Source organism: Ensifer meliloti, assembly GCF_030064585.1.
GTDB classification, from domain to species: Bacteria; Pseudomonadota; Alphaproteobacteria; order Rhizobiales; family Rhizobiaceae; genus Sinorhizobium; species Sinorhizobium meliloti.
Genome location: NZ_CP120365.1, coordinates 3124061 through 3350753, shown reverse-complemented (window position 1 = coordinate 3350753; position 226693 = coordinate 3124061). Strand labels below are relative to the sequence as shown.

Below are 226693 nucleotides of genomic sequence, written 5' to 3'. Positions count from 1 at the left end.
GATCCTGCCAGGTGCCGTATTCACCCGGGTCGCGGCAAGCCACATTCGTGTCGGCACGTTCCAGTTCTTCGCGGCACGCGGCGACATGGAGTCGATAAGGACGCTCGCGGATTATGTGATCGGCCGACATTATCCGGAGCTGAAGACGGATGAGAAACCCTATCTCGCGCTCCTGAAGGCAGTCGCGGCGCGCCAGGCTGCACTGATCGCGCGCTGGCTGCATGTCGGCTTCATCCATGGGGTGATGAATACCGACAATATGACGATTTCAGGCGAAACCATCGATTTCGGCCCCTGTGCCTTCATGGACGATTACGATCCGAAAACCGTGTTCAGCTCGATCGATCAGTTCGGCCGCTACGCTTATGCCAACCAGCCGGCTATCGGTCAGTGGAATCTCGCCCGCCTGGCCGAGACGCTGGTGACGCTGTTCGATCCCGTGGCCGACACGGCCGTGAACCTCGCCAACGACGCTCTTGGCGAATACGGAACGATCTTCCAGAAGCACTGGCTCGACGGCATGCGGCGCAAGATCGGCCTGCTCACGGATGAAGACGAGGATCTCGATCTCGTGCAGTCGCTGCTGACGCTCATGCAGAACGGAAAAGCGGATTTCACCCTCACCTTCCGCCGGCTGGCGGCTTCAGCGGAAAACGCAACCGCGGATACGGAGCTTGCAAGCCTCTTCGAAGAACCGCAGGCGCTCTCACCCTGGCTCGAGCATTGGCGCCGACGGCTCGAACGCGAGCCGCAGCCGGCAACCGAACGCGCTGCCGCGATGCGCTCCGTCAATCCCGCCTTCATTCCGCGCAACCACCGGGTGGAACAGGCGATCGCTGCGGCAACCGAAGACGCGGATTTCTCGCTCTTCGAGGCGCTCCTCGACGTTACCTCCAGACCCTACGAGGACCAGCCCGGCCACGCAGCCTATGCCGCGCCCCCCGAACCGGCCGAGGAAGTGCTGCAGACCTTTTGCGGCACGTGAATATTTGTTTTCCAAAGCGTTGCGAATGACCTGCCCCTCATCCGCCTGCCGGCACCTTCTCCCCGCAAGCGGGGGGAAGGGACCCGAGGCAAGCACCTCGGCCACCATTATCATCGGCGTTTCGTAGGGGCACGTCCCCTCTCCCCGCCCCACGGGGAGAGGGTCAGGGTGAGGGGCTCTTCACCGGATTGCGGCTATTGAAAGGCACGCGTTTTGCGTTAGTTTTCACAAAACCGTCCGCGACCAGTCGTGCCGACGGCACGTTCTCAACCTCGGGAGCTCGAATTGATGGTCATCGTCCTGACCGCCGTCGTCTTCGCCGTGATCGGCCTCGCCCTCGGTGGGGGCGGCACGCGGCTCCTGCTGCTCGGCGGTAGCCCGTATTATCTCATCGCCGGCTTGGGCTTTCTGCTCACCGCGTTTTTGCTCTTTCGCCGCCGCGCCGCCGCGCTTTGGGTCTATGCGCTGGTCGTTCTCGGGTCGCTCGCATGGGCGATCTGGGAGGTGGGCTTCGATTGGTGGCAACTCGGGCCTCGAGGCGGCGTGATCATCCTGCTCGGGCTGTGGCTGCTAACCCCATGGATCCGGCGACCCCTCGGCTTCGTCAGCCCCACCGGCGAGCAATATGGGGCAAGCGCCTGGCCGCTTGCACTGGTGAGCCTCCTCTCGGTCGGTGTCGCCCTCTATTCGATGACGCAGGACCCCCATGACATTCGCGGCGATCTGCCCGGCGAAGTCGCGGCGAACGCGAACCTCGGGGGCAACGTACCGCCGGGCGAATGGCACCAATATGGTCGCACGCCCTTCGGTCAACGTTACTCCCCGCTCGACCAGATCCGTCCGGAAAACGTCGCCAACCTGCAGGTGGCGTGGCAATACCAGACCGGAGACGTGAAGCTGCCCGAAGACGTCAGCGAAACCACTTATCAGGTGACGCCGCTGAAGGTGAAGGACACGCTCTATGTCTGCACGCCGCACAACTGGGCGATCGCGCTCGACGCAGCCACCGGTCAGGAGAAGTGGAAATACGATTCCAATTCCGGCATGAACCCGGATCGCCAGCATCAGACCTGCCGCGGCGTCACCTATTGGGCCGATCCGGCCGCAGCGCCCGGCAGCCCCTGCGCCGAGCGCGTCTATCTGCCGACATCGGACGCCCGCCTGATCGCGCTCGACGCGACGAATGGCGAGGTCTGCACCAGCTTCGCCGACAACGGCGTCCTGCATCTCGAACAGGGCATGAAGCACAACCCCGCCGGCTACTACTATTCGACCTCGCCGCCCGTCGCCGTCGGCGACAGGCTCATCATCGGCGGGGCGGTCAACGACAACTATTCCACCACAGAACAGTCCGGCGTGATCCGCGCTTTCAACATCAACACCGGCGCACTCATCTGGAATTGGGACAGCGGGAATCCGGACGTAACGGCGCCCCTCCCTCCGGGTCAAACCTACACCACCAATTCGCCAAACAGCTGGTCCGTCTTCAGCTATGACGAAGGGCTCGGCCTCGTCTACATCCCCATGGGCAACCAGGTGCCCGACCAGCTTGGCATGGGCCGCAGCGAGCATGTGGAGAAATACTCCTCCTCCATCGTCGCCCTGGACATCAATACGGGCGCGGTACGCTGGGTACGGCAGACGGTGCATCACGATCTCTGGGATATGGACGTACCCGCCCAACCTGCCCTTCTCGACATCACGAGAGAGGACGGAACCGTCGTGCCGGCACTCGTCGGGCCTACCAAGCAGGGCGACATCTATGTCCTCGACCGGCGAAGCGGGGAACCGATCATCCCGATCGAGGAAGTACCCGCTCCCGGCGGTGCGATCCCCGAGGATTTCACGGCCCCCACCCAGCCCGTCTCAGGTCTCACCTTCATGCCCCCGCCGCTCATGGAGCGCGACATGTGGGGGATCAGCATGTTCGATCAGCTTGCATGCCGCATCGAATTCAGAACGCTGAAATACGAGGGACGCTACACGCCGCCTTCCCTCGAGGGGACGATCGTCTATCCCGGCAATTTCGGGACTTTCAACTGGGGCTCCGTCGCCGTGGATCCGGAGCGCCAGGTGATGTTCGGGATGCCGACCTATCTCGCCTTCACCTCGCGGCTCGTTCCGCGCGACCAGATCGCCCCGAAGGGCGAAGGCGAAAAGGGTAGCGAACAGGGCCTCAACCGCAATGAAGGCGCACCTTATGGGGTCTTTATGGGTCCGTTCCTCGGCCCGCTCGGGATTCCCTGCCAGGCCCCGCCATGGGGCTATGTCGCAGGCGCCGATCTCAGGACCGGCAAGATCGCCTACAAGCACAAGAACGGCACGGTCTACGACATGACGCCGCTGCCGCTGCCCTTCAAGCTGGGCGTGCCGGGCATCGGCGGACCCATGATAACCAAGGGCGGGCTCGCTTTCCTGGGTGCCGCGGTCGACGATTACTTCCGGGCTTACGACCTGACCACGGGCGAACAGCTCTGGGAAGCGCGGCTTCCGGCCGGCGGCCAGTCGACGCCGATGACCTATACGGTCCGCGAGAAGCAGTATGTCCTGATCGTCGCGGGCGGACACGGTTCGGTCGGCACCAAGCCGGGCGACTATGTCATCGCCTATACGCTGCCCTGACGCACGAACCGGAATGACGGGCGCGCTCGCATGAGCGCGCCCGCAGCCTTCAGGCCATGTCGGCGACGATTCTGCCGATATCCGCGAAGACCGGGTTCAGGTCGTCGAGCGGCGCCTTGGCCTCGCCGGTATAGACGCAGATCAGGATCGGGCCACGGCCCTCGGGCCAGGCGACGGCGATGTCTGAAACCGCACCGGTCATACTCGTTCCCGTCTTGTCTCCGATCCGCCAGTCCTGGGGCAGGCCCGCCCGCAGCCGCGCATCACCGGTCTTGTTCGCGACCAGCCAATCGATGAGCTGCTTGCGTCCTTCTTCCGAAAGGACTGGTCCCAGGACCAGTTTTCCGAGCGTGTCGAGCATGGCGCCCGGTGTCGTGGTGTCGCGCGGATCGCCCTTCCTGGCTTCGTTCAGGTCGGGCTCCGTCCGGTCGAGGCGCGTGGTCTCGTCGCCGATCGAGCGCAGCCACGACGTCAGGCCCTGGGGGCCCCCGAAGCTTTCGAGCAGCAGGTTGCCGGCGGCATTGTCGCTGATGGTGATCGCCGCCTCGCAGAGTTCCGCGACCGTCATGCCGTTGCCGCCCACATGCTTTTCCGTCACCGGCGAGTGAGGCAGCAGGACCTCCTTGCCGAAGGTGATCCGCCGGTCGAGCTTTTCCTCCCCGCGATCGACGCGGGCAAGCGCGCAAGCCGCCGCAAGCGCCTTGAAGGTCGAACACATGGCGAAACGCTCGGTCTCCCGGTGCCCGAACGAGATGTTGGTCTCGGTGTCGAGCACGGCGACGCCGAGGCGGCCGCCGGTACGCTCTTCAAGCTGGCGAAGCCGCTCGGTCACGTCATCCTCCGCCGCGCCGGACGCAAGCGCGGGCGTTCCCAGGACGAATGCCGGATAGAGCATGGCCGACGCGGCCAGCATTGCTCGGCGGGTTATTTGCAAAGGCATGTCTTCCTCCGTCTGTGCGGCTCAAGCGCCGAGACATAGCTAAATTATTGATTTGGAATATTATTCCTATCGATTCCGACGGTCGAATCGCTAAAGGGCGATTGCGGCGGGCTTGTGCCCGAAGGTGCGCTCTTCGATACGGGAACGAACCCCGGATGCCGCTTTCCAAGCTTGATCGACGGCGGATCCTGCCCATATAAAGCTCTAGAGACTAGAGTATTCGAAAAGTGCTGTGACGGTTTTCCGTCCGGAAGTGCGTAGTTTCAATGTTGGAGAAATGGGGCGCATGTATACGATCGGCGATCTTTCCCGGCGGACGGGCGTAAAAATCCCGACCATCCGCTATTACGAGCAGATGGGTCTGCTCGCGGCACCGGAGCGCTCGGAGGGCAATCAGCGCCGCTATGAAAAGCGCGAGCTCGAAACGCTCGCTTTCATCCGCCACGCACGCGACCTCGGACTTTCGATAGAGGCGATCCGGGACCTTCTGGCACTGAGCGAGCATCCGGAACGCCCCTGCGGCGAGGCGGACCGCATCGCCACCGAGCATCTTGCCTCCGTGCGGGAAAAGATCGCCCAGCTCAGAAGGCTGGAGCATGAGCTCGAGCGCATCGTCGCCTGCCATGGCGACCACACGATCGGCGATTGCTATGTGATCCGCGCGCTCGCCGACCACTCGCTGTGCGGAAACGAGCATTGAAATTCCTCGTTGACAAATTCCGGGATTTGGACAATCTACGCGCATGATCAAGAACGCGCCCATTTCCAGCGTATATTTTTGGCTGTTCCGATAGGAGCGGCCTGCTGATCATATTCAACAAGGCCGCCATCAGGCGGCTTTTGTTTTTCACGGCACCTGATGGCGGCAGAGAACCATCAGGAGCCGAGAATGCTGCAGACCGTCACCCCTACCCTTCAGCCCGTTCCGTCGGCGCGTGCGCCGATGGTGACGATCCGTTGCGCCAAGCCACGTGATCTCGCCGAATTGCGCGAGATGGTCGCCGAGCTTGCCGCCCATCACGGCGATGCCGCGACGATCACCCCCGAACAGCTCGAGCGGGATCTCTTCGGACGCACGCCCTGGATCACGGCACTGGTCGCAGAAGCAGGCGGCGCGTTGATCGGTTATGCCATTCTCGTCCCGCAATACCGGGCGGCCGAAGGTGCCCGCGGCATGGAAATGCACCACCTCTTCGTCCGCCCCGGTCACCGCGGCACCGGCATCGGGCGCCACCTCGTGGCCAAGGCTCGCGAGCAGGCGAAAATGGCGGGCTGCGACTACCTCTCGGTCAGTGCCGCCACCGGAAACTTCCAGGCGCACCGTTTCTACGAGTCCGAGCGCTTCGTGCCGCGCCCGGTAACCGGCATGCGCTACCTGCAGAAACTCGGGTAAGGGGGCCGCGGTCGCTCCGGTTACAGCGCCGGCAACGCCTTGAGGTAGGCCGCGATCGCATCGCGGTCGGAGGCCGGCAGCTCCGCCATGTTCTTCTGAACCTCGACCATCGAGCCGCCGACCGTGTCGAAATCCGGCGTGAAGCCGGTTTCGAGATAGGAGGCGATGTCGGATGCACTCCAGTCCCCGATACTTTTCGAAGACGGCGTGATGTCGGGGATTCGGCCTTCGCCTTCAGGATTGGGTGCGCCGGCGAGCCACCGGTCCTCCTCGAAACCGCCAAGCGCATCGCGCGGCGTGTGACATTCGCCGCAATGACCAGGACCCTCCACGAGGTATTGCCCGCGGGCGAGCTTGGTGTCGGCGGTATTGACCTGAGTACGCGGCTCATCGCTCAGATACAGCAGCTTCCATGCTCCGAGCGCCAGGCGGACATTATAGGGGAACGCCAGATCGTGCGGAGGTGTCACGTTGCTGCTCTTCGGCAGCGTCTGCATGAAGCCCCAAAGGTCGTTCACGTCCTTGGCGGTCATCCGGATATAGGAGCCGTAGGGGAAGGAGGGATAGAGATGCTCGCCGTCCTTTCCGACGCCGCGCGTCATGGCGTCGCCGAACTCCGCAAGCGTCCAGTTGCCGATGCCGACGGTTTCATCGGGGGAGATGTTGGGCGGATAAAACGTGCCGAAGGGGCTCTTCAGGGTACGGCCGCCGGTAAGGACGAGCCTCTGGTCGTCCTTGGCGCCCGGAGCGGAGTGGCAGCTGACACAGCCGCCTGCCCAGAAGATCTGTTCGCCATTGGCGAGATCGGGCTCGCCGAGCCCCTCCCAATGGGCGGCGTCCCAACGATCCGGCTTGGTCAACCACCAGGCGAGACTCGCTCCCGCCACCACCAGCAGGACCAGACCAGAAAGCAGATACCTCGCACGCCGGCCCATGGGCTCCTCTTGAGATCACGAATGCGGATGACAACGGCCGGTGGGCTTTTCGACCTGCTTGCGGAAAGATCGCGCCGGCGAACCGGCGCGCTTCAAAACGGGTTAGAAGAACCGTCTGATCGTCAATTCTTCTTCAGGCGGTAGGTCTCGTGACAGCTGCTGCAGTCCTTTCCGAGAATGCCGAGTGCGGCGCCGACACCGGCCTGATCTGCGGGCAGCTGGGCAAGGATCTTTTCAGCGTCACCGCCGAGCTTGGCGGCCTTTTCCTTGAAGTCCTCCATGTTCTCCCAGATTTTCGGGCTCGCTTCGGTTTCCATTCCCGTTTCAGAGCCGGCCGGGAAGTGATTCGGGAAGACCTTCACCGTCTCGCTGATCGTCGCCAGAGATGCTTTGACGATCTCGGCGTCATAAGGCTTTTCACCCTTGGCGATGCCGCTGAGTTCGCCCGTCGCCTTTCCCACCTTTTTCATCAACTGCTGACGCACCGCCTGCGGCTCGTCGGCCGCCGTCACGGCGGTCACGCCCAGGCCCGCCAGGGCTGCGGCAAGCATAAGAGCTCGTATCTTCATCATGTTCTCCGGTCTGACCCGCTTCCGGGGCGTAGTGTTGAAGCGCCGGCATGATGGCATTTTGGGTTTTCTACGGAAGTAACTTTTTTTTGATGTGCTTGCCGATTCAGCACAATTCGCCGCGCAGATACCTGGTCGCGCGGCGACGTCTTCAAAAGTTCAAATATATGAACATAGAACTCATCTTTCTACTTGATCGACCGCGTCTCAAGCAGCCCCGCTCCAGCCATGCCATACCGTGAAGATGGCGATGACGACGAGGAGGAGACCGGCGAGCCGGCCGATGGTGACCGTGGCACCGGGGCTGCCCACGAGGAAATCACGCCCGCGCCCGGCGGCAAGTGCAAGCCCGCCATAGACCGCAAGCTGCGTCAGCGCGATCATCACGGCCATGACGGCCGCCTGGGACCACACCGGACCGAACTGCGGCTTGAGGAACTGCGGGTAGACGGCAAGCATGAAGAGATAGGCCTTGGGATTCATAAGGCTCGTCAGTGCACCCTGGCGAAAACTCGCCCAACGCGACAGCCGTGCTCCTCCTTCGACACCGCTGATGGTGATGGAACTGCGCAGGAGCGAAAAACCGATCCAGGCGATATAGGCCGCGCCGGCAGCGAGCAGCAGGTTGAAGAGCTGGGGCACCAGATGCAGGACGACGCTGACGCCAAGGGCCGCATAGAGCGTGTGCAGCACGCCGCCTGCCACGATACCGGCCGTTGCCGAAAGCCCGGAAGCGCGCCCGCCGGTCATCGCATTCGCGAGGACGAAAACCATGTCCATGCCGGGAACGATGATGATGCCGAAGAGAAGGGTGAAAAAGAGCCAGAGGTTTTCCGCATAGGTCATGTCAGTTGCTCATCCGATTTCCGTGATATCTCAAGGGCGGATTGTTTAGTTTCAACCCGTTGACGCGTGTTATATCTTTCTCCAACTGACAAGGTCGTGTCAGGAGTGAGCAGATAGAGGCCGCTTCATGCGCAAGGCGTCGCGTCTTTTCGAAATCATCCAGATGCTGCGGCTCGCCCGTAAACCGGTGACGGCGGCGGAAATCGCCGACGCGCTGGAGGTGACGCCCCGTTCGATCTACCGGGACATCGCCGCCCTGCAGGCGATGCGCGTGCCGATCGAGGGCGAGCGTGGCATCGGCTATATCCTGAGGCCCGGCTTTGACCTGCCGCCGCTGATGTTCTCGATCGAGGAGACGGAGGCGATCGTGCTTGCGCTTGCGCTTCTTGCACGCACCGGCGACGAGGAACTGAAGGCGGCGGCACGGCGCGTCAATCAGAAGATCACCGGCGCCGTGCCGGAACCGCTGCGCAAGGTCTTCCAGTCACAGGCGCTGCACGCCTGGGGCACGATCGCCTCGCCGCCGCCGGCGGCCGACTTAGCCATGATCCGGCGGGCGATCCGTGACGAGCAGAAGCTGGTGCTGGACTATCGCGACGAGCTTGGGCGCGCGACCGAGCGCACGGTACTCCCGCTTGCGCTGATCTATTATTCCGAACACGCGATGATGGTCGCGTGGTGCGAATTGCGGCAGGATATCCGCAATTTCCGCGCTGACCGCGTTGAACACTGCGAACCCGCCGACGCCTATTTCCGCGGCGAAGGCAACCGGCTGAGGCAGATGTGGATTGCGGGATGGCAGACAAATGCGGTTCGGCCGCTCGAGGCGGCGGACGGGTAAGCCGGAGCCCCAACGAAAGGCCCGGCGCAAGCGCCGGGCCGATTTCCCGCTGGTAGAAGCAGCGCTTACTTTGCAGCCGCTTCGTACAGCTCGAGGACGTAATCCCAGTTGATGAGATTGTCGACGAAGGCTTCCAGGTATTTCGGACGCGCGTTGCGATAGTCGATGTAATAGGAATGCTCCCACACATCGACGCCGAGGATCGGGGTTGCGCCGTGGACGAGCGGGTTCTCGCCGTTCGGGGTCTTGGAGATTTCCAGCTTGCCGTTCTTCACGGAAAGCCAGGCCCAGCCCGAGCCGAACTGACCTGCGCCTGCAGCAATGAAATCGGCGCGGAACTTGTCGTAGCCGCCGAGGTCCGATTTGATCGCCGCGTCGAGCTTGCCGGGCAGGCTGGTGCCGCCGCCGCCCTTCTTCATCCACTTCCAGAAGTGAACGTGGTTGTAGTGCTGGCCGGCATTGTTGAACAACGGCTGATTGGTGCCGTAGGACTTCTTGACGATATCTTCCAGCGAAAGATCGGAAAGACCGGCTTCCTCGGCGAGCTTGTTGCCGTTCGTCACGTAAGCGAGGTGGTGCTTGTCGTGATGGTATTCGAGCGTTTCGCGCGACATGTAGGGCGCAAGCGCATCGTAGTCATAGGGAAGGTTCGGCAATTCGAAAGCCATTGTGGCATCTCCTCTTGGCATGGATTTCGTCGGGGAAATCTGTCAGCGGAACATAGGCACCGCCTCGCAGGGAGGCAACCGATGCAGCGCCAAAATTTCGCTAACCCACGCAAAATACTTTCATTGCTTTCGTGACTTGCGCCTGCGCGCGCAAGCGTCTCGACGCGCCGCCTTGCGGTCCTATCTTACGTTATCGAGGGCATGATGCCCAACCGTGCCACAGGAGAAAACGATGGAATTCCACCAGGGACGGCTCATCGATCACGTGCATCTTCGCGTCGCGGACCTTAGGGCGAGCAAGCGGTTCTATCAGGCGGTGCTCGGCGCGCTTGGCCACCAGCCGACCTACGAGACCGACGAGTTCTTTGCGTTCGACGAGTTCTTCGTCGACGCGGCGGAGGATTACCGCACCCGCGTCCACCTCGCCTTCCAGGCCTCAGGCCCCGATGCGGTGCAGCGGTTCTACGACGCCGGACTGGCCAATGGCGGCACCGACAATGGACCGCCCGGAGAGCGAAGCTACCATCCGGGCTATTATGCCGCGTTTCTCCTCGACCCGGACGGCAACAATGTCGAAGCCGTCCATCACGGACCGAACACGCGCTCGTCCGCCGATGTGGTCGTCCGTCCGCTTGAACCGTAACCTTCGAAGAGCGGCTGGCTAGCCTGGGAGCAGATCACTCCCTTTCGGTCGCGTGCGCCCAGTCCATATAGAGATCGCGCGCCTTCGCCGTGACCGGACCGGCCTGCAATTCGCGCTGCTCGAGGCGGGTGACGGGCAGCACCTTGGAATAATTACCCGAGGTGAAGATTTCGTCGGCCCCCTCGAAATCGGCCATGGTCAAGCTGGTTTCGATCACTTCGAAGCCTGCCTCGCTGAGAAGCCCCATCACGCGCGAGCGGGTGATGCCGGCGAGGAAGGTCCTGTTGGCGGCCGGCGTGAAGACGACGCCGTCCTTCACCATGAAGATATTCGAGGAGCCGGTCTCCGCGATGTTGCCGAGCATGTCGCGCACCAGTGCATTGTCGAAACCGCGCGAACGTGCCTCGTTGAGGATGCGGGCGTTGTTGGGATAGAGGCAGCCGGCCTTGGCATCGGTCGGCATGCATTCGAGCGTCGGCCGGCGGAAGGGAGAGAGCGTCAGCGACGAGCCGGCATGGCCGTTGCCCATCGGCGCCTCGAAAAGGCAAAGCGCGAAGCGTGTCGATTCAGGGTCCACCGCAACGACGCTCCAGGACCCGTGCTCGCCCCAATACATGGGCTTCACATAGATCGCCGTCTTGCCGTCGAACTTCTTCACGCCTTCCCAGGCCAATCCCTCGATCTCCTCGGCCGACATCGTCGGCTTGAGACCCAGAGCCTCGGCGGAGCGGTTGACGCGCTGGCAATGGAGGTCGAGATCCGGCGCGATGCCGTCGAACCAGCGGGCGCCGTCGAATACGGTCGAACCGAGCCACATCGCATGGGATGTCGGGCCGATCAGCGGCGGGTTGCCGGCAAGCCACTCGCCGTCGACAAAGGTCCAGGTGGTGGATCGTGGGGATGTATCGACGGCCATCGGTGCCTCCTTCTTTTCTTCACGCACTTCCGCTCTATCCGGAAAAAGCAGCATGAGGGTGAATGGGTACATCAAAAAATGTCATGGCGTCCATTCTGTCGCCCTCCCGAGCGACGTGTCAGAATGATGAAAACGCCCAAAGGGAGAGATCGCCGATGAAAGCGATGTACTACGATGCCTTCGAGAAGATGCCTGAGATCCGGACGCTTCCCGATCCGGCGCCGACCGAGAACGGGGTCGTCATCAAGATCGAGGCGACCGGCCTTTGCCGCAGCGACTGGCACGGCTGGATGGGGCACGACCCGGACATTCGCCTTCCGCATGTGCCGGGCCACGAACTGGCGGGCACGATCGCGGCCACCGGGCGCGGGGTCCTCCGCTACAGGATCGGCGACCGGGTGACGGTACCCTTCGTTTCCGGTTGCGGCCGCTGCTTCGAATGCAGCTCCGGCAATAGCCAGGTCTGCGAAGCGCAGTTTCAACCGGGTTTCACCCACTGGGGCTCGTTCGCGGAATATGTGGCGATCGACTTTGCCGAGCAGAACCTCGTGCATCTGCCCGAGACCATGGATTTCGCAACGGCGGCGAGCCTCGGCTGCCGCTTCGCAACCTCTTTCCGTGCGGTCGTCGACCAGGCCCGCGTCAAGGGCGGCGAGTGGGTGGCAGTGCACGGCTGCGGCGGTGTTGGCCTCTCGGCAATCATGATCGCCGCCGCACTCGGAGCCAATCCAATCGCCATCGATATCTCGGAGGAGAAGCTCGCCTTCGCCCGGACGCTCGGGGCGGTCGCCACCATCAACGGCCGCGAGACGGAGGACGTCGCGGGAGCTGTCAGGGAACTCACCCGAGCTGGCGCCCACGTCTCGCTCGATGCGCTCGGCTCGCCCGTTACCTGCTTCAACTCGATCAAAAATCTGCGCCGCCGCGGCCGGCACGTCCAGGTCGGACTTATGCTGGCGGAGCAAGCGACGCCGCAGATCCCGATGGCGCAGGTGATCGGCCATGAGCTCGAGATCTATGGAAGCCACGGAATGCAGGCCTGGCGTTACGATGCCATGCTGGCGATGATCACCGCCGGGAAGCTGAACCCGAAGGCGTTGATCGGCCGTGAGATATCGCTCGAAGAGGCGGCGCCGGCACTGGCTGCGATGGACCGGGCGACGGACCTCGGCATCAGTGTCATCACGCGGTTCTGACCCGGATTCCGGTCGCGGGCCGGCGCTGCTATTCTGCCGGCAACCCGAGACGAATCAGGAGGCACGTCATGGCTCTTGCGGTTCAGGCTATCGAGAACGCCTACTATCGGCCCGTTCTCGGCACGAATCCGGCGCATCCGAACGATTGGCCGGTGCGCCTCATCGTGAGCTCGCAAACCGAGGCGCGGCACAATCGCGCGCTATGGGCGCCGACGCATCTCGTCTCGATCCGAGCGCCCGCGACGCGTCTGCTTTCGATGATCGACCTGCCGCCGGAGCGGCACCTGGAACTCCGCTTCGGCGACACCATCGACCCGGATGCCCCGGATGCTGCGCGTCCGGCGGCGATCGAGGCGACATTAGCCTTCATCGACAGCCTGCCCGAAGAGGCACATTTGCTGATCCACTGCCTCAGGGGCATCGGGCGCTCGACGGCGCTGACACTCGGCGTTCTGGCGCGCTATATGGGACCGGAGGAGGCTGCGGCAGCGCTTCACGCGCTGCGCCCGGAGGCGAAGCCGTACCGGCACGTGCTCGGCCTTTTCGACGCGGCTCTCGGGCTCAAGGGCAAACTTGCGAAACAGGCGCTGCGTTTCCCGGCAAAGGTTTGGAAAGATTGAACGAAGGCGGGCGACGAAGACATTGTGCGCGCACAAAGTTTTGACATGATGCACGCAAAAGAATGCTGAGGCACAGCGTCTCCGACGCAATGCCACAAGCCCCTGCCCGGCGGCCACGCGCGCGATATGGTGAAAACCTCCGGCGCACCGCCCGGACGGTGGATAGACGGGAGAACTCGATGTCTTACGCGGCCTATGTCTTCGACGCCTATGGCACGCTTTTCGACGTGCATGCGGCCGTACGCCGGCACGCCGAGGCGATCGGGCCGGACGGCCAGGCCTTTTCGGAACTCTGGCGCGCCAAGCAGCTCGAATATTCCTGGGTGCGCTCGCTGATGGGCGCCTATGTCGACTTCTGGGAATTGACCGAGCAATCGCTCGACTACGCCTTTCAGCGCTTCCCCTCCGCCGATCCCAAGCTCAAAAAGCCTCTTCTCGATGCCTATTGGGCGCTCGACTGTTATCCGGAAGTTCCCGCGGTCCTCAAGGGATTGAAGGAACTCGGCGCCCGTATCGCCATTCTTTCCAACGGTTCGCCGGCCATGTTGGCCTCGGCCGTCAAGAACGCCGCCCTTGATATCATCATCGACGACGTTTTCTCGGTGGATGCCGTCAAGGCGTTCAAGACGGCACCGGCTGTCTACGATCTGGTGACGACGAGCTACCGGCTCTACCCCCAGGCGGTCTCGTTCCAGTCCTCGAACCGGTGGGATATCGCCGGCGCCACGAAATTCGGTTTTCGCACGGTCTGGATCAACAGAGCCGACGGGCCGGATGAATACAAGGACCATGGTCCTTCGCTGATCCTCCCCTCGCTCGAAAGCTTGCAATTCGGCATATGAAGGAGCCACGCCCATGTCCTGGTCGGCAGCGCAATATGCCAAGTTCGAGGACGAGCGGACGCGTCCGGCGCGCGACTTGCTGGCGCAGGTACCCGATCTGCCCGCTGGCCCCGCCTTCGACCTCGGCTGCGGCCCGGGAAATTCGACCGAGTTGATCCTCGCACGATTTCCGGGCAGCCCGCTTACCGGCATCGACAGCGACGATGACATGCTTTCGGCCGCGCGCACCCGCTTGCCGGACCTGCGCTTCGAAAGAGGCGACCTCGCTGCCTGGACGCCGCCGGCGGAAAGCGCGCTCTTCTTCGCCAATGCGGTCTTCCAGTGGCTGCCGGAGCACGTCACGCTTTTCGAGCGGCTCATCCTGGCGCTTGCGCCCGGCGGAACGCTCGCGGTGCAGATGCCCGACAATCTCGATGAACCGACGCATCTTCTGATGGAGGAAACGGCAGAGGAGTCCGCCTTCGCCCCGGCCTTCGCCGGCCGCACCATTCGGCGCAGGTCCCTGCCTTCACCGGCGACCTATGTCGAAAGGCTCGCCTCGAAGGAGGTCCGGGTCGATGTCTGGCACACCGTTTACTATCACCAGCTCGCGAATGCGAACGCGATTGTCGAATGGGTGAAGGGCACGGGATTACGCCCCTATCTCGACGCGCTGCCCACCACCCAACGCGCCGGCTACCTTGCCGCCTATGCCGAAAAGATCAGGAAGGCCTATCCGGCGATGAAAAATGGGCGCGTGCTCCTGCGTTTCCCTCGGCTTTTCATCGTGGCGACAAGAAATCTCTAGAGCGAGGAAAAGTGTGTGCGGTTTTCCCTATTGGAATCGATCACGTTCATGTTTTTAGGTCGACCCGACCTAAAAACATCGTGATCTAAGGCCTGTTGAGATTTGGATTTCCTGCCGCGGCTTGTTTGATCTCCTCATCCCTGTGCTCGTCACAGGGATCCAGCCAGACCAAGTCCTTGGGCTGAAAGAACTCTTCCCGCGCCGCCGACGCGGCGCCGTTGGATCTCTGTGACAAGCACAGGGCGAGAGAAGCGCCATCATCCATCTCGCAGCAACCGTCTTAGACTCCAGATGAATCTCAACAGACCTTAGAGCGGGATGAGGAAAACTGCGCGCGGTTTCCGCCGGCTCGGACAGGCGCGGCCCTGTTTTCCGGACAAGCTTGAAGGCGCGCCTTGCGAGGGCAAGTATAGGAGATCGCGCCTCGGCCCCGCCGGGCGCTCGCAGCGAAGGAGTTCTCAATGCATGCAGTCAGTTCCAACGGCGCCAATATTCCCGCGCTCGGCTTCGGCACATTCCGTATGTCCGGAGCGGAGGTGCTTCGCATCCTGCCGCAGGCCCTGAAGCTCGGTTTCCGCCACGTCGACACCGCACAGATCTACGGCAACGAGGCGGAAGTCGGCGAGGCCATCCAAAAGTCCGGCATTCCACGGGCGGACGTCTTCCTGACCACGAAGGTCTGGGTCGACAACTATCGCCACGACGCCTTCATCGCCTCGGTCGATGAGAGCCTGAGAAAGCTGAGGACCGACCATGTCGATCTGCTGCTTCTGCACTGGCCGGGGAGCGACGTGCCGATGGCCGAACGGATCGGCGCGCTGAACGAGGTGCGGAATGCCGGCAAGGTACGCCATATCGGCATCAGCAATTTCAACACCACGCAAATGGAAGAGGCGGCGCGTCTCAGCGATGCGCCGATCGCCACGAACCAAGTCGAGTATCACCCCTATCTCGACCAGACCAAGGTCCTCCAGACGGCGCGGCGGCTCGGAATGTCGCTCACGTCCTACTATGCCATGGCCAACGGCAAAGTGCCTGCCGACCCGCTACTCACGGAAATCGGCGGCCGCCACGGCAAGACGGCGGCGCAAGTGGCGCTGCGCTGGCTCGTGCAACAGCAGGACGTGATCGTGCTTTCGAAGACGGCGACGGAGGCGCGGCTCAAGGAGAATTTCGCGATATTCGACTTCGCGCTGACGCGGGAGGAGATGGCGGCAGTCCGCGAGCTTGCCCGCCCGGACGGGCGGATCGTCAATCCGCAGGGTCTTGCTCCCGAATGGGATGCGTGAGGGGAAGGCATTCCGCCCGGCTGGCCTCCAGTTACGCGGTCTGCCGACGGCATCGTTTGGGAGACGTGAAGGTCAAGCCGCTTGTCGTCTCCCCCCTTGTGGGGGAGATGGCCGGCAGGCCAGAGGGGGTTGAACGCCAAACCCTGCATGCTGCCGAAGACGATTTGCCGCGAGGATACCCTGCGGCATTCCTAAGATGCGGTCATACGACTGCGTCACGTAGTCCTGATGGGCGAGCAGGAGAGCAGACCCCCTCTGGCCTGCCGGCCATCTCCCCCACAAGGGGGGAGAATATTTGCGGCGGGCCCTCGCTTCCACTTCTGCGTTCTGCCCGAGGCATCGTTTTGGGCATGCGAAGGTCAAACCGTCTGTCGTCTGCCCCCAAGGCAATGGTCCCGGGAGAGGATCAGATGTTTATGTGCCCTAGCCCCACAAGGGGGGGGGGGGGAGAATATGTGTGGCTGGCCGCTCGCTTCGATTAGAACCATTACAAGCGGCCGGCGGGCCAGAGGGGCATAAATCGCGGTGCCAATCAGACGAACTGGCTGAGGCCCGGAACGGAGGCGACCACCTCGTCGACGACTTCGTCGCCCGCCTTCTCCTTGGCAAATGCGATCGTCTCTTTGGCGAGCGCCGTGATCTCTCCCATGCCGAGACCCTGGCTCATCAATTGCTGCCCGAGCGCCATGACGCCGCCGCCGCCGCCGATCGCGGACATCAGGCCGCCAAGAAGGCCGCCACCATTGCTGCCCTCGCCATTGTACTGGGCGACCAGTTCGGGCGCACCGGGGATCGCCTCGATCATCTGGGCGACCGGGCCTTCGGCGGCCTCACGCTGCAGGAAGCCGAGGATCATCCCGACTGCCTTTTCCGCCGTTGCGGTCTCGATTCCGACATTTTCCGCCACGCGCGTGACCAGTTCACTCATGGAAATCTCCTCAATCGAATTTTGACGTTAACGTCAAGGTAAATGAACGATGCCGGGATGACAAGGGCATCGAAACGAACCCCGAATACCATATCCGCCACCTCCGCAGCATCGTTTCACGGAGCTCGCCAGATGGCAAACCGGCCTTGTTCCCATCCGCAATCATGTTGCCGGGAACAAACGCACCGCCTATAACAGATCCACGCTATGTTTCGATGACCGACTTTGTGCGACATGCGGGAAATACCCGCTTTCATTGATGAAATTGACAGGACGGAGATGAAGCCCCCATGCTGCAGGAAGGCAAGATCTATATCGGAACCAGCCGCAAGCCGGACGATTCGATCAATAAAGGCGAATATCTGGAGCTGAAGTTCGGCAATCGCCACGGGCTGATCACCGGCGCCACGGGGACCGGCAAGACCGTCACGCTGCAGATCCTCGCCGAGGGTTTCTCCAACGCCGGGGTTCCGGTCTTCTGTGCGGACGTCAAGGGCGACCTCTCCGGTATCGGCGCGATGGGCGAGCCCAAGGACTTCCTGCTGAAGCGCGCCGAACAGATCGGCCTCGACCCATACGATTTCCAGGAATTCCCGGTGATCTTCTGGGATCTCTATGGCGAGAAGGGCCACAGGGTCCGCACCACCATCTCCGAAATGGGCCCGCTGCTTCTGTCGCGGCTGATGAATGCGACGGACGCGCAGGAAGGCGTGTTGAACATCGCTTTCAAGATCGCCGACGAGGGCGGCCTGCCGCTGCTCGACCTCAAGGACCTGCAGGCGCTGCTCAATTACATGGGCGAGAATGCGAGCGAGCTTTCCAATCAGTTCGGCTTCATTTCCAAGGCCTCCGTCGGCTCGATCCAGCGCGAACTCCTGATCCTGGAACAGCAGGGTGCGGAGCATTTCTTCGGCGAGCCGGCGCTGAAGATCACCGACATCATGCGGACCACCAATGACGGGCGCGGCGCGATTTCGGTGCTTGCCGCCGACAAGCTGATGATGAACCCGCGTCTCTACGCGACCTTCCTGCTGTGGCTCTTGTCCGAGCTGTTCGAAGAGCTGCCTGAAGTCGGCGATCCCGACAAGCCGAAGCTGGTGTTCTTCTTCGACGAGGCACATCTGCTCTTCAACGATGCGCCGAAGGTTCTCGTCGAGCGTGTCGAACAGGTCGTCCGCCTGATCCGCTCTAAGGGCGTCGGCGTCTATTTCGTCACGCAGAACCCGCTGGACGTACCGGAGGCGGTCCTCGCACAGCTCGGCAACCGCATCCAGCACGCGCTGCGCGCCTATTCCCCGCGCGAACAAAAGGCCGTCAAGACGGCTGCCGACACATTCCGCCCGAACCCCGACTTCAATTGTGCCGACGTGATCACCAATCTTGGCACCGGCGAGGCTCTGGTCTCGACGCTCGAGGGCAAGGGATCGCCGTCGATCGTCGAGAGAACCCTGGTCCGGCCGCCTGCGTCGCGCCTGGGCCCGCTCACAGATGCGGAGCGGCAGAAGGTGGTGGACGTAAGCCCGGTGCGCGGTCTCTACGACGAGGACTTCGACCGCGACTCAGCCTACGAGATGCTCGCCAAACGTGCGGCCAAGGCAGCGGAACAGGCGGAGGCTGCCCGGCAGGCTGAAGAAAAGCCGGCCGAGGATACTTCCGGCGGCAGCCGCTGGACCCTGCCCGGCTTCGGCGACGACGCGGCCGAAGCGGCCTCCGGCAAACAGGCCCGGCCGCGATCCTCCGGCCACAAACGGGAGACCATCATGGAAGCCGCGATGAAGTCGGTGGCACGAACGGTTGCGACCCAGGTGGGACGAGCCCTTGTGCGCGGCATTCTCGGCAGCCTGAAGCGGTAGGGTCGGCCATGGACGTCAAGGATTCGAACGGCGCCGTTCTCAAGGACGGCGACCATGTCATCCTGATCAAGGATCTGAAGGTAAAGGGAACGTCCGCCACGCTGAAGCGCGGCACGTTGGTCAAGGGCATCCGCCTGACGGACGATCCGGACGAGGTCGAATGCCGGGTCGAAAAAATCAAGGGCCTGGTGCTGCGTACCGAGTTTCTGAAGAAGGCGTGATGCGTCCCGATCGATCCCCGACACTTGCTTGCGGCGGAACTGCCGGGGCAAGCCGAAGCCCGGAGTTACGGGCTTCGGTCATCTGCAACGGTCCGATCAGGCCACCGTCAGCTTAACGTCGACATTGCCCCTGGTCGCATGGCTATAGGGGCAAACGACATGCGCCTTCTGGACGAGGTCTTCCAGCACGGCCTTTTCGACGCCGGGTGACGAGATTTCCAGCGCCGCGTCGATAAAGAAGCCTGTGCCGTCGTCGCGGGGTCCGATGCCGACCGTGCCCGTCACCGTCGTGTCTTCCGCAAGCTTTACCTTCTCCTTGCCGGCGACGAATTTCAGTGCACCGAGGAAGCAGGCGGAATAACCGGCGGCAAAGAGTTGCTCGGGATTGGTGCCGCGCGCGCCGTCGCCTCCGAGTTCCTTCGGAACGGTCAGCGTCACGTCGAGAACGCCGTCCTTGCTCTTGGCCTGGCCGGCGCGGCCGCCGGTCGCGGACGCGGTAGTGCGATAGAGGATGGGCATGACAGTCTCCTTCCTTGTGGTTGCCGGATTTATATATCGCAAGATTAAATAGCGCGCAAATTAATTTTGCAAATTGCTTTGCCGGCGTGAATTTGCGACAATGACATCATGACGAGGAAAGCGGCAAAATTCGACGCGGATTCCGATGAGGCGCTGGCGCTCGGACGCCAGCTCTGTTTCGCCGTCTATTCGGCGGCGCATGCCTTCAATCGCGCCTACAAGCCGTTGCTCGACCGCTTCGGGCTGACCTATCCGCAATATCTCGTGCTGCTCACTCTCTGGCAGCAGGACCGCATGACGGTGAAACGAATCGGCGAAGAGCTGGGCCTCGATTCAGGCACCCTTTCGCCTCTGCTCAAGCGGCTGGAAGCAGCCGGCTATGTCCGCCGTGTACGCGATGCGGCGGACGAGCGGCAGGTGATCGTCAGCCTGACGGATGGCGGCCGGGAGTTGAAGGCCGAAGCCTTCGGTATTCTGCGCGACATCGGCAGTGCATCAGGCTGCAGCCTGGAGGAGGTCGGCGAATTGCGCGACGCGCTGCACCGGCTGACGCAGCGGCTTGCCAGTAGTCGACACGAAAGCTGACAAGAGCACCTGCAGGAAAAGTGCGTAACGGTTTTCCGTCCGGCGTCAGATGACGAGGATCGGCGCCTTGTTGCGCACGCGATCGTAAAGATCGATCACGTCCTGATTGACCATGCGGACGCAACCGGAAGAAACCGCCTTGCCGATCGATTGCCATTCGGGCGTCCCGTGGACGCGATACAGCGTGTCCTGGCCGTTCTGGAAGATGTAGAGCGCGCGCGAGCCGAGCGGATTGTCGAGCCCCGGCGGCATGCCGCCATTATCAGCGGAATATTTCGCCAGCACCGGCTGCCGGGCGATCATTTCGTTCGGCGGCGTCCACTTCGGCCATTTCTGCTTCCACTGGATCAGGCCGCGGCCCGACCAGGCGAAGCCTTCGCGGCCTAACCCGACGCCATAGCGCATCGCGCGCCCGCCCGGCTGCACGAGGTAGAGATAGCGGTCGGCCGTATCGACGACGATCGTGCCAGGGGCCTCACCGAAGGGATCGCCGACTTCCTGGCGATAGAAGCGCGGATCGATCTGTCTGAAGGGCACCTCCGGGATCAGAAAGCCGCCATCCTCCCGCGCCGCGTAGATCTCCGCGTAATAGGCATCCTGCGGCGGCAAGCCGATCGGCCCCTCGCCCACCGGTCCCTCGAAGATCCCGCCCGGGGGGCCGGTCCAGCGGCTTTCGAGCGCGGGATTGCGGTAGACCGGCATCGTTTGCTCGCGGAAGCGGTCCGTATTCATCGAAGAGGTGCAACCCGCAAGTCCGGCGGAGGCGATTGCCAAACCGGATGTGCGGAGGAACTGACGTCGGGACAAAGCTGGCAGTGATGACATCTAACTCTAGCGCGTTGTGCTGCACGGAAAGAGTCCACGTGCTCCATTCCGAGGGCCGGATCAAGGTGCTTCGAAAGTGAATCGTTGCGAAGCCGTCTCGAATGGTTATCGGCAAGTCGGAACGGGACGCAAGCGGAAACCGCTCCCCTGTGGCACCAGATTGCATTTACGGCCGCTCGCGAACATCACCGCCGCTCAGAGGAAAGCAGCACTTCGAAATCCTCGCCCGGCAAGGGCTGGCTGAAGAAGTAGCCCTGGATCTCGTCGCAGCCGCTCTTTTGCAGAAACTCGACCTGGGCCTCCGTCTCGACACCCTCGGCAATGACGCGCAGACCGAGCTTCTGCGCAAGCGAGATGATCGCGGAAGTAATCGCCATGTCGTCGGCATCGCGCGGAATGTCCGTCACGAAGGACCGATCGATCTTCAACCGGCGCACCGGGAAGCGCTTGAGCGCGCTGAGGCTCGAATAGCCTGTCCCGAAATCGTCGATGGCAAGGTGCACGCCGATCGCCTCCAGCGCATGCATTGTGGCGATCGCTCCCGGCACGTCCTGCATGATCAGACTTTCGGTGAGCTCGAGTTCGAGGTAACGGGCCTCGAGGCAGGTTTCCTCCAAAACCGCCGCCACACGCGCTGCCCAGTTGCGCTCGCGGAATTGCCGCGCGGAAACATTGACGCTGACGATCAGCGGCGGCAGGCCGGCGTCCTGCCAGGCCTTCAACTGGCGGCAGGCGGTGCGCAGGACCCAGTCTCCGATCGGCACGATCAGACCGGTTTCCTCGGCGAGCGGGATGAATGCCGCAGGCGAGATGATGCCGCGCACCGGGTGCTGCCAGCGCAACAGCGCCTCCGCAGCGAAGATGCGGCCGGTCTCGAGGCTCATCTGCGGCTGGAAATGCAGCAGGAACTCCTCCCGCGCAAGCGCCTCGCGAAGCTCCTCTTGCGACTGGAGTTTTTCATGGGCTCTGGCGGCCATCTCCTCGGTGAAGACCTGGATGTTGTTGCGGCCGAGCTCCTTGGCGCGGTACATGGCCATGTCGGCATTGGCGAGCAGTTCGCCCGCCGTCTTGCCCTGGTTGGGGAAGCAGGCCACGCCCATGCTGCAGCTCACCTGCAGAGAGCGGCCCTGCAACTGCACCGGCATGGCGATTGCAGTGCGGATATCCTCCAGCCGCGATAGCACGACGTCCCGCTCCTTCGGCAGGCCGTTCAGGAGGATGATGAACTCGTCGCCGCCGACGCGCACGACGGAATCGGATCTCCGGACGGCGGCCCGCATGCGCCCGGCTACGATCTTCAGGAGCTCGTCACCGGTGGCGTGCCCAAGGCTGTCATTGATCAGTTTGAAATCGTCGAGGTCGAGAAAGGCGAGCACGGCCCATTGATCCCGCTCGCGGATCTCCTCGAGCATGCCGGCGACCTGCTCCTCGAAAAGCACGCGGTTCGGCAGCCCCGTCAAGGCATCGTGATGGGCCATGAAACCGATGCGGTCCTCCGCCCGCTTGCGCTCGATTGCTATTCCGGCGAGATGAGCGGCCATGGCAATCAGTTCCTGCTGCTGCTCGCTCGGCGTTCCGACCTCCTGCGCATAGAGCGCGAATGTCCCGAGCACCTTTCGCTCGCGCGACAGGATGGGCGTGGACCAGCAGGAACGGAGGCCGGAAGGCCTCAGGAGAGGCGCGTATTCCTCCCAGAGCGGGTCGGCGAAGACGTCGGAAACGATCACCTGTTCGCCGCACCAGGCGGCCGTTCCGCAGGAGCCGGCCGCAGGGCCGATCTCGAGGCCATGGATGGCAGCGCAAAAGCCCGCGTCGAGGCTGGGGGCAGCGCCGTGCAGGAGATGCCGGCCATCCTCCGAAAGGAGCAGGATGGAGCCCTTGATCCCGGGCAGCAGCGCTTCGATCAGCAGCACCAGCTCGTGGAAGAACTCGCCAAGGGGTTTGCCGTTGGCGATCATTTCCAGCAGCCGGGCCTGACCTTCGAGCAGGCGCTCCGCGGCCTTGCGATCGCTGATATCGCGCGAGATGCCGACGATACCGATGATCCTCCCGCTCTTGCTGCGCAAGGGCACTTTCGAGGTCATCAGCCAGCGATCGCGGTCCTTGGTCACGATGGCGCGTTCCTCGATGCCGAAGATCGGTTCGCCGGTTTCCAACACGCGTCGCTCGGTATCGGCGACGGCCTGGGCGAACTCGTGCGGGTGCAGATCGAAATCGGTCTTGCCGACGAGGTCGCGCAGGCTTTCGAGGCCGTTGTCGGCAACCGTCACCTCGTTGGCGATCAGGAAGCGTCCCGCCGTATCCTTCGCATAGATATAATCGGGAACGTGGTTGATCATCGCTTCGAGCCAGTAGTGGCGGTCGGCCATGTCGGGCTCGGGCGGAAAGAGACGCGCGACCTCCTCGGCAAGGCGGCTGCCGGCATCGATCAGCCGACGCGTCTCCGCATTGTCGTCCGCGTTCAGGTCGGCATATCGGATGCTGCGGGACGTTTTTCTTGCCAAGCGAAACCTCCGAAGGAGCGGCGCTCGCGCAGGTTTAGCGAAAAGAGGTTATGCTTCCCTAAACTCTACAGCGAAAAATCGTCTAAAGGTTGCGCAGAACCACTTCGCATCAAAAGAATTCATGCGACCTATCATTGCCGACGGCTTCTGCCGAGGACGGCGATGGCCTACTGCATAACCATGCAGGAGTTACAGCGACCTTTGCGCGGCCTATCGGGCGCGCAGCGCTGTAAGGAGCTGAACGTACAATCGGAGGACGGCAGGAATGCTGACGATCTATGGAGTTTACCGTTCGCGCGCGTCGCGCAACTACTGGATGGCGGGGGAACTCGGCCTGCCCTTCCGATCGGTGCCGGTTGTCCAGGCGCGCCGGGTCGCCGATCCGCTGGCCGCGGATGCCCCCCTCAATACGAAGTCGCCGGGCTTCCTCGCCATAAACCCGATGGGCCTCATACCCGCGATCGAGGATGACGGGTTGGTGCTGACCGAGTCGCTCGCCAACAATATTTATCTCGCCCGCAAACATGGCGGACCGCTGGCACCGGCCGATATCCGGGAGGAAGGGCAGATCGGCAACTGGACGATGTGGGCGGCGACCGAGGTCGAGCCGCATGCGGTCAAGATCGTACTCGCCCATGACAACGGGATCGAGGACACGCCGGAAGGACGGGCGGAGATCGCGGCCTGCGCCCGCTCCCTTGAAAAAGCCTTTGCCGTACTCGAAACGCACCTCGCCGAACACGACTACGTGGTGGGTGACCGCTTTACCGTCGCGGACCTCAATCTCGCGGAGGTTTTCCGCTACACGATGAGCCAGACGGACCTCTTCGAAAGGCACCCTCAGGTCAAGGCCTGGCTGGCGCGCTGCCAATCCCGCCCCGCCTTCAAGGCAATGATGGAGGAACGGCTGAAGGAGCCGGAATAAGGCACATGGCCGGAGAGCAAAGGTCTCCTCATCCCGCCATAGCCGCGAGCTGCCGCATTCCTTCCTCGACCTCCTCGCGTACCCAGCGCTTGAAGGCGGCTGCGCCCTTGCTTTCGCGGCGTGAGACGGAGGTGACGAAGTAGTGCCCGAAGCCGGTTTTGGCGCGAATGCCGAAAGGTGCCACCAGAGACCCCCTCAGCAGCGCGTAGCCGGCAAGCGTCTGCCAGGCAAGCATTACCCCCTGGCCGGCAATCGCCGCATCGAGCGCCAGGGAAGCGTCGTTGAAGGTGTGGCGCACCGTCATAGCCGCACCGGAGAGGCCGGCGGTCTTCAGCCATAGCTCCCAGGAAAACATCGCATGAGCATCGATCACCGCCGGCAGTTTCAAAATGTCCGCGGGCTCACGAAGTCCGGCGGCCAGTGCCGGCGAGCAGACCGGGAAGACCTCCTGCTCGAGCAGCAGTTCCGATCGCACGCCGGGCCAGCGTCCAGCCCCGACGCGGATGCCGAGATCGACATCGGAGGTCTCCAGATCGGCGAGCGTCGTGGTCGCGTCGATCCTCAGCCGGATATCCGGATGATGCTCGGCGAAGCGGTCCAGCCGGTAGACGAGCCAGCGCGCCGCAAAGACCGGCGCGACCGACACCGTCAATACCGATTCGTCACGGCGGCGTGCCTGCGCGACTGCCTCGGCGAGTTCCCTGAAGGCGCTCGACAATCGCGTCAGTAGCGCGCGCCCGCTATCCGAAACCACAAGCCCCCGCGGCGAGCGCTCGAAGAGCGTACGACCGAGTTGCGCCTCGGTCTTGGCGATCTGCTGGCTGACTGCGCCGGTGGTGACGCCGAGCTCCTCCGCCGCAGCGGCGAGCGAGCCGAGGCGACCGACCGCTTCGGCCGCGCGCAATCCGTTCAGGTGAACCGAATTCAGATCTTTCATATAGTTTTTCTAAACCGCTGCCGTCGCAATCTCAATTGCAAACTTCGGCAAAGAGGCGGATGCTCCTACAACAGGTTGAAAGGTTGAGCGGCCGGCGAGACCGCCTGCGCTACCCCAATCCGAGCTGAAGGTGACGTCATGCTGAAGGTTTTCTCAATACTGAAGCGCCCCGAGGCCTCGTCCGAGACTGTTCGAGGACTCGCTTCCGACTGGATGCGCGACCCTCTCCAGCATCCGGATCTCTCCCGTATGGATGAACGCGAACTCGCGGATCTGCCGTTCCCCGGATGGCCATGGCCCCGCTCTGCGACGGAGAACCTCTGCGTCCAAAGGTAACCAACGCCCGCTTGAACGCTTCGGCTCCGCCGATCTCGTGCCGATTGCCGCTACGACTGCACTTCAGCCAGAACCTTGGCGACGGCCGGACGCTCGGCCATCCTGTTGCGATGGTCGAGGATTCGCGGAAACCGGGCCGGATCGACACCGTCCGACTCGAGCCAGCCGGCAATGGTGAAGAGGTAGGGATCGGCGACCGAGTAGGCGTCGCCCCTGACAAAGGGGCCGACGAACATCGTGCGCTCGATCAGCGCGAAGCAGTCGGCCATATTCTGCGGCACCTTGGCCTTCATCGCCTCCTGCGCTGCCGGGTCGTCTGCCCACCGCGCGGCTCGGCGGGCATGGGCATGGGCGACGTGGACTGTCGAGCAGAGATAGCTCAGGAACGACTGCAGCCGAGCGAACTCGAAAGGATCGTCAAGCGGCGCAAGCCGCGCCTTCGGAAAGCTCTGGGCGATATAGGCGAGAATGGCCGGCGTCTCGGTCAGGATACCGCGGTCGGTCACGAGGGCGGGCACCCGCCCCTTGGGGTTGATGGTGAGGTAGTCCGGCTTGGTCTGCTCGGCTTTGGAAAAATCGACCCGATGCACTTCATAGCCGGCACCGGCTTCCTCTAACGCGATGTGCGAGGCAAGCGAGCAGGTTCCGGGCGTATAAAACAGTTTCAGCATCGTTCTTCCTCCCAAATTGCGCGGTTGACGGCGGCGCCGAAGCACAGAAGATCGAATCGCCGCGATTGACAAGACCCTGAGCGGTATCGCGTCAGGCTGCGAAGGCTTCCGTCACCACCCGCACGTCCCCGACGTGAATTCCGTTCCAGTTGCGCATCGCGTGATTGGCCTGAGCCATCAATGCCTCATGGATTTCGCCATCGTCCGAGAAGAAGCGCGCAAGCGTCGCGGCGACCATCGCCTCGGCGGCCCGGGTCGTGCCGTCCTCGCATTTCAGCGCTATGCCGATGCCCTTTTCCGGTATCGCAGCACAGAATACGCCCTCGGCGCCGGTCTTCGCAAAAATGCGGCCGGGAGCGGTCTTCATCAGCCGTGTGCAGGCGCGCTTGGTGCCGGCGACGTAGAAGGGTTCGGCCATGCAGGCGTCGATCAGACGCTTCGAGGCACGCGCCCGCTCCGCACCGACACCGACTCCGCTCGCCATCCTGGCGAAGCCGTGAGCAAGTCCCCTCATCGAGAGCGCGTAGGTCGGGATCGAGCAGCCGTCGACGCCGCAATTGTCGCGATCAAGAACTGCTCCCGTCAGTTCCGCCATGACGCCGCGGATTTCCTGCTGGATCGGGTGGTCATAGCCGATATAGCCTTTGACCTCGGTACCGGAATGGCAGCAGGCGCAGACGAAGCCCGCATGCTTGCCGGAGCAGTTGTTGTGGAGCGCGCTCGGCGCTTCGAGTGAGCGGGCCTGCGCGATCAGGGTCTTCTGGTCGGAGGACCAATGGGCGCCGCACTCAAGCGCCTGAACGTCCCGCCCCGCAGCAGACAGCATCTTGGCGGCGAGCGCCACATGTTCCGGCTCTCCCGAATGCGACGAGCAGGCCAGCGCCAATTCCCGGTCGCCGAAGCCGTAGGCGTCGGCGGCACCGCTTTCCATCAGCGGCAGGGCCTGCATTGCCTTGCAGGCGGAGCGAGGAAAGATGTGGGCATCCGTTTCGCCAAGGGAAAACAGCGTCTTTCCGTCGCCATCGACGGCGACGATCATGCCCCGATGGCGGCTTTCGACCAGATTTCCGCGCGTTACTTCGACCAGAACCGGATTCGACATCGGCTGCCCTCAATTTTCCAAGATTCGGATATGCATCTATCAGGAATCCCACGGCAGAAAAGTCACCGTAGATGAAATTCCTCCGCAAGCTCTTTCTCGTTTTCGCCGTCGTCTACCTGCTTCCGGCGCTCGCCTCGGCGGGGCTGTGGTACCTCAAGGAGCGGCCGCAGAGCTGGCACAACGCGGATTGGTCGTCGTCAGGTATTCTGGCGGATGCGGCTGCGAGCCCGCAGGCGGCGATATACGTCTTCTCGGCGACCACCGGAGGCATGAAAGGCGCGGTGGCAAGCCACGCCTGGATCGTCACCAAAGACGAAGGGGCGTCGACCTATAACCGTTATGAAAAGGTCGGCTGGGGCAAGCCGATCCGCAGGAACGCTTATCCGGCCGACGGACGCTGGTATTCGAACGAGCCGCGCATCGTCGTGGCAGTCAGGGGCGAGGAAGCCAAGCGCCTGATCCCGAAGATCGAGAAGGCGATCGAGGCTTATCCCTATTCTTCGCCGGGCGCCTATCGTCTCTGGCCCGGGCCAAACTCCAACACCTTCGTCGCCCATGTCTTGCGATCGGTGCCGGAGCTCGACTCCGTGCTGCCGCCGGATGCAGTCGGGCGCGACTATCTGCCGGAGGGGAAACTGTTCCATGTCGATGCCGACGGCCGCGACCTGCACGCAACGCTTTACGGCCTCGCCGGCGTCTCGGCCGGGTGGCGCAGCGGGCTGGAATTGCATTTCATGGGATTGGTGGCGGGCTTCGACGTCGCGCGGCCCGGCGTCAAGATACCGGCACTCGGCCGCTTCGGGATCTGAGATGAGCGGCGCTCGGTCTAATGGAAAAGGGCCGCCCTTCGGCGGCCCTTCCATGAGCTTTGGCCTCACAATGGCCGGGTGCTGAGACCCAAAGGAAGGCGGCTATCAGGCCGAGGGCTGCCTCGACTCCTTCACCTCTCCCATGTCCATTACGAGGTCCGAAATCTCATTAGACATTGGATCACCTTCCTTTCTGTTCGTTGACGTTGATCTCAACGTAAGCGATCTTTGCGCCAATACAAGGCCGACCATCGTCTTATTGTTTTTTGCTACCCGATCCGCATCACGATCTTGCCGATATGATCGCCCTCCTCCATCAGCCGATGGGCGCCGGCAATCTCGGCGAAGGGCAGGACCGCCTGGATGACCGGTGCAACGTCGCCCCCTTCCAGCAGCGGCCAGACCTTTTCCGCAAGCCCGTCGCGGATCGCCTGCTTCTCGGCGGCGGTGCGCGGCCGGAGCAGCGAGCCCATTACCTGCAGGCGCTTCATGAGAATTGGCGCAATGTTGGCGCCCTCCACCCGGGCGCCTCCGAGGAAGGCGATGATCGACAGGCGCCCGTCCTTGGCGAGGCTGCCGATGTTGCGATCGAAGTAGCGCCCGCCCACCATGTCGAGAATGACGTCGACCCCGCGGCCGCCGGTCTCTTGCAGCACGACAGTCTTGAAATCCTCCTCGCGATAATTGATCGCACGTTTCGCCCCGAGTGCTTCGCAGGCCTCGCACTTCGCGCCGTTGCCGGCGGTCGCGAAGACCTCCGCACCGAAGGCCTTGGCAAGCTGGATCGCGGTCGTGCCGATACCGCTCGATCCTCCATGGACGAGGAATGTTTCGCCGGACTTCAGGCGGGCCATGTCGAAGACGTTGGCCCAGACCGTGAAGAAGGTCTCCGGCAGGGCTGCCGCCTTTGCGGCATCGTAGCCCTCGGGCCAGCGAAGGGCCTGCGTGGCGGGAACGGCGCAATATTCCGCGTAAGCGCCGCCATTGGCGAGAGCGCAGACCTTGTCGCCGGTCGAGAAGCCGGCCGCTTCCTCGCCGAGGGCAACCACTTCGCCTGCAACTTCGAGCCCGAGGATGGGGCTCGCCCCAGCGGGCAGCGGGTAGTCTCCCTTGCGCTGCAGGACGTCCGGCCGATTGATGCCGAAAGCTTCGACGCGGATCAGAATGTCGCCGGGCCGGACCTCAGGCAGCGGCCCTCGCGCCAGCACCATATTCTCCGGCCCTCCGGGGCCAGGCAGATCGACGTAGGTCATTTCTGTCGGAAGGGTCATGACGGCATCCTCGCAAAACGGTTCCGCCTATACCTATAGCCGTCCTGCCGCTCGGGAAAGGTCGCCTTGCATCGCTGCTCAGGCGCGGTCGAGGGGCTCCATGACGAGACCTTCTTCGCTCGCCTTGGCGCGCGCCTTTATCTCCGCGATCCGCTTGCTCACGGTCTGGCCGTCCGAGAGGACAAGGCCTTCGGGAAGCACAAGTACCGCAATCGAACAGCGCATTAGTGGGAAAGCCTTCGTGATGCCGTCGCGGCCATATCCGCTGATCCGTCCCGCCGACAGATGCTCGGGCGAATAGAGCTGGCGGACGTCCGAGCGGAAGTCGTCGATCAGACGTGAAAGGACGCCCCGGATATCCTCCTCGGTACAGCCGTCGATGCCGATGAAGAAATCGTCGCCTCCGACGTGACCAAGGAATTTTTCTTCGCCGATGAAGTGGCGCCGCAGGAGCGCCGCGAACAGGGTGATCGCGAGATCCCCCTTCTGGAAACCATATGTGTCGTTGAAGGGCTTGAAATCGTCGAAGTCGCAATAGCAGAAGTAGCGGGCCTGATCGCCGTCCAGGATCGCGTTCTGGACATAATCGCGGATCGCCCGATTGCCGGGGAGGCCCGTCAACGGATTCTGCTCCTGGGCCATCTTCAACTGCTTCTCGTTGATGATCTTCAGGAGCGACGAAGCGGAGAGAATGCCGGCATAGCGCATGTTCTCCGTCAGCATGACGCAGTCGCTCCCGTCCATACCGGCGAAGATCTTGAGCATCTCGTCGGCGGGCGTGTCGAGATCGGCGATCGGCGCGGGCGTGACGAAATGCGAGATGCGCCGCTGATAGAGGCGGTTCTTCAGGAGGTCGCGACCGAAGGGATGATAGATCATCTCCTTGACGTGGTACTCGTGCAGGATGCCACGCGGTTCGCCATTGGCATTCAGTACCGGAAAGAAAGCCTGTCGCGGATTGAGCCGGAAAAGGTGGAACACGGAATCGAGGTCGTCGCTCTCCCGCACCGCCGGAAGCTGCTCGATCTCCTTCCGGATCAGGATGCTGTCCAGCGTCGAAGAGGGCCGCCGGGTGCCGCTCGTCGGTTCGAGATGTGGATAGACGGCCTGCAGCTCCATGAGATGCGTCGTCGGCCGAGCGATGAAATAGCCCTGCATCAGATCGCAACCGAGGTCGCGGCAGACGAGAAACTCCGCCTCCGTCTCCACACCCTCGGCGATCACCCGCGTCCCGAGAGCATGGGCCATATTGACCGTGTGGCGGACGAGGTGGCGCTTGCGCGCATCCTTGTCGATATCTGAAACGAAATGCCGGTCGATCTTCACATAGTCTACCGGCTGATCGCAGAGCAGTTTCAAGCCGCTGAACCCGGCGCCGAAATCGTCGATCGCAAGCTTGAAGCCCGCGAGCCGCAGTTGCCGCACGAGCACTGGGAAGTCCGGCATCTTGCTGCTGTCGAAGCGTTCCGACAGTTCGAAGCAAAGCGAGGAAGGAGCGATATTCGCGCGCTTCAAGTGGCTGACGAGGCGTTCGACAATGTCCCCCTCGCCGCCGATGAGCCTCGCATCGAAATTGAGAAAGAGCGTGCGCGCCGAAAAGTCCGGGAGCGTGGCAAAGGCGGCGACGGCGCGGCTGTTGATCAGGTGCTCGAGCGCGAGCAACTGCCCGGCGGCCTCGGCCTTGTCGAGCAACTCGACCGGCGAGGCGAAGCCCAGGCGCTCGAACCCGCGCATGAGGGATTCATAGCCGAACACCGCCCCGGTCGTCGCTTCCACGATCGGCTGGAGGGCATTTTCGATGACGAGTTTGGCAAGCGTCACGATTTGGTCGTCGCCGAAACGGCGAAGCGACAGGATTTCTGCGGGGGCGGCCGACATGCCGGGCTCCAGGGATAGGACACACAAACGCGCGCCAGCATCGGAGCAAGGCGTCAACGAAATCTTTCGCGAATGTGAAAGTTTGATGAAGCTTCGGAAAAGGCCTGCTCAGCCCCTCGCAAGAACCCCGAAGGCGATCGAGGCCAGCCCCTGCATGACGAGATCGACCGCCAGGAAAAGACCCAGTATCCAGAGACTGTCGACCGGCCAGCCGGCGGCGATGATGAGGCCGGCTAGCAGCGTCACGAGGCCGCCGATGACCATCCACCCCCAGCCGCCGAGCGGTCGAAGCCTGAACCCTACCCAGATGCGGGAGCAACCGGCGGCGATCAGCGCCATGGCCAGCAGAAACGTCAGCACGGAGGAGGCGAGGACAGGATTGATGAAGGCGAACAGGCCTGCCGCGGCATAGAAGGCGCCGCTCAATATCCAGTAAAGGACACTCCCCCAGCTTTTGACCTGAAAGGCGTGGGCGAGATTGAGCAGGCCGCCGATCAGCATGATGAGACCGACGTAATAGACGGACGCGACTGTCGCCATCAGCAGGTTTCCGAAGGCGATGCCGCCGCACATGATCAGAAGCACGCCGAGTGCGACGAACCACCCCCATTTTCCGGCAATGGCCTCTCTGCCGGCTGGATCGAACGCGTGAACCATTTCAACCTCCAGTCATGCCGATGCGCATGGACGTCTCCCGCTGATTGAGCCGGATTTCCAAGCAAAAAGAAAGAGAAAAGCGCAGATTTTTTTATTGATTGATGGATCAATCAAAAATAAGCTGACATCTGAGGAGTTCGAAGATGCCGAAGGTCGGAATGGAGCCGGTGCGCCGCAAGGCGCTGGTCGATGCGGCGCTGCGCGTGATCGGCGATCAGGGTACGCTCGCCGTGACCATGTCGGAGATCGCGCGGACGGCCGGCGTCTCACCCGCGCTCGCGCATCACTATTTCGGCAGCAAGGAGCAGTTGCTGATCGCCACGATCCGCAGCCTCCTGGGCAAATTGCGCGACGACGCCGTCGCGGCAATGAAAGCGGCGGCGACGCCGCGCGAAAGGGTGAGCGCGTTGATCCGCGTGAGCTTCCGCGCCGATCAGTTCGCGCCGGAGACGGTCGCCGCCTGGCTCGCCTTCTATTCGGAGGCGCAACGGTCGGAGGAGGTGCGGCGGCTGCTCGTGATCTATGCACGACGGCTGCGCTCCAATCTGCTTGTGGGCCTGAGAGCGCTCTGCCCGGCGGACGACGCGGAGCGCATCGCCGAAGGCGCGGCTGCGATGATCGACGGGCTCTACATCCGGCAAAGTTTGAAGTCGGCGCCGATCAGCATCGAAGCATCGGTCGCGCTCACGGAAGATTATGTGAATGCGCATTTACGGGCGAATGGCATGAAATGCCCCTCTCCTCGGGTTAAACCCGAGGACTAGCCCTCTCCCCGCACGCGGGGAGAAGGTGGCGGCAGCCGGATGAGGGGCAATTTCCACCTGAACCAAGCAAGACGAGCAAGAATTCGAACCATCGAGGAACCGACCAGTGACCACCGGTAAGCCCAACATTCTGATCATCATGGTGGACCAGTTGAACGGAAAGCTCTTTCCGGACGGGCCTGCAGACTTCCTGCATGCGCCCAACCTGAAGGCGCTGGCCAAGCGGTCGGCGCGTTTCCGCAACAACTACACCTCGTCGCCCCTGTGTGCCCCTGCCCGCGCATCCTTCATGGCCGGGCAATTGCCGAGCCGCACCCGGGTCTACGACAATGCTGCCGAATACCAGTCGTCGATCCCAACCTATGCACATCACCTGCGCCGGGCCGGCTACTACACCGCGCTTTCCGGCAAGATGCATTTCGTCGGGCCGGACCAGTTGCACGGCTTCGAGGAGCGGCTGACGACCGACATCTATCCCGCCGATTTCGGCTGGACGCCGGATTACCGCAAGCCGGGCGAGCGGATCGACTGGTGGTATCACAATCTCGGCTCCGTCACCGGCGCCGGGGTCGCCGAAATCACCAACCAGATGGAATATGACGACGAGGTGGCCTTCCTCGCAAACCAGAAGCTCTACCAGCTTTCGCGGGAAAACGACGACGAGAGCCGGCGTCCCTGGTGCCTCACCGTCTCCTTCACCCACCCGCACGACCCCTATGTCGCGCGGCGGAAATTCTGGGATCTCTACGAGGGTTGCGAGCACCTCACGCCCGAGGTCGGCGCCATCCCCCTCGACGAGCAGGACCCGCATTCGCAACGCATCATGCTCTCCTGCGACTACCAGAATTTCGACGTGACCGAGGAGAATGTCCGCCGCTCCTGCCGCGCCTATTTCGCCAATATCTCCTATCTCGACGAGAAGGTGGGCGAGCTGATCGACACGCTCACGCGGACGCGGATGCTCGACGATACGCTCATCCTCTTCTGTTCCGACCACGGCGACATGCTCGGCGAGCGCGGCCTCTGGTTCAAGATGAACTTCTTCGAAGGCTCGGCGCGCGTGCCGCTGATGATTGCCGGCCCGGGTATCGCACCCGGCCTGCATCTGACGCCGACCTCCAATCTCGACGTGACGCCGACGCTTGCGGACCTCGCCGGCATTTCGCTCGAGGAAGTGAGGCCCTGGACCGATGGCGTCAGCCTCGTGCCGATGGTCAACGGCGTCGAACGCACGGAGCCGGTGCTGATGGAATACGCGGCTGAGGCCTCCTATGCACCGCTGGTCGCCATCCGCGAGGGCAAGTGGAAATATGTCTACTGCGCGCTCGATCCGGAGCAGCTCTTCGATCTCGAGGCAGATCCGCTGGAGCTTACGAACCTCGCGGAAAATCCGCGCGGGCCCGTCGATCAGGCGACGCTCACGGCATTCCGCGACATGCGCGCGGCGCATTGGGACATGGAAGCCTTCGACGCTGCCGTGCGCGAGAGCCAGGCACGGCGCTGGGTGGTCTACGAAGCGCTTCGCAACGGCGCCTACTACCCCTGGGACCACCAGCCGCTGCAAAAGGCATCGGAGCGCTACATGCGCAACCACATGAACCTCGACACTCTCGAGGAATCCAAACGCTATCCGCGAGGAGAATGAGATGAGAGCCCAACCGAAAGCGTCGCACTTCATCGACGGCGAATATGTCGAGGACGCCGCCGGCACGGTGATCGAGAGCATCTATCCGGCGACCGGCGAAGTCATCGCCCGGCTCCATGCCGCAACGCCTGGGATCGTCGAGAAGGCGATCGCCGCGGCCAAGCGCGCGCAGCCGGAATGGGCGGCGATGAGCCCGACGGCGCGCGGCCGCATCCTGAAGCGGGCCGCCGAGCTCATGCGCCAGCGCAACCGCGAGCTTTCCGAACTCGAAACGCTCGACACCGGCAAGCCGATCCAGGAAACCATCGTCGCCGACCCGACGTCCGGCGCCGACAGTTTCGAATTCTTCGGCGGCGTCGCGCCCGCCGCACTCAACGGCGATTATATCCCGCTCGGCGGCGACTTCGCCTATACGAAGCGGGTGCCGCTCGGCGTCTGCGTCGGCATCGGCGCCTGGAACTATCCGCAGCAGATCGCCTGCTGGAAGGGTGCGCCTGCGCTCGTCGCCGGCAATGCGATGGTGTTCAAGCCTTCGGAAAACACCCCGCTCGGCGCGCTTAAGATCGCCGAAATCCTTATCGAAGCGGGTCTGCCGAAGGGCCTGTTCAACGTCATCCAGGGCGACCGCGCGACGGGCCCGCTCCTCGTCAACCATCCGGACGTCGCCAAGGTGTCGCTCACCGGCTCCGTGCCGACGGGCAAAAAAGTCGCGGGCGCCGCGGCGGCCGAACTCAAGCACGTCACCATGGAGCTCGGCGGCAAGTCGCCGCTGATCGTCTTCGACGATGCCGATCTCGAAAGCGCGATCGGCGGCGCCATGCTCGGCAATTTCTATTCGACCGGCCAGGTCTGCTCCAACGGCACGCGCGTCTTCGTGCAAAGGAAGATCAAGGAGCCTTTCCTCGCCCGCCTCAAGGAACGCACCGAAGCGATCGTCATCGGCGACCCCCTGGACGAGGCGACGCAGCTCGGTCCGATGGTCTCGGCGGCGCAACGCGACAAGGTCTTCTCCTATATCGGGAAGGGCAAGGCGGAAGGCGCCCGCCTCGTCACCGGCGGCGGCATTCCCAATAATGTGAGCGGCGAAGGCACCTATATCCAGCCGACCGTCTTCGCCGACGTCACCGACGGGATGACGATCGCGCGCGAAGAAATCTTCGGACCGGTCATGTGCGTGCTCGACTTCGACGACGAGGTGGAAGTCATCGCACGCGCCAACGCCACCGAATTCGGCCTTTCGGCCGGCGTCTTCACCGCGGACCTCACCCGCGCCCACCGGGTCGCCGACCGGCTCGAAGCCGGCACGCTCTGGATCAACACCTACAATCTCTGCCCGGTAGAGATCCCCTTTGGCGGGTCCAAGCAATCGGGTTTCGGGCGGGAGAATTCGGTCGCGGCGCTCAACCACTATACCGAGCTCAAGACCGTCTATGTCGGCATGGGGCCGGTCGAGGCGCCGTATTGAAAGTTGGCGCTTGCCCCTCTCCTCGGGTTTAACCCGAGGATTAACCCTCTCGCCGCTCGCGGGGAGAGGGGACCGGAGGCGGCGAGCTTCCGCGCCGGCGGCAGAGGGACTGCGCGGGCGCCGCGTGTCCTTCTCCCCGCGAGCGGGGAGAAGGTTGCGGCAGCCGGATGAGGGGCATGCCGAGTGCATCCAAAAAAGAAAGCAGCGAGAATGCAGGCAGATTTCGTCATCATCGGTTCCGGCTCGGCGGGCTCGGCGCTCGCCTATCGCCTGTCGGAAGACGGCAGGAATTCGGTCATCGTGCTCGAGTTCGGCGGTTCGGATGTCGGTCCGTTCATCCAGATGCCGGCAGCGCTTGCCTGGCCGATGAGCATGAACCGCTATAATTGGGGCTATCTCTCCGAACCCGAGCCGAACCTCAACAACCGGCGCATCACCGCGCCGCGCGGCAAGGTGATCGGCGGCTCCTCCTCGATCAACGGCATGGTCTATGTCCGCGGCCACTCGGAAGACTTCAACCGCTGGGAGGAACTCGGTGCGCAGGGCTGGGCCTATGCGGACGTGCTGCCCTATTACAAGCGGATGGAGCATTCGCATGGCGGCGAAGAGGGCTGGCGCGGTACCGACGGGCCGCTGCACGTCAAGCGCGGCCCGGTCAAGAATCCCCTGTTTCACGCCTTCATCGAAGCGGGAAAAGAGGCCGGCTTCGAAGTCACCGAGGATTATAACGGCTCGAAGCAGGAGGGCTTCGGGCTGATGGAGCAGACGACATGGCGGGGCCGCCGCTGGTCGGCCGCTTCCGCCTATCTGAGGCCGGCGCTAAAACGTCCGAATGTCGAGCTCATCCGTTGCTTCGCCCGCAAGATCGTCATCGAGAACGGCCGCGCGACGGGCGTGGAGATCGAGCGGGGCGGACGGATCGAGGTGGTGAAGGCCAATCGCGAAGTGATCGTTTCCGCCTCTTCGTTCAATTCGCCGAAGCTGCTGATGCTGTCCGGCATCGGCCCGGCTGCGCACCTCAAGGAGATGGGAATTGACGTAAAGGTCGACCGGCCCGGCGTCGGCCAGAACCTGCAGGACCACATGGAATTCTATTTCCAGCAGGTGAGCACGAAGCCGGTTTCACTCTATTCCTGGCTGCCATGGTTCTGGCAGGGCGTCGCCGGTGCGCAATGGCTCTTCTTCAAAAGAGGCCTCGGCATTTCCAACCAGTTCGAGTCCTGCGCCTTCCTGCGCTCGGCACCCGGCGTGAAGCAGCCGGACATCCAATACCACTTCCTGCCGGTGGCGATCAGCTATGACGGCAAGGCGGCGGCGAAGTCGCACGGCTTCCAGGTGCATGTCGGCTACAACCTCTCCAAGTCGCGCGGCAACGTCTCGCTCCGCTCTTCCGACCCGAAGGCCGACCCGGTGATCCGCTTCAACTATATGAGCCATCCGGAGGACTGGGAGAAGTTCCGCCACTGCGTGCGGCTCACGCGCGAGATTTTCGGGCAGAAGGCTTTCGACCTCTATCGCGGCCCCGAAATCCAACCCGGCGAAAAGGTGCAGACGGACGAGGAGATCGACGGGTTCCTGCGCGAGCATCTCGAAAGCGCCTATCATCCCTGCGGCACCTGCAAGATGGGTGCGAAGGACGACCCGATGGCCGTGGTCGACCCGGAAACCCGGGTTATCGGCGTCGACGGGCTTCGTGTCGCCGACTCCTCGATCTTCCCGCACATCACCTATGGCAACCTGAACGCCCCCTCGATCATGACCGGCGAGAAGTCCGCCGATCATATCCTCGGCAGACAGCCGCTCGCCCGCTCGAACCAGGAGCCGTGGATCAATCCGCGCTGGGCGGTGAGCGACAGGTAACTTATTCCGAGAGGAAACCGATCCAGCGCCCGGCAAGGACCGCGCCGGTCCAGATCGACATGGAAAGCAGCGCGGAAAGGCGGACCCTCGGGGAGAGCGGCCCGCCTTTGACGGCGTCGCGCCATTGCGGGGTCAGATGCAATATGGCCGCGTTGAGTACGCCGAGCGCGAGCAACGTCATCTTCGTCAGGAAGGCGGGGTTGGCGGCATATTCAACCGGGCGCACGCTGAAGAGACAGAAACCGGTGGCGATGGCCAACGCTACGCCGATTGCCGCCGCGCGTGAAAGATAGGGTCCGACCACTGCGACCGGCACGCTGCGGAAGAAGCCGAGCAGCCGCAGGTCGAGCGGCAGGATCGAGCCGACGATTATCCCGATCGAGAGTATGTGGGCGGAGTTCACGAAGATGTAGAGCACCGCGGAGCGCCGTATCGCCACGGCGAAGGGCAACGCCTCGATCCACGTCAGCGCCTCCTCCATCAATTCGTCCGAATTCGCTCCGGATAGATGTCATAGACCTTTCCGGCGACTGTGATCCGCACGGCCTTCATCCTCTTCTCGTTCCGGTCGAGCGAGCGGTTGCCGAGCACGACGATCGGATCGCCGGCCTTGGCTGCCCCTTCCACAAAGCCCGAACGCTCGGTGAGCCGCGGGTTGCCGAGTTCGACACGCCAGGTGCCGTCATTCCGCGTCTCGACCTGAAGGGTCGGATGCGGCGGTGCCATGGAGATCTCGCGTATCGTCCCTGAAAGCTCGACCTGATCGGCCTCCGCCCAGGACCAGCCGTGATGCGCATAGGCGCCCGTCACCAGAAGCAGGCCGAAAGCCACTCCAGCGAATATGCGGGACGGCAAGGATTTTGCCATGTCTTGTCTCCTTTCGTGGGCTCGCGGGGTCAGTCTGAAAGTGGAGCACGCGAAGCAGATGGACAGAGCATTCAACGATTGTTGAACGGCAACACCGCACGCGAAGACAGCCTGGCGGGTTTAATCGTAAGACAATAATCTACTGGATTACTAGGTTTTCTTAGAACTTTATGGATCAGAGAGATATTTGCTCTGATCCTTGAGCAATAGAAATCCGTTTTTCTGTCCATTGACACCAGCGGCTGCCATATTCCGTGCAAATTGCAACAGGATGCAGCCATGACGACGCAATCCCTCAAAGCAGAAGCGGTGGCCCTCGAAGCAGACGTGATGGCCCTCGATGCGGAGGCGAAGGCCCTCAACGACAAGCTCGAAAGCCTGGATCTCGCCGGCCGGCTGGCGCTCATTGCCGGGCTTGAAGGCCGCGCGGTCTTTACCACGTCGCTCGGCATCGAGGACCAGGTCATTACCGCCGCGATCGGCAGCAACCGTCTCGACATCGAAGTCGCGACGCTGAAGACGGGCCGCCTCTTCAACGAGACGGTGGCGCTGATCGACCAGACCGAGGAAACCTATGACATCCTCATCAAGCGCTATTATCCTGAGAAAGCCGACATCGACGCCTATGTGGCGCAATACGGCATGAACGGGTTCTACGAAAGCGTGGAAGCCCGGCATGCCTGTTGCGGCGTGCGCAAGCTGAAGCCGCTTGCGCGCGCGCTCGACGGGGCAAGCTATTGGATCACGGGCCTGCGCCGCGGGCAGTCGGGCAACCGTGCCACGACCCCTTTCGCTGAAGCCGACGTCGAGCGCGGACTCATCAAGATCAATCCGCTTGCCGACTGGGACATCGAGACGATCCAGGCCCATGTCGCGGCAGAGGGCATTCCCGTCAACCCGCTGCACAGTCGCGGCTATCCGTCGATCGGTTGCGAGCCCTGCACCCGTGCCATCAAGCCCGGCGAGCCGGAGCGCGCCGGCCGCTGGTGGTGGGAGAACGACGAGAAGCGCGAATGCGGCCTGCATGTGCCGGAAGCGGCTTCCTCGATCATCCCCAACGCCAGCAACGCGGCCTGAGCGCCACGCGCCGCACCCGAAGACCACGATCTTCCCCGGAGTCAGCAATGCCCCATACTCTTCCGGAAACGGAACTGCACAATCCGCAGAGCACGAAACCGCCGCTCGATCCGCATCTGAAGGCGCTCGAGAACGAAGCGATTCACATCTTCCGCGAGGTCGCGGCCGAATTCGAGCGCCCGGTGATGCTCTACTCGATCGGCAAGGATTCGTCGGTCCTGCTGCATCTTGCCCGCAAGGCCTTCTATCCCGGCCGCATCCCCTTCCCGCTCCTGCATGTCGACACCGGCTGGAAGTTCCGCGAGATGATCGCATTCCGTGACGAGATGGTCGCGAAATACGATCTCGACCTCGTTGCCCACACCAATCCGCGCGGCGCAGCCGAGAACGTCACGCCGTTCACGCACGGTTCGGCGCTCTATACCGACATCATGAAGACCGAAGCGTTGCGCCAGGCGCTCGACGCTGGCCAGTACGACGCCGCATTCGGCGGCGCGCGCCGTGACGAGGAGGCAAGCCGTGCCAAGGAGCGCATCTATTCCTTCCGCACGCCGGATCATCGCTGGGATCCACGCAACCAGCGCCCGGAACTGTGGAACGTCTATAACGGCATGATCCGCAAGGGCGAGAGCGTCCGCGCCTTCCCTCTGTCCAACTGGACCGAGGTCGACATCTGGCGCTACATCCAGGCGGAAGATATCCCGATCGTGCCGCTCTATTTCGCCAAGAAGCGCCCCGTCGTAGAACGCGACGGCATGCTGATCCTCGCCGAGGATCCTCGTCTCGAGCTGCTTCCCGGCGAGGTCAAGCGTGAGGAAGTCATCCGCTTCCGCACGCTCGGCTGCTTCCCGCTCACGGGTGCGATCCGCTCCGAAGCCGACACGCTCGACGACATCATTGCCGAACTTGAAACCGCGACCGTCTCCGAACGTCAGGGCCGCGCGATCGACCGCGACCAGGCCGGTTCGATGGAAAAGAAGAAACGCGAAGGATATTTCTGATGACCGCACCGGCAGCAGCGAACGCAGCCCTGGACCAAACCGTCGTATCCCTCCCGGTGCAGGAGACTGCGCGGGTCGTGCGCGACACGCGCCCCCTTCGCCTCATCACCTGCGGCAGCGTCGATGACGGCAAATCGACGCTGATCGGCCGGCTGCTTTGGGACACCAAGGCGGTCAAGGAAGACCAGGCGGCAAGCCTTCAGCGCGATTCCAGCGGCAAGCAGAACGATCTCGGCCTTCCGGATTTCGCTCTCCTGCTCGACGGCCTTCAGGCCGAGCGGGAACAGGGCATCACCATCGATGTCGCCTATCGCTATTTCGCGACCGACAAGCGCTCCTTCATCGTCGCCGACACGCCCGGCCACGAGCAATATACGCGCAACATGGCGACCGGCGCTTCGACCGCCGACCTCGCCGTTCTGCTCGTCGACGCACGTGTCGGCCTTTTGGAGCAGACCCGCCGCCACGCGACGATCGCGACGCTGATGGGCATCCGCCAGTTCGTGCTCGCCGTCAACAAGATCGACCTGACGAACTACGACCGCGCCCGCTTCGATCAGATCTCGCACGAGTTCCGGGAACTGGCCCTTTCGCTCGGAGTCCGCCAGGTCACCGCAATTCCGGTCTCGGCGCTCAAGGGCGAGAACGTCGTCTATGACGGCCGCGCGTCCATGCCCTGGTATGACGGCCCGACGCTGATCGAGGTTCTGGAGCTTGCCACGACCCGCTCCGCCCAGACCGTCGGCTTCCGCCTGCCGGTGCAGCGCGTATCGCGCCCGGGAGAAAGCTTCCGCGGCTATCAGGGCACGGTCGCCGGCGGCTCGGTGAAGCCGGGGGACTCCGTCGTCATCCTGCCGTCCGGCATGGTCGCCAATGTGAGCAAGATCGTCACCTTCGATCTCGTGCGCAATGCGGCGGTTTCCGGCGACGCGATCACGCTGGTGCTCGACCGCCAGGTGGACGTTTCCCGCGGCGACGTGATCGCCTCGATCGACAGCCAGCCGATGACCGGGCTCGCCTTCGATGCGCAACTCGTGGCGCTGCAGCCGGAAGGCATCCAGCCGGGCAAGCGCTACTGGCTGAAGTCCGGCAGCCGCCGCCAGCGCGTGCAGGTGCAGCCGGTCAGTCAGCTCGAACTCAAGAGCGGCAAGTGGAACCACGCAGACGAATTGCCGATGAATGCGATCGGCAAGGTGCACCTCGCCTTCGACGAACAGGCGATCTTCGACACCTATGAGCAGAACCGCACGACCGGCGCCTTCATCCTGATCGACCCCGACACCAACAACACGGTGGCCGGCGGCATGATCACCGCCAAGCGCGCCGCGCTCGGGGGCATCCATGCCGAGGAGAGCCGTGTGATCCTGTCTCTGCCGGCCGATCTCGCCGATCAGCTCATGGCAACGGAGCTCTTTGCGAGCCGCCGCGAAGACGTGGAGGTGCGTCGTGTCACGGCCGGCAAGGCGGTCAACATCATAGACGCGATTGACGGGTGACCTGACAGAGTCATCGATGAGCAGAGGGGCCGTCAGGCCCCTTTTTGTTGCGCAGCTTTCGACAGGCCGGTCCAAAAAACGCGTGCGTTGCACCGTGCCGCCCCTGATCGTTTCGGAGTTGGTACCCAGACTTATTTTCCGTAAGCTAATTTTCCATTGCCATTTGTTCTCCATATGCTAACTTCCAGCATGAAGAAGGTCGTTTACAGCAAATCGTCGGTGAAGCTGCTCCGCCGCCTCGCGGCAAATGACGCGAAGCGCATTGTATCGAAGGTCGAACAGTATGCGAGCGATCCAAAGTCTCTTGGGAACAACGTCAAGCCGCTGACCGGCTCGCCTTACATTCGCCTCCGTGTTGGCGATTGGCGGGTTATCATGGACGATCAAGGTGTTGTCCTCGACATCATCAAGATCGGCTCTCGCGGCAGCGTCTACGAATAGGAGTCCGTTATGCAGACCATTACCACCCCGGGTGGCGAAACCCTGGTCGTCCTTCCCATTGCTGAATATGAAGATTTGCTCGATAGGGCCGATATCGCGCAGGCCGACAAGGTGAAGGCCGATATCGCCGCCGGCCGCGACGAGCTCGTGCCGGCCGAGGTCGTCAACCGTCTTCTGGCTGGCGAGAACGCGGTCAAGGTCTGGCGCTCCCGTCGCGGCATGGCCGCTCGAGAATTGGCGAAGAAGGCCAGGATCAGCGCTCCCTATCTCTCCGAAATCGAGAGCGGGAAGAAGGACGGAAGTCTTTCAACCATGAAGAAGATTGCCGAAGCTCTCTCCGTGGATCTCGACGATTTGGCGCAATAAGGCGTTCAGGCGCGCGGCTCGATCGTCGCGAGATCGATCGTCAGCGGCGGCGGATCGGCATGATTCCAAAGCTGATAGCCGACCACACTGCCGAGAATGGCTGCCCAGACGACAAATTCACGTAGAGTGAAGATAGGTTCCTTCGACATCGCTGCCTCACGGGTTTGCACTTTGAAGCATACTCGCGCCGATTGTTCACTCCGATAAGACGGAGATTCGAGAACAACCCGTTTCCCTGTGAACAATAAAAGCGTGGCAAAGCTACGCCGGACCCGCACCGTCCGGTTGGCGGGGCCTATCGCTATCGCGATCAAGACCTGAGGCCGCGCGTCACCCGGCTAAGAAGCCGGATCAACAACAACAATAATCGGGGGATTGTTTCAGCTGGTCGGAGTGGAGTGATTCGAACACTCGACCCCCACGTCCCGAACGTGGTGCGCTACCAGACTGCGCTACACTCCGTGACCAGCGGCGCCTCTATAGAACAGCATTTTTGATTTCACAAGCGGCTATCGCAAAAAAGACCGCGCTAAGGATCAAAATAATTCGGCCGCCGGCATGCCCCGTCTCATGCGGGAATAGGGCGTTTCTGCAACGCTCTCCAATTTCCTCGGCGGCAATGCTCCGAGCCGATTTTCTTTCACGGCTTTTAGCGCTAGAGCCTCGCCGGACCGCAAGGAAAACCGGGGGATTCCGGCCCTTCCGCGCCGCAGGTTTCAGGACATATCTAAGGGACAGACACATGAATTTCCGCATGATGACGGCGGGCGCCCTCGGGCTGCTTCTTGCCGGCTGCACGACGACGACCGGGATCACGAGAAATGCGGTCGAGGCACGCTGGCTCGGCCAGCCGGCGGGGCCATTCTTCGCCCAGTTCGGCCCCCCCATTTCCGACGTCGAAGCGGGCGGTGACACCGTCTATAGCTGGAAGGGCGGTTACAAGACGCGCAAGATCGCGGCAGAATACGAAAAGACCGCCGACGGCAAACGCGGCAAGCGCATCTCGGCCCCGCGCACGGAATATCTGAGCTGCTCCGTTCAGCTCACCGTCTCCTCCGACTACGTCATCCGCGCGATCCGGATCGTCGGCGACCGCAAGCGTCCGAACGGCCCGACCTGGTGCGAGGAGTTTCTGGGCGGCGCAAAGGCGGAATAGGCAGCCCGATCCGCCCCGGATACCCCCGGCCCGCTGCCGCAAGCCAGCGGGCCAACTTCGTCATCCGGAACTGCCTTTCATACTCATTCGCCGGCGGCCTCGGCGGCACTCTTCCGGCGCTTCGCGCGCGTTTGCCCCGGCTGAGAAGATGCTGGGGCCGACGTCGCGGCTCGGCCATCGAACAGCTCGCGGACCAGCCCTTCGATGCTGGCGAGATCGCGAAGATGGATTTCGCGCTGGCCAAACGGCATTTCGATCTTTTCCTCGCGGAAGCGCCTGGCGATTTCGAAACGCATATCGCTCGCCGCGCCCGCATCGGCGTTGATGTTGCCAACGTGGCAGAACAAGGTGAACTGCAGGGCATCGGCTCCGAAATCGGTGAACGAAACGAAAGGCTCCGGAATTTTCAAGACGCGCGGATTGTCCATGGCGATTTCCAGCAGCACCCGCCTCACCTGCTCCGGGTCCGAATCATAGGAGACCCCCACCGGAATCTTCAGGCGCGCCGAGAAGTCGCCATGCATCCAGTTGACCACCTGGCCGCTGATCAGGTCGGCATTGGGTACGATCACGGTCACATTGTCGAATGTCTGGATCTGGGTAGCCCTGACGCTGACGCGCTGGACGATCCCCATGTTCTGGCCGACTTCGATGCGGTCCCCGACCTTGAAGGGCCGTTCGGCGAGCAGGATGATCCCGCTGACGAAGTTGTTGACGATGGACTGGAGGCCGAAACCGATACCGACGGACAGCGCGCTGGCAACGATGGCGACGTTCTGAAGATTGAGACCCGCATAGGAAAAGGCCACGAGACCCGCGATCGCCGCGCCGACATAGCCGACGCCCGTATGGATCGAGGTCCTGAGGCCGGCGTCGAGGCTGGTTTGCGGCAAGAGGCGGCCGTCCAGCCACCTCTGAAAGCCGCGCGTCGCGACGATTACGATGATGAAGACGACGATCGCGCCGAGAATAGCCGAAGGCGAAAACGCGAAGCCGCCGATCTCGAAACCGAAAAAGGCGGAGGCGAAGGTGCCGACCACGTCCTCCGATTGGATGCCCCAGGGCGCAAGAAGGGCCATGATGGCAATCATGATCACGACCAGACGCGCGAAGCCCGCGAGGATCACGCCGATCTGGCTGATCGTGTTGGGCTTGAACCCGATCGCCTGCCGCATGAAGCCGCCGATCCGGGTCTGTACCGAAAAGCCGTAGGAAATCGCCTCGTCGGCAAGGCGTAGCAAGAGCACGAGGCTCATCAGCACTGCCGTCGTGAAGACGATCTGGAGCGCAGCGAAGCGGCCGAAGGCCACAAAGCCTGCGAGCGGGGCAACGACCGTCAGAGCGGCGACCGCCCAGGTCACCGGAATCAGGAGCCGCCAGGCTGAGCTCGCTCCCTGCTGGCTCTCGTCGTCGTCTTCGCGAGCGACGAATCTGAGCGCGATCATGGCGAGGATGCCGAGCGCGACGGCGCCGAGGCCTTGTGCCGCGACCGCGAAGGACAAGGGCGCATGCGTCGCCTTCAGGAAGGCATCGAGGGCAAGGCCGCCGGCGATGATCACCGCCATCGCAACGATGACCGGAATCAACTTCTCCGCCGCTGCGTCGGTGACGTCGACGAGCCGCCAGCTCGGCCGTTCGGGCGCGAGCACAGCGATGGAGAGGCCGTAGAAGAAGGACGCGAAGGTCAGCCCGAAGAACACGGGCCTCAGGACCGCCGCCAGATCTGCAGGCAGGACACCGAGAATGGACATCGCCTGATAGAGCACGAAGAAGGCGATGGCCGGGATCAAGAGATTGGCAAGCGTGATGGCTGCTGCTGCGGTCGCCCTGGCGAGCCCGGATGGGTGAAGCACCGAAGGGTCGCGGCTCGTGCGCCGGGTCAGCCAGCGCCGGCCCGGCGACAGAAGGAAGGCGGCGAAGCCCATGACGACGACGAGGACGCCTGCGGCCGAACGGCCGGTGCGCTCGATCAGGGCACCGAACCAGTGTCCGACAACGCCGGACTGGTTGGCGAGCGTCTCCGGCGTCGCGGCGGCCAGATCGAACCAGAAGGAAGGATCGGCAAGGCTTTGCGAGCGCTGCAGGATAGAGCTCGTGAAGAGGGCGCGCCGCCGTTCTCCGATAATGTCGATGTTCTGCTGTGCGCGCAGCGCGATGAAATCCGCCTGCTGCACTATGGCCTGAAGACCGGCCGCCTCCGCCTGGAGCTGCGCATGTTCGAGCTTGATCGCTTCGGCCTGACTGCGGGCAGCCTGCTCATCGGCAGGCTTCAACTGCTCGACACGTTGATTGACCGCCTGCAGTCGCGGTTGCAGCTTCGCCTTGAGCCCGGCGGCATGCATGGGAATGGTACCGAGCTGCCTGCGCAGATCGGAGAGGGTGACGTCGTCGATGCGCTCGGCCTGGAGCCCACGCTCCACGCGTTCCAGCGTCGCCCGCCAGGCATCGATGCGTGCCTGTTCCTCCGGAAAGGCTTGCGGCGGCAATGCCGGCGCAGCATCCGCCTGGCTCGCCGCCTCGGCGCCGGTTGCAGCGCCCGCTTCCGGCTTCGCTCCACTCTCCTGAGCGACGGCGACTGATGAAAATGCCACCAGAAACGCGACGAGAAGCAAGCGAAACAATGCCCCGGCCGAAAGGTTCGGCGCCCCGAAAAGATTGCCCGCCGCGCAAGCGCGACGAAGAGGTATTCGCATGCTCGTCATTTTCAGTCCCTGTTCCGCAACCGCTTCATGTGTTTGCCGAGCGCGATCAGGTCGAGCCCGGGAGATCGGGGGGACAATAAGATTGCTCGCCGGAATATCCAACCCGCCGGCTGAATTGAGTCGATTGCCGGCAATGAACTGCGGGGCGCCTCAGAGCGCGCTTGCAGTACTCTGCGCTTTCTCCGACAAGCATTGGGTGTAGTTTTCGAAGGCGTATTCCAAGGCGATAAAGGATACATCTTCGCCGAGACCATGCACCGCCAGATTTATTCGGCTTATTCCGTTCTTAAGCCTTGATCCATATGCAACGGACCACTCGCGCCGGTACGTCCGCTCGTTCTCCGTTACGGACATTACCCAGTCGCGGTTTTCGCTCCAGCGCGAACCTTCCTTGAGAGACTTGAAGTCCTTCCCCTGGCCATAGATATCTTCGAGTTCGCGTACTATCTCGTCAAACTTTGCCCGAACCTTCGTACCGAGCCGATCCGCCGTAAACATCACCGATCCGGCGTTTACGCGGCAAACACCGACAGTTTCGCTTATCTCTGCGGAATATACTTCGAAAGCAGGGTGACGCCTGGGCACGGTACAAAGCTTGTAGACGCCATAATGCGAAGGCTCATGGACTATCCGCAGAGAGTCCTTACTCTGCCCTTGTTCAATGCCGAATGGTCCTGCCCACGCTGCGAAAGCAGACAACAATACAGTGACAGAAAGCAATGCGGTTTGAAAAATAATGGCATTCACTCCTCAGCCACTCCACTCCATTCCCTGGCTGGGGTTGGTATATTTATATTGGCTTATGTCAATAACGAATATTGATATATGAACATATCATAAAATACACCTTAAAGTAACCCATCAGAAGTGAATAGGTTATGACAACATAACTTATATATTTCAAACCTGGTCATCCAGTATAGTCGTCCATTCTTAGATCGGCAGGGAATTCCCGGAAGACAAGGTCGCTGATTGCTGCTTATTCTGAAGCCGCGACCTGCCACGCTCATCACAGGCAGCTTCTTCTTCCTCCTTATTCGGGATGGAAGTTCCTTCACTGTCGACGCTTGCGGGGGTGTGGGGGTATGGCTGGGGCGCCTGGATTCGAACCAGGGAATGGCGGTACCAAAAACCGCTGCCTTACCGCTTGGCTACGCCCCAACTAAACTGGCGGGAAATCTCTTCGCCAAATCGAGCGCCTGATTAGCAAAGGTCGTGCGCGCTCACAATGCTTAACTTCGTTTCGCCCGCAGATTTATGCCTTTGAGGCTCGGGCCGCAACGTCGGTCGAGCAACGGATGGTTCCCTCCCTGTGGCCTTTGGCCTATGGTCGCGCCGACGGGCCGGGAAACCGGTCTTGCCCCGGGAGCTGTCGTGCAAACGGGACACGGCAGGTGGATGGGAAGCCAGGAACATGCAAGCTCCGGAATTCGACCTCGATTTCAAGCCCGCCCATGGCGAAGCGGTGAGCGTAGCCGAGGGTGTCGAGCGCATCACCGTCAACAATCCCGGCCCCTTCACCTTCCATGGCACGAATAGCTACATCGTCGGCCGTCGCTCGGTCGCGGTGATCGATCCGGGCCCGGAGGACGACGCGCATTTCCATGCGCTGATGGACGCACTCAGGGGGCGCGAAGTGACGCATATCGCCGTCAGCCACACACATCGCGACCATTCTCCGCTCGTCGGCAGGCTTGCCCGGGCGACCGGCGCAATGGTTGTGGGCGAAGGCCCGCACCGGGCAGCCCGGCCGCTGCACGCCGGCGAGGTCAATCCGTTCGCCGAAAGTTCGGACATGGACTTCGTGCCCGATGTCGCGCTTTGCGACGGCGCACGCGTCGAAGGCGACGGCTGGAGCCTGACGGCAGTAGCGACGCCGGGGCACACGGCCAACCACATGGCCTTCGCGCTCGATGGAACCGGGATCCTCTTTTCCGCCGATCATGTGATGGCCTGGGCGACAAGCATCGTCGCGCCGCCGGATGGCGCCATGGCCGATTACATGGCCTCGCTCGACAAGCTGCTCCAGCGCGACGATCGGCTCTACCTGCCCGGGCATGGCGGTCCGGTCAACGAGCCTGCCTCCTTCGTGCGGGCGTTGAAGGCGCATCGCAGGATGCGCGAGCGCGCGGTGGTCGAACGCCTGCGCGCCGGCGACCGGCAGATCGCCGACATGGTAAAGGTGATCTACGCCTCGACCGACCCGCGGCTGCATGGCGCTGCGGCGCTCTCGCTGCTGGCGCACATCGAAGACCTCATCGAGCAGGGGCGCGTCGAAACAGAGGGGCCGCCGTCGCTCGCCAGCGCGTACCGGCTGGCGTGACGCTGGGTCGATCGCTGAAAGGCGCAATTCGGGGCGCAAAACCGCGCGCACTTGCTAATCGCCCGCGATTCCCAGAAGCTCGGCGTCGAGGTCGCGCAGGAACTCCTCGGCAAACATCGCTCCCATGCCCAAGTCATGGCGGCCGTAGCGCGAGGCCACGCGCAGATCGACGAAGGTCGTTTCCGCCTCTTCGCGCAATCTGATCAGCACGTCGAATCGGAAACCGACGACAAGGCTCCGCCATTCGCCTTGCAGGACGACGTCGCTGGATCGCCGTCCCGGTATGCCATCGTCGACCAGTTGCGTGGGGCGCGCGGTCGGGACGGGGATGACGTTCGGGCCGGCATTCGCTTCCCCGCCTGCCTCGGGTCGCACGGCGAGGTCTTCGAGATCCGCCCGCGCGTTGTCGGCGCCGAACTCCGCAGTGGTGGCGATTCGCGTCTGCTCGACGACCTTGCGCACGCCTTGGAATACGCGGTCCAGCGCCCCTTCGTAGCGCCGGCCGGTAAGCCCCGGATAGGCTTCAACCTGCGCCTCGCGGTCTTCCCGCGTCACCGCACGCTTGCGCCCGAGCCAGCTTTCCGCGGTTGCCGGCGTCCTGATCCAGGGTGGCGGCGTCAAGGTATCGGTACTGACCTCGTAGAGTGCCGGTCGCGTCAGGTATTGCACCGCCCCATAACCGAGGAACCCGAGCGGAACCGCCGCGTAGAAGAGTGCCGAGACGGAAGCCGTGCCGCCGATCGCCGCCACCTGCCAAAGGCGCGTGAGCCCGATCGTTGCCAGCACGACGCCAAGGAGAGCCAAGCCCCCGGCGATCAGCGCCAGCGCCAGAAAGTGCGGCGTCGTCAGAGGACCGAAACGATGCGACAGCAGCGACAGCAGAAAAACGATGAAGGCGATGCGGGCGATGCGGCGCGCCCAATGGGCCGCGTAGGAAAAGGGACGCTCGTACCGGACAATCATCTAACGGAATCAATCCCCGAGGCGGAAAAGGACCTCGCCTTTCTTAGACCATGGCTCGGGTAGTGCAAACCCGTATCTTTCCCCCATCGGCGATGGAGATCGCCGTATTGAGGGCAAAGAGAGAATGCGGGCGGCGAATATGGCGGCGCCACTCACACGAGTGCCGCAAATTTGCCATTCTCGTTAACCACCTATTCAGGTTCACTATTTGGCCGGACACACGGCGCTGTAGCATTTGGAGGCATCGGCCGTCGGCCGGCAAGAGGCGCGGCAAATCAACGGAGAGACATCATGGCCGCACAGCAGTCTACCATGGACATCGCCATCCCCGCCCCTCCGCCCCCGGTCGGCGAAGCTGCGATACCCATGGCACTTCTCGAGTTGGAGCTTTCGCTCGACCGCTTCTCCGGCGACAAGGACGATTTCGTCGGCTTCACCCATAAGGTGGCTCACGACATCGGCGCCGAACTGCTCTTCATTCTGCCGGCTTCCGGTCTTGTCGACGATTGCGTGACGATCGCCGCGGTACGCCACGGCCAGGCGGAGGACAAGACACCTATCATCCTGTTCATCTGTCTCGCGCAGGACGGCACCACCATCCGCGTCGAGCAGCCGAGCGAGCGCACCGCCGGGCTCAAGAGCTTCGCCAACTCCTTCGTCGGCGTCCTCGAGCGGATCTGAACTCCGCAGGGCGATTGACCGGCGATGCGCAACGGGCGCATGATGTCGCCGAGTTGAATCGTGCCCACGGACTTCGTCTTATGCGTTGCATTATCATGCCTGTCGTCCAGCGGAATGCCATCGATCTCTGTCCCCGCGAAGGGGTGCCGATCAGGAGGCAAGGATGACGACGATGACCATGAGACTGCTTGGCCTTGCAGCCGCGGGGCTGGTGCTTGCCGCGTGCCAATCGATGTCGCCGCAGGAACGGCGAGCGAGAGACGAAAATACATGCGCCTCCTACGGCTTCAGAAGGGGCACGGATGCGTTCGCAACCTGCCTGCAGCGTATAGATCTCGACCGGCGCGCGGAAGCACGCGCCTTCCGCTATGACAACGACGCTTTCTTGCGCGGCCCTTACCATTGGCATTAGAGCGGGATGAGGAAGTGTGTGCGGTCAGAATCGATCACGCTGATGATTCCAGGTCGACCCAACCTAAAGTCATCGTGATCATAGCGGCTCCGCCGGCCTCGATTGCCCCTCATCCGCCTGCCGGCACCTTGCATAAGAAATGTTGTAAAGGATTCGGTATGCCTTTGGCCGGGCGGCCGCCCGGCCAAAGGCGCCGACCGTCGGATCGCCGGCACCAGAACCTTTGGGGGTTACGGAGAAGCAGGATCGCGGTCGGTTCCTCATCGTGGCCCGAATGGTTGCTGGAACAACCTGGTTCGTATGCAAGGCAGGGACGACAAGGATGACCGAGATTAGCATGAAAGCGGCCGGTATTGATACCGGGAAGATATGGCTTGATGTCGCCACCTACCCGGTGAGCGACAAACAGAAAGTGCCCAACAACGCCGACGGCTGGCAGACTCTGGCTGACTGGCTCGAGCGGCAGGGGATCGGACGGGTCGGGATCGAAGCGTCCGGCGGATATGAGCGCGACGTGATTGCGTATCTGCATCAGAGAGGCTTTGAGGTCGTCCTGCTGCAGCCGCGGCAAGTGCGCGCTTTCGGCCTCTATAAGCTGCGCCGAGCCAAGAACGACCAGCTCGACGCCGCGCTGATCGCCGAGTGCGCTGCCCGTTCGGATGCGCGATGCCATGCGCCGGATAGCCGGCTGATCGCGTTTGGCGAATGGCTGCTGTTCATCGAGCAGATCGAAGCCGATATAGCCTGCCTCAAGACCCGCCGCGAGCGTTTCACCGACAGGCGGATCCTCGAGGAGATCGATCGTTCCATCGGTGAGCTCAAGAGCCGTTGCAAAGCCCAGCTCGCGCTGTTGCAGGCCGCTGTCCGCGAGCATGACGATCTCGCCCGGAAGCTTGATCTGATCGAAAGCATCGACGGCATCGGCATCCGTACGGCACTCACCCTGGTCATTCTGATGCCCGAACTCGGCAGGGTCGACCGTGAGGAGATCGCCGCGCTGACCGGCGTGGCGCCTTATGACGACCAGAGCGGCAAGCGTGAAGGCGAGCGCCATATCGCCGGCGGACGGGCGCGCGTCCGCAGGGCCCTGTTCAATGCCGCCTTACCGGCGTCGCAGCGCTGGAACGAGACGCTGGTTGAGCTCTACGATCGTCTCACCGCAAAAGGCAAATCCCACAAAGCGGCGCTCATCGCCTGCGTCCGCAAACTCATCATCTTCGCCAACACCGTCGTCAAGCGCCAAACCCCATGGACGAAAAGCGCGCCACAACAAAATTCTTGCGCTTATCCCCGCAAGCGGGGCGAAGGGACGTGCCGAGCACGCCCGGTCCTCATCCCCCGTCGTTCCACGAAGCAAGCAACATCACCAAAGGGGGCAAGTAGCGCTGAACGTTGCGACGATTCTCCTTCGCCCCGCGTGCGGGGAGAAGGCGGCCGGCAGGCCGGATGAGGGGGATATCCGGTAGCCGGAACGCCCTTGGCCGTCAGCTCGCCGCCAGAGCTTGAACCTCGGCGACCTCGCGGCCGTTGATCGTCGCCTGTGCGGCCGCAAGTCTCGCGATCGGCACCCGGAAGGGCGAGCAGGAGACGTAATCGAGACCCGCTTCCTCGCAGAAGCGAATCGAGGCGGGATCGCCGCCATGCTCGCCGCAGATACCGAGCTTCAAGCCGTTCTTGGTCCGCCGGCCCCGTTCCGCCGCGATCTGGATCAGTTCGCCCACGCCCTCGAAATCGAGCGAGACGAAGGGATCCTGCTCGATGATGCCCTTCTGCTGATAGGTGGCCAGGAACAGCGCTGCGTCATCGCGCGAAATGCCGAAGGTGGTCTGCGTCAGGTCATTGGTGCCGAAGGAGAAGAAATCGGCCGATTCGGCGATCGTGTCCGCCCTGAGGGCCGCCCGCGGCAACTCGATCATCGTGCCGATCAGATAATCGATGTTCACGCCAGCCTCGCCGATGACCTCCTTGGCGACCGCCTCGATCCGCGCCTTGACGTAATCGAGCTCGGCGCGCAGGCCGACGAGCGGCACCATGATCTCGGGAACGACGGCAGCGCCGGTATCGTGGGCGGCTTGGACCGCCGCCTCGAAAATCGCTCGCGCCTGCATCTCGGCGATCTCCGGATAGGAGATTGCCAGGCGGCAACCGCGATGCCCGAGCATCGGATTGAACTCGTGAAGCGCATCGACCCGCTGACGCAGTTCCGCGGGATCGATCGTCAGCACGCGCGCAACCTCTGCGATCTCCTCGTCGGTTTTCGGCAGGAACTCGTGCAGCGGCGGGTCAAGAAGACGGATCGTGACCGGCAGGCCGTGCATGATCGAAAAGAGCTCGACGAAGTCGGAGCGCTGCATCGGCAAAAGCTTGGCGAGCGCCGTCCGGCGTCCTGCTTCGTCTTCCGCCAGGATCATCTCGCGCATCACGTTGATGCGGTCGTCCTCGAAGAACATGTGCTCCGTGCGGCAGAGTCCAATGCCTTCGGCGCCGAAGGAGCGGGCGGCGCGCGCATCCGCCGGCGTCTCGGCATTGGTGCGCACGGTCATGCGGCGGCTTGCGTCGGCCCATTGCATGATCTTGCCGAAGTCGCCCGAAAGTTCCGGCTGGAGCATGGGGATCTCGCCCTTCAGCACCTGGCCGGAGGAGCCGTCGATGGTGATCACGTCGCCCTTCCGGAGCGTGACGCTCGCGGCGATCAGGAGCTCGTTTCGCTGGTCGACGCGGATGCTGCCGGCACCCGATACGCAAGGCGTACCCATACCGCGGGCGACGACCGCCGCGTGGCTGGTCATGCCGCCGCGGGTCGTCAGGATGCCTTCCGCCGCATGCATGCCGTGGATGTCTTCAGGACTCGTCTCGACGCGAACGAGAATGACCTTGCGGCCTTCCTTGACCGCCTGCACCGCCTCGTCGGAGCTGAAGACGATCTCGCCCGTGGCCGCACCCGGCGAGGCCGGCAGGCCGGAACCGATAATGTCGCGGCGGGCATGGGGGTCGATCGTCGGATGCAGAAGCTGGTCGAGTGAGGCGGGATCGATGCGCGCGACGGCCTCCTCCTTCGAGATCAGCCCTTCCTCGGCCATGTCGACGGCGATCTTCAGGGCCGACTTGGCCGTGCGCTTGCCGGAACGCGTCTGCAGCATCCAGAGCTTGCCGCGCTCGATCGTGAACTCGATGTCCTGCATGTCGCGATAGTGGCGCTCGAGCGCGTTGCAGATCTTTTCGAACTCGGTAAAAGCCTCCGGCATCAGCTTTTCCAGGGACGGCTTGTCCGAACCGGACGCGATGCGGGCCGCCTCGGTGATGTTCTGCGGCGTGCGGATGCCGGCGACGACGTCCTCGCCCTGAGCATTGACGAGAAACTCGCCATAAAGCTCTTTCTCGCCCGTCGACGGGTTGCGCGTGAAGGCGACGCCCGTCGCGGACGAATTGCCGAGATTGCCGAAGACCATGGCCTGGACGTTGACGGCCGTGCCCCAGCCGGCCGGTATGCCGTGAAGGTGGCGGTAGGTGATGGCCCGCGGGTTCATCCAGCTTGAAAAGACGGCACCGATCGCGCCCCAGAGCTGGACTTCCGGATCCTGCGGGAAAGGCAGGCCGAGCACCTCCTCGATCGCCTCCTTGTAGCGCGAGATCACGTGCTGCCATTCGACGGCGGAAAGCTCCGTGTCCTGCTCATGACCGAGGCGCGCCTTTTCGTCCTCCAGAACTTCCTCGAAAACCTCGTGGTCCACCCCCATCACCACATCGCCATACATCTGGATAAAGCGGCGGTAACTGTCCCAGGCAAAGCGCGCATCGCCGGCGTCGTGACCGAGCGCATGCACGGATTGATCGTTGAGGCCGAGGTTCAGGACCGTGTCCATCATTCCCGGCATCGAGGCGCGCGCGCCGGAACGGACCGACAGAAGCAGCGGGCGATTGGTATCGCCGAAGACGCGTCCGGTGATTTTCTCCATCCGGGCAATGCCCTCGCGGACCTGCTCGCGCAGACCCTCGGGCATGCTGCGGCCCTTCTCGAGATAGCTGTTGCAGGCAGCGGTGACGATTGTGAGCCCCGGCGGCACCGGCAGGCCGAGATTGCACATCTCCGCGAGGTTAGCCCCCTTGCCGCCCAGCCGGTCACGGTCTTCCGCGCTCCCTTCGGCCTGTCCCGCGCCGAAGGTATATACCCATTTCGCCATGCCTGTTCTCCACCCGAAACAGCCGTCGACCTAAAATCAGGAACGTGATCGAATCTAAGACGTTAGAGCGGGATGCGGGCGGAAAACCGCGCACACTTTTCCTCATCCCGCTCTAGGACCTGTGGACACTTATGGATAGGGATTTGACGGCCCATATTGCGAGGGACTTTCGTGGAAAATCCGGCGCCGCAGGCCGTCCGCCTGCAAGCCGGATTTTTCGCGACAAGGCACCGCAATATGGGCCGCCCGAAGGGTTTTGCACAAATCGCCCACTGCCGGCGGCTTTTCCCTTGCAAAGGGGGCAACCCTTTGCTGCGGAAAAATCCTTGGCATTGACCGATTTGTGCAAAATCAAATCCCTATCCATAAGTGTCCACAGGTCCTAGACCATCTACAGTATATGCTCCGGGCTGAAAATGCACTCGGCGAAGATTTTTGTTGCAGTGCACCAAATTGCAGAGCCGCCATCAGACGGCTTCGCGCAGCCGCTCTGCTGTCTGCAGGTCTACCGAGACGAGCTGCGAGACGCCCTGCTCGGCCATTGTGACCCCGAACAGGCGGTTCATCCGGGCCATGGTAATCGGATTGTGGGTGATGATGACGAAGCGGGTCTCGGTGGAGGCCGCCATTTCGTCCATCAGGTTGCAATAGCGCTCGACATTGTGGTCGTCGAGCGGCGCATCCACCTCATCGAGAACGCAGATCGGGGCCGGATTGGTGAGGAAGACGGCAAAGATCAGCGCCATGGCAGTCAACGCCTGCTCCCCGCCGGAAAGCAGCGTCATCGTCTGCGGTTTTTTGCCGGGCGGCCGGGCAAGGATTTCGAGCCCCGCTTCCAACGGGTCGTCGCTCTCGATGAGCTGCAGTTCCGCCGTGCCGCCCCCGAAGAGGTGGGTGAAAAGCCGCTGGAACTGCACATTGACCACATCGAACGCGGCAATCAGCCGCTCGCGGCCCTCGCGGTTGAGGTTCTGGATCGCACTCCTCAACCGGCGGATCGCCTCGATGACGTCGTCACGTTCCTTGAGCAGCGCCGCGAGCCGCTCCGAAAGCTCCTTCTGCTCCTCGTCGGCGCGCAGGTTGACGGCGCCGAGCCGTTCCCGCTCGATCTTCAGCCGCTCGAGTTCCCGTTCGACGCCGCGCATATCCGGTAGTCCTTCGTCGGAGCCGAGACCGGTAAGGCGCATCACTTCATGGGGGGCGCAGGACAGTGCTTCGAGAATGCGTGCCTCTATCTCGACACGCCGCTCCCGCGCGGAAACAAGCCGCTCTTCGGCGCGGCCGCGTTTTTCGCGTACCTCTGCCAGCTCCGAGAGCGCGGTAGCGGCCTGGCGATCCGCTTCGCGTTGATGGTTTTCCGCCTCGGCGAGTCTGTCGGCCGCCTCTCGGCGCGACGCCTCCGCCTTCTGCAGCTCGTTCATCAGCGCGCGGCGCTTGTCGTCGAACTCGTCAGGCGCATCGAGCAGTTCCTCGACCTCCTCCCGCGCCTCCGCCTCGCGCTCGCGAAGCGTCGCGATGTGATCTTCGGCGCTGGCCGCCCTCGCTGCCCAGGTCTCTCGCTCCCCGGCGATGGCCGCAAGCCGCCTGAGGCGCCCATCGTTTTCGCGTGCGAGACCGTCATGTGCAGCGCGAGCCTCGGCCGCCGCCGCACGGTCGGTCGCGACTTCGGCCGTCCGCCTGCTCAGCCGCAGGTCGAGTTCTGCAAGATCCGGCTGACCGGCAGAGGCTTCCTTGGCCGCCTCGATCTCTTCGGCGATCTCCTCGGCCTGGCCTTCGATCTGGAGCCTCGTCTCGGCAAGCACCGCGCGGCGGCGCGCCAGATCGCCGGACGCCCGCTCGGCCACCGCCAGGGCATCGCGCGCCTCGGAGAGCTGCCGTGCAAGCATGCGTTGCGCCTCGCGCGAAAGCCTCAGCCTCTCGTCCTCGGCGCGGATGCGCGCGCCGGCAGCGGCAAGATGCGCCTCCGCCTTCAGCGATGCATCGCTCGCCTCCTCCGCCTCACCTTCCAGTTCGGAAAGGCGGTTCTTCTGGGCTAACCTCAGCGCCGCAGCACTCGGCGCTTCCGAGCCGGTGACGTGGCCGTCCCATCGCCAGACGGCGCCCTGTCTCGTCACCAGCCGCTGGCCGGTCCTGAGGAGCGGCAGCAGTCGCTCCGCCTCCCCGTCGCTCTCTACGATCCCGATCTGCCGGAGCGCTCGCCTCAGCGCCTCCGGTGCCTGGACGAAATCGATCAAAGGCAGGGCGCCGGCCGGCAATGCGGGATCTTCCGCATCGTCGCCGGGCATGCGCCAGTGCGTCGGCGCCGCCTGTTCCAGGGGCGAATCGAGGTCGTCGCCAAGAGCCGCGCCAAGCGCCGCCTCGAAGCCGCGCTCGACATTCATCTCCTCTACGACGGCCGGATAGGTGCTGCCGCCGGCCGCCTCCAGCATGCGCCGGATCGTTCGCGCTTCCGTCTCGATGCCGTTCAGCCGCGCCCGGGCCTGATCGACGGGCAGGCGCGCGGCGGCTTCGTCGGCGCGCGCCTCGGCGAGGCTCTCTTCGACGGCGGCGACGGCGGCCTCGGCCTCCTCCAGCGCCGCCTCCGCAAGCTCCACCTGCTCTCTCTTCTCGTCCGGATCGGGGAGGCGCGCCATCTGACCGTCAAGGTCGTCGAGTTCACGCCCCTGATCCGCAAGCTGGCGTGCAAGGCGAGCCTGCCGCTCGGAGAGATCGCGTAGCGCTCTCTCGATCTGGTTGCGCGCGGCCTGCGCCTCGGCGCGCTCGGCCGTAATGCGGGCGAGACCGGCTTCGCTCGCCGCAAGCTTTTCATTGGCCTCATCGAGCCTTTCGCGTGCCTGAGCGCCGCGATCATCCGCCTCGGCCAGCGCGTCCCGCAGCTCTTCCTCCTCCTGATCGAGGCGGGCGAGAATGCCGGCATTGTCGGCGACCAGCCGCTCTTCGCGGGCGATGTCCTCGGCAAGTTGCGCCAGTCGCCGCTGCAATTCCTCACGGCGGCGCAGGATCCGGCCGGCATCCTCCTCGAGCTGGGCGCGAGCGATCTGCAGGCGCTGCAGCCCGGCAGCGAACTTCGCCTCGTTTTCACGCAGTTCCGGCAGCTTGAGGCTCGCGACGGCCTGAGCCTTGGCGGCTTCCATCTGCGCCTGCGCCTTCTCGGCGACGAGTGCAGTGATCTGGTTCAGGTGGCTGGTCGCCTCGGCCTCCGCTTCCTTGCCCTGCACCCAGCGGGTATGGAACAGGATCGCCTCGTGCCGGCGGATTTCCGCCGACAGCATCTTGAACCGGTTGGCCTGGCGGGCCTGACGCTTGAGGCTCTCGATCTGGCTTTCGAGCTGCGAGGTAACGTCGTCCAGGCGCTCGAGATTGGTTTCGGCAGCCTTCAGCCGCAGTTCCGCCTCATGGCGGCGCGAATGCAGGCCGGAAATGCCGGCCGCCTCCTCGAGCAGCTGCCGGCGCGCCTGCGGCTTGGCGGCGATCAGCTCGCCGATGCGGCCCTGGCCCACCATCGAGGGCGAGCGTGCACCGGTGGACGCATCGGCAAACAGCAACTGCACGTCCTTGGCGCGCGCCTCCTTGCCATTGATGCGGTAGACCGAGCCCTGCTCGCGCTCGATGCGGCGCGTCACCTGTATCTCGTCGCTGTCGTTGAAGGCTGCGGGCGCGGTGCGGTCGCTGTTGTCCAAATACAGGCCGACCTCGGCCGTGTTGCGCGCCGGGCGGTTGCCGGATCCGGAAAAGATCACGTCGTCCATGCCGGAGGCACGCATGTTCTTGTAGGAGTTCTCGCCCATCACCCAGCGGAGCGCCTCGACAAGATTGGACTTGCCGCAGCCGTTCGGCCCGACGACCCCGGTCAGGCCACGCTCGATGACGAATTCCGTCGGTTCGACGAAGGATTTGAAGCCGAGCAGGCGCAGCCTGGTGAATTTCATGAGGAGCACGCCGGGGCAGCGACAAGCCGGCACCCCCCTCTGCCCTGCCGGGCATCTCCCCCGCAGGGGGGGGCAATCGGAACCTGCCGGCGAAAACCAAGCCCCATCAGCCGATGCGCACGAAGTTCATTCCAGAGCTTGACCTCCGCCTCCGTCATGCTGTTGCGCATGCGGCGCGCGCTGCCGCGAACTTCCGGCGATACGTCAGCGTGAGGCATGGCGAAACCTCACTGGCTGCCCAACACAAAAAACGGGCGCACGGCTGCTGCCGTCGCCCGTCGGAATCAAAAGCGAAGGATCAGAGCTTGCTGTCGATGAGGGCCGACATAACGTCAACCGACATGTCCCCCGAATAGTGCTCACCGTTGACGAAGAAAGTCGGCGTCGACTTGACCCCGAATTCCTTGGCGCCCCTCTGCATGACTGCATTCACATCATCCAGAAGTTTCTGGTTCGTCAAGCAGGCCTCGAAGCTCTCCTGTGTAAAACCGGCGAGTTTCGACAATTGCAGGAGTGCATCGCGGCCGTTCTGCGCAGCCGCCCACTGCTCCTGCTGCTTGAACAGCATGGAAACCATCGGGAAATACTGCCCCTCCGGTGCACAGCGCGCCAGCATGAAGGCGGCTGCCGCGCGCGGATCGAAAGGGAATTCGCGGACAATGAAGCGTACCTTGCCGCTGTCGATGTACTTCGCCTTGATCGCGTCGAAGGTATCGTTGTGGAAATTGGCACAATGCGGGCAGGTCATCGACATGTATTCGACGATGGTGACCGGCGCATTGGCTTCTCCGAGCGCCATTTCCGGCAGCGCTCCGGGCTCCAGGAGCTTCGCCATGTCGACGCTGCCCTCCGACTTCGGCAACTCGACCTTGGCGGCTGGGGTAGAGGCCTGCGCCACTTCGGTCGCGGGCTTCGCCTCGCTCGCGGCGGCAGGCGCCTGAGACGTCGAGGCGGTGGTTGTCGCATCGGTGCTCGCCGTGGTCTCGGCGGGCGTCGTTGAAGCCGCCTCCTTCTTTTCATCGCTGCAGGCTGCGAGCGCCATAGCGAGCGCTGCAACGGCGACGCCGCTCAGCAGGCGTTTCGGAAGGCTTGTTTGGGAAGCGGACATGGACAGGACCCGTGTTCTACTCGAGGGAAATTGAAGCGTGATTTCGATAACTTGCCACGTGCGGGGCGACAAGAGGGGGTGTTTCGACAGCGTTCAAACAATTGTGACCGTCATCGCCGCTGCGTCGACAGAACGGCAGTGCCGAGCCGCTTGAGCGCCGCCTTCAACGCCTCGCTTTCGACGCCTTCCACCATGGTTTCGAGCCGCCGGGCAGCCTCGCCGACAAGGGGCGGCGGGCGGCTGTAGCGCTTGGGCGGCGGTGCGACCGGCTTCTGGACGATGCGCAACTGGCCGATTGCGTGGAAACCGAAGAAGCCGTTGATGCGCTGGATCAGCTCGCCCTGGGCATGAGTCAGGAAAAGCGCCCGGGCGCCTTCGCACGCGACCGTCAGCACACCCGGCTGGTAGCGGCCTTCGCCGGCGATTTCGGAAGCGCGGCGCGGCCAGGCAATTTTTTCCGGCCGGGTGCAATCGGCAAACTCCGCGCCCGCGATTTCGTCCCACGAGCCGAGCAGCATCGTGTTGATGCCGGCACGCTTCGCCAGCACCGGATCGATCAGGCCGTTGGCAACTTCGCTGATCTGAACGACGCCCTTTCGGGTCTTTCTCTCACTCACGGAACGACTTTCTGTTTGCAATTTCGATCGAACCTTGCGGCTCAAGCCGGCATCGGCCAAGTATAGGCCGCAAAAGGGCCTCCCGGCAAATGATGCGCGATCTTCCACAGGCGGCGAGCGCCGCACTTCTTCTCGAATGGTACGATCGTCACCACCGCGACCTTCCATGGCGGGTGCCGCCGGCAGCGGCGCGGAAAGGTGCGGTTGCCGACCCCTATCGCGTCTGGCTGTCGGAGGTGATGCTTCAGCAGACGACGGTCCAGGCGGTCAAGGCTTACTTCGAGAAATTCCTCGCCTTGTGGCCGACGGTCGGCGACCTTGCCGCGGCAGACACCGAGGATGTGATGAAGGCCTGGGCCGGCCTCGGCTACTACGCCCGCGCGCGGAACCTGAAGAAATGTGCCGAAGCGGTCGCCCGCGATCATGGCGGCCGTTTTCCCGATAGCGAAGAGGGGCTGAAAGCGCTGCCTGGCATCGGCGACTACACCGCCGCAGCCATCGCCGCGATCGCCTTCAACCGGGCAAGTGCCGTTCTCGACGGCAATGTGGAGCGCGTGATCTCGCGCCTCCATGCCGTCGAAACGCCGCTGCCCGCGGCCAAGCCCGAAATGCGAGCCCTCGTCCAGGCGCTGACCCCGGCCGACCGGCCGGGCGATTTCGCCCAGGCGATGATGGATCTCGGTGCGACGATCTGCACGCCGAAACGGCCTGCCTGTTCGCTCTGTCCCATTCCTACGGATTGCCGGGCCCTGAAAACAGCCGACCCGGAGACATTTCCGCGCAAGGCAGCAAAGAAGGAGAAGCCGTTGCGCCTGGGTGCGGCCTTCGTCGCCGTCGACGGCCTCGAGGCGGTCTATCTTCGCAAGCGCCCCGAAACGGGCCTCCTCGGCGGCATGACAGAGGTGCCCGGCACGGACTGGACGTCGCGCCGCGACGGCGACACGTCGATAGACGCTCATCCCTTCCCCGCAGAGTGGGAGCCATGCGGGACCGTCAACCACGTCTTCACGCATTTCGAGCTGCACCTATCCGTCTTTCGGGCCAGGGTCGGGCGCGCCGATGTCGGAGAGGCGCGAACGGGCACGAGCGGGTGGTGGGAGCCGCTCGCCTCGCTCAGGGCGCAGGCGCTTCCGACTGTCATGAAAAAGGCAATCGCCAAGGCTATACCGCATGCGTTCGAAGCGGGATAAATGCAAAGCGGAGCGCTTTCCGGCCGCTCCGGCCCAATTTCCATCGCAAGCAAAGGATCGGCAGGAATACCAATGAGCAGCATCGATATCCGCCACATCGTTTTCGACATCGGCAAGGTGCTGATCCATTACGATCCGAACCTTCCCTATTCCCGCCTCATCCCGGACGAGGCGGAACGCAGCTGGTTCTTCGCCAATGTCTGCACGTCCGACTGGAACATAGAGCAGGATCGCGGCCGCTCCTGGGAAGAGGCGGAGGCAATCCTCATCCGCAATCATCCGGAAAGGGAAGATCACATCCGCGCCTTTCGCCGGCACTGGCATGAAATGGTACCGCACGCCTATGTGGAGACGGTCGCCATCATGGAAGGCCTGATCGCCGACGGCTGGGACGTCACGATGCTGACCAATTTCGCCTCCGACACCTTCCGGGAGGCGCAGAAGCTTTATCCCTTCCTGACCCTGCCGCGCGGGGTCACGGTCTCCGGCGACGTTCGGCTGATCAAGCCCGATCTCGCCATCTACCGGACTCACGCCGAGGCCTTCGACCTCGATCCGGGCGCGACGCTCTTCATCGACGACAGCGCCGCCAATGTCGAAGGCGCGCGAGCGGCCGGCTGGCACGCGGTTCAGTTCACCGGCGCCGAAAGGCTGAAAGCCGATCTCGCGGCCTACGGTATCCAGCCTTCGGACGCGGCACCCTCGCTGGCAGCGGCTGCCATGCTGTAATCGGCTGACGCCCCGCATTGATACAAACGCCCGGAATCCTCTTCGGATTCCGGGCGTTTAAAGCGCTCATCCGGGACTGAAGGTACAAAAACCGGAAGGGGGCGCCTATCGAAGACCCAGGCGGAACTGGTTGATCAGTTCAGTTTTGCCAGGTCGTTTCGAATGACGGATCTGAGCTCGTCGATCGGTTTCAATACGCTTCCCTCCTCGAAGTGCCAGAAGGTCCAGCCGTTGCAGGCGTCGAGGCCCTGCACTTTTGCGCCGAGGCGGTGAATGGATCCAGCCTCGCCGCCGGACGCCAGCGTGCCGTCGGCGCGGACGATCGCGCTGTAGCGGCGCTTCGCATCCGTCAGAACCGTGCCGGGCTTGATGAGCCCGCTTTCCACCAGAGTGTTGAAGGCGACGCGCGGCTCCGCCTTCTTGCCGGTCATGACCGAGAGCGTGGCCTTGCCGAGCGGCTCCACGGCCGCGATACGTTCGGCGGCGGCATCGATATAGTCCTGCTCGCGCTCGATCCCGACGAAGTGCCGGCCGAGGCGCTTGGCGACCGCCCCGGTGGTGCCGGAGCCGAAGAACGGATCGAGCACGACGTCCCCGGGCTTGGTCGAGGCCATCAGGATGCGGGCAAGCAGCGCTTCCGGCTTTTGCGTCGGGTGTACTTTCTTGCCGTCGTCGCCCTTCAGCCGCTCGGAACCGGAGCAGATGGGGAACAGCCAGTCGGAGCGCATCTGAACGTCGTCGTTCGCCGCCTTCATCGCTTCGTAGTTGAAGGTATAGCCCTTGGCCTTGGCGTTCGGCGTCGCCCAGATCAGCGTTTCATGCGCGTTCTGGAAGCGGCGGCCCTTGAAGTTCGGCATGGGGTTGGTCTTGCGCCAGATGATATCGTTCAAGACCCAGAAGTGCAGGTCCTGAAGGATCGCGCCGACCCGAAAGATATTGTGGTAGGAACCGATGACCCAGAGCGTGCCGGTGGGCTTCAGGACACGCCGGCAGGCAAGCAGCCAGGCGCGGGTGAAAGCGTCATAGGCTTCGAAGGAAGCAAACTGGTCCCAATCGTCGTCCACTGCATCTACCAGCGACTGATCGGGCCGGTGCAACGTGCCGCCGAGTTGAAGATTATAGGGCGGGTCGGCGAAGACGACATCGACCGAATGATCGGGAAGCGCGTTCAGCGCGGCCACGCAATCTCCCTTGATGATGCTGTCCAGCCAGTTCAGCGGACGGGCGGGGCGGGAGATTTCGGCAAGCGAAACAACTGATGACATTGGCAACTCGCAAATACGCTTACTCGGACTGACGATAGGCTTATGGTTACCGAAGATGGTTACCAAAGCCTGAAGGCGCCGGAAAAATTTGCGTGGGTGCAGGGCGGGTCGTCCAGGCGACGCCGTCCGGGTCTTGCCCGCCCGCGATACTTCGATTACCATCGAAGTATGAAGGAAGGCCCGGACATAGCTCTGATCGGCTCGTTGATCGGCGATCCCGCACGCGCAAACATGCTGACCGCTCTGATGGGCGGCCAGGCGCTGACGCCGACGGAGCTTGCAGCCCAGGCCGGCATCACGCTGCAGACCGCCAGTTCGCACCTCGCCAAGCTGGAGGCGGGCGGCTTGCTGACACAGCGCAAGCAGGGCCGGCACCGCTATTACGCGCTGAGCGAGGACGAGGTCGGGCTCATGCTCGAAAGCCTCATGGGTTTTGCCGCCGGGCGCGGCCTGACGCGCTCGCGGCCCGGACCGAAGGACCCGGCACTGCGCAAGGCGCGCGTCTGCTACAACCATCTTGCCGGCGATTACGGCGTGCGCATGCTGGACAGCCTGATCGGGGCCCGGCAGATCGAAATGACGGGCGAAGACGATCTGGCTCTGACCGATGCCGGGCGTGTCCGCATCGAGTCGCTCGGGATCGACTACGCCGCGCTCAGGAAATCCCGGCGGCCGATCTGCCGCACCTGCCTCGACTGGAGCGAGCGGCGGTCGCATCTCGCCGGCTCGCTGGGAGAGGCATTGCTGACGCTCTTCATAGACAAGGGCTGGGCGAAACGGGAGCAGAACAGCCGGGCGGTTCGCTTTACGGCGCCGGGCGAGAAGGCCTTTCTGGAGCTCTTCCCGCGGTGATCACGACGATTTGTCCTCGGCTGCGACGATTGCGAGTTGAATCGGCTACAATCCCCGGTTCTCCGTCTCCTGCTCCAGGTTGAGCTTTGATCCGCCATCGTATAAAGCTGCGGCCACCATTTCCCGCGCCGCTTTTCAGCTCCTCCCCTGCCGGCGGCGCCTTTCTCCCAAGGAACCGATTTATGACCGGTATCGACCTCATCATCTTCGACTGCGACGGCGTGCTCGTCGACTCGGAAATCATCGCCTCGGAAGTCGAGGCCGGGTTGCTGACGGAAGCGGGCTATCCGATCAGCATCGAGGAAATGTCCGAACGCTTTTCCGGCATGACCTGGCGCGACACGTTGCTGGCGGTCGAGAAGGAAGCGAGCATTCCGCTTTCCGCCTCCCTGATCGACAAGGTCGATGCCATTCTCGACGTGCGGCTTGCCCGCGACGTCAAGATCATCGAAGGCGTGCGGCCGGCCCTCATGCAACTGACGCTTCCGCATTGCATCTGCTCGAACTCCACTTCGCAACGGCTTGCGATGATGCTCGGCAAAGTCGGCATCAGGGATCATTTCGGCAAGCACATCTATTCCGCGCGCGATCTTGGGCCGGATCGCGTCAAGCCGAAGCCTGACATCTTCCTGCATGGGGCGGCCCAGTTCGGCGTCGATCCGGCACGCGTTCTTGTCATCGAAGATTCGGTTCACGGCATTCATGGCGCCCGCGCGGCGGGCATGCGCGTCGTCGGTTTCACCGGCGGTTCGCATACGTTCGCAGCCCATGCGGACAAGCTGACGGAAGCCGGCGCCGAAACGGTCATCTCGCGAATGGCGGCGCTTCCCGGAGTAATCGCCGCGCTCGCGGAATGGTCGGAGTCCATGACGGCTTAGGGCGGGCGAGGACTCCATGCCGCATTGAAGGCGCATGGACTTCCTCCGAGAATCGACCGATTTTCAGACTGCGCGCGGGCATATCAAGCAAACCCCCAGAAGGGGGAATTTTCCAAGGAGGAAACACCATGCGTCTTTCACGATTGACCGGAATGGCACTGGCAGCCAGCGTCGCGTTTGCGCCGCTCGCCCATGCCGACATCACCATCGGCGTCATCACGCCGCTCACCGGTCCCGTTGCGGCCTTCGGCGAGCAGGTCAAGAACGGTGCCGAAGCGGCGGTCGAAGCGATCAACAGCGCCGGCGGCGTCAATGGCGAGAAGCTCGTCGTCAAGATCGTCGACGACGCGGGCGAACCCAAGCAGGCCGTCTCGGTCGCCAACCAGCTGGCGGGCGAAGGCATACAATACGTGGTCGGACCGGTGCTCTCCGGCACCTCGATGCCGGCATCCGACGTGCTGGCGGAAAACGGTATCCTGATGGTCACGCCGACGGCGACCACCCCGGATCTGACGACCCGCGGCCTGTGGAACGTTCTGCGCACCTGCGGACGCGACGATCAGCAGGCCGTCGTCGCCGCCGACTACGTCGTCAAGAACTTCAAGGACAAGCGCGTTGCCGTGCTTCACGACAAGGGAGCCTATGGCAAGGGTCTTGCCGACGGCTTCAAGGCTGCGATCAACGCAGGCGGCATCACCGAGGTGGTCTATGAAGGCCTGACGCCCGGCGAGAAGGATTTCGGGGCGATCGTCACCCGCCTCAAGGCCGAGAACGTCGACGTCGTCTATTTCGGGGGCTATCACGCGGAGGGCGGGCTGCTCGCTCGCCAGATGCATGACCAGGGCGTGAAGGCGCAGCTCCTCGGCGGCGATGGTCTTTCCAATACCGAGTTCTGGGCAATCGGCGGCGAAGCCGCATCGGGCACCGTCTACACCAATGCCAGCGACGCCACCCGCAACCCGGCCGCCGCACCGGTGATCGAGGCCCTCAAGGCCAAGAACATCCCCGCGGAAGCCTTCACGCTCAACGCCTATGCCGCCGTGCAGGTTCTCAAGGCGGGTATCGAGAAGGCGGGCTCGACCGAGGACGCGACTGCCGTTGCCACCGCCATCAAGTCCGGCGAGGCGATCGACACGGTCATCGGCAAGCTGACCTACGGCGAAAGCGGCGATCTCACCTCGCCAAGCTTCTCGCTTTACAAGTGGGAAGGCGGCCAGAGCGTCGCGGTCGAGTAAGCGGCCGCTGAGCGAGTTGAGCTCGCCCCTCATCCGCCTGCCGGCACCTTCTCCCCGTCTTACGGGGAGAAGGGACAAGCGGCATCGCCTCCGCACTTTCAACGCCAAGAGAGAGCTGGGAGCGTGCCGCTCGTGTCCTTCGCCCCGCCTGCGGGGAGAAGGTGGCCGGCAGGCCGGATGAGGGGCGGGTATTACTTCGCCCTGTACGGACCTTCGTCAAATCCCACGAAGACCTTCGCTTCGGCGCCGGCGCCGGCAGGAAGCGTCACATCGGCCTTGGTGAAAACGAACTGGGTGGTCGCGCTGCCCGCCGGCACTTCGACCGGGTATTGGGTGAGCTCCGAATAAAGCGTCTTTTCGCCATCCGTGGCGGCAACGCGGATCGGCAGCGTTACCTTGCCCGGCCCGCCGGCTGGACCGGCGACCACGCGACCCTGCACCACGACCGTCATCGTCAGCTTGTCCGGGCTCTGCACGCATTGGCGCGTCGTGTCGGCAAGCGAGGCCTGATAGACGATCTTGCTCGGATCGTCCTTGGCACCCTTTGCATAGGTTCGGTAGGAGGAGGTACCGTCCCGGAGGCTGATCGGCGGGCAGGCCGCCTGGATCACCGCAGGTGTCGGCGCCGTCGCACTTCCGCCGGCGTCGATGGCGCCACCCGATTGCGTCTTGTTACAGCCGGCAGCGGCCAAAAGGAGGGATACTGCGAGAAGACGGCGAGATACTTTGCCAGACACGTTGCACAACCTCTACTGAACGGACGAACTCCCGAACCGCGATGATATCGGCTTGTAGCAAGCCAAACTCGCCGCAGCCGGCTTCAACGGGCGAGAGCTCGAGACCGCGTCGGGTCAACTCGAGCTCAGGGCCGAAAACGGCTGGAGGCCTTTCTTGACCTTCGGGCATCGTCTATAGCAGCGGCGAAATCAAAAATCGACCGGTCCAGGCTCCCCAACCGAAATTTCCGAAACCGACGTGAAATTGCCACGGTGACAAGAATGGCCGCGCGATTTGCCAGGGACTGACGCAAAAGCGCCTGCAGCGCCGCGCGTCTCATTCAGACGCGCAAACGACGAAGGATCACGATGGTGAAGTATATTTCGACACGGGGAGAAGCGGCCTCCCTCGGCTTTTGCGATGCTCTTCTGGCGGGACTTGCCCGCGACGGCGGGCTTTACCTGCCGAAGGAATGGCCGGCACTCTCGAAGAAGGAGATCCGGGCGCTGCGCGGCAAATCCTATCAGGAGATCGCCTTCACCGTTCTCGAACCCTTCACCAATGGCGAGATCCCGGCGGCCAAGTTCCGCGAGATGATCGACGAGGCCTATGCCACTTTCCGTCATCCGGCCGTAGCACCCCTGGTCCAGACCGGACCGAACGCTTTCGTGATGGAGCTCTTTCACGGTTCGACGCTCGCCTTCAAGGACGTAGCCATGCAGTTGCTCGCCCGGCTGATGGACTATGTTCTTGCCGAACGGGGCGAGCGGGCGACGATCGTGGGAGCGACATCAGGCGATACCGGCGGTGCCGCGATAGACGCCTTCGCCGGCCGCGATCGCACCGACATCTTCATCCTCTTTCCGCAGGGCAAAGTGTCGCCGGTGCAGCAAAGACAGATGACCACGTCCACGGCATCGAACGTGCACGCGGTTGCCGTCAAAGGCAATTTCGACGACTGCCAGAACCTGGTCAAAGCCATGTTCAACGACCAGACCTTCCGCGACCGCGTGAAGCTTTCCGGCGTCAATTCGATCAACTGGGCGCGCATCATGGCCCAGATCGTCTACTATTTCACGACGGCGGTCGCTCTCGGCGCGCCCGACCGGAAGATCTCCTTCACCGTGCCTACCGGCAATTTCGGCGATATTTTCGCAGGCTACGTCGCCAAGCGCATGGGTCTGCCGATCGACAAGCTGATCATCGCCACCAACGAAAACGACATTCTGGCGCGCACGCTGAAGAACGGCCGCTACGAGATGCGCGACGTCAAGGCGACGACCTCGCCTTCGATGGACATCCAGATATCGTCGAACTTCGAAAGGCTCATCTTCGAGGCGAACGAGCGCGATCCCGCGGAAGTCCGCGCGGCCATGGCGAGCCTCAGGCAATCCGGCTCGTTCACGATCGGCGACGCAGCGCTGAAAAAAATCCGCAAGGAATTTCGCGCCGGCCGCGCCTCGGAGAAAGATGTGGCGAAAACGATCCGCAAGACCTTCGACGAGACCGGCTATCTCCTTGATCCGCATACGGCAATCGGCGTTTTCGTGGCAGCCAAGCACGAGAAGAACTCCGCCCCGATGGTCACCCTTGCGACTGCCCATCCGGCAAAATTTCCCGCCGCAGTAAAATCGGCAAGTGGTATTGACCCCGCGCTTCCGACGTGGCTTGCTGATCTCATGACTAGGGCGGAGCGTTTCGACATCCTGGATCCGGAGCTCAAGAGCGTCGAAACCTTCATCGGCGAGCGTACCCGCGTTCGGGAATAGAGCGAAAGATCACGGATGATGAAAGTTGAGTGCACCCGGCTCCCTTCCGGGCTGACGGTGGTTACCGAGCGAATGCCGCATCTGGAAAGCGTGGCGCTCGGAGTCTGGATCAAGTCCGGTTCGCGCAACGAAACCGTGAATGAACACGGAATTGCGCATCTCCTGGAGCACATGGCTTTCAAGGGCACGAGGCGGCGCAGCGCCCGCCAGATCGCCGAAGAAATCGAGAATGTGGGCGGCGAGGTCAACGCCGCCACCTCGACCGAAACGACTTCCTACTATGCCCGCGTACTCAAGGACCATCTGCCGCTGGCGGTCGATATCCTCGCCGACATTCTGACGGAATCGACCTTCGAGGCGGACGAGCTCCGTCGCGAGAAGCAGGTCATCCTGCAGGAGATCGGCGCGGCGGACGACACGCCGGACGACGTCGTCTTCGATCGTTTTGCCGAGACCGCCTATCGCGGCCAGACGGTCGGCAGGCCGATCCTCGGCACGCCGGAAACGGTGATGTCCTTCAGCGCGGATCAGATCCGCCAGTATCTCGGCCGCAATTATACGACCGACCGCACCTTCATCGTAGCCGCCGGCGCCGTCGATCACGACACCATCGTGCGCCAGGTGGAGGAGCGTTTCGCCTCCCTGCCCGCCGAACCCGTTTGCGCTCCCGTCATCGAGACCGCGCGCTACACCGGCGGCGACAGCCGCGAGAGCCGCGACCTGATGGACGCGCAGGTTCTGCTCGGCTTCGAAGGCAAGGCCTATCACGCCCGTGATTTCTATTGTTCGCAGATCCTTGCCAACATCCTCGGCGGCGGCATGTCGTCCCGCCTGTTCCAGGAAGTGCGCGAACACAGGGGCCTCTGTTACTCGGTCTACGCCTTCCACTGGGGCTTTTCCGATACCGGCATCTTCGGCGTGCATGCGGCAACGGGCGGAGAAAACCTGCCGGAACTGATGCCGGTGATCGTCGATGAATTGCGCAAGTCGTCCTTGAGCATCGATCAGCAGGAGATCGAGCGTGCCCGCGCACAGATCCGGGCGCAATTGCTGATGGGCCAGGAGAGCCCGGCCGCGCGTGCGGGACAAATCGCACGGCAGATGATGCTGTACGGCCGGCCGATCCCCAATGAGGAACTGATGGAACGCCTGTCGGGCATCACCATCGAGCGCCTCACCGACCTGGCCGGCCGCCTGTTCTTCGACACGGTTCCGACGTTGTCGGCCATCGGTCCGCTCGGGCAGCTCGCTCCCCTGAACGACATATTGTCCTCGTTGACCACGAAGGCGGACGCGATACATGCTGCGGCGAGCTGACCGGCCCCTGCCGGTCGCATGCCTTCCTTCAAGGCCCTCATTTTCCTTGTACAATTCTTAAAATCGGATTCGATTTGGGCGTAAACTTGTGCCACGTTTCGCAATGAGACAGTGCCCTGAAGCGCATCGCGTTCGATCGGATCCATCCGACGTGCCCTAGGGCATTGTTCTCGTGCAGGTCGTCGTCCAAAACCGCCGCATATTGTTTGGGCGACATGCATTCGGTTCGACCGAACTGCGGCATCGACGCGGTCCTGGCCTGGAGGCATAGATGACAAGATCGGTTTTTCGGTTCCTTTCGCGGCAGCCGGAGACGGTCGAGATCGCCAGCCAGCATTATCTGCTCCGCCTCCCCCGCTACGCCGACTACCGGCAATGGTATCGCTTGCGCAGCGAAAGCCGCGCCTTCCTGGAGCCGTGGGAGCCTACCTGGCGCGCCGATGAAATGACCGAAGGCGCCTTTCGCAGCCGCGTCAATCGCAACGAGCAGGAATTTGCCTCCGGTCAGGCCGTGCCGCTCTTCCTCTTCCACAAGCCGGACGAAACGCTGCTTGGCGGTCTCACCATCGGTCATATCCGCCGCGGCGCTGCGCAGAACTGCATGATCGGCTACTGGATGGGCCAGAAACATGCCGGACAGGGCCATATGTACGAGGCCTTGAAGCTGACGATCCCCTACATCTTCAAGGGGCTCGAGTTGCACCGTATCGAAGCAGCCTGTATTCCAGAAAACGCACGGAGCATCCGGCTCCTTGAAAAGGCCGGCTTTGAGCGTGAAGGCTATTTGAGACAATATTTGAAGATAAACGGGCAGTGGCGGGACCACTTGATGTTTTCGCTCCTCTCCGTCGATGCCGTACCCAACAGGAATTTGCCCCTTTGATGCCCCTGACCCGTAAGCCGCTCGCATGGCCAGCCGCAAGGCTGGCGGCGTTTCTGGTCGCACTCGTCGTTTTCGCCCTTGGTCTTGGCGGCGGCGTTGCGCATGCGCTCGAGCCGGTGAAGATCTCGCGCGAGGACACGGCGCTCGATCTTACCGCCACGACGGAGATCTACAGCGGCAGAGGCGACGCCTTTCAGGTTTCGACCGCCCCCGGCACGGACGGCATCGTCAGACGCATCGAAGTGCGTTCCAGCACGGAAAATCACCAGGGTGACTGGGCCGTGTTCGCGCTCGCCAATGTTTCGGAAGAGCAGCTCGAACGCGTTATCGTCGCACCGCATTTCCGGCTCGTGAATTCGAAGCTCTTCTGGCCCGACCTCGGCTCGCAGCGCATACTCTCGATCACGCCGAGCGAGGGTTTTGCGCTGGACCGGCAACCGAGCGAAGAAGCGGACGTCTTCCGAATCACGCTCAATCCGGGTGCGGTCATCACTTTCGTTGCCGAACTCACCACGCCGGAGCTGCCGCAGATCTATCTTTGGCAGCCGGACGCCTACAAGGATACCGTCAACGCCTTCACCCTGTACCGCGGTATCGTGCTCGGCATCGCCGGGCTGCTCGCGGTTTTCCTGACGATCCTTTTCGTCGTCAAGGGCACGTCGATGTTGCCGGCCACCGCCGCGCTCGCCTGGGCCGTGCTTGCCTATATCTGCGTCGATTTCGGCTTCCTTTCGAAGCTCATCACCGTGACTGCCGACGACGAGCGCATATGGCGAGCGGGCACCGAGGTGTTCCTCGCAGCCGGTCTCGTGGTCTTCCTGTTCACCTATCTCAATCTCAATCGCTGGCATCAGCATCTCGGCTACGCGACGCTCGCATGGATTCTCGGCCTCGGGCTGCTTTTCGGCGTCGCCGTCTACGATCCGGCGATCGCCTCCGGCATCGCCCGCCTGTCCTTCGCGCTGACGGCAACCGTCGGCATCGTGCTGATCGCCTATCTGGGCTTCAACCGTTATGACCGCGCGATCCTTCTCGTTCCAGCCTGGTTGTTGATCCTCGTGTGGCTGTTCGGCGCCTGGCTCGCGGTGACCGGTCAACTCGCCAACGACATCGTGCAGCCGGCACTCGGCGGCGGCCTCGTGCTCATCGTGCTCCTGATCGGCTTCACCGTCATGCAGCACGCCTTTTCCGGCGGGGCCTATCAACTCGGTCTTTTCTCCGATCTCGAGCGCCAGGCGCTGGCGCTCACGGGATCAGGCGATACCGTCTGGGACTGGGACGTGGCGCGCGACCGGGTCGTTACCATTCCCGATATCTCGCACCAGCTCGGGCTTTCGCTCGGAACGATGAACGGGCCGGTTCGCAACTGGGTGCCGCGGCTGCACCCCGATGACCGCGACCGCTTCCGCGCAACGCTCGACGTGCTGCTCGAACATCGCCGCGGGCGGCTCAACCATGAATTCCGCGTGCGCGCCGAGGATGGCCATTATCATTGGCTCTCGATCCGGGCGCGCCCGGTGCTCGGCGCCAATGGCGAAATCATCCGATGCGTCGGGACCATCAACGACATCACCGAACAGCGCAATTCGGTCGAGCGGCTCTTGCACAACGCACTTCTGGACAATCTGACCGGCCTGCCGAACAGACAGGTCTTTCTCGATCGCCTGCAGGCGATCCTCCTGATGGGCGACGGCAGCAACTCGATACGCCCGACCGTGCTTGCCATCGACATCGACCGCTACAAGCAGGTCAACGACATGCTGGGGATCGCCGCCGGCGACAATGTCCTCATCGCGCTGACGCGCCGCCTGCGCAGGCTTCTGCGCCCGCAGGACACGCTCGCGCGTCTTGGCGGTGACCAGTTCGGCTTGATCCTCATGTCCGAGCGCGATCCGGCCAAGATCGCCGACTTCGCCGATGCGGTCAGCAAGGCGATCATGGTCCCGCTCAACTACGGAAATCGGGAGATCAACCTGACCGCTTCGATCGGCCTCGTCTCATGGCTCGATCAGGAGCAGAGCGCAGCCGGACTGCTCGACGATGCCGAGCTTGCGATGTTCCGCGCCAAGAAGGCGGGCGGCAACCGGGTCGAGCCGTTCCGTCCGGCTTTCCGGACCTCCGGCTCGGACCGCCTACAGCTCGAAGCCGACCTGAAGCGCGCCATGGAGCGCAAGGAGCTTTCCCTCGTATACCAGCCCATCGTCCGCCTCAGCGATGCCGAGATCGCCGGCTTCGAGGCCCTCATGCGCTGGGACCATCCGAAGCGCGGAAATATTTCGCCGACCGAATTCATCCCCATCGCGGAGAATTCCGACCTGATAAACCAGCTGGGCCTGTTCGCCTTCGACAAGGCCACGAGCGATCTTGCCGAGTGGCAGACGCAGACCGGCGACCTGCCGATCTTCATCTCGATCAATCTGTCGAGCGCACAGCTGCTGAACAACGAACTCTATGACGACATGCGCGCGATTCTCAGCAAGAGCCGCTGCGATCCGGCGCAGATCAAAATGGAACTGACGGAATCGCTTGTCATGGAGAACCCCGAGCAGGCCAGGCTCGTGCTCGAAAAGCTTCGCGAGGCCGGGCTGCGGCTGGCGCTCGACGATTTCGGCACCGGCCACTCGTCGCTCTCCTATCTCACCCGCTTCCCTTTCGACACGATCAAGATCGACAAGGCGCTGGTGCGCGATCCAAGCGACAAGCGCGCCGTCATCCTGCGCGCGGTGATCACGATGGCGCGCGAGCTCGACATGCGGGTGGTCGCGGAGGGAATCGAATCCGAGGAGGATGCGATCCAGCTCGCGCAGATGGGCTGCGACTACGGTCAGAGCTTCCTGTTCGGTCCGCCGGTGGGATCGGAATCGATCCTGAGGCTCCTGAAGGAGCGATTTCCGCTGATGAAGCGGGCTTGAGGGCATCTGCCCCCTCAGCCGCTCATTGGGCGATGGGGCGGCACGTTCCTCCTGCAGCCCCCGGCGTGAGAGATGATCGAGTGACCGCCGCTTGTCCCTTCACCCCGCCTGCGGGGAGAAGGTGCCGGCAGGCGGATGAGGGGCAATCAATCAGTTTTCAGGCGTGGCCTGAGTCCGTCGAGAGCATCGCCGGGCTGACACCCATCAGGGCCAGCGCTCTGTCGTACTTCTCGTCGAGGTCCCGGCTGAAGATCAGCTCCTCCTGCGCAGGACAGGTCAGCCAGCCGTTCTGGGTGATTTCGGCCTCCAGCTGGCCTGGGCCCCAGCCCGCATAGCCGAGCAGCATGGTCGCCTTGAGAGGTCCCTCGCCGCGCGAGATCGCCCTGACGATATCGAGCGTCGCCGTGAGGCAGATGTCGTCACTGACGGGAATGCTGGAGTCGCTCAGGTAATCGTCCGAATGCAGTACGAAGCCGCGCCCGGTCTCAACGGGGCCCCCGGCCTGGATCTGGAACTCGCGCGTAGCCGACGGCAGGCGGATCGCCTCATCCGGGTCGAGAAGCTGCAGGTGCAGCAGAACATCCGGGAAGGTCAGGCGCTGCGGACGATTCAGGATGAAGCCCATCGCCCCGTCTTCGGAATGGGCGCAGACGAAGATGACCGTCCGGGCGAAATTGGTGTCGAACATGCCGGGCATGGCGATCAGGAATTGACCGTCAAGGAAGCCGCGTTCGCGTATCGTATGCAGCACGTTTTTCGCCATGATGATGATAGCCTATCAATTCGCGACGAAATGAAAAGCGCTTCTACGTGGCGTTCGCCGAAATTTGCGCCCACGCAAGCGACACCCTGTCCATGCTCTCGTCTTGCCGATCAAGCAATTATGATCGCAGCGGCATACCGGGACCGCTGGAGACCAAGGGCGAAACGCGATACAGCTTTGGCATGACCCGACGCTCGACCCCAATGAAGATGGCCCAGCGCATCGCGACGGCAAGCCTTTTCCTCGCTTTTTTTCTGCCTGCCCGGTCCTATGGAGCCGCCAGCGAATGGGTGACCTCACCCGGCGGCGATTTCCGCATTGTCGCTTCGCAACCGAAGCCGGATGGTGCCATTCCCGCCATTCTCGAGGTTCGGCTCAACCCCGGCTGGAAGACCTATTGGCGGGATCCGGGCGCAAGCGGCATACCGCCGCAGGTCACCCTCGATCCCTCCGGCGGCGTCTCGCTGCAGTCGATCCGCTTCCCGGTGCCGAAGACGTTCGGCGAAGGACCGGGACGCTACACCGGATATGATGTGCCGGTGGCGTTCCCGCTGACGCTGAAGAGGACCGGCAACGGCGGAGACGTCACCATCCGGGCCTCCGTCTTCCTCGGCATCTGCGAAGATATCTGCATTCCCGTGCAGGGGGATGTGACCGTCGCGCTCAAAAGCGGCGAGTTCGACAATCCGCTCGACGGTGCGCGCATCGAAAAGGCTTTCTCCGCACTGCCGGAGCAGCCGTCCGAGAACTTCAGGGTGGTGAACGCGAAATTCGATGCGGCCGCCGGCATGGTACGACTCGAGTTCCTGTTGCCGCCGGATGCGGCTGCCGGGTCAGCCGATCTCTTTCTCGCCGGGCCGCCCGGCGTCTTTTTCGGCAAGCCGGTTTTTCACGGTGCGCAGGGCGCCGAGCGTCGGGCCGACGTTCCGGTGAAGCTCTCCGGCAAGGACAAGAACATCGCGGGAAAGCCGATCACGCTCACCCTGCGCGCGGGCAGCCGCAGCATGGAAACGATGCTTGCCTTTGATTGAGCCGACCCTATAGTCCTGCGAAACCCCGCTACTGCATAGAGACGAGGAGAGACCAGTGACCATTGCCGTCGGAGACAAGCTGCCCAACGCCACCTTCAAGGAGAAGACCGCAGACGGCCCAGTCGAGGTAACGACCGAGCAGCTCTTCAAGGGCAAACGCGTGGTTCTTTTCGCCGTGCCGGGTGCTTTTACCCCGACCTGCTCGCTCAACCACCTGCCCGGCTATCTGGAAAATCGCGATGCCATTCTTGCGCGCGGGGTCGACGACATCGCCGTTGTCGCGGTCAACGACCTGCATGTGATGGGCGCCTGGGCGACCCATTCCGGCGGCATGGGCAAGATCCATTTCCTCTCGGACTGGAATGCCGCCTTTACCAAGGCGATCGGGATGGAGATCGATCTTTCGGCCGGCACGCTCGGCATCCGCTCGAAACGCTATTCGATGCTGGTCGAGGACGGCGTCGTCAAGGCGCTGAACATCGAGGAAAGCCCGGGACAGGCGACCGCTTCCGGTGCGGCCGCGATGCTTGAGCTGCTTTGATTCTTAAAACGGACTGCGTGCATCTGCCCCTCATCCGGCCTGCCGGCCACCTTCTCCCCGCACGCGGGGCGAAGGGACAAGCGGCATGCTCCAGTTCTAGAGCGAGCGCTCGGGAAAGACCCCGGGGCGTTCGCCGCTTGCCCCTTCTCCCCGCGTGCGGGGAGAAGGTCGCGGCAGCGGGATGAGGGGCAATAACAGACGGAGAGCTTTCTATTTCACCGCGTCCGCACGACGCGCCTTCTTGAACGGTTCCATGCCCTTGCGCGCAAGTTCGTCGGCGCGTTCGTTCTCCGGATGGCCGGCGTGGCCCTTCACCCAGTGCCAGGTCACGTTGTGGCGGTTCCTTGCCTCATCGAGCGCCTGCCATAACTCGCCGTTCTTCACCGGCTTCCGGTCGCCGGTTTTCCAGCCGTTGCGCTTCCAGCCGTGTATCCATTTGGAGATACCGTCCATCACATATTTGCTGTCGGTATGGAGATCGACCTCGCAGGGCTGCCTGAGCGCGTTGAGGGCAGAGATCGCCGCGAGAAGCTCCATGCGGTTGTTCGTCGTCTCCGCCTCTCCGCCGGACATTTCCTTCTCCACGTCGCCGTATCGCAGGACCGCGCCCCAACCGCCCGGTCCGGGATTTCCCGAGCACGCACCGTCGGTAAAGATGTCGACGTGCTTCATGCCGGGGCCTCTTCGCGTCTGAGGCCATATTCGGCGCTCGAGACGATGGCGCGGTGGAAGCGGATCTTCGTCAGATATTCGAGCGGATCTTTCTTGACCACAAGCGCGCCCGGCGGCGTCATCAGCCAGTCATAGAGGCGCGTCAGGAAGAAGCGGAGCGCGGACCCGCGCGCAAGCAGCGGCAGCGCCTCGTCCTCTTCCGCCGTCAATCTCCGCACGCTCTCATAGCCGGAAAGCAGCGCCATGCCCTTGGTGATGTTGTAGGAGCCATCCTTCTCGAAGCACCAGGAGTTCAGGCAGATGGCGACGTCGTAGGCGAGGAAATCGTTGCAGGCGAAATAGAAATCGATAAGGCCGGAAAGACGATCGCCTAGGAAAAACACGTTGTCCGGGAAGAGATCAGCGTGGATCACGCCTTCCGGCAGGTCTTTCGGCCAATGCTCCTCGATAGAGGCGAGCTCCGTCGCGATCTCGTCCTTGAGGCCGGCTTGAACCTCGTCGGCACGCGCTTCGGAGTTCCGCCATAGCGATCGCCAGCCTTCGACGGAGAGCGCGTTGGGGCGCTTCAGGGGAAAGCCCTCGCCCGCCTGGTGCATCGATGCGAGCGCCCGGCCGACCTCGCGGCAGTGCTGCGCCTCGGGCTTCCTCAGCCACATGCCTTCCAGAAACGAGATCACGGCCGCAGGTCTTCCTGAGAGCGTTCCGAGAAGCTTGCCGTCGGCGCGTGGAAGGGGCAGCGGGCAGGAAAGCCCACGCTCGGCGAGGTGATGCATGAGGCCCAGGAAAAACGGCAGATCGTCGGCGTTTACCCGCTTCTCGTAGAGCGTGAGGATATAGGCCCCTTTGGTCGTGTGGAGAAGGAAGTTTGAATTCTCCACGCCTTCGGCGATCCCCTTGTAGGAGGTCAGCGATCCCACCTCATAGGCGGCGAGGAAACGGATCAGCTCGTCTTCCGTGATATCGGTATAAACTGCCAAGGCGCGTTACTTTCCAGAGATGCGAATTGCGAGAATCTAAGCGGCTAGAGCACTTCCAGGAAAAGTGTGTAACGGTTTTCCGTCCGGAAGTGCGTTGGTTCAAATGGGTAGAGCCTTCCAGTGTTTCCATGAAACATTGAAATGCTCTAGCTGCGCTACTCGCCGTTGACGAAGGCCATGTCGGCCCCCGTCAGTTCGACGTGCCGGAGCTCGCGGTTGACGAGAAAGTGCTCGTTTTCCTCCACCGTGTCGGCAAGCTCGACCGTGGCATCGTAGCGCTCGCGGAACGCTTCGATGATCTCGTTGACGATCACCTCCGGCGCGGAAGCACCCGCCGACAACCCGACCATCGAGATATCCCCCACCGTCGCCCAGTCGATTTCCGAGGCGCGCTGGACGAGGACGGCTTTTTTCGCCCCTGCCCTCAGCGCAACCTCGACGAGGCGCTTCGAGTTCGATGAATTGGGTGCGCCGACGACCAGGAAAAGGTCGCAGCCGGGCGCCGCCTGCTTCACCGCTTCCTGCCGGTTCGTGGTGGCATAGCAGATCGAATCGGCCGCAGGTGCCGTCAGGTTCGGAAAGCGCTCATGCAGCCGCTTGATGACGCCGGCGGTATCGTCGACCGAGAGCGTCGTCTGCGTAACGAAACCGAGATTGTCCGCGTCCGGCGGCATATAGACGTCGGCATCCTCGACGGTCTCGACGAGGGAGACCGCCCCCTCCGGCAATTGCCCCATGGTGCCGATGACCTCGGGATGTCCGGCATGGCCGATCAGCACGACGTGGCGTCCCATGCGATGATGGCGCATCGCCTGCTTGTGCACCTTCGAGACGAGCGGGCAGGTGGCGTCGAGATAGAAGAGATTGCGCTCGTCCGCATCGGCCGGAACGGATTTGGGCACGCCATGGGCGGAGAAGACCACGGGCTGCTTGCGGTGCTCGGGCGGGATCTCGTCGAGCTCCTCGACGAAAATCGCCCCCTTGGCTTCGAGCCCCTCCACCACGTAACGGTTATGCACGATCTCATGACGGACATAGACCGGCGCGCCGAACTCCTTGAGCGCGAGCACCACGATCTGGATCGCCCGGTCGACGCCCGCGCAGAAGCCACGCGGCCCGCAGAGGCGGATGGTGATCGGGGTTTTTGCTGCTGCGGATGGGGCCATCATGAAAACGCCAGTGGAACGAACAAAGCCGGATGTCGGCATGGGCCATATATAGCGGCAACGATCGGGCACACAAGGAAGAACCGGCGCGCCCTACCGCCTGCGCCGGTAGATGTAGATGCCGCTGACGGCGACGAGGGCGGCTGCAAGGCCGTACCAGGTCAGCGCATATTGCAGGTGATTGTTCGGCAGATCGAACTGGGTCACGCCGCCGATCGGCAGACCGCCGGGATTGTCCGATGCATCCGCATCGATAAAGAAGGAAACGACGCGATCGGATGCGAGGCCGGCAGAGTCCGCCATCGTATCGAGGTCCTTCCAGTAGAAGATGTTCTTGGCGGCGTCGTTGTCCGGTACCAGGGACGACGGCTTTCCGGAAAGCTTCGGCCGCGCCAGACCGTTGATGGTCACACTTCCGGCGATCTGCCCTTCGGCCCGCGTGGAGGCATCCTTCTTCTCGAAGGGGACGAAGCCGCGGTTCACGAAAATGGCCCGGCCGTCGGCCAGCATAAGAGGCGTGAAGACGTAGAAGCCCGTGCGGCCTTCATGGGTGGCGAAGAAATGGCGCTCCTTGCCGTGGTCGTACACGCCGGACAGGTACACTGTCCGGTAGTCGATATCCCCGCCGGCCGCGGCCATGGCCTCGATCTTGTCGAACGAGACGGCCGGCGCCGAGCGCCGCTCGGCAATTGCGCCGATCAGCGCCTCCTTCCAATGCAGCCGTTGCATCTGCCAGGTGCCCAGCGACACGAGCACAGCGAAAGCGGCGAGCACCAGGACAACGCCCGCCGCACGGCCGGCGCGGCTGCGCGGAGCCGGCATGCGCTCGTCAACCACGGTCGATTTCACCCGGACGTGCATTGTTGCGGTATTGCAGATTGATGAGCACGCCCTTCAGCATACGCGTCAGCGCCAGGCTCAAGACGGTTGCAAGCGGAATCCACAGGAGGAAATGCAGCCAGAGCGGCGGGTTGACATTGATCTCCATCCAGAGCGCCGCGCCGACGACCACGAAACCGACGATCAGGATGACGAAGACGACCGGACCATCGCCGGAATCCGCGAAACCATAATCGAGCTCGCAACTGCTGCAGGCCGGCCGAACCTTCAGCAGCCCGTCGAAGAGCTTTCCCTGGCCGCAGCGGGGGCAAAGACCCTTGATTCCCGTCATCACGGGATCGACGGGCGGATAGAGCGCCTTGTCTTCGTTCATGGGTTGGTCACGATCGCGGTATTGTTGGGAACCATGTCCCGGATTTCGTCCATCTCGGCATTGGTAACGGCAATGCAGCCATTCGTCCAATCGAACATCTGCGTCAAAAACGCCAGCCAGCCGAAATAAGCCATATGTTCAAAGAAAACGGGGCGGCCTCTCAGCCGCCCCGTCATCATCGAAGCATAACGGCGTCAGCCGTGGGCGATCGGCGCGCCCCAGCCACCCCAGATATAGATGGAGAAGAAGAGGAACAGCCAGACGACGTCGACGAAATGCCAGTACCAGGCCGCCGCCTCGAAGCCGAAGTGGTGCTTCGGCGTGAAGTCGCCCCGCAGGGCGCGCAGCAGGCAGACGAGCAGGAAGATCGTGCCGACCAGCACGTGGAAACCGTGGAAGCCGGTCGCCATGAAGAAGGTCGCGCCGTAGATCGAATCCTTGAAAGCGAACGGCGCGTGCGCATATTCGTAGCCCTGCACGTAGGAGAAGAGAACGCCGAGCAGGACCGTGAGCGTCAGGCCGTAGACGAGGCCCTTGCGATCGTTGTGCAGCAGCGCATGGTGTGCCCAGGTCGCCGTCGTGCCGGAGAGCAGCAGGATGACGGTGTTGTAGAGCGGCAGGTGCCAGGGATCGAGGACCTCGATGCCCTTCGGCGGCCAGACGCCGCCGGTGAACTCGGCGCGCGCGGCCTGGATCGCTTCACCGGGAAAGAGGCTGGCGTCGAAGAAAGCCCAGAACCAGGCAGCGAAGAACATCACCTCGGAAGCGATGAACATGATCATGCCGTAGCGCAGGTGCAGCGACACGACGCGGGTATGGTGGCCCTCATGCGCTTCCTTGATGGTGTCCGACCACCAGCCGAACATGGTGTAAAGGATCAGCGCCAGACCGATGAAGAAGACCCACGGATTGGCGAACTCAAGCCCGAACATCTTGAACGAGCCGCCGGAGAGATAGCGCATGTAGCCGACGCCGCCGAAGGCCATGACGAAGGCTCCGATGGAGGCAAGCAGCGGCCACGGGCTCGGGTCGATGATGTGATAGTCGTGTTGCTTCTGGTGCGCTCCGGCCATGTCGATAACCCCCGATAGTCCTCTCTTGTCGCCGTCCGGCATAGCCGAAAAGGCGCTCATGTCAAAGTTTGTTTTCGGCCTTCGCCTTCACTTGCGCGACCGGCTTGGAGGGTTCGCGCGGGTAGAAGGTGTAGGACAGCGTCAAAGTCTTGATGCCCTGCGTCTCGACCGGCTTGACGATCTCCGGATCGACGAAGAAGACGACCGGCATCTCCATTTCCTCGCCCGGCTCAAGCGTGGTCTCCGTGAAGCAGAAGCATTGCACCTTGTTGAAATAGGCACCGGCCGCCATCGGCGTCACGTTGAAGGTCGCCTGGCCCGTCGTCGGCGTGGAAGCCAGGTTCTTCGCACGGTACATGATCTGCACCGTCTCGCCGATTCTGACGTCGATATCCCGTTGAACCGGGACGAACTCCCAGGGCAGTCCGGCAGCGACGTTGGCGTCGAACGTGACCTTGATCTTCTCGTCGAGGATGAGGTCGGATGCCTGCTCGACCCGCTGCGTGGTGCCGTTATAGCCCGTGACCCGGCAGAACATGTCGTAGAGCGGAACGGCCGCATAGGCCATGCCGATCATGCCTGCCACAAAGGCAAGGCACGTGACGACGATCACGCCGTTCGAGCGTTCCTTCCGATCTGCCTGCCCATTGTCCGCCATGCGCAATGCCTTCAATTCACCATGCCGCCGCCGACCTTGACCAGCGTGACGACGTAGAAAATTGCGACCAGGGCCGCCAGCACGAGGCCGAGCGCGATGTTGCGGCCGCGGCGGGACTTCTTCTGAGCCTCGTTGAGTTCAACGGTTTCCATCAGACAATGCCTCCAAGCCAGATCCGGGCGATCGCGTAATCAACCAGGAGCGCCGAGAATATCGCGAAAAGATACGCGATCGAGAATGCGAAGAGCTTTTTCGCCGGCACCATGCGCTTGTCGCCTTCAGGCATGCGCAGTACGCCCAGCGAATACCAGACGAAGCCGAGCCCCATGGCCGTGGCAAAGGCTCCATAGCCGAGGCTCGCGAAGCCGAGCAAGGTGGGACAGACGCCGCTGACTGCGGTGAGCACTGCGTAAATGACGATCTGCCGCTTGGTCGTCGCCTCCCCGCAGACATTCGGCATCATCGGCACGCCGACCGCGCCGTAATCACCCATCTTGAAGAGAGCCAGGGCCCAGAAATGCGCCGGCGTCCAGAGAAAGATTATGAGGAAGAGCACGATGCTCTCGACCGACACGCCGCCGGTCACGCAGGCCCAGCCTATCATCGGGGGGAAGGCCCCGGCGGCTCCACCGATGACGATGTTCTGCGGCGTCGAGCGCTTCAGCCACATCGTATAGATGGCCACGTAGAAGAAAATCGTGAAGGCGAGCAACCCGGCTGCGAGCCAGTGGACGGCGAGCCCGAGGATGATAACCGAGAACGCCGACAGGGTCAGTCCGAAGGCAAGCGCCTCCTGGGGCAGAATCTTGCCAGCCGGAATCGGACGCTTGGCCGTGCGGCTCATCACCGCGTCGATATCCGCGTCGTACCACATGTTCAGCGCACCGGAAGCGCCGGCTCCGATGGCGATGCATAGAATGGCGGTGAAGCCGATGAACGGATTGATATGGCCGGGGGCAAGGACGAGCCCGGCGAATGCGGTGAAGACGACGAGAGACATGACACGCGGCTTCAGGAGCTCGAAATAATCGCGTGCAGAGGCCTCGGAAAGTCGCGGTGCGCCTTCCATGCCAACTACCTCGTGATTGCCGATGACCGTCATGTCCGTACCTTGAACTTGCTGCGGCAGAAACAGCCGCGTCACGCCGGCCTGCCGGCGGGGAGAAGCCGCCGAAACCGGCGGCTTCTGTTCGTTACCCGTCACTTGATCCGCGGGAGCTGCTCCCACTGGTGGAACGGCGGCGGCGAAGACAGCTGCCATTCCAGCGTGTTGGCGCCTTCGCCCCAGGGGTTATCCCCCGCAACGCGCTTCTTCGCGAAAGCTTCGGCGACACAGAAGAGGAAGATCAGCACGCCGACTGCCGCGATGTAGGAGCCGTAGGACGAAACCATGTTCCAGCCGGCAAAGGCGTCCGGATAATCGATGTAACGGCGCGGCATGCCTGCGAGCCCGAGGAAGTGCTGCGGGAAGAAGATCAGGTTAACGCCGACGAACATCACCCAGAAATGCAGCTTGCCGAGAAACTCCGAGTACATGTAGCCGGTCATCTTCGGGAACCAGTAGTACCAAGCCGCGAAGATTGCGAAGACGGCGCCGAGCGACAGCACGTAGTGGAAGTGCGCCACCACGTAATAGGTGTCGTGCAGCGCACGGTCGAGGCCGGCATTGGCGAGCTGGACACCCGTGACGCCGCCGACGGTGAACAGGAAGATGAAGCCGATCGCCCAGACCATCGGCGTCGCGAAGCGGATCGAGCCGCCCCACATCGTCGCAATCCAGGAGAAGATCTTCACACCCGTCGGCACGGCGATGACCATCGTCGCGAAGACGAAGTAGCGCTGCGTCTGGAGCGACATGCCGACCGTGTACATGTGGTGCGCCCACACGATGAAGCCGACGGCGCCGATCGCGACCATGGCGTAGGCCATGCCGAGATAACCGAAGATCGGCTTGCGCGAGAAGGTCGAGATGATGTGGCTGACGATGCCGAAGCCCGGCAGAATCAGAATGTACACTTCCGGGTGACCGAAGAACCAGAACAGGTGCTGAAACAGGATCGGGTCGCCGCCGCCTTCCGGCGCGAAGAAGGTCGTGCCGAAGTTGCGGTCCGTCAGCAGCATGGTGATCGCGCCTGCGAGAACCGGCAGCGAGAGCAGGAGCAGGAAGGCGGTGATCAGAACCGACCAGGCAAAGAGCGGCATCTTGTGCAGCGTCATGCCCGGAGCGCGCATGTTGAGGATGGTGGTGATGAAGTTGATCGCGCCGAGGATCGACGAGGCGCCGGCGATGTGCAGGCCGAGGATCGCGAGATCCATCGCGGGCCCGGGCATGCCGGATGTCGAGAATGGCGGATAGATCGTCCAGCCGCCGCCCGCGCCATAGGCGCCTGCAGGACCTTCGACGAACATCGAAAGCAGCACCAGCAGGAAGGCCGGCACGATCAGCCAGAAGGAAATGTTGTTCATGCGCGGGAACGCCATGTCCGGCGCACCGATCATGATCGGCACCATCCAGTTGGCGAAGCCGCCGATCAGCGCCGGCATGACCATGAAGAAGATCATGATCAGCGCGTGAGCGGTCGTGAAGACGTTGAACATGTGCTTGCCGCCGTCGATGGCAGCATCACCCTCGAAACCATAGACCATCTGGGCCAGACCGTGGAAGATCTGGATGCCCGGCTCCTGCAGTTCGGCGCGCATGAAGACCGACAGCGTGCCGCCGATGATGCCGGCGATGATCGCGAAGATCAGGTAGAGCGTACCGATGTCCTTGTGGTTGGTCGACAGGAACCAGCGCTGAAAGAAGGTCAGCGGCTTGTGCGCGTGGTCCGCGTGGCCATGATCGGAATGATCATGGCGTTGATCGTGATGAACGGCTGTTCCAGCCATGGTCAAGCTCCACTTCCGATTACTGTGCGGCGTTTTCAGCGACGTCAACGGCCTTGGCCGCGCCGTCGACGGACGCCATGAGCGCCTTGTTCGCTTCGCCGACATTGGTTGCGGCGGCGGCGAGCCAGGCGTCGTATTTATCCTGCGCGACAACGCGGACGGCGATCGGCATATAGGCGTGATCCTTGCCGCAGAGCTCGGAACACTGGCCGTAATAGAGACCTTCGCGGTCGGCCTTGAACCAGGTCTCGTTGAGACGGCCGGGAACCGCGTCGATCTTGACGCCGAAAGCCGGCATGGCGAAGGCATGAATTACGTCGGCAGCCGTGACGAGCAGGCGAACGGTTTTGCCGACCGGCACGACGACTTCGTTGTCGACGGCGAGAAGACGCGGATACTGCGCCTTGTCCTCTTTGCCGAGGCCCGCACGATCCTCGTCCTTCAGGAGCAGGCTGTCAAAGGAGAGCGGGTTTTCGCCGACCTCATATTCATAGGACCAGTACCACTGGTTGCCGGTCGCCTTGACCGTCAGGTCCGGATTCTCCGGAGGCGTGAGTTGCGCGGTCAAAAGCTGGAATGAGGGAATCGCAAGGAAAAGCAGCACGATAACCGGGCCGACCGTCCAGACGACTTCGATCAGCGTATTGTGGCTGGTCCTCGACGGAACAGGATTGGCACTCTCGCGGAACTTGACGACCACGATGACCAGCAGCAGGAGAACGAAAAGTGTGATCGGAATGATGAACCACAGGGTGTAGTGTTCAAACCACGTGATTTCTTCCATGATGCCCGTAGCAGCCGCCTGAAAGTTCGTCTGCCAGTCGACAGGCTTGTCAGCAAAGGCGCTCGAAGCAAAAAGCAGACAGGCAAGCGCTGCCAGAACTGCATAGGCCTTGTTTTTCACAATTACGTCTCCCCAATGCGCTTGATCAGGATCAAACCCGGAACGCAGAATCCCTGCGATACTGAAGCGCTTCAAACCACAGTTTGACCAGCGCCGCAACATCTGTCCGAGCAACCTCGTGCGGCATTTTTGCACAAAGCGGAAGTTTTCGCACAGGAGACCTCGCAACCGGTCGAAAGCCCTCCCACGCACCGGCGCCCGCGCGCGGACCGGTCATTCGCCGCCCCATTTGCGGGCAGCCACGCTCACCGGCGGAGAGAAAGCGGCCCTCGGCACGCCGATTTCGTACCGGGAGGGCCCAATTTCGGCCATATGACACTGGAATGTAACGACCAGGGCTTTTCATTTATCCTCGCGCGCTTCAAGAATAGCCCTAATGATTCGAGGTTTTTGAGGTTTACATGGGCCTGTCCCTCTTCTCCCGGCTGCCCGCCCTGGCCGCGCTCGCAATTGCCGCCTTCGCACTCCCCGCAGCAAGCTTGGCCCAGCAATCCAACGCAACGCCGGGCACGGTGAAGTCAAATCACGGCGCGTGGTCGATCGTCTGCGACCAGCCGGCGGGCGCCTCGGCCGAACAGTGCGCGCTGATGCAGAACGTCATCGCCGAAGACAGGCCTGAAGTCGGTCTCTCGGTCGTCGTCCTCAAGACCGCCGACCGCAAGGCGAAGATCCTTCGGGTGCTTGCGCCGCTCGGCGTGCTCCTGCCGAACGGCCTCGGCCTCAATGTCGACGGCAAGGACATCGGCCGCGCCTATTTCGTGCGCTGCTTCTCCGACGGCTGCTACGCCGAGGTCGTGCTCGAAGACGAGCTTCTCAAGACCTTCCGCGCCGGCGCGACGGCGACCTTCATCGTTTTCCAGTCGCCCGAGGAAGGCATTGGCATCCCCGTCGACCTCAAGGGCTTCGACGAAGGCTACGACGCCCTGCCGTAACGGCAGCTTGCTTCAAGGCGAGGGAGCCGCGTCGGGTGACGCGGCTTTTATTTTGGGCTCTTCCGGATTTACAGAATCTCGGTCGCGGCGATCTTGATGCCGAAGCCCTCCAGGCCGACATAATGCCGCTCGCGCGACGAAAGAAGGCGAATGGAGGTGATGCCGAGGTCTTTCAGGATCTGGGCGCCGAGGCCGATCTCCAGCCACTCGCTTTCGCGCTCCTGTGCCTCCGAGTGGACCTCCCTCTCGTGCTTGCCCTTTCGCGCTGTCTGCGAAATTCCGACCCCCACGGAGCCCTCCCGCAGATAGACGATGACGCCCCTCCCCTCGGCGGCGATGCGCTTCATGATCTCGTCGATCTGGCGGCCGCGGCCGAAGACGTCGGCTCCGACATTCTCGAGGTGGAGACGCACCGGAATGTCGACGCCGTCGCGAATGTCTCCGAAAACCACGGCCAGGTGCTGCATCGTGTCCCAGGGCAGCGAATAGGTGTGGCCCTTGGCCTTGCCGTAGGGCGTGTCCATTTCGAAGGAATGGCCCTGCTCGATCAAGGTCTCCTTGCGCTGGCGATAGGCAATGAGATCGGCCACGGAGACCTGCTTCAGGCCGTGCGTTTCCGCGAAGGCTTCGACCTGCGGCCCACGCATGACGGTGCCGTCATCGTTGACGAGTTCGCAGATGACGCCGATCGGCGGCAGGCTCGCGAGCCTGCAGAGATCGACGGCGGCCTCGGTATGGCCGGAGCGCATCAGCACGCCGCCCTCGCGCGCCACGAGAGGGAATATGTGGCCCGGCCGGACGAAATCCGTCGGCCCGACATTCGGATTGGCAAGGTTTCTGACCGTAAGCGTTCGGTCGTCTGCGGAAATGCCGGTCGTGGTCCCGTGCTTGAAATCGACCGACACCGTGAAGGCGGTGGTGTGGGCGGAGTCGTTCTCGGCAACCATCGCATTCAGGTTGAGGCGTTTTGCCTCCTCGCGCGGCATCGGCGTGCAGACGATGCCGGAGGTATGGCGCACGATGAACGCCATCTTCTCAGGCGTGCAGTGCACCGCTGCGACGATCAGGTCGCCCTCGTTCTCACGGCCGCCGTCGTCGGTGACGACGACGATCTCGCCTGCTTCGAAGGCGCGAATGGCTTCGACGACGCGCTTCTGGTCGTAGGACATATATATTGCCTCCGCGAATATCTTGTTTGCGCAATTCCAGACGGAAAACCGCTGCGCACCTTTTCCTGCAGCGCCGCGCGTCTTTCAGACGCGCAAAGGCCGCTGCAGCAGTGGAGTTACTTCAGCCGCCCGGTCTGACCGCGGTCACGCAGATAATGATCGGCGATGGCGCAGGCAAGCATGGCCTCCCCGATCGGCACCGCCCGAATGCCGACGCAGGGGTCGTGGCGGCCCTTGGTGCGCACGTCGACCTCCTTGCCGTCGCTGTCGATCGAACGGCGCTCCGTGAGAATGGACGAAGTCGGCTTGATGGCGAAGCGCGCAACGACCGGCTGCCCGGTCGCGATCCCGCCCAGAATGCCGCCGGCATTGTTGGACAGGAAAACCGGCTCGCCCTGCGCCCCGATGCGCATCTCGTCGGCGTTCTCCTCGCCGCTGATCTCGGCTGCGGCAAAGCCGTTGCCGATCTCGACGCCTTTGACCGCGTTGATGGACATCAGATTGGCGGCGATATCCTGATCGAGCTTCGCATAGATCGGCGCGCCGATGCCCGCCGGAACGCCTTCGGCAACCACCTCGACCACGGCGCCGATCGACGATCCCGCTTTGCGGATGCCGTCGAGATATTCTTCCCAGACGGGCACGATCGCCGGGTCGGGTGCGAAGAACGGATTGTTGTTCACTTCCGTCCAGTCCCAATTGGACCGGTCGATCCGGTGCTTGCCGATCTGGACGAGTGCACCGCGGACCACCAGGCCCGGCACGACCTTGCGCGCGATAGCGCCCGCCGCCACGCGCGCAGCCGTCTCGCGCGCCGAGGAGCGGCCGCCGCCGCGGTAGTCGCGGATGCCGTATTTCGCATCGTAGGTATAGTCGGCATGGCCGGGACGGTATCGCTTGGCGATCTCGGAATAATCCTTGGAACGCTGGTCGGTATTCTCGATCATCATCGAGATCGGCGTACCGGTCGAAATCATCGTCTCGCCGTCGTCATCGAGCATCACGCCGGAAAGGACCTTCACAAGGTCGTCCTCACGACGCTGGGTGACGAAGCGCGACTGGCCGGGCTTGCGCTTGTCGAGCCAGGCCTGGACTTCGGCGAGCGTGAAGCGAATTCCGGGCGGACACCCGTCGACGACACAGCCAAGTGCGGGACCGTGGCTTTCGCCCCAGGTCGTGACGCGGAAAAGATGACCGAATGTATTGTGCGACATGGCGGCTACCGAACTCCGGATCGCGAAGATGGCCGATGGACCCCTCGCGTCTATTCCAATCACCCCGGAGCCGCAGCTGGCCCGCTCCGAGGGCCACGCGTCAGACGCGCGTGCCCTCTCTTAGTGGAAAGCGGGCACGCGGGAAAGTCCTTCTGCGGCGGCGGCTGGCGCGGGTGCCATCTCCCCTGTTCCCCAGGCTTGGCGCCTTAAGGAAGATGCCGTGAAATTCCCGTGGAAAACCCGGCGAGAGCGGCTGCCGCAGAGCCGCTCCGCCGCTTTCACGGAATCATCGGGTTGTAATTCTCTGAACCGGCCTTCACCCTCCCATGCGGTGGGCAACTGCATCGAAAAAGCAACAACATAGGGCTACTTTTGCCACAATCGGGGATCAAAGCGTGAGGACAACAAAATTCGCAGAATCATTGAAGAGGGCAAGAAGGATGCGATTTGTCATTGCCACGCTCATGGCCACCGCAAGCCTGCTTTCGCCGCTCTCCGCGCTTGCCGAGAGTGCCGACGTCGAAGCCGTGATCACCAGCGTCGATACCGACCGGCTGAGCCTCTCCCTCGATGACGGCAAGAGCTACCAGGCGCCAGAGGAGTTCAACTTCGAGGGGCTGGAGGCCGGCGTCAAGGTGCTTGTCTTCTACACCGAGGTCGACGGCAAGCGCGTCATCAACGACCTGGAGATCCTTCAGTAGGTTTGCGGCGTCAGAGCCAGCCTATCGAGCCATCCACGATTTTCAGCAGGCGGTCCTGCGGTATCGCAGCGGCCGCCGCCTCATCGGCATCCATCTCCCCAAGCAGCTTGAACAATGCCCTGATAACGCCGCCATGGCTGACGCAGACCGTAGGCCGCGTTACGCTCCTGAGCCAGGCACCAACACGCCAGGACAGGATTTCGTAGCTCTCGGCGTCAGGACCGGGCGGAATGAAATCCCATTTCGCGACGCGCCTCTCCGCGATCCGCTCGGGCACGAGCCGCTTCAGTTCGGGAAGCGTGTAGCCTTCCCAGTCGCCGAAGGACACTTCCTTCAGACGCTCGTCGGTGCGGTAGGCCAAGGGATCGAGATCCATCGCCCGCCGAAGACGCTCCATGGTTTCGCGCGTACGGCCGAGCGGGCTGCTGACGAAATCGAAGTCGGCCGCGCCGCTCCCGATGATCCTGCTCAACGCGACGCCGTTCCCGGTCGCCTGCTGCCGCCCGGTCTCGTTGAGGGGGATGTCCTTCTGACCCTGAAGGCGGCTCTCCGCATTCCAGTCCGTTTGTCCATGGCGAACCATGTAGATGAGCACAATGTCCACTCCGGGCGAGCCGCCGCGATCCCTACCGCACAATCCGCAAACCGCAGCCGGTTTGAAGATAGAACATGCAGCAGTTCAAAGTGTTACAGCCGCCATGCGGCCGAAGGACGCATGGCGGCTGTCGAGCAAAGGCTGTCAATCCTTCAGAACGCTGATGTCCGGCGCGTCAACGGCCTTCATGCCGACCGTGTGGTAGCCGGAATCGACGTGATGGACTTCGCCCGTAACGCCGCTCGACAGATCGGAAAGCAGGTAGAGGGCAGAATTGCCGACCTCCTCGATCGAGACGGTGCGCTTCAGCGGGGCGTTGTATTCGTTCCACTTCAGGATGTAGCGGAAATCACCGATGCCGGACGCAGCAAGCGTCTTGATGGGACCGGCGGAGATCGCGTTGACGCGGATGCCGCGGTTGCCGAGGTCGACCGCCAGATAGCGAACGCTTGCCTCGAGGGCCGCCTTGGCGACACCCATGACGTTATAGTGCGGCATAACCTTCTCGGCGCCGTAATAGGTGAGCGTCAGTATCGAGCCGCCGTCGTTCATGACGCGATCCGCACGTGCGGCGACCGCCGTGAAGGAATAGACCGAAATGTCCATCGTACGCGCGAAGTTGTCGCGGCTCGTATCCAGGTAGCGCCCCGTCAATTCGTCCTTGTCGGAAAAGGCGATCGCGTGCACAACGAAATCGATCTTGCCCCACTTCTCTTCGAGGGCCGAGAATACGGCATCGATCGTGGCGAGGTCGGTCACATCGCAATGGCCGGCCATGAAGGCACCAAGCTCCTGCGCCAGCGGCTCGACGCGCTTTTTCAAAGCATCGCCCTGCCATGTCAGCGCGATTTCAGCCCCTGCCTCGGCCAAGGCCTTCGCGATGCCCCACGCAATCGAGCGATTGTTTGCGACGCCCATGATGACGCCGCGCTTGCCATTCATCAGACCCGATGCCTGAGCCATGGAATGTCCCCAATACTGTCTGCCTCCACCAGCTGCTGCCGGTGGCAAAATTTCACAAATGCCAGGATGCCGCGCCTCCTGCAGCGGGTGCGGCAAATTGTCGAGCATTGCCTATGGCATAGGCGCCACAGCGGTTCAAGCAGGAGGCGGATCAGGAACTGTTAGTCCCCGTAATATTGGTTCAGCTTGTCAGAAAAGCTTCATAAAAAGAGGCCGTCACGTTGGGATCGCATGAGGTCCGTCACCTTGTCGTCCGGTTTTTCATGCAGCACCACCCGCAATTCGACGATCAGGTCGCCGCTTTCCCCGTCGGCGCCGCGCAAGCCCTTGCCGGCGATGCGGATCTCCTTGTCGGAGCCCGACCAAGCCGGTACGGCCACCGTGAGCGGTCCGTTCGGTGCCTCGATCGTCGTTTCGCAGCCGAGAACCGCGTTCTGAAGATCGATCGGCAATGTGGTGACGAGGTCGAGACCGCGGGTCCGGAACGGGCCGTCCTGACTGAGGCGCAGGGTTGCCACCACGTCGCCGCGCGCCATCCCGGCAACACGGTAGCCCTGCTCCTTCAGGCGGATCGCCTGGCCGTCCGTCGCGCCGGCCGGGATGGGGACCTTCAGCAGCTCTCCATCCGGAAGCTCCACCGGCACGCGCGCGAGATTGATCACGTCTTCGACGCTGGCGTGAACGTCGACGGCAAGATCGGGCACCTTCTCGGCCGTTTTCGCGATGCGTCCGCGAATACGCTGGACGATCGCCGCGACCAGATCCGCCGCCGGCATGATCGAGCGACGGGCAAGCGCGTCGGCTTTCGGCTGCTCTTGTTTTGCTTCGGCGGCAGGCTCGGTTTTGGCTTCCACCGGCGCACGTTCCCTTTCGGCGGGACGCGCGGAAGACTTCGGCCTCGCGGCAGTGGCCTGCGGCTCGACGCCGAATATGCGCGAAATCGCTTCCTCGGCCGTTTCGGCGCCGACAGGCTCGTCCGGCACCTCCGCGCCTCGCATCTTCTCCTTCATCGCCTCCATGCGACGAAGCTCCGCCTCGCGCCGCGCCCAGTCGTAGCGGCTTCTGCGCACCGGGTCGCGAAGCAGCTCATAGGCCCTGCCCGCTTCCGCGAAGCGCTCGTTGGCGGTGGGATCGTCCTGGTTGTGATCGGGGTGGACCGCTCTGGCTACGGAGCGCCAGGCCGCCTTGATTTCCTCTTGCCCGGCGGTGCGACGCACACCAAGAATTGCATAGGGATCGCGCATGGCTGCTATCATTTTCTTTACTCGGCGGTCCTTCCCCGGATGCCCGCCTGACACCTCACGACGATCGAAGAGGGTCTGGGAAAACCTTCTCCGTCCACGAGAGATGATCGGGCGAAGTTGCTAACTATCGGTTAGTCGGAGGCGGGGACGCGCTGCCGAAAGCATCGTCCGGGACGCTTCGCCGGCCGCTTTGCGGCAATATGGTTAACCTGCGATTTCAGCTCCGCGGGCCGAAGCTCGTCAGGTACCATTCCCCGTTGCCGAGCTGGCAGGTGTTGCCATCGAACTTGGCAATGCCCTCGAAGGAGTGCCGGGTCGTCGTGAAGCGGCGGCAACGCATGCCCGAGGCATGGTCTTCCTGGATGCTGCTGATGACGCCGGCGCTGCCGGAATTCGCATTGGCCCAGGGGATGGTGCTGTCGTGGCCCTGACTGATGTCGGCAGAGGTAACGAGGTCGCGCACGGCTATGGCATCGGAAAGGCCGTCGGATGTCTTCGCCACCGGCACGGTTCCGGTCGAGACCGAACGATCGACGCCCGATCCCCCGAAGACGTCGAGGCCCGCGCCCATGCACCCCGGCAGAGCGAGAATCGTCACGCAAATTGCCGCGCTGCGCAGCAATGCGAAGGAAAGACCCTTCTTGCTATCGTTCCGCTTTGCTATGTCTTGCACGGCAATCCTGTCAGACTCGCCAGAGCGCACCACGTCCCGAGGAAGTCCGCAGGCAGGCTCTGACATTATTACGATGCGGAAACACCACTCGGGCTCATCCCGAAGCGTTCCCGCGCCAGACACACGGCATTGGAAAACAATATGACCGCGAACGAGTTAATAACCGGTGACTTCACGGAAGCAAGCGAGCCCTTTTCCCTTTTTGGCACATGGCTGAAGGAAGCCGAAAAGAGCGAGGTGAACGATCCGAACGCCGTCGCCCTTGCGACCGTCGACCCGGATGGCATGCCCAATGTGCGCATGGTCCTGCTCAAGGGGTTCGACGAACGCGGCTTCGTCTTGTACACGAATTTCGAGAGTCAGAAAGGCCGGGAAATGCTCGCGACCCGCAAGGCGGCCCTGTGTTTCCACTGGAAATCGCTGCGCCGCCAGGTGCGTCTGCGCGGTCCGGTCGAAATCGTCTCCGACGAGGAAGCCGACGAATATTTCATGAGCCGGCCCCGCGGCAGCCGCATCGGCGCCTGGGCATCGAAGCAGTCACGGCCGCTCGAAAGCCGCTTTGCGCTGGAGAAGGCCGTCGCCGAGTACACGGCGCGGCATGCGATCGGCGAGATTCCACGTCCGGACTACTGGTCCGGATTCCGCATCCGGCCGCTGTCGATCGAATTCTGGCACGACCGCCCCTTCCGGCTGCACGACCGTGTCGAGTTCCGCCGCGAAACGCCGGATGGTGGTTGGACGAAAGTGCGGATGTATCCCTGACGAAAAGACGCTGCCACCGCGCCTCAACCTGCCCGGCGGGCAAGGAGCCGGAACGGGATGCCGGAACCGAGCGCGGTCACATAGCGCGCGGCCTGGAAATGGCCGTTGAGCGAAATCCGCGGCAGCGCATGAGGATTTGCAGCCTCGGACAGCATGCCGGGCTGCGTCGTCACCGCCACGGCAAATCCGAGTTCCGCCGCCAGCAAATGATCGCGGGGCGAAACCGCGAGCCTGTCTCCATAGGGATAGGCGAAGCTAGAGGGCCGGCGACCGGTGATCGTCCTGACGCGTTCGGCGGAGGCTGAAATTTCGCGGCGCGCCTCGTCGTCGCCAAGCCGCGCGAGTGCGCGATGGCTGACCGTGTGCCCGCCGAGGCTCGCAAGCGGACTTCGGATCAGGCTCCGGAGACCCTCCTCGTCGAGCGTCAGACGCTCGGTGATGGCCAGCGGGTCGATGCCGTGCTCGTGCGCGGCCTTATTCAGTGTCGCGAGCGCATGGGCCTCATCGCTGCCATGGACATAGGCGGCGACCCGATCGAAGGCGGCCTGCTTCTGCGCAAGGTTGTCGCTCGCTACTGCTTCCTCACCTGCGCCGAAATCGAAACGAAACCTGCCGCAGACGGACAGGAGATCGGCGATCGTTTCCCACCAGAGCGTATGGCTGCGGTCGAGATAACCGGCCGTGACGAAAACGGTGAAGGGCACGCCGTGGCGCTCGAAGACCGGCAGGGCGTGATCGAGATTATTGCGGTAGCCGTCATCGAGAGTGAAGCAGGCGAAGGGCCGGTTATCGACGGAAGCGAGGCAGGCGGGCAGGTCATCCAGCGGGACGAGGCGATAGCCGTCCCGCTTCAATGTCACGATCGCCTCTTCGAGGAATGCCGGTGTGATTTCCAGGTGGGCGTTGGGATCGAAAGCTCGCGGAACCTTCGGGCGAACATGATGCAGGGTGAAGATCGCCCCGCGCCCGCGAGCCGCGCCCATCAGCCGCGCCCGCGCAAGCAGATGCGCAGCCTCGAGCCCGCCGGTGATAGCGGTGCGCTTGGCATGGTAGCGGACCAGACCCGCGAAGCCGTGTTTCATCTTCTTCCGTCTTCTCAAATCGTCATGTCGAGCTTGGACAGGCGCTGCGGCCCGGACGGTAACGTCTGCGGGGTTAAGCCTTGCTGAATCGGCCGGGCGATGCGAAAGAGCGGGCCGCGTCTGGGCGGCGAGGTTGCAACTACGCCTTGAGCCTGTCAAAACAGCGTACCGCGTCGATATCGGCCGCACATCTCTATGAGGGGGAGTTCGATGACGAGCTTTCGATTGGCTATGGCGACGATCGCCGTGCTTTTCTTCGGCGCCGTTCAGGCAATGGCAGGCAACGCCTCGCTTGTCGTCGACGCTCGGACGGGCCGGGTTCTCTCTGCCGAAAACCCCGACACGCTCCACCATCCCGCGTCTCTCACCAAGATGATGACGCTCTACATGACCTTCGAAGCGCTTCACCGCGGCCAGATCGCCTGGAAAACGCCTGTGCCCATGTCCGCGACCGCTGCACGCAAGCCGCCGACGAAGCTCGGCGTCAAGGCCGGAGGAACGATCACCGTCGAAGAGGCTGTCTACGGCATGATCGTCCGTTCGGCCAACGACGCGGCGGCAGCGATGGCCGAGCGGCTTGGCGGTTCCGAGGAAGGCTTCGCGAGAATGATGAACGCAAAGGCGCGCCAGCTCGGCATGAACCGCACATTCTTCGTCAACGCTTCGGGTCTGCCGGCAAGCGAACAGGTGACCACGGCCCGCGACATGGCGCGGCTCGCCGTGGCACTCATGCGACACTATCCACGCGAGTACCGCCTGTTCTCGGTCCAGAGTTTCGCCTTCCGCGGCCGTGTGATCCGAGGCCACAACAATCTGATGTATCGATACCAGGGGATGGACGGTATCAAGACCGGCTACACGCGGGCCTCCGGCTACAATCTCGTAAGCGCGGTGAACGACCGCAACCGACGCCTCATCGGCGTGGTGCTCGGCGGGCGGAGCGCGCGAAGCCGTGATGAGAAGATGGCGGCGCTCCTCGACCAGCACCTGGGCAGGGTCTCCTCGCCCGGCCGCCCGATGATCGCAGCGGCAAGCGCACCCCGCCTGGCCGACGTGGCAAGCTTGCCCGGCGTTTCCTTGTCTTATGTGGGTACCCAGCCCGCGGTCGAACCTGTCGCCGCAGCGCCGATGGCCGGTATCGTCCCGGCGGACCGGCCAACCGCGGTGGCGGCCGCGAGTACGGCACCACCGGCCGGCGGTTGGCGCATTCAGATTTCCACCGCACCGACGGCGGAAGGTGCGCGCAAGATGCTCGTCGAAGCGCAATCGGCCGGCGGCGCAGCCCTTCTCGGCGCCGCCCCCCACACCGAGACCGAAGGCTCGGGCGGGGCCTATCGCATAGGTTTCGCAGGCTTCGCCAGTCGCGAGGCGGCCGCGACCGCCTGCAGCATCCTGAAAAAGCGGTCCTATGACTGCGTCTTGCTTCCTGATGGGGGGTGAGTCCGCAACTCCTCCGCTCCTCATTCCTGTGCTCGTCACAGGAATCCAGCCAGACCAAGTCCTTGGGCTGAAAAAACTCTTCCGCGCCGCAGACGCGGCGCTGCTGGATCTCTGTGACAAGCACAGAGATGAGGGAACGTTGTCAGGCTTGCGTGCCGCCGACGGTGATCTGATCCATGCGCAGGTGCGGCTGGCCGACGCCGACCGGGACCCATTGGCCGGCCTTGCCGCAATTGCCGATGCCGGTGTCGAGCTTCGTATCGTTTCCGACCATCGTCACCCGCTTCATCGCATCCGGACCGTTGCCGATCAGCATCGCGCCCTTGACGGGCGCTCCGACCTTGCCGTTCTCGATCGAATAGGCCTCGGTGCAGCCGAAGACGAATTTGCCTGAGGTGATATCGACCTGGCCGCCACCGAAGGAGACGGCATAGATGCCCCTCTTCACCGACGAGATGATTTCATCGGGCGTGCGGTCCCCGGCAAGCATGTAGGTGTTGGTCATGCGCGGCATCGGCACGTGGGCGTAGCCCTGGCGGCGGCCGTTGCCGGTCGGTTCCATGCCCATCAGACGGGCGTTCTGCCGGTCCTGCATATATCCGACGAGCTTGCCGTCCTCGATCAGGACATTGTAGCCGGACGGCGTTCCCTCGTCGTCGATCGAGATGGAGCCCCGCCGGGCTTCGATCGTGCCGTCGTCGACGACCGTGACGCCCTTCGCAGCGACCTGCTCGCCGAGCAGCCCGGCGAAAGCGGAGGTCTTCTTGCGGTTGAAGTCACCCTCCAGGCCGTGGCCGACGGCTTCGTGCAGCATGACGCCCGGCCAGCCGGAGGCAAGCACGACGTCCATGGTGCCGGCCGGCGCATCGATCGCCTCGAGATTGATGAGCGCTTGCCGCAGAGCCTCGTCCGCTCCGCTTTTCCAGTTTTCCTCGGTTATGAAATCGCCGAAGCCGCGCCGTCCGCCGATACCGAAGGAGCCGCTTTCCTGACGGTCGCCCTCGCCGACCACGACGGAGATATTGATCCGCGTCATCGGCCGGACATCGTGGACGCGGTGCCCGTCGGCTCTCAGAATATCCACGACCTGCCAGCTCGCCGCGACAGTCGCGGTCACCTGGCGGACCTTCGGCTCCTTGGCGCGCAGATAGGCGTCGATCTCCTGAAGCAGCTTGACCTTGGTCTCGAAACTCGGCTCGCCGATCGGGTTCTCGTCGCCGTAAAGCTTCTTGTTGGTGCGCTGCGGGGCTGCCGCGTAGGAGCCGGAATAGCCTCGGGTCACCTGCTCCACGGCATCCGCCGCCCTCTTCAGGGCCGCAAGCGACAGTTCGCCGGCATGGGCGTAGCCGACGGCTTCGCCGGCGACGGCGCGCAGGCCGAAGCCCTGGTCTGTGTTGAAACTGCCACCCTTCAGGCGGCCGTTGTCGAAGGAAAGCACCTCCGCCTGCGCATGTTCGAGGAAGAGCTCGCCGTCATCGGCGCCGGCAAGCGTTTCGGAGAGAACCTTGCGGACCGTCGCCTCGTCCGCATCGAAGAGGCTCATCAGGTTGGTGTCCATGGTTCTGCTCCCTGCCGTGAAGGATTGGGTCGTGAAACTTACTGGCTCCATTTAGGGAGCGCCGGCCCGCAAGCCAAGAAAAAACAAAGCACGAAAAATCGGTCAGGAAAGGGCAGCGTTCCAGCCCTCGAGCAATTTGACCTCCTCGACGCCGGCAAAGCGGGCGATGCGGTCGAGTTCGGCCATGAGTTTTTCCATCCGGCCCGAAGAGGGTTTGACGCCACGTTCCAGCCAGAGGCGCCGAACGTCGAGGCTTCCGCGCTTGCGGTCGGCTTTCATGTCGATGCGGCCGATCATTCGGTCGCCTTCGAGCAGAGGGAAGACATAATAGCCATATTCCCGCTTCGGCTCCGGTACGAAAACCTCGATACGGTAGAAGAAGTCGAAAAGCCGTTCGGCCCGGTTCCGGTCGCGCAGCAGCGGGTCGAACGGGCTCAGCACCCGGACGCGGGCGGGCGGGTCGGGAATGTCGCCGAGCCCGTCGGGAAAGCCGGCGAAGGCAAAGGACGGGCGCGGCTTGCCGCCATTGGCAGGCTCGATGACGATCTCGCACAGTTCGTCGCGATGGCCGGCGACCCAGTCCTTCGCCTCGTCCGGCGACACGAGATCCCAAAAGGCTGCGATCTCGCCGTGGGTGGCGAAGCCCAGCCGCTCGAGCGCGCTGCGGCAGGCCCAGTCGATGAACTCCTCATGCGCGACCTCGCCGTCGTAATGGCGGGCGGGAATGACGCGTTCCGTCAAATCATAGACCTTCTGGAAATTCTCGCGCCGGGCGATCGCAAGCTTGCCCTGGCGCCAGAGCACCTCGAGAGCCGTCTTCGACGGGTGCCAGTTCCACCAGCCGCCGGATTCGTGGCCGTCCTCCTTGAGGTGGCGCGCCATGACGGCGCCATTGTTCGCGATCCTCGCATAGGTCTCCTCGCAGCCCGCATCGAAGTCTTCTCCGCGCCATTTGCGCCAGCGCTCGCGGAGCGTTTCGCTCTCCCATTTAAAGCGATGCTTCCAGTAGACGAAGAAGGTGCTCGGTATGATCGAAGCGTCATGGGTCCAATGTTCGAAGAGTTCGCCGTCCTTTTCCAGGAGCTCGGCCAGATGCTCGCGGCGATAGGTCTGATTGCGGGAAAAGAGAATCTGATGATGGGCCCGCTCGACGGTCGCTATGCTGTCGACCTGCACGAAGCCGATGTCGTGAATCAATTGCAGCAAGCCGTCCTTGCCGAGCGCGCGATGCGGCGCGGCCGAGAGCCCCTGCTTGGCGAGGAAGATGCGCCGGGCATCGCGATTGGAAAGGCGAATCGTCATGAACAGAGAGTAGGCTTTTATTCCCAAGTTTCAAACGTCAGACGGCAATAGATGTATTGTCCGCACTACATTGCCCTTTACGATCGACTTGTCCTATAGAGCGATCACGCAAAACATCGCGAGGATCGACGGCTTGGAAATCCGCTTTACCGATTGCTCGGTCAGCTTCGGCGAACGGGTCGCGCTTCAACCTTTGAGCCTCGCCCTCGATGAGCGGCGGGTCGGCGTCATCGGTCTCAATGGCTCCGGAAAGACCACATTCGCACGGCTGATCAACGGGCTCGTCAAGCCGACGACCGGACGGGTCAAGGTCAACGGCCTCGACACGGTCGAGGACGACAGGGCGGTGCTCACTGAGGCCGGCTTCATCTTTCAAAATCCGCAGCACCAGCTGATCATGCCGATCGTCATCGACGATATCGCCTTCGGGCTCAAGAATCGCGGGCTGCCGGCGCATGAGATCTCGTCGCGGACCGAGGCGGTCCTTGCACGCTTCGGCGTCAGCCATCTCGCACGAAGGCGGGTGCATGAGCTTTCCGGAGGCGAAACGCAGCTCGTCGCCATGGCGAGCGTCATCGTCACCGGGCCGAAAATCCTGATCCTCGACGAGCCGACCAATCAGCTCGACCTCAGAAACCGCCGGATGGTCGCCGAGACGATCGACACGCTCCACGAAGACACGATCGTCATCACCCATGATCTGGCGCTTGCCGAGAGCGCCGAACGGGTCCTGCTTTTCCACGAGGGCCGCCTCCTTGCCGAGGGAGCGCCGGACGAAACCATCCGGCGCTATCACGAGGTCGCCGGATGCTGACGAGCCTCTATGTCGAGGGAGCAAGCTGGTTTCACCGCGTGCCGGTGCGCGCCAAGCTCGTCGCGCTCGCCGTCTTGAGCATCGCGCTCTTTGCGACGGACTCACCCTTCCTGCTGCTACCTGCCTTTCTCCTCAGCGGCTGGCTTTATCTCTCGCTCGGGCTGAGTCCGCGCGAAGCGCTGTCGCGCGTCGGTTTCGTTTTCTTCACCATACTGATCCTTGCCGCGGTCAATCTGTTCCTCGTTCCCGTGCCGCAGGTCGCGGCGCTCGTCTTGCGGCTGATGGCTCTCGTGCTCTTCGCCGCTGCGGTCACGGCGACCACGACGATCGGCGCTTTCATGGACGAGATAACGATCCTTCTGAAGCCGCTGGAGCGCCTCGGTCTCCTGAGGGCGGCAGATGTCGGCCTGGCGCTTGGCCTCGTGTTGCGGTTCGTGCCCGATATCTTCACCCGGTATCAGGCACTCGCCGAAGCGCATCGGGCACGCGGGCTGCCGGTCCGGCCGTTGACCGTCATCGGCCCGCTGATCATCCTGACGCTGAAAGATGCGGACACGATCGCGGCCGCCATTGACGCGAGGGGATTTCGCCGTCAATAAATTCGCGCTTTCTAATAAGAGGTAGGACTATATGAATACCAGAGATCTCGTCCTCGTCGCGCTTTTCACTGCCATCATCGTCGTGCTCGGCCTCGTACCGCCGATCACGCTCGGCTTCATTCCCGTTCCGATCACGGCGCAGTCGATGGGCGTGATGCTCGCCGGCTGCATCATCGGCGCGAAGCGCGGCGCGCTCGCCTTCCTCCTCCTCGTCCTGCTCGTCGCCATCGGACTGCCGGTGCTCTCGGGCGGCCGCGGCGGGCTGGCCGTCCTCGCCGGTCCTTCGGGCGGGTTCATCTTCGGCTGGGCAGTTGCCGCCCTCGTCACCGGCCTGATCGCCGAGCGCTTCGTCCAGTCCACGAGTTCGGAAGCGCGCCAGTTTGCCGGCTTCTTCCTCGCCTCGGTCCTTGGCGGCATCGTCGTGCTCTATGGGATCGGCGTTCCGTGGCTTTCGGCCGTCACCGGCACGCCTCTCGCGGCCGCCGCAACCGGCTCGCTTGTCTTCATTCCGGGCGACCTGTTGAAAGCCGCGATCGCGACGCTCGCCGCCCGGGCCGTCTACGCCGGCTACCCGCTGCTGCCGGCGCGCGTCTGACGCAGTGCCGCTCGCAGAGGCAGTCGCGCTCCATGCGAGCGAACGCCCGCATTCCCCGGCCTTCCGCATGGAAGGCCGGGTTTTCACCTATGGCGAGCTTGCCGTGGGAGCCAAGCGCATTCTCTCGGCCGTTCAACGATCGGCAGCAGAGGCGACGGAGAGAAGCATCCTTTCCGGGCCCGTGCGGCTGGTTGCGCTCGAAACCGGCAACCATCCACTTTTTCCTGCGGCTTTCATCGCTGCGACCGCGGCCGGCCATTGTGCCGCTCTGATCGACCCGCATTTGCCGGAGATCGTGCGCCGGCGAATGAAAGAACGGCTGCGGCCGGAGATCGTCATCCGCGCCGAAGGCGATCTCTTGCGCATCGATGTGTCATCGGCAGGACAAAGCCGTCTGCTGCAAGGCGCCTCCGATGCTCCGCCTCCAATCCCCGCCGGCGACGGCGGTGAACCCTTTCTCGTGGTCTTCACCTCGGGCACGACCGGTGAACCGAAGGCGATCATCCGCAACCGCCGCTCCTGGCGGGTGAGCCTTAAGACCGGCCAGGGCTTTTTCGGGCTCGGGCCGGAGACAACGACTTACGCGCCGGGACCGCTGGCGCACGGCCTGACGCTCTACGCGCTTGCGGAAACCTTGACGGCCGGAGCCGAATTCGTCGGCGCCCGGCACTTCGAGGCGGATCAGGCTTTGGCCACGATTGCGGCCACCGGGGCGAAACGGCTGGTGCTGGTGCCGACGATGCTGCGGCGGCTATGTGAGCGCGCGGCCGGTTCGCCGTTGACATCAGTCGGACAGATTACCGTTGCCGGAGCCAAGCTCACGCCGGCGGATCGGGAGGCGGCGAGACGCGCTTTTCCGGAGGCTCAGGTCACGGAATATTACGGCGCCTCGGAACTCGGCTTCATCAGCGTTTCCCAGGCGACGGACAGGCACACGCCCACAGCAGTCGGAAAGGCCTTTCCGGGCGTTCGCCTGGAGATCCGGGACGAGAGAGGCGAGCGCCTTCCCGCCGGAGAAACAGGCACGATCTTCGTCGAAAGCGAACTGATATCCGACGGTTACATCGCGGGCGGCGACGGAGCGGGATTCCGCCGGGAAGGAAAGCTCGCGACGGTCGGCGACCTCGGTTTCCTTGACGAAGACGGTACGCTGCACCTCATCGGCCGGGCGGGCGGAATGGTGGTCTCGGGCGGGAACAACATCTTTCCATCGGAGGTGGAGACCGCGATCCAGGGGGCCGGCGGCGTGAACGCGGCCTTTGTCTTTGGTCTCGATCATCCGGATCTCGGCAGCGAGCTTGCGGCGGTGATCGAGCCTGGCGACGGATTCGATCATGCGGCACTCGAACGTCATCTTGCCGCCGACCTGCCGCGCTACAAGCGCCCGCGCAGGATATGGCTCTGCCGGAAGATGCCCATGACCGCCTCCGGCAAGGTCGCGGCCGGGGAGCTTCGCCAATGGATTGCGACGGAGAACAGCGCCCTTGAACGCCTCGTCTGACCCCGCTCGCACCCCGGTCGTTATCGCCGCGCTGCGGACGCCGATCGGCCGCGTCAACGGCAGCCTTGCTGCGGTCGAACCGGCAAGCCTTGCCGCCTTGCTGATCGAAAGGATCATTGCGGATACGGGCATCGACCGGGCAGAGATCGACGACGTGCTCGTCGGTAATGCCGCCAACAGTGCCGGCAATCTCGCGCGCCTGGCCGCCCTCGAGGCAGGATTGCCCGTCGCAATTCCGGGCGTCACCGTCGACCGTCAATGCGGTTCGGGGCTGGAGGCGATTGTCCTTGCGGCCCGGCAGATCCAGGCCGGCGCGGGGCGCTTCTACCTTGCCGGGGGCACCGAGAGCGCCAGTCGCGCCCATATCCGCCTTCGGCCCCCGCTCACGCGCGGCGAAGAGCCTCAGCCGGTCAAGCGCGCGCGGATGGCTCCCGACTCGATCGGCGATCCGGATATGGGCGTTGCGGCGGAGAACGTCGCCACTGCCTGCGGCATCTCGCGTGAGCGGCAGGATCGTTTTGCGCTCGAAAGCCACCGACGCGCCGTTGCGGCCGAAGCGGAGGGCCGGTTCTCGCGCGAGATCGTGCCCGTGCCGACACCAGAGGGGCCGATCGCCAGGGACGAATGTCCTCGCGCAAACGCCTCTGCCGAGACGCTCACGCGACTGAGGCCGGTTTTCGTTGCCGGCGGCACCGTCACCGCCGGAAATGCCTGCCCGGTCAATGACGGCGCGGCGATGGTACTGATGACGAACCTCGCGGAGGCGCGGAAGCTCGGTGCGCGCTTCGGCCTCGCTTTCACCGATGCTGCGACGGCCGGCGTCGAACCGAAGCTGCTCGGCCTCGGCCCCGTCCCCGCCATGGCGAAGCTTCGCGCGCGCAATCCCGCGCTCGATGTGGCCCGCATCGATTTCATCGAATTCAACGAGGCCTTTGCCTCGCAGGTTCTCGGGAGCCTCGACCAGCTCGATATCGCACCCGAACGCGTCAATCGCGACGGCGGCGCGATCGCGCTCGGCCACCCCTATGGCGCTTCCGGCGCCATTCTCGTCGTCCGGCTGTTTTCGCAGATGTTGGCGGCTTCATCCCCGGCCGAGGGGCTGGCCATGATGGGCATCGGCGGCGGGATGGGGATCGCCGCCCACTTCAGCAGCTGCAGACCGGATCAGGCGGCATAGCCGGCGAGCCATTCCCGGGTGGGAGCCGGCAGCTGTACCGGTTGATGGCGGGCACGGTCGACGGCCACCCAGACGATCTCCACCTCGGCAGCAAGTTTGTCGCCGGTCTCGACGCGCACGGCAAAACCTATCGAGCTGCCGCCGATCTTCGCGACGGTGACCGTAAAGCGCGCGGGCTCGTCGAAGCGCAGACCGCGATGGAAGATGCAGGCGGAGCGGCGGACGAGATAGGCCGGTTCTTCCGCGATTGCCGGCCGGTGCCGCCAGAGATTGGCAAGTGCGGCCTCCGCATGCGCATAATAGGCCGCATTGTGCATATGGCCGTGCATGTCTATATCGCGGAACGGAATGCGAATTTCCGTGACATTTTCCCGCTCTGTGCCGTCCATGCGAGGCTCCCCGATGCGCTCCACACTCGTTAGACAGTTTGGCGACCCCGGACAAGTCATCGAGCTCGTCGACGCACCCCGCCCTGCCCCAGGCGCGAGCGAAGTCGAGGTCGAGATATCGCTCGCGGCAATCAATCCTTCGGACCTGATCCCCGTTTCGGGCGCCTACAGCGCGCGCACCGCCCTGCCTTTCGTCCCCGGCTTCGAGGGCGTCGGCATCGTCAGGCGCGTCGGGCCGGACGTGCAAGGTTTCAAGGCCGGAGACCGGGTCGTCCCGATCGGCGCGAGCGGGCTTTGGCAGCAATTCCTCCTCCGTCCGGCCGAGTGGTGCTTTCACGTGCCGGACGGGATCGAGGACGCACAGGCGGCGATGAGCTATGTCAATCCGCTAACGGCGTTGAGGCTTGCCGAAGCGCTGCGGGAGCATTTCGGATCGCTCGAGGGCATGGATGTCGGCATGACCGCGGCGGGATCGGCCATCGGCGGCATGCTGATGAAGCTGCTTGCGCTCGAAGGCGCGGTGCCGACGGCCATGCTTCGCAGCGACAGAAGCCGCGGCCGTCTCGGCGAGACACACCGGATCCTGGTGGCCGACAGCGGCGACGGCCTTATGGGCAGCCAATTCGATGCGGTGTTGGATGCCCTCGGCGGCACGCTGGCGGGCGAACTGATCGGGCGGTCCATCCGCCCCGGCGGGACCTTCATCCAGTATGGAGCGCTCAGCGGCGCACCCGTGCCGCAGACGGCGATCAGCGGCCGGCCGGACATACGCTTCACGTTTCTTTGGCTGAGAACCTGGGTGCATTCCGCCGGCCGGGAGGCACTCGAAGCCGCTTTCCTGCGCAGCTTCGCCGGACTGCAGAGCGGCCTCTTTACCAGCCCTATTGCCGCCGCCTACCCCTTGAGCCGGCTTGCCGACGCCCTTGCGCATCAGGCCGACCCGCGTCGCGACGGCAAGATCCTGCTCGATCCGCGCTGTTGAAAATCGGCAGTTTCGCGTCGCCCACCATGGATTTTGACAGGCATGCGCACTAGTTTCGCCGGATGACCACGCATCTCTACGAAAACCCGGTCTTCCTGAAGCACGAGGTCCCGGAAGGGCACCCCGAGCGGCCGGATCGGCTGAAGGCCTTGAATCTTGCGTTGGAGCATCCGAATTTTGCGGATCTCGAGCGGGTCGAGGCATCGAAGGGTGACGAAAATCTGGTGTTGCTCGCCCACACCGAAGAGCACCTGCTGGGGATCAAGCGGGACATTCCGGACGAGGACATCAACCAGATCGAGTCCGATACCTATGCAAGCCCGCAAAGCCTCGAGGCCGCATTGACCGGTATCGGCGGTGCTGTGGCGGCCGTCGACGCGGTCTTCGCCGGCGAAGCGGACAATGCCTTCGTGGCAGCCCGCCCGCCCGGCCACCACGCCGAGAAAAACAGGGCCATGGGCTTCTGCTTTTTCAACAATGTAGCGATCGCCGCGCGCTACGCGCAGACGGCGCATGGTGCGGAACGTGTTGCCATTGTCGACTGGGACGTCCACCACGGCAACGGCACACAGGACATTTTCTGGGACGACCCGTCGGTGCTCTTCTGCTCCACGCATCAGATACCGCTCTATCCCGGCACCGGTGCCAAGGACGAGACGGGCGTCAGGAACAATGTCGTCAATGCGCCGATTTCGCCCAACAGCGGCAGCGAGCATTTCCGCGATGCCTTCCGATCGCGCGTGCTGCCCGCGCTTGAAAATTTCCGGCCCGATTTCCTTCTGATTTCCGCCGGCTTCGACGCCCACCACCGCGATCCATTGGCCCAGATCAATCTCGTCGGCGAAGATTTCGACTGGGCGACGGGTCGCCTCCTAGACGTTGCCGGCAGGAGCGCCGGAAACCGCATCGTCAGCCTGCTCGAAGGCGGTTATGACCTGCAAGGGCTCGCCGAGTCGGCCGGCCTGCATATTCTGAGATTGATGAGAGGGTAATTCATGAACAACAATGCGCAACCGGACGTTTCCGCCCTCTCCTTCGAGCAGGCCGTCGAGGAATTGGAACGTATCGTTTCGGCGCTTGAACGCGGCGACGTCGCACTCGACAAATCGATCGAGATCTACGAGCGCGGCGAGGCCCTGAAGAAGCACTGCGAGGCCCTGTTGAAGGCGGCAGAGGATCGTATCGAAAAGATCCGCCTCGACCGCGCCGGCCGGCCGCAGGGAGTCGAGCCGCTCGACGCGGAGTAGCCTTCATTCCAGGCGAGATTCGCCCCCTCATCCGGCCTGCCGGCCACCTTCTCCCCGCGGGCGGGGCGAAGGGACAAGCGGCACGCATCGGTGCAAAAGTCCCTCTCTCCGCTTGCGGGACTCGGAACAGGAAACGCTCCGTCTCCCGATTGCCGCTACCGAACCGGAAGCACTGAGGGTAATCTTCAGCCAATGCCATCAACCGGAGCGCCTGCCATGTCCTTCTTTCCCGGTCCCGATCCGCTCGCCGGAGACAAGCCCGCCTGCGACGCAATCGAGCATCTGATCATCCCGCGCACCAGCGATATCGGCGGCCTGCAGGTCAGGCGGGCGCTGCCGACCGCGAAACGCCGGCTCGTCGGTCCTTTCATCTTCTTCGACCGGATGGGCCCGGCGCTGCTGCGTGCCGGCCAGGCGATCGACGTCCGCCCGCATCCGCATATCGGCCTTTCGACCGTCACCTACCTGTTCGACGGCGAGATCAAGCACCGCGACAGCCTCGGCACCGAAATGGTCATTCGCCCGGGCGACGTGAACCTGATGACCGCCGGGCGCGGCATCGTGCATTCGGAGCGCTCGCCGGAAAACCAGCGCGGGCACGAACGCTCGCTTTCAGGACTGCAGACCTGGCTGGCGCTGCCCGACGCCATGGAGGAGATCGATCCGGTCTTCGCGCACACCGAGGAGCGTATGCTGCCGCATCTTGCCGACGGCGGGGTTCGCGCGCGCGTCGTCATCGGCCAGTTCGAAGGGGCGGCTTCGCCCGTTTCCACCTTTACCGATACGATCTATGTCGACCTCATGATCGAGCCCGGCAAGAGCGCGCCTTTCGCGGCCAACTGGGAAGAGCGGGCGCTCTACATCCTTTCCGGCGAAGCGATCATCGCCGGCGATCATTTCGACAACAATCAGCTCCTCGTATTTCGTCCCGGCGACGAAATCACCATCACCGCAGGGCCTGCAGGCTGTCATGTGATGCTCTTCGGCGGGGCAGCGCTCGGCTCGCCGCGGCATATCTGGTGGAATTTCGTTTCCTCCTCCAAGGAGCGGATCGACAAGGCAAAGGAAGAATGGCGCACGGGACGCTTCGATATCGTTCCGGGAGACGAGGAAGAGTTCATACCCTTGCCCGCAAGCTGATCTCCGTCAAGCTCGCTTTCAGGCGTTGGATCGCGGTGCGGCGGAAAACCGCGCAGGTTTTCCTCATCCCGCTCTTGGTTGAAGCCGCAGGAAAGCCTAATTTTGCATTCAACGGCGATTACCTCTAATAAAGAGCCGTTCCGACGACCCATCAACAATGCGCGCGCCTGTCTCCGGCGCGCATGAGGCATGCAGCGTGACACAACTGCCAACCAACCCGATGCCGGCAACTCCCCTGCTCGATAAGGTCGAATATCCCGACGATCTGAAGAAGATCGACGACAGGGATCTGCCGCAGCTGGCGGCCGAATTGCGTGCCGAGATGGTCGATGCCGTGTCGCGCACCGGGGGGCACCTGGGCGCGGGCCTCGGCGTCGTCGAACTGACGATCGCAATCCACAAGATCTTCGACACGCCGCATGACCGTCTGATCTTCGATGTCGGACACCAGTGCTATCCGCACAAGATCCTGACCGGCCGGCGTGATCGCATCCGCACCTTGCGCCAGGAAGACGGGCTCTCGGGTTTCACCCGGCGGGCGGAAAGCGAATACGACCCCTTCGGCGCAGCACATTCCTCCACCTCGATCTCGGCCGGTCTCGGCATGGCTGTCGCCGCCGAACTCGACGGCAAGAGCCGCAATGTGATCGCGGTGATCGGCGATGGCGCGATGTCGGCCGGGATGGCCTTCGAAGCGCTCAACAATGCCGGCGCGCTCGATGCGCGCCTCATCGTCATTCTCAACGACAACGACATGTCGATCGCACCGCCGACCGGCGCGATGAGCGCCTATCTGGCGCGACTCGCCTCCGGGCGGACCTATATGGGCATTCGCGAGGTCGGCAAGAAACTCACCGCTTATCTCGGCAAGACCGTCGACCGGGCGATCACCCGCGCGGTGGAGCATGCCCGGGGCTATGTCACCGGCGGCACGCTCTTCGAGGAGATGGGTTTCTACCATATCGGCCCGATCGACGGACACTCCTTCGACCACCTGCTTCCGGTCCTGCGCAACGTTCGCGACAATGCGAAAGGCCCCGTCCTGATCCATGTGGTCACGCAGAAGGGCAAGGGCTATCCGCCGGCCGAAGCCGCGGCCGACAAGTATCACGGCGTCAACAAATTCGACGTGATTACCGGGGCTCAGGCGAAAGCCAAACCCAACGCCCCCGCCTATACCTCCGTCTTCGCGGACGCGCTCACGCAGGAGGCGAGCCTCGACGACAAGATCGTCGCGATCACCGCCGCCATGCCGTCCGGGACGGGCCTCGACAAGTTCGCGTCGGTGCATCCCTCGCGCTGCTTCGATGTCGGCATAGCCGAGCAGCATGCCGTGACCTTCGCGGCCGGCCTTGCGGCGGAGGGATACAAGCCTTTTGCGGCGCTTTATTCCACCTTCCTGCAGCGCGCCTATGACCAGGTTGTCCACGACGTGGCCATCCAGGGTCTGCCGGTCCGCTTTCCGATCGACCGCGCCGGTTTCGTCGGCGCCGACGGGCCGACCCATGCCGGCTCCTTCGACACGACCTATCTGGCGACACTGCCGGGCTTCGTCGTCATGGCGGCGGCCGACGAGGCGGAACTGAAGCATATGGTGCGCACCGCCGCGGCCTACGACGAGGGTCCGATTTCGTTCCGCTATCCGCGCGGCGAGGGCGTCGGCGTCGAGCTGCCGGAGCGCGGCGAGATCCTTGCGATCGGCAAGGGCCGGATCGTCAAGCAAGGGAACAAGGTGGCGCTGCTTTCCTTCGGCACACGGCTCGCCGACTGTCTGCTGGCGGCGGAAGACCTGGATGCGGCCGGCCTCTCGACGACCGTCGCCGACGCCCGCTTCGCCAAGCCGCTCGATCATGATCTGATACGCCAGCTTGCCCGCCATCACGAGGTTCTGATCACCATCGAGGAAGGGGCGGTCGGCGGTTTCGCAAGCCACGTCCTGCAGTTCCTGGCGGAAGAAGGCCTCATCGACGGCGGCCTCAAAGTGCGCCCCATGGTGATGCCCGACATCTGGATGGAGCAGGCAAAGCCGGAGGCGATGTATGCCCGTGCCGGGCTCGACCGTGCCGGCATCGTGTCCACCGTCTTCAAGGCGCTCGGCCAGAAGCACGGCGTCGGCCTCGGCGCCGCCGGCTGAGCCGCCAAGAGTTCGCTTGCATTGCGCGGCGGGACGCGCGATGACGGCCCATGTCCCAAGATACACAGATGACGATCCGCCTCGATCAATTGCTCCTGAACAGGGGCCTGGTGGCCAGCCGCGCCCGCGCCCGTGACGCGATCCAGCGGGGAACCGTGAAGGTCGACGGCCGCACCGTGACCAAGCCGGCTTCGACCTTCGCGCAAGGCGTGACGCTCACCATTGACGATCCGGCGCAGGATTATGTTTCGCGTGCGGCACTGAAACTCGTCGCGGCGCTCGATCATTTCGGCCTCGATCCATCGGAGCAGACCTGTCTCGACGTCGGGGCTTCGACCGGCGGCTTTACCGAGGTGCTGCTGAAGCGCGGCGCCGCGCATGTGGTCGCCGTCGATGTCGGCCACGGTCAGATCCATCCGCGCGTCGCCGAAGACCCGCGCGTGACGAATATCGAGGGCTTGAACGCCCGGTCCATGACGCGCGGCGACATCAATGAGCGCGCCATCACTTTCATCGTCTCGGACGTCTCCTTCATCTCGCTGAAGCTGGCGCTGCCGCCGGCCCTCGGCCTGGCGGAACCGGGCGCCTGTTGCATCCTGCTCGTCAAGCCGCAGTTCGAGGCCGGCCGCGATGCGATCAGCAAGGCCGGGCTGCTGAAGGATCCGGAGAGCGCTCCGGCGGTGGCAGCCGAACTCGAGCGGTGGCTTGTCGAGGACATGGGCTGGCGAAGCCTCGGCCTGATCCCCTCGCCCATTGCCGGCGGTGACGGCAACAGCGAATTTCTTCTGGCGGGGCGCAAGCCATGAGCACCGGGACCGTGACCATCTATCGACTCGGCGCCCAAGGCGACGGCGTCGCTCGGACGGAAGCCGGGCCCGTCTTTGCACCGTTCACGCTCCCCGGCGAAACCGTCTCGCTCGCGGTCAACAAGGCGAACGGGACGCTGATCTCGCTGAAGGAGGCTTCCCCGGAGCGGGTGGAGCCGCCATGCCGGCATTTCGGGCCGGACGGCGTCAACGGGACGTGCGGCGGCTGCACGCTGCAGCACGCATCCGACGCGCTCTACCACGCCTTCAAGCGCAATCTCGTCATCGACGCCTTGAGCTCGAAAGGGCTGACGCCGGAAGTCGGAGCACTCATCATCGCACGGCCCGGCGATCGCCGCCGCGCCGCTTTCACCGCCCGGCGGACGGAAAAGGAACTGCTGCTCGGCTATAACCAGATGCAGAGCCATCACATCGTTTCGATCGGCGAATGTCCCATCACCAGCCCGGGCATCGTCTCGCGGCTGGTGACCATCCGCAAGATCGCCGCGGCCATGGCGTCGAGCGCCGAACCATTCCGTATCACCGTGCTCGAAACCGATACCGGCCTCGATCTCGCCTTCGAGGGACTGAAGCTCAGCGACCCGCAGCGGCGCTCGGCCGTCGATGCCGTTCTTGGCGAGCGGGGTATCGCGCGCGTCAGCTTGAATGGCGAAATCGTCGTCGAGCCGCTCAAGCCTGCGATCGATTTCGACGGCGTGACGGTTTCGCCGCCGCCCGGCGCCTTTACCCAGGCGACGCGGCCCGCCGAGGACGCCATGGCGAAGCTGGTGTTGGCTCACGTCGGCAAGGCGAAGCGCGTTGCCGACCTCTTCGCCGGCATCGGCACTTTTGCGCTGAGGATTGCACGAACGGCACGCGTTCACGCGGTGGAAGGCGAGGACAGGGCGGTGAGGGCGCTGGATTTCGCCGCACGCAACACCCAGGGACTGAAGCCGGTGACCGCCGAGAAGCGCGATCTTTTCCGCCGGCCAATGATGGCGCAGGAATTGAAAGCCTTCGACGCCGTGGTCTTCGACCCGCCCCGCGCCGGCGCCGAAACGCAAAGTCACGAGCTTGCCCGATCCGGCGTGAAGAAGATCGCCGCCGTCTCCTGCAATCCGGTGACGCTCGCGAGGGACCTTTCGATACTGACCGCAGCCGGTTATCGCATTACGGGGGTGACGCCGATCGACCAGTTCCTCTGGTCGGCCCATGTGGAAACGGTAGCGACGCTCGAAAAGTGAAAAAGGCCCGGTGACGAACCGGGCCTTGTTAGTTTTACGATTCCAGCCGGAAACCGCTGCACATTTTTCTTGGAATTGCCGTCAGGCTGCGCGGCGGCGGCTCGTGGCCTGGTAAGAGGCCGCTTGCGTCTCGCCCAGTATAAACTGGGCGAGCAGCGCGTTGAGCGCCGCTGCCTCGGATGCGAGACCGTGACTGGCAGCCGTCTGCTGCTCGACCATGGCGGCATTCTGCTGGGTGCCCTGGTCCATCGTGTTGACGGCCGTGTTGATCTCCTGGAGACCGGTCGACTGCTCGCGCGTCGCCGTTACGATCGCGCTTACATGCTTGTTGATCTCCTGCACCTCCGCGACGATCGCCTGCAGCGCCCGTCCGGTATCACCGACCAGCGTCACGCCGGAATGCACCTGCTCGCCCGAGGTGGTGATCAGCGCCTTGATTTCCTTGGCGGCATTGGCCGAGCGTTGGGCGAGTTCGCGCACTTCCTGGGCGACGACAGCGAAACCCTTGCCCGCCTCGCCGGCCCGTGCCGCTTCGACGCCGGCATTGAGCGCCAGGAGATTGGTCTGGAAGGCGATGTCGTCGATGACGCCGATGATGTTCGAGATTTCTCCGGACGATTTCTCGATGGCGTGCATGGCCTCGACCGCATTCTGCACCACCTCGCCGGACTTCTCCGCACCGGCACGGGTGCGGGCGACCAGCGCACCGACTTCCTCGGCCCGGTGGGCGGAATCGCGGACGGTGGTGGTGATCTCCTCGAGCGCAGCGGCCGTTTCTTCGACGGATGCCGCCTGCTGTTCGGTGCGGCGTGCGAGGTCGTCGGCGGCCGAGCGAATCTCCGTCGCGCCCGCGTCGATCGCGCGGGCATTGGCGCCCACTGCGCAAAGCGTGTCGTGCAGCTTGGCGACCGAGTTGTTGAAGTCTTCCCGGAGGCGATCCAGGCGGTCAGCAAAGGGACTGCCGATCCGATAGGCGAGATCGCCGTCGGCCAGCCGTCCGAGACCCGTCGCCAGCGCATCGACCGCATGCTGAACCTCGGCGGCATCGCGGGTCTTCTGCGCCTCGCGCTCGAGACGCTCGCGCTCCGAAAGCGAACGGTTGGAATCGGCCTCGTCTTCGAGGCGCTTCCGTTCGACCGCATTGGCACGGAAAACGGCGACGGCCGCCGCCATCGACCCGATCTGGTCGCGCCGCTCCTCTCCCGGGATCGTAACGTCGAGACTGCCGGCTGCGAGCTTCTCCATGGCACCGGTCATGTCGGTTACCGGACGGATGACGAGGCGGCTCAGAAGCGTCGCGAGGAAGGCGATCATCGCGCCGACCGCCAGGATCGTGGCGATCGTCGCGGCGACGCGGAACTGGCTGATCGCCGAATAGGCGACATCCGCATCGAGCGCGAAGCCGACATACCACTCGACCGACGGAAGCCCCTTCACCGGCACGAAGCTCACGAGCATCGGCTTGCCGTCGAGCTCGGTGTGCATGATCCGGGCGCCGATCGCCGGCGTATCCACCGGGAAGGCGTCGGCGAGCGTCTTCGTCACGAGCTTGGCATTGGGATGAACCAGGATCTGACCATCCTTGTTGGCGAGGAACGCAAAGCCTTCGCCGCCGACATCGATGCCGTTGACCATGGAAACGAGGGCCTTGAGCGAGAAATCGCTGCCCGTCACACCGTAAAGCTTGCCCTCGTGCTTCACCGGTACGGCGGCGCTGATGATCAGGTCGCCGCTCGACGCGTCGACATAGGGTTCGGTGAGGACGCGCGCATCGGCCTTTACCGCCTGCTGATACCAGGGGCGCTGGCGCGGATCGTAACCGTCGGGCATCTTCGAATCCGGCCAGATCATGAACTGGCCGCTCTCGTTGCCGACATAGGTGGAGATGAATTCGCCGGTCAGCACGTCGTTCTTCAGGACGCTCCCGATGGCGGCTTCGTCAGCCACCTGGCCGGCAGCGTCCGCCGCCATCGCGGTCAGCGTCACACGGCCGTTCAGCCAGTTGGCGACGCTCTGCGCCGCCTGATTGCCGGAGGAAGCGATATCCTCCTCCACTGCTTTCGTGGTGGTGGCGCGCTGGAGACTGTCGATATAGACGGAAAAGCCTGCAAAGGCGCCGACGACGACGCAGGACGCGGCAACGAGAATGCGCGTCATGAGATTCGATCGTTTGGACAAGGTGGGGCTCCCTGAAAGAGGCGGCATCGCCGCCGGGGATGAGCTCGTGATGATCTTCCCGGGCGCGACGGATCGGCCGCTGAGCGACTTGAAGGACGGCGGGAAAACGATGGGACATGCCGCAAAGGCGGAGCCGGCAATGCTTCATGCGGCCGGGGGCCTCGCGTGCCGCAAAATTCCTGCGGCGCCGAAGGAGACCTACTGCGGCTGGACGCTAGCGGGAGCTATTTAAGAAGCGATTAAAATTGCTCCATGAACGTCGCAATGGCCGGAAGCGACCGCCCTACCGGCGCATGAAGGCTTCGAACGCGGCGCGCGCCTCGGCGCTTTTCAATTGCGCGGCAAAATGCTTCGCCTCCTCCTCGATCCGGGCAAGCACATCGCTGCGGTCGCCGCGAATGAGGTCGCGGGCGATGCGCAGCGCTTCCGGCGGTTTTTTTGCGAGGCGCGCTGCAGCTGAAAGCGTCTCCTCCTCGACGGCGGTCTCTTCCACGATCTTCCAGATCAGCCCGGCCTCGCGCGCACCGGCGGCGTCAAGCGGCTCGCCGGCTGCAAGCAGGGCAAAGGCGCGCTGATGGCCCATGATGCGCGGAGCGATCAGGCTCGAGGCCGCTTCCGGAACGAGCGCCAGATCGACGAAGGGGGTCTTGAACACCGAGCGGGCGGAGGAGACCGTCAGGTCGCAATGGAGGTGGATGGTCGTTCCGATGCCGATCGCCAGTCCGTCGACGCCGGAAACGATCGGTTTCGTCGCGCCGGCAAGCGCCCGCAGGAAATCCAGAACCTCGCCCCCCATGCTGCCCCCCATGGCGAAGGCGAGGAAGTCGGCCATGTCGTTGCCGGCCGAGAAGCACCCTTCCGTTCCGAGGAATGCCATCGCGCGAATGGCGGGATCCGTTCCGGCAGCGGTTAGCGCCTCCGTCATCCTGGCGTACATCTGGCGGGTGATGGCGTTCTTCTTCTCCGGCCGATTGAACCGGATGAGCTGAACGCCGGGATAGGCTTCCGGCCGTTCGACGAGCACGTGGTCGGTCATGAGGATTCCTCAGTCGAGTATGGAACGGGCAGCGGCAAGGCTCTCTGCGCCGTTGACGACGCGGTCCTTGAGCGCGCTCGTCTCCGAAAGCAGATTTTCCGCTGCGAAGCGGCAAAGTGCAACGCGCCGGTCCTGCCCCCCGTCACCGGCTTCGGCGAGCCCGCCCTTGGCGAGATAGACTCCGGTCAGCACGAGGCCGAACAGGCGTTGATAGGCGGTCGCGCCGGAGAGCGCCTCGGCGAGCTTTCCGTCGCGCAGCCTCGAAAGCAGCCAGTCAGTCGCCCCTTCGAGATCCGCAACCGCCGCATCGAGCCGTGCGGCCGTTTCGCCGAAGCCTTCCCTGTTCGACGCGGCGACGGCAGCGGCGACCTCCCGGAGTTCGGCGATGAAGCCGCGCACCTGTGCGCCATCGGAAAGCGGCAGCTTGCGGGTGACGAGGTCGATCGCCTGGATGCCGTTGGTGCCTTCGTAGATCGGCGCGATGCGGGCATCGCGAAGATAGCGCGCGGCCCCGGTCTCCTCGATGAAGCCCATGCCGCCATGGACCTGAATGCCCATCGACGCGACATCGACGCCGGCATCGGTGGCGAAGGCCTTGGCGATCGGCGTCAGCAGGCTCGAACGCTCCTGCCACTGGCGGGCGTCCTCCCCTTGCGCGGCATGCGCCATGTCGACGGCGTGGGCGCAGGCATAGGCGATGGCGCGCGACCCTTGGGTCAGCGCCTTCATCGTCAGCAGCGTGCGGGCAATATCCGGATGCTCGATGATCGGACTCATGCCGTCGCCGCTCCACCCGGGCGCGCGGCCCTGCGTGCGCTCCTTGGCATAGGCGATCGCCTTCTGGGTGGCGGCCTCCGCGATCGCGACGCCCTGCATCCCGACGGCAAGCCGCGCATTGTTCATCATCGTGAACATGCAGGCGAGACCCCGGTTTTCCTCGCCGACCAGATAGCCGATCGCCCCCTTCTCGCGGCCGAATTTCCCGTCGCCGTAGATCATGGTGCAGGTCGGCGATCCGTGGATGCCGAGCTTGTGCTCCAGCGAATGGCAGAAAACGTCGTTGCGCTCGCCAAGCGAACCATCCTCGTTGACGAGGAACTTCGGCACGAGAAACAGCGAAATGCCCTTCGTCCCGGCTGGCGCATCAGGTAGCCGCGCGAGTACCAGATGGACGATATTGTCGGTGAAATCGTGCTCGCCCCAGGTGATGAAGATCTTCTGCCCCCGGATGCGATAGGTGCCGTCGTCGCGGCGCTCTGCGCGGGTCTTGAGCACGCCGAGGTCCGAGCCGGCATGCGGCTCGGTCAGGTTCATGGTCCCCATCCATTCGCCCGACACCATCTTCGGCAGGAAGGTCGCCTTCAGAGCGTCGGTGCCGTGCTTCTCGAGCGCTTCGATGGCGCCCATGGTGAGCGTCGGCGCAAGTGCGAAGGCCATTGAGCCGCTGTTCCACATTTCCATGGCGGCGACGTGCAACATGTGCGGCAGGTTCTGCCCGCCGAAAGCTTCCGGAGCCGTCAGGCCGTTCCAGCCGCCGGCAATCCAGTTGCGGTAGAGTTCCCGCCAACCCTCCGGCGTCTTCACGGCGCCATCGACGAGCCGCGACCCCTGCCGGTCGCCCTCGTCGCCGAGCGGCGCCACCTCTTCCGAGGCGAAGCGCCCGGCCTCGCCGAGGATCGCGTCGACAAGGTCCTCGCCGAGTTCGCCGAACGTCCCGGCGTCGAGAGCCTCGGCCATGCCGGCAACATGCTTCAGGGTGAATGCGATCTCCTCGACCGGTGCCTTGTACATGGTGCTCCTCCCCTGCTTCCGCCGGCGCCTATTGGATGGGCGGCAGACTAGCTAATTTTACGTGAACGTCAACGTCACTCACCACATCCGGACGGCCACTGCGGCCGGGCAACTTTAACAAAACTGTCACGGGCCGCGAATAGAAGCCGTCTCGACCGATCCGGCCGAGGCACTGCGATGAATCTGATCTCACCCGATATACCGGGCCTCGTCTGGGCCTACCGGTTCGTACCGGGAGAAAGCCGGTGCCGGCGCATAGCCGCCGATTCGCCCGTCGAGAGCCTTGAGGCAGGCGAAGACTGGGTCTGGCTGCACCTCGCGCTCAGCGACGCACGCACACCGGCGCTGATCGAGCGCATCGGAAATCTCCCGCAGGAGGCAATCGCCACCCTGACGAGTCACGACACGCAGGCCGCGATCACGGTGGCGGACGACGTCGTGCACGGCACTCTGGTCGATTTCGAGCGGACATTCGATGCGGTGACGCAGACGATCGGCTGGCTTCATTTCGCCGTCAGCGACCGGATGATCATCACCACGCGCCTGCATCCGCTGAGAAGTGTCGATCGCGTGAAAGCGGCCGTGGAGAAGAGCGCCAGATGCCGCCGCCCTATCGACCTCTTCGAGATGCTCGTCATGGAGTTCCAGCGCACTCTGATCACGCTGGTGCTCGAGCTGACGGAGGAATTGAACGTCATAGAGGACCATGTCTATGGGGAGGCCGGGCACAGCAAGCAGCCGGGCCTGGCGCCATTGCGCCGGACCGTCGTGCGGCTGCACCGGCACCTGCGGACGGTGCTCGCCCTGTTGCGCCGGGCCGGAGCCCTGGAAGAGGACGAGGTACCGCCGGGCTTTATCGACGTAGCCGAGAGACTTTCGGATCGGCTGGAGGCCGTCGACCGCGATGTCTTCGCCCTCCAGGAACGCGCGAGGCTGCTGCACGAGGAAATCGACAGCAAGATTTCCTCGGAAACGAATCGTCACCTCTATATCCTCTCGCTGATGACCGCCTTCCTGCTGCCGCCAACGCTCGTCACCGGCTTCTTCGGCATGAACACCGGCGCACTCCCCTTTTCCGAGGGCAGCGGCACCGCTTTTGCGGGCATGCTCATTGCCTCGTCCATGGGCCTTGCCTGGATCGTCCTCAAGCGCATCGGCATTATCTGAGAGGCGACCTGCTCAGCTATAGGGCGAATAGCACTGCCGGCGGGGCCGTTGCCTTGGGGAGAAACCGGCTGGCTTCCAGTTTTGCGGTCCGCCGACGGCATCGTTTGGGAGGCGTGAAGGTCAAGCCGCTTGGCGTCTCCCCCCTTGTGGGGGAGATGGCCGGCAGGCCAGAGGGGGTTGAACGCCAAACTCTGCATGCCGCCGAAGACGAATTTGCCGCGAGGATACTGCGCTGCATTCCGAAGATGCGGTCATTACGACTGGGGCATGTAGTCCTGATGGGCGAGCGGGAGAGCAGACCCCCTCTGGCCTGCCGGCCATCTCCCCCACAAGGGGGAGAAATTTTGCGGCGGGCCCTCGCTCCCGCTTCTGCGTTCTGCCCGTGACATCCTTTTGGCATGCGAAGGTCGAACCGCTTATCGTCTCCCCCAAGGCAATGGTCCCGCGGGAGAGTCAGATGTGTATATGCCCTAGTCACCCGAATCTAAAGTTCGGCACATTGTTTTTGCTGGCTTTTCTGGCAGAAGCGTTTGACGGATGCGAGTATTTCGTTGGCGGATTTGACCCACTTGTAGGGCTTGGGGTTTTCGTTGTGCACCTCGATGAAGGCGGCGATGTCCGCCTCCAGATCAGCGGTGGAGCGATGGACGCCGCGTTGCAGTTGCTTGCGTGTCAGTTCGGCGAACCAGCGTTCCACCTGATTGATCCAGCTTGCTGAGGTCGGTGTGAAGTGGACATGCCAATGCGGGCGGCGCGCCAGCCAGGCCTTGATCTTGGGTGTCTTGTGGGTGGCATAGTTGTCCATGACGATATGCACGTCCGGCCCCTCCGGCATGTGCCGGTCGATCTGTTTGAGAAAGTCCAGGAACTCGGTCGCCCGGTGGCGCTTGTAGCATTTGCCGATCACGGCACCGGTCGCAATGTCGAGCGCAGCAAACAGTGATGTCGTGCCATGGCGGGTGTAGGTATGGGTTCGCCGCTCGGCGACACCCGGTGCCATCGGCAGCACCGGCTGCTCCCGATCCAGCGCCTGAATCTGGGATTTTTCGTCCACGCACAATACGATAGCCCGGTTCGGCGGCGAGAGGTAGAGCCCGACGATGTCGTGAACCTTGTCGACAAACAGCGGGTCGGTCGAAAGCTTGAACGTCTCACTCCGATGCGGTTGCAAGCCGAACGCGGCCCAGATCCGGCGGATGGTTGTGTGCGAAAGACCCATCTCGGCGGACATGCTGCGGATCGACCAGTGCGTGGCATCCTTCGGCGTGCTGTTCAGCGTGCGCTCAATCACCTCGGCTACCTGCGCGTCCGACACCGTGCGGGGCCGGCCAGGACGATATTCGTCGGTCAGGCCCTCGATCCGGTCCTTCACAAAACGCCGCCGCCACCGACAGTGTGCTCATGCACCCCGAGCTGCGCGCCGACCTCCTTGCTCTGAAGGCCCTCGGCGCAGAGCAGGATCATCCGGCACCGGTCCGACAGCGACCGCACCGCTTTGTGTCGTCGAACCTGCGCCTCCAGGAAGACTCGTTCTTCCGCGCTCAGAACAACCTCGTCCGCCACCCGGCCCACCATCGCATCATCCTTCAGAACTACTTTAATTAATGATACGAATTACAGTTCCGGGTGACTAGCTTCAGCTATAGGGCGAATAGCACTGCCGGCGGGGGCCGTTATAGGGTTGATAGCTGTTGTCGTAGGCCCTGTAAGAGCGATAGCGATCATAGCACCATTGGACATGCCGGCTGCCGTAGCGCACCGGCGGGCGAACGGCGGGACGGCGCTCGATCACGATGCCGGGTCGGAAGGCAGCGCCCGGGTACCACCAACCGCGGTAATAGCGATAGCCGGGGCGCTGGTAGCGGTAACCACGGTGACCGTTGTAGTAATAGAAGTCGCCATACCGGTAATAGCCACGCCTCGGCGCATACTGAACGTCCGTGACGGCGCTCTCGGCGGCAACCCGCGGGGGCAGAGGCGTGAAAGCCTGCGACGGCACCGCCGATGCCGCCAGCACGATCGCTGCAAGCGCGCCCGAAAGCCATTTGCGTGACATCATTTCCTCCTCGCATTCGATTTCGCGTACAACCGGCCCTTGCAGGGGCGATATACCAAGACTAGAGCAGAAATCGCCGGAAGCAACTGCTGCGCGCGGATGCAGCAATGGAAAAATCCCTCCGCCGGTACAATCCTGGGCGGAATCGGGCCGTCGACTTTGCCTCTTGAGGTCGGTGTACAGAAGTGTTCGCCTCGCGCAGATTGGGGCCGGGGCTGAGATTTACGACCTCTTAACGCTAAGTCGGCAATCTCAGAGAATGGAAAAGCGGGGAATCTCGATCATAGGGATGATCTTGCGCCTGGCGGTCCTCATGGGCCTGACCTTCGCGGCGGCGAACGCACGCGCTAGCGAAGTGGAGCCGTGGAAAGAGCGGCGGAACGCCATCATCGTCGACGCTTACGAGCTGAACAGCATCGACTGGGAAGCCATGCTGAAGGACAAGCGGATCGCGGGCTTCATCGCGAAGGCTTCCGACGGCCTGCCGGAAAGCTACACCTGTACCGGTGACCACGGCGGCGATACGGTTGCCCATTGCAGGACGATGTGGCGCAAATATGCGGTCAGCCGCGAACTCTATCAGACGCGCCGGATGCTCGCGCGCTCGCATGGTCTGCTCTGGGGCGCCTATCATCTGGCAAGGCCTGGCAACCCCGTCGATCAGGCGAACCACTTCATCGACTTTGCCGATCCGCGCGACGACGAGCTGATGGTGCTCGATATCGAAGGGATCGATCCGGAAAAATACATGTCGCTCGAAGACGCCGCGATCTTCGCCGGCCATGTGAAGGCCCGGACGGGGCGCTATCCCATCCTCTACACCAACCACGCAACCGCGAAACACATTGCCGCCAACCGCTTCAAGCATCGGCTTCTTTCGCGCCTTCCGCTCTGGTATGCGCGCTACAAGCCCGATATCCGTAAAGTCTTTCCGATGGGAAACTGGGACCGCTACGCGCTCTGGCAATTCTCCTCGGCGCATAATTGCGGAAAGAAGCGTTGCCCCTATCGGGTGCCCGGCACCCTCGACGATATAGACGTGAATGTCGCCGCGATGAGTGCATCGGCACTGAAGAGCGTCTGGCCTCATGGCGCGCTTCTTCCGGAGAAGCCGCCGGTGCTCACTGTTATCGCCTCGGCCACCGTCGGCACGATCCCGGCGCTGAACGCAAATGCGACGGCCACTCTTTCGCGGCCGCTCGTCATAAGCCGCGCCGAGGCGGAGAGCGGATCAGGAGCCGGCGCCGACGCGACGGTTACCGGCTCCATCGCCGTCAGGGCCGCCGAGGCACGCCTGCCCTACCAATCCGAGCGGCGTTAACTCAGGCCTCGATCTGGACGTCGCTTGTCGGCCGCGAACAGCAGGCGAGGATGTAGCCCTCCTCGATCTCGTCGTCGAGAATACCGCCATTGTGGTTCATCTCGACGTCGCCGGCGATCTTCAACACCCGGCACGTTCCGCAGATGCCGCCCTCGCAGGCGGCCCCGATCCTGACACCGTTGGCGCGGGCCGTCTGCAGGATCGTCTGGCCGGGAACGGCGGTCGCTTCCTTGCCGCTCATGGTAAAGGTCACCCGCGCCGCCCCGGCCCCGGCATCGGCGGTAGGCCCGGCCCGAATTGCAAGTTCCTCGGCCGCCGGCGCCGCGGCGGGCTGGAAACTCTCCTGGTGATAGCGGGCCATGTCGAAGCCCGCCGCTTCCAGCATTGCCCGAACATTGCCCATGAACGGCTCGGGCCCGCAGCAGAAGACGGTTCTTTCCAGGAAATCCGGTGCGAGCATCGGCAACTTCGCCGCGTCTATGCGCCCGCGCAGACCATGCCAGCCATGCCGCGCCTCATGCCCCTCCACGAGGAAGCCGAGATTGAGCCCCGGCATCTGACGGGCGAGAACTTCGAGCTCCGATCTGAAGAGGAGATCGTCCGGGCGCCGGGCGCAGGAAATGAAGGTGACATCCGTTTCCGGCGCGCAGTCGGCCATCCAGCGCGTCATCGACATCATCGGCGTGACGCCCGACCCCGCCGATATGAAGAGATATTTTTCACCGGGATGACGGACGAAGCTGAAGTCGCCGAGCGGCCCGAACGCCTTGAGCATCATACCCGGCTTCAGATTGTCGAACATCCAGCGGGTGCCGATGCTTCCCGGCTGCGCCTTGACCGTGACCGCGACCGAAAGCGGGCGCGATGGCGAGGATGACAGCGTATAGGTGCGCATCACCGGCTCGGCTGCGACGGGCAGTTCGAGTGTCACGAACTGCCCGGGCAGGTAGCGGAACCAGGCCGGCTTGTCGGAGCGGAAGGTGAAGGTCATCACGTCAGCGGTTTCGGCTACGGCCGACATGCACTCCAGCATGTGCTGACGGTCTCTCCAGGGATCGAGCTCGTCGAAATGGTGAAAGGAGCGAGGCATTTCCATGGTCATGCCACCCGCGAGAGATGCGCGGCCCCGCCCTGAAGGCGGTCCAGCATGAAGCTCGAATACCACTCGACGAACTGCATGACACCGCCCTCGTGTTCGGCGGAATAAGGACCCGGCTCATAGGCGGGCGAGCGAATTCCGAAGGCGTTTTCCTCAACGATCTGCCGGTCCTGATCGTTGGTCTCCGTCCAGACGTGCGTCAGTTCGTCTATCGTGTAGTCGACGCCCTCCACCGCATCCTTGTTGACCAGCCATTTGGTCGTAACCTCAGTCAGTTCCGGCCCGAGCGGCAGCACGCGGAAGGTGATCGCATGGTCGCCGAGAATGTGGTTCCAGGTCGTCGGATAATGGAAGAGGAGCAGCGTCCCGATGCCATCGGCGTCTACGCCGGTGGAGAGTTGCTTGCGGACAGCCTTCTGTCCGGACATCGTATAGCTCTCGGCGCCGTTGATCAGCGGCATTCTCGTCATGCGGAACTGGCCCGTGGGCGCGATCTTGAAGGCGCTCGGAAGGCCCGCCGCCTCGCATTTCTGCCAGTGGGCGCCGATTTCCGGATCGTTCATCGCCCCCTGGACACCGGTTACGGTCGGCGCTTCCGGATAGGTACGGCAGAGTTCCGGATGATTGGCGGCGCAGTGGTAACACTCGCGATTGTTCTCCCAGACCAGCTTCCAATTGCCCTTCTCGACGATGGTGCTCTCGAAGGCGACCTTCGTTTCCCCCAGGCGATGCGGCGCGAGATAGGCCGCGACCGTCTCGCGGAACGGCCGGAAGTCCATCGGGTGTTCGGCAAGACTGATGAAGATGTAACCGCCGACGGTCTCGCAGTGGATCGGCTTCAGACTGTGCTCGGCCGGGTCGAAGCCCTCGGGCATCTGCCGCGCGAAGAGCAGGCGGCCGTCGAGTTCGTAGGTCCACTGGTGGTAGGGACAGACGAGTTTGGCGGATGAGCCTTTGTGCTGCGTGCAGACGCGCGAGCCGCGATGGCGGCACGAATTGTGCAGTGCCCGGACCGCGCCCTGCCTGTCTCGAACGATAACGACCGGGTAATCGCCGACCTGCGCCGTGAAATAGTTCCCCGGCCGCGGGACTTCGCAATCATGGCCGATGAACAGCCAATCCTTGTACCAGATCTGCTCCAGGTCCTGACGGTAATAATCAGGATCGACGTAGAAGGCGCGGTCGAGGCTGTAGCCTTCGCGACGGGTCTTCAGCTTGCGCAGCATTTCGGTCTGAATTTCCATGCCCTTGTCCTCGTTTTTCCGCCGTTTCGGAGAGGCAGGACTGGAACCCGCGCCGGCCGCATGGACCCGCAACGCAATTGGCTCCGATCCGGCTGCCCGCCGCAACCAGCTACGGTCTATTTCTGCTTCAAGGCTGGTTTCCGGGCTCTGGAGCCGTCCGCAAGGGACCTGCCCGGCGCCTTCCCGGACGCGGTGTCCAGTGGCCTTCTGCCGTGGCTGTTCGCTCCACCACCGTTGCGGGGGCAGCGCCGGGATTTGACCGGCTTCCCAATTCTCCGCCCTCCCTTCGAGGCGGCACCTTGAGTGTCCTCATCTAAGCCTGAGGACCGGCCCGGCAACTGCCAATAGACGACATCCGATTCCAGAAAGACGACAGCCAGACGCGACACAAGCGGCACGAAGGCATGCAATATTATCCATAACAAACAAGGAAGTAGATGAATGCCTGCGCAGCTGGCGGATTTTTCGGCAGCGCCGTTCATGGCGCGAAGGCGAGTGGCCATTCTGCGACACGGCCCGCCAACACAAGGGTCTGATCGATGCCCGCCCGGTCATACCGGGACCAATTCGTTAACTGTGATGATTTAACGTTCGCCGCGATCAACCCGCTTGCGGACAGGATGGCGCGACGACGCCCATGGCAAAACTCCGATATTACGACGCTGCCGACAAGGCGGCCGCGCCGCCGAAAGCCAAGGCTCACACCGAGTTCCTGCGGACCGGCCGGATCGATAGACGCCGGTGGATGCCGAACGAGCGTCAGTATCTGAGTTATGCCGAGGTGGCGCAGCAGACGGCGCGGAAGCTGACGACAGCGGGCGAGACGACCCACAGGCGAATCAACGGGTTTCATGCCTCGATCCAGTTCCCGAAGATGGTTTTCCATCGCGCGCTCCCCAGCAGTCCGCATCTCGGCTATTGCCACGTGACCGCCGCGAAAACCTGCCTCGCCAATGGGCACGAGATCACCTGGTCCTTTTATTTCGCGAACTTCTTCTGCGAGCTCGGGAACGAGACCCATTTCTTCGACCGTATCCAGCCGGGCTACTCGCGCATGTATTTCGCCGTCGCGATCGAGCCCGACGCCAGCGAGGAACGGATCGTCGTCAACCGCAACGTGCGCGGCAACGGGCTGATTTTCCGGACGCAGGATCCGAAGGTGGCGCTGAAGAACGTGCTGATGCTCGGCGCACGCGACGAAGCCTTGCGCCGGATCGTTCGCAGCCTTTGACAAAGAAAATCGTTCTGTTTTTGCGGTCGCTCCGTTAAGGAAGCGACGGAAAGGATCAGAACGCCATGGCCGAAATCATCGACACGCGCACCGAACCTGAGCGGGCAATCGAGAAAGCCTGCGCGGTTCTATCGGACGGCGAACCGGTCGCGATCCCGACGGAGACCGTATACGGCCTTGCCGCCGATGCCACGACCCCCGATGCGATCAGCCGCATCTATGAGATGAAGGGGCGGCCGCGGTTCAATCCGCTGATTTGCCACGTCTGCGATCTGGCGATGGCAGAGGCGCATGTGACCTTCGATCCGGTTTCGAGACGTCTGGCCGAGGCCTTCTGGCCCGGCCCCCTCACGCTGATCCTGCCGCAGCGGCGGGAGAGCACCGTGCACACGCTCGCGTCCGCCGGTCTCGATACGCTCGGAATTCGCATGCCCGACGGCTTCTCGCGCCGGGTGATCGCCCGGTTCGGGCGGCCTTTGGCAGCGCCGAGCGCCAACACCTCGGGCAAGATCAGCCCCACCAGTGCGGCCCATGTGCAGGCGGATCTCGGTTCCAGGCTGAAGCTCATCCTCGACGCGGGCCCGGCCGCGATCGGCCTGGAATCGACCATCGTCAAGGTCGAGAACGGAAGGCTGCGGCTGCTGAGGCCCGGGGGGCTCGACGCGGCAGAGATCGAAGCGCTGACCGGGCTCGCCATCGAGCGCCCGGAGGCCGCCGGCGCTGTCATCGAGGCGCCCGGCATGCTCGCCTCGCATTACGCTCCCGGTGCCGCTGTGCGGCTCGATGCCGATGAGGTCCGAAAGGGAGAAGCCCTGATCCGTTTCGGCGGAGAGGCGCTTCCCGGTGAAGCCGATGCCGCGATCGTCCTGGATCTCAGTCCGGGCGGCAGCCTGCGGGAAGCCGCCGCAAATCTTTTCGACTATATGAAAAAAGCGGATGCCAGCGGCGCCGCGACCATCGCTTTCGGCCCGATCCCGAGCGAGGGGCTCGGCGAGGCGATAATCGACCGGCTGCAGCGCGCGGCCGCGCCGCGGGGCTGATGGCCATCGGCACGCTTGAAGCAACCACGTTGATCCGAGGCAGGGCCATGACCACCGTACTTCCTTCTCCCGAACTCATCGCCTCCTTCGTCGATATCGTCGGGCCTGGCAATGCCCTCACCGCACCCGCCGACACGGCACCCTACCTCGTCGAGTCCCGCGGGCTCTACCGCGGCACGACGCCGCTCGTGCTCAGGCCCGGCTCCGTCGAGGAAGTTTCGCTGGTGATGCGGCTTGCGAGTCAGACCCGAACGGCAGTCGTGCCGCAGGGCGGCAATACCGGACATGTGGCCGGACAGATTCCACGCGAGGGCAAAGCCGACGTGGTCCTTTCCCTCGAGCGGCTGAACCGCATCCGCGACATCGACCCGGTCGGCAACGTGATCGTGGCCGACGCCGGCTGTATCCTGGCGGACATCCAGAAGGCCGCCGATGACGTCGACCGGCTTTTTCCCCTGTCACTCGGCTCGGAAGGCTCTGCCCGGATCGGCGGCAATCTTTCGACCAATGCCGGTGGCACTGCCGTGCTTGCCTATGGGAACATGCGCCAGCTCTGCCTGGGGCTGGAAGTCGTGCTTCCGACCGGGGAGATCTGGGATGGGCTCAGACGCCTCAGGAAGGACAATACCGGCTACGATGTGCGCGATCTTTTCATCGGCGCCGAGGGAACGCTCGGCGTCATAACCGGCGCCGTTTTGAAGCTCTTTCCGAAACCACGCGGCCACCAGGTGGCCTTTGCCGGCCTCAGGAGCGTCGAGGACGCACTTACGCTTTTCGATCGGGCAACAAGCGTCTGCGGGCCGGCCCTGACGGGCTTCGAACTGATGCCGCGGCTCGGCATCGAGTTCACCACCCGGCACATAGCCGGCGTCAGAGATCCGATGGAAACGACGCATCCGTGGTACGCGCTGATCGATATCTCCACCTCGGATACCGCCGAAAGCGCGGAACGGATGGTGCAAGACCTTCTCGAAGCCGTCATTGCCGACGGTCTCGTCGAAAACGCGGTCATTGCCCAGAACGAAGCGCAACGCAGAGCGCTCTGGCACATGCGAGAAAGCATGTCGCCGGCACAAAAGCCTGAGGGTGGCTCCATCAAGCATGACGTTTCGGTCCCGGTGTCGAGCATTCCGGCCTTCATGACGGAGGCGGATGCGCTGGTCTCCAAGGCCATCCCCGGCGCGCGCATCTGCGCCTTCGGCCATATGGGCGACGGCAATATCCACTACAACATCTCCCAGCCCGTCGGCGCGGACAAGCAGAGCTTTCTCGATCGGTGGCGCGAGATCAATGCGATCGTTCACGCCGTCGTGCTCAAACATGACGGCTCGATCTCTGCCGAGCATGGCATCGGCCAGTTGAAGCGAGACGAACTCGCGGCGATCCGCTCGCCGATCGAGATCGAGCTCATGCGACGGATCAAGCACGCCTTCGACCCGGCGGGGATCATGAACCCCGATAAGGTGCTGCGCGAGGATCGAGGCGAGTAACGACGGCATCCGGAAGTGCGTGATTCCGGGCCGCCCGCCGTTAAGCCCTACCCGCCCTTCCTGAGCTGCGACAGTTGGAAGAGCGTATCGGCGCTGATGCCGATATTGCTGCCGCTGCCTGAAAGCACCACCACGGCCGGATCGACTTCCATGTTGTTCTCCAGATCGTAGAGCACGGTGAAGCGCGCGAGGAGTTTCTTCAGTTCGGCCGGATCGCTCAGCTTCTCGAGATCGAGGTTCTTCTCGACGATCTTTGCCTGCTGGTCGATGTCCATGGAACTGAATTCGTCGGGCAGGCTGAAGATGGTGCGGAACACTTCGGCGAGCGCATCATCCGCCAGGAGATCGTAGGCGTCGACGAGCGAGCCTGCCTGGCGCTCGAAATAGAGTGCCAGGCGGACACCTGCATTGTCCTCGCCTGCCTGTTCTTCCAGCGACTGGTGCAGATACCGGTCGAGGGTCTCGTAAAGCCCCTGCCGCGTGATGATGACGCTCTTGTCCTCGCGCAGAACATTGCCGCCGCTGTCGAAATTGAACGAGGTGACCAGGGCGATATAGGCCCCGGAGTTCTGCTGCTGATTGATGAAGCTCTTGGGATCGTCCAGATCGGAGGTGAAGATGTCGCGGAGGAAATCGACGGTGACATTCTCGGGATCGATGCCGTTTGCCTCGAGAGCGAAATCGACCAGGCGGGAATCGGCGAGAAACTCGTCGAGAGAGGCGAGTTTGGCGACTTCGGCCGTATAATATTCGGCTTCCGCTTCGGCCTTGGTCTTGTCCTCCTCCGAACCAAAACGGGACTTGTTGACGATGTAGGTCTTGGCGGTCTCCTGGATCAGCGTCTCCGACTGGGCCAATGCCGGAACGCCGATATCGCCCGATGTCGTAAAGTTGAACAGCTGTGCGAGCTTCAAATAACGCTCGTCCTTCAGCGTATAGACGAAGCTTTCCGGATCGGTGAGATCGCTGGTCAGCACCCGCTTGATCGTCCGCGCGCTTTCGGAATCCGGATCGAGGCCGACGGCTTGCAGCGCGAAATCGTAGATCGAAGCCGTTTCGATGAAGTCGCTGACGGACGTCATCTTCTCTACGGCAAGCTTATAGGCGCCGATCGCCTTCTCGTCCGCTGCGTCGTCCTTGTCATTGTAGCGCGTCATGTAACGGCTGGAGGTGAGTGTCGTCTGCTCCGCGGTCTGCGCTGCATCGCCCGCCGCGAGCGTGCCATCCGCCTGGAAGTTGAAGGCCCTGGCGAGCGCCTTGTAGTTCTCGTTGCCCTTGCCGATCGTGTTGATGTAGCTGCTCGGGTCGTCCGGATCGCTGGTCAGGATATTCTTGATCGTCGCCGGCACGATCGTGACCTCGTTGAGATCGAAGGCCGTGCGGATGTAGTTATAGAGGCGCGTATCGGCGACCAGTTCGCTGACGGTCGTGATGCTCGCGATCTTCTCCTCGAAATAGGCCTTGTTCAGGAGCGCCGCCTGGGGCGTGATCCGGGAATTGCTGGAGACGTAGAGTTCATTCATGGTCTTCTTGTGCGCGGCGGTCTGCGCCGATCCCGCGGCCACCGTCCCGTCGGCTTCGAACTGGAAAGCCGCCGCCATCGCCAGGTAATTGCTGGCCGTGGAAATCGACTTGTTGTAGGTGGCTATCTTCGCCTGGAGTTCCAGTTTTTCCGCCTGCGTCGTGCCGCTCTGCTGGAGCTTCGCCTGAGCGTCGGCTCTGGCAGCCTCGAGCTCCGATAGTCTGGGTTCGAGCACGGTGTTCTCATAGCTTTCCGGGTCGTCGGCATTGCTGGAGAGAACCTTGCGGAGCGTTTCACGGGAGTAAGTGCTCTCGTCGATACCGAAGACAGTGAAGACATAGGTCCGCAGACGGTCATTGTTCAGAAGCTGATCGACGCTGGTGACCTTGTCGATCATGACGTTGTAGTAGCGCGTCTCTTCCTTCTGGGTCTCCCCGATGCTGGCGATACTCGTATTATAGAGGCCGATCATCTCGTCGAGCTGCGCTTCGGTCTGGGAAACCGCCGTTCCACCGCTGAAGCTGAACGCCATCGTGAAATCGCGGTATCGTTCGTCCGTCAGCTTGTTGGCAAAGCTGTTGTCGTCGGACAGATCGCTTTCGAGCACCTTCCGCATGAAGGCGACCGACTCGATCATGTCCGCCAGGCCATAGGCCTTCATCGCGTAGGAATAGAGGCGGTAATCGGCTAGGAACTCGTCGACAGAGGCCACACTGCCGATGTTCTCCCTGTAATACTGCGTATCGCGGGCGACGATCGTCTGCTCCGACACGCGCCTCAGGCTGAGCTTCATGTCCCGTGCGATCAGATTGTAGTCGAGATAAGTCGAAACCATGCGTCGCCCGCCAGCAAGGAACGGGGACCGCCGGCGCTCCGACATCCCCTGAAACCACTCCGATGATGACCAAGATCGCGCAGCATGCTTGTGTGTGGCTTTTCCCGCTGGAGCGGGACGAGGAAAGTGAGTGCCCATTTTCCGCTCGCATCCCGCGCCCTGGCAAAGCACGTCGAAAATGCCCGCGGTTTCATTGACGAATGAGAAACCTTGCGGCCTCGGCTTTTGCTAACCATCGGAGACAGCAAAGTTTTTTTAACCGCGAATTTTAAGCCGCCCGGAACGGAGCCCACCTATCCTCAGCCCGTAGAGGACGAAAAGTCCCGACAGGAAGGCCGGGAACGGCTCTCAAGGAAAAACAAGGGCGATATGAAATGCGCAATACACTCTCTCAGCCGGCTTGGGTCGAAACCACGCTCAGACTTGACCCGAAGCGCTTTCCGCAGCAAGCAAGCTACGTGCTGCGCGGGCACACGGGGAATGTCAGCATCAGCCTTGACGAGCGTGGCGCTGTTCTGCGCAAGGTGCTACCATTCAGCGGCCTGCCGCTTTCGATCGCTCTGCCGGCGCGAGCTTTCAAGGGTGTGGCGGCACGGGCAATCGACCATGGCGACGGGGAGGTTACAGTGACGCTCGAACTTCATCACGATGATCCGGATCTCTGTATCCCGCTGCTCGTGGCTCATGATCTTTCGGACATCGCCGCCGATTGGCGCGCCTGGGCCGAAGCCTATCGCATTCCGATGCTCATGGTGGAATCCGACGGGGTCGCGCGGCCGCTCGAGGAACATATCGGCGATGTCCGCACCGCTCCCGCAAAGCCGCGCCGCCGTCATTCCTTCTTCGCCGAGCGCCGCCCGCGTTTTCTCGTGCGCCGCTCCACCGGCAGTCTCGGTATCCAGATGAAGATCGACGGCCGCGAAATCATCGCCCGGGCGTGACCGCAGCGTTCCACGCTGTAAGACATAGATCAGCAAGCCGGCCCTACGACGCTCCGCGTCCTATGGCCGGCTTTTGTATTCAAATGAGCCTCACGAGAAGCGAGAGCACAAGTCCGGCAAAGATGATCAGGCCGACGACGCCGTTGAACTTGAACAGCGCGAGACATTGCAGCGGATCGTGAATGTTCAATACGACGATCTGGTAGGCGAGCATCACCGCGGCAACCAGAAGCCCGACATAGGCGAAGAATCCGGCACCGGCCGCCAGAAAGGCGAAAAGCATCAGGAAAACCGCAATCCCGTATAGCCCGATAAGCCAGGGCTGCGGGTTGTCGCCGAAGCGGCGGGCGGTCGAGCGGACGCCGATCAGCTCGTCGTCCTCCCTGTCCTGATAGGCGTAGATGGTATCATAACCGATGGTCCAGGCGATGGCGGCAGCGTAGAGGCTGATCGCAGCCAGGGAGAGGCTGCCGAACTCCGCGGTCCAGCCCATGATCGCGCCCCAGGAGAAGGCGAGCCCGAGGAAAAACTGCGGCCAGTCCGTGAAACGCTTGGCGAAGGGATAGATCGCGACCAGCGCCAGCGAAAGGAAGCCGAGAAAAATCGTGAAACCGTTGAACTGCAGGAGCACGACGAGACCCACCAGGGCCTGCAACAGCATGAATGCCTTCGCCTGAAAGCGGGTGACGCGGCCGGAAGGCAGCGGGCGCGAACGCGTACGTGCCACTTCCATGTCGATGTCGTGATCGACGATGTCGTTGTAGGTGCAGCCGGCACCGCGCATGGCAATCGCGCCGACAGTGAAGAGAAATATATGGAAAAGGAAGCGCCCGGCCGAGAAGCTGCCGAGCGAAGCCGCCGCCCCGGCCGCCATGGCGGCCGACCAGAGGCAGGGCAACAGCAGCAATTGCCAGCCGATCGGCCGGTCCCAGCGGGCGAGCTGCGCATAGGGCCACAGCGCTCGCGGCAGAACCCGATAGACCCAATTATTGGACGGCGCGTCGTGCACGCGGCCGGAATCGATAAAACTGTTCATGGCCTTTGTTTGGCCCCGCAAAACCCGCCGGTCAAGCGCTCCATTTCATCCCGCCGCCTTCCAGGCGGCCCGTCAGGGAAGCGTGAAATCGAAGCGATAGGTTGCGGTCACCCCGACGAGGAACTGGTCGCGGCTGCCGCGCTCGCGTACGAGGCTTGAATCGGCGGCAGCGCCCATCAATCGCCGATATTCGGCATAGACACCCGTCTCCAGCTTCTCGGTCGCCATCCAGTTGATCTCCGCGCCGAGACCCGCGGAGTGAATACCGCCACCCGGATCATAGGTGCCGAGTCCCGAAGCAGCGGATTCCGCTGCGTTGACACCATAATAGGCGTCGAAATAATCGCTCGATGCCGCCGTCAACCGCGGTCCGGCGGAAATGCGGACGGTGTCGCCCAGATCGGCGAAGGCATCCGCCGCGACATCGGCGACGACCCCGTGATGGCTGCGGATACCCTGACGTATCTCGGCGCGAAGACGCATCCAGTCCGTGGGGTAGACCTCGGCGAAACCGCCGACTTCGCCGCCGAACTTGGGACGGTCTAGTCCGTCAAGATCGCTCGAGTCGTCCTCGTCACGCTCGAAAATCAATTTGCCGACGGCGCCAGCGCGGAAATGTCCCTGGTCGAGCAGGGCGTAGGACATGTTGTCGTTGCGCGACGAAAAGCGCACGGCGCTGCCAGCCTTGCCGAGCGAAACGAGCGGCGCCGCCTGAAGCATGCGCTTCGAAGAGCCTTCATACTCCGGACCGAGAAAACCAGTGGCGCCTATCTTCAGATACCAGTCTCCAGACCATGGGTACCGGCCCTCTTCGGCAGCAACGGCTCCAGCTGCAAGAAGAAAAGCCTGAGACGCAAGAAAAACAACATGAATGCGCATCTATACTCCGAAGAATAGTTCATCAGTGGAGGAAACCTGGTACGTGACTTAAGCACGTATAAGGAGTGACTCCCTAAGTCATACAACGCATTCTTATCTTCGACAAGTCCATGCGATTCCGTTAGACCGATCTTTTCAGCTTCCGCACTCACGCAGCACCGCGGCTATCTCGCAAATTGGACTAAAGGTATTTGAGAATCATCTTGAGTTTATGAAGGCTGCTGTGAGTTGGATAATGGCGTTGTAGCTCTGGTGGGTTTTGTCGGCTGCAATCGCTCCTCATCTCTGTGCTTGTCACATAGAACAAGCCGCGGCGGGTATTCCGAATCTCAACAGGACTTAGAGCAATCCCAGAAAGTGCCGACGCCGTTCAGGTCCGCTGGTCACGCAGATAGACGCTCGGCGGCGCACCCAGCATGCGGCGGAACATGGTCGTGAAAGCCGCGACGTTCTCATAGCCGGCGTCGAGCGCCACCGTGGTGATCGGCTCGCCGTCCGCGATGCGCGGCAGCGAGGCGAAAATGCAGGCATGCTGTCGCCACGTGACGAAGCTCACGCCCGTCTCCTGCCGGAAGAGCCGCGTGAAGGAACGCCGGCTGATGCCCATGCGGGCCGCCCATGCGTCGATATTCGCCGATGCCGACGGCGCCTCCAGAAACTGCCGGCAGAGGGCTGCGAGCTTGCGGTCGCGTGGGAAAGGCAGGCCTAAAGGCCGCTGGTTGAGCCGCGGTATTTCCGTGAGCAGCAATTCCATCATCAGGCTTTCGCGCCGTTCGGACGATGCTTCGTTCCCGGCGCCGACAAGTTCGTCGATGAGGCTGCCGACGAGCGCGCTCATCTCCAGGACGAGAGGCCGGCGCGCCTCGCTTGCCTCCGGCGAGATGTAGATGGAATGCATACGCACATCGCTGACCATCTCGGCCGAATGCTCGATACCCGCGGGGATCAGCAGGGCATGTCCCGGAGGAATCATCCAGCGCCCCCCCGACGTATAGACGAGCACCACCCCCGAACGCGCCCACCAAAGTTGAGTCCGGCTGTGGCTGTGGGAGGGCACGGTGAGCCCGCAGGCGTAATCCCTCCCGATCGCGAGAACGGGCGCGTTCGCCTTCTCGATCCATTCCAGGCTTCTGAAATGGTCCGCGTCCGGCAACTTTGGCAGGTGATGTCGGTCCGATTTCGCCATATGGCCCACTCACGAAAGAACTCGACCAAATCACAAAAGCAGGCCAGCGGCAAGCCGTCTAGAGATGGCCGAAAAGGCTCCCTTGGCGAGCCGCCCCCTAAGGAAACATTCCATGGCAACGGTCACGTCGGCGGGCAGCATCAGCCCGGAAAAGACAGCATTCTCGGTCATCCTGGCGGTCAGCTTCTGTCATATGCTGAACGACATCATGCAATCGCTGCTGACGGCGCTCTATCCTTTGCTCAAGGAAAATTACGCGCTCGATTTCGTCCAGATCGGCCTTCTGACGTTCACATTTCAGGTGACGGCGTCGATGCTGCAGCCGGCCATCGGCATCGTGACGGATCGTTGGGCGCTACCCTATTCGCTGCCGTTCGCCATGCTCTCGACCTGCATGGGCCTCCTGCTTCTCGCCAATGCCGACCACTTCTGGATGCTTCTCCTGGCAGCGAGCCTGATCGGCATCGGGTCGGCGATCTTCCATCCCGAATCCTCCCGCGTGGCCCGGCTTGCTTCGGGCGGCCGCCACGGCCTGGCACAGTCGCTGTTCCAGGTCGGCGGCAATGCCGGAAGCGCGCTTGGCCCGCTGCTGGCCGCATTCATCGTGCTCCCTTTCGGCCAGGGCAGCCTCGGTTGGTTCTCCATCGTCGCCATCACTGGGTTCTTCGTGCTTTCCTGGGTGAGTATGTGGTACGTGCGCCACCGCCGCGCGACCATGAGCCGTCCCGTCCCCAGCCGCGCGCTGCCGTTGCCGAAGACGCGGGTCCTGTGGACGATCGCGATCCTCGTCCTGCTGACGGCTACGAAGAACGTCTATCTCACCAGCATCTCGAGCTATTTCACCTTCTTCGTCATCGAAAGGTTCGACACCAGCGTACAGCAGGCGCAGCTGATGCTGTTCCTCTTCCTCGGTTCGGCGGCCGCAGGAACCTTCCTCGGCGGCCCGATCGGCGACCGGTACGGCGCCCGCTTCGTCATCTGGTTCTCGATCCTCGGCGTCGTCCCGTTCACCCTTCTTCTGCCCTATGCGAACCTGTTCTGGACGGGCGTGCTGAGCGTCATCATCGGCCTCATCTTTTCGTCCGCTTTCTCGGCAATCGTCGTCTTCGCGCAGGAACTCGTTCCCGGCCGGGTGGGGCTGATCGCCGGCGTCTTCTTCGGTTTCGCCTTCGGCGCCGGCGGCATGGGCGCCGCGGTCCTCGGCATCTTCGCCGACCGGCAGGGCATCGAGTTCGTCTATAAGATCTGCTCCTATCTGCCGCTCCTCGGGCTGCTCACCGTATTTCTGCCGAAGCTGCCCGCGCGATAAACAGGCGTGCGGGCGCTTCGCGCCCGCACGATCTTTGCTCCAGCCGTAAGCATTCCTCAATCATTGCCGGATAGCGTCCGGCGATGGGGGTGTGCAGGGGCAGAGAATGAAGGCACGCGGGGTTATTTCCGTCTTTCTGGCGACACTGCTTTGCGCTTCCGCGAGCCGCGCCGAAACGCTCAACCTGCTTATCTGGGAAGACTATATCGACGAGGGTCTCATCGACCGCTGGACCGAGAAGACGGGCGTTTCCATCCGCCAGATCAATTTCGACAGCGACGATGCCCGCGACGAGATTCTTGCCGATCCGGGCCGTAACATCGATCTTGTCATCGTCGATGAGAACGGCGCGACGCTTTTCGGACGGAAGGGCATCATCGAGCCGCTCTCCGAGACCAATCTGCCGGCGCTCGAGGACTATGCGCCGGAATGGCGCAAATCCTGCGCCGGTTACGGCCTTCCCTACTTCTGGGGCACGGTCGGCATCCTCTATCGCTCCGATGTGGTCACGCCGCCACCGACGTCCTGGCGGGACATGATGCGTCCTGCGCCGGCGCTGCGCAAACACATCGCCATGTTCGCCGACCACAGCGAGATTTTCGTGCCTCCGCTGATGCTGCTCGGCGCCTCCGTCAATGCCGACGACACGCCGACGCTGAAGGCCGCATTTGCGCTCCTGAAGACGCAGGCCCCATTCGTGCTGACCTACGACTACGTCGTCACCTCGATCCAGGATCCGGCGTTAGCCGGAAATATACATCTGGCGCTGGGCTACAGCGGCGATCAGCATGTGCTCAACAGCAAAGCCGGCAAGGCGGGGCTATGGCGCTATTCGGTCCCGAAAGAGGGTACATTGTCGTGGCTCGACTGTTTTTCCGTCACGGCCGCATCCCCTCGCAAGCAACGGGCTCTCGAATTCCTGAACTTCATCGGGTCGCCCGAGGCCGCCGCTGCCAATGCAATCGCGCTCAACATGCCGACTGCAAGCAACGCGGCGCTCAAGCTCCTTCCGGATACCATGCGCTCCGATCCGGAAATCTACCCGCCGACCGAAATCATGGCGAAGAACCAGCATCACCAGGAATTGTCCGTCCGATCTATTGAAGCGCGCCGGCGAATCATCAACACGTTGGCGAACTTCCAGTGACCCTCGGCAAGCGTGCGCTCATCCTCATCTTTCCGGTCGTGCTGGCGGGTTATCTTCTCGCAGCTCTCTCCGTTCACGTCGCGCAGAGCCGTTCCATCCGCGCACTCGAGCACGCCAAACTTTCACAACGGCTCGAGCATGCCGCCTCCGTCTTCCAGAACGAGGTTCGGCGCAGCCGCGGTGCCCTCAACGCGCTCTTGAGCGGCAACGCGCTGCGGCAATACGTGGCCGAAACCGACAAGAAATATCGCGCCAATGCGCTCGGTGTGCGGCTGCAGGAGAGCCTGACGTCGCTGTCCGACGATCCTGCGGGCTTTATCTCCCTGGCTGTTTTCAACAGCAAGCTGGAAACGGAGTACTATTTCGAGAACAGTTGGGATCCCTTTGCGGAAATCGATCCGGCACAGCTCGATCTCGCACGCCAGTTGCTCAACGGATCGAAACTCGGCGACTGGAGCTATGTCGATTCCGCCGGCGACCGGCCGCGGGTCGTTTATTCGCTGTTCGTCGATCCGGTGACCTTTGGCCGGCCGGCTCCCAGCAACAAGGCAAATGCGCTGCTGATGCAGGTTGCGGTACAGCCCGACCGCTTTCTCAGGCTGCAGGCCCCCCTGAAAAGGGAATATGGCGCCGAGATCGTGCTCCAGCCGTGGCCGCTTGCCGTGACCGACGATCTGTCGGCAAGCGTTCCTCTCGGGCCCGCCTTGCATGCGACGCTGACCGTTTCCGATGCGCATTTCGAAGCCCAGATGCTGCGTCAGAAAGTACTCCTCGCCCTGGGCGCATTGGCCATGAGCCTCTTTTCGATCTGGCTGATCATCGTGCTCATCCGCCGCTTCATCACGGGACCGATCGCAACGCTCGATACCAACGTCATGGCGGTGATGGCCGGGGCGCGCGAGGAGATCGCCGAGGTGGACGAGGCCGGCGAAATCGGCCGTCTGACGCGAAACATCCGGGAGATGCATCGACAATCCCTGCAGTCGCTCCAACTCGTGCAGCGGAGTTCCTGGACCGACACGTTGACGGGCATCAGCAACCGGGGGCGCTTCAACATGCTTGCCGCGCAGGCCGTCCAGGAGGCTGTCGCATCCGGCGAGAAATGCAGCCTGCTTTTCATCGACATAGACAATTTCAAGTTCGTCAACGACAAACATGGCCATGATGTCGGCGACGAGCTCTTGAAAACGCTGGCCACCCGGATCGCACGCGACGTCGAAGAGATCACGCGCAGACGCGGGCAGGAGCCGGCCATCCTCGCGCGGCTCTCCGGCGACGAATTCGCGGTTCTGTTGCGTTCGCAGCCCGGCGACGGCGCGGTGCAGGAGATCTGCGGCGCGATCCTCGTTCTGTTTTCGGATGGGTTCGAACTTTCCGGCAAGCGTTATCCGGTCACGGCAAGCATCGGCGTGGCGGCATGTCCTGATGATGCGAGTTCGGTCGCGGAGCTGATCTCGAATGCCGACGCCGCCATGTACCAGGCGAAGACCGCCGGCAAGAACCGGTCCGCCCGCTTCTCCCGCGCACTCAACGACAAGCGCACCCGCCAGCGGCAGATCCAGGATGAACTGCGCTCGCTCGATCCCGACGAACAGTTTCACCTGGTCTACATGCCGATCGTCGACGCCGGCGGAAAAGTCACCGGCTGTGAGGCTCTGTTGCGCTGGCACTCGCCGGTCCTGGGGCATGTGACGCCCGACGAATTCGTTCCGATAGCCGAGAGCTCCGGTCTGTTCACGAAGATCGACTGGTGGGTCATCGACAAGGCGATGTCGGATTGCCACCAACTGAGGGCGCTGTTCGGCCCCGATACGGTTCTGGCGATCAACATTTCCTCGGCCGAGCTGCACTCGAAGTCGATCAACGAGCATTTTTCGGACTGCCTCACGCGCCACGGCCTGGAGGCGCGATCGATCGACATCGAGCTCACCGAAACATTCGCCGTCCAAATCAGCGATCAATTGCGCCTGAATATGGAAGAGCTCAGGAGCAAGGGCTTCCGGCTCTCGATAGACGACTTCGGCGCCGGCTACACATCGGTTCAGCAGATCATCGATTATGCCGCCGACACCATCAAGCTCGACCGGGCGCTCGTCTCCAACCTGGCCGCTTCGCGATCGCTGGCGGTGCTCAAAGCGGTCGTCGCGCTATGCCACGCGAAGGAGATGACTGTGGTCGGCGAAGGCGTCGATACGCCGGAAAAGCTCGCCATGCTGACGGCGGCGGGCTGCGACCGCTTCCAGGGCTATCTGATCAGCAAGCCGCTCCCGCTCGCCGAGCTGGCGATCTGGGCGCTTTCCCGGGTCGCGCTCGCCGCAGACAAGCCGGCTGACGGCGACGCCTGGCCGGTGGCTGCAAGCCGGCGCTGACGTCACTTGCGAGAGAAGGACGCTGGCTGGCACCAGGAAATTTGCAGCACGGGCCGCTTTTTCCTTGACCTCGTCCTGCCTGCCGTCTTAACCGCAGCGCAACAATTCCTGACGGCGAGGATGGCGATGAAGGTTCTTCTGATCGGATCGGGCGGCCGCGAACATGCGCTTGCATGGAAGATCGCGCAGTCGCCGAGGCTGACCAAGCTTTATGCCGCCCCCGGTAATCCGGGCATCGCCGAGGAGGCCGCGATCGTAGACCTCCACACGGAAAATCATGAGGCCGTCGTCGATTTCTGCAGGACCCATGCGATCGACTTCGTGGTGGTCGGTCCCGAAGCGCCCCTGGTCGCCGGCCTCGGCGACGTGCTTCGCGCGGCCGATATTCCCACCTTCGGCCCTTCGGCCGCAGCGGCCCAGCTCGAAGGCTCCAAGGGTTTCACCAAGGACCTCTGCGCGAGATACGGGATCCCGACCGGCGCCTATAGACGCTTTACCGATGCCGAGCCCGCCAAGGCCTATATCCGCGAAGAGGGCGCACCGATCGTCATCAAGGCCGACGGGCTTGCCGCCGGCAAGGGCGTGACGGTCGCGATGAGCCTCGACGAGGCCTTTGCCGCAGTCGACGAATGCTTCGCCGGCGCCTTCGGCGCGGCCGGCGCCGAGGTGGTCGTCGAGGCCTATCTCGACGGCGAGGAAGCGAGCTTCTTCTGCCTTTGCGACGGCAAGAGCGTACTGCCGCTCGCCTCCGCGCAGGATCACAAGCGTGTCGGCGACGGCGACACCGGGCCGAACACCGGCGGCATGGGCGCCTATTCGCCCGCGCCCGTCATGACCGCCGAGATGGTGGAACGGACGATGAAAGAGATAATCGAGCCCACCGTCCGCGGCATGGCAGAAAGCGGTTATCCCTTCACCGGCGTGTTCTTTGCCGGCCTTATGATCACGGAAAAGGGCCCGGAGCTCATCGAATACAATGTCCGCTTCGGCGATCCCGAATGCCAGGTGCTGATGATGCGGCTCGAGAGCGACCTCCTGCCGCTGCTCTACGCGGCGGCCACCGGAACGCTCGAAGGGATGAAAGCGGCGTGGCGCGACGAAGCTGCCCTGACCGTGGTGATGGCCTCGCGCGGCTACCCGGGCGCCTACGAGAAAGATACGCCGATCGCGGCCCTGCCCGACGCGTCCGCCGCGACGAAGGTATTTCATGCCGGAACCGCAATGAAGGGCGGCGGGCTGGTCGCAGCCGGCGGCCGGGTGCTGAACGTCACCGCCACGGGAAAGACCGTCGGCGAGGCGAAGGACGCAGCCTATGCGGCCGTTCGCGACGTCAGCTGGGAGAACGGCTTCTATCGCAACGACATCGGCTGGCGGGCGGTCGCGCGCGAGACTGCCTGACGGCTCCAGCGAGCGGCGCTGCAGGAAAAGCCGTATCGTTCAATTTTTATCATTTCTCCTGACCGGGCGGTAAGGGGATACCGCTATTCTCACCTCGACCAATCGAGGAGAGATCAATGCGTTCCCTGCTGATCACAGCCGCTCTCGTCTATGCCGCCGGTCCCGCGGCAGCCTCTTCGATCGACAACATCACCTCCGGCGAGGCTGTCAATTCGAGCGTCGCGACGGTTTCCTGCGAGGCTTGCCTGCCCTTGCAGCCAAAGAAGAAGCCTTCCTACGTCGTCCCGGATCTTGCGCCGGGCACGGATCGCGTGGAGCTCAAGGAAATCCATGGAGAGGTGAAGTCGGTCCGCACGGAGGCGTGGCTGGGCGGCTCGCCGGTGATTTTCGTCAACAATGCATCGGATGACGCGATCCGGGCCGCGGGAATGGAGACCGGCGAGCCGGCAGTGGCCGACATCTCGTCAAGCACCCTCCCCGCTGGGATTGCGGAAATCTCCATCGACCATACCGCAAAAACTGCCGCGGTTGCCGCGTCTATGGCCAGCGACGGTTCACGGAAAATTGATCCAGCTGCTTTCGATCTTCGCCTAGATTGACACCATATCATTAGGGTTCCCTGCCCCAGTCAGTCGACGTTCAAGGCTGACGGGCAAATTCGCTGCAATAGCGAGAGGTTGCGCCCCTGAGAGAAGCAGGGGCGTAATCTTTAGGGCGATACCCCAACTTCATTTTCCAGCCCCAACTCCATTGCCTGTATCGCCGCCGATCCTCTCGACCAGAGTCTCTATCTCACGATCGGAATAGACCTCGACGCCGTTGGCCCGCAGCAGCGCGGCCGTCACGCCCTCACCCGCAATTCGCTCGCCGCTGAACCGACCGTCATAGATGAAGCCGGAGCCGCAGGACGGGCTGCCGTCGATCAGCAGGGCAAACCGGCAATTCGTCTCGCGTGCCAGCGCAAGCGCATTCTCCGCAGCGCGGCGAAACTCCGACGTCACATCGCCGCCCGTCTTTTCGAGGACACGGGTCCTGCCGGCGAGCACGTCGGCGCCCGTCCTGCCGCCTTCGATCTCCGCCGGCGGACGCGGCACCGGCATGCCGGCCGACATTTCCGGACAGATGGTGACGAGCCGCCCTTCCCGCCTCCAGCGATCGATCGCCGGGTGAATGAGCGGCTTCGACGCGCCGTCGTAACGCACGGCATGTCCCATGAGGCAGGCACTGATGAGAATCCTGGCGGTCATGGGCCTTCATATCGGCCGGCCGTTAACGCGGCAACCTCTGCAGTGCAGAGCGCTCCGAGTTACCCGGATATCTTCGAGAAGTCCGCCACCTCACCCGTCGCCGAGCGGATGAGGCCCAGGAGCGCGAGGCGGTTGGCACGGATCGCCTTGTCCTCGTCATTGACGAGAACGTCATTGAAGAAATCGTCGACCGGTGCGCGCAGTTTCGAGAGCGCCTGCATGGCCGAACGGAAATCCTCCTTGACGATCGCGTCGCGCGCATCGTCCGACGCCACCTTGATCGAAGCGTGCAGCGTCCGCTCGGCATCGAGCCGGAACAGTGCTTCGTCGACGCTCTCGGCGACTTCCGTACCCTTCTTCTCTTCGGCAGCGAGGATTTGCGTCGCACGTTTCGTGCCGGTGAGCAGGTTCCTGCCCTCCTCGGCCGTGATGAAGGCGGTCAGCGCCTCGACGCGGCGGCCGATCATCAACAGGTCGTCCGCATCCGGCGCGAGCACCGCATCGATCAGATCGTATCGCGCGCCGAGATCGCGCAGGTAAACCTTCAGACGATCATGGAAGAAGGCGAGCAGATCGGCGGAAATCTCGGCTGTGATATCCGGACGCTGTGCCTTCAGCGCGGCGAGCGCCACATCGAAACAGGGCAGAAGCGGCAGCCGTGCACTTCCCTCCAGAATGAGCCGGATCACGCCGAGTGCCGCACGGCGCAGCGCATAGGGATCCTTGGAGCCGGTCGGCTTTTCATCGATCGCCCAGAAGCCGACGAGGGTATCGAGCTTGTCGGCAAGCGCCACCGTTACCGAGACGGGATCGGTCGGCACACGGTCGGATGGTCCTTGCGGCTTGTAGTGATCCTCGATCGCATCGGCGACGGCCGCGGCTTCGCCCTGCAGCACTGCATATTTGTGGCCCATGATGCCCTGCAGCTCCGGGAATTCGCCGACTGCCTCGGTGCGCAGGTCCGCCTTGGCGAGCACGACCGCGCGATCGACGGAGGCCGCATCGGCACCGGTGAGCCTGGCGAGTGCTGCGGCGAGCGAGCGGATGCGGGCGACACGCTCGCCCTGCGTGCCGAGCTTGGCATGGAAAGTCACGTTCAGGGCGTCGAGCTTTGCCATCCGCTGGTCGAGAGGCTTTTTCAGATCGAGGCCGAACTTCTCGGCTGACGCCGTCAGCGTTTCGAGATCCGGCAGATCGCCCTGGTCGCGCTTCCAGAAATGCGCCGCGTCGGAGAGCCGCGCACGCACGACCTTGCCGTTGCCGTGGGCGATCTCCTTGCCGCCGTCCTTCGCCTCGATATTCGAAACGAGGATGAACCGGTTGGACAGCGTTTCGGCGCCCGGCTTCCGGGTGACGAAGCATTTCTGGTTGGTCTTGATCGTCAGCCGGATGATTTCGGACGGGATTTCGAGATAGCTTTCCTCGAAGCTGCCCATCAGCACCCTCGGCCATTCGACGAGACCGGCGACTTCCTCCAGGAGGCCCTCGTCCTCGACCAGCTCCAGGCCGTTGGCGAAGGCGATATTGTGGGCGTCGGCGGAGATGATCTCCTTGCGGCGCTCCGCATCGATCACGACCTTCGCCTTTTCGAGCTTCTCGGCATAGTCGGCGAAGCGGCGGACCGTGATCGCTTCCGGCGCATGGAAACGGTGGCCGTAGGTGATGTTCGAGGCGACGATGCCATCGACCTCGAAGGGGATCACCTTCGTCTCGTCGTGTTCCGCGCCGAAGGTGCAGACGATCGACTGCAGCGGCCGGACCCAGCGAAGGCTGCCCGGTTTCGCCGAAGCGGCACCGGAGCGCATGGATTTCGGCCAGGGAAAGTCGCGGATGATCGCCGGCATCACGTCGGCGATGATCTCTTCCGCCTCGCGGCCGGGCTTTACGATGTGCGCGACGTAGAAATCGCCCTTCTTCGGGTCATTATGGACATGAGCCTCGCTGAGGGAAGAGAGGCCCGCCGCGCGGAGAAAGCCTTCGATCGCCTTCTCGTTCGCGTCGATGCGCGGACCCTTGCGCTCCTCGCGCAGATCGGCGGAGCGCGCGGTCAGGCCGCGGATGTCGAGCGCCAGCCGCCTCGGCGTCCAGTATTCGCGCGCGCCTTCATAGGTGAGCCCCGCCTCAACCAGAGCGTCCGTCACGAGCTTCTTCAGATCGCCGGCCGCCTTGCGCTGCATGCGGGCGGGGATTTCTTCGGATCGCAATTCAATAAGGAGATCGGGCATGGATTGGAGACTTCGTTCTGTTCCGGAAGGTTGCGGCGGACTTAGCAAGCTCTGGCGAAAATGTCATCACGGCCGGCGAGGAAATCCGCCATCACCAGCCGCCACCGCCGCCGCCGCCCCCGCCACCGCCGGAAAATCCGCCGCCGGAAGAAAAGCCCGAGGACGAACTCTTCGGAGGTGGCGGCAAGGAAGACGTCATCGTATCTGCCATCGAACCGGCAAAACCGCCGATCGTGTCGGTGAAGGATCCAGGCCCGAAGCTGTCGCCATGATACCAGCTCGGCTGATAGGCGGCTGCCGCCGCGCCTGCGGAGGCCGCAAGCAGCCAACGCTCGAAGGTCTCGCTCCAGGGCTTCTCCACACCGAGTGCGACGGCATAGGGGAGCAGGGTCTCGAAATGCCGCGGCGACATTTCCGGCGCGCCCTGCATGTTCAGACGGTCTTTCTCGGCAAGCGTAAGATATTGCCTGAGCCCGTCGATGCCATCCATCATGCGCGTGCCGAGCGGCGTCGGCGCGCCCATGAGGTAATAGAAAAGCCCGTTGACGAGGACGATGCCCCCGATCGCGAAGAACAGCGGCAGGTCGCCCGGAGCGCTGGCCGAAAAGACGAGCGCGGCGAGAATGCTCGAGAAAACGGTGAACAGCACGAAACCGATGAAGGCAAGCACGACGATCGACAGAATGCGGCGTGCGAGGCTCGAGCCACGCCGCAGCGATTTGCCGACCGAAACGGCGAAGGCGGAAATGAAGACGGCGAGGAAGACAGGGACGATGACGAAAGGAACGCTGTCCTCGCTCAAGTCGCCGAAGACGAACAGCGCCGCGAGGGTGGCGACCGAAAGCACGATGCCGCCGACCACGTATCCGGTATTGGCGCGGTAATACTTGCCGCGATGCTCGCGCTCCATCGCACTGCGGAAGCCGGAGCCCGCCGCCTGAATCTTCTTGCCGTTCGCCCTGTCGATGGTGAGCTTGCCGCCGGCCGCATCCACCGCTTTCATCAGGGCCGCTTCGCCGGTCGGCAGCTTCTCGCCGTTCTTGCCCGTGGCGGTGATGACGACCGCGTTCTTCAGGTCCTCGAGGATGACATGCCCCTTGACCGCAAGGTTGAGCGCCGCCGCGGAAAGAGCTGTCCATCCTTCGCCGGAAAAGCCCTTGTTATCGATGTAGTTGACGAGCGCGGGCGAGACGCCGTCCGGAGGGTCCCAGCGCGGGACCATGACCCCGCGGGCCGGGTCGCGGCCGACACGCACCCAGGCACGCCCGTAATAGAGCAGGACGAGGAGGAGGCCGGACCCGGCGATGACCACGGTCATGTGATCGCGCAGCCACCAGATATTTTCCTGGGAGGAGGTTGGCCGTTCGATACTGCCCTTGGGCAGTTTGATCGCGACGGTCAATCCTTCCTGCGGGCGCAGCCGGCGCGTGGTCGCGAAGAAGATTTCGTCGCCCTCCTCCACCGCGCGCGCATCCTTTTCGGTCGCGCCGTAGCCGCCGGTAAAGACGTCTAGCGCCTCCACCTTCACGCCCTCCGGCAAGGTGACGGTGGCCGTCGCCTCCTCGATCGGGAATGCCCATTCGGTTCCGGTCACGTTCCAATAGAGCTCGTCGTGATCGTCGAAGAAGCGTATCTGCCGGCTCGTCTCGTAGGTGATCTGAAAGGTGTGTTCGCCATGCGGCAGGAGCACGTCGGCACTTCCCGTGTAGATGCGGATGCCGCCGCTGATCGATTCCGTGCGGTATTCCTCTTCGTCGCCATCCCGCTCGACGGAGAGAAGGTTGAAGTCGACCTTGCTGCGGCCATTGCGCTCATCGGCGAAGGTCAGCGGAAAATCGCGATAGATGCCGCGCCGGATGCGGTTGCCTTCGACGTTCGCCGTGATCGTCTCGGTGACCGTGAGCGTGCCGTCTTTCGCGAGCTCGATGACCGAATGGTAGGCGGAGATGAACTCTTCCGCCGCCGCGACGCGCGGCGCTGCAAGAACGAAGGTGACGAGCGCAAGCGCCGCGAAAAGCCGCCTCATCGGGATTTCCCTCTTTCAGGCCCGCCGGAGCACTTCCAGCGTGTAACGGTTTTCCGTCTGGAAGTGCGTGGTTTCAAACCGATAGATCTTTTTATCGGTTCAGTGAAACTGATCTAGAACTTGACCGATGGAACCGCACGGTCCGCCTCGTTGGTGATCTCGAAATAGCTGGCCTTGACGAAGCGGAAGGCGTTGGCGATCAGGTTCGACGGGAAGCTCTCGACCTTGACGTTGAGATCGCGCGCGGCGCCGTTGTAATAGCGCCGGGACATCTGGATCTCGCCCTCGATCGTTTCCAACGAACGCTGGAGTTCTGCGAAACTCTCGTTGGCCTTCAGGTCCGGATAGGCTTCGGCGAGCGCGAAGACGCGGCCAAGCGCCTGCGAAAGCGCGCCTTCGGCCGCGGCCCGCGCCGCGACATCGCCTTCCGGCACCGCCTGAGCCCGGTTGCGCAGCGTAACGACCTCCTCGAGCGTCGACTTCTCGTGAGCGGCGTAGCCCTTCACCGTCTCGATCAGATTCGGGATGAGATCGGCGCGGCGCTTCAACTGCACGTCGATGCCGGACCAGGCCTCCTCGGCCATCTGCCGCGCCTTGACGAGGCCGTTATAGACGAAGACGAGATAAAGAATAACGGCGACGCCAATTGCCAGCCCGATCATCAAACCCTCCTTGGATCACGGCGATCCTACTGCATGCTTTCTTAAATTCCATTCGACTCAAGAACAAACCATGCAGCAATTCAACGTTCTACAGCGGCCGATCACAAGGCCGCCCCCAAGCCCCTGCCCAGCAGGTCGTGCCGACGCCTGCAGCCTCAGGCTGTTCCACCGGTAACGGCAACGCGTCGGCGGATGCTCGATAGTCTATTCATCGAACAACCACAACGCTTAGTGCCCGCCATGAACACGCCCGTGAGCTTCATCAACGTGATCGCCTTTACCGCTCTTTTCGCGACCCATGCAAGCGCGGGTCCGATCGAAAGGCCGAGCGGTGTGCGCCGCGCGCTGCAAATCTATGCCGGCGAGTTGTCGAGCGTCAGAGCGCCGGCGCCGAAGTGGCGGCTCGACGGGAGCGAGCACTTCTGCTCGCAGCGATCGGATCAGCTTGCCCCGCCATGCGGCCGGAGGACCTCCGCGACCTCTTGATCAGGCCGCTTCCCTGTTCCAGTTGGCGCCACCGGCCTCGGTCAGCAGGAAGGCTTCGCCGCAGGCTTTCGCGAGCGTACGCACGCGCAGGATGTAGCTCTGGCGCTCCGTCACCGAAATCACGCCGCGGGCATCCAGAAGATTGAAGACGTGGCTCGCCTTGATGCACTGGTCATAGGCGGGGAAGACGCATTTGTGCAGGCGGTTGTTGCTGGAGTCACCAGGCGCACCGGCGGCCAGCAACGCCAGGCATTCCTTCTCCGCATCGATGAAATGCTGATGCAGCATCGCCGTATTGGCGTATTCGAAATTGTGCCGCGAATATTCCTGCTCCGCCTGCAGGAAGACATCGCCATAGCTGATCTTCTCGGCGCCCTCGCGGCCGTTGAAGTTGAGATCGTAGACATTGTCGACGCCCTGGACATACATCGCCAGGCGCTCGAGGCCGTAGGTCAGTTCGCCGGAAACCGGGGAGCATTCGATCCCGCAAACCTGCTGGAAATAGGTGAACTGCGACACTTCCATGCCATCGCACCAGCATTCCCAGCCGAGCCCCCAGGCGCCGAGCGTCGGGCTCTCCCAGTCATCCTCGACGAAACGAATATCGTGCAGCAGCGGATCGAGGCCGATCGCCTCGAGCGAGCCGAGATAGAGCTCCTGCAGATTGGAAGGGTTGGGCTTCAAGATCACCTGGTACTGGTAATAGTGCTGCAGCCGGTTGGGATTCTCGCCGTAGCGGCCGTCGGTCGGGCGCCTCGACGGCTGCACATAGGCCGCGCGCCATGGCTTCGGCCCGAGCGCCCTGAGCGTCGTCGCCGGATGGAACGTGCCTGCGCCGACCTCCATGTCGTAGGGCTGAAGCACGGCGCAACCCTTGTCGGCCCAATAATTGTGCAGCGTCAGGATCAGTGCCTGAAAGGAGCGCTTCGGGTTCATGTGGTCCGGGAGGGGTGCAATGGTCATGGGATCCGGGTCCGAATTCGTCAAGATTTGCGGGGACAGGTGCCATGCCGCAGGGCGAGGGTCAAGCGCCTTCACCCGCCGGTATTCAGTCAGGCAGGCTCACTCGTCGTCGCGCTTCAGGCGGTACTCGCCGGTCTCGGCGTCCTTGACGAGCGTGCCGTTTGCGCCGGTCTCGCGCTGACGGCGCAGGCGCTCACGCTGACGCGTCAGCTTCTCGGCGTCCGCGATGAACTTGCGATAGCCGATCCAGGCGATGACGGCGATAATCAGAAGCAGGATGATCTGCGGCATGGTTCCTCCTCTGCATATCCCTCAGATGGAACGAAGGCGCGAGGGGATGCAGCAAATCGCAGTGTTAGCGCGCTCTTGCGGTACTGGCCAGATGCCGCGAGACCATTCTTCAAAAACACACGCCCGCGCAAGCAACGGGGCCGGTTCAAAGACCGAAACGCGCCCAGAGCGCCCGTTCCTCGACGGCCTCGACGAGACCTGCAGCCGCCGAAGCGACGAGCGGTCCCGTGATTGCTCCGGCCACGGCTGCTCCGGGCTGACGCCGCCCGAAGAGGCTTCGCGCGGGCTGGATCAGCTCGAGCCGCGCTTTTTCTCCATAGCGCTTCTTCACTTCGCCCCTGATGTCGCCGAGAGCATCGACTAGGCCGAGTTCCTGACCCCGTTGCCCCGTCCAGAACAGCCCCGAGAAAAGGTCCGGATGGTCGGCCAGGAGCGAACCGCGTCTGCTCTTGACCATCTGGATGAAGATGTCGTGGATCTCGAGCTGCAGGCCCTTGAGAAATTCGATGTCACGCTCCTTCTCCGGCTGGAAAGGATCGAGAACCACCTTATTTTCGCCCGCCGTGTAGACCCGTCTCTCGACGCCGATCTTCTTCAGGAGATCGGGGAAACCGAAGCCGCCCGAAACGACGCCGATCGAGCCGACGATCGAGGTCGGATCTGCGATGATCTCATCGCCGGCCAGTGCGATCATGTAACCACCGGACGCGGCCACGTCCTCGACGAAGATCAGCACACGCTTCCTCTTCTCCTGCGCGAGATCGCGGATACGCTGATAGATAAGACGGGACTGCACCGGCGAACCGCCTGGAGAGTTGATGGAGATGGCAACGGCCGGGGCCTCTTTGACGGAGAAGGCCTTTTCGAGCAGCGGCGCAACCGTCGCAAGATTGAGAACCGGGCGGAGCGGGCTGCCGCCGGCCATGATTGCGCCATGCAGCCTGATCGCCGGAATCGTCACACCATCCCTGCGGAAGCGCTTCGGCATCAGCTTTCTGAAAAATCCGGCCATTTCAACTCCTGCCCGCTGCAATCTCTGCATATCTGATTAAATCCTAGCCGATTTAAGAACGAAGACATGCAGCAATCCAAATTGTCGTCGTGCATGTATGCATTGGCGTCGCAAACGCAATGCCCTGCTTACGGTTAATCATCGGCGATGATAGGCCGCGCGGCCATTGTTGAGATCGTCGACCTCCGGCGAAAAGCGGTGGCCCTCCCCGTGCATCACGAGCGGCGCGCGCAGCGCCAGCCGCTTGCGGCTCTGCTTGATCGCGGAAACGAGGATGCGCACGGCATTTTCGCCCGCCCGCGGCAGGAGCGGGGTGATCTCTAAACCGCCGAAGCGGCGGCCGCAGGCCCCGATTATCCCGGCGATCGATTCCGGCCGGGCGATCAGAGAAAGCTGTCCGCCCGGCTTCATGATTGCCCCGGCCGTTTTGATCCACGCTTCGAACAGGTCGCCGCTCATGGCATGGGCTTCCGCCTTTAGCCGGTCGGGCGTCCTGCGGTCCGCGGCGTCGTTGAAGGGTGGGTTCATGATCACGTGGTCGAATGTGTCGTCCGGAAGACCCGCGGCTGCGCGCGCCTTGCCGCTCAGCGAGACATCGGCTTCGAGCACCGAGACGCGGCCGGCAAGATGGGCGTTCTCAGGCAATGCGAGGCTGCGGCGCGCAAAATCCGCCATGACCGGCGAACGCTCGACCAGCAGCACCTCGGCCTCCTCGATCCGCGACGCGACGGCCATGCCGGCCGCCCCGGCTCCGGCGCCGAGATCGGCGACGCGGCACGCGCCGCGGCAGGAAACGAGGGATGCGACCAGCATCGCATCCATTCCCGAACGGTGCCCCTGACCAAGAGGCTGGATCAGGTGGAACCTGCCGCGGTGGAAAGCATCCACCGTCTCCGGAATTCCCGTCATGCCGCTTTCCGCCTCGCGGAAGGGCCGCAGCCGATCATTGCCGCAATTCCAATTCGAGGCCCGCATCGATCAGAATGCGCCGCGCCCGATCGGCATCGTCCTCGGCGACCAGGAAGCGCCGCGGCAGGAGGCCGAGAGATCCTTCGAGTATGCTCATGTCCTGATCGGCGATAAAGCATCCGATGCCGGCGTCCTTCATCAGGCTTTCGGCAAAGGAAAGAAGGACGGCATCATTGGTGCGGATCAGTTCTTTCATCCGGCTCTATTTTCCTGTCTTAAAGCTGCGGGCGGGGCAATTCGCCTCTTGCCGCCCGAAGCCCCTCTTTCTATTGTCGAACCCGCAACGAAACAGGAGTCCGGGCGTTGGGCGTAGTGATACCGCTGGAAGACAATAAAAACAAACAGGCATCTGTGAAGCCGCTTGTCGACCTGACGCTGTCCGACATGGAGCGGGTCAACCAGCTCATTCTTTCCAAGGCGGGCTCCGACGTCCAGATGATCCCGGAAGTCGCCAACCACCTGATTTCCTCGGGCGGCAAACGGCTCCGGCCGATGCTGACGCTCGCAGCCGCTTCGATGTTCGGCTACGAGGGAGATGGTCACATCAAGCTCGCGACCAGCGTCGAGTTCATGCACACGGCGACCCTTTTGCACGACGACGTGGTCGACGAGAGCGACCTAAGGCGCGGCAAATCGACGGCGCGGACGATCTGGGGCAACCAGGCAAGCGTGCTCGTCGGCGATTTCCTGCTCGGGCAGGCTTTCCGCATGATGGTCGACGTCGGCTCGATCGATGCGCTCGACGTCCTTTCGACCGCCGCATCGGTGATCGCGGAGGGCGAGGTCCTGCAGCTTTCGGTCGCCAAGAACATGGAGACGACCGAGGACGACTATCTGCAGATCATCCGCGCCAAGACAGCGGCCCTCTTCGCCGCCGCCTCCGAGGTCGGGCCGATCGTCGCAGGCGGGAGCAAAGCCGACCGCAACGCTCTGAAGTCCTACGGCACCAATCTCGGCCTTGCCTTCCAGCTGGTCGACGACGTTCTCGATTATGGCGGCACGTCGAGCGATCTCGGCAAGAATGTCGGAGACGATTTTCGCGAAGGCAAGATCACACTGCCGGTCATTCTCTCCTATCGCCGCGGCACGCCGCAAGACCGGGCGTTCTGGCGCGAGGCGATCGAGGGCGGCGCAAGCGATGCGGCAAATCTCGAAAAGGCGCTGGGTCTCATCCGTCGCTACGGGGGGCTTACGGATACGATCGCCCGTGCCAAGCACTACGGCACGATCGCCCGCGACGCGCTCGCGCCGCTGCCGGCTTCGCCATGGAAATCGGCGCTCGTCGAGGTGATCGATTTCTGCATCGATCGGGTAAGCTGAGCCACTTCATGTTTCCTTGCATCGCGGCCGATCCAAGGGCGGAAACATGGAGCAAATCAAAGTGCTGCCGCGAGCCCTGCGCTTCCGGCAAGACACGCGGCGCCGCAGGAGCCGCGGACGAAGACCTCCCCGGAGGATTTTCTTGCCGCGCTGCGCCAAAAAAGCCATTCTATTCTTGAAGACTTGCGCCCGATTTCCAATCGGCTCCGGGCCAACCAGCGGTGGCGCCTCGAAGCGTACCACCGGCAATGAAAGGTTTGACATGCGGCAGAATACATTCCTTCGCCTTTTCAGCGGCGCGGCAATGCTGGTTCTTGCAACGGTGACCGGCAACCAGCAGGCCTTTGCCGAGGAGAAGGCGCCGGTCGAAGACGCCGAGCCTTTCGACATCAGGAGCGTCAACACCTTTGCCGGCGCATTCCTTGCGGCGCGCACGGCGGACGTCGATCGCGACTTTGCTGCGGCAACCGAGCTCTATCGTACCGCACTCAGGTTCGAGCCCGGCAATAACGATGTCAAGCAGCGGCTGATGATCACGCTGCTGATGAGCGGCAAGTTCGATGAAGGCGCCAAGATCGCCGAAGAGCTGAAATCGGATCCCGCCGTCGAAAGGATCACCACGGTGGTCCGCGCGATCGAAGCGATCCGCAAGCGCGAATACCGCAACGCGCAAAAGCTCTTGAACTACGATGGTCCGAACGATCTCGACCGGCTGATGAGTTCGCTGCTTTCCGCCTGGGCCAAGTTCGGCCAGGGCCGGCCGAAGGAGGCGCTGGCGCAGATCAAGAATCTGGAGGGCCCGGAATGGTTCCGGATCTTCAGGAACTATCATGCCGGGGCGATTGCGCTTGCGGCCGGCGACAAGGCGACTGCGCGCGCCCGGCTCAACGACGCCATTCTTGACCGCGAAGGCGGCGGCGCCGCGCCGGACACCTTCATGCGGGCCGTCGAGGCGCTGGCGCGGTTCGAAGCGCGCGAAGGCAACAAGCAGAAGGCGCTGGATACGATTTCCGTCGGCGAAAGCCTCGTCAACAACTACACTCCGCTCGAGGCGCTGAGGAAGAGTGTCGAGGAAGGAAAGCCGCAGGAGCAGCAGGTACGCAACGCCGTGCAGGGTGCGGCCGCCGTGCTCTTTTCGATCGGCGGCGCACTCAACCGCGAGGGCGCGGAAGACATAGTTTCGCTCTACCTTCAGACGGCGCGACGGCTCGACCCGGAAAGCGCCGATATTCTCGTGATGCTCGGCGGCATCGCCGAAAATCTGAAAAAGCCGGAAGAGGCGATCGAGCTTTACAAGAGCGTGCCGGAGAGCTCGCCGATGCGTCGCCTTTCCGAACTCCAGCTTGGCCTCAGCCTCGCCGGCGTCGGCAAGGTCGACGAGGCGAAGAAGCATCTGAAAGGGCTGATCGACGTCGATCCCAAGAACATCCGCAACTATCTCGCCTATGGCAGCGTGCTTTCCGACGCCAAGAACTACAAGGAGATGGGCGAGCTTTACGACCGCGCGGTCGCCGCGATCGGCCCCGTGCCGAAGCGGAGCGACTGGACCGTCTTCTTCCAGCGCGGCATTGCCTACGAACGCCAGAAGCTCTGGGAAAAGGCCGAGCCGAACTTTCGCAAGGCGCTGGAGCTCAACCCGGATCAGCCGCAGGTTCTGAACTATCTCGGCTATTCCTGGGTCGACATGAACATCAATCTCGAGGACGGGCTTGAGATGATCCGCAAGGCGGTCGAGCTCAAGCCCGACGATGGCTACATCGTCGACTCGCTCGGCTGGGCCTATTTCCGCATGAACCGGTTCGACGAGGCTGTGACCGAGCTCGAGCGCGCTGCGGAACTGATGGCCGGCGACGCGACGATCAACGACCACCTCGGCGACGCCTACTGGCGCGTCGGCCGGAAGCTCGAAGCTGTGTTCCAGTGGAATCAGGCGCTGGAACTGAAGCCCGAGGAAGCGGAAATTCCGAAGATCAAGGCGAAGATCGAAAACGGTCTGCCGCCGCTTAAGGAACCGGTCCCGGCGGCGGCGGATGCCAAGGAAAAGCTGCCGAAAAAGACCGGCCCGGAGACAGCGCCGGGCAAGAAGTCCTGACTGTAACATGCAGGCAGGCGGCATTCCGGGCTTCGCACTGACCTTTGCGGCGCCCGCCAAGATCAATCTCGCGCTGCACGTCGTCGGGCAGCGCGCCGACGGCCACCATCTGCTGGAAAGCCTGGTGACCTTCGCCGAATGTGGCGACCGGGTGGGGCTGATCGCGGCGGACAGGGACCGTTTCACGGTGTCGGGCCGCTTCGCGACCGACCTTTCAGCCGAGGGCAATGGTGGTAATCTCGTGCTCCGCGCCCGGGACCTGTTGCGGCGCGAGCTTGCGGCGCAGGGTAGAATGGCAGGCCCGGTTCATCTGCATCTCGAGAAGAACCTGCCGATAGCATCGGGGATCGGCGGCGGCTCGGCCGATGCAGCCGCGACTCTGCGCGGGCTGCTGTCGCTCTGGGGCGCGACTGTCGAAGCGGCAAGCCTCAACAGCCTTGCGCTGCAGCTCGGCGCGGACGTTCCGATGTGTCTCGACCGGGGCCCCCTCGTCGCGAGAGGCATCGGCGAAGAGATCACGCCTCTTCCCGATCTGCCGCCCTTCGACGTCGTCCTCGTCAATCCCCTCGTCGCGGTCTCCACGCCGGTTATCTTCCGATCGCTCGTCAGGAAGACCAATCCTCCGCTGGTCTTGCCTGAAGATGCCCGCTCGACTGCCGAATGGCTGACGGCCATGGCGGCCATGCGGAACGACCTGGAGCCGCCGGCACGTGCGCACGAGCCGATGATCGAAACCGTCTCGAACGCATTGCGCGATGCAGGCGCCGCGCTCGTGCGGATGTCCGGCTCGGGCGCCACCTCCTTCGGCCTGTTCACGGGGACGAAAAGCGCCGAACGTGCCGCTGAGACCATTTCCGCCGGCCACCCGCGATGGTACGTTCAGGCGACGCGAACCGCGGGAAAATCAGGATAACGCCAGAATGCCCGGCCTCGATGTAAGACGCCCCTTCATCCCCATCGGCATCGCCGTGCTCACGGTCTCGGACACGCGCACACGCGCGGACGACAAGTCCGGCGATGTGCTCGAAGCGAGAATACGAGAGGCCGGCCACCGGCTCGAGGCGCGGACAATCGTTCCCGACGAGCGCGAGAAGATCTACGGACAGGTGAAGGCCTGGACGCTCGATGCCGCGATCGACGTCGTCATCACCACCGGGGGCACCGGATTCACGGGCCGCGACGTTACGCCGGAAGCGCTGGAGCCGCTCTTCGAGAAACGCATGGATGGCTTTTCGGAGGTGTTCCACCGGATCTCTTACGAGAAGATCGGCACGTCGACGATCCAGTCGCGGGCCACGGGCGGGGTCGCCAATGCGACGTTCATCTTCGTCCTGCCCGGATCCCCCGGTGCCTGCAAGGACGCCTGGGACGGAATCCTGAAGCAGCAACTCGATTACCGGCACATGCCGTGCAATTTCGTCGAGATCATGCCGCGGCTCGACGAGCACCTGAAGCGCGGCTGACGAGATTCGTGTTCCGTTTGGAACAGACCCGCGCCCCGAATCCCGCTAGTTTGCCTTCGTCGGCTTGGCTCGAAGCGGGCAAGGCAAGCACCGTTTAATTGCTTCGAGCGAATGCCCGGCCTCTTTCCGGGGCAATATTGGGAAAGAGAGAAGGCTACGACGTGCTGCCCGTCCGAAACGATGGGCATGCATGGCAAGACATTTTCACAGACGGATATTTTTCATAAACAAGGTCATTTGAGAGCCACTTTGGGGGTACCGCAAGGTACGCCCCATTCTTGCTTCGGAGAAGCGGCTCAGCTCGGGGCTACGGCCACCATGTCACGGCTTCTCATCGACGGAGAAAGCCCACTCGCATTTGCCGCCTCGGAGCCCCTTTTCCTCGTTTTCACTCAGACGCAGGCGCGCCGGTCGACAAGGCCCGCACTGCAACCCGCCAGGGTAGGAGGAAGTCATGGGAACGGCAGAGCACGCTTACTCGAAAACGGATCGGCCCGAGACCGAGGTTCCGCTGGGGCTGCAGGCCTTCTACGAACGTCGGCAGAAGGATGAATGGCAGGCAACGGTAACCAGGCTGGACGCATTGCGCCAGTCTTTCGCAGAGCAGCGCCGGCAGGTCTTTTCACCTGACCTGCGCGACAGGATCGCGCAGGTCGCAAGGTCGGGCCGACGTGATGATCCGCGCGGGCCCGGTCTTCGATACAGGTCGCTCGTCGAGGCCAGGAATACCGGCCTTGATCTGAACGCGCTCAAACGGCTTCATAAGCGTGCCTATGGCGAAGTCGGCGAGTTGGTGAAGGGCCACGAAGCCTTCCACCGCCACGAAACGGTGGTCGGCAGCGTCGCCGACATCTTCAAACAACCGCCGCTCGTGTATGTCGCGCCCGATCCCGACAAGGAAAAGCTGTTCCTCCCGCCCTTTGAAGGCTGCTGGGACAGACTCGAGCAGAACCAGGCAACCGGCGACGGAGCAATCGTGGAGAACAGTTCCTATTTGGACTGTGCGGGACGGATGGGATCGAGACTGATCGCCCGCAACAATAGTGCCTCCGATGCTGAAATCCTCTGCGCCTATCGGGAGAACGGCTACCTCGTGCCGTTCAAGACGCTCCGCACCGGTATACTGCAAGTCAAGGCAGACTTGTCGGCCCTCATCTGCCGCCATCACATCTCGACCTACGACGAGTTCGGGTGGTCCGACTTTCACGCCACGACGCGCGGCCGCCTCGTGCTGGCCGTGTTCTGGAACTGGGAGGATGTCGAACCGGCGAACGAGGTGAGCGACCAGTGGTTCGCCTCGGGTCTCGACTGCAGCGGCGATGGCGAGAGCTTTCCAGGTACCTCCATCCAGGCCGTTCCTGGCGAACGAAGAATCATCAACCTGTTCACCGAGATGGCCTTCCCCGCTGGCCGCAAGCTCTGGGTCTATGTCGGAGTGGCCGATCGCGTCTGGACGTTCCTCAATGACGTCAGCATCGACATTTCGATCGACTCGGCCTGGCAGTTGAACTCGCTTGCAGTCCGCTCGATCTGAAAGTCATGCCACTCCGGCATCGGGCGCATCGGCCCGAAGATCGATTCCGATTTTCGAGCCGATGCGGTAGACCGTCAACTCGATAAGTTAGAGCGGGATGCGGGCTGAAAGCCGCACACGATTTTCCTTATCCCGCTCTACGAACAGGGCGTCCGGTGCCGTTCTCCGACCGACCGGTTGTCCAATGCGACCCAGGCCGGGACGAGCTCGGTCGCAAGTTTGCGGGCGGCTCGTCCGCTCGCAAGGGCGCTGAGCGGCATCTTGCCGCGCGCAGCCGCGACCGCGTCCCCCTTCGGCAGCAGAAATCCGGACTCCAGCGGCGGCGCCCTGTGCGCCAAGCGCTTGAGAAGCGGGCGCTTATGCATTCGCGAGGGAGAAAACCGCGCCGGGCTCCTGTTCAGAGAGACGTATTCGGCCAGTTCATCCACCCAGCGACCGATAGGGCGGGCACCAGGCTCCAGGAGCATCAGCCACTCGCCGCGGGCGGAACGAAGGACATCGCCGAGATCCCACTCGAGGCAGAAACGGCAACCGGCAGCATCCGCCACCCTGGGGGAGCCGTCGGTCGATCCGTGGTCCAGGATTATTACATCGCTGACGAGCCCTTCCACCGCGCCGGCAACGAGCGCCGAGAGCGTCTGTGCGAGCTCCGCTTCGTTGTCCTTCGTTTCCATGATGACCGTCAGCATAGCCGTTCCTACCGCATCGCAGCGCAGATTGCTACAAGCGCAGGTCCGCACAGGGTGGCGGATGAACGCGCGCCTTCCCCGGAGATGTGCTGAATATTTGTTCTTGCTTTGTACTGTTTTCTGCGCTAGGAAAATAATCAGCACCAAGCGAGCCGAGCATGGTTCCGGGGAGATTTCGATGAACGATCTGTCTCAACTCAAGCAGGGCGTCTATGCGCCCGGCAACAGCGTGGATGTGGCGGAGGCCCTCGTCGCCGGATCCGGCATCAGAATCGACGTCGATCGTCGGCGCGGCCGCGGTGCCGCCCTCAACATCTCGGGACGCTTCGAGCAGAAAACGCGCGAAGTCTTCGATGACGGGTGGCAAACGCTCGAGGAGTTGCCGCCGTTCAAGACCGAGGTCCAGATAGAAAAGCCGAAGACGGCGATCACGCGCAACGATTCTCCCGACATATCTTTCGACCGATCGATCAACCCCTATCGCGGCTGCGAGCATGGCTGCATCTACTGCTTCGCGCGGCCTACGCACGCCTATATGGGGCTCTCGGCAGGGCTTGATTTCGAAGTTAAGCTCTTCGCCAAGCCCGACGCGCCACGTCTTCTCGAGCGCGAGCTGGCGAAGCCGGACTATAAGCTTCGCCCGATCGCGATCGGCACAAATACCGATCCCTATCAGCCGATCGAAAAGGAATGGCGGATCATGCGCCAGATCCTGGATGTGCTGAAGGAAGCCAATCATCCGGTGATGATCGTTACAAAATCGGCCATGGTGACGCGCGATATCGACCTGCTGGCGCCGATGGCGGAAAAGGGTCTTGCCCGGGTCGGCATTTCGGTGACCACGCTCGACCGGAAACTGGCGCGCAGCATGGAACCGCGGGCGTCGACGCCCACCAAGCGGCTGGAGGCGCTACGCGCAATTTCCGAGGCCGGCATTCCCGCTGGAGTACTGGTCGCGCCGATCATTCCGGCGCTGAACGATCACGAGATCGAGCGCGTGCTCGATTCGGCGAAGTCGGCGGGCGCGTCGGATGCGAGCTACGTACTCCTCCGGCTTCCGCTGGAGGTGAGCCCCCTGTTCCGTGACTGGCTTCTCAGAAACTACCCGGACCGCTACCGGCACGTCATGTCGCTCATCCGCTCCATGCGCGGCGGCAAGGATTACGATGCCGAGTTCGGTAAACGAATGAAGGGCAGCGGACCTTACGCCTGGCAGATCGGCCGTCGATTCGAGCTTGCGGCCAAGCGGCTCGGCCTCAATCTGACGCGCCGGCAATTGCGCAGCGATCTCTTCGTGCCGCCGCTAGGAATGGGCGTTCAGCTGTCGCTTCTTTAGATCGAAAGCATAAGCCGCCACTCTTTCCCGCTGTGGAACGGCTTTGAAAATTCCAGCATCCGCCCTTTGCCCCACGGGGCGGCGCTGGTTCCCCCCCCGGCAACCGCCGCAAACCGAGCCGGGGGCTTGAAGGGAATCGGGCGAGTATGCGAGTGTCTTTTCATGTCACGTCGCAAACAGCCCGATTCCCCTCTTTTTCCTCTTCAGGCGCCCGTTCCGGATTTCACCTTCGAGCGCGCCGCCCATCGCGACGGTTTCTGGCCGGTCGCGGGGGCCGACGAGGCTGGGCGGGGACCGCTTGCGGGCCCGGTCGTCGCCGCCGCGGTCATTCTCGATCCGGACGCCATCCCGGCGGGTCTCAACGACAGCAAGCTCCTGACGGCTGAGCAGCGCGAGGCGCTGTTCGAAGAAATTCTGGCGACATCGACGGTTTCGATCGCCTCTTCTTCTTCGGCGCGCATCGACACGACAGATATCCTGAAGGCCAGCCTCGATGCGATGCGCCGCGCCGTTCACGGCCTCGAACTGGCGGCCCGCATCGTTCTGGTTGACGGCCGCGACGTGCCGCCCGGCCTCTCCTGCCACGCAAAAGCGATCGTCAAGGGGGACAGCCGCTCCGTGTCGATCGCCGCCGCATCGATCGTCGCCAAGGTCACCCGTGACCGCATGATGGCCCGCGCCGATGCAACTTTCCCGCTCTACGGCTTTGCCCATCATGCGGGCTATGCGACCGTGAAGCATCGCACGGCGATCGAAAGCCACGGCCCCTGCTCCCTGCACCGCATGAGCTTCCGCCCGTTCCGCCAGGTTTGACGGAGGTGAAGGCCCCTCATCCGCCTGCCGGCACCTTCTCCCCGCAGGCGGGGCGAAGGGACTCGCGGAACGCTCTTAAGTCCCCTCTCCCCGCCTGCGATAGGGCATATACACATCTGATCCTCTCGCGGGACCATTGCCTGGGGCGGGCGACAAACGGTTTGACCTTCGCACGCCCAAAACGATGCCACGGGCAGAACGCAGAAGTGGAAGCGAAGGCCCGCCGCAGGTATTCTCCCCCCTTGTGGGGGAGATGGCCGACAGGCCAGAGGGGGTCTGCTCTCCTGCTCGCCCATCAGGACTACATGACGTACGGTTGCCCGGATAACGGATCCCGCAAAGCAAAGCCCCGCCGAAGCGGGGCTTTTCAATCTCCAGGGTATTATCGGCTACGCTTAGTTCAGGCGCGCTTTGACTTCGCCAATCGCCTTCTTGAAAAGCGTCTCCTGCGCGCCTGCATCGGCCTTGCTCGCGAGCACCTTCTCGGCCGCGCTGATTGCCAGGTCCACCGCAGCTGCGCGGACGGCATTGATCGCATCGCTTTCGGCCTGCTTGATCTTCTGTTCGGAAAGTGCCGTGCGGCGCGCGACATATTCCTCGGTCTTCTGCTTGGCTTCTGCCGTCAGCATCTCCGCCTCGCGCTGGGCCGCGGCGACGATGCTTGCGGCTTCCGCTTCGGCGTCCTTGCGCTTGCGCTGGTACTCGGCAACGAGGCTCTGGGCTTCCTCGCGCAGACGCTTGGCTTCTGCCAACTCATTGCTGATCTTGTCGGCGCGGGCGTCGAGCGCCTTGCCGACCATGCCCGGAACCTTGAGATAGGCGATGAGGACAAAGAAGAGAATGAGGCCTACGAGGGCATAGAAAGTCGCATCAAGAGCCATGGTTCTCTTTTCCTCAGTTGCCGGCCGAGGCCTTGAACGCCGCAGCGATCTCGGCCTTGGTGACGGTCCCGCCGATCAATTGTTTGACAACGGCTGTCGCCGTTTCCTCGGCGATCGCGCCGACATCGGCAAGCGCCTTCGACTTGATGTCGGCGATGCGCGTTTCTGCAGCGGCAATCTTCTTCGCAAGACCGGCTTCGACACCGTCGCGGTCGGCCTTGGCCTTCGCCTTGGCCGCTTCGCGGGCGGTGTCGGCAATCGAATGGCCCTTGGCTCTGGCGCCTGCCAACTCCTGCTCGTAAGCAGCAATGGCGGCATCGGCCTCGCCCTTCAGGCGGGATGCCTCGTCCAGATCCTGGGCGATCCGGTCATGACGCGTCTCGAGAATCCCCCCGATGCGCGGAATGATGACCTTCGACATCAGGAGATAGAACAGGCCGAAGGTGATCGCGAGCCACAGAAGCTGCGAAGCGAAATGGGTCGTATCGAAGGGCGGGAACACGCCGGCGCCATGATCGGCTTCGTGGGCCACACCCGTTTCGGTGTGCACCTCACCGGCCGCAGCGGCATCGTGTGCTTCGGCGCCTTCGGTGGTGGATGACTGGGCATATGCCGCGGTCACAAACATGCTCACCTCCAGGTGCACTCAAGAATATGCGCGGCCGCGGCCCTTCGGGCCGCGGCCAAAACTTCTGCCGATATCAGACGGCGAAGAGGAGGAGGAGTGCAATGAGCAGCGAGAAGATGCCCAGAGCTTCCGTAACGGCGAAGCCGAATACGAGGCGGCCGAACTGGCCGTCAGCTGCCGACGGATTGCGCAGCGCGCCGGACAGGTAGCTGCCGAAGATGTTGCCGAGGCCGAGAGCCGTGCCGGCCATACCAAGGCATGCAAGACCTGCACCGATGTACTTTGCTGCTTCCGCTTCCATGATTGACTCCTTCGAAATGGTGTTGCGGCTTAAGATTTGTGCTTCCGGCGGCAAGCCGACCGGAAACCAGCGACTGTTTATTCCTTAGTGGCCTCCGGGGTGGACCGCATCGTTGAGGTACATGCAGGTCAGCACCGCAAAGACATAGGCCTGGAGGAAGGCGACCAGGAATTCAAGACCGGTAAGCGCGACGGTCATGATGAGCGGCAGGATCGCACCGCCGATGCCGAGCGCACCAAAGGCGCTGAGCGAGGCGACGAAGCCTGCGAAGACCTTCAGCGTGATATGGCCGGCCAGCATGTTGGCGAAGAGACGGACCGAGAGGCTGATGGGTCGGGAAAGGAACGAGATGATTTCGATCGCCACGACCAGCGGCAGGAGCGCGCCCGGCACTCCCTGCGGCACGAAAAGCTTGAGGAAGCCGAAGCCGTGCTTGTAGAAGCCGTAGAGAAGGACGGTGCCGATCACGAAGACCGCAAGCGCGAAGGTGACGATGATCTGGCTGGTGACGGTGAAGAAATAGGGGACCATGCCGAGCAGGTTCGCCGTCAGGATGAACATGAACAGCGAGAAGACCATCGGGAAGAATTTCATCCCGTGACTGCCGGCGCCTTCGCGAAGCATCGAGGCGATGAACTCGTAGGACATTTCCGAAACCGACTGCATGCGCGTCGGGATAAGCCCGCGCTGCGATGTCGTCAGATAGAGGAAGCCGGCAGCCGCACCGACGGTCGCCACCATGAACAGCGACGCATTGGTGAAGGAAAAGTCAATTCCGCCGATCTCGAGCGGGACAATCTTGTTGACCAGGAACTGGTGGGTCGGATCGTTTGACACCGCGCTTCTCTTTCGTTCTGCCCGCCCGCGAGCGGAAATACTGTTCTTCCCGGCGACACCTCAGGCGTCGCCGCCGTCCTCTTTATCCGTGCCCGACCCGCCTTTCCGCTGGTCGGTTGTCGCCACCAAACCGGCGGAACGCAGCACGTTCAAGACACCGGCACAGAAGCCGAGAAGCAGGAGGACGATCATGCCCCACGGCCCTGTACCCGCAAAGTGGTCCAAAAGATAGCCCAGAAACGCCCCGACCAGGATGCCGGCGATGAATTCGCTCGAAAGCTTCATCGCCGCCGCGTATCCCTTGCGGCTTTCATCAGCGCGCCCATCCGCCCCTTCCGAAACATCCGCCCGCTTCTTGGACTTGATGTCGTCGCCGAGGCGCTTGAGCCGCGCTTCCAGACTTTCTTCCGGCTTCTCCGTCACATGGCTCCCCTTTGCAGCCCCACGCGGTCGAACGCGATCTCGGTCATACAAACGGCCGCTGTTCAAGCCACGCTTCGGCCCCATTTGAAGTCGCGCGCAACATAGTTTTAGGCACCCGCATAGTCAAGGCATGCGGGCACCTTCTACGTGGACAATATTCTTGTTTCAATTCAGGGGTTTAGCGATAAATCCGGTAAGCTGCGACAAAGGTGCAGAGGGAATCGCCGCCGGAGCCGCGGGGTCACGCCCGCGGCTCCGGCGGCTGACAGGGGCGCGCAGGCAGCTTCGCCGTCAGCTCCAGCCGCCGCCATAGGTCCTGTAGAAGATGTGCAGGCCGATCTTGCCGACACGCTTCATCGTCTTTGCCCAGGCGGGATTCACATAGGTGGCGTGATAATGGGTCGCCGAGCCGACTTCGGGGAGCCAGATTCTGCCGGCGGTCACCGCGAGCGCGACTTCCTTGGCCGTCTTCCAGTGCGATCGCGAATAGATCAGGTCGCGGATCATGTCGCAGGCGAAGGAGAACTGGCAGCGGTTGCGCCAGGCCTTGTTCTGGTAGACGACGCCGCAGATCGTTTTCGGGTAGGTCGGGTTGCGGACGCGATTGAGAATGACCTGCGCCACCGCGGCCTGACCCTTGACGGATTCGCTGCGGGCCTCGAAATAGATCCCCTCGGCCAGACAGGTCTGCTCTTCCTTGCTGAAGACGGTTGGCGGCAGCGGCGTTGCCGCCCAGGCATGATCGTCGGGCGCGATATCCGGGATGAAGCGCCCTGCATTTTCGTCGTTCCGCAGGATCGAATCGAAGGGTGATTCACGCGCATAGTCCGGCTCGGGCCGGACATAGGCAGTCGCAAGAATGTCGGGCTTGTCGTTGGTGACGAGCTTGGCAAGCATCGGCGAGAGGCCCGGTTCCGGCTTCGGCGGCGTCTTGCGGTAGAAGGCCGTCGCGATCTCGATCTCCTTGCCTTTGATCTTCGGCTTGGCAAAGACCATCTTTTCGGGGCCCTCGAGGGCCGGGCCGATAAGCGAGCTCGTGCGCTGAAGGATGGAGCCGGCGCTGAAGTCCTTGGGCGGGGTCACCGGCGTTACCGCGACGATTCGCCCCTTCTTCAGCTTCCGCGTCACGCGATCCTCGTCCGGCGTCCCCTGGTGCTTCGATTCGGCGGTCAGCGCCACGCGGCCGCCATCGGGCAGGGTCATGCCGGCGCCGCCATCGAGCGCACCGGTGGTGATCGGGTCCGTGAAGACCATCTCGACTTCGTGGAGGGAGCCGGCCGGCGACGGAGTGAGATAGGTGCGCCACCGCTCGCCGCCGCGGTTGATGCCGGACAGAAACGTCGCGATGTCCGAATAGGCGACCGCCGAGGGAAAGCCGAGGAAGACGGCAAGGCCTAGGATCGCCGGACCGCGCCAGGCCGAGAACGAAAACCGAAACTTGTCACGCAACTTCCAACTCTTACGCACCGGTCGGCTCCAGAAACTCTTTCTCAGGCACGCGTTCTCGCAAGCCGGCAATAAGCCAGCGGCAAGATTCCATGCAGGACGCTAAGGTTGGTCGGCCGGCTCGCCGGGACCGTTTCTCTTGAGCCTTGAAAATGCGGCATTAACCTTGATGTTTGGTTAATGCGGACGCGCCGAGACCGGCAATTCGCCCGGCATTGCCAAAGCACTTCCAGGAAAAGTGTGTAGCGGTTTTCCGTGCGGAAGTGCGCAGTTTGAGGGACAGCGTCTTCGGATCAGATGATCACATGAGAGCCGAGTTCGACCACCCGGTTCGTCGGCAGGCGGAAATAGTCGGAGGGATCGATCGCAGCATTGGCGAGTGCGATGAACAGGCGGTCCTGCCAATGCGGCATGCCGGACTGGGCGTCGGGCACGAGTTTGCGCCGGCCGAGATAGAATGAGGTCGACATGATGTCGAACTTCAGGCCCGACTTCCTGAAGAGGCCCAGCGCCTGAGAGACATTCTGCGTCTCCATGAAGCCGAACTTCATTTCCAGCAGAGTGAAACGCTCCGACAGCCGCCGCACGCTGACCCGCTCTTCCTTCGGCACCTTCGGCGTGTTTGCCGTCCGGATCGTCAGGATGAAGTTCTGCTGATGCAGAACGTGGTTGTGTTTGATGTTGTGCAGCAGGGCGGCGGGAGTCGATTCCGGATCGCTGGTCAGGAATATCGCCGTGCCGGTCACCGACACCGGCGCGTGCTCGCTCTGGCGCTCGACCGATTTGATGAAGCTTGCCAGCGGAATGTCGATATGGCGGGTCTTGGCGTGCAGGATTGCTGTGCCGCGCTTCCAGGTCCACATGATGACGATGAAGGTCGCCGCGATCAGGATCGGCACGTAGCCGCCATCGTGGATCTTCAGCATGTTGGCGCCCAGGAAGACGAATTCCAGCACGAACAGCGGCAGCAGCGCACCGGCCGCCCACCAGGTCGGCCAGTTCCACCGCATACGCAGGAATTCGAAGGAAAGCACCGTGGTGACCACCATCGCACCGGTGACGGAAATGCCGTAGGCGGTCGCGAGCGCCTCCGAGGAGCCGAAGAGGAAGACGAGCGCCATGACGCCGAACATCAAAAGCGTGTTGACGTTCGGCAGGTAAATCTGGCCCGTATGGGTTTCGGACGTATGGAAAATCGCCATGCGCGGCAGGAAGCCAAGGTGAATGGCCTGGCGCGTCAGCGAAAACGCGCCGGTTATGACCGCCTGACTGGCGATGATGGTGGCTGCGGTCGCAAGAATGACGGCAGGCAGCAGCGCCCATTTCGGAAACATCAGGAAGAAGGGATCGGACATCGCCTCCGGGTTCTTCAGCACGAAGGCGCCCTGCCCCAGATAGTTCAGCGTGAGCGCCGGGAAGACGACGGTGAACCAGGCCCATTGGATCGGCCGCCGGCCGAAATGGCCGAGATCGGCGTAAAGCGCCTCGGCACCCGTGACCGTCAGGAAGACGGCGCCGAGTACGACGATACCGACATAGCCTTCGTTGAACAGAAAGCTGGCGGCATAATACGGGTTGAAGGCTCTGAAAATCGACAGATCGTCGGCAATATGAACGAAGCCGATCGTGCCCATGACGACGAACCAGATGAGCGTAATCGGCCCGAAGAAGTTGGAAACCGCCGCGGTACCCTTCGACTGGACGGTGAAGAGGAGCAGGAGGATCACGACGGCGATCGGAACGACGTAGTCCGAAAGGGCCGGGGTAACCAACTTCAAACCCTCGACGGCCGAGAGCACCGACAGTGCCGGTGTGATCATCGCGTCGCCGATGAAGAGCGCGGCGCCGGCGATCCCCATGAAGAACAGGCTCGCCGTGTGACCATTGGCGGTCTTCATGAGCAGTGCCAGCAGGGAGAGCGTGCCGCCCTCGCCCTGATTGTCCGCCCGCAGCAGGAATAGCACGTATTTTATCGTGACGATGATCGTCAGCGCCCAGATCATCAGCGAGATCAAACCGATGATCTCGACGTCCGTCACGCCGTCGTGCGAGACGGGGCGCAAGGCTTCGCGGAAGGCATAGAGCGGGCTGGTGCCGATATCCCCATACACGACGCCGACGGAGCCGAGCGCCAGAACCAGCAGGCGGCGGGCATTTTCCACGCCAGGTGTAGCGGGAGCAGACAATTGAGACATGTTGCCCAACAGGCCCTTAGAGCCAGCCTTTCCAGCGGAAGAAGAAAAAGGGGATCACGGCCGAAAGCACCATGGCTGCAAGCGCCCACGGATAGCCGAACTGCCATTCAAGCTCAGGCATGATGCGAAAGTTCATGCCGTAGACGGAAGCGACCAGCGTCGGCGGCAACAGAACGACCGAAGCGATCGAGAAGATCTTGATGATGGCATTCTGCTCGACATTGATGAGGCCGAGCGAGGCATCGAGCAGGAAGGTGATATTTCCCGAGATGAAAGCCGTATGTTCCGAAAGCGACTGGATGTCCCGCGATACCGTACGGCAAAGTTCACGGGTTTCCTTGTCCGCCTGCACGTCGGGAACCGTGTAGACGAAGGTCAGCAGCCTCGAGAGCGAAGCGAGGCTGTCGCGCGTTTTCGCAACAAGCCGGTGATGGCCCGCGACGTCGCGCAGGCGTGCTTCGAGAAAGTGCGGTGGCCGGTGCCGCCGGCCGGACGTCTTGTCGCCGAAGACCTGGAGCGCCAGATCGTCGATCCTGTCGACAGCCTGCTCGAGAATTTCCGCCGTCCTGTCCACAATCGTCTCGAGCAGCCGCGTCAGAATCACTGCGCCGTTGCGGCAGCCGCCGGGAATGCGATGCATGCCCGCCTTGAACAGGCCGAAGGCCCTCGGCTCGGCGTAGCGGACGGTGACGAGACACTTGCCCGCCAGAATGAAGCCGACATCGGTCAGCCCCGGCATTTCCGTGTCGCTTCGATAGACGAGCGAGGCGGTCATGAAGACGGCACCGTCGTCGGTATAAAGCCTGCTGGAAGGTTCGATGTCCCTCAGATCGTCCCGCGTCGGAATGGGAATTCCGAGCAGACCCTCGATCATCAGGTCTTCCGCCTTGGTCGGCTCGACAAGGTCTATCCAGACGAGATCGGGACGCAGGGCCGACGGCGGCTCGGCCGTGGAGAGAGCGACCGTTTCACCGTTGACACAATAGCCTGTGATCATGTGGCCGCCTTTTTCATGCAGCCGACGACGATGAACCGTGATGATTTCGTAGGATCAGCCGCCACACGATTTTCCACGATGCAGATTCATCCGATGAAGGCTTTCAGCCGTTCGACGCCGCTTGACGGCAGACGGGTGACCAAAGTCTCCGGCGATGGCAGTGGCTAGCTTTGCCTTGCCTATGCGAGCCAAGGGATATGACGCAACCCCGGCGCAAAATCAATGGCCTTCGGGGATCCGGCGCTTCCCTGTCGGATGTCTCAGTCGCGCCGCGCAGGTGACTGCGCCGAAGCGCTATTCGAAGACGATGCTCGGCATCGCACGGCTTTTGTCCTGCCGGGCAGCGGTGACCTCTCCCCAGACCCGCGCCGCGATGTCGCGATAGACGCGCGCGACCTCGCCATCGGGTTCGGACGCGACGAGAGGGGTTCCCGCGTCGGAGGTCTCCCGGATACCCATGGTCAGGGGCACCTCGCCGAGGAACGGTACGCCGATGCGCTCGGCTTCCTTGCGCGCGCCGCCATGACCGAAGATGTCGTAGCGCCTGCCCGTATCGGGCGCCACGAAATAACTCATGTTTTCGACGATCCCGAGCACCGGAACCTCGACCTTGCGGAACATGGCGAGACCCTTGCGGGCATCGACGAGCGCGAGGTCCTGTGGCGTCGACACGATGACGGCGCCTGCGAGCGGCACCTGCTGTGCCATCGTCAGCTGTGCGTCACCGGTACCCGGCGGCATGTCCACCACGAGGACGTCGAGCTCGCCCCAGGCCACCTCGCGCAACATCTGCAGGAGCGCCGACTGGATCATCGGGCCGCGCCAGATCATCGCGACCTCCTCATCCACCAGGAAGCCCATCGACATGACTTTCAGGCCGTAGTTTTCCATCGGACGGATAAGCCGCCCCTCGATCTGTTGCGGACGGCCGGAGATCTTCAAAAGCCGCGGCATCGAAGGGCCGTAGATATCGGCATCGAGGAGCCCGACCTTAAGCCCGTTTGCCTGAAGCGCCAGCGCCAGATTGACGGAGGTGGTCGACTTGCCGACGCCGCCCTTACCGGAGGCGACGGCGATAATGGCGCCGACGCCGGGGATGCCCGCCTTTGGTGCTCCACCGCCGCCCGCTCGCTGCGCCGGCGCATGGCCCGTCGGGGCCGGCCGCGGCCGCTCCACCGGGGCCTTCTGGGGAGCGGCCTTGCGGTCGGCAGTCAATGCCACCATGGCGGCGTTCACGCCGGGAATCTCGCGCACGACCCGTTCGGCGGCCGCCCGCATCGGCTCGAGCTCCTTCGCCCGGTCCGCCGGCACGGTGATCGAGAAGTAGGCCTTGCCGTCGGAAATGAACACATCGGATACGAGTCCGAGATCGACGATGTTTCCTTCCATGTCCGGCCCGCGGACGGTCCGCAGCTTCTCTAGAACCATTTCCCGGGTGACGTCCGGCATGTCGGCCTCTTGCTCTTTCGTTGGCGCGCAACGTTTTGACTGCTGCAATCGCTAGCCCAAATCGCACCCGATCTAGGGCGTTATGTATTAGATAGTCGAGCCGGGGCGCTTCGCCAATGCGACAGGTGGGAAAATGAGGGCCGCCAACCGATCTCCGTGTCCGTACATCCGGGATCACAGGCGATCGGCGGCGGCCCTTGTCGCGACCTTCTTGGGCGCTGTCTTATTGTGGTCCCCTCTGGACACGGAACTGAATATGCACAACGCGTGCCAGTTGGAACCTTCCGGAAAAAACCAGATTTTCCAAGGAGTTGCCCTTCGACTGCGGAGGATGCGCAAGAGACTGCGCTGCTCAATTCCTGAGCATGCGCGCTATTTGGGCCCAATATGCTCGCAATAGGTTAGAGCGGATGCGGGCGGAAAACCGCACGCACTTTTCCTCAGATGAATATCAACAGGTCTTAGCTGATATAGCCCTTTTTCATCGCCTTCACGACCGCCTGTGTGCGGTTCACCGCGTCGAGCTTCTTGGTGACATGGTTGAGGTAATGATTGACCGTGTGCTCCGACAGGCCGAGGATACCGGCGATTTCCGAGCTGGTCTTGCCGGCGGCCGTCCAGCTCAGACACTGGATTTCCCGTTCGGAAAGAACCGTGTTGGTGTTCTTCCAGACCGAGCCGATCTCGGCGAGCCGGTTATAGACGTGGATCGCGATCATCTGCAGTTCCATCGCCGCCGTCATCGGCAATTCCGCTTCCGGGCCCATGAGGATGACCGCGCCGCGGCCACCTTCGGCATCGTGGACCGGGAAGTAATTGGCTTGGAATATGCCGTTCTCGCGCAACATGGCGATGTAATCCGCGGCAGAGTCGGGCTTGCCTCCCTCCCTCTCCCAGTCTTCAAGCATGACCTGAAACGGGGTCGTCGTCTCTCTCAACCGGCGCACCCCGGTGCTGAAACGCAGCATCGAAAGGCTGTCATATTTGTTGAGGAGCTCGGCCGGCATATTCGAGATGACCGTGGTCGCGGAGAGCCGCTCTACCTCGACTGCAGGGATCGAACAGATGAGAAAAGTCTTGAAGCCGAAAATCTGCGTGATCCGCCGCATGTAGCGGATGATGTCGAACTGGGTCTCGAGCCTTGCTATCTCAGACGCGAAATCGCCGCCCCGGGGCAGATCGATATCAGTCGTCCCCATCGTGATCATCTCTTGCATTAGCGCGGTTCCATCGCATTCATCGACTATCAAATAGCCCGAGCGGCCGCGCAATGCCAACAGGTGATTGACGATCATCACTTCTGATGCGCAAAACCCTGTGCATTTCGCCCGTGTCGATGAAAGCCGACCCCGCCCTCAACCGACGGCCGTGTTCGGGTTCGGTGCCTCCATTTCCCGTGCTTGTCACGAGATGAGGGAGAAAAGAGCTCTAGGTCCGGCCGGCGTCGATCAATTGATCAACCCCGCACGTATCGCCTTGGCGACGGTTTGGACGCGATTGACCGAATCCAGCTTGCGCGTCGCACGGTTGAGATAGTGGTTCACCGTATATTCCGACAGAGCCATGATGCGGGCCATCTCCACCGTCGTCTTGCCAGCCGCGGCCCAGCGCAAACACTCGATCTCGCGCCGGGAAAGGCTGCCCGGGCCGCGTCGGTCGCGCGTTCTGACTTCGCTCAGCCGGCTGTATAGAAGGCCGGCCCAGAGGTTCAGAGCCTGCATCTCGTCGTCGGATACGGCAGACCTGTCACCGCCGAAGGCGATGGCGGCGCGGTGACCCGCGGCATCATGGACCGGCAGATACACCCCGCGCGGCATGTTCGCCTGTTCGAAGACGCATATGGCAGCTTCGCCCTTGCCGTCCACCCGCCCGCGCGCCAGCAGATGAGCATCATAGGTGAAGGGAATGGTGCTGCGCCGCAGCCGCTGGATCACCGGACTGCCGTCGATCAGGCGTGCACTGTCGTAGCGCCTGAGGAAATCCATCGGCCAGGTCGTCATGAGCGCCTGCGCAGTGAGGCTGTGGGACCCCGACTCGGGTATGGCGAGGACCATGAAGCCGCGAAAACCGAAACCTTCCGACACTCGGCCGAGCGCGCGCCGGACATCATCCTCGCTGTCGATCGCCCCGCTGATTGCGTGACCGTCAGGGAGGACCAATGAGGATATATCCACGCTGAAATCGATCATCTTCCGCCCGCCTCTCACATCCGCGCTCCAGCTGGAGCATGACGCTCGCGCTGTCATACCCACGCCATGGCTTCCACCAGAATCCCGCCCGATGCAACCAGCCGTGGCAGCAGACCGGCATTGAAGCTACTTATCTTGAGCCTTTTCGTCCAGTCGAAACTTCTAATTTACCGTAAAGCGGTCCCGTTGCACGTTTCCGTGGAAAACATGCTGTAATCCTTAAACCGTTACTGCGACCTTTGCGCGTCCGACAGAACACGCGGCGCCGCAGCCCCCGTTTCCCGCCCGGGGCCAAGCCGGATCCGGACCTCTTCCTCGATCTCTGCCGCCACCTTGCGCACGTCCTGCGCCCAGGCGGTCAGTTGCTTGAAGCTGACCCGATAGGAGGGGCCGGTGACCGAGATCCCTCCGACCAGGTCGTGTTCCGGAACGCTGATCGGGGCGGCCACGCAGCAGATCTCCGCCTCGTGCTCCTCCCGGTCGAACGCATGGCCGTCGTGCCGGATCTCCTCTATCTCGGCAAGGAGCGATTCTATCGAACGATGCGTTTGCGCCGTGAACGGATGAAACTCCATTCCTGTCGATATCCGCTGCAATTCGCCTCCAGGAAGAACCGAGAGAGCCGCCTTGCCGATACCCGTGCAATAGGCCGGCGACGCCTTGCCTATCTGCGAGCTCATACGCACGGTCTGCCGGCTTTCCACCTTGTCGACATAGATGATTTCGGCCTCCCGCAGCAGGCCGAGATGCACCGTCTCGCCCGTCAATTGGTGCAGGTGCAGGAGATAGGGGGCTGCGATCTCGCGAAACCGGTTCCCCGACCAGGAGCGATAAGCGAATTTCAACAGGCGAAGCCCGGGCTCGTAGGACAAGTCCCGGCGCTGCACCAGCAAGCCCTCTTCGACGAGATGGCCCAGCAGCCGGTGCAGGGTTCCGCGGGGCTGACGGACGGTCTGCAATATATCCGTGAAGCGCTGAGGGCGGTCGGCCATGGCTACCGCCTCCAGCACGGCCATTGCCTTGCCAAGCGTGCCGGTGCCGGCGGGGTCCCCTTCCATGTCGTCTTCTTTCTTCTGCTTCATTCTCATCGCTTTCCGCGGCGCTATCTTGACAGGGTAAAAGCATTGGCGCGATAATTCCATATAATAAAACACAGTTCCGGATATTGGAACAATCAATCCCGCAGCCGCGGTATCGGGGAGAAGCCATGACTTTGCCGAGCAGCCAGTTTCCCGACCTGCGCGATCGCGGAGTTCTGGTCACCGGCGGCGGCTCCGGCATAGGGGCCGCACTGGTAGAGGCGTTCGCCCGCCAGGGCGCCCGCGTCGCCTTCGTGGACATCGCAGCGGAATCGAGCCTGGCGCTCTGCGAGAAGGTCGCGGCGCAGACCGGACAGGCGCCGCATTTCATCCAAGCAGACCTTCGCAATGTCGAGGCCGTGCGGGCCGCAGCCGATGAGGCGGTGGCCAAACTCGGCTCCGTACGTGTCCTCGTCAACAACGCCGCGCGCGACGACCGGCAAGCGCTCGAAGCGGTGACTGAGGAGAGCTGGGACGAAAGTCTTTCCGTCAACCTCAGACATCTCTTTTTCATGTGCCAGGCGGTCGCGCCCCACATGCAGCGGCAAGGCGGCGGATCGATCGTCAATTTCTCCTCGATCGCCTTCCTGCTCAATATGCCGGAGATCCCCGCCTACTCGACCGCCAAAGCGGGGATCATCGGCCTCACCAAATCGCTCGCCGGCAAGCTCGGACCGGACAATATCCGCGTCAACGCGATCCTGCCCGGCATGATCGTTACGGAGCGGCAGCGGCGCTTGTGGCTCACGGAAGAATCGATCGCACGGATGCAGGAAAGGCAGTGCCTCAAGCGCATGCTCGTCGCCGATGATCTCGTCGGGCCCTGCCTCTTTCTGGCGTCGGACAGTTCGGCGGCGATGACCGCACAGACCATGATCATCGATGGAGGCGTGTTTTGACGACGGCAGGCTATTATGCCGCAGTGGATTGGGGGACATCGAGCTTCCGCCTGTGGATCATCGGAGAGGACGGTGCGGTGCTGGCCGAACGCCGCAGTGCCGAGGGCATGACGACGGCCGCAAAGACCGGTTTTCACACAATTCTTGACGGCCATCTCGCCGCGGTCTCCGCGCCTGCGCATCTGCCGATCATCATCTGCGGCATGGCAGGCGCCCGACAGGGCTGGAAGGAGGCCGGGTATATCGAAACGCCGGCAGCACTCGCCGAGATTGCCGGCCGTGCCACAGCCATTCCCGATGTCGACCGCGACATCCGCATCCTCCCGGGCCTTGCCCAGCGCGACCGACGGCATCCGGACGTCATGCGCGGCGAGGAAACGCAGCTGCTCGGCGCTGCCGCGCATCTCGGCGCCGGCAGCCATCTCGTCTGCATGCCCGGCACGCACAGCAAATGGGTTCGTCTTGCCGACGATAGGGTCGAGGGCTTCTCCACCTTCATGACCGGCGAGCTCTTCGACACCATCGCACGCCACACCATCCTCAGCCATGCGGTGGCAGAAGCGGATACCTTCGCGGCCGGGAGTGCAGCCTTTACGGATGCAGTAAGCCGCACGAGGGAGAACCCGGCGCTCGCAACCAATCTGCTTTTCTCCGTTCGTGCCGGGCAGCTTCTGCACGGCACCGCCGCCGCCGACGCGAGAGCGCAATTGTCCGGGACCCTGATCGGCCTGGAGATCGCCGGAGCGCTCGCGGGGTCGGGCTCGGTGGATGGCGTATGCCTCGTCGGCTCCGGTGGGCTCGGCATGCTTTATCGTACTGCCCTCGAAAGCCAGGGCCTCGATGTCCGGGCGGTCGACGCCGACGAGGCGGTGCGGGCCGGTCTTTCCGCTGCCGCCCGTGCGATTTGGCCTTTGTGATGGAAAGAAAGAACATGGACAGAATCCCCCTGCCCCCGATGGAACGCCCGCTGATCGCGATCCTGCGCGGTCTAAAGCCGGAGGAGGCGGAAGGCGTCGTCGGCGCCCTTATCGAAACAGGCTTCACGGCGATCGAGATCCCGCTGAATTCGCCCGACCCGTTTCGCTCCATCCAGACGGCCGTCAAGATGGCTCCGGCCGGGTGCCTTATCGGCGCCGGTACGGTGCTGACGACGGCCCAGGTGGAACGCCTCGCCGATGTCGGCGGGCGGCTGATGGTGAGCCCCAATGTCGAGCCGGCAGTCATCCGACTTGCCGCAACGAAAGGCATGGTCACGATGCCCGGCGTTTTCACGCCGACGGAGGCATTGGCGGCTGCCGCCGCCGGAGCCAGCGGCCTCAAGTTCTTTCCGGCAAGCGTGCTCGGCCCCTCCGGCATCGCGGCGATCCGCGCGGTGCTGCCGGGCGATCTCGAGATCGCGGCGGTCGGCGGCGTGTCGGAGGTCAATTTCGCCGACTATGCAGCGATCGGGATCCGCAGCTTCGGGCTGGGTTCGAGCCTTTACAAGCCCGGAATGAGCGCCGGCGATGTGCGACAGCGGGCGATTGCGACGCTCGCAGCCTATGATGCCGTCTATGGAGGCCAGCAGTGACCGATCTCGTTCCCTTTTCCGGCCGCACCCTTTCGGAAGCCGCGTCCGAACTCGGCGAAGGCCCCACCTTCGACCCCGGCACCGGAACGGCCTGGTGGTTCAATATAACGGGCCGCGAGCTGCATGAGCTTCATCTCGAAAGCGGACGGAAGGCGATCCATCCCCTGCCCTTCCTCGGCAGCGTGCTTGCGGTGATCGATCCCTTGCGGCAGTTGATCGCCTCGGATCAGGGCCTTTTCGTGCGCGACACCGAGAGCTCGAAGCTCGGCCACTTCGCGACGCTTGAAGAAAAGCCGGGCAACCGCTCCAACGACGGACGCGTCCATCCCTGCGGCGCGCTCTGGATCGGCACCATGGGGCGCAGCGCCGAGAAGCATGCGGGTGCGATCTACCACGTTGCCGGCAGCCGCGTCACGAAGCTCTATAGCAACATCACCATTCCCAATGCGATCTGCTTTTCTCCGGATGGGGCCACCGCCTATTTCACCGACACCGACGTCAACCAGCTGATGCGCGTCGACATAGATCCGGCGACGGCGCTCCCGACCGGCGATCCGGTGCTGCTTTCGGACGAAAGCACGAGCCCGGGCGGCGTCGACGGCGCCGTCTGCGATGCCGATGGGCTGATCTGGAACGCCCGCTGGGGCGCAAGCGCCGTGGAGGTCTATAAACCCGACGGCCAGAAGGTCGCCCGCTACGCCGTGCCGGCGACGCAGCCGAGCTGCCCGGCTTTCGTCGGCGCCAAGGCCGAACGGCTTCTGGTGACCTCTGCCTGGCAAGGCATGGACGACGCCGCACGGGCAGCCGACCCGCATGCCGGGAAAACCTTCGAGCTCGGGTTCGAGGTCAAAGGGCGCTTCGAGCCGACATTCCGACTTTAAATCCCGCCGACCAACAAAGACTGGCGTCGCGCCGGCGAAAAATCATACAATTGCTCCATTGCGCTGAATCGCGGTGGAAGGGGTACTCGGATGAGCGACAAGAAAAAAGAACTGAGAAGCCGTCACTGGTACGGCGGCACGCACAAGGATGGCTTCATTCATCGGTCCTGGATGAAGAATCAGGGGTTTCCCGACCATGTTTTCGACGGCCGGCCGATCATCGGCATATGCAACACCTGGTCGGAGCTCACGCCCTGCAACAGCCATCTGCGTATCCTCGCCGAAGGGGTGAAGCGCGGCGTCTGGGAAGCGGGGGGCTTTCCGGTCGAATTTCCGGTGTCGTCGCTCGGGGAGACGCAGATGCGTCCGACCGCCATGCTCTTCCGCAACCTGCTCGCAATGGATGTCGAAGAGGCTATCCGCGCCTACGGCATCGACGGCGTCGTGCTGCTCGGCGGCTGCGACAAGACGACCCCCGGCCAGCTGATGGGGGCGGCCTCGGTCGACCTGCCGGCGATCGTCGTTTCCTCCGGCCCCATGCTGAACGGCAAGTGGAAGGGCAAGGATATCGGTTCGGGCACGGATGTCTGGAAGTTTTCCGAAGCGGTGCGCGCCGGCGAAATGAGCCTGCAGGAATTCATGGCCGCCGAAAGCGGCATGTCGCGCTCGCCGGGTGTCTGCATGACCATGGGCACGGCGACGACGATGGCGTCGATCGTGGAAGCCATGGGCCTGTCGCTTCCGACGAACGCCGCCCTGCCCGCGGTCGACGCCCGCCGCATGGCCCTCTCTCACATGACCGGCAAGCGCATCGTCGAGATGGTGCATGAGGACCTCAGGCTGTCGAAAATCCTGACAAGGGAGAACTTCGAGAACGGCATCATCGCCAATGCCGCCGTCGGCGGATCGACCAATGCCGTGGTCCACATGCTGGCGATCGCCGGGCGCGCGGGTATCGACCTCTGTCTCGAGGATTTCGATCGGGTAGGCGGTCAGGTGCCCTGCATCGTCAACTGCATGCCGTCGGGCAAGTATCTCATCGAGGATCTCGCCTATGCGGGCGGCCTGCCGGCCGTGATGAACCGTATCCAGCACCTGCTTCATCCCGACGCACCGACGGTTTTCGGCGTTCCGATCAGCAAATATTGGGAGGCCGCGGAGGTCTATAACGACGACGTCATCCGCCCGCTCGACAACCCGTTGCGTGCGGCGGCGGGCATTCGCGTGCTGAAGGGTAATCTTGCGCCCAACGGTGCGGTGATCAAGCCGTCTGCAGCAAGCGAACACCTGCTCGCCCACGAGGGACCGGCCTATGTCTTCGACACGATCGAAGACCTCAGGGCCAAGATCGATGATCCCGACCTGCCGGTCACCGAAGACACGATCCTCGTGCTCAAGGGTTGCGGACCGAAGGGCTATCCCGGCATGGCAGAGGTCGGCAACATGCCGATTCCACGCAGGCTCGTCGAAAAGGGCGTGCGCGACATGGTGCGCATCTCCGATGCGCGCATGTCCGGCACCGCCTTCGGCACCGTCGTTCTCCATGTGAGCCCCGAAGCCAATGCCGGCGGGCCCCTGGCGATCGTCAGGACCGGCGACCGGATCCGCCTCGACGCCCTGAAAGGCGAGCTGAACCTTCTCGTCAGCGAGGAAGAACTGGCGGCCCGCATGGCGGCCTGGCAGCCGCCCGAACAGAAATGGCATCGCGGCTATTACAAACTCTATCACGACACGGTGCTGCAGGCCGACAAGGGCGCGGACCTCGATTTCCTCGTCGGCAAGAGCGGCAGCGAGGTTCTCCGCGAAAGCCACTAGATCACGATGATCTTAGGTCGGTTCGTTCTGAGATCATGAAAGGCGATCGACCCGAAGACAACTCTTATGCGATGTTCCTGCGCCGCATGTTCACCCGAACCTGCGGCGCAGCTGTTTTTGGGCGGCAAGCATGAAAAGCCTTGCGCCAGCCGACTTTGGGCGTTCATTTTTTCCGGAACAGTTTGCGTTGCCGGGCGTTGCTTGAGTGTCATCGGCGCAGCATCCCTGGCCCAACTTGAGGCTGCGCCTGATCACGGTGATTTCGCCGTGATCGATACCAAAGAGCCAGAGCGGGATGCGGGCGGAAACCCGCACAAGACTTTCGTTCCGTCCTGGTCGACAACGTCAACGAAAGGCAGTCTGACATGAAAGAGAGACTTATATCTTCCGTTGCCGCTGGCGCGCTTCTCGTGGGCGTTGCCGTTGCCCCGATGAGCTTCGCACAGCAAACCACGACGCCGCCGGCTACGGCACCTGAAACCCAGACCATGGAACCGGCTCCGGCTCCGGCCCCGGCTACACCGCCGGCCGCCGACGAGCAGGCGCAGACACCGGATACGGCAGACAAGCCGACCGATATGGCGGCTGGTGACGCCACCTACCTGACCGAGCAGGCGGAGAATCAAGTTTCCGCCAACACCTATATCGGCCAGTCCGTCTACAATGCCAGCGATGAAAGCATCGGCGAGATCAACGACCTGATCATCGAGAAGGAAGGCGGTATCGCTGCAGCTGTCGTCGGAGTTGGCGGCTTCCTCGGTATCGGGGAAAAGAACGTCGCAGTTCCGTTCGACAAGATCGCAGTCGCCGACCAGCCCGACTCGGATGACATCAAGCTGACGACCACCGAAACGGCCGACTCTCTGAAGGCCGCACCGGAGTTCAAGACGAAATCGCAGCTGATGGCCGAGCGTAACGCCGACCAGCCGGTCGATACGTCGACGACTTCCGCAACGGGTACGACCCCGGCACCGGCGCCTGCGGAACCTGCCCCTCAGCAGTAAGCCGTAGGCTCTAAAAACGAACGACTGGAGCGGCGCCCATGGCGCCGCTTTCCGTCGTCGGGTGGCGACGCGGCGGGAGGCTCTAATACCAGGCGTCGGCCATGCCGTTTTTGCGCGTTGCGACATAGTCGTTCAGCGCCTCGTCGATTGCCGCATCCAAGGGCGGCGCCTCGTATTCGGCGAGAGCCTTTTTCCAGCTCCTGTTCGCGCGCAGCGCCATGTCGGTTTCGCCCTGTTCCACCCATTTCTCGAATGGTTCGTTGTCGGAAAGGGCGCTGTCCCAGAAGGCGGTCTGATAATTGCGCATCGTGTGGCCGCAGCCAAGGAAGTGGCTGCCCGGACCAACCTCCAGGAAGGCGTCCATGGCCAGCGTATTGTCATCGACAACGACGCCGGCAAGGTAGGAATGCAGTGCCCCGCAGAAATCCATGTCCATCATGAATTTCTCGTAGGACATCGCCAGCAGCCCGTCGGCAAAGCCTGCCGAATGCAGGACGAAATTGGCGCCGCAATGGACTGCTGAAAGCATCGACATGACGCCTTCCTGCATCGCCTGAGCATCCGGGCGCTTTGAGTTGGAGAAGTTTCCGGCGCAGCGCAACGGCAGGCCGAGCCGGCGCGCGAGCTGGCCGATGACCATGCTGCCGATTGCCGGCTCCGGCGTGCCGAAGGTCGGGGAGCCCGAGCGGAGCGACATCGACGACAGAAAGTTGCCGAAGATGACCGGCGCGCCCTTGCGCTCGAGCTGCGTCAGTGCACAGCCGGCAAGCGTTTCGGCATAGGATTGCGCGATCGCCCCGGCATTGGTGACCGGCCCCATCGCGCCGCCGAGAATGAACGGCACGATCACCGCGGCCTGGTTGGCGCGGGCATAGGCCCGCAGCGACTTCGTCATCGTGCCGTCCCAGACGAGCGGCGAGTTGACGTTGACATTGCCGAGAATGACACAGTTCCCGTCGACGAAATCGGCGCCGAAAAGAATGCGGGCCATTTCGATCGAATCCTCAGCACGTTCCTCCGAGGTAATCGACCCCATGAAGGCGCGATCGGAGTATTTTATGTGGCTGTAGACCATGTCGAGATGGCGTTTGTTCACCGGCACGTCGCACGGTTCGCAGATGGTGCCGCCGGAGTGGTGCAGCCAAGGGCTCGACTGGGCGAGCTTCACCAGATTGCGGAAGTCCTCGATGGTGCCGTAGCGCCTGCCCTTGTCCAGATCCATGACGAAGGGAGAACCGTATGCCGGAGAGAAAACCACGTTTCGGCCGCCGATCTCGACGCTGCGGGCCGGGTTGCGGGCGTGCTGCGTGAATTGCGCCGGCGCCGAGCGGACGATCTCTTTCAGCATGCCCGGCTCGAAGCTGACGCGAAGGCCTTCGATTTTTGCCCCGGCGCGCCGCCAGTGGTCGAGCGCCACCGGATCGTCGCGAAACTCGATGCCGACTTCGGCGAGAATGCGGTCGGCCACCCGCTCGATCCGCTCCAGGTTCTCCTCGCCGAGGATGTCATAGGTCGGTATATTGCGGACGATGTAGGGGACACCGAGATTCTTGCTGCCCTCGCGCCGCTGCGGTCGCCCGCTCCGGGTCCGTTTCGGCGCCTCGCCGGTTGCTTCCGCCATTTCCATGATCAATCTCCCATCATTTGCAATGATGGTATTGACGAGAGAGGCTGTTGTAACGCAGGAAAAATTCGACGCTTGATATAAGTGGTACTTATGGAAAACCTGCGCCGTCTACTTCCGTCGGCCGCAAGCCTCATCGTCTTCGAGGCAGCCGGCCGGCATCAGAACTTCACACGCGCCGCCAGTGAGCTCGGAATGACTCAGGCGGCGGTGTCCTACGCCATTCGAGGACTCGAGAACCAGCTGGGCGTGCCGCTGTTCCACCGGGTGCACCGGGCGGTCGAACTGACGGAAGCCGGAGAGAAGTTTCACGCGGATGTCTCCGTCGGCCTCGCGCGGATCCAGAAGTCGGCCGAAGACATCCGCGCCAAGGGGCGCGAGACCAACGTGACGCTGGCGGCCTCGACGGCCTTCGCCTCCATGTGGATGCTGCCGCGGCTCGCCCGCCTGCGCGAAGACCTGCCGGAGATCGACCTTCGTATCCAGACCAGCGTGCGCGACCTCGATCTGGATGATGAGCCGATCCCGCTCGGAATCCGCGGCGGGGACCCGAGCCATTGGCCGCGCTACCATGCGGCGGTGCTGGCCGATGAAGTCATTCAGGCCGTGGCGACACCGGCCTATATCGAGACGCATGGGCTGCCGGCAACGCCCGCGGACCTCATCAGGCACAATCTCATCCACCTCGAAGAACCGGTAAGGCGGGCCTGCGACTGGACCGAATGGTTCGCGAGTGCGGGCCTTGCCTACCCGACCCAAGGCAAGCGCCTCGCGATCAACGATTACGTGCTCGTGATCCAGGCCGTTCTGGCGGGAGAGGGCATCGCGCTCGGCTGGGAGCATCTGACCGCCCGACAGGTGCGCTCCGGCGCGCTGGTGCCGGTCGGCGGGCATGTGCTGCGGACGGGCCAGGCCTTCTACGTCGTCTGGCCGCGGTCACGCGAACTCAACAGTCAGGCGCGGCGCATTCGCGACTGGCTTTTGGAGGAGGGCCTGCGCGACCGTCCGGGGACCGACACCGCGAGCGGGCATGAGGCGCTTCAGCGCACCGCCGTATCCCGATAATGCTCCGAAAGGTAACGCAGGGTCGCATCGGCATCGGCGGGCTTGCCGTAGAAATAGCCCTGTCCCAGGCCGCAGCCGAGCGCTTTGAGCTTCAGCGCCTCGGATGAATGCTCGATGCCTTCGGCGACCACGGCGAGTTCCAGTCCCTCGCACATCGAAACGATCGCCTTGACGATATGTTCTGAAGTCCGGTCGGTGGAAATCCCCGAAACGAAGGTCCGGTCTATCTTCACCTTGTCGAGGGAAAAATCCCTGAGCCGCCCGAGGCTCGACTGACCCGTTCCGAAATCGTCCAGCGACACGCGCACGCCGGCCGCTCTCAATTCGGTGACGATCCTCTGGGCGGTGCCGGCGTCGGCCATCGCAGCGGTCTCGGTGATCTCGAGTTCGAGGCGCCGGGGGTCGAGGCCCACCTGAGCTATGATTGCCAGAAGCCGAGCGCTCGTCGCCGGATCCATCAGCTGGACCGAGGACAGGTTGAAGGACAGGAAGAGGTCCTCCGGCCAGGACAGGGCAGCCCGCGCCGCCTTGCGCAGAAGCATCTCGGAAAGCGCGTCGATGAAGCCGCGCTCTTCCGCGAAAGGCACGAACACCGCTGGCGAGACATAGCCGAGGTCGGCGTCGCACCAGCGTGCCAGCGCCTCGAAGCCCACCGGACGGTCGCTGCGCAGATCGACGATCGGTTGAAAGTGGACATCGATCCCACCGGCGATGATCGCGTTGCGCAGTGCCTGCTCAAGCTGCGTCGCGTGCTTCATCTCCTGTGCGATCTCTTGCGAATAGACGGTGATCTGTCCGCGGCCGCGCCGTTTCGAGCGGTAGAGCGCGGTATCGGCGCTCTTCAACAGGTCGTCGAACGTGTCTCCGGCAAAGGGATAGACAGCAAAGCCGAACGAGGCCGACAGCCGAACGTTCCGGTCGCCGAGCGCGAAGGGCGAGGAGAGCACTTCCTTGAGCATCTGGCCGCGCTTCTCCGCACTCCTTCGTTCAAAGACCAGCGGCAGGACGATGGCGAATTCGTCATCCGCGGTACGCGTCACCGTCGCGCCCTCGGGAACGCAGGCCTTCAGCCGGTGTGCCACCTGGCGCAGGATCTGGTCGCCGGCCTCAGGGCCGAAGAGGTCGTTGATCGGCTTGAATCCATCCAGGTTTGCAAGGCCGATGGTAAAGGGTGCAGGATCGCTTGCCCGTTCGGCCGCGAGGGTGCAAACGGTTTCCTTGAGGTGGCGTGCATTGCCGAGCTCGGTCAATGGATCGACGAACGGGGCGCCATGCGCACTGTCCCGCTTCGGCCGATCGATACCGAGTTCCTGCAATGTCATTGCGATCCGCTCCGAACAGAACCCGAAGCGCGCGTTTCACCCGCCGGCAGGTATTTCCGCAGCAGCATCTCGATCATATCCGGGCTGACCGGCTTCATGATGTGGTCGTCCATTCCCGATGTCCTGCAGCGCTCGAGGTCGATATCGAGCGCCTGGGCGGTCACGGCCACGATCGGCGTGCGACGGCCCGTGCGCTTCTCGGCCTGTCGAATGGCAATAGCGGCTTCAAAGCCGTTCATCACCGGCATGGAGACGTCCATCAGGACCAGGGCGGGCTGGAGTTCGTGCCAGAGGTCCACCGCTTCTCTTCCATCCGCGGCGATCCGGTGGGAGATTCCGAGCCCCTCCAGAATCTGCGCGAAGACGAACTGGTTGACCTGGTTGTCCTCCGCGACGAGGACTTCCACCGCCGGCGCATTCGTCGCGGGCACCTGATCGCGGTCGAGCGCAATCCCCCATTCGGACTGCAGCAACGGAGAGCGCGCGCCGCGGGCACAGACGCCGAAGATCTCCGCAAGCAGGATCGTCGCATCCGTATCGCTCGATACCTCGACCCATGTGCAGGCGCGCCAGGAGGCGAGGACGCCATGCTTCTCCGGAAAAGCGGCGTCGAGCAGAAGAAGGTCGATCTCCAATCCGCGGGCCTCGGCGGCCAGCGCGAAGGCGTCGAGCTCCTCGCCATTGCGGACCGCACAGGCGTCGAGCCCGGAGCCGAGCAGCCGCGCCAGGAATCGCTCTTCCATTTCCCGGTCGGCGGTCGCCAGAAGCACGCGCAACCCGCGTGCCGGCAGCATGCCGATCTTCGATCCGGCACTGGCGAGTTGCTGCATGTCGAGCGACCGGAAGGGATCGTAGAAATTCTGCGCGGGCGTGAAGATGCTGTAGTCGCGGATCTGCAGGCCGGTGTCGCCGCCCTTTTCCGAGCCGCCATACCAGACGGCGATATCGGTGACGTCGTTCATGCAGGTGACGACGAAATGGCGGTCGGGCAGGCCGACACGATATTTGCGCGTCACGACCCAAAGGTCGCTGCCGTCGGCGCGAACGATATGCTCCGCCTCCGAATACGGCGTGCCTGTCTCCAGGACGTGGCGATCCGACCGTTCGAAGTGCTCCGCAAGCTCCGTTTCTACGAGATCCGAGGCGGAACGTCCGAGCATGGCGTCCGGCGCGAGATCGTGAATGGCGCTGAAGGCCTTGTTTACGGCGATGTAGTGGAGGTTACGGTCCTTGACGCAGATGGGATTGGGTTGAGCGTTGAGGATCTCTTCCGTCAGGGCGATCCGCTGGAGATCGGTCCGCGCCTGCTCGTCGCGCTTCTTCTGTTCGGAGACATCGCTGACGGCGAGAATACCGATACCGCTCGACAGCCGCCGCTGACGCAGAGAGAGCCAGCGCGTCCGGCCGGCCCGTTCGACATTTTCGTAGCGCTCCCGCCAGTGAAGCGCCATCTGCTCGGCGATCCAGTCTTCGCGGTTCGGCCTGTGCCGGCTGGACTCCGGCAAGGTTCCGGGGCGCACGCCGGTATCGTAGACCGCCCCCAAAAAATCGCGCAGCCGCGTCCCGGGAACCAGCATGCCGGCGGGCACGGGGAAAAATTGCAGTATCGAGGCGCTCGCGAAGGTGATGGTGTCGTCCCGGCCGAAAACGAGCAAGGCGGCGCCAAGCGTTTCGCCGCTTGCCTCCAGAATGATCCTGCTGATGTCTGCGCCGCCCGACGCCACATCATTCATCGCGCTGCCCTCGTTCCCGCTACAGCGCCAGCCGTCCTCGGACGCATAACGGGTGCTGTAGCACTCTGACTGCTGAACGGCCTTCCCGGCCCGGTTACGGTCCGGCGAACCGATCAGCAGCGGTTTCATTTCGGGACATGCTGGCCGCCTTTGGGGCATCCTTGAAGGGATGCGGGCGGCGTCCAGCAACGCCGCGGTGCTCCAGAGGCAAAAACCCGACGATCATTCAGGTTGCTGTGGAAAATTGCAGCAGAACGTTAAAGCCCGATTAAGTCGCAATCCTGCTTTTTGCAGGTACCGGCCGACAGCTATGGAGAAGTGTGAGCGCGGGGCTTTCCCTCCCTCTCCGAATCCTGGAAAATAGGACATGGCCATCAAGCAACTTTCCGAAACGCTCATCAACCAGATCGCCGCCGGCGAGGTCATCGAACGACCGGCGAGCGCCGCGAAGGAATTGATCGAGAACGCGCTCGATGCGGGCGCGACCAGGATCGAGATCGCGACCGCCGGTGGCGGCAAGACGCTCCTCAGGGTCACCGACAACGGCATCGGCATGTCGCCGGCCGATCTCGAACTGGCGATCCGCCGCCATTGCACCTCCAAGCTCGATGACAGCCTCGCCGATATCCGGACGCTCGGCTTCCGCGGCGAAGCCCTGCCTTCGATCGGATCGGTGGCGCGCCTGTCGATCACCACGAGGACGGCGGAGGCCCGGGAAGGCGCGGCGATCACGGTCACCGGCGGCAGGAGCGAACCCGCACGCCCGTCGGCCGCTATCGTAGGCACCGTGGTCGAGGTGCGCGACCTCTTCTTCGCGACCCCGGCGCGGCTGAAATTCATGAAGTCGGAAAAGGCCGAGGCGGCTGCGATCTCGGAAGTCGTCCGGCGTATGGCGATCGCCTTTCCGAGAGTGCGTTTCGTGCTTTCCGGCTCCGATCGCACGACGCTCGAATTCCCCGCAACGGGCGACGACCGGCTGGCACGGATGGCGCAAGTGCTCGGCCGCGACTTCCGCGACAATGCCATCGAGATCGACGCCGAGCGCGAGGGTGCGCGGCTGACGGGCTTTGCCGGTGTCCCGACCTTCAACCGCGGCAATTCGCTTCAGCAATATGCCTTCGTCAACGGCCGCCCGGTCCAGGACAAGCTGATCATGTCCGCTCTCCGCGCCGCCTATGCCGAGACCATCCCGCAGGGGCGCTACCCGATCGCGGTGCTGTCGATCACGCTCGATCCGGCTCTTGTTGACGTCAATGTCCATCCGGCAAAATCGGACGTGCGCTTCCGCGATCCCGGACTGATCCGCGGCTTGATCATCGGCGCCATCCGCGAGGCGTTGACGCGTGAGGGCGACCGGGCGGCGACGACCGGGGCGCATGGATTGATGCGCGCCTTCCGCCCCGAGTTCCACCGGGCAGGCCAGCAAAGGCCGCAGGAACCCTGGAGTGCAGCCGCCTCGCCCTATCGGCCGCTGCGCTTCGACGAGGCCGCGCGCGGTTTTGCAGAAGCACCCCAGGCGGCCTTCTCTGATTTCGCCCAGCCGTCGGCCCGCAGCGCTGCCGCCGCCGTGGAGGCGACGCGGGCGACCGATGGACAGGCGGCCTCCTTCCCGCTTGGTGCCGCCCGCGCCCAGCTTCACGAAAACTATATCGTCGCCCAGACCCACGACGGGCTCGTCATCGTCGACCAGCACGCCGCCCATGAGCGGCTCGTCTTCGAGACGATGCGAACGGCGCTCCATGCCCGCCCGGTGCCCGCGCAGGCACTGCTCATCCCGGAGATCGTCGGCCTGCCGGAAGACGATTGCGACCGGCTGATGGCGCATGCCGAGGAGTTCACGCGGCTCGGGCTGGCCATCGAGCGCTTCGGCCCGGCGGCGGTCGCCGTCCGCGAAACGCCGGCAATGCTCGGCGAGATGGACGCCGCCGGACTGGTGCGGCAGCTTGCCGACGAGCTTGCGGAATGGGACACGGCCGGTGGACTTGCAGGGCGGCTCGAATATCTGGCCGCCACCATGGCCTGCCACGGCTCCGTGCGCTCCGGCCGCCGCCTGCGCACCGAGGAGATGAACGCCCTGCTTCGCCAGATGGAGGCGACGCCCGGCTCCGGGCAATGCAATCACGGCCGGCCGACCTATATCGAACTCAAGCTCGCCGACATCGAGCGGCTTTTCGGGCGGAGTTGAGAACCTGCCGGAACCATATTCCGAAACCGCTGGTTTTTTGCAGAGCGCCACGATAGATCAGGACGTTCACGAGAAGACGAGGCCCGTTCAGGCATGATGAACCGTTTTGAAGGAAGCTCCTCCCGGGAGGCGAAGATCCGCTATCTCGACGGAGACTTCCAAGTCGTACTTGCCGGCTCGCACGTGATCTGTGCCGTTACGGGCAAGCCCGTCCCGGTCGATGAACTGCGTTACTGGAGTGTCGCCCGCCAGGAAGCTTACGTGGATGCTGCCGCCTCGCTCGAGGCTGACCGACGCGCCGGCGTTTTGCCGGGTCAGCAGCCATAGAGCACTTCACTCTTCTGACAGCCCTTCGCCCGCTTGCCGTAATGAACACCGGAAGCTTCATCCCCGTCGGCGACCATATCTGCAACTTTGCCTTCCCAGCACGATGCCCTCCGTGACCAGCATTAGCCCGCCCTACGCTCGCGCAATCGGCGGGCACGGGCGGAGGCAAGTGCCGCGTCGATGATCTTTCCCGGCGCTGCCGGATCGTCGAAGCGCACTTCGATCTCGATCACGCGGCTCTTTGCCGCGAGTTCCCCTGCCCGCCCGTGGCCGGGCTCCAGACGGACCATGTCCTTGGCCGTGGTCACCAGCGTGTAGCCCCGGCTTGCGGCGCGGTCGATTAGGTCGGCAATCTCGTCCTCGGAGAAATGATGGTGATCCGGGAAGCTCCGGGTCTCTTCGATGACCGCGCCGGTCTCGCGAACGGTGTTGAAGAACTTCTCCGGATCGGCAATTCCGGCCCAGGCAAGGACCTTGACGCCGTCGAGCGACCTTGCATCCGTGCGCACCGTTTCGGCCACATAGACGGGCTTGCCGGCCCGGGCCGCCCGGCGGACGAGAGGATCGGCGGCGGAACCGTGGCCGAGTTTCAGGAGAGCGTTGGCATGGCGCAGCTGATTGCCGATCGGCGCCCGAACGGGGCCGGAAGGCACGAGATGGCCGTTGCCGATACCGCGGCCGGAATCGACCACGAGAAGGGCGAAATCGAAGACGAGCCGGGCACTCTGGAATCCGTCATCCATGATGATGATGTCAGCGCCTTCCGCGGCAAGCTTGCGTGCGCCATCCACTCTGCGGCGGCAGATCACCGTGAGCGCCTCGCGGGCAAGCAGCAGCGGCTCGTCGCCGACATCGCGCGCGCGATGGTGCTCGGGGTCGACCACGGTCGTGACGTCCAGCGACCCGCCATAACCGCGGCTCAGGAAAGCGGGCTTCAGGCCCCGTGCCCTGGCGGCCCGCGCAATCGCGATCGCCGTCGGCGTCTTTCCGGCTCCGCCGACGGTGAAGTTGCCGATGCAGATCAGCGGTACGGCGGAGGTCGCCCGCCGCGCCCGGTCCATGCGCATCCCGGCAATCCGGCCGTAGACCCAGGAAAAGGGCCAAAGAGCGTAGGCGCGCCAGTCGGCCTTGGTCCACCAGAACGGGGGCGCTTCTGATACCATCTTTACCCGTAAATATCCGTGCGGCCGCTCCTGCACCTCGGGGGCAGGAAGGGCAAATCCAGAACTTTCCGCCGCCGGCATCGGCCGTGAGCGGTGTGACCGGCGACAAAGAACGTCAGAACGGAGAAAAAGGCAAGCCGATCAGTTGGTGAGCACCGCTTCCAGCTCGGTGATATCGGCGAGGCAGTGGTCGCAAGCCGCGGCAAGCGACTGGCGCGATCCCGTGCCGGTCAAGACGGCAACCGTCATGCCGACGCCGGCACTGCGGCCCATATGCATGTCGTGATTGTTGTCGCCGACCACGGCCACCTGGTCGGGTGCAAGCCCCGTTGCGGCACAAAACCCGAGCACCATGCCGGGCTCCGGCTTTATCCCAAAGCCGCTGTCGTAGCCGGCGACGTAATGCAGGTAGTCCTCGAAGCCGAAGCGCTTGGCGGTCTCCCGGATCGACCGCTCGTTGTCGCTCGAGGCGACGCCGAGCCGGTAACCTTTCGCGTGCAACCCGGCAAAAAAGGAAGCGAGATCGGTCACGGGCACGGCATAATGCGCGGATTGTGCAAAGAGCCCGTCGAACAGCGCCGTCAATTCTCCCACGGTAAACGGCGCGCCGGCGCCGACCATGCCGGTGGCAATCTCCACCGTATTGCCGGCCGCAAGCAGGCTGTCGGGAACGACATGTCCTGTGTCCGGATCCATCCCGCCCGCCTGAAGGAGGACACGCGCGAGGCTCTCGTTTCCCTTGGCGGCGATCCGCGCCAGCTCGTAATTCACCGGCACCCAGCTCTTCACATAATCGAGAAGGGTGCCGTCCTTGTCGAACAATATGCCGGCGATCGGTTTCGTTGCGGGCATGATCCCTTCCAGAATCGAGGCTTCAGGCTTCGGTTTTCAGGCTTCCGGGCGCGGCTCCAGCCGCGCCTTCACCACCAGCGGGTTGATGTAGGGATCGAGCCCCTTCATCGTCGCCGTCAGCGCGCCCCGCATCTGTTGCACGGTTTCGAGTCCGGCATCGATCATCGAGCGACGCATGTCGTCGTTGGCGAGCAGGTAGTTGACACCCTTGGCGAGCATCTCCGTATCGCGCACGATCTTGGCGCTGCCGTTCTTGGCGAGCATCTGGTAGGTCTCGCGGAAATTCTGCACGTTTCCGCCGGAAAGCACCGCGCAGCCGAGCATTGCCGGCTCGAGCGGGTTCTGGCCGCCCTCGGCGAATAGCGAACGTCCGACGAAAGCGACTTCCGTCAGCCTCAGATAGAGCCCCATCTCGCCGATCGTATCGCCGAGTAGAATGTCGACTTCAGGTGTGACCGGATCGCCGCGCGTGCGGCGCGCGACCTTCAACCCCTTCGCGACCAGGGCAGCCTCGATCGCGTCGCAACGCTCCGGATGGCGAGGAACGATGATCGTAAGCAGGCCGGTTCTCTCCTTCAGCGCCTGGTGGACGGTCCCGGCCGCATTCTCCTCACCCTCGAAGGTCGAGATTGCAGCCCAGGTCTTTCGGGCACCGATCTGCTGGCGGTATTCGCGCAGGTCCCGGGGATCGTGCGGCGGCGCCTCGTTGTCCACCTTGAGGTTGCCGGAGACGGTGACCGGGAGCGCACCGAGCGTGCGGAAACGCTCCGCGTCGACATCGGACTGAGCGATGACGAGCGCGAGATTTTCGAAGAGAGCATCGGCAAGCGACGGCCGGCGCCTCCATCGGGCGAAGGTGCGGTCGGAAAGGCGTCCATTGACCAGAACCTGCGGAATATGGCGCCGGCCGAGCTCGATGATCGTCATCGGCCAGATTTCCGATTCTGCGATGATCGCCAGATCCGGCTGCCAATATTCCAGGAAACGGCTCACCGCCGGCTTGAAATCGAGCGGCACATACTGGTGCACGACGGCCGAGCCCAATCGCTCTGCAGCGACCCGCGCCGAGGTCGTGGTACCGGTGGTCAGCACCACGGCGATGCCGCGGCGGCGGATCTCCTTAATCAGCGGAGTGACTGCATTCGTCTCTCCGACACTGGCGGCGTGAAACCAGACGAGAGGGCCCTGGGGACGCGGCGCACTGGCATAGCCATAGCGTTCGCGCCGGCGTGCCGGGTCCTCCTTGCCCTTCGCCGCGCGGAGCGCAAGATAGGACCAGAAGAAGGGATAGACGGCCGTTCCGAGCCAGCGATAGCCGGAAAGTGCCAGCCTTGCGCGCAGGCTGCTCATGAACGCTTGCCCTCCGCCGCGTCCGACGCCGACGGCATTACTTCGCTTCCGGATCGAGCAGGCGATGCATGTGGACGATGAAGTAGCGCATATGCGCATTGTCGACGGTCATCTGGGCCTTGGCTTTCCAGGCGACATGCGCGCTCTCGTAGTCCGGGAAGATGCCGACGATATCCAAATTTTCGAGGTCGCGAAACTGCACGCCGGTTAGCGTCGCCAGTTCGCCGCCGAAGACGAGGTGCAGCCGTTGTTTTTTCTCGGAGTCGTGAGCCATCGAAGTTCCATCTGTGTTCTTATTGGTGTTGGGGTGGTTTGCGGCATTCGCCCCTAAAGGTCAATGGGGCTCAAGCGGCCTGGAGGCGGCGAGCAATGCCGGCAGCGCGGTTCCCGAGGCGGCCCCCAGAACGCCGTGGGTGACAGTCGGGCGGTTGTAGGACAGGGGCTCGCCATCGAGACCGCAAAGCGCCCCGCCGGCGCGCGAAAGGATGAGGTCGGCGGCGGCTAAATCCCAGTCGTGCGAATTCCGCTTGACGATCGTACCGTCGATGCGGCCATCCGCGATCATCGCAAGACGATAGGCGAGCGACGGTACGTGCGAGACGCGCATCATCGTGTTGCGATAGGGTAATGCCAGCCTGCCCATGACATCCTCGGCCGCCGCCACCTTCAGCACCGCGCCGGATTCCGCCTCCCGCACGGCAATCGCCTTGCCGTTCTTCCGCGCTTCGCCATCGCGGGTCGCCTGGAATATCTCGTTGAGGGAGGGCGCATAGAGAACGCCGGCCACAGGCTGGCCACGGTGGACGATGGCGACGCTGACGCACCAGAGATCCTTGCCGGCGATGAAGGCCCGGGTGCCGTCGATGGGATCGACGACAAAGACGGTCTCGCGGACGAGGCGGCTTTCGTCGTCGTCGGTCTCCTCCGAAAGCCAGCCATAGTCCGGCCGTGCAGCGAGCAGCCGCCCCTTGAGGATGTCGTTGGCGGCGAGGTCGGCCTCGCTCACCGGGGAACGGCCCTCATTTTTCCAGCGGACGTCCAGCGTCTTGCGGAAATAGCCGAGCGCAGTGTCGCCCGCCGCGACTGCAGCAGTAAGAATGAGTTCGAGGTCCTCGTCCCAGGCCGGGAGGATCGAAAGGGCTGTTTCTGACATGCAAATCCTTACACGCGGCGCTTAGTGCAACGCGCCGCCCACATTCATGTTCCCGCGAGCGTCATCCCTTCAACCGCAAGCGTCGGCGCGGCGATGCCGAACTTCCTGTCGATGTCGTCGGCCGGCGTCAGCGCCATGAACATCTGCTTGAGGTTGGAGGCGATCGTGACTTCGGAAACGGGATAGAGAATTTCGCCGTTTTCGATCCAGAAGCCGGAGGCGCCGCGACTATATTCGCCCGTCACCATGTTGACACCCTGGCCGATGAGTTCGGTGACATAGAAGCCGGTGCCGACGCCGCGGATCAGGTCATCGCGCGAGATGGAGCCGGGCTCGAGGGCGAGATTGGTAGAGGCCGGGCTGACCGCCGGCCCGCCGCGAACGCCGCGCCCGTTGGTTTCGAGGCCGAGCTCTCTGGCTGCGGACGTGGACAGGAACCAATGGCGCAGCACGCCATTCTCGACCATCGACAGTTTCGAGCCGCTGACCCCCTCCCCGTCGAAAGGACGCGAGGAGGCGCCGCGGACGATCAACGGATCGTCGGTAACGGCAATGCCCGATTTCATGATCTGCTTGCCCATCATGTCGCGCAGGAAGCTCGTCTTGCGGGCAACCGACGCGCCGTTGATGGCTCCCGCCAGGTGTCCGACGAAGCCGCGTGCGACGCGCGGATCGAAAACCACCGTAACGTTCTTCTGCGTCGCGACGCGGCGGGGATTGACGCGGGCCGCCGCCCGCTCGCCGGCGACGCGGCCGATATCCTCGGCAGTGCGGAGCTCATCGAAATAGAGGCGGCTGTCGAAATCATAGTCGCGCTCCATTTTGGTGCCTTCGCCGGCGATCGCGCTGACGGAGCAGCCGAAACGGGTGGCCATATAGGAGCCGGAAAAACCATGAGACGTGACGAGCACGAGCCCGCCCATGCCGGCCGATGCGCCGGCCCCGCTGGAATTGGTGACGCCGGCGACCGAAAGCGCGGCCCCTTCGGCGGCGAGCGCCGCCTCCGTGAGTGCTTCGGTCGATACGTCGCGACTGTCGAAAAGTTCGAGATCCGGATAGGACTTCGCCAGGCGATCGGGGTCGGCGAGCGAAGCGTAAGGATCCTCGGGCGACGCCTTGGCCATCGCCACCGCACGCTCTGCCAGGACCTTCAAATCGAAGCCCGGATTGGCGGAAACGCTGGCGACGCGCCGCCCGACAAAGACCCTGAGCGAGAAATCGTCGCTCTCGGAAGCTTCCGTCGCCTCCACCTTGCCGAGCCGCACCGAAACGGAACGGGAGCGGCCACGCACCACCACGGCATCTGCGGCATCCGCGCCGGCGCGGCGGGCCTGATCGACAAGCTCGGCGGCGCGTTGCTCGAGGACGGCGGAATCGATCGTCTCAGACATGATTTTGGCCTTTCATTCCTGTCCCATTTATTGTGCACTGAAGCATGCATCAAGGGCATCATCGTGATTCCCGCCCCAGCAGCAAAATGATATCCGGCCGAACAAGCCCTCCCCCACGGGCCCCCCGGCCGTTATAGCGGAAGCACCGAGCATGGAAACGACAACGATAATCTATTCGCAGGCGCTCATGCTGCTTGCCGGCGCCGTGATCGCAGCGCCGCTGTTCAAGCGTCTCGGGCTCGGCACCATCCTCGGCTATCTCGCCGCCGGCATCCTGATCGGTCCCGTCGCCCAGCAAATCACGGAAGGCGAAGAGATCCTGCATGTCTCGGAACTTGGCGTCGTCTTCCTGCTGTTCATCATCGGCCTCGAGCTGAAACCGTCGCGGCTGTGGCAGATGCGGCGCGACATTTTCGGTCTCGGTACGGCGCAGGTCGTGATCACCGGCCTCGTTCTTTCGTTCCTGATCGCGTTCAGCGGTCTTCTCGAAGGCGCCGGCAGCATCGTCGCCGGGTTCGGCCTGGCGCTTTCTTCCACGGCCTTCGCCATGCAGATCCTGGAGGAAAACAACGATACCAACACGCGCTACGGCCAACGCGCCTTCTCGATTCTCCTGCTCCAGGACCTGGCGATCGTGCCTCTGCTTGCCATCATTCCGCTGATGGCGGCGCAAGCGCCGGAGGACACAACCACGCCGCTCGAGGATTTCGCGATCGCGATCGCCGCCGTGGCCGCGCTTTTCGCCGCCGGTCGTTATCTCCTCAATCCGCTCTTCCAGGTGATCGCGCGCACGGGGGCGCGCGACGTCATGATCGCAGCCGCGCTTCTCGTCGTCATGGGCGCGGCGACGATGATGCAGCTCGCCGGCCTTTCCATGGCGATGGGCGCCTTCCTTGCCGGCGTATTGCTGGCGGAATCGTCCTATCGCCACGAGCTGGAGGCCGACATCGAGCCTTTCCGCGGTATCCTCCAGGCGCTTTTCTTCATGGCGGTCGGCCTGTCGCTCGAGCTCCAGGTGGTGGCGGAGAACCTGCTGAGCATCATCATCGCAGTGCCCGTGCTGATGCTGGTGAAGAGTCTGGTCCTTTATGGACTGTGCCGGGCTACCGGCTCACGCCATAACGACGCCGTCCGCATCGGCCTGCTTCTGCCGCAGGGGGGCGAATTCGGCTTCGTGCTCTTTACCGCAGCCGCTGCGGCCGGCGTCTTCTCGCAAGCCACCTCCTCGCTGCTCGTCGCAATCGTCACGCTCTCCATGGCGCTGACGCCGGTGGCTGCGATGCTCTCCAGGCGGCTGATGCACAAGCAGGACGAACTGGCCGAGGAAATCGAAGAGGATTTCGAGGGTGCCGGCGCCGGCGCCGACGTGCTGATGATCGGTTTTTCCCGCTTCGCCCAGATCGCCTCGCAGATCCTGCTCGCCGGCGGCCGCGACGTAACGATCATCGACCATTCCGCGGCGCGCGTGCGTCAGGCGGCCACATTCGGCTTCCGCATCTATTTCGGCGACGGAACACGCCTCGACGTCTTGAGGGCGGCCGGGATAGAGAAGGCGAAGATCGTCGCCGTATGCACGCAGAAAAAGGAGGTCACGGACAAGATCATCGATCTCGTCCATGCCGAATACCCGAATGCCCGCATCTTCGCGCGCTCCTACGACCGCCTGCACACGCTGGAACTGCGCGCGCGGGGGGTCGACTACGAACTGCGCGAGACGTTCGAGTCGGGTCTGCTTTTTGGCCGCAAGACGCTCGAGGCGCTCGGCGTGAACGGCGATGAAGCCATTGGCATCATGGACGATATCCGCCGCCGCGACGAGGCAAGGCTGGTGCTCCAGGAAGCGGAGGGCATCACCGCCGGCCGCGACATGCTGCATTCAAGGCCCGTCCGGCCGGAACCGCTGGTAAAGCCGAAGCGTGAAGTCACTCAGCCTGACGACGCTCTGGCGGATCTTGCCGACGAGACGCTGGAAAAGGCGGAGTGATTTCAGGGCCGACATGACCCCCAGGAAGTCCGCGTCACCACCCATTGACCGGCCCTGCTGCCGCATATGGACGTGCGTTCTGGATATCAATGCGCCATTCTGGTAGAATATAGATCGACAGGAACCAGGAAGCATCTGATGGCGCTGAGCATCAAGGACACTGAAACCGAGCAGCTTGCCCGCACACTTGCCCGGCGGACAGGGGAATCCATCACGCTTGCCACCAAGCGTGCCCTCGAAGAACGATTGCGCCGAACCGACACCGCTGCCCGGCGCGCGGCTCTTCTGGAGGATCTGGAAGCCATTCAACGCCGCTGGAATGCCATGCCCGTCCTCGACAGTCGCAGCTCCGATGACATTATCGGTTATGACGAGGATGGACTCCCCTCATAATGGTCATCGACACATCCGCCATTGCCGCGATTGCCTTCAATGAACAGGAGGCCGGAAGTTTCCGCGAAAAAATCGCGGACGACCCGGTTCGGCTCATCTCCGCGGCAACCGCTCTGGAAGCAGCCATGGTAATCGAAACCCGGTTAGGCGAAGCTGCCGGAGCGGAACTTGATCTTTGGCTTTACAAGGCAAACGTGGAGATTGTTGCGGTAACCGCCGAGCATATGGACCAGGCCCGCCGTGCCTGGCGCCGTTTCGGCAAAGGCCGTCATCCGGCCGGTTTGAATTTCGGTGATTGTTTTTCCTATGCCCTGGCCTTTCTGACAAATGAACCGCTTCTGTTCAAGGGAAGTGATTTCTCGCAAACCGATATCCCGGCGGCGTAACGCTCGCGCAGCTGGTCCCGCAGGAAGCGGAGGCATCACCGCCGGCCAACAGATCATTGGCCCCTCACCCTAGCCCTCTCCCCGTTCTGACGGAAAGAGAGGACGTGCCCGATGATACGACGACGGTCATCGTGGCGAAGGCAGTGCTGCGAGTCCCTTCGCCCCGCCTGCGGGGAGAAGGTGCCGGCAGGCGGATGAGGGGCAGCTGTGGAAGCTCGTGCGCGGCCTTATATCCCTTTCCTCCACCGATCGATGCGCTCTGCCAGCGCGCGCTTCACCTCGTCCTTGGTCCCGCAGGTGGCGGCAAGCAGTTCCTGGGCGCGCAGGAAATCGAGCACGCGGAACCGTCCGACATCGGGACGCAGGAGAATATCCGGTGCGCCGGCCTGCATCTTCATGGTGATGATCGACTGCATCATCAACTGGGTCGCGCCGAACAGGCTGTCGATACGGCTCGGGATCGTCTCGCCGTCGCCGTCCGGCCCGCCGACGACATCGACGGCGACGACGATATCTGCCAGTCCGCGCAGGTGATCGAAGGGGATCGGATTATAGATGCCGCCGTCGATCATCACGCGGCCGTCGATCTTCACCGGCATGAAGACCGCCGGCAGGGCGCAGGAGGCAGCGAGCGCCTTGTAGAGGTCGCCGCTTTCGCATACCCGCTCCGTCTGCCCGTAATAGTCCGTGACGATGATTTTAAGGGGGAGTGCCAGATCGGAGAAGCGGAGAGGCACCGCCTCGGGCAGGAAGGCCTTCAGCACGCGCTCTATATTGAACTGGCCGACGCGGAAACCGCTCGCCACAGCCTCGGCAAGACTGGTCGGCCTCAGTCGCCATAGGCGGTTGAGCACCTCCCCACGCCGGCCGACGGTCGAAAGCACGTGTTCGCGGATTTCCTTCCCGCTCATGCCAGCGGCCACGCCCGCGCCCATGAGGGCGCCGATCGACGAACCGGCCACGACTGCGGGGCGGAGCCCCATCTCATCGAGCGCCTCGATGACATGGATGTGGGCAAGTCCCCGCGCACCGCCTCCGCCGAGCGCAAGCGCGATGGTCGGCTCTCCCTCGCTACCCGCGGCTTTGCGTATCGTGGATAGGTTCTGCTCCATCGCCACCTCCGTCATCGGCCATCCTGCACGACGGGCAGGCCGAGATCACGCGGAATCTGAGCCGCTCCGGCCGACTTTGCGCCGATCTCAGACGCCTCGGAAGCGCAAAAAATGCATCAGCGTGTCGCCGAAGGCGCGTTCATCGACCGATTCGAAACTTTCGGAAAACTGCGGCCGGACGTCCGCGCGCTCCTCCAGGATTGCAAGGGCACCCGGAACGAGCCAACCGCCGCGGGCGGCCGCGCTCAGAGCGCGTTCGCCGAGGCCCTTGCCATAGGGCGGATCTGCGAACACCAGATGAAACGGCTCCATCGTCCCGACCGGCCCGAGATCTGTCGCGTCGCGGCGAAAGATCTTGGCCCGGCCCTGAAGGCCGAGCGCCTCGATATTGATGCGCAGCAGCCCGCGTCCCTCGACCCCTTGCTCGACGAAGAGAACCTGCCGGCAACCGCGCGATAGCGCCTCGAGCCCGATGGCCCCCGTGCCCGCGAAAAGATCGAGAACGCGCGTTCCGTCAAGCGCCTCCGGATAGGCGTGGCTCAGGATGTTGAACAGGCTCTCGCGCGTGCGGTCCGTGGTCGGGCGGATATCGTCCGATTTCGGCGCGGCCAGCGTGCGGCCGCGGAATTCTCCACCGACGATGCGCACGGCCGCCTACTTCCCCCTGCCCTGCGGCCCCTTGCCCGGCGGCTTACCGCCGCCCGGACGATTGCCGGGCTTGCCGCCACCCGGACGACCGCCGGGCTTGCCTTCAGCGGGTCTGCTGCCGGCGGGCTTTCCGACACGCGGGCCGGACGAACGATGGGCGGCCGGCTTTCCCGAAGCCGGCTTTGCAGCCACCGGTTTTCCGCCGGCGCTCGCGCGTGGCCGGTCGCCGGCAAAGCTCTTCTTGCCTTCGCCACGCGGCGGCCGAGCGCTCTCCTTGCGTCCTTCGGACGAGGTGCGGTCGTCGGCCGGGCGGGCCACTCGCTCGCCATTGGGCCGGCGCGGCGGACGGTCGCCATGGTCGCGGGATTTCCGCTCCGCGCTTTCGAGCGGGCGACGCCTCTCGAAGCCGCCGGCGCCCGCGGCGTCCTTGCGACCGGCGGATTTACCCGCCTTGCCCTGGCGTTCCGCATCGAAGCCGCCCGCTTTCGCCGCAGCGTCCTTCGGGCGGTCGCGGCGTTTACCTTCCGCAGGCGCGCGCCGCGCCGCCTTCGGCGACAGGTCTTCCTCCGCTGCCTTCGGCTTTTTCTCGACGGTCGGACGCGCACCCGGCGCCATCCAGACGTTGGAAGAGCGGTTACGCCGGACTGGCGGGCGCGCCGGACGCTCCTCCGGCTTCCCGCGGCTGCGGCCGCGTTCGCTCGGGCGACCATCGTCGCGGCGGGTATCGAGGCGGGCAAGAGCACGCTCGCGCTTGTCCTCGGCCTTCTCGCGCTTGCTGCCCCATTCCGCCTTGCCGTGATCGGCGGGCTCCGCTTCGGGCTCGGCAGCAGCCGGCTGGTCGTTATAGATCGGCGCGTCGAAATTCGCCTTGGAGTCGGCTATCAGCCGTGGCCCTAGCTGTTCGCGCAGCGTGCGGCCGCGTATTTCCTGAACCTGGCCGATCGGCAGCTCGCCGAGCTGGAACGGACCGTAGGAGATGCGGATCAGCCGGTTGACGTCGAGGCCGAGCGCGCCGAGGACATTCTTGATCTCACGGTTCTTGCCTTCCCGCAGGCCCATGGTGATCCAGACGTTCGAACCTTGCACCCGATCCAGCGTCGCCTCGATCGCTCCGTAAAGGACGCCGTCTACCGCGATGCCCTCCTTCAGACGGTCGAGCGCCTCCTGATCGATTTCCCCGTGCGCCCGCACGCGGTAGCGGCGCAGCCAGCCGGTCGACGGCAGCTCGAGCACGCGCGCAAGCCCGCCGTCATTCGTCAAGAGCAGCAGGCCCTCGGTATTGATGTCGAGGCGACCGACCGACAGAACGCGCGGCAGTTCTTCGGGCAGGTTCTCGAAGACCGTCGGACGGCCTTCCGGATCGGCATTGGTCGTCACGAGGCCGCCCGGCTTGTGATAGAGCCAGAGACGCGTCCGTTCGATGCCGCGGATCGGATGGCCGTCGACCTCGATCCTGTCGGCGAGCGTCGCATTGACGACCGGCGTGTCGAGCACGACGCCATTGAGGCTCACCCGCCCTTCCATGATCATCCGCTCGACGTCGCGACGCGACGCGACGCCTGCGCGTGACAGTATCTTCGAAATGCGCTGCGGCTCGTCCGCACCGGTGGGCGCCGCCGGACCACTGCCGGCTGCCCGTGCCGCAGGCTTCTCGCTGCCGGAATGAGGTTTCTTGTCGCGACCCTTGGCCTTGCCGCCGGGCCTCGTGGGCTTGTCTTTGGATGTCATTTGTGTTGCCTGCCTTTTGCGGCTGTCCTATCAGGTCGTAGGCCGTGGGTTAAGAGGAAATTGTCGAACGAACAATGGCAGAAACGGCGCGCTTCATGCAGGCGGCCCTTCAGGAGGCCCGAAAAGCGGCGGCACGCGGCGAAGTGCCGATCGGCGCCGTCGTCGTGCTCGACGGCAAGATGATCGCCGCTGCAGGAAACCGCACCCGCGAACTCAACGACATCACCGCCCATGCGGAGATCGAGGCCATCCGCCACGCCGCGGCGGCCGTCGGCGACGAGCGTCTTTCGGGAGCCGACCTCTATGTCACTCTCGAGCCCTGCACCATGTGTGCGGCCGCGATCTCCTTCGCTCGCATCCGCCGCCTCTACTATGGCGCGGAGGATCCGAAAGGCGGCGCGGTCGACAACGGCGTCAGGTTCTATGCTTCTCCCACCTGCCACCACGTGCCGGATGTCTATTCCGGTCTTGCCGAGCGGGAGGCCGCCGACATTCTGCGCGAATTCTTCGCCGGCCGGCGTTAAAAGCACTTCGGGGTAGCGTTCTCCCCGGGAGCGCGTGAAGTGTCAGTCCGCTGCGAACGCTTCCAGCCCCTTGCCGGCGAGCCGGTAACGCGTCCATTCCGACATGGGTTCCGCCCCGACGGCCTCATAGACGCGGATGGCGGGCTCGTTCCAGTCAAGCACGCTCCATTCGAAGCGGCCGCAGCCTTCCGCGACTGCCGTCCGCGCCAGGTGCTTCAGGAGCGCCTTGCCGGCGCCCGAGCCCCTAAACTCCGGCGAGACGTAAAGATCCTCCAGATAAAGCCCCTTGCGCGCCTGCCAGGTGGAATAGCTGTAGAACCAGATGGCAAAGCCCGCGGGCTTGCCGTCGGCTTCGCAGATCACGGCGCGCGCGACGGCATCGGCTCCGAAGAGCGACTCGTGCACGCGCTCGACGGTTGCCTCGACCTCGTGCGGCGCCTTTTCATAAGTTGCGAGTTCCGTAATGAAACGGAGGATCGTCGCAGCGTCACCGGGAACGGCATCGCGAATGCTGATAGCCATGGCTTAGGACCAATTCCAAAACTTGGATGCGAGCGGAACCGCGCGCACTTTCTCATTCCGCTCTAAAACGGCCAGTACCACTTGCTTCCGGAGTTCTTGATCTGCGCCTCCTTCTTGCGGCGGCGCTCCTTGTCCTTCTCCGGTTCCCCGAGATCGACTTCGGAGCCCTCCGGCAGTCGACGGTATTCGAGCGGCGGGTCGCTCAGGAAGCGGCGCTTGTCCGAGTAGGCGCCCTGCTCGATCTTGCGCGCCTGGCGATAGGCCTCCTGCTGCTCCTTGGCGGAAAGGCGGCGGCCGTTGGCATTCGCTTTTGCCAGCGGCGAGACGTAGTTGGGATCGTTCTTGTTGGCGTCCGCCTCGTCGCGCAGACGCGCGCGCGTCTCTTCGGGAGACTCGACCCAGGCCGGGTTGGCCTCGCGGCTTGCAAGCGACTGCTGCGGCTCGACAAGAGCGGTCTGCTGCTGTTGCGGCGGCAGCACCAAACCGGGGCGCGGCTGATACTTGACCGGATCCTTCTTCGCGGGAGCGAGGCTGACCGCGCTGCCGAGATCGTCGAGCAAATGCTCGCCAGCCGTCTTGTCCGTGCCATAGGTCGGGCCGCCGATGCAGCCGGAAAGCACCAGGCCTCCCGCCAGGATGGCGGCAATGCCGGCGGCCACTCGCAACTCTCGCGTCATTCCCATGAGATTCCTTCCAGCCGGCCGCGTCTCGCATGATGCGGCCATTCAGCGCCCCATGGCGGAAAAATCCGCCAAATTTCGGGCAGGTTTTACCGGATGAAGAGCCTGAGTGCAATTCACCCGGTAAACCGATCGATTACGGCTTGAAGCCGAGCTCCCGCAGGGCAGCCGCGTCGCGCGCGGAGACGTCCGGATAGAGCGGATCGGAGCCGACATCGGTGGTGATTCGCCAGGAGCGGGCGCATTTGCGGCCCTCGGCGAGTTTCGGTACGACGCTGACTTTGGCGACGTCCGGCAGCCTGAACGCATCCTCCGGGCCATCGCCGCCGTCGACTTCGATTGCCGAGGTGATGCAGATCTCGGCGAAGTCCTGGCCGTTGAGCGCCTGGAGCAGATCCGGATCGGCGACATGGACGGCCGGCGCCGCCTCCAGCGAAGAGCCGATGCGCTTTTCCTTGCGCTCGATCTCGAGCGCGCCGGTCACCACCTTGCGGACTTCGCGGATCTTCCGCCATTTCTCGGCCAGCGCGTCGTTGCGCCATTCCGCCGGGACCGTTGGGAACTGTTCGAGATGCACGGAGACGGCTTGCGGGTTGCGCGAAAGCCAGGCCTCCTCGGCGGTGAAGGGCAGCATGGGTGCAAGCCAGGTCACCAGGCAATCGAAAAGCGTGCGGATGACCTGCAGGGCCGCGCGGCGGCGCAGCGACGAAGGTGCGTCGCAATAAAGCGCATCCTTGCGGATATCGAAATAGAAAGCCGAGAGTTCGACATTCGAGAAATCGATGAGCGCCCGGGCAATCCTCTTGAAGTCGAAGGCGTCGTAACCTTCGCGCACCAGCCGGTCGAGTTCGGCAAGGCGATGCAGCATCAGCCGTTCGAGCTCCGGCATGTCGGAAAGCGCTACGACCTCGCCCTTGTCGTGGGCGAGCGTGCCGAGCATCCAGCGGATCGTGTTGCGCAGCTTGCGGTATGCGTCGATGTTCGTCTGGATGATGGTCTTGCCGAGGCGCTGGTCTTCCCAATAGTCCGTCGTCATGACCCAGAGGCGCAGGATGTCGGCGCCGGCATCCTTCATCACCTCCTGGGGCGTGACGGTATTGCCCTTCGACTTCGACATCTTCTCGCCCTTCTCATCCATGGTGAAGCCATGGGTGATGACGGCGTTGTAGGGCGCGCGGCCGCGCGTCGCGCAGCTTTCGAGCAGCGAGGAATGGAACCAGCCGCGGTGCTGGTCGGACCCTTCGAGATAGACGTCGGCCGGCCATTTCAGCTCCGGACGGTCCTCGAGCGTGAAGGTGTGGGTCGACCCGGAATCGAACCATACGTCCAGGATGTCCGTGACCTGGTGCCAGCGGGCATGATCGTGGTCGTTGCCGAGGAAGCGCTCTTTCGCGCCTTCTGCGAACCAAGCGTCCGCTCCTTCCTTCTCGAAGGCGTCGAGGATGCGGGCATTGACCTCGTCGTCCACGAGGATTTCGCCCTCATCGTCGGCGAAGATCGCGATCGGCACACCCCAGGCGCGCTGGCGCGAAAGCACCCAGTCGGGGCGCTGCTCGATCATCGCCCGGAGACGGTTCTGGCCGGCGCCGGGCACGAAACGGGTTTCGTCGATCGCGTTCAACGCGCGCGATCGCAGCGTCGAGCCGTCGCCGAAATCCTTGTCCATGGTGACGAACCATTGCGGCGTGTTGCGGAAGATGACCGGCTTCTTCGACCGCCAGGAATGCGGATAGGAATGCTTCAACCGGCCGCGCGCGAAGAGCGCGTGGCGGCCGATCAGAGCCTTGATGACGCGCTCATTGGCGTCACCCTTCTTGCCCTTGTCGTCGATGACGCGGCCGGCGCCGCCTTCCGCATCCGGACCGAAACCGGGGGCGTCGGCGGTGAAATAGCCGGCATCGTCGACCGGGAACGGGATGGTGGACGAGATGCCGCGATCCTCGAGGAGACGCACATTGTCCATCCAGGCCTCGAAGTCTTCGCGACCATGGCTCGGCGCCGTGTGGACGAAGCCGGTGCCGGCATCGTCGGTGACGTGCTCGCCATCGAGGAGCGGCACGCTGAAAGCGTAGCCTCCGCCCAGGCCATGAAGCGGATGGGCGCAGGTGATCGCCGCCAGTTCGCCCGCTTCGATATCGCGCACGAAATTGAACGTGACCTTCGCCTTGGCCGCCGACTCGTCCGCCAGCCGCTTGGCGAAGATCAGCTTCTCGCCCGGCTGCGGGCCGTAGTCGTTCTCGGCGGTCGCGACCTCATAGAGCCCATAGGCGTATCGCGACGAATAGGCGATCGCGCGGTTGCCGGGGATCGTCCAGGGGGTCGTCGTCCAGATGACGACAAAGGCGCCGGCAAGCGCTTCGGGCCCCTCGGTAACCGGGAACTTCACCCAGATCATGTCGCTTTCGACGTCGGCATATTCGACCTCGGCCTCGGCAAGTGCGGTCCGCTCGACGACGGACCACATGACCGGCTTCGAGCCGCGATAGAGCTGGCCGGACCTGGCGATCTTCATCAGCTCGCCGGCGATGCGCGCTTCCGCGTGGAAGTTCATCGTGGTGTAGGGGTTTTCGAAGTCGCCCTCGATGCCGAGGCGCTTGAACTCCTCGGTCTGGATCCCGATCCAGCCGCTGGCGAATTCACGGCATTCCTTACGGAACTCGTTGACCGGTACCTCGTCCTTGTTCTTGCCTTTCTCGCGGTACTTCTCCTCGATCTTCCATTCGATCGGAAGACCGTGGCAGTCCCAGCCCGGCACGTAATTGGCGTCGAAACCGCGCATCTGGAACGAGCGGTTGATCACATCCTTGAGGATCTTGTTCAGCGCGTGGCCGATATGGATGTTGCCGTTGGCATAGGGCGGGCCGTCGTGCAGGACGAACTTCTCGCGGCCGGCAGCGGACGCGCGGAGCTTTTTGTAAAGCTCCATCTTCTGCCAGCGGGCGACGGTCTCCGGCTCCTTCTGCGGCAGGCCGGCCCGCATCGGAAAGTCCGTCTGCGGCAGGTAGAGAGTGGAAGAATAGTCGATCTTTTCAGCAGTCTCGGTCATGGTTTTCGCATTCGTCTTTTCCGCGCGGGGCAGTCACGCAGGCGGAAGGGTTCGGTAATCTCGAAGATGAATGGGGGCGTTGAAACGCCGAAATCCCGGACCTTCCGGCGCAGACTAGAGCGCGCGGAAAGCCGGGCCAATAATTCGCTGATCGATGATCACTCGATGGAACCGGGTCATGTGGCCGGTTCTTTAAGGCGTTTTCCGCCTTTTGAAAAGGTCCGCCGGCCACACATGCCCGAATTCTTTGACGCATTGGGTGGCACAGGGCCCTGGCGCCGCTCAGGCGAAATTGAGCCTGCGGTCGATCCCGCTCAGGGGCTGGACGCCCGCAAGCAGCGCGCGCGCCTCGCTCTCGTCCTTGCGCATCTGGACCATCAATGGCTCCAGACCGTCGAACTTGAGTTCGTCGCGCAATCGGCCGAAGAAGGATACGGCGCAGATCTCGCCGTAGAGATCCGCGGAGAAATCGAAAACGAAGGTCTCCAGCAGGGCTTCGCCGTCGCTGTCGACGGTCGGGCGACGGCCGAAGCTTGCGACACCGTCATGGAGCGACCCGTCCGCCCTGCGGAAACGCACCGCATAGATGCCGCTTTTCAGCTCCGCCTCTGGCGGCAGGCGCATGTTCGCGGTCGGATAGCCGAGCGTGCGGCCGAGCTTCTTGCCGTCGATGACTTCGGCTTCGACCGTATAGCGATAGCCAAGCAGCCCGGCCGCGTGCGGAACGTCGCCCTCGGCGAGCAGGGAGCGAATGAAACTCGAGGAAATCACGGCGGCGTTTTCGTCGCGGAAGGCATCCACGAGCGTCACGCCGAATCCCTCGCGCTCCCCGGCCGCCATCAGGAAGGCCGGCCCGCCTTCCCGCCCCTTGCCGAAATGGAAATCGAAACCGGTGACGACATGGGAGGCGTGCAGCCATTCGCGCAGGATGCTATGAATGAAGTCGGAGGCCGAAAGCTCCGAAAAGCTCCGGTCGAAGGGATATTCGATGACGGCCCCAAAGCCCATTCCCTCGAGGATGCGGGCTTTCAGCGGTGCCGGGGTGAGGCGGAATACCGGCGTGTCGGGCCGGAACACGGTACGCGGATGCGGCTCGAAGGTGAGCACGAGCGCCGGAACGGCCCGCTTCACAGCCTCCTCCAGCGCGCGGTTCAGCACCGACTGATGGCCGCGGTGCACGCCGTCGAAATTGCCGATCGCGACCACACCGCCGCGAAGATGTTCGGGCAGCGGATCGCGGGTCTCGTTGCGGTGAAAAACGGTCATGCCGATCGTCCCGTCATGCCAGCCGCGGCATCCACCATTTCGGCTGGGCCCCATTCTGCCTCAGAAAGGCCATGAGCCTTGCTTCGTCGGTCCGGCTTTCATGCATGTATTCCTGCGCATGGATGCCCGCGCTGATGTAGAGCAGGTCGAAGCCGGCATCCTGTGCGCCCTTGACGTCGGTCGGCATCCCGTCGCCGATGGCGATGACGCGCGAAAGGTCGAAGGCACCCCTGGCGGCCTTGGCCTCCGCGAGAGCGGCGCGATAGATCGCGATATAGGGCTTGCCGGCAATGCGGGCCTCGCCGCCGAGCTCTTCATAGAGTTTGGCGATGGCACCGGCACAGGGGATGAGCCTATGTCCGCGCTCCACGACAAGATCGGGGTTGGCGCAGATGAACGGTATTTTCCGCTTGGCGAGCCCCGTCAGCGTCGCGCGGTAGTGCTCGGGCGTCTCGGTCTCGTCATCGTAGAAGCCGGCGCAGACGATCGTCTCGGCCTCGTCGGCGGATACGATCTCGGTGCCGAGCCCTTCAAGCAGCGGCAGATCCCGGTCCGCCCCGATAAAGAAGATGCGTTTGTCGGCCGCCGCAATCAGCGCCTGCGTCACGTCCCCGGAAGTGACGATACGGTCATAGGCTTCGTCGGGGACGCCGAGGCCGCGGATCTGCACCGTGACGCCCGGATGCGGCCGGGGTGAATTGGTGATGAGAACGACGGTGAGCCCCTGGGCGCGCGCCTCGGCCAGCGCTTCGCAGGCGGATGCAAAGGCTTGAATGCCGTTGTGAAGCACACCCCAGACGTCGCAAAGGACAACGTCGTAGCGACCGGCGATTTCCCGAAAACTGTTGATCCTGACGGCCATGCTGGCTTCCTGCAAACTCGGCTTTCCGGCTGACATCGCAAGGAAGGGGCAAGAATACAAGCCTTACGCCGAGAAAAACGCGGCACTTTCCCAAGGATTTTAAAGCAATTCCGGGAAGCGGCGCGTTGAAGCTCCGGTCGGTTTTGTCGGCGCGCATGGCGATGCGCTTGAATTCCTCGAGTGCCGACTGCGCGGCCTATTGCATGTTTCCTTTGGCAGGAAACGGATCCTGCAGTCTCGCCTCTTCCAGGGATGTGGTAATCAAACAAGCCGCGGCGGGAAGGCGGGCGCGGCTTCCACGGCTGTCCCTCCGTTCATGGCCTTTTCCCCTTTCCGCCATGCGATACCCAGTCGTGCTTTTCCTGCGTCGCATCACGCGCCCAGCGATAGAGCGCATCATAGATCGTCATCCCCGCCTCGAGTTGTTCGAGATCATCGGCATACATGCGCGATAGGCCGAGTGAAACGGCAAGCAGCCCCGCCGCCTCCGGTTCCAGTTCGCGCCTGTCCGTGTCGGCGCCGCGCACGATACGGGCGACGTGCTCCAGCGCGGGGAACGAGAGACCGAATTCCTTGACCATCGTGTCGAAGGTGCATTCCTCGCCGCGATGACTCCAGAAGACGCCCTCGATGTCGAACGGCGTCGCACCGAAGCGCTCGCCGACCGCCTCGACCTCCGCGGGCGTGACATAAAGAAACCGGGCACGCGGGTCGACGAAGCGCCGGATCAGCCAGGGGCAGGCTATGCGGTCGATCTTCGGCCGCGATCGGGTCACCCAGACGGATCCCCCCGAAGGGTCTGCATTCGGAAGGCTTGCGACCGGAACGAGCGGCAGTCCCGCGGCCCGCCACGCTTCGATACCGCCGTCGAGTATCTCCGCAGCCGCGCCTGCATGACGCAGCCATGCGGCGGCACCCTCGCTGAGTTTGCCGCCGTGCTTGCAGAGCACGACAACCCAGCCGCCGCGGTATTCCTCGGCCCATTGCGGCACGTGAACATGGCCGCGATGGAAGGAGCCCGGCACGAGATGATGATCGGCTGCGAAGTCGTCGTCATCGCGCACATCGATGACGACGGGCGCCTTGGGAGTACCAACGAGACGAGCGAGTTTTTCGGATGAGATGGAGTTGAACGATGCCATGATACGACGTCCTTTAGATCGTTAGCGGACGCGAAATTCCGGCATGGCGCCTCGTGAGGCATTCGCTTACCCCATGGCACTCATCAAACAAAAGTGCGCCCGGTCTGTCAACGATCATGGCCGGCAAAAAATCTCGGAGCCTATCCTTGACTCATTTCACAGCCAGCCTTATCTCGGCTGGCGCTAGCACTCGCTTGATATGAGTGCTAACACCCATCTGGCGGGTCCATCCGTGACCCGCAGTGTCATTTGATCGAGGGATTAGACAATGGCAAGCACCAATTTCCGTCCGCTGCACGACCGGGTTGTCGTCCGCCGCGTCGAGTCTGAAGAAAAGACCAAGGGCGGCATCATCATTCCGGACACCGCTAAGGAAAAGCCGCAGGAAGGCGAGATCGTGGCTGTCGGTTCGGGTGCCCGTGACGAAAGCGGCAAGGTTGTTCCGCTCGACGTGAAGGCTGGCGACCGCATCCTGTTCGGCAAGTGGTCCGGCACCGAAGTCAAGATCAACGGCGAAGACCTTCTGATCATGAAGGAAGCCGACATCATGGGTGTCATCGGCTGATCGCCGGCAACCCTTCAAACTTCCGCAATTTGAAACCGGACCAGTTCCGGAATTTCGAAACCAGGAGCTTTCAAAATGGCAGCTAAAGAAGTCAAGTTCGGCCGCAGCGCGCGCGAAAAGATGCTGCGCGGCGTCGACATCCTCGCCGACGCAGTCAAGGTGACGCTCGGCCCGAAGGGCCGCAACGTCGTTATCGACAAGTCGTTCGGCGCGCCGCGCATCACCAAGGACGGCGTTTCGGTCGCCAAGGAGATCGAACTCGAAGACAAGTTCGAGAACATGGGCGCCCAGATGGTCCGCGAAGTCGCTTCGAAGACCAACGACATTGCCGGTGACGGCACGACGACTGCAACCGTTCTCGCCCAGGCGATCGTTCGCGAAGGCGCGAAGGCCGTTGCCGCCGGCATGAACCCGATGGACCTGAAGCGCGGTATCGACCTGGCTGTCGCCGAAGTCGTCAAGGACCTGCTCGCCAAGGCCAAGAAGATCAACACCTCGGACGAAGTCGCCCAGGTCGGCACGATCTCGGCAAACGGCGAAAAGCAGATCGGTCTCGACATTGCGGAAGCGATGCAGAAGGTCGGCAACGAAGGCGTCATCACGGTTGAAGAAGCCAAGACCGCCGAGACCGAGCTCGAAGTCGTCGAAGGCATGCAGTTCGACCGCGGCTACCTGTCGCCCTACTTCGTCACCAACCCGGAAAAGATGGTCGCCGACCTCGAAGACGCTTTCATTCTCCTGCACGAGAAGAAGCTCTCCAACCTCCAGGCGATGCTCCCGGTTCTCGAAGCCGTCGTGCAGACCGGCAAGCCGCTCCTCATCATCGCTGAAGACGTCGAAGGCGAAGCACTCGCAACGCTCGTCGTCAACAAGCTGCGTGGCGGCTTGAAGATCGCTGCCGTCAAGGCCCCGGGCTTCGGCGACCGCCGAAAGGCCATGCTCGAAGACATCGCCATCCTGACGGGCGGCACGGTGATCTCGGAAGACCTCGGCATCAAACTCGAAAGCGTCACGCTCGACATGCTCGGCCGCGCTAAGAAGGTTTCGATCACCAAGGAAAACACGACGATCGTCGACGGCGCCGGCCAGAAGTCCGACATCGAAGGCCGCGTCGCTCAGATCAAGGCCCAGATCGAAGAAACCACCTCCGACTACGACCGTGAGAAGCTGCAGGAGCGCCTTGCCAAGCTCGCCGGCGGCGTCGCTGTCATCCGCGTCGGCGGTGCGACGGAAGTCGAAGTGAAGGAAAAGAAGGACCGCATCGACGACGCCCTCAACGCGACGCGCGCTGCCGTTCAGGAAGGCATCGTACCGGGCGGCGGCGTTGCCCTGCTGCGTTCTTCCGTCAAGATCACCGTCAAGGGTGAGAACGACGATCAGGACGCCGGCGTCAACATCGTTCGCCGCGCTCTGCAGTCTCCGGCCCGTCAGATCGTTGAAAACGCTGGCGACGAAGCCTCCATCGTTGTCGGCAAGATCCTCGAGAAGAACACCGACGACTTCGGCTACAACGCTCAGACCGGCGAGTATGGCGACATGATCGCCATGGGCATCATCGACCCGGTCAAGGTCGTTCGCACCGCGCTTCAGGACGCAGCGTCGGTTGCTTCGCTGCTCATCACCACCGAAGCCATGATCGCCGAACTGCCGAAGAAGGACGCTCCGGCAATGCCTGGCGGCATGGGCGGAATGGGTGGAATGGACATGATGTGATAAGGCGACAGCCTTAGCACGATCCATCCGGATCTGAAGGGCGGCTCTCGAGCCGCCCTTTTTGTTTTAACGCCGCCGGCCACGAAGCAGAGATCGCGAAGGCCCGCCAGCGGTTTCCATGTTCGGCGCTTGCCGCTTTCCATTTGGTTTCCGTAGGTCTTATTGCTCCGGCCCCCGCCACAATCCGCAGAAATATAAGTTGGCTGCCACGTCTGGCCCTCGGGAGGGGCCGTTGCCGCGGAGAAATCCGGCTGGCTCTCGCTTCCAGTTATGCAGTCTGCCGACGGGATCGTTCGGGATAGGTGAAGGTCAAGCCGCTTGTCGTCTCCCCCCTTGTGGGGGAGAATATTTGCGGCGGGCTCTCGCTTCCGCTTCTGCGTTCTGCCCGTGGCATCGTTTGGGCATGTGAAGTCAAAACCGCTTATCTGCCCCAAGGCAATGGTCCCGCGAGAGGATCAGATGGTATATGCCCTAGGTTGCAGCGCAGACGGCGGTAGCGCGGCTGCTATACAAGCAATGCCTTCAGATCGACCTGCGGATCCGCGAGCAGCAAACGGTCCGGCGTGGCCCCCGCCTCGAGAAGCTTCTTCCCCGTCACATAGGCCTTGGCGTCGTTGATCGCATCGACCGCGATCAGTTTGCCCTGGCGGAAATACCAGACCGAGGCGCTGCCCTGACGCTGGCCCTGGCGGACGAGCGTTTCGTCGTGGCCGAGGCCGAAGCCGGCGATCTGCAGTTTGACGTCGTACTGGTCGGACCAGAACCATGGCTTCGGATCGTAGGGATCGGTGCTGCCCGCAAGAACCGCGGCAACCGCTTCCGCCTGATCGACGGCATTCTGCACGGATTCGAGGCGGATGCGCATGCCGGCCCACGGCAGGACGGCGCAGTCGCCCATGGCGACGATCGTTGGATCGGAGGTCCGGCCATGGCTGTCGACGACAATGCCATTTGCGGTTTCGATGCCGGCTTCGTGCGCCAGCGCATCATTCGCCGCCACGCCGATGCCGACGATCACGATGTCGACGGGAATGACGGAGCCGTCGGAGAGTTCCGCCGCCGTCACGCGGCCGTTGTCGCCGATCAGACGATGGAGCCCGGTGCGCTCACGTATGTCGACGCCGTGAGAGCGGTGGATTTCGCGGACGATCGCCGAGGTGGCGGCGGAGGCGACGCGCTGAAGGATCCGATCGGCCATTTCGATGACCGTGACCTCAAGCCCCGAAGTCCGGGCAACCGCCGCAGCCTCGAGGCCGATATAGCCGCCACCGACGACCAGCACCCGCCGGCCGGGCTGCATCTCCTCTGCCAGCCGGTCGGCATCCCGGAAATCGCGCACGACGAAAACGCCCGCGAGATCGCCGCCCACCGCAGCCGGCAGCCGGCGCGGCGTGGCGCCGGTCGCGAAGGCAAGCGTCTCATAGGTGAGCATCGAGCCGTCGCTCAGCGCTGCCTGCTTTGCGAGACGATCGACCCGCGTCACCGTCGTGGAAAGGCGAATGTCGATCTCGTGCTCCGCATACCAGGCCTCCGGCCGGTAAAGCAGGCGATCGAGGGTCATTTCGCGCAACAGGTATTTCTTGGAGAGCGGCGGCCGCTGGTAGGGCAGGCTCGCTTCGGCGGCGACGACGGTGATCGGACGCATGTCCTTGAGGGCGCGAAGCTTGGCGACCAAAGCGAATGCGGCTTGACCGCCACCGACAACAACAAGTCTTCCCGACACCTGCTCCACCTCAATCGTCTCTGCTCATCGCTATCCTCCCGGCCGGCGTTCGGTCAATCTCCGGCCGGAAGGCTCCGCGCTCTTGATCTACTCCTTGCGCGGGATCTCCATGCCCTTCTGGGCCGCAGGGCGTGCCAGGCCGCGATCCACCCAGTCCATGACATTCGGGAAGCTCTTATAGTCGAGCACCTCGGCGCCACCATAGAACTTCCGCGCCCCTTCCACCCAGGGATAGGTGGCGATGTCGGCGATGGTGTATTCCTCCCCCATCAGCCATTGACGGCCCTCGAGCCGCGCTTCGAGGACGCCGAGAAGACGCTTCGCTTCGTCGCGATAGCGCTGAACGGGATAGGGGTTGTTGGCGACCTTGTCGGCGGCAAATTTGAAGAAATGGCCGAACTGCCCGAACATCGGTCCGATGCCGCCCATCTGGAACATGACCCAGCACAGCGTCTCGTAGCGGCGGGCCGCGTCCGCCGGAAGGAGTTTGCCGGTCTTTTCCGCAAGATAGATCAGGATCGCGCCGGATTCGAAGAGGCCGATCGGCTTTCCGTCCGGTCCGTTCGGATCGATTATCGCCGGGATGCGGCCGTTCGGATTGAGGGACAGGAATTCGGGCGACTTCTGCTCGTTGGTATCGAAGGAAATGCGGTGCGCCTCATAGGCCAGGCCCAGTTCTTCGAGGGCAATCGAGACCTTCACGCCATTCGGCGTCGGAAGCGAATAGAGCTGGATGATATCGGGACTTTTCGCCGGCCAGCGAGCCGTGATCGGAAACGAGGAAAGATCAGCCATGACGGATGCCTCTAGGTGGGAAATCGAAAGGGTGTCTGCCGCCCCAACATAGGGAGCGCCGGTTGCATTTGTCAGGGTCGAAGGCAAATTTGCCGGCCTTCACCTTCGCCGTCCTCGCGCTCAGAGCACGGCCCCCACGGCAGCAACGATCCGGTCGATCACGGGATTACCCGCGTGGGTGGCCTTGCGCGCCCGCACCAGGCAGGCCTCGGAGCGCAGGATCACGCCGTCCGAAAGGATCTTCAGATGGTTGGCCTTGAGCGTCGAGCCCGTCGAGGTGATGTCGACGATGATGTCGGCTGAGCCGGATGCCGGCGCGCCTTCGGTCGCTCCCAGGCTCTCGACGATGCGGTAGAGCTGGATGCCATGGCTGCCCGAGAAGAATTGCTGCGTCAGCCGCCAGTATTTGGTGGCGATCGCCAGCCGCCGGCCGTGGCGCGCGCGGAAGTCCGCGGCGACATCGCCGAGGTCGGCCATGGTGTCGACGTCATACCAGATCTCGGGAACCGCGACGACCACATCGGCGTGACCGAAGCCGAGCCGGGCGGCGAAGTCCACACGGGCATCGGCGTCCGCCAGGCCTTCGCGCACGAGGTCCTCGCCCGTGACGCCGAAATCGACCGCGCCGCTGCCGATCTCGCGGGCGATTTCCGAGGCCGACAAATAGGCGATCTCGACGTCGTCCCATCCTTCAACGCGGCCCCGATAGGACCGGTCGCTGCCGACCGCCGCAATCTTCATCCCGGCGCGTTCGAAGATCGCCGAGGCCTCATCTTTCATTCGCCCCTTGGAGGGCAGCGCAATGGTGACGGTCATTCCGCCCTCCCCGCAGCGATCGCCTGTTCTATCCGGTCGAGCCAGAGGGAAAAGCCGACGGCCGGAATATGCTCGCGGGCGCCGAGCAAGGTCAGGAGGCGGTCGAACCGGCCGCCGCCGGCGAGCACCGCCGGCGTGCCTTCGACCCCGATTTCGAAGACGAGCCCGGTGTAGTAATCAAGCGGCCGTCCGAAGGCGGCGCGGTAGCGCATCAGACCGGGATCGGCGCCGGCCCTTGCAAGCGCGGCCACGCGCGCGTCGAAAAGCGCCAGCGCATCATCGATCTTCAGGCGCGCCTTGCCGGCGAAGCGGTGGAGCGCCGCCGGAGCATCGGCGAGCGGCAGATCGAGAGCCAGGAAGGCGCGCATGACGCCGAGCGCTTCCTTGTCCAGCCGGGTGGCGGCGAGTTCGACCTTTTCCTTCAGGCGCCGCGCTATGTCGCGGGGCGAGCGGCTCGCATTGGTCGAGTAGCCGGTCGCCTTCATCGTCTCGCCGATATGGGCGACGAGCCGTTCTTCGTCCTCGAGCATGCCGAGCGCCGCGACGCGCTCGACGTCGTGACCGAAGACGCCGGGCGACTTCGGATCGGCGAGCGCCGCCAGCAGCCGTTCCAACTGCTTTTGATCGCCGAAGGCATGGATGAGGCGCTTCTGCCAGCCCCCGGGCAGGCCGCAGGCTGCAATCACCGCTTCGAACACCGACTGGTCGCCGAGCGTCACTTTCAGCCGCTCGCCCGGCAATCGGTTGGCGAGGACGAACATCGCATCGCCGACCACGCGGGCGTCGGCAGCGGCCGTATCCGGATCGCCAAGGTCTTCGATGCCCGCCTGATAGAATTCGCTCGATCCTTCGCGGCGCTGCCGGAACACCTCGCCCAGATAGGCGTATCGCTGCGGCGTGCCGGTTGCGGTCTCGATATGGCGGAGGCAGACGGGAATGGTGAACTCCGGGCGCAGGCAAAGGCTCTCGCCGGTCTCGCTCTCCGTCATGAAGATGCGCCGGCGCAGATCTTCGCCGGCCATATCGAGGAAAGGCTCCGCCGGCTGGATGACCGGCGTATCGACGCGCAGCGTGTTCCGGCGCTCGAAATCCGCAAGGAGGTCGCCGGCAAAGGCGGGAAGATTGATCAGAGGCATTGCGGTCAACCCGCCCTTTTCCGGTCCTCGGCCTGTTCCGCCAGAATTTCGCGTACTTTCGCGACGAGTTCGCCTTCCAGAACGGAAACCTGCGCGACACGCGCCTCGCGCCAGGCGACATTATCCTCGATTTCGCCCGAGAGCCGCTTGCCTTCGATCAGGTCCTTGATCTGCACGACGCCGGAGGCGCGCTCGTCACCCCCCTGGATCACGGCGAGCGGCGATCCCCGACGGTCGGCATATTTGAGCTGGTCGCCGAAGTTCTTCTTGTTGCCCTGGTACATTTCGGCGCGGATGCCGGCATGCCGAAGATCCTGCACGAAGCGCTGGTAGCGCCCCATGCTTTCGATATCGCGATCCATCACGCAAACGACAACCGGAGCGGTGACCTGTTCGGCGCCCAGCTTGCCGAGATTCTTGAGTGCGGTCATCAGCCGCGACACGCCGATCGAGAAGCCGGTCGCCGGCACCGGCTGTCCCATGAAGCGCGACACGAGGCCGTCGTAGCGGCCGCCGCCGCCGACGGAGCCGAAGACGACCTTCTCGCCCTTTTCATTGGTGACGGCGAACTGCAACTCCGCTTCGAAGACCGGGCCGGTATAATATTCGAGGCCGCGCACCACCGACGGGTCGATCTTGATGCGGTCCGCCTCGTAGCCGGCGCTGAGTACGAGACTGCGGATCGTGTTCAATTCGGTGACGCCCTCGGCGCCGCGTGCGGTTCCGGCGACGAGCGCCGCCAGTTCGTCCGCGCTCCTGGCATAGTCCGTGATCCCAACGAAGAACAGGATCTTGCCGATCTGCTCCACGTTGAGCCCGGCGCCCTTGGTGAAGTCGCCGCTCTCGTCCTTGCGCCCTTCGCCCAGCAACAGCCGCACGCCTTCCGGACCGAACTTGTCGAGCTTGTCGATGGCGCGCAGCACCGTCAGCCGCGTATTCGTCTGCTCGACTCCGCCGAGACCGATCGCCTCCAGGACGCCGTCGAGGACCTTGCGGTTGTTGACGCGGATCACGTAATCGCCGCGGGCAATGCCGAGCGCCTCCATCGTGTCGGCCATCATCATGCACATTTCGGCATCGGCCTGCACGCCGGCGGCACCGACCGTGTCGGCATCGAACTGCATGAACTGGCGGAAGCGGCCCGGGCCCGGCTTCTCGTTGCGGAAAACGTAACCGGCGCGATAGGTACGATAGGGAAGCTGGATTTCGTTGAAATTCTCGGCCACGTGACGTGCGAGAGGCGCGGTCAGATCGTAGCGCAGGCTCAGCCACTGGTCGTCGTCGTCGGTCAGCGAAAAAACGCCTTCATTCGGCCGGTCGCTGTCGGGCAGGAACTTGCCGAGCGCGTCGGCATATTCGAAGAGCGGCGTTTCCACCGGATCGAAGCCGTAGCGTTCATAGACCTCGCGGATTTTCGCGATCATCTCGTCGACGGCGCGAATGTCCGCGGCCGACCGGTCGACGAAGCCGCGCGGCAGGCGTGCCCTGAGCTTCTGCGTTTTCTTCTGTTTTTCATTCATTGAAAGCATTCCGGACTTCAAGCTTGGTCGGTGCCTTCCCTACCGGATCATGGCAGGGGCGGCAAGGGCGGCGACAAGCCGCGAGACCGCGCTTCCGGAACATTGCGGCGTTGCATGCGTTCCTGCGCCAAAGCTGCGATCACAATGCCGTGATTGTATATCTTGCCGTTTACGCGTATAAGTTACGCAGCAGATCGAGCGCGAGTTTGGGGACTGAGCGATATGCTGAACTTCATGACACCGGGATCCGGAGCCATAAAGCCTTTGAGTCCGGAGACGCACAGAGCCTGGACCCGCCGCGTCTCGCAGGCGGGCTGCCTGGTGGAGCCGTGGCGCTGCGACCTTTCCAGCGGCGCCTTCACGATAGGTTCCAAAACCGCCGCCCTCCTCGGACTGCGGCGCAATCCCTGCGGCATCATCGACCTTGTCAGGGCCTATGACAGAGGCGACCGGTCCACGATCCTGAATATTCTGGAACAGGCGACGGAAAGCTCCTCGTCCTTCTGCTTCTCGACCACCGTCCGCGGCGCAACGGGACATCCTTCCCCGCTTTATTGCATTGGCAATTCGACACTTACGGACGAGGGCGCAGAGGGTTCGCTCGAAGGCGTGTTCGCGCTACCTGAGCCTGAAAAACCGAACGCGTAACGGCGCGTGCCAATTTCCATCATCTTTGCATTCTGTCCCCCCGTCAGCGGCGGACTCGATGAAAGGAAACGATATGGTCCCCAAACGATTCATGGCTGCCCTGTTTCTCGCCGCCACATTCGCTGCTGCTCCCGCGCTCGCGCAGGAGACCGACCACGGCAGCATGCATCACGGTTCGGCAGAAAGCGGCGCGGCGGGTGACGCGTCCCCGTCGAGCAAGGCCTTCGCCGAGGCGAACGCCAAGATGCACAAGGACATGGACATCGCCTTCAGCGGCAATGCCGATCTCGATTTCGTACGCGCCATGATCGCTCACCACCAGGGAGCGATCGACATGGCGAAGGTCGAGCTCGAACACGGCAAGGACGAAGCAATCCGCAAACTCGCCGATGACATCATCAAGGCCCAGGAAGCAGAGATCAGGATGATGAAGGAATGGCTGGCCCACAATGGCGGCTAGAGCACCGTTAGGGACGTGCGCAGCCTTTTCTGTTCAAAGAAGACCGGGACGAACGTTTAACGCGACGAACGGAAAGATTTTCGCGTTTGGGCTCGGTGCCACTCGGCTCCGAGGCGGCACCGATATTGACAGTTGGCCGCAAGCTCCTCTTCCATAGGCACAGGTGCCATGACGTCAAGAGGGGAAACGATGACGATACCACCCGGTGCATCTCCACAATTGTACAACGAAGACCTCGCGCCCGCCAAAGAACGCAACTGGGGCGCATTCTCCATTTTCAACGTCTGGACATCGGACGTGCACAGCCTTTGGGGATATTATCTCGCCGCCAGCCTGTTTCTCTTCTGCGGCAGCTTCATGAACTTCCTCCTGGCCATCGGCATCGGCTCGCTCATCATCTTCTTCCTGATGCAGCTCGTCGGCGTTGCGGGCGTGCGCACCGGTGTACCATTCCCGGTCCTGGCCCGGGCGTCCTTCGGTATCTGGGGCGCGAACTTCCCGGCAATCGTCCGCGCCATCGTCGCGTGCTTCTGGTACGGTGCGCAGACGGCGGCAGCCTCGGGCGCCATCGTCGCGCTGCTTGTCCGCAATGAAAGCCTGCTTCAGTTCCACCAGTCGAGCCACATGCTCGGTCATTCCACCCTCGAACTCGTCTGCTACGTCGTCGTTTGGGGTCTTCAACTGCTGATCATCCAGAACGGCATGGAAACGGTTAGAAAATTTCAGGACTGGGCCGGTCCAGCAGTCTGGGTGATGATGCTGCTGCTTGCGATCTATCTCGTCGTCAAGGCTGGCGGCTTCTCGTTCAGCCACACGATCCCGATGGACGTGTTGCTTGAAAAGACCAAGAACGCCGGCGTGCCGGGGGTACCGGGGTCGTTCGCCGCGCTTGGCGCGGTGGCCGCGATCTGGGTCACCTATTTCTCCGCGCTCTATCTCAATTTCTGCGACTTCTCGCGCTACTGCCCGAGCGAACGTTCGCTGAAGGTCGGCAACCTCTGGGGCCTGCCGGTCAACCTCATCCTGTTCTCGCTGGTTGCCGGCGTCACAACCATCGCCGCCTTCAATGTCTATGGCGAGGTGCTGCTGCACCCCGACCAGATTTCGGCCAAGTTCGACAGCTGGTTCCTGGCGCTGCTCGCCGCGCTGACCTTCGCGGTGGCGACTCTCGGCATCAACGTCGTCGCCAACTTCGTCTCGCCCGCCTTCGACTTCGCCAACGTCTTTCCCAAGCACATCGACTTCAAGAAGGGTGGCTATATCGCGGCGCTGATCGCCCTCGCGCTCTATCCCTTCGCGCCTTGGGAAGGCGGGGCTGCGCACTTCGTCAACATGATCGGTAATACGATGGGCCCGATCTTCGGCGTCATGATGGTCGACTACTACCTCATCCGAAAGGGCCGCGTGGATGTGGAGGCGCTCTATCGCGAAGACGGCGAGTTCCGTTTCGAGAACGGCTGGCATGTCAACGCGCTGATCGCCGCCGGCATCGGGATCGTCTTCTCCTCGATCCTGCCGGGACTTACATCCGTCATGCCGGCATGGTGGGGTGTCTACGGCTGGTTCTTCGGCGTCGCCATAGCCGGTGCGATATACTACGCGCTCCGCTCCTTCAAATCGGCCAGGCCATACCCGGCCCAACCCTGATGGTTTAATTTCTATCAGAGAACATCGCCCTCTCCATCGAATGGGGAGGGCGATGTCCTTACCGGATGCGGCAATCAGGCCGCCGGACGTGCGAAGCGCCGGCGCAGGTCCTCTATCGGCGCGCGGCAGAAGCAGCCCTCGATATGGTCGTTGACGAGGCCCATCGCCTGCATGAAGGCATAGACCGTCGTCGGGCCGACAAAGGTCCAGCCGCGCTTCTTCAGATCCTTCGAGATCCGCACCGAGGCCGGCGTCGTCGGATTGGCGATGAGTGTCTCGAAGTCGACGGTCTTCGGACGCTCGCTTGCATCGGGCTCATGCGACCAGAAATAGGCCGCCAGTGAACCGAATTCCGCACGCAGTTCCTTTGCGCGGCGGGCATTGTTGATGGTCGAGACGATCTTGCCGCGATGGCGGACGATGCCGGCATCGGCGAGGCAACGCTCGACGTCCTCCTCGCCGAACTCCGCGACCTTGTCGAAATCGAAGCCCGAAAATGCGGCGCGAAACGCATCACGCTTTCTCAGGATCGTCAGCCAGGAGAGGCCCGACTGAAAGCCTTCGAGGCAGATCTTTTCGAACAACCTGTGATCGTCGGCGACCGGCCGGCCCCATTCTTCGTCGTGATAGCGGCGGTAATCCTCCAGATTGCCGTGCCAGGCACAGCGATCAAAACCGTCGTCCCCCGTAATCAAGCCCCTGGCTGCCATTTCGCCTCTCTCCATCGTTTCTCTTTTGTTCCGTTTACCATTTGCAAACCACATCGATAAAGAGGCGAATAACCCTACCCAAAGCTTTATTGCCGCGGCCGCCCTTCAGCGCGGCGCCGTTTACCGTTCGGTTGCGGACAGGTGAGAGCATCGCGCCATTGCCGGAGCACTGGAACGCGCATGCGATTTCCCGAGCTCCGCCCCACTGAATTGAACGAAAGGCCTGGGCGGGACAACTCACCCGGGCTCCTCCAGATTGTTCCGGCCAAGTAGCGAGTCCGTCCGATGCTCAAGAAATCCCTTTGTCTTGCCGCATGCTTATTCTCGATCCTTTCCGGGGTGGCAGGCGCGCAGGACCGTTATCAAAACCGTCCGCCCGTCATCGTCAGCCCGGATCTGACCGCCCCCTGGGTGATGCAGCTGACGGGCGAGCGCGTGGTCTATCGCCAGCAGGTTCCCACGACCACCCGAAAGCGGCTTGAGCGGCGCGAGCTCAGCCGCCGCCCCGCCAACGCAGCCGTTCAGCCAGCCTCGATCGCGCGCAGGCAGAAGCCTGCAAAGTCGCAAATCGATCCGCAGTTCCTCCCGCAGATGATCGCTTACGAGACGAAGGAGAAGCCCGGGACCATCGTCATCGACACCAACAACCGCTTTCTCTATCTCGTCACCGGCAACGGCGAGGCGCGGCGCTACGGCGTCGGCGTCGGCAAGCCGGGCTTCGAATGGGCCGGAGAGCACAGGATCACGCGCAAGGCCGAGTGGCCCAACTGGACGCCGCCGCAGGAAATGATCGCGCGCGAGGCAGCCCGGGGTCACTATCTGCCAGCCCGGATGGACGGCGGCCCGGAGAATCCGCTCGGCGCTCGCGCCATGTATCTAGGCTCGACGCTCTATCGCATCCACGGCACCAACGCACCCTGGACGATCGGCTACGGCGTTTCCTCCGGCTGTATCCGCATGCGCAACGAGGATGTGGTCGATCTTTATGAGAGGGTGAAGGTCGGCACAAAAGTCATCGTGATATAGCGACTATGGATGCACAATACTTCTTCCGCGTTTTCTCTCTTCAACTCCCAAAAACGTGGTTTTGAAGCAACAGATGTTCCCTCAGATACAAGTCTTACCGAAATCGCCGCACTATAGAATGTATCGCGGGCGTCCACTTGCGGTTAAATCGCATGGCTTGCTTGCAACGAGGGTTCAGAGGGAATCGTAAATGAGACGTCATGTCACGGGGATGGCCGCGCTTGCAGTCGCGGCCGCTGCTCTTCTTATTTCCGCAAACGCTTCGGCATTCAGCCCGGCCGATATTGCCGGCGCGGGCGTAAAGCGTTCCGACATCATTCAGGTCGCCAAGCAGAAGAAGCCACCTCAGAGATATTGGCGCACCAAGGTGCGCTTCCGCACGGACGAGGCCCCCGGCACCATCATCGTCGACACCAACAGCAAGTATCTCTATTACATCGATGGCCCGAACCGGGCGACGCGCTACGGCATCGGCGTCGGCCGCGACGGCTTCGGCTGGTCCGGTGTCGTCAAGGTTGGCCGAAAGGCCGAGTGGCCGAGCTGGACGCCGCCGGCCGAGATGCGTGTGCGAGAAAGAGCGAAGGGCCGGATCCTGCCCATCACCCAGCCCGGAGGCATCGACAATCCCCTCGGCGCCCGCGCGCTCTATCTCTACAAGGGCGGCCGCGACACGATCTTCCGTATCCACGGAACCAACCAGCCCTGGACCATCGGTCAGAACATGTCCTCGGGCTGCATCCGGATGATGAACGAGGATGTCGAACACCTCTATGAGCGCGCCGGCATCGGCACGAAAGTCGTCGTCATCGGCCCCGGCAGCAAGCCCGGCGACACCTATTTCGACGATCGCGGCGTCGACATTTTCCGTACGATTTTCGGCGGTTGACGGCCGGAAGGGAGGGCCGTACCGGCAGGATTCCTTCGACGTCCGGTTTACGCCCCTCATCCCGCTGCCGCGACCTTCTCCCCGTCTGACGGGGAGAAGGAACAAGTGGCTGCGCTAGCAATTCTCCCGCACCGATGAGGAGGTAGAGCGCGCAGCGAGTCCCTTCGCACCGCTTGCGGGGAGAAGGTGCCGGCAGGCGGATGAGGGGGCCTGCTCACCCCCTGACTGTCACAACCCCGCCGGCTTCGGTCCGCCATAGGCCCAGTCGAGCAGCTCAACCGTGTGCAGGATCGGTATCTCCGTGCCGCTGGCGATCTGCGTGATGCAGCCGATATTCCCGGTGGCGATCACTTCAGGCTTGGTCGCCTCTATATTTCTGACCTTCCGCGCCTTCAGCTTCGCCGAGATCTCAGGCTGCAGGATGTTGTAGGTTCCGGCCGAACCGCAACAGAGATGCCCCTCCGCCGGCTCGCGAACCGAAAAGCCCGCCCGTTTCAGGAGCTGCTTCGGTGCCGAGGTGATTTTCTGTCCATGCTGCATCGAGCAAGCGGAGTGGTAGGCAACGGTGAGATTCCGTGCCCCCTGCTCCGGCAGGTCGAGGGTCGCGAGATATTCGGTGACGTCCTTGGCCAGCGCGGAAACCCTCGCAGCCTTTTCCGCATATGCCGGATCTAGTCGCAGCATATGACCGTAATCCTTGATCGTCGTGCCGCAGCCGGATGCGGTAATGATGATGGCGTCGAGCCCATCCTCCTCCGCCGCCTTCAGCCAGACATCGATGTTGTGCCGGGCAGCCTGCAGTGCCTGCTCGTCCCGTCCCATGTGATGGACGAGCGCCCCGCAACAGCCCTCTCCCGCCGAAACGACCACCTCGACCCCCTGGCCCGTGAGCAGACGGATGGTCGCATCGTTGATTTCCGGCCGCAGCACCGGCTGCGCGCAGCCGGTCAGAAGCGCAACGCGGGCGCGCGGCGTGCCCTTTGCCGCGTAGACAGCCGGTTTTGCCCCACGCGCTGCCGGCAGCGCGCTCGGCGCCAGATCGAGCATGACGCCGAAGGTCCTGAGGAAGGGAACCCTCTTCAGCAATCCGGCGAGCGGGCGCGCAAGACCGGCAGCCCCGAGCGCCAGCCGGAACCGTGACGGATAAGGAAGAGTGGCGGCAATGACGGAGCGGGCGAGCCGGTCCTTGAAAGGCCGCTTATAGGTCTTCTCGATATGGGCACGGGCGTGGTCGACGAGATGCATGTAGTCGACGCCCGAAGGACAGGTGGTGAGGCATGAAAGACACGAGAGACAGCGGTCGATATGGGTGACGGTCTCGCTGTCTGCCGCACGGCCGTTTTCGAGCATGTCCTTGATCAGGTAGATTCGCCCGCGCGGACTGTCGAGTTCGTCGCCGAGGACCACATAGGTCGGACAGGTGGCCGTGCAGAAACCGCAATGCACGCATTTGCGCAGGATCGTTTCGGATTCGGCGACATGCGGGTCGGCGAGCTGCTCAGGGGAGAAGTTGGTCTGCAACCGAGTACTCCATGTGGCCTTGCGGCCTTTGGATCACTTTGATCTCCGTCGGGCTGGCCGGAAATCGCATGATCGATTCTCTTCGTCTTAGGCCGATCTTTTAGACCGCACGATGGCGAAAGGCTGCTTCGCCTAGTTCTGGACCAACGCTGCTGCGCGCCCCGGATTGAATATGCCCGACGGGTCGAATTGGGCGCGGATGCGTTCCGACAATCGTGCCACGGCCGGGGGCTGCGGTTCAAAGGCCGGAATGCGGCCGCGCGCCTCCTCGCCGGCACGCAGAAGCGCCGCATGTCCGCCACCGACCGCGCCGATATAGCGGCGGAGCAGTTCCGCCTCCGGGTCTGCCTCCATGCGCAGCCACACCAGACCGCCCTGCCAGTCGTAGAAGGCATCGACGCCGGTCTGCAGGCGCAATGCGGCGACGAGCTGATGGCCCGCGGAAGGGGCGACCGATATGCGCCACAAAGGCCGTCTGGTGCCGTCGGCATAGGGCTTTACGTCGCGGATTTCCGCCCACAGGGTTCTTGTCTGCGCCTCGTCGAGCTGCGATATCCGCCCGAAGCGCGATAGTTTTTCGCCAAGCTTCTCCGCCCGAATGGCAACGGATGCCGCGAGGCCTTCGAGGCGCAGCACCGTTGCGGCGCCATCCGGCAATGCACCGTCGAGAAAGCGGCTTCGCACGCTTTCCGGCAGATGCGACGCACCCGAAACCTCCACCGGCTGCGCCATGGCCTCGGCCATCACCGCGGCGGCTTCCGCATCGTTCAGGCCGGAGACGACGACGGTCGCTGCCGCCGGCGGCAGTGGCAGGACCTTGAAGGTGACTTCGGTCAGAATGCCGAGCGTGCCGTAGGACCCCGCCATGAGCTTGACGAGATCGAGCCCCGTCACGTTCTTCATCACCCGGCCGCCGGCCTTGATGAGTTCTCCCCGGCCGTTGACGAAACGCACCCCGAGCAGGCTGTCGCGAGCGGCGCCGGCGACGTAGCGGCGAGGCCCGGAGACATTGGCGGCGAAGACCCCGCCGATCGTCGGTTCGCCCGTCGTTGCGAAAATCGGCCGATGGTCCATGGGTTCGAAGGAGAGCATCTGGCCCTTGGCGTGCAGTGCCGACTCGACCTCGGCGAGCGGCGTTCCGGCAAGCGCACTCATGGTCATCTCGGCCGGGTCATAGGTGACGATGCCAGAAAGGCGCCTGGTCGAGAGGGCTCTGTCCGCACGCACGGGATTGCCGAGACCTGCGCGCGTGCCGCCGCCGACCACGGCGAGCGTGACTCGTTCGGCCGCCGCGGAACGCACGACGGACGCGATCCCCTCCTCGCTTGCCGGTTCGAAATGGACGATCATGCCGCGGGCCGTCCTTCGAGCGGAAAAACCTTCGACGGGTTCATAAGCCATTGCGGATCGAAGGCGGCGCGCGCCGCCATCTGCTGGCCGAGATCGGCCCTGCTGTACTGGTGCAGCATCAGATCGCGTTTCTCGATGCCGACGCCGTGTTCCCCGGTCAGGCAGCCGCCCGCCTCGACGCAGAGCTTCAGTATGTCGTTGCCGGCAGCTTCCGCGCGGGCAGCTTCTTCCGGATCGTTGATGTTGTAGAGGATCAGCGGATGCATGTTGCCGTCGCCGGCATGGAAGACATTCGCCACCCGCAGACCGTAGCCGGCGACGATCTCCCCGGTCCGGCGCAAGACGTGGGAGAGCTGGCTCAGCGGCACCGTCCCATCCATGCAGATATAGTCGGCAATCCGGCCGGTTGCGCCGAAGGCAGACTTACGCCCCTTCCAGATCAGTGCCGCTTCCAGAGCCGACTGCGATTCCCTGATCGTCATCACGCCGTGGCGGCGGGCGATCTCGATGATGCCGGCGAGCGTCGCATCCATCTCAGCCTCGGAGCCTTCCACTTCGACGATCAGCAATGCTTCGACGTCGAGCGGATAGCCGGCCTGGGCAAAGGCCTCGCAGATCTCGATCGCCGGCCTGTCCATGAATTCGATTGCGACGGGGATGATGCCCGATCCGATGATATCGGCGACGCAGCTGCCGGCGGACTCGGAAGAGGCAAATCCGAAGAGCACGGGCCGCGCACCTTCGGGCTTCGCAATCAGCCGCACCGTCGCTTCCGTGACGATGCCGAGCTGCCCCTCCGAACCGCAGACGAGCCCAAGCAGGTCGTATCCCGGCGCGTCCAGCGCCTTGCCGCCGAGTTCGATCACGGTGCCGTCGAAAAGCACCATCTTGACGCCCAGAAGGTTGTTGGTCGTAACCCCGTACTTCAGGCAGTGCGCGCCGCCGGAATTCATCCCGATGTTCCCGCCAATGGTGCAGGCGAGCTGCGAACTCGGATCCGGCGCATAGAAGAAGCCGTCGGCCGAAACCGCATCGGAAATATTGAGATTGGTCACGCCCGCCTGAACCGTCGCCGTGCGGTTGAACAGGTCGATATCCAGGATGCGCGACATCTTCGACAGACCGACGACGATCGCGTCCTCCTGAGGAATGGCGCCGCCGGAGAGCGAGGTGCCGGCGCCCCGCGGCACGATCGGAATGCCGTAGCGGCTGCAATATTTGAGCACCGCGGCCACGTGCTCCGTCGTCTCGGGAAGAACGACCGCGAGCGGCATCCGCCGATAGGCGATAAACGCATCCGTCTCGAAGGGCTTGAGGCCGCGCTCGTCGCTGATGAGGCCGCCTTCCGGCAACAGATCGGCAAGATCGGCGACGATTTCCCGCCGACGGTCGAGGACGGCCTGCCTTGGCTTCAGAAAGCCTATCGTCTCCGGCATGAGCGCCTCCCATTCACAGCAAAGTGGTATTTTTTGCTTACCACTAATGCATGTCGCCCAAAAGTGTGCAGCGGATCTGAGACAAGGACATACACAAACAATGACCTCAGTGCGTCCCGCTCAAACCTTTTATAGAGGTGGACGGACACCCGGCAAATGTTAATGATCTTTTCGCCTCTGGAAACAATGATCAGGATTGATGACGAATCTAGGCGATCTCGAAATTTTCGCGCGGGTGGTGTCGACCGGCAGCATGTCGGCGGCGGGACGCGCGCTCGGCTTTTCCGCAGCCGTGATTTCCAAACGCATCAAGCGGCTCGAAGACAGGTTGGGCACGCGGCTCCTGCAGCGCACGACGCGGCAGATTTCGCTGACGGAGGCCGGCCAGGGTTTCTATGACCGGGTTCTCGGCATTCTCGCCGGCCTCGAGGAGGCGGAGGCCTATGCCTCCGGCCGCTCCTCCCAGGTCCAGGGGACGCTGCGCATTTCCGCGCCGACCTCCTTCGGCCGCATGCACATCGCGCCGCATCTGACCGGTTTCATGAAGGACCATCCCGACCTGAAGCTGCACATCGTGCTGACCGACGATTTCACCGACATCGTCGCAGAAGGCTTCGACCTCGCCATCCGAATAGGCGAACTCAGCGATTCGAGCCTCGTCGCCCGCAAGCTCGCGCCGGTGCGCCGGCTTCTCTGCGCAGCGCCGAGCTATGTCGCCCGTCATGGCGCGCCGACGGAGATCGGCGAACTCGCGAAGCACATCTGCCTTCCGGCGCACAACAACGACAACTGGAAGCTGGAGGGGCCCGACGGCAGCCTCTCCTATCGGCCGGAGGGACCGCTCGTCACCAACTCGTCGGAAATCATCCGCGAAGCGGTGATTGCCGGTGCCGGCATCGCGCTGCGCTCCACCTGGGACATCGGCAGGGAACTTCGGGAGGGGCGACTGGTTCAGGTGCTGCCGCAATGGGAAGGATCGCACAAGCTGACGCTTTCGGCGGTCTATCCGAGCCGGCAATTCCTGCCGGCCAAGGTTCGGCAGTTCATCGACTATCTCGCCGCACTCTACGGGCCGGTGCCCTACTGGGAGCAATAGTCTATCCGTGCTCGTCGTGATGCCGGCGAATGCGCCGCACCACCAGCCAGACCCCGGCGACCGCGAAGGGAACGGCGAGGCCCGTCAGGAGACCTGGATCGACGGGTATTTCATGACTGACGGCCT

Annotated in this window: 209 protein-coding genes, 2 tRNA genes, 3 pseudogenes and 1 riboswitch (2 of these 215 cut by a window edge); of the genes and pseudogenes, 98 read left to right on the top strand and 116 right to left on the bottom strand. The window is 63.2% G+C overall.

All coding sequences use genetic code 11. The features are described 5' to 3' along the window. Both PZL22_RS22975 and PZL22_RS22970 read left to right on the top strand, forming a co-directional pair. Positions 1-985, top strand: the 3' portion of a protein-coding gene (locus PZL22_RS22975) for a protein adenylyltransferase SelO (protein ID WP_003527407.1). Its footprint begins 488 nt before the window's first position; 985 of the gene's 1473 nt are visible here — the last part of the coding sequence; the start codon falls outside the window, past its left edge; it ends in the stop codon at positions 983-985. 288 nt (positions 986-1273) lie between these two features. After that, a complete protein-coding gene (locus tag PZL22_RS22970) occupies positions 1274-3607 on the top strand; it encodes a glucose/quinate/shikimate family membrane-bound PQQ-dependent dehydrogenase (protein WP_003537593.1) in 2334 nt (777 codons plus the stop codon). Between the two features lie 49 nt (positions 3608-3656). Here PZL22_RS22970 and bla read toward each other — a convergent pair whose 3' ends face one another. Then, positions 3657-4547, bottom strand: coding sequence for a class A beta-lactamase (gene bla, locus PZL22_RS22965; protein WP_033049462.1), 891 nt, complete (start codon positions 4545-4547; stop codon positions 3657-3659). Positions 4548-4833: 286 nt separating this feature from the next. Between bla and PZL22_RS22960 the strand changes: the two genes are divergently transcribed. Together PZL22_RS22960 and PZL22_RS22955 are read left to right on the top strand one after the other, a co-directional pair. Continuing rightward, positions 4834-5247 (top strand): MerR family transcriptional regulator, encoded by a 414-nt coding sequence (locus PZL22_RS22960; RefSeq protein WP_003537590.1) that lies wholly within the window; start codon positions 4834-4836, stop codon positions 5245-5247. A 189-nt stretch (positions 5248-5436) separates the two neighbouring features. Beyond that, complete coding sequence (locus PZL22_RS22955; protein WP_003537587.1) at positions 5437-5940, top strand: GNAT family N-acetyltransferase; 504 nt, start codon at positions 5437-5439, stop codon at positions 5938-5940. Between the two features lie 20 nt (positions 5941-5960). Here the strand turns inward: PZL22_RS22955 and PZL22_RS22950 are convergent, their stop codons facing one another. The 3 genes from PZL22_RS22950 to PZL22_RS22940 all read right to left on the bottom strand — a co-directional run bounded on the left by PZL22_RS22950 (position 5961) and on the right by PZL22_RS22940 (position 8290). Further along, positions 5961-6875 (bottom strand): c-type cytochrome, encoded by a 915-nt coding sequence (locus PZL22_RS22950; RefSeq protein ID WP_127516365.1) that lies wholly within the window; start codon positions 6873-6875, stop codon positions 5961-5963. Between the two features lie 122 nt (positions 6876-6997). Continuing rightward, positions 6998-7444 carry a c-type cytochrome gene (locus PZL22_RS22945; RefSeq protein ID WP_013844129.1) on the bottom strand — a complete coding sequence of 149 codons (447 nt, stop codon included), beginning with the start codon at positions 7442-7444 and terminating at the stop codon, positions 6998-7000. A 207-nt stretch (positions 7445-7651) separates the two neighbouring features. Beyond that, complete coding sequence (locus tag PZL22_RS22940) at positions 7652-8290, bottom strand: LysE family translocator (RefSeq protein WP_003537238.1); 639 nt, start codon at positions 8288-8290, stop codon at positions 7652-7654. A gap of 127 nt (positions 8291-8417) precedes the next feature. On the opposite strand from PZL22_RS22940, the gene PZL22_RS22935 reads away from it, so the two are divergent. Beyond that, the gene (locus tag PZL22_RS22935; protein ID WP_003537240.1) at positions 8418-9131 is read left to right on the top strand and encodes a helix-turn-helix transcriptional regulator; all 714 of its coding nucleotides are present in this window, start codon (positions 8418-8420) and stop codon (positions 9129-9131) included. A 65-nt stretch (positions 9132-9196) separates the two neighbouring features. Here the strand turns inward: PZL22_RS22935 and PZL22_RS22930 are convergent, their stop codons facing one another. After that, the gene (locus PZL22_RS22930; protein WP_003537242.1) at positions 9197-9799 is read right to left on the bottom strand and encodes a superoxide dismutase; all 603 of its coding nucleotides are present in this window, start codon (positions 9797-9799) and stop codon (positions 9197-9199) included. 232 nt (positions 9800-10031) lie between these two features. Here PZL22_RS22930 and PZL22_RS22925 point away from each other — a divergent pair, with 232 nt between their 5' ends. Next, positions 10032-10442 (top strand): VOC family protein, encoded by a 411-nt coding sequence (locus PZL22_RS22925; protein WP_003537244.1) that lies wholly within the window; start codon positions 10032-10034, stop codon positions 10440-10442. A gap of 34 nt (positions 10443-10476) precedes the next feature. Here PZL22_RS22925 and PZL22_RS22920 read toward each other — a convergent pair whose 3' ends face one another. After that, entirely contained in the window at positions 10477-11358 is an 882-nt protein-coding gene (locus PZL22_RS22920; protein WP_003537246.1) for a branched-chain amino acid aminotransferase, read from the bottom strand. 155 nt (positions 11359-11513) lie between these two features. Between PZL22_RS22920 and PZL22_RS22915 the strand changes: the two genes are divergently transcribed. The 5 genes from PZL22_RS22915 to PZL22_RS22895 all read left to right on the top strand — a co-directional run bounded on the left by PZL22_RS22915 (position 11514) and on the right by PZL22_RS22895 (position 16092). Further along, the gene (locus PZL22_RS22915; RefSeq protein WP_003537248.1) at positions 11514-12554 is read left to right on the top strand and encodes a zinc-dependent alcohol dehydrogenase family protein; all 1041 of its coding nucleotides are present in this window, start codon (positions 11514-11516) and stop codon (positions 12552-12554) included. 68 nt (positions 12555-12622) lie between these two features. Next, positions 12623-13174: a hypothetical protein gene (locus PZL22_RS22910; protein ID WP_003537249.1), complete on the top strand. Its 552-nt coding sequence runs from the start codon at positions 12623-12625 to the stop codon at positions 13172-13174. Between the two features lie 179 nt (positions 13175-13353). Continuing rightward, a complete protein-coding gene (locus PZL22_RS22905) occupies positions 13354-14016 on the top strand; it encodes a haloacid dehalogenase type II (protein ID WP_003537251.1) in 663 nt (220 codons plus the stop codon). 13 nt (positions 14017-14029) lie between these two features. Continuing rightward, positions 14030-14803: a trans-aconitate 2-methyltransferase gene (tam, locus tag PZL22_RS22900; RefSeq protein ID WP_003537253.1), complete on the top strand. Its 774-nt coding sequence runs from the start codon at positions 14030-14032 to the stop codon at positions 14801-14803. Between the two features lie 461 nt (positions 14804-15264). Further along, positions 15265-16092, top strand: a complete 828-nt coding sequence (locus PZL22_RS22895; protein ID WP_003537257.1) for an aldo/keto reductase — start codon at positions 15265-15267, stop codon at positions 16090-16092. 532 nt (positions 16093-16624) lie between these two features. On the opposite strand, the gene PZL22_RS22890 is transcribed toward PZL22_RS22895, so the two are convergent. Further along, complete coding sequence (locus PZL22_RS22890; RefSeq protein ID WP_003536701.1) at positions 16625-17020, bottom strand: hypothetical protein; 396 nt, start codon at positions 17018-17020, stop codon at positions 16625-16627. Positions 17021-17310: 290 nt separating this feature from the next. Here PZL22_RS22890 and PZL22_RS22885 point away from each other — a divergent pair, with 290 nt between their 5' ends. Together PZL22_RS22885 and PZL22_RS22880 are read left to right on the top strand one after the other, a co-directional pair. Further along, the gene (locus tag PZL22_RS22885; protein ID WP_003536699.1) at positions 17311-18873 is read left to right on the top strand and encodes a helicase HerA-like C-terminal domain-containing protein; all 1563 of its coding nucleotides are present in this window, start codon (positions 17311-17313) and stop codon (positions 18871-18873) included. A gap of 8 nt (positions 18874-18881) precedes the next feature. After that, positions 18882-19094: an alkylphosphonate utilization protein gene (locus tag PZL22_RS22880; RefSeq protein ID WP_003536697.1), complete on the top strand. Its 213-nt coding sequence runs from the start codon at positions 18882-18884 to the stop codon at positions 19092-19094. Positions 19095-19190: 96 nt separating this feature from the next. Here the strand turns inward: PZL22_RS22880 and PZL22_RS22875 are convergent, their stop codons facing one another. Further along, positions 19191-19613 carry an organic hydroperoxide resistance protein gene (locus PZL22_RS22875; protein ID WP_003536695.1) on the bottom strand — a complete coding sequence of 141 codons (423 nt, stop codon included), beginning with the start codon at positions 19611-19613 and terminating at the stop codon, positions 19191-19193. A gap of 108 nt (positions 19614-19721) precedes the next feature. Here PZL22_RS22875 and PZL22_RS22870 point away from each other — a divergent pair, with 108 nt between their 5' ends. Beyond that, the gene (locus tag PZL22_RS22870) at positions 19722-20198 is read left to right on the top strand and encodes a MarR family winged helix-turn-helix transcriptional regulator (RefSeq protein WP_003536693.1); all 477 of its coding nucleotides are present in this window, start codon (positions 19722-19724) and stop codon (positions 20196-20198) included. A 45-nt stretch (positions 20199-20243) separates the two neighbouring features. Here the strand turns inward: PZL22_RS22870 and PZL22_RS22865 are convergent, their stop codons facing one another. Next, the gene (locus tag PZL22_RS22865) at positions 20244-21023 is read right to left on the bottom strand and encodes a L,D-transpeptidase family protein (protein WP_014529109.1); all 780 of its coding nucleotides are present in this window, start codon (positions 21021-21023) and stop codon (positions 20244-20246) included. Positions 21024-21208: 185 nt separating this feature from the next. Next, positions 21209-23527, bottom strand: coding sequence for an EAL domain-containing protein (locus PZL22_RS22860; protein WP_003536690.1), 2319 nt, complete (start codon positions 23525-23527; stop codon positions 21209-21211). A gap of 265 nt (positions 23528-23792) precedes the next feature. On the opposite strand from PZL22_RS22860, the gene PZL22_RS22855 reads away from it, so the two are divergent. Further along, on the top strand, positions 23793-24452 hold the full coding sequence (locus tag PZL22_RS22855; protein ID WP_003536688.1) for a glutathione S-transferase family protein: 660 nt from the start codon (positions 23793-23795) through the stop codon (positions 24450-24452). A gap of 28 nt (positions 24453-24480) precedes the next feature. On the opposite strand, the gene PZL22_RS22850 is transcribed toward PZL22_RS22855, so the two are convergent. The 3 genes from PZL22_RS22850 to PZL22_RS22840 form a co-directional block, all read right to left on the bottom strand. Further along, entirely contained in the window at positions 24481-25389 is a 909-nt protein-coding gene (locus tag PZL22_RS22850) for a LysR substrate-binding domain-containing protein (RefSeq protein ID WP_003536686.1), read from the bottom strand. Between the two features lie 386 nt (positions 25390-25775). Further along, entirely contained in the window at positions 25776-26396 is a 621-nt protein-coding gene (locus PZL22_RS22845) for a glutathione S-transferase family protein (protein ID WP_003536681.1), read from the bottom strand. Between the two features lie 91 nt (positions 26397-26487). Further along, a complete protein-coding gene (locus PZL22_RS22840) occupies positions 26488-27498 on the bottom strand; it encodes an asparaginase (RefSeq protein ID WP_003536680.1) in 1011 nt (336 codons plus the stop codon). Between the two features lie 71 nt (positions 27499-27569). Here PZL22_RS22840 and PZL22_RS22835 point away from each other — a divergent pair, with 71 nt between their 5' ends. Further along, positions 27570-28307 carry a DUF3750 domain-containing protein gene (locus PZL22_RS22835; protein WP_003536678.1) on the top strand — a complete coding sequence of 246 codons (738 nt, stop codon included), beginning with the start codon at positions 27570-27572 and terminating at the stop codon, positions 28305-28307. 269 nt (positions 28308-28576) lie between these two features. On the opposite strand, the gene PZL22_RS22830 is transcribed toward PZL22_RS22835, so the two are convergent. The 3 genes from PZL22_RS22830 to PZL22_RS22820 form a co-directional block, all read right to left on the bottom strand. After that, the gene (locus PZL22_RS22830; protein ID WP_003536676.1) at positions 28577-29578 is read right to left on the bottom strand and encodes an NAD(P)H-quinone oxidoreductase; all 1002 of its coding nucleotides are present in this window, start codon (positions 29576-29578) and stop codon (positions 28577-28579) included. 78 nt (positions 29579-29656) lie between these two features. Then, a complete protein-coding gene (locus PZL22_RS22825; RefSeq protein ID WP_003536674.1) occupies positions 29657-31456 on the bottom strand; it encodes a GGDEF domain-containing protein in 1800 nt (599 codons plus the stop codon). Positions 31457-31564: 108 nt separating this feature from the next. Further along, complete coding sequence (locus PZL22_RS22820; RefSeq protein WP_003536673.1) at positions 31565-32113, bottom strand: HdeD family acid-resistance protein; 549 nt, start codon at positions 32111-32113, stop codon at positions 31565-31567. A 143-nt stretch (positions 32114-32256) separates the two neighbouring features. Between PZL22_RS22820 and betI the strand changes: the two genes are divergently transcribed. The 4 genes from betI (at position 32257) to betA (ending at position 37847) form a co-directional block, all read left to right on the top strand. Next, entirely contained in the window at positions 32257-32877 is a 621-nt protein-coding gene (betI, locus tag PZL22_RS22815) for a transcriptional regulator BetI (RefSeq protein WP_003536670.1), read from the top strand. Between the two features lie 106 nt (positions 32878-32983). Next, positions 32984-34522: a choline-sulfatase gene (gene betC / locus PZL22_RS22810; protein ID WP_003536261.1), complete on the top strand. Its 1539-nt coding sequence runs from the start codon at positions 32984-32986 to the stop codon at positions 34520-34522. Between the two features lies 1 nt (position 34523). Further along, positions 34524-35987 carry a betaine-aldehyde dehydrogenase gene (gene betB / locus PZL22_RS22805; RefSeq protein WP_003536263.1) on the top strand — a complete coding sequence of 488 codons (1464 nt, stop codon included), beginning with the start codon at positions 34524-34526 and terminating at the stop codon, positions 35985-35987. Positions 35988-36197: 210 nt separating this feature from the next. Further along, entirely contained in the window at positions 36198-37847 is a 1650-nt protein-coding gene (betA, locus tag PZL22_RS22800) for a choline dehydrogenase (protein WP_003536265.1), read from the top strand. Position 37848: 1 nt separating this feature from the next. On the opposite strand, the gene PZL22_RS22795 is transcribed toward betA, so the two are convergent. Further along, on the bottom strand, positions 37849-38328 hold the full coding sequence (locus tag PZL22_RS22795; protein WP_003536266.1) for a DUF6644 family protein: 480 nt from the start codon (positions 38326-38328) through the stop codon (positions 37849-37851). After that, positions 38328-38714: a DUF6152 family protein gene (locus tag PZL22_RS22790; RefSeq protein ID WP_003536268.1), complete on the bottom strand. Its 387-nt coding sequence runs from the start codon at positions 38712-38714 to the stop codon at positions 38328-38330. The genes PZL22_RS22795 and PZL22_RS22790 overlap by 1 nt, the downstream gene beginning before the upstream one ends. A gap of 279 nt (positions 38715-38993) precedes the next feature. On the opposite strand from PZL22_RS22790, the gene PZL22_RS22785 reads away from it, so the two are divergent. The 5 genes from PZL22_RS22785 to PZL22_RS22765 all read left to right on the top strand — a co-directional run bounded on the left by PZL22_RS22785 (position 38994) and on the right by PZL22_RS22765 (position 43095). Next, positions 38994-39791 (top strand): phosphoadenylyl-sulfate reductase, encoded by a 798-nt coding sequence (locus PZL22_RS22785; protein ID WP_003536270.1) that lies wholly within the window; start codon positions 38994-38996, stop codon positions 39789-39791. Positions 39792-39838: 47 nt separating this feature from the next. Beyond that, the gene (cysD, locus tag PZL22_RS22780) at positions 39839-40792 is read left to right on the top strand and encodes a sulfate adenylyltransferase subunit CysD (RefSeq protein WP_003536273.1); all 954 of its coding nucleotides are present in this window, start codon (positions 39839-39841) and stop codon (positions 40790-40792) included. Continuing rightward, positions 40792-42288, top strand: coding sequence for a sulfate adenylyltransferase subunit CysN (cysN, locus tag PZL22_RS22775; RefSeq protein WP_003536275.1), 1497 nt, complete (start codon positions 40792-40794; stop codon positions 42286-42288). The genes cysD and cysN overlap by 1 nt, the downstream gene beginning before the upstream one ends. A 189-nt stretch (positions 42289-42477) precedes the next feature. Next, the gene (locus PZL22_RS22770; protein WP_003536280.1) at positions 42478-42729 is read left to right on the top strand and encodes a type II toxin-antitoxin system RelE family toxin; all 252 of its coding nucleotides are present in this window, start codon (positions 42478-42480) and stop codon (positions 42727-42729) included. Between the two features lie 9 nt (positions 42730-42738). After that, positions 42739-43095 carry a type II toxin-antitoxin system RelB family anti-toxin gene (locus PZL22_RS22765; protein ID WP_003536282.1) on the top strand — a complete coding sequence of 119 codons (357 nt, stop codon included), beginning with the start codon at positions 42739-42741 and terminating at the stop codon, positions 43093-43095. Positions 43096-43100: 5 nt separating this feature from the next. Here PZL22_RS22765 and PZL22_RS22760 read toward each other — a convergent pair whose 3' ends face one another. Together PZL22_RS22760 and PZL22_RS22755 are read right to left on the bottom strand one after the other, a co-directional pair. Continuing rightward, positions 43101-43244 (bottom strand): hypothetical protein, encoded by a 144-nt coding sequence (locus tag PZL22_RS22760; protein ID WP_010968935.1) that lies wholly within the window; start codon positions 43242-43244, stop codon positions 43101-43103. Positions 43245-43480: 236 nt separating this feature from the next. After that, positions 43481-43557 (bottom strand) — tRNA-Pro (locus tag PZL22_RS22755). Between the two features lie 280 nt (positions 43558-43837). Between PZL22_RS22755 and PZL22_RS22750 the strand changes: the two genes are divergently transcribed. Next, complete coding sequence (locus PZL22_RS22750; protein WP_003536285.1) at positions 43838-44251, top strand: hypothetical protein; 414 nt, start codon at positions 43838-43840, stop codon at positions 44249-44251. Between the two features lie 83 nt (positions 44252-44334). Here PZL22_RS22750 and PZL22_RS22745 read toward each other — a convergent pair whose 3' ends face one another. From PZL22_RS22745 to PZL22_RS22735, 3 genes are all read right to left on the bottom strand, one after another. Continuing rightward, complete coding sequence (locus PZL22_RS22745) at positions 44335-46953, bottom strand: mechanosensitive ion channel family protein (protein ID WP_003536287.1); 2619 nt, start codon at positions 46951-46953, stop codon at positions 44335-44337. Between the two features lie 150 nt (positions 46954-47103). Continuing rightward, complete coding sequence (locus tag PZL22_RS31435; protein ID WP_003536289.1) at positions 47104-47451, bottom strand: hypothetical protein; 348 nt, start codon at positions 47449-47451, stop codon at positions 47104-47106. Positions 47452-48039: 588 nt separating this feature from the next. Next, a tRNA-Gln gene (locus PZL22_RS22735) sits at positions 48040-48114 on the bottom strand. A 253-nt stretch (positions 48115-48367) separates the two neighbouring features. Here PZL22_RS22735 and PZL22_RS22730 point away from each other — a divergent pair. Then, a complete protein-coding gene (locus tag PZL22_RS22730) occupies positions 48368-49276 on the top strand; it encodes an MBL fold metallo-hydrolase (RefSeq protein WP_003536290.1) in 909 nt (302 codons plus the stop codon). Between the two features lie 54 nt (positions 49277-49330). Here the strand turns inward: PZL22_RS22730 and PZL22_RS22725 are convergent, their stop codons facing one another. Continuing rightward, positions 49331-50239: a DUF1499 domain-containing protein gene (locus PZL22_RS22725; RefSeq protein ID WP_003536292.1), complete on the bottom strand. Its 909-nt coding sequence runs from the start codon at positions 50237-50239 to the stop codon at positions 49331-49333. 291 nt (positions 50240-50530) lie between these two features. Here PZL22_RS22725 and PZL22_RS22720 point away from each other — a divergent pair, with 291 nt between their 5' ends. From PZL22_RS22720 to PZL22_RS22710, 3 genes and pseudogenes are all read left to right on the top strand, one after another. Further along, on the top strand, positions 50531-50920 hold the full coding sequence (locus PZL22_RS22720; protein ID WP_003536293.1) for a hypothetical protein: 390 nt from the start codon (positions 50531-50533) through the stop codon (positions 50918-50920). Positions 50921-51083: 163 nt separating this feature from the next. Beyond that, positions 51084-51332, top strand: a complete 249-nt coding sequence (locus PZL22_RS22715) for a hypothetical protein (RefSeq protein ID WP_003536294.1) — start codon at positions 51084-51086, stop codon at positions 51330-51332. Positions 51333-51669: 337 nt separating this feature from the next. Beyond that, positions 51670-52617: pseudogene (locus tag PZL22_RS22710) on the top strand (IS110 family RNA-guided transposase); the annotation flags it as partial. Between the two features lie 199 nt (positions 52618-52816). Here the strand turns inward: PZL22_RS22710 and ppdK are convergent. The 5 genes and pseudogenes from ppdK to PZL22_RS22685 all read right to left on the bottom strand — a co-directional run bounded on the left by ppdK (position 52817) and on the right by PZL22_RS22685 (position 61167). Then, the gene (ppdK, locus tag PZL22_RS22705) at positions 52817-55513 is read right to left on the bottom strand and encodes a pyruvate, phosphate dikinase (RefSeq protein WP_003532280.1); all 2697 of its coding nucleotides are present in this window, start codon (positions 55511-55513) and stop codon (positions 52817-52819) included. A gap of 467 nt (positions 55514-55980) precedes the next feature. Beyond that, entirely contained in the window at positions 55981-59442 is a 3462-nt protein-coding gene (locus tag PZL22_RS22700) for a chromosome segregation SMC family protein (protein ID WP_003532281.1), read from the bottom strand. Positions 59443-59513: 71 nt separating this feature from the next. Beyond that, positions 59514-59660 (bottom strand): annotated as a pseudogene (locus PZL22_RS22695) (DUF559 domain-containing protein); the annotation flags it as partial. A gap of 80 nt (positions 59661-59740) precedes the next feature. After that, positions 59741-60550 carry a DsbA family protein gene (locus tag PZL22_RS22690; protein ID WP_003532283.1) on the bottom strand — a complete coding sequence of 270 codons (810 nt, stop codon included), beginning with the start codon at positions 60548-60550 and terminating at the stop codon, positions 59741-59743. Positions 60551-60660: 110 nt separating this feature from the next. Next, positions 60661-61167, bottom strand: coding sequence for a DUF721 domain-containing protein (locus PZL22_RS22685; protein ID WP_003532284.1), 507 nt, complete (start codon positions 61165-61167; stop codon positions 60661-60663). Positions 61168-61256: 89 nt separating this feature from the next. Here PZL22_RS22685 and mutY point away from each other — a divergent pair, with 89 nt between their 5' ends. Next, on the top strand, positions 61257-62357 hold the full coding sequence (mutY, locus tag PZL22_RS22680) for an A/G-specific adenine glycosylase (RefSeq protein WP_003532285.1): 1101 nt from the start codon (positions 61257-61259) through the stop codon (positions 62355-62357). Positions 62358-62429: 72 nt separating this feature from the next. Beyond that, positions 62430-63086 (top strand): HAD family hydrolase, encoded by a 657-nt coding sequence (locus PZL22_RS22675; protein ID WP_003532286.1) that lies wholly within the window; start codon positions 62430-62432, stop codon positions 63084-63086. A gap of 134 nt (positions 63087-63220) precedes the next feature. On the opposite strand, the gene PZL22_RS22670 is transcribed toward PZL22_RS22675, so the two are convergent. After that, a complete protein-coding gene (locus PZL22_RS22670; protein ID WP_003532287.1) occupies positions 63221-64351 on the bottom strand; it encodes a site-specific DNA-methyltransferase in 1131 nt (376 codons plus the stop codon). Between the two features lie 168 nt (positions 64352-64519). On the opposite strand from PZL22_RS22670, the gene PZL22_RS22665 reads away from it, so the two are divergent. The 3 genes from PZL22_RS22665 (at position 64520) to PZL22_RS22655 (ending at position 67316) form a co-directional block, all read left to right on the top strand. Continuing rightward, positions 64520-65203, top strand: a complete 684-nt coding sequence (locus tag PZL22_RS22665; RefSeq protein ID WP_003532288.1) for an ArsR/SmtB family transcription factor — start codon at positions 64520-64522, stop codon at positions 65201-65203. A 182-nt stretch (positions 65204-65385) separates the two neighbouring features. Next, complete coding sequence (locus PZL22_RS22660) at positions 65386-66081, top strand: HAD family hydrolase (RefSeq protein WP_003532290.1); 696 nt, start codon at positions 65386-65388, stop codon at positions 66079-66081. Positions 66082-66209: 128 nt separating this feature from the next. Beyond that, positions 66210-67316, top strand: a complete 1107-nt coding sequence (locus tag PZL22_RS22655) for an ABC transporter substrate-binding protein (RefSeq protein ID WP_003532293.1) — start codon at positions 66210-66212, stop codon at positions 67314-67316. Positions 67317-67507: 191 nt separating this feature from the next. Here PZL22_RS22655 and PZL22_RS22650 read toward each other — a convergent pair whose 3' ends face one another. Beyond that, a complete protein-coding gene (locus PZL22_RS22650; RefSeq protein WP_010968920.1) occupies positions 67508-68053 on the bottom strand; it encodes a hypothetical protein in 546 nt (181 codons plus the stop codon). Positions 68054-68401: 348 nt separating this feature from the next. On the opposite strand from PZL22_RS22650, the gene thrC reads away from it, so the two are divergent. The 4 genes from thrC to PZL22_RS22630 all read left to right on the top strand — a co-directional run bounded on the left by thrC (position 68402) and on the right by PZL22_RS22630 (position 74914). Further along, a complete protein-coding gene (thrC, locus tag PZL22_RS22645) occupies positions 68402-69802 on the top strand; it encodes a threonine synthase (protein ID WP_080573483.1) in 1401 nt (466 codons plus the stop codon). Positions 69803-69817: 15 nt separating this feature from the next. Beyond that, a complete protein-coding gene (locus tag PZL22_RS22640; RefSeq protein WP_003532299.1) occupies positions 69818-71119 on the top strand; it encodes a M16 family metallopeptidase in 1302 nt (433 codons plus the stop codon). A gap of 271 nt (positions 71120-71390) precedes the next feature. Continuing rightward, entirely contained in the window at positions 71391-72002 is a 612-nt protein-coding gene (locus tag PZL22_RS22635; RefSeq protein ID WP_003532301.1) for a GNAT family N-acetyltransferase, read from the top strand. Further along, positions 72002-74914: a sensor domain-containing phosphodiesterase gene (locus tag PZL22_RS22630; protein ID WP_003532303.1), complete on the top strand. Its 2913-nt coding sequence runs from the start codon at positions 72002-72004 to the stop codon at positions 74912-74914. The genes PZL22_RS22635 and PZL22_RS22630 overlap by 1 nt, the downstream gene beginning before the upstream one ends. 157 nt (positions 74915-75071) lie before the next feature. On the opposite strand, the gene PZL22_RS22625 is transcribed toward PZL22_RS22630, so the two are convergent. Further along, positions 75072-75677, bottom strand: coding sequence for a YqgE/AlgH family protein (locus PZL22_RS22625; RefSeq protein ID WP_003532305.1), 606 nt, complete (start codon positions 75675-75677; stop codon positions 75072-75074). 203 nt (positions 75678-75880) lie between these two features. On the opposite strand from PZL22_RS22625, the gene PZL22_RS22620 reads away from it, so the two are divergent. Together PZL22_RS22620 and PZL22_RS22615 are read left to right on the top strand one after the other, a co-directional pair. Further along, positions 75881-76708 carry a protein-disulfide reductase DsbD domain-containing protein gene (locus PZL22_RS22620; RefSeq protein WP_003532307.1) on the top strand — a complete coding sequence of 276 codons (828 nt, stop codon included), beginning with the start codon at positions 75881-75883 and terminating at the stop codon, positions 76706-76708. Between the two features lie 55 nt (positions 76709-76763). Further along, complete coding sequence (locus tag PZL22_RS22615; RefSeq protein WP_003532309.1) at positions 76764-77249, top strand: peroxiredoxin; 486 nt, start codon at positions 76764-76766, stop codon at positions 77247-77249. A 210-nt stretch (positions 77250-77459) separates the two neighbouring features. Here PZL22_RS22615 and rnhA read toward each other — a convergent pair whose 3' ends face one another. From rnhA to coxB, 12 genes are all read right to left on the bottom strand, one after another. Continuing rightward, on the bottom strand, positions 77460-77921 hold the full coding sequence (gene rnhA / locus PZL22_RS22610) for a ribonuclease HI (protein ID WP_003532311.1): 462 nt from the start codon (positions 77919-77921) through the stop codon (positions 77460-77462). Next, positions 77918-78898, bottom strand: coding sequence for a homoserine kinase (locus PZL22_RS22605; RefSeq protein ID WP_003532313.1), 981 nt, complete (start codon positions 78896-78898; stop codon positions 77918-77920). Before PZL22_RS22605 ends, rnhA begins: the two co-directional genes overlap by 4 nt. A 155-nt stretch (positions 78899-79053) precedes the next feature. After that, positions 79054-80064, bottom strand: coding sequence for a 4-hydroxy-3-methylbut-2-enyl diphosphate reductase (gene ispH, locus PZL22_RS22600; protein WP_003532315.1), 1011 nt, complete (start codon positions 80062-80064; stop codon positions 79054-79056). A gap of 93 nt (positions 80065-80157) precedes the next feature. Further along, positions 80158-80925 carry an SURF1 family protein gene (locus PZL22_RS22595; RefSeq protein WP_003532317.1) on the bottom strand — a complete coding sequence of 256 codons (768 nt, stop codon included), beginning with the start codon at positions 80923-80925 and terminating at the stop codon, positions 80158-80160. Beyond that, positions 80894-81277 (bottom strand): DUF983 domain-containing protein, encoded by a 384-nt coding sequence (locus PZL22_RS22590; protein WP_003532319.1) that lies wholly within the window; start codon positions 81275-81277, stop codon positions 80894-80896. The genes PZL22_RS22595 and PZL22_RS22590 overlap by 32 nt, the downstream gene beginning before the upstream one ends. Continuing rightward, a complete protein-coding gene (locus tag PZL22_RS22585; RefSeq protein WP_234835739.1) occupies positions 81274-81453 on the bottom strand; it encodes a L,D-transpeptidase in 180 nt (59 codons plus the stop codon). The genes PZL22_RS22590 and PZL22_RS22585 overlap by 4 nt, the downstream gene beginning before the upstream one ends. Before the next feature lie 18 nt (positions 81454-81471). Further along, the gene (locus tag PZL22_RS22580; RefSeq protein WP_003532322.1) at positions 81472-82350 is read right to left on the bottom strand and encodes a cytochrome c oxidase subunit 3; all 879 of its coding nucleotides are present in this window, start codon (positions 82348-82350) and stop codon (positions 81472-81474) included. A 61-nt stretch (positions 82351-82411) separates the two neighbouring features. Next, positions 82412-83008, bottom strand: a complete 597-nt coding sequence (locus PZL22_RS22575; protein WP_003532324.1) for a cytochrome c oxidase assembly protein — start codon at positions 83006-83008, stop codon at positions 82412-82414. An 11-nt stretch (positions 83009-83019) separates the two neighbouring features. Further along, a complete protein-coding gene (locus tag PZL22_RS22570; protein ID WP_003532326.1) occupies positions 83020-83160 on the bottom strand; it encodes a cytochrome c oxidase system small membrane protein in 141 nt (46 codons plus the stop codon). Continuing rightward, the gene (locus PZL22_RS22565; protein ID WP_013844112.1) at positions 83160-84110 is read right to left on the bottom strand and encodes a heme o synthase; all 951 of its coding nucleotides are present in this window, start codon (positions 84108-84110) and stop codon (positions 83160-83162) included. The genes PZL22_RS22570 and PZL22_RS22565 overlap by 1 nt, the downstream gene beginning before the upstream one ends. A gap of 98 nt (positions 84111-84208) precedes the next feature. Further along, the gene (ctaD, locus tag PZL22_RS22560; RefSeq protein WP_003532329.1) at positions 84209-85897 is read right to left on the bottom strand and encodes a cytochrome c oxidase subunit I; all 1689 of its coding nucleotides are present in this window, start codon (positions 85895-85897) and stop codon (positions 84209-84211) included. A 19-nt stretch (positions 85898-85916) separates the two neighbouring features. Further along, on the bottom strand, positions 85917-86801 hold the full coding sequence (coxB, locus tag PZL22_RS22555) for a cytochrome c oxidase subunit II (protein WP_003532331.1): 885 nt from the start codon (positions 86799-86801) through the stop codon (positions 85917-85919). 401 nt (positions 86802-87202) lie between these two features. Between coxB and PZL22_RS22550 the strand changes: the two genes are divergently transcribed. Continuing rightward, complete coding sequence (locus tag PZL22_RS22550) at positions 87203-87733, top strand: invasion associated locus B family protein (RefSeq protein WP_003532333.1); 531 nt, start codon at positions 87203-87205, stop codon at positions 87731-87733. A 68-nt stretch (positions 87734-87801) separates the two neighbouring features. Here the strand turns inward: PZL22_RS22550 and ribB are convergent, their stop codons facing one another. Together ribB and aroC are read right to left on the bottom strand one after the other, a co-directional pair. Beyond that, entirely contained in the window at positions 87802-88902 is a 1101-nt protein-coding gene (gene ribB, locus PZL22_RS22545; RefSeq protein WP_003532339.1) for a 3,4-dihydroxy-2-butanone-4-phosphate synthase, read from the bottom strand. Between the two features lie 116 nt (positions 88903-89018). After that, positions 89019-90116 carry a chorismate synthase gene (aroC, locus tag PZL22_RS22540; RefSeq protein WP_003532341.1) on the bottom strand — a complete coding sequence of 366 codons (1098 nt, stop codon included), beginning with the start codon at positions 90114-90116 and terminating at the stop codon, positions 89019-89021. 440 nt (positions 90117-90556) lie between these two features. Between aroC and PZL22_RS22535 the strand changes: the two genes are divergently transcribed. Further along, the gene (locus PZL22_RS22535; protein ID WP_003532345.1) at positions 90557-90817 is read left to right on the top strand and encodes a DUF1344 domain-containing protein; all 261 of its coding nucleotides are present in this window, start codon (positions 90557-90559) and stop codon (positions 90815-90817) included. 10 nt (positions 90818-90827) lie between these two features. Here the strand turns inward: PZL22_RS22535 and PZL22_RS22530 are convergent, their stop codons facing one another. The 4 genes from PZL22_RS22530 to PZL22_RS22515 all read right to left on the bottom strand — a co-directional run bounded on the left by PZL22_RS22530 (position 90828) and on the right by PZL22_RS22515 (position 94292). Then, complete coding sequence (locus PZL22_RS22530) at positions 90828-91412, bottom strand: histidine phosphatase family protein (RefSeq protein WP_003532346.1); 585 nt, start codon at positions 91410-91412, stop codon at positions 90828-90830. A gap of 144 nt (positions 91413-91556) precedes the next feature. Then, positions 91557-92375, bottom strand: coding sequence for an enoyl-ACP reductase FabI (gene fabI / locus PZL22_RS22525; protein ID WP_003532347.1), 819 nt, complete (start codon positions 92373-92375; stop codon positions 91557-91559). 200 nt (positions 92376-92575) lie between these two features. After that, complete coding sequence (locus tag PZL22_RS22520) at positions 92576-93631, bottom strand: DnaJ C-terminal domain-containing protein (protein WP_027992628.1); 1056 nt, start codon at positions 93629-93631, stop codon at positions 92576-92578. 205 nt (positions 93632-93836) lie between these two features. Further along, complete coding sequence (locus PZL22_RS22515) at positions 93837-94292, bottom strand: RT0821/Lpp0805 family surface protein (protein ID WP_284718570.1); 456 nt, start codon at positions 94290-94292, stop codon at positions 93837-93839. Positions 94293-94433: 141 nt separating this feature from the next. Between PZL22_RS22515 and pdxH the strand changes: the two genes are divergently transcribed. Further along, positions 94434-95054, top strand: coding sequence for a pyridoxamine 5'-phosphate oxidase (pdxH, locus tag PZL22_RS22510; protein WP_003532354.1), 621 nt, complete (start codon positions 94434-94436; stop codon positions 95052-95054). A gap of 23 nt (positions 95055-95077) precedes the next feature. Here pdxH and PZL22_RS22505 read toward each other — a convergent pair whose 3' ends face one another. Further along, positions 95078-96136: a polysaccharide deacetylase family protein gene (locus PZL22_RS22505; RefSeq protein ID WP_003532355.1), complete on the bottom strand. Its 1059-nt coding sequence runs from the start codon at positions 96134-96136 to the stop codon at positions 95078-95080. 210 nt (positions 96137-96346) lie between these two features. Between PZL22_RS22505 and PZL22_RS22500 the strand changes: the two genes are divergently transcribed. Then, positions 96347-97576: a D-alanyl-D-alanine carboxypeptidase gene (locus PZL22_RS22500; protein WP_033048953.1), complete on the top strand. Its 1230-nt coding sequence runs from the start codon at positions 96347-96349 to the stop codon at positions 97574-97576. 142 nt (positions 97577-97718) lie between these two features. Here PZL22_RS22500 and tldD read toward each other — a convergent pair whose 3' ends face one another. Both tldD and PZL22_RS22490 read right to left on the bottom strand, forming a co-directional pair. Continuing rightward, the gene (tldD, locus tag PZL22_RS22495; RefSeq protein WP_003535824.1) at positions 97719-99134 is read right to left on the bottom strand and encodes a metalloprotease TldD; all 1416 of its coding nucleotides are present in this window, start codon (positions 99132-99134) and stop codon (positions 97719-97721) included. Between the two features lie 102 nt (positions 99135-99236). Further along, on the bottom strand, positions 99237-100436 hold the full coding sequence (locus PZL22_RS22490; RefSeq protein WP_003535823.1) for a winged helix-turn-helix domain-containing protein: 1200 nt from the start codon (positions 100434-100436) through the stop codon (positions 99237-99239). 133 nt (positions 100437-100569) lie between these two features. Here PZL22_RS22490 and PZL22_RS22485 point away from each other — a divergent pair, with 133 nt between their 5' ends. Genes PZL22_RS22485 through PZL22_RS22465 form a run of 5 tightly spaced genes read left to right on the top strand, consistent with a single transcriptional unit; the run spans position 100570 to position 105122 of the window. Continuing rightward, entirely contained in the window at positions 100570-101250 is a 681-nt protein-coding gene (locus PZL22_RS22485; RefSeq protein WP_284718569.1) for an energy-coupling factor ABC transporter ATP-binding protein, read from the top strand. Next, entirely contained in the window at positions 101244-101849 is a 606-nt protein-coding gene (locus PZL22_RS22480) for a CbiQ family ECF transporter T component (RefSeq protein ID WP_003535821.1), read from the top strand. The genes PZL22_RS22485 and PZL22_RS22480 overlap by 7 nt, the downstream gene beginning before the upstream one ends. A 31-nt stretch (positions 101850-101880) precedes the next feature. Further along, complete coding sequence (locus tag PZL22_RS22475; protein WP_003535820.1) at positions 101881-102444, top strand: biotin transporter BioY; 564 nt, start codon at positions 101881-101883, stop codon at positions 102442-102444. Between the two features lie 4 nt (positions 102445-102448). Then, entirely contained in the window at positions 102449-103945 is a 1497-nt protein-coding gene (locus PZL22_RS22470; protein ID WP_284718568.1) for a class I adenylate-forming enzyme family protein, read from the top strand. Continuing rightward, on the top strand, positions 103929-105122 hold the full coding sequence (locus PZL22_RS22465; protein WP_003535817.1) for a thiolase family protein: 1194 nt from the start codon (positions 103929-103931) through the stop codon (positions 105120-105122). The genes PZL22_RS22470 and PZL22_RS22465 overlap by 17 nt, the downstream gene beginning before the upstream one ends. Here PZL22_RS22465 and PZL22_RS22460 read toward each other — a convergent pair. Continuing rightward, complete coding sequence (locus tag PZL22_RS22460) at positions 105110-105511, bottom strand: acyl-CoA thioesterase (RefSeq protein ID WP_003535815.1); 402 nt, start codon at positions 105509-105511, stop codon at positions 105110-105112. The genes PZL22_RS22465 and PZL22_RS22460 overlap by 13 nt on opposite strands. A gap of 13 nt (positions 105512-105524) precedes the next feature. Between PZL22_RS22460 and PZL22_RS22455 the strand changes: the two genes are divergently transcribed. The 7 genes from PZL22_RS22455 to PZL22_RS22425 all read left to right on the top strand — a co-directional run bounded on the left by PZL22_RS22455 (position 105525) and on the right by PZL22_RS22425 (position 113064). Continuing rightward, positions 105525-106493 carry a zinc-dependent alcohol dehydrogenase family protein gene (locus PZL22_RS22455; protein ID WP_003535813.1) on the top strand — a complete coding sequence of 323 codons (969 nt, stop codon included), beginning with the start codon at positions 105525-105527 and terminating at the stop codon, positions 106491-106493. Between the two features lie 62 nt (positions 106494-106555). Then, positions 106556-107485: a histone deacetylase family protein gene (locus PZL22_RS22450; protein ID WP_003535812.1), complete on the top strand. Its 930-nt coding sequence runs from the start codon at positions 106556-106558 to the stop codon at positions 107483-107485. 3 nt (positions 107486-107488) lie between these two features. Then, entirely contained in the window at positions 107489-107740 is a 252-nt protein-coding gene (locus PZL22_RS22445) for an exodeoxyribonuclease VII small subunit (RefSeq protein WP_003535810.1), read from the top strand. A 216-nt stretch (positions 107741-107956) separates the two neighbouring features. Further along, positions 107957-108880: a pirin family protein gene (locus PZL22_RS22440; RefSeq protein WP_003535807.1), complete on the top strand. Its 924-nt coding sequence runs from the start codon at positions 107957-107959 to the stop codon at positions 108878-108880. A gap of 220 nt (positions 108881-109100) precedes the next feature. Further along, the gene (gene dxs / locus PZL22_RS22435) at positions 109101-111014 is read left to right on the top strand and encodes a 1-deoxy-D-xylulose-5-phosphate synthase (protein WP_164817865.1); all 1914 of its coding nucleotides are present in this window, start codon (positions 109101-109103) and stop codon (positions 111012-111014) included. A gap of 50 nt (positions 111015-111064) precedes the next feature. Next, positions 111065-111820, top strand: coding sequence for a TlyA family RNA methyltransferase (locus tag PZL22_RS22430; RefSeq protein WP_033049272.1), 756 nt, complete (start codon positions 111065-111067; stop codon positions 111818-111820). Then, positions 111817-113064, top strand: coding sequence for a class I SAM-dependent RNA methyltransferase (locus PZL22_RS22425; protein WP_284718567.1), 1248 nt, complete (start codon positions 111817-111819; stop codon positions 113062-113064). Before PZL22_RS22430 ends, PZL22_RS22425 begins: the two co-directional genes overlap by 4 nt. Before the next feature lie 81 nt (positions 113065-113145). Here the strand turns inward: PZL22_RS22425 and mcpU are convergent, their stop codons facing one another. Then, positions 113146-115242 (bottom strand): methyl-accepting chemotaxis protein McpU, encoded by a 2097-nt coding sequence (gene mcpU / locus PZL22_RS22420; protein ID WP_033049271.1) that lies wholly within the window; start codon positions 115240-115242, stop codon positions 113146-113148. On the opposite strand from mcpU, the gene PZL22_RS22415 reads away from it, so the two are divergent. Beyond that, a complete protein-coding gene (locus tag PZL22_RS22415) occupies positions 115235-115474 on the top strand; it encodes a hypothetical protein (protein ID WP_017265910.1) in 240 nt (79 codons plus the stop codon). The two genes, mcpU and PZL22_RS22415, sit on opposite strands and share 8 nt — an antisense overlap. 51 nt (positions 115475-115525) lie before the next feature. Here PZL22_RS22415 and PZL22_RS22410 read toward each other — a convergent pair whose 3' ends face one another. Both PZL22_RS22410 and PZL22_RS22405 read right to left on the bottom strand, forming a co-directional pair. Beyond that, on the bottom strand, positions 115526-116278 hold the full coding sequence (locus tag PZL22_RS22410; RefSeq protein WP_003535799.1) for a crotonase/enoyl-CoA hydratase family protein: 753 nt from the start codon (positions 116276-116278) through the stop codon (positions 115526-115528). 9 nt (positions 116279-116287) lie between these two features. After that, the gene (locus tag PZL22_RS22405; protein ID WP_003535798.1) at positions 116288-118069 is read right to left on the bottom strand and encodes an acyl-CoA dehydrogenase family protein; all 1782 of its coding nucleotides are present in this window, start codon (positions 118067-118069) and stop codon (positions 116288-116290) included. A 177-nt stretch (positions 118070-118246) separates the two neighbouring features. Between PZL22_RS22405 and PZL22_RS22400 the strand changes: the two genes are divergently transcribed. Next, complete coding sequence (locus tag PZL22_RS22400) at positions 118247-119236, top strand: transporter (RefSeq protein ID WP_003535796.1); 990 nt, start codon at positions 118247-118249, stop codon at positions 119234-119236. A 484-nt stretch (positions 119237-119720) separates the two neighbouring features. On the opposite strand, the pseudogene PZL22_RS22395 reads toward PZL22_RS22400, so the two are convergent. Both PZL22_RS22395 and PZL22_RS22390 read right to left on the bottom strand, forming a co-directional pair. Then, positions 119721-120811: pseudogene (locus PZL22_RS22395) on the bottom strand (IS630 family transposase). 61 nt (positions 120812-120872) lie between these two features. Then, positions 120873-121292: a BA14K family protein gene (locus PZL22_RS22390; RefSeq protein ID WP_015007264.1), complete on the bottom strand. Its 420-nt coding sequence runs from the start codon at positions 121290-121292 to the stop codon at positions 120873-120875. 259 nt (positions 121293-121551) lie between these two features. Here PZL22_RS22390 and PZL22_RS22385 point away from each other — a divergent pair, with 259 nt between their 5' ends. Then, entirely contained in the window at positions 121552-122613 is a 1062-nt protein-coding gene (locus PZL22_RS22385; RefSeq protein ID WP_003533333.1) for a glycoside hydrolase family 25 protein, read from the top strand. 1 nt (position 122614) lies between these two features. Here PZL22_RS22385 and PZL22_RS22380 read toward each other — a convergent pair whose 3' ends face one another. Further along, on the bottom strand, positions 122615-123715 hold the full coding sequence (locus tag PZL22_RS22380) for an FAD-binding oxidoreductase (RefSeq protein ID WP_015007262.1): 1101 nt from the start codon (positions 123713-123715) through the stop codon (positions 122615-122617). Beyond that, a complete protein-coding gene (locus PZL22_RS22375) occupies positions 123712-124956 on the bottom strand; it encodes an aromatic ring-hydroxylating oxygenase subunit alpha (RefSeq protein ID WP_003533331.1) in 1245 nt (414 codons plus the stop codon). The genes PZL22_RS22380 and PZL22_RS22375 overlap by 4 nt, the downstream gene beginning before the upstream one ends. A gap of 114 nt (positions 124957-125070) precedes the next feature. Continuing rightward, positions 125071-125273, bottom strand: a riboswitch (cobalamin riboswitch). Between the two features lie 320 nt (positions 125274-125593). Here PZL22_RS22375 and PZL22_RS22370 point away from each other — a divergent pair. The 3 genes from PZL22_RS22370 (at position 125594) to PZL22_RS22360 (ending at position 128717) form a co-directional block, all read left to right on the top strand. After that, positions 125594-126187 (top strand): DUF6656 family protein, encoded by a 594-nt coding sequence (locus PZL22_RS22370; RefSeq protein ID WP_003533330.1) that lies wholly within the window; start codon positions 125594-125596, stop codon positions 126185-126187. Between the two features lie 65 nt (positions 126188-126252). Continuing rightward, positions 126253-127227: an L-threonylcarbamoyladenylate synthase gene (locus tag PZL22_RS22365; protein WP_003533321.1), complete on the top strand. Its 975-nt coding sequence runs from the start codon at positions 126253-126255 to the stop codon at positions 127225-127227. A 47-nt stretch (positions 127228-127274) separates the two neighbouring features. Beyond that, complete coding sequence (locus tag PZL22_RS22360) at positions 127275-128717, top strand: FAD-binding oxidoreductase (protein WP_033049015.1); 1443 nt, start codon at positions 127275-127277, stop codon at positions 128715-128717. A 47-nt stretch (positions 128718-128764) separates the two neighbouring features. Here the strand turns inward: PZL22_RS22360 and PZL22_RS22355 are convergent, their stop codons facing one another. After that, positions 128765-131074: a DUF1217 domain-containing protein gene (locus tag PZL22_RS22355; protein ID WP_003533319.1), complete on the bottom strand. Its 2310-nt coding sequence runs from the start codon at positions 131072-131074 to the stop codon at positions 128765-128767. A gap of 374 nt (positions 131075-131448) precedes the next feature. Between PZL22_RS22355 and PZL22_RS22350 the strand changes: the two genes are divergently transcribed. Continuing rightward, positions 131449-132015: a DUF6101 family protein gene (locus PZL22_RS22350; protein ID WP_003533318.1), complete on the top strand. Its 567-nt coding sequence runs from the start codon at positions 131449-131451 to the stop codon at positions 132013-132015. 79 nt (positions 132016-132094) lie between these two features. On the opposite strand, the gene ubiA is transcribed toward PZL22_RS22350, so the two are convergent. The 3 genes from ubiA to PZL22_RS22335 all read right to left on the bottom strand — a co-directional run bounded on the left by ubiA (position 132095) and on the right by PZL22_RS22335 (position 135116). Beyond that, the gene (ubiA, locus tag PZL22_RS22345; RefSeq protein WP_003533315.1) at positions 132095-133051 is read right to left on the bottom strand and encodes a 4-hydroxybenzoate octaprenyltransferase; all 957 of its coding nucleotides are present in this window, start codon (positions 133049-133051) and stop codon (positions 132095-132097) included. 72 nt (positions 133052-133123) lie between these two features. Beyond that, the gene (locus PZL22_RS22340; RefSeq protein ID WP_010968872.1) at positions 133124-133930 is read right to left on the bottom strand and encodes a MipA/OmpV family protein; all 807 of its coding nucleotides are present in this window, start codon (positions 133928-133930) and stop codon (positions 133124-133126) included. Positions 133931-134300: 370 nt separating this feature from the next. Then, positions 134301-135116, bottom strand: coding sequence for an AraC family transcriptional regulator (locus PZL22_RS22335; RefSeq protein WP_003533310.1), 816 nt, complete (start codon positions 135114-135116; stop codon positions 134301-134303). A gap of 112 nt (positions 135117-135228) precedes the next feature. Between PZL22_RS22335 and PZL22_RS22330 the strand changes: the two genes are divergently transcribed. The 5 genes from PZL22_RS22330 to PZL22_RS22310 all read left to right on the top strand — a co-directional run bounded on the left by PZL22_RS22330 (position 135229) and on the right by PZL22_RS22310 (position 141938). Then, entirely contained in the window at positions 135229-136425 is a 1197-nt protein-coding gene (locus PZL22_RS22330) for an MFS transporter (RefSeq protein ID WP_003533308.1), read from the top strand. A gap of 106 nt (positions 136426-136531) precedes the next feature. After that, positions 136532-137572: a polyamine ABC transporter substrate-binding protein gene (locus PZL22_RS22325; protein ID WP_003533306.1), complete on the top strand. Its 1041-nt coding sequence runs from the start codon at positions 136532-136534 to the stop codon at positions 137570-137572. Beyond that, positions 137569-139941: a putative bifunctional diguanylate cyclase/phosphodiesterase gene (locus tag PZL22_RS22320; protein ID WP_127517024.1), complete on the top strand. Its 2373-nt coding sequence runs from the start codon at positions 137569-137571 to the stop codon at positions 139939-139941. Before PZL22_RS22325 ends, PZL22_RS22320 begins: the two co-directional genes overlap by 4 nt. A gap of 126 nt (positions 139942-140067) precedes the next feature. After that, positions 140068-141339, top strand: coding sequence for a phosphoribosylamine--glycine ligase (gene purD / locus PZL22_RS22315; protein ID WP_003533302.1), 1272 nt, complete (start codon positions 140068-140070; stop codon positions 141337-141339). 116 nt (positions 141340-141455) lie between these two features. Further along, entirely contained in the window at positions 141456-141938 is a 483-nt protein-coding gene (locus PZL22_RS22310) for a plant virulence effector HPE1-like domain-containing protein (protein WP_003533300.1), read from the top strand. A 129-nt stretch (positions 141939-142067) separates the two neighbouring features. On the opposite strand, the gene PZL22_RS22305 is transcribed toward PZL22_RS22310, so the two are convergent. From PZL22_RS22305 to PZL22_RS22290, 4 genes are all read right to left on the bottom strand, one after another. Next, positions 142068-142586: a 2-thiouracil desulfurase family protein gene (locus tag PZL22_RS22305; RefSeq protein WP_003533298.1), complete on the bottom strand. Its 519-nt coding sequence runs from the start codon at positions 142584-142586 to the stop codon at positions 142068-142070. Between the two features lie 59 nt (positions 142587-142645). Next, positions 142646-144811 carry a glycine--tRNA ligase subunit beta gene (gene glyS, locus PZL22_RS22300; RefSeq protein WP_003533296.1) on the bottom strand — a complete coding sequence of 722 codons (2166 nt, stop codon included), beginning with the start codon at positions 144809-144811 and terminating at the stop codon, positions 142646-142648. Between the two features lie 91 nt (positions 144812-144902). After that, complete coding sequence (locus tag PZL22_RS22295) at positions 144903-146837, bottom strand: DUF2207 domain-containing protein (protein WP_003533294.1); 1935 nt, start codon at positions 146835-146837, stop codon at positions 144903-144905. A 113-nt stretch (positions 146838-146950) separates the two neighbouring features. Then, positions 146951-147499, bottom strand: coding sequence for a LemA family protein (locus tag PZL22_RS22290; RefSeq protein WP_003533292.1), 549 nt, complete (start codon positions 147497-147499; stop codon positions 146951-146953). A 240-nt stretch (positions 147500-147739) separates the two neighbouring features. Between PZL22_RS22290 and PZL22_RS22285 the strand changes: the two genes are divergently transcribed. After that, a complete protein-coding gene (locus tag PZL22_RS22285; RefSeq protein WP_003533290.1) occupies positions 147740-147985 on the top strand; it encodes a hypothetical protein in 246 nt (81 codons plus the stop codon). On the opposite strand, the gene PZL22_RS22280 is transcribed toward PZL22_RS22285, so the two are convergent. The 5 genes from PZL22_RS22280 to PZL22_RS22260 form a co-directional block, all read right to left on the bottom strand. Next, positions 147986-148948, bottom strand: coding sequence for a glycine--tRNA ligase subunit alpha (locus PZL22_RS22280; protein WP_013844095.1), 963 nt, complete (start codon positions 148946-148948; stop codon positions 147986-147988). 99 nt (positions 148949-149047) lie between these two features. Further along, positions 149048-149239 carry a hypothetical protein gene (locus PZL22_RS22275; RefSeq protein WP_003533286.1) on the bottom strand — a complete coding sequence of 64 codons (192 nt, stop codon included), beginning with the start codon at positions 149237-149239 and terminating at the stop codon, positions 149048-149050. 145 nt (positions 149240-149384) lie between these two features. Next, positions 149385-150251, bottom strand: coding sequence for a S49 family peptidase (locus PZL22_RS22270; RefSeq protein WP_003533284.1), 867 nt, complete (start codon positions 150249-150251; stop codon positions 149385-149387). Positions 150252-150389: 138 nt separating this feature from the next. Further along, positions 150390-151160, bottom strand: a complete 771-nt coding sequence (locus PZL22_RS22265) for a tRNA1(Val) (adenine(37)-N6)-methyltransferase (RefSeq protein ID WP_028010279.1) — start codon at positions 151158-151160, stop codon at positions 150390-150392. A gap of 34 nt (positions 151161-151194) precedes the next feature. After that, a complete protein-coding gene (locus tag PZL22_RS22260; protein WP_003533280.1) occupies positions 151195-151416 on the bottom strand; it encodes a putative signal transducing protein in 222 nt (73 codons plus the stop codon). 107 nt (positions 151417-151523) lie between these two features. Here PZL22_RS22260 and PZL22_RS22255 point away from each other — a divergent pair, with 107 nt between their 5' ends. The 5 genes from PZL22_RS22255 (at position 151524) to PZL22_RS22235 (ending at position 157629) form a co-directional block, all read left to right on the top strand. Then, complete coding sequence (locus PZL22_RS22255; RefSeq protein WP_003533278.1) at positions 151524-152540, top strand: polyprenyl synthetase family protein; 1017 nt, start codon at positions 151524-151526, stop codon at positions 152538-152540. Positions 152541-152802: 262 nt separating this feature from the next. Further along, the gene (locus tag PZL22_RS22250) at positions 152803-154632 is read left to right on the top strand and encodes a tetratricopeptide repeat protein (protein ID WP_003533277.1); all 1830 of its coding nucleotides are present in this window, start codon (positions 152803-152805) and stop codon (positions 154630-154632) included. A 7-nt stretch (positions 154633-154639) separates the two neighbouring features. Then, entirely contained in the window at positions 154640-155545 is a 906-nt protein-coding gene (locus PZL22_RS22245; protein ID WP_003533275.1) for a 4-(cytidine 5'-diphospho)-2-C-methyl-D-erythritol kinase, read from the top strand. 7 nt (positions 155546-155552) lie between these two features. Further along, on the top strand, positions 155553-156095 hold the full coding sequence (gene moaB / locus PZL22_RS22240) for a molybdenum cofactor biosynthesis protein B (protein WP_003533273.1): 543 nt from the start codon (positions 155553-155555) through the stop codon (positions 156093-156095). A 454-nt stretch (positions 156096-156549) separates the two neighbouring features. Beyond that, the gene (locus PZL22_RS22235; RefSeq protein WP_127517022.1) at positions 156550-157629 is read left to right on the top strand and encodes a hypothetical protein; all 1080 of its coding nucleotides are present in this window, start codon (positions 156550-156552) and stop codon (positions 157627-157629) included. Between the two features lie 137 nt (positions 157630-157766). Here PZL22_RS22235 and PZL22_RS22230 read toward each other — a convergent pair whose 3' ends face one another. Then, entirely contained in the window at positions 157767-158318 is a 552-nt protein-coding gene (locus PZL22_RS22230) for a glycosyltransferase family protein (protein ID WP_003533271.1), read from the bottom strand. Between the two features lie 178 nt (positions 158319-158496). Here PZL22_RS22230 and PZL22_RS22225 point away from each other — a divergent pair, with 178 nt between their 5' ends. Next, positions 158497-159654 (top strand): PA0069 family radical SAM protein, encoded by a 1158-nt coding sequence (locus PZL22_RS22225; RefSeq protein ID WP_284718566.1) that lies wholly within the window; start codon positions 158497-158499, stop codon positions 159652-159654. Positions 159655-159816: 162 nt separating this feature from the next. Beyond that, positions 159817-160467, top strand: a complete 651-nt coding sequence (rnhB, locus tag PZL22_RS22220) for a ribonuclease HII (protein ID WP_003533269.1) — start codon at positions 159817-159819, stop codon at positions 160465-160467. A 395-nt stretch (positions 160468-160862) separates the two neighbouring features. Here rnhB and PZL22_RS22215 read toward each other — a convergent pair whose 3' ends face one another. The 12 genes from PZL22_RS22215 to PZL22_RS22160 form a co-directional block, all read right to left on the bottom strand. Then, a complete protein-coding gene (locus tag PZL22_RS22215; RefSeq protein ID WP_003533637.1) occupies positions 160863-161348 on the bottom strand; it encodes a F0F1 ATP synthase subunit B in 486 nt (161 codons plus the stop codon). Between the two features lie 13 nt (positions 161349-161361). Beyond that, a complete protein-coding gene (locus PZL22_RS22210) occupies positions 161362-161976 on the bottom strand; it encodes a F0F1 ATP synthase subunit B (protein WP_003533640.1) in 615 nt (204 codons plus the stop codon). Positions 161977-162049: 73 nt separating this feature from the next. Further along, positions 162050-162277, bottom strand: coding sequence for a F0F1 ATP synthase subunit C (locus tag PZL22_RS22205; protein WP_003533642.1), 228 nt, complete (start codon positions 162275-162277; stop codon positions 162050-162052). An 84-nt stretch (positions 162278-162361) separates the two neighbouring features. Next, a complete protein-coding gene (locus tag PZL22_RS22200) occupies positions 162362-163114 on the bottom strand; it encodes a F0F1 ATP synthase subunit A (RefSeq protein WP_003533645.1) in 753 nt (250 codons plus the stop codon). Between the two features lie 60 nt (positions 163115-163174). After that, positions 163175-163537, bottom strand: a complete 363-nt coding sequence (locus PZL22_RS22195; RefSeq protein WP_003533647.1) for an AtpZ/AtpI family protein — start codon at positions 163535-163537, stop codon at positions 163175-163177. A 291-nt stretch (positions 163538-163828) separates the two neighbouring features. Then, on the bottom strand, positions 163829-164986 hold the full coding sequence (locus PZL22_RS22190) for a cell wall hydrolase (RefSeq protein ID WP_003533649.1): 1158 nt from the start codon (positions 164984-164986) through the stop codon (positions 163829-163831). 290 nt (positions 164987-165276) lie between these two features. Next, on the bottom strand, positions 165277-167178 hold the full coding sequence (locus PZL22_RS22185; RefSeq protein WP_033049054.1) for a potassium transporter Kup: 1902 nt from the start codon (positions 167176-167178) through the stop codon (positions 165277-165279). A gap of 16 nt (positions 167179-167194) precedes the next feature. Further along, positions 167195-168175 carry a magnesium transporter CorA family protein gene (locus PZL22_RS22180; RefSeq protein ID WP_003533653.1) on the bottom strand — a complete coding sequence of 327 codons (981 nt, stop codon included), beginning with the start codon at positions 168173-168175 and terminating at the stop codon, positions 167195-167197. A 294-nt stretch (positions 168176-168469) separates the two neighbouring features. Further along, positions 168470-169624, bottom strand: coding sequence for an Mrp/NBP35 family ATP-binding protein (locus PZL22_RS22175; RefSeq protein ID WP_003533658.1), 1155 nt, complete (start codon positions 169622-169624; stop codon positions 168470-168472). A 461-nt stretch (positions 169625-170085) separates the two neighbouring features. Beyond that, positions 170086-170919, bottom strand: coding sequence for a LuxR family transcriptional regulator NurR (gene nurR / locus PZL22_RS22170; protein ID WP_003533659.1), 834 nt, complete (start codon positions 170917-170919; stop codon positions 170086-170088). Between the two features lie 153 nt (positions 170920-171072). Beyond that, complete coding sequence (locus tag PZL22_RS22165; RefSeq protein WP_003533660.1) at positions 171073-171813, bottom strand: helix-turn-helix transcriptional regulator; 741 nt, start codon at positions 171811-171813, stop codon at positions 171073-171075. A 227-nt stretch (positions 171814-172040) separates the two neighbouring features. After that, the gene (locus tag PZL22_RS22160) at positions 172041-172901 is read right to left on the bottom strand and encodes an IclR family transcriptional regulator (protein ID WP_013844089.1); all 861 of its coding nucleotides are present in this window, start codon (positions 172899-172901) and stop codon (positions 172041-172043) included. Positions 172902-173020: 119 nt separating this feature from the next. Between PZL22_RS22160 and PZL22_RS22155 the strand changes: the two genes are divergently transcribed. The 5 genes from PZL22_RS22155 (at position 173021) to PZL22_RS22135 (ending at position 178057) form a co-directional block, all read left to right on the top strand. Then, on the top strand, positions 173021-173791 hold the full coding sequence (locus PZL22_RS22155) for an SDR family NAD(P)-dependent oxidoreductase (RefSeq protein WP_003533662.1): 771 nt from the start codon (positions 173021-173023) through the stop codon (positions 173789-173791). Next, on the top strand, positions 173788-174708 hold the full coding sequence (locus PZL22_RS22150; RefSeq protein ID WP_003533664.1) for a 2-dehydro-3-deoxygalactonokinase: 921 nt from the start codon (positions 173788-173790) through the stop codon (positions 174706-174708). Before PZL22_RS22155 ends, PZL22_RS22150 begins: the two co-directional genes overlap by 4 nt. 14 nt (positions 174709-174722) lie before the next feature. After that, on the top strand, positions 174723-175361 hold the full coding sequence (locus PZL22_RS22145) for a 2-dehydro-3-deoxy-6-phosphogalactonate aldolase (protein WP_003533666.1): 639 nt from the start codon (positions 174723-174725) through the stop codon (positions 175359-175361). Further along, on the top strand, positions 175358-176242 hold the full coding sequence (locus PZL22_RS22140) for an SMP-30/gluconolactonase/LRE family protein (protein WP_003533668.1): 885 nt from the start codon (positions 175358-175360) through the stop codon (positions 176240-176242). Before PZL22_RS22145 ends, PZL22_RS22140 begins: the two co-directional genes overlap by 4 nt. A 90-nt stretch (positions 176243-176332) precedes the next feature. Next, complete coding sequence (locus PZL22_RS22135; RefSeq protein ID WP_284718565.1) at positions 176333-178057, top strand: IlvD/Edd family dehydratase; 1725 nt, start codon at positions 176333-176335, stop codon at positions 178055-178057. On the opposite strand, the gene PZL22_RS22130 is transcribed toward PZL22_RS22135, so the two are convergent. Next, entirely contained in the window at positions 178054-178269 is a 216-nt protein-coding gene (locus PZL22_RS22130) for a hypothetical protein (protein ID WP_234835783.1), read from the bottom strand. The two genes, PZL22_RS22135 and PZL22_RS22130, sit on opposite strands and share 4 nt — an antisense overlap. A gap of 153 nt (positions 178270-178422) precedes the next feature. Between PZL22_RS22130 and PZL22_RS22125 the strand changes: the two genes are divergently transcribed. Continuing rightward, positions 178423-179061, top strand: coding sequence for a PRC-barrel domain-containing protein (locus PZL22_RS22125; protein ID WP_003533673.1), 639 nt, complete (start codon positions 178423-178425; stop codon positions 179059-179061). A gap of 82 nt (positions 179062-179143) precedes the next feature. Here the strand turns inward: PZL22_RS22125 and PZL22_RS22120 are convergent, their stop codons facing one another. After that, a complete protein-coding gene (locus PZL22_RS22120; RefSeq protein WP_127517021.1) occupies positions 179144-180688 on the bottom strand; it encodes a trimethylamine methyltransferase family protein in 1545 nt (514 codons plus the stop codon). A 90-nt stretch (positions 180689-180778) separates the two neighbouring features. Here PZL22_RS22120 and PZL22_RS22115 point away from each other — a divergent pair, with 90 nt between their 5' ends. Further along, positions 180779-181750 (top strand): LysR substrate-binding domain-containing protein, encoded by a 972-nt coding sequence (locus tag PZL22_RS22115; RefSeq protein ID WP_003533675.1) that lies wholly within the window; start codon positions 180779-180781, stop codon positions 181748-181750. Here PZL22_RS22115 and PZL22_RS22110 read toward each other — a convergent pair. Together PZL22_RS22110 and PZL22_RS22105 are read right to left on the bottom strand one after the other, a co-directional pair. Beyond that, a complete protein-coding gene (locus tag PZL22_RS22110) occupies positions 181726-183072 on the bottom strand; it encodes a putative bifunctional diguanylate cyclase/phosphodiesterase (protein ID WP_003533676.1) in 1347 nt (448 codons plus the stop codon). The genes PZL22_RS22115 and PZL22_RS22110 overlap by 25 nt on opposite strands. Continuing rightward, on the bottom strand, positions 183069-184934 hold the full coding sequence (locus PZL22_RS22105; RefSeq protein ID WP_003533677.1) for a response regulator: 1866 nt from the start codon (positions 184932-184934) through the stop codon (positions 183069-183071). Before PZL22_RS22105 ends, PZL22_RS22110 begins: the two co-directional genes overlap by 4 nt. Positions 184935-185172: 238 nt before the next feature. On the opposite strand from PZL22_RS22105, the gene mutL reads away from it, so the two are divergent. Together mutL and PZL22_RS22095 are read left to right on the top strand one after the other, a co-directional pair. Beyond that, a complete protein-coding gene (mutL, locus tag PZL22_RS22100) occupies positions 185173-186990 on the top strand; it encodes a DNA mismatch repair endonuclease MutL (protein WP_003533678.1) in 1818 nt (605 codons plus the stop codon). Between the two features lie 93 nt (positions 186991-187083). Continuing rightward, complete coding sequence (locus tag PZL22_RS22095; RefSeq protein ID WP_010968840.1) at positions 187084-187317, top strand: DUF2093 domain-containing protein; 234 nt, start codon at positions 187084-187086, stop codon at positions 187315-187317. Positions 187318-187439: 122 nt separating this feature from the next. On the opposite strand, the gene lpxK is transcribed toward PZL22_RS22095, so the two are convergent. The 6 genes from lpxK to PZL22_RS22065 all read right to left on the bottom strand — a co-directional run bounded on the left by lpxK (position 187440) and on the right by PZL22_RS22065 (position 193226). After that, positions 187440-188480, bottom strand: coding sequence for a tetraacyldisaccharide 4'-kinase (lpxK, locus tag PZL22_RS22090; RefSeq protein WP_003533681.1), 1041 nt, complete (start codon positions 188478-188480; stop codon positions 187440-187442). Between the two features lie 141 nt (positions 188481-188621). After that, a complete protein-coding gene (locus PZL22_RS22085) occupies positions 188622-189332 on the bottom strand; it encodes an HAD family hydrolase (RefSeq protein ID WP_003533682.1) in 711 nt (236 codons plus the stop codon). A gap of 36 nt (positions 189333-189368) precedes the next feature. Further along, positions 189369-190682, bottom strand: coding sequence for a lipid IV(A) 3-deoxy-D-manno-octulosonic acid transferase (gene waaA, locus PZL22_RS22080; protein WP_003533683.1), 1314 nt, complete (start codon positions 190680-190682; stop codon positions 189369-189371). Between the two features lie 37 nt (positions 190683-190719). Continuing rightward, the gene (locus PZL22_RS22075; RefSeq protein ID WP_003533684.1) at positions 190720-190956 is read right to left on the bottom strand and encodes a DUF4170 domain-containing protein; all 237 of its coding nucleotides are present in this window, start codon (positions 190954-190956) and stop codon (positions 190720-190722) included. 60 nt (positions 190957-191016) lie between these two features. After that, entirely contained in the window at positions 191017-191835 is an 819-nt protein-coding gene (locus PZL22_RS22070) for a 3'(2'),5'-bisphosphate nucleotidase CysQ (protein ID WP_003533685.1), read from the bottom strand. A 44-nt stretch (positions 191836-191879) separates the two neighbouring features. Then, positions 191880-193226: a TldD/PmbA family protein gene (locus PZL22_RS22065; protein WP_284718564.1), complete on the bottom strand. Its 1347-nt coding sequence runs from the start codon at positions 193224-193226 to the stop codon at positions 191880-191882. Between the two features lie 151 nt (positions 193227-193377). On the opposite strand from PZL22_RS22065, the gene PZL22_RS22060 reads away from it, so the two are divergent. The 3 genes from PZL22_RS22060 to PZL22_RS22050 all read left to right on the top strand — a co-directional run bounded on the left by PZL22_RS22060 (position 193378) and on the right by PZL22_RS22050 (position 195989). Further along, entirely contained in the window at positions 193378-195210 is a 1833-nt protein-coding gene (locus PZL22_RS22060; protein ID WP_003533687.1) for a monovalent cation:proton antiporter-2 (CPA2) family protein, read from the top strand. Positions 195211-195348: 138 nt separating this feature from the next. Further along, positions 195349-195603, top strand: a complete 255-nt coding sequence (locus tag PZL22_RS22055) for a type II toxin-antitoxin system VapB family antitoxin (RefSeq protein WP_003533689.1) — start codon at positions 195349-195351, stop codon at positions 195601-195603. Further along, complete coding sequence (locus PZL22_RS22050) at positions 195603-195989, top strand: type II toxin-antitoxin system VapC family toxin (protein ID WP_003533691.1); 387 nt, start codon at positions 195603-195605, stop codon at positions 195987-195989. The genes PZL22_RS22055 and PZL22_RS22050 overlap by 1 nt, the downstream gene beginning before the upstream one ends. A 227-nt stretch (positions 195990-196216) precedes the next feature. Here PZL22_RS22050 and PZL22_RS22045 read toward each other — a convergent pair whose 3' ends face one another. From PZL22_RS22045 to PZL22_RS22035, 3 genes are all read right to left on the bottom strand, one after another. After that, positions 196217-197116, bottom strand: a complete 900-nt coding sequence (locus PZL22_RS22045; protein WP_003533692.1) for a patatin-like phospholipase family protein — start codon at positions 197114-197116, stop codon at positions 196217-196219. Positions 197117-197188: 72 nt separating this feature from the next. Then, on the bottom strand, positions 197189-197749 hold the full coding sequence (rsmD, locus tag PZL22_RS22040) for a 16S rRNA (guanine(966)-N(2))-methyltransferase RsmD (protein WP_003533694.1): 561 nt from the start codon (positions 197747-197749) through the stop codon (positions 197189-197191). Positions 197750-197755: 6 nt separating this feature from the next. Further along, the gene (locus tag PZL22_RS22035) at positions 197756-199477 is read right to left on the bottom strand and encodes a pseudouridine synthase (RefSeq protein ID WP_127517016.1); all 1722 of its coding nucleotides are present in this window, start codon (positions 199475-199477) and stop codon (positions 197756-197758) included. A gap of 74 nt (positions 199478-199551) precedes the next feature. Here PZL22_RS22035 and PZL22_RS22030 point away from each other — a divergent pair, with 74 nt between their 5' ends. Beyond that, positions 199552-200001, top strand: coding sequence for a nucleoside deaminase (locus PZL22_RS22030; RefSeq protein ID WP_003537305.1), 450 nt, complete (start codon positions 199552-199554; stop codon positions 199999-200001). Between the two features lie 42 nt (positions 200002-200043). Here PZL22_RS22030 and PZL22_RS22025 read toward each other — a convergent pair whose 3' ends face one another. The 6 genes from PZL22_RS22025 to PZL22_RS22000 form a co-directional block, all read right to left on the bottom strand. Next, positions 200044-200523: a GNAT family N-acetyltransferase gene (locus PZL22_RS22025; protein WP_003537307.1), complete on the bottom strand. Its 480-nt coding sequence runs from the start codon at positions 200521-200523 to the stop codon at positions 200044-200046. Between the two features lie 62 nt (positions 200524-200585). Further along, entirely contained in the window at positions 200586-201206 is a 621-nt protein-coding gene (locus tag PZL22_RS22020; RefSeq protein WP_003537309.1) for a hypothetical protein, read from the bottom strand. Between the two features lie 133 nt (positions 201207-201339). Beyond that, positions 201340-204249 carry an isoleucine--tRNA ligase gene (gene ileS / locus PZL22_RS22015; protein WP_127615405.1) on the bottom strand — a complete coding sequence of 970 codons (2910 nt, stop codon included), beginning with the start codon at positions 204247-204249 and terminating at the stop codon, positions 201340-201342. 282 nt (positions 204250-204531) lie between these two features. Beyond that, on the bottom strand, positions 204532-205515 hold the full coding sequence (locus PZL22_RS22010; protein ID WP_003537313.1) for a bifunctional riboflavin kinase/FAD synthetase: 984 nt from the start codon (positions 205513-205515) through the stop codon (positions 204532-204534). 13 nt (positions 205516-205528) lie between these two features. Further along, the gene (locus tag PZL22_RS22005) at positions 205529-206377 is read right to left on the bottom strand and encodes a TIGR01459 family HAD-type hydrolase (protein ID WP_003537315.1); all 849 of its coding nucleotides are present in this window, start codon (positions 206375-206377) and stop codon (positions 205529-205531) included. Between the two features lie 314 nt (positions 206378-206691). Then, the gene (locus tag PZL22_RS22000) at positions 206692-207519 is read right to left on the bottom strand and encodes a chromate resistance protein ChrB domain-containing protein (protein ID WP_003537317.1); all 828 of its coding nucleotides are present in this window, start codon (positions 207517-207519) and stop codon (positions 206692-206694) included. Positions 207520-207787: 268 nt separating this feature from the next. Between PZL22_RS22000 and groES the strand changes: the two genes are divergently transcribed. Both groES and groL read left to right on the top strand, forming a co-directional pair. Then, a complete protein-coding gene (groES, locus tag PZL22_RS21995; RefSeq protein WP_010968824.1) occupies positions 207788-208084 on the top strand; it encodes a co-chaperone GroES in 297 nt (98 codons plus the stop codon). A gap of 75 nt (positions 208085-208159) precedes the next feature. Beyond that, on the top strand, positions 208160-209797 hold the full coding sequence (gene groL, locus PZL22_RS21990) for a chaperonin GroEL (RefSeq protein ID WP_010968823.1): 1638 nt from the start codon (positions 208160-208162) through the stop codon (positions 209795-209797). Positions 209798-210302: 505 nt separating this feature from the next. Here groL and PZL22_RS21985 read toward each other — a convergent pair. The 5 genes from PZL22_RS21985 to hisS form a co-directional block, all read right to left on the bottom strand. Then, on the bottom strand, positions 210303-211520 hold the full coding sequence (locus PZL22_RS21985; RefSeq protein ID WP_284718563.1) for an NAD(P)/FAD-dependent oxidoreductase: 1218 nt from the start codon (positions 211518-211520) through the stop codon (positions 210303-210305). A gap of 87 nt (positions 211521-211607) precedes the next feature. Beyond that, positions 211608-212315, bottom strand: a complete 708-nt coding sequence (locus PZL22_RS21980) for a glutathione binding-like protein (protein WP_003537384.1) — start codon at positions 212313-212315, stop codon at positions 211608-211610. A gap of 120 nt (positions 212316-212435) precedes the next feature. Beyond that, positions 212436-213131, bottom strand: coding sequence for an ATP phosphoribosyltransferase (gene hisG / locus PZL22_RS21975; RefSeq protein WP_003537383.1), 696 nt, complete (start codon positions 213129-213131; stop codon positions 212436-212438). After that, entirely contained in the window at positions 213128-214267 is a 1140-nt protein-coding gene (locus PZL22_RS21970; RefSeq protein ID WP_033049416.1) for an ATP phosphoribosyltransferase regulatory subunit, read from the bottom strand. The genes hisG and PZL22_RS21970 overlap by 4 nt, the downstream gene beginning before the upstream one ends. 5 nt (positions 214268-214272) lie before the next feature. After that, on the bottom strand, positions 214273-215787 hold the full coding sequence (gene hisS, locus PZL22_RS21965) for a histidine--tRNA ligase (protein WP_284718562.1): 1515 nt from the start codon (positions 215785-215787) through the stop codon (positions 214273-214275). 222 nt (positions 215788-216009) lie between these two features. On the opposite strand from hisS, the gene PZL22_RS21960 reads away from it, so the two are divergent. The 3 genes from PZL22_RS21960 to PZL22_RS21950 all read left to right on the top strand — a co-directional run bounded on the left by PZL22_RS21960 (position 216010) and on the right by PZL22_RS21950 (position 218542). Next, positions 216010-216435: a hypothetical protein gene (locus tag PZL22_RS21960; RefSeq protein WP_003537380.1), complete on the top strand. Its 426-nt coding sequence runs from the start codon at positions 216010-216012 to the stop codon at positions 216433-216435. A gap of 73 nt (positions 216436-216508) precedes the next feature. Then, positions 216509-216895, top strand: a complete 387-nt coding sequence (copM, locus tag PZL22_RS21955) for a CopM family metallochaperone (RefSeq protein ID WP_010968815.1) — start codon at positions 216509-216511, stop codon at positions 216893-216895. Between the two features lie 189 nt (positions 216896-217084). After that, entirely contained in the window at positions 217085-218542 is a 1458-nt protein-coding gene (locus PZL22_RS21950) for an NCS1 family nucleobase:cation symporter-1 (protein WP_014529064.1), read from the top strand. 74 nt (positions 218543-218616) lie between these two features. Here PZL22_RS21950 and PZL22_RS21945 read toward each other — a convergent pair whose 3' ends face one another. Next, positions 218617-219252 (bottom strand): DNA-3-methyladenine glycosylase I, encoded by a 636-nt coding sequence (locus PZL22_RS21945; protein WP_003527247.1) that lies wholly within the window; start codon positions 219250-219252, stop codon positions 218617-218619. Positions 219253-219537: 285 nt separating this feature from the next. Between PZL22_RS21945 and PZL22_RS21940 the strand changes: the two genes are divergently transcribed. Beyond that, positions 219538-220278 (top strand): L,D-transpeptidase, encoded by a 741-nt coding sequence (locus PZL22_RS21940; protein WP_003527245.1) that lies wholly within the window; start codon positions 219538-219540, stop codon positions 220276-220278. Positions 220279-220468: 190 nt separating this feature from the next. Next, positions 220469-221164 (top strand): L,D-transpeptidase, encoded by a 696-nt coding sequence (locus PZL22_RS21935; protein ID WP_013844076.1) that lies wholly within the window; start codon positions 220469-220471, stop codon positions 221162-221164. A gap of 228 nt (positions 221165-221392) precedes the next feature. Here the strand turns inward: PZL22_RS21935 and glcF are convergent, their stop codons facing one another. The 3 genes from glcF to PZL22_RS21920 all read right to left on the bottom strand — a co-directional run bounded on the left by glcF (position 221393) and on the right by PZL22_RS21920 (position 225471). Beyond that, positions 221393-222685 carry a glycolate oxidase subunit GlcF gene (glcF, locus tag PZL22_RS21930; RefSeq protein WP_003527241.1) on the bottom strand — a complete coding sequence of 431 codons (1293 nt, stop codon included), beginning with the start codon at positions 222683-222685 and terminating at the stop codon, positions 221393-221395. Positions 222686-222817: 132 nt separating this feature from the next. Next, positions 222818-224035, bottom strand: a complete 1218-nt coding sequence (gene glcE, locus PZL22_RS21925; protein WP_003527239.1) for a glycolate oxidase subunit GlcE — start codon at positions 224033-224035, stop codon at positions 222818-222820. Further along, positions 224032-225471, bottom strand: a complete 1440-nt coding sequence (locus PZL22_RS21920; protein WP_003527237.1) for an FAD-linked oxidase C-terminal domain-containing protein — start codon at positions 225469-225471, stop codon at positions 224032-224034. Before PZL22_RS21920 ends, glcE begins: the two co-directional genes overlap by 4 nt. Positions 225472-225670: 199 nt before the next feature. Between PZL22_RS21920 and PZL22_RS21915 the strand changes: the two genes are divergently transcribed. Beyond that, positions 225671-226567 (top strand): LysR family transcriptional regulator, encoded by an 897-nt coding sequence (locus tag PZL22_RS21915; RefSeq protein ID WP_015007215.1) that lies wholly within the window; start codon positions 225671-225673, stop codon positions 226565-226567. Between the two features lies 1 nt (position 226568). Here PZL22_RS21915 and PZL22_RS21910 read toward each other — a convergent pair whose 3' ends face one another. After that, positions 226569-226693: the 3' end of a DUF3422 family protein gene (locus PZL22_RS21910; protein ID WP_003527233.1), read on the bottom strand. Its footprint extends 1144 nt past the window's final position; the window shows 125 of its 1269 coding nt (coding positions 1145-1269); the start codon falls outside the window, past its right edge; its stop codon occupies positions 226569-226571.

What these genes read in the sequence shown, in the direction of transcription:
- PZL22_RS22265 (WP_028010279.1), bottom strand. Translation starts at nt 151,160, where the DNA reads ATGACGGGAATTCCGGAGACGGTGGATGCTTTCCACCGCGGCAGGTTC.
- PZL22_RS22880 (WP_003536697.1), top strand. Translation starts at nt 18,882, where the DNA reads ATGGACGTCAAGGATTCGAACGGCGCCGTTCTCAAGGACGGCGACCAT.
- PZL22_RS22075 (WP_003533684.1), bottom strand. Translation starts at nt 190,956, where the DNA reads ATGGCTCACGACTCCGAGAAAAAACAACGGCTGCACCTCGTCTTCGGC.
- PZL22_RS22450 (WP_003535812.1), top strand. Translation starts at nt 106,556, where the DNA reads ATGACCACGCATCTCTACGAAAACCCGGTCTTCCTGAAGCACGAGGTC.
- PZL22_RS22795 (WP_003536266.1), bottom strand. Translation starts at nt 38,328, where the DNA reads ATGGAGGAGGCGCTGACGTGGATCGAGGCGTTGCCCTTCGCCGTGGCG.
- PZL22_RS22725 (WP_003536292.1), bottom strand. Translation starts at nt 50,239, where the DNA reads ATGATTGTCCGGTACGAGCGTCCCTTTTCCTACGCGGCCCATTGGGCG.
- PZL22_RS22505 (WP_003532355.1), bottom strand. Translation starts at nt 96,136, where the DNA reads ATGAAACACGGCTTCGCGGGTCTGGTCCGCTACCATGCCAAGCGCACC.
- PZL22_RS22920 (WP_003537246.1), bottom strand. Translation starts at nt 11,358, where the DNA reads ATGGCCGTCGATACATCCCCACGATCCACCACCTGGACCTTTGTCGAC.
- PZL22_RS22125 (WP_003533673.1), top strand. Translation starts at nt 178,423, where the DNA reads ATGAAAGAGAGACTTATATCTTCCGTTGCCGCTGGCGCGCTTCTCGTG.
- PZL22_RS22960 (WP_003537590.1), top strand. Translation starts at nt 4,834, where the DNA reads ATGTATACGATCGGCGATCTTTCCCGGCGGACGGGCGTAAAAATCCCG.
- PZL22_RS21920 (WP_003527237.1), bottom strand. Translation starts at nt 225,471, where the DNA reads ATGCCGGAGACGATAGGCTTTCTGAAGCCAAGGCAGGCCGTCCTCGAC.
- PZL22_RS22865 (WP_014529109.1), bottom strand. Translation starts at nt 21,023, where the DNA reads ATGTCATCACTGCCAGCTTTGTCCCGACGTCAGTTCCTCCGCACATCC.
- PZL22_RS22590 (WP_003532319.1), bottom strand. Translation starts at nt 81,277, where the DNA reads ATGAACGAAGACAAGGCGCTCTATCCGCCCGTCGATCCCGTGATGACG.
- pdxH (WP_003532354.1), top strand. Translation starts at nt 94,434, where the DNA reads ATGACCGCGAACGAGTTAATAACCGGTGACTTCACGGAAGCAAGCGAG.
- groES (WP_010968824.1), top strand. Translation starts at nt 207,788, where the DNA reads ATGGCAAGCACCAATTTCCGTCCGCTGCACGACCGGGTTGTCGTCCGC.
- PZL22_RS21935 (WP_013844076.1), top strand. Translation starts at nt 220,469, where the DNA reads ATGAGACGTCATGTCACGGGGATGGCCGCGCTTGCAGTCGCGGCCGCT.
- PZL22_RS22940 (WP_003537238.1), bottom strand. Translation starts at nt 8,290, where the DNA reads ATGACCTATGCGGAAAACCTCTGGCTCTTTTTCACCCTTCTCTTCGGC.
- PZL22_RS22335 (WP_003533310.1), bottom strand. Translation starts at nt 135,116, where the DNA reads ATGGCGAAATCGGACCGACATCACCTGCCAAAGTTGCCGGACGCGGAC.
- PZL22_RS22155 (WP_003533662.1), top strand. Translation starts at nt 173,021, where the DNA reads ATGACTTTGCCGAGCAGCCAGTTTCCCGACCTGCGCGATCGCGGAGTT.
- PZL22_RS22110 (WP_003533676.1), bottom strand. Translation starts at nt 183,072, where the DNA reads ATGACATTGCAGGAACTCGGTATCGATCGGCCGAAGCGGGACAGTGCG.
- PZL22_RS22180 (WP_003533653.1), bottom strand. Translation starts at nt 168,175, where the DNA reads ATGATCACAGGCTATTGTGTCAACGGTGAAACGGTCGCTCTCTCCACG.
- PZL22_RS22210 (WP_003533640.1), bottom strand. Translation starts at nt 161,976, where the DNA reads ATGTTTGTGACCGCGGCATATGCCCAGTCATCCACCACCGAAGGCGCC.
- PZL22_RS22305 (WP_003533298.1), bottom strand. Translation starts at nt 142,586, where the DNA reads ATGACCGCCAGGATTCTCATCAGTGCCTGCCTCATGGGACATGCCGTG.
- PZL22_RS22905 (WP_003537251.1), top strand. Translation starts at nt 13,354, where the DNA reads ATGTCTTACGCGGCCTATGTCTTCGACGCCTATGGCACGCTTTTCGAC.
- ispH (WP_003532315.1), bottom strand. Translation starts at nt 80,064, where the DNA reads ATGGCCCCATCCGCAGCAGCAAAAACCCCGATCACCATCCGCCTCTGC.
- PZL22_RS22400 (WP_003535796.1), top strand. Translation starts at nt 118,247, where the DNA reads ATGAATCTGATCTCACCCGATATACCGGGCCTCGTCTGGGCCTACCGG.
- PZL22_RS22565 (WP_013844112.1), bottom strand. Translation starts at nt 84,110, where the DNA reads ATGACGGTCATCGGCAATCACGAGGTAGTTGGCATGGAAGGCGCACCG.
- PZL22_RS22225 (WP_284718566.1), top strand. Translation starts at nt 158,497, where the DNA reads ATGAACGATCTGTCTCAACTCAAGCAGGGCGTCTATGCGCCCGGCAAC.
- PZL22_RS22475 (WP_003535820.1), top strand. Translation starts at nt 101,881, where the DNA reads ATGAATACCAGAGATCTCGTCCTCGTCGCGCTTTTCACTGCCATCATC.
- PZL22_RS22765 (WP_003536282.1), top strand. Translation starts at nt 42,739, where the DNA reads ATGCAGACCATTACCACCCCGGGTGGCGAAACCCTGGTCGTCCTTCCC.
- PZL22_RS22045 (WP_003533692.1), bottom strand. Translation starts at nt 197,116, where the DNA reads ATGACGGAGGTGGCGATGGAGCAGAACCTATCCACGATACGCAAAGCC.
- ppdK (WP_003532280.1), bottom strand. Translation starts at nt 55,513, where the DNA reads ATGGCGAAATGGGTATATACCTTCGGCGCGGGACAGGCCGAAGGGAGC.
- hisG (WP_003537383.1), bottom strand. Translation starts at nt 213,131, where the DNA reads ATGACCGTCACCATTGCGCTGCCCTCCAAGGGGCGAATGAAAGATGAG.
- PZL22_RS22845 (WP_003536681.1), bottom strand. Translation starts at nt 26,396, where the DNA reads ATGCTGAAACTGTTTTATACGCCCGGAACCTGCTCGCTTGCCTCGCAC.
- PZL22_RS22285 (WP_003533290.1), top strand. Translation starts at nt 147,740, where the DNA reads ATGAACACGCCCGTGAGCTTCATCAACGTGATCGCCTTTACCGCTCTT.
- PZL22_RS22570 (WP_003532326.1), bottom strand. Translation starts at nt 83,160, where the DNA reads ATGGAAACCGTTGAACTCAACGAGGCTCAGAAGAAGTCCCGCCGCGGC.
- PZL22_RS22785 (WP_003536270.1), top strand. Translation starts at nt 38,994, where the DNA reads ATGACGACGCAATCCCTCAAAGCAGAAGCGGTGGCCCTCGAAGCAGAC.
- PZL22_RS22350 (WP_003533318.1), top strand. Translation starts at nt 131,449, where the DNA reads ATGCGCAATACACTCTCTCAGCCGGCTTGGGTCGAAACCACGCTCAGA.
- thrC (WP_080573483.1), top strand. Translation starts at nt 68,402, where the DNA reads ATGGTGAAGTATATTTCGACACGGGGAGAAGCGGCCTCCCTCGGCTTT.
- PZL22_RS22715 (WP_003536294.1), top strand. Translation starts at nt 51,084, where the DNA reads ATGACGACGATGACCATGAGACTGCTTGGCCTTGCAGCCGCGGGGCTG.
- aroC (WP_003532341.1), bottom strand. Translation starts at nt 90,116, where the DNA reads ATGTCGCACAATACATTCGGTCATCTTTTCCGCGTCACGACCTGGGGC.
- PZL22_RS22595 (WP_003532317.1), bottom strand. Translation starts at nt 80,925, where the DNA reads ATGCACGTCCGGGTGAAATCGACCGTGGTTGACGAGCGCATGCCGGCT.
- PZL22_RS22970 (WP_003537593.1), top strand. Translation starts at nt 1,274, where the DNA reads ATGGTCATCGTCCTGACCGCCGTCGTCTTCGCCGTGATCGGCCTCGCC.
- PZL22_RS22020 (WP_003537309.1), bottom strand. Translation starts at nt 201,206, where the DNA reads ATGGGAATGACGCGAGAGTTGCGAGTGGCCGCCGGCATTGCCGCCATC.
- ileS (WP_127615405.1), bottom strand. Translation starts at nt 204,249, where the DNA reads ATGACCGAGACTGCTGAAAAGATCGACTATTCTTCCACTCTCTACCTG.
- PZL22_RS22750 (WP_003536285.1), top strand. Translation starts at nt 43,838, where the DNA reads ATGAATTTCCGCATGATGACGGCGGGCGCCCTCGGGCTGCTTCTTGCC.
- PZL22_RS22355 (WP_003533319.1), bottom strand. Translation starts at nt 131,074, where the DNA reads ATGGTTTCGACTTATCTCGACTACAATCTGATCGCACGGGACATGAAG.
- PZL22_RS22490 (WP_003535823.1), bottom strand. Translation starts at nt 100,436, where the DNA reads ATGACGATTCGCCTTTCCAATCGCGATGCCCGGCGCATCTTCCTCGCC.
- waaA (WP_003533683.1), bottom strand. Translation starts at nt 190,682, where the DNA reads ATGAGCAGCCTGCGCGCAAGGCTGGCACTTTCCGGCTATCGCTGGCTC.
- PZL22_RS22245 (WP_003533275.1), top strand. Translation starts at nt 154,640, where the DNA reads ATGCAGGCAGGCGGCATTCCGGGCTTCGCACTGACCTTTGCGGCGCCC.
- PZL22_RS22260 (WP_003533280.1), bottom strand. Translation starts at nt 151,416, where the DNA reads ATGAAAGAACTGATCCGCACCAATGATGCCGTCCTTCTTTCCTTTGCC.
- PZL22_RS22005 (WP_003537315.1), bottom strand. Translation starts at nt 206,377, where the DNA reads ATGGCCGTCAGGATCAACAGTTTTCGGGAAATCGCCGGTCGCTACGAC.
- PZL22_RS22700 (WP_003532281.1), bottom strand. Translation starts at nt 59,442, where the DNA reads ATGAAATTCACCAGGCTGCGCCTGCTCGGCTTCAAATCCTTCGTCGAA.
- PZL22_RS22825 (WP_003536674.1), bottom strand. Translation starts at nt 31,456, where the DNA reads ATGTCGGCCGCCCCCGCAGAAATCCTGTCGCTTCGCCGTTTCGGCGAC.
- PZL22_RS22035 (WP_127517016.1), bottom strand. Translation starts at nt 199,477, where the DNA reads ATGACATCCAAAGACAAGCCCACGAGGCCCGGCGGCAAGGCCAAGGGT.
- PZL22_RS21915 (WP_015007215.1), top strand. Translation starts at nt 225,671, where the DNA reads ATGACGAATCTAGGCGATCTCGAAATTTTCGCGCGGGTGGTGTCGACC.
- glcE (WP_003527239.1), bottom strand. Translation starts at nt 224,035, where the DNA reads ATGATCGTCCATTTCGAACCGGCAAGCGAGGAGGGGATCGCGTCCGTC.
- PZL22_RS22945 (WP_013844129.1), bottom strand. Translation starts at nt 7,444, where the DNA reads ATGAAGATACGAGCTCTTATGCTTGCCGCAGCCCTGGCGGGCCTGGGC.
- PZL22_RS22455 (WP_003535813.1), top strand. Translation starts at nt 105,525, where the DNA reads ATGCGCTCCACACTCGTTAGACAGTTTGGCGACCCCGGACAAGTCATC.
- PZL22_RS22885 (WP_003536699.1), top strand. Translation starts at nt 17,311, where the DNA reads ATGCTGCAGGAAGGCAAGATCTATATCGGAACCAGCCGCAAGCCGGAC.
- PZL22_RS22620 (WP_003532307.1), top strand. Translation starts at nt 75,881, where the DNA reads ATGAAGATGGCCCAGCGCATCGCGACGGCAAGCCTTTTCCTCGCTTTT.
- groL (WP_010968823.1), top strand. Translation starts at nt 208,160, where the DNA reads ATGGCAGCTAAAGAAGTCAAGTTCGGCCGCAGCGCGCGCGAAAAGATG.
- PZL22_RS22065 (WP_284718564.1), bottom strand. Translation starts at nt 193,226, where the DNA reads ATGTCTGAGACGATCGATTCCGCCGTCCTCGAGCAACGCGCCGCCGAG.
- PZL22_RS22575 (WP_003532324.1), bottom strand. Translation starts at nt 83,008, where the DNA reads ATGGCGGACAATGGGCAGGCAGATCGGAAGGAACGCTCGAACGGCGTG.
- PZL22_RS22325 (WP_003533306.1), top strand. Translation starts at nt 136,532, where the DNA reads ATGAAGGCACGCGGGGTTATTTCCGTCTTTCTGGCGACACTGCTTTGC.
- PZL22_RS22850 (WP_003536686.1), bottom strand. Translation starts at nt 25,389, where the DNA reads ATGAAAGATCTGAATTCGGTTCACCTGAACGGATTGCGCGCGGCCGAA.
- PZL22_RS22745 (WP_003536287.1), bottom strand. Translation starts at nt 46,953, where the DNA reads ATGACGAGCATGCGAATACCTCTTCGTCGCGCTTGCGCGGCGGGCAAT.
- PZL22_RS22675 (WP_003532286.1), top strand. Translation starts at nt 62,430, where the DNA reads ATGAGCAGCATCGATATCCGCCACATCGTTTTCGACATCGGCAAGGTG.
- PZL22_RS22550 (WP_003532333.1), top strand. Translation starts at nt 87,203, where the DNA reads ATGGGCCTGTCCCTCTTCTCCCGGCTGCCCGCCCTGGCCGCGCTCGCA.
- PZL22_RS22625 (WP_003532305.1), bottom strand. Translation starts at nt 75,677, where the DNA reads ATGGCGAAAAACGTGCTGCATACGATACGCGAACGCGGCTTCCTTGAC.
- PZL22_RS22380 (WP_015007262.1), bottom strand. Translation starts at nt 123,715, where the DNA reads ATGACCATGGAAATGCCTCGCTCCTTTCACCATTTCGACGAGCTCGAT.
- PZL22_RS22030 (WP_003537305.1), top strand. Translation starts at nt 199,552, where the DNA reads ATGGCAGAAACGGCGCGCTTCATGCAGGCGGCCCTTCAGGAGGCCCGA.
- bla (WP_033049462.1), bottom strand. Translation starts at nt 4,547, where the DNA reads ATGCCTTTGCAAATAACCCGCCGAGCAATGCTGGCCGCGTCGGCCATG.
- PZL22_RS22215 (WP_003533637.1), bottom strand. Translation starts at nt 161,348, where the DNA reads ATGGCTCTTGATGCGACTTTCTATGCCCTCGTAGGCCTCATTCTCTTC.
- mutY (WP_003532285.1), top strand. Translation starts at nt 61,257, where the DNA reads ATGATGCGCGATCTTCCACAGGCGGCGAGCGCCGCACTTCTTCTCGAA.
- PZL22_RS22665 (WP_003532288.1), top strand. Translation starts at nt 64,520, where the DNA reads ATGAAGGAAGGCCCGGACATAGCTCTGATCGGCTCGTTGATCGGCGAT.
- PZL22_RS22445 (WP_003535810.1), top strand. Translation starts at nt 107,489, where the DNA reads ATGAACAACAATGCGCAACCGGACGTTTCCGCCCTCTCCTTCGAGCAG.
- lpxK (WP_003533681.1), bottom strand. Translation starts at nt 188,480, where the DNA reads ATGGTATCAGAAGCGCCCCCGTTCTGGTGGACCAAGGCCGACTGGCGC.
- PZL22_RS21970 (WP_033049416.1), bottom strand. Translation starts at nt 214,267, where the DNA reads ATGCCTCTGATCAATCTTCCCGCCTTTGCCGGCGACCTCCTTGCGGAT.
- PZL22_RS22280 (WP_013844095.1), bottom strand. Translation starts at nt 148,948, where the DNA reads ATGACCATTGCACCCCTCCCGGACCACATGAACCCGAAGCGCTCCTTT.
- hisS (WP_284718562.1), bottom strand. Translation starts at nt 215,787, where the DNA reads ATGAATGAAAAACAGAAGAAAACGCAGAAGCTCAGGGCACGCCTGCCG.
- tldD (WP_003535824.1), bottom strand. Translation starts at nt 99,134, where the DNA reads ATGGACACCAACCTGATGAGCCTCTTCGATGCGGACGAGGCGACGGTC.
- PZL22_RS22440 (WP_003535807.1), top strand. Translation starts at nt 107,957, where the DNA reads ATGTCCTTCTTTCCCGGTCCCGATCCGCTCGCCGGAGACAAGCCCGCC.
- PZL22_RS22580 (WP_003532322.1), bottom strand. Translation starts at nt 82,350, where the DNA reads ATGGCCGGAGCGCACCAGAAGCAACACGACTATCACATCATCGACCCG.
- mutL (WP_003533678.1), top strand. Translation starts at nt 185,173, where the DNA reads ATGGCCATCAAGCAACTTTCCGAAACGCTCATCAACCAGATCGCCGCC.
- PZL22_RS22910 (WP_003537249.1), top strand. Translation starts at nt 12,623, where the DNA reads ATGGCTCTTGCGGTTCAGGCTATCGAGAACGCCTACTATCGGCCCGTT.
- betI (WP_003536670.1), top strand. Translation starts at nt 32,257, where the DNA reads ATGCCGAAGGTCGGAATGGAGCCGGTGCGCCGCAAGGCGCTGGTCGAT.
- PZL22_RS22205 (WP_003533642.1), bottom strand. Translation starts at nt 162,277, where the DNA reads ATGGAAGCGGAAGCAGCAAAGTACATCGGTGCAGGTCTTGCATGCCTT.
- fabI (WP_003532347.1), bottom strand. Translation starts at nt 92,375, where the DNA reads ATGGCTCAGGCATCGGGTCTGATGAATGGCAAGCGCGGCGTCATCATG.
- PZL22_RS22500 (WP_033048953.1), top strand. Translation starts at nt 96,347, where the DNA reads ATGACGAGCTTTCGATTGGCTATGGCGACGATCGCCGTGCTTTTCTTC.
- PZL22_RS22385 (WP_003533333.1), top strand. Translation starts at nt 121,552, where the DNA reads ATGGAAAAGCGGGGAATCTCGATCATAGGGATGATCTTGCGCCTGGCG.
- PZL22_RS22835 (WP_003536678.1), top strand. Translation starts at nt 27,570, where the DNA reads ATGAAATTCCTCCGCAAGCTCTTTCTCGTTTTCGCCGTCGTCTACCTG.
- PZL22_RS22430 (WP_033049272.1), top strand. Translation starts at nt 111,065, where the DNA reads ATGTCCCAAGATACACAGATGACGATCCGCCTCGATCAATTGCTCCTG.
- PZL22_RS22655 (WP_003532293.1), top strand. Translation starts at nt 66,210, where the DNA reads ATGCGTCTTTCACGATTGACCGGAATGGCACTGGCAGCCAGCGTCGCG.
- PZL22_RS22870 (WP_003536693.1), top strand. Translation starts at nt 19,722, where the DNA reads ATGACGAGGAAAGCGGCAAAATTCGACGCGGATTCCGATGAGGCGCTG.
- PZL22_RS22130 (WP_234835783.1), bottom strand. Translation starts at nt 178,269, where the DNA reads ATGACACTCAAGCAACGCCCGGCAACGCAAACTGTTCCGGAAAAAATG.
- PZL22_RS21940 (WP_003527245.1), top strand. Translation starts at nt 219,538, where the DNA reads ATGCTCAAGAAATCCCTTTGTCTTGCCGCATGCTTATTCTCGATCCTT.
- PZL22_RS22095 (WP_010968840.1), top strand. Translation starts at nt 187,084, where the DNA reads ATGATGAACCGTTTTGAAGGAAGCTCCTCCCGGGAGGCGAAGATCCGC.
- PZL22_RS22160 (WP_013844089.1), bottom strand. Translation starts at nt 172,901, where the DNA reads ATGAGAATGAAGCAGAAGAAAGAAGACGACATGGAAGGGGACCCCGCC.
- PZL22_RS22360 (WP_033049015.1), top strand. Translation starts at nt 127,275, where the DNA reads ATGACCACCGTACTTCCTTCTCCCGAACTCATCGCCTCCTTCGTCGAT.
- PZL22_RS22050 (WP_003533691.1), top strand. Translation starts at nt 195,603, where the DNA reads ATGGTCATCGACACATCCGCCATTGCCGCGATTGCCTTCAATGAACAG.
- copM (WP_010968815.1), top strand. Translation starts at nt 216,509, where the DNA reads ATGGTCCCCAAACGATTCATGGCTGCCCTGTTTCTCGCCGCCACATTC.
- PZL22_RS22275 (WP_003533286.1), bottom strand. Translation starts at nt 149,239, where the DNA reads ATGCCGCAGATCATCCTGCTTCTGATTATCGCCGTCATCGCCTGGATC.
- PZL22_RS22165 (WP_003533660.1), bottom strand. Translation starts at nt 171,813, where the DNA reads ATGATCGATTTCAGCGTGGATATATCCTCATTGGTCCTCCCTGACGGT.
- PZL22_RS22230 (WP_003533271.1), bottom strand. Translation starts at nt 158,318, where the DNA reads ATGCTGACGGTCATCATGGAAACGAAGGACAACGAAGCGGAGCTCGCA.
- ubiA (WP_003533315.1), bottom strand. Translation starts at nt 133,051, where the DNA reads ATGAACAGTTTTATCGATTCCGGCCGCGTGCACGACGCGCCGTCCAAT.
- PZL22_RS22535 (WP_003532345.1), top strand. Translation starts at nt 90,557, where the DNA reads ATGCGATTTGTCATTGCCACGCTCATGGCCACCGCAAGCCTGCTTTCG.
- PZL22_RS22145 (WP_003533666.1), top strand. Translation starts at nt 174,723, where the DNA reads ATGGACAGAATCCCCCTGCCCCCGATGGAACGCCCGCTGATCGCGATC.
- PZL22_RS22820 (WP_003536673.1), bottom strand. Translation starts at nt 32,113, where the DNA reads ATGGTTCACGCGTTCGATCCAGCCGGCAGAGAGGCCATTGCCGGAAAA.
- moaB (WP_003533273.1), top strand. Translation starts at nt 155,553, where the DNA reads ATGCCCGGCCTCGATGTAAGACGCCCCTTCATCCCCATCGGCATCGCC.
- purD (WP_003533302.1), top strand. Translation starts at nt 140,068, where the DNA reads ATGAAGGTTCTTCTGATCGGATCGGGCGGCCGCGAACATGCGCTTGCA.
- PZL22_RS31435 (WP_003536289.1), bottom strand. Translation starts at nt 47,451, where the DNA reads ATGTTTACGGCGGATCGGCTCGGTACGAAGGTTCGGGCAAAGTTTGAC.
- PZL22_RS22175 (WP_003533658.1), bottom strand. Translation starts at nt 169,624, where the DNA reads ATGCCGGACGTCACCCGGGAAATGGTTCTAGAGAAGCTGCGGACCGTC.
- PZL22_RS22365 (WP_003533321.1), top strand. Translation starts at nt 126,253, where the DNA reads ATGGCCGAAATCATCGACACGCGCACCGAACCTGAGCGGGCAATCGAG.
- PZL22_RS22235 (WP_127517022.1), top strand. Translation starts at nt 156,550, where the DNA reads ATGGGAACGGCAGAGCACGCTTACTCGAAAACGGATCGGCCCGAGACC.
- PZL22_RS22830 (WP_003536676.1), bottom strand. Translation starts at nt 29,578, where the DNA reads ATGACCCTTCCGACAGAAATGACCTACGTCGATCTGCCTGGCCCCGGA.
- rnhB (WP_003533269.1), top strand. Translation starts at nt 159,817, where the DNA reads ATGTCACGTCGCAAACAGCCCGATTCCCCTCTTTTTCCTCTTCAGGCG.
- nurR (WP_003533659.1), bottom strand. Translation starts at nt 170,919, where the DNA reads ATGATCGTCAATCACCTGTTGGCATTGCGCGGCCGCTCGGGCTATTTG.
- PZL22_RS22290 (WP_003533292.1), bottom strand. Translation starts at nt 147,499, where the DNA reads ATGATCGGGCTGGCAATTGGCGTCGCCGTTATTCTTTATCTCGTCTTC.
- PZL22_RS22915 (WP_003537248.1), top strand. Translation starts at nt 11,514, where the DNA reads ATGAAAGCGATGTACTACGATGCCTTCGAGAAGATGCCTGAGATCCGG.
- PZL22_RS22720 (WP_003536293.1), top strand. Translation starts at nt 50,531, where the DNA reads ATGGCCGCACAGCAGTCTACCATGGACATCGCCATCCCCGCCCCTCCG.
- PZL22_RS22690 (WP_003532283.1), bottom strand. Translation starts at nt 60,550, where the DNA reads ATGTCCGCTTCCCAAACAAGCCTTCCGAAACGCCTGCTGAGCGGCGTC.
- PZL22_RS22875 (WP_003536695.1), bottom strand. Translation starts at nt 19,613, where the DNA reads ATGCCCATCCTCTATCGCACTACCGCGTCCGCGACCGGCGGCCGCGCC.
- PZL22_RS22930 (WP_003537242.1), bottom strand. Translation starts at nt 9,799, where the DNA reads ATGGCTTTCGAATTGCCGAACCTTCCCTATGACTACGATGCGCTTGCG.
- PZL22_RS22390 (WP_015007264.1), bottom strand. Translation starts at nt 121,292, where the DNA reads ATGTCACGCAAATGGCTTTCGGGCGCGCTTGCAGCGATCGTGCTGGCG.
- PZL22_RS22670 (WP_003532287.1), bottom strand. Translation starts at nt 64,351, where the DNA reads ATGTCATCAGTTGTTTCGCTTGCCGAAATCTCCCGCCCCGCCCGTCCG.
- PZL22_RS22010 (WP_003537313.1), bottom strand. Translation starts at nt 205,515, where the DNA reads ATGACCGTTTTTCACCGCAACGAGACCCGCGATCCGCTGCCCGAACAT.
- PZL22_RS22370 (WP_003533330.1), top strand. Translation starts at nt 125,594, where the DNA reads ATGGCAAAACTCCGATATTACGACGCTGCCGACAAGGCGGCCGCGCCG.
- PZL22_RS22425 (WP_284718567.1), top strand. Translation starts at nt 111,817, where the DNA reads ATGAGCACCGGGACCGTGACCATCTATCGACTCGGCGCCCAAGGCGAC.
- PZL22_RS22115 (WP_003533675.1), top strand. Translation starts at nt 180,779, where the DNA reads ATGGAAAACCTGCGCCGTCTACTTCCGTCGGCCGCAAGCCTCATCGTC.
- dxs (WP_164817865.1), top strand. Translation starts at nt 109,101, where the DNA reads ATGCCGGCAACTCCCCTGCTCGATAAGGTCGAATATCCCGACGATCTG.
- PZL22_RS22935 (WP_003537240.1), top strand. Translation starts at nt 8,418, where the DNA reads ATGCGCAAGGCGTCGCGTCTTTTCGAAATCATCCAGATGCTGCGGCTC.
- PZL22_RS22480 (WP_003535821.1), top strand. Translation starts at nt 101,244, where the DNA reads ATGCTGACGAGCCTCTATGTCGAGGGAGCAAGCTGGTTTCACCGCGTG.
- PZL22_RS22520 (WP_027992628.1), bottom strand. Translation starts at nt 93,631, where the DNA reads ATGATAGCAGCCATGCGCGATCCCTATGCAATTCTTGGTGTGCGTCGC.
- PZL22_RS22730 (WP_003536290.1), top strand. Translation starts at nt 48,368, where the DNA reads ATGCAAGCTCCGGAATTCGACCTCGATTTCAAGCCCGCCCATGGCGAA.
- PZL22_RS22000 (WP_003537317.1), bottom strand. Translation starts at nt 207,519, where the DNA reads ATGGCATCGTTCAACTCCATCTCATCCGAAAAACTCGCTCGTCTCGTT.
- PZL22_RS22410 (WP_003535799.1), bottom strand. Translation starts at nt 116,278, where the DNA reads ATGACCGACCACGTGCTCGTCGAACGGCCGGAAGCCTATCCCGGCGTT.
- PZL22_RS22025 (WP_003537307.1), bottom strand. Translation starts at nt 200,523, where the DNA reads ATGGCTATCAGCATTCGCGATGCCGTTCCCGGTGACGCTGCGACGATC.
- cysN (WP_003536275.1), top strand. Translation starts at nt 40,792, where the DNA reads ATGACCGCACCGGCAGCAGCGAACGCAGCCCTGGACCAAACCGTCGTA.
- PZL22_RS22270 (WP_003533284.1), bottom strand. Translation starts at nt 150,251, where the DNA reads ATGGCCGGATTTTTCAGAAAGCTGATGCCGAAGCGCTTCCGCAGGGAT.
- PZL22_RS21960 (WP_003537380.1), top strand. Translation starts at nt 216,010, where the DNA reads ATGCTGAACTTCATGACACCGGGATCCGGAGCCATAAAGCCTTTGAGT.
- betB (WP_003536263.1), top strand. Translation starts at nt 34,524, where the DNA reads ATGAGAGCCCAACCGAAAGCGTCGCACTTCATCGACGGCGAATATGTC.
- rnhA (WP_003532311.1), bottom strand. Translation starts at nt 77,921, where the DNA reads ATGAAGCACGTCGACATCTTTACCGACGGTGCGTGCTCGGGAAATCCC.
- PZL22_RS22760 (WP_010968935.1), bottom strand. Translation starts at nt 43,244, where the DNA reads ATGTCGAAGGAACCTATCTTCACTCTACGTGAATTTGTCGTCTGGGCA.
- PZL22_RS22840 (WP_003536680.1), bottom strand. Translation starts at nt 27,498, where the DNA reads ATGTCGAATCCGGTTCTGGTCGAAGTAACGCGCGGAAATCTGGTCGAA.
- PZL22_RS22405 (WP_003535798.1), bottom strand. Translation starts at nt 118,069, where the DNA reads ATGTACAAGGCACCGGTCGAGGAGATCGCATTCACCCTGAAGCATGTT.
- PZL22_RS22085 (WP_003533682.1), bottom strand. Translation starts at nt 189,332, where the DNA reads ATGCCCGCAACGAAACCGATCGCCGGCATATTGTTCGACAAGGACGGC.
- PZL22_RS22640 (WP_003532299.1), top strand. Translation starts at nt 69,818, where the DNA reads ATGATGAAAGTTGAGTGCACCCGGCTCCCTTCCGGGCTGACGGTGGTT.
- PZL22_RS22135 (WP_284718565.1), top strand. Translation starts at nt 176,333, where the DNA reads ATGAGCGACAAGAAAAAAGAACTGAGAAGCCGTCACTGGTACGGCGGC.
- PZL22_RS22890 (WP_003536701.1), bottom strand. Translation starts at nt 17,020, where the DNA reads ATGAGTGAACTGGTCACGCGCGTGGCGGAAAATGTCGGAATCGAGACC.
- PZL22_RS22375 (WP_003533331.1), bottom strand. Translation starts at nt 124,956, where the DNA reads ATGGAAATTCAGACCGAAATGCTGCGCAAGCTGAAGACCCGTCGCGAA.
- PZL22_RS22340 (WP_010968872.1), bottom strand. Translation starts at nt 133,930, where the DNA reads ATGCGCATTCATGTTGTTTTTCTTGCGTCTCAGGCTTTTCTTCTTGCA.
- PZL22_RS22660 (WP_003532290.1), top strand. Translation starts at nt 65,386, where the DNA reads ATGACCGGTATCGACCTCATCATCTTCGACTGCGACGGCGTGCTCGTC.
- glyS (WP_003533296.1), bottom strand. Translation starts at nt 144,811, where the DNA reads ATGCCCGATCTCCTTATTGAATTGCGATCCGAAGAAATCCCCGCCCGC.
- cysD (WP_003536273.1), top strand. Translation starts at nt 39,839, where the DNA reads ATGCCCCATACTCTTCCGGAAACGGAACTGCACAATCCGCAGAGCACG.
- PZL22_RS22770 (WP_003536280.1), top strand. Translation starts at nt 42,478, where the DNA reads ATGAAGAAGGTCGTTTACAGCAAATCGTCGGTGAAGCTGCTCCGCCGC.
- PZL22_RS22295 (WP_003533294.1), bottom strand. Translation starts at nt 146,837, where the DNA reads ATGAGGCGGCTTTTCGCGGCGCTTGCGCTCGTCACCTTCGTTCTTGCA.
- ribB (WP_003532339.1), bottom strand. Translation starts at nt 88,902, where the DNA reads ATGTCCTACGACCAGAAGCGCGTCGTCGAAGCCATTCGCGCCTTCGAA.
- PZL22_RS22635 (WP_003532301.1), top strand. Translation starts at nt 71,391, where the DNA reads ATGACAAGATCGGTTTTTCGGTTCCTTTCGCGGCAGCCGGAGACGGTC.
- PZL22_RS21950 (WP_014529064.1), top strand. Translation starts at nt 217,085, where the DNA reads ATGACGATACCACCCGGTGCATCTCCACAATTGTACAACGAAGACCTC.
- PZL22_RS21980 (WP_003537384.1), bottom strand. Translation starts at nt 212,315, where the DNA reads ATGGCTGATCTTTCCTCGTTTCCGATCACGGCTCGCTGGCCGGCGAAA.
- PZL22_RS22120 (WP_127517021.1), bottom strand. Translation starts at nt 180,688, where the DNA reads ATGGAAATGGCGGAAGCAACCGGCGAGGCGCCGAAACGGACCCGGAGC.
- betA (WP_003536265.1), top strand. Translation starts at nt 36,198, where the DNA reads ATGCAGGCAGATTTCGTCATCATCGGTTCCGGCTCGGCGGGCTCGGCG.
- PZL22_RS22630 (WP_003532303.1), top strand. Translation starts at nt 72,002, where the DNA reads ATGCCCCTGACCCGTAAGCCGCTCGCATGGCCAGCCGCAAGGCTGGCG.
- PZL22_RS22330 (WP_003533308.1), top strand. Translation starts at nt 135,229, where the DNA reads ATGGCAACGGTCACGTCGGCGGGCAGCATCAGCCCGGAAAAGACAGCA.
- tam (WP_003537253.1), top strand. Translation starts at nt 14,030, where the DNA reads ATGTCCTGGTCGGCAGCGCAATATGCCAAGTTCGAGGACGAGCGGACG.
- PZL22_RS22950 (WP_127516365.1), bottom strand. Translation starts at nt 6,875, where the DNA reads ATGGGCCGGCGTGCGAGGTATCTGCTTTCTGGTCTGGTCCTGCTGGTG.
- PZL22_RS22310 (WP_003533300.1), top strand. Translation starts at nt 141,456, where the DNA reads ATGCGTTCCCTGCTGATCACAGCCGCTCTCGTCTATGCCGCCGGTCCC.
- PZL22_RS22060 (WP_003533687.1), top strand. Translation starts at nt 193,378, where the DNA reads ATGGAAACGACAACGATAATCTATTCGCAGGCGCTCATGCTGCTTGCC.
- PZL22_RS22585 (WP_234835739.1), bottom strand. Translation starts at nt 81,453, where the DNA reads ATGACGGGGCGGCTGAGAGGCCGCCCCGTTTTCTTTGAACATATGGCT.
- PZL22_RS22055 (WP_003533689.1), top strand. Translation starts at nt 195,349, where the DNA reads ATGGCGCTGAGCATCAAGGACACTGAAACCGAGCAGCTTGCCCGCACA.
- PZL22_RS22895 (WP_003537257.1), top strand. Translation starts at nt 15,265, where the DNA reads ATGCATGCAGTCAGTTCCAACGGCGCCAATATTCCCGCGCTCGGCTTC.
- PZL22_RS22105 (WP_003533677.1), bottom strand. Translation starts at nt 184,934, where the DNA reads ATGAAACCGCTGCTGATCGGTTCGCCGGACCGTAACCGGGCCGGGAAG.
- PZL22_RS22460 (WP_003535815.1), bottom strand. Translation starts at nt 105,511, where the DNA reads ATGGACGGCACAGAGCGGGAAAATGTCACGGAAATTCGCATTCCGTTC.
- PZL22_RS22070 (WP_003533685.1), bottom strand. Translation starts at nt 191,835, where the DNA reads ATGTCAGAAACAGCCCTTTCGATCCTCCCGGCCTGGGACGAGGACCTC.
- PZL22_RS21945 (WP_003527247.1), bottom strand. Translation starts at nt 219,252, where the DNA reads ATGGCAGCCAGGGGCTTGATTACGGGGGACGACGGTTTTGATCGCTGT.
- PZL22_RS22925 (WP_003537244.1), top strand. Translation starts at nt 10,032, where the DNA reads ATGGAATTCCACCAGGGACGGCTCATCGATCACGTGCATCTTCGCGTC.
- PZL22_RS22185 (WP_033049054.1), bottom strand. Translation starts at nt 167,178, where the DNA reads ATGTCTCAATTGTCTGCTCCCGCTACACCTGGCGTGGAAAATGCCCGC.
- ctaD (WP_003532329.1), bottom strand. Translation starts at nt 85,897, where the DNA reads ATGGCTGGAACAGCCGTTCATCACGATCAACGCCATGATCATTCCGAT.
- PZL22_RS22250 (WP_003533277.1), top strand. Translation starts at nt 152,803, where the DNA reads ATGCGGCAGAATACATTCCTTCGCCTTTTCAGCGGCGCGGCAATGCTG.
- PZL22_RS22790 (WP_003536268.1), bottom strand. Translation starts at nt 38,714, where the DNA reads ATGGCAAAATCCTTGCCGTCCCGCATATTCGCTGGAGTGGCTTTCGGC.
- PZL22_RS22955 (WP_003537587.1), top strand. Translation starts at nt 5,437, where the DNA reads ATGCTGCAGACCGTCACCCCTACCCTTCAGCCCGTTCCGTCGGCGCGT.
- PZL22_RS22855 (WP_003536688.1), top strand. Translation starts at nt 23,793, where the DNA reads ATGCTGACGATCTATGGAGTTTACCGTTCGCGCGCGTCGCGCAACTAC.